Raw genomic sequence first — 230,686 nt, forward strand, 5'->3', positions numbered from 1 at the left:
CTACCTCAGCAACGACTACCGCTCGCCCACGCCCTCCGGAAAAAACTACAAACAGGAATGGGCACAGGGCTTTATCGGTAACTTCTCATCCGGTTTCACCGAGGGCACAGTCGGTTTCGGCATCGACGCCCACGCTTTCGCCGGCCTGAAACTCGACGGCGGCAAGGGCCACTCCGGCACCGGTCTGCTACCGGTCGACAGCGATGGTCGCAGCGAAAACAACTATTCCAGCGCCGGCGGTGCGTTCAAGCTGAAGGTCTCGCGAACCACCGTCGCCTTCGGCGAAATGACCGTGGAAACCCCAGTCTTCGACACCTCCGACAAACGTCTGCAACCGGAATACGCCACAGGCTTTTTGCTCAACAGCGCCGAGTTCGACAACGTCAATCTGGTCGCCGGGCACTTCACCGCGTTCAAGAATCAGGATAGCTCTTCCGGCCAAGGCGACTTCTACGGTTACGGCGCCAACACCGAAGCAGGCGGCATCAGTTTCGTCGGCGCCGACCTGTTCGGCAGCAGCCCGGTCGGCGGCGCACTCTACGCCTCAGAACTGAGCGACACCTGGCATCAGTATTACGGCAACCTGCATTTTAAACAGTCCGGCGTGCTGCTCGACGCCAACCTCTACCACACCCGCGACACCGGCCGCGCAGTGGCCGGCGAGATCGACAACACCGCCTTCAGCCTCTCCGGCAAATACAGCTTCGGCGCGCACGCGGTGATGCTCGGTTGGCAGCGGATCAATGGCGACACGCCGTTCGATTTCGTCGGTGGCGACTCGATCTACCTCGCCAACTCGATCAAATACGCCGACTTCAACGGCGCCAACGAACGCTCCTGGCAAGCCCGCTACGACCTCGACCTCGGCGCCTTCGGCATCCCCGGCCTGAACTTCATGACCCGCTACGTCAGCGGCAGCCACATCGACGGAACGCACGCGCCGAGGGGCGGCGCCTACAACCCGTTCGACGCCGACAGCGGCGACTATCAACCGCAACAAGGCAGCGGCGGCAAACACTGGGAACGCGATATCGACCTGAAGTATGTAGTGCAGTCCGGCACCGCGAAGGATCTGTCGGTGCAACTATCCCACGTCACCCACCGCGCCAACGAAGCACAGGCTGGCGATGATATTGACCGGATTTACGTGGTCGTTCAGTACCCGCTGGGTTTTTGAGGTAACACGATCAACCCGCCCACAGGTTCCTGCGTCGGCCACAAACCATGAGTTTGCTCCTTGAGATCAAAATCAAATGATTTCAGCGTACCGCAGCGCCTACAGTAGCTAGCCAAGTGCCATCACCTCGTTTATTCTGCGCCCCCGCATAAAAAGCCAAGCCAGGAAGGCATTGATTGACCTTCCTGTTTGTAGTCAATCAACGCAAGCAGATTCAGGGATGTACATGTTTCAGCTATTCAAACTCGGAGCGGCCGTCGTGCTCGCCGCGACGCTCAGCGGCTGCATTACCGAAAGCGCTTCCTGGGTCAGCGAACCCTTGCAACCCAAGGCAAGCGAGCCAGTCAGTTATCTCGTTGGCTCAATCGGGCCGCAATCACTCAAGCAATCAGCCGCTGACAACCAGCGAATCTTTTTCCGCAAACGCGGTTCCGAATATGGTGCGGCCGGCGTCTGGAAAATGGCCGGCGCTTACTCCACGCCGCAGGATGTTCAGGACGGTGTCGGCGCAGCGAGCGTATTCGTGCTTCCCCTGAAGCCGGGCGATTACGAGTTCTATGATTTCCAGTTCTTTTCCGCACGTTATCAACCTGGGCTAGGCACTGTTTTCACCTCGAGAGAGGCGCGGGAAAAATTCAACCTGCCGATGCGCCTGGAACCCGGCAAGGCCTATTACATCGGCGAGTTCCGTTCGTTCTGCCTGACCGCCGGTTTCTGCGCGTTCCGCTGGAGTGATCAGAACGCCCGCGATGCGCTGATTGCGCTACGTCTGGCGCCAGGATTGCCAACGCTGCAACCGCTGAAACTCGACCTGAACAGTGCTCAGCCCTACATCTTCACCGGCCCCATTCCGGGTATTGCCGTGGACGCCAAACCATGAAAAAAATCATCGCCCTCACTGCCGCCGCTCTGTTGACCGGTTGCGCGGCGACCAACACCTTGCCCGAGCGCACGCTTACGGACGCTCAGGATTATCTGCAGCCGATTCACGTTATGGTCGACGACCCGGAAAACGGCTCCAGCCTGCGCAACCACCTGCGTCAGACCGGTGTGTTCCGCACCATCGAAACCGGCAGCGGTAAAGCTGACGAGTACAACGTGCAGGTCAAACTCAATGTGGAACGTCACCTGCCGCCGTTTCCGGTGATTCTGCTGAGCACCGCGACGTTGTTCTTGCTGCCGCTGTCGAACGAATTCGACACGCAAACCGAATTCACCGTGTACCAGGGTGACAAGCGACTGAAGCAATACACCTATCGCAACATCACTCAAAAATACGTCTGGCTACTGGATCAGGGCGGCGAGATGCGCGAACAGAACCTCGGCCGCATTGCCCGCGCCTTCGCGCAGGATGTGCAGCAGGACCGGCTGATCCCGGCAGTCGCGCAATGAACCGCGCGATGATAAAAGTCGCCGGCCTGCTCTGTGCCTCACTGATGCTGGGCGGCTGCGCCAACACCTTGCAACCGCTCGATTACCATGCCGATCAGGCCTACGTGCCGGTCACGCTCGGCATGGGGCCGGCGTATACGCGCATCGACGAGCAGCATCAGCGCGAAACCGTCAGCGTCCTGAAAAAGACCGGCGCGTTCTCGATGCTCGACGGCGGTTACACCCGCAACGGCTACAGCCTGTTGATCACCGAACCCAGCGACGGCAAGGTCAATTGGCTGGCGCTGGTCAACGTTTTCACCCTGTTCACCTTCCCGATGCCCTACCACTACCAGGACAACCTGCGCGGCTCGGTCTTCAAGGATGGCCAACTGCTCAAAACCTACAACTACTCCCGCGAAGGCTGGAGCGTGATGACGTGGTATGTGCCGATTCCCGGGGTCGAGAACAAACGGCAGATGCTCGATCAGTTGTTGGTTGAAATGGACCGGGACAAGTTGATTCCGTATCAGCCATAAGGTTGGGTTTTGGGCTGGTGCGGTGGACTGCGGCGCAATGAATTGCAATGTGGGAGCGAGCCTGCTCGCGAAGAGGCCATCAGGTTCGGCGCAATTCTTTGATTTAAACGAAGCTGTTTAAAAGACACCTGCGGATACGGTCTCAAGGCTACAAATCCTTGCGCCATTGCCTACAGCCAAGCCAGAATCCGCCGGCTTGTGCGCCTTGGGGGCGGGTTCTATTGTGGTGCGGTCGCTGACGAATCAGCGATCGGGTTTAGCGATCCGACTCATTACAGACGCACCAATGCCCAGTCTCAATTGCATTTTTCGATCTGCACTTGATGTCATGGTGGCTGTGCGTGGGAGACCTTCGGGTCTACCCGGGGGTTTCTGTGACCCGGATCGCTAACCTGCGTACAGCCGCCACCTTTACTTGTTTAGCGATGAGCCGTGGCGGCTAAATCAACCACGGAGTCTCACCATGATCAAACCAACACCCAACCCACCCGAAACCGATCCCACCTCCCCCTACGAATCCCTCGACTCCAAAAAACTCCACGAAGCCGCCGATCGCGCCCTCGACCACTACCTCTGCCCACCCGGCTCCACCCCGCCACCCTTCAGCCCCCGCGCCATGTACGCCGTCACCGCCGACACCAAAAACGAAGACTTGCTGGCCAATGCCTGCGAAACCCTCGCCTCCGCCAAAACCATCGCCCAGGAATTCGCCGGACTGGTCAAGCCATCGCAGCGCCGGACGCTGATGGGGATTGCGCAACTGATCATGCTCGGGGAACTGGCGGTGAATCGGGTGCTGGATAATCTGGAATTGCCGGGGTAATGCGGGCCGGCTGAGTTATGCGATGCCCGTGCCGGCCTCTTCGCGAGCAGGCTCGCTCCCACATTGATCCTGGTCGGACGCAAACTTTGCGACCACTGAAGGAACCTGTGGTAGCGAGCCTGCAAGCGATCACAAAGGGGAAGGATTATTTAACCCGATGGATGTGCTCGGGCAGCAGATTCGGTTGCGGGTCTGAAAATGCAGCCTGCGGCAGTTCGAGTGATATACGCATGAGCTGCCGAAGGCTGTGATTCGTTCTTGTAACGGCTAGGCTCATACTCGTTAGCGCACCATTAGTATGATAGTTTGCGCAAAGTTCCCCATCCGCAAAGGGCCCGATCATGGCTACCGTACGCAAAACCATAACCGTGACTGACCAGCAAGACCATTGGATCAAAGCTCAAATAGAAGCGGGACATTACACCAACGACAGCGAATATATCCGCGATTTGATCCGTCGAGAGCAAGAGCGAAACGCTGAACTGGAAACCGTCCGCGCAGCCCTTCGAGAAGGAGAATCCAGTGGTGCCCCCCGGCCTTTCGATGCTGATGCTTTCAAAAAGAGAATGTTGAGGGCGCATGGCTGAATACCGACTTACCCCCGCCGCCGAAGCGGATCTTGAGGCTATCTGGACTTATACAGCTCAACAATGGGGTTTGGATCAGGCCAATCGCTACATCGACATCCTGACTGCGTCTTTCGAGCAGTTGGCTGATCGTCCCAAAACAGCACCCGCATGCGACGCGATCCGCCCCGGTTACCGACGCTGCAGCGTGGAGAGTCACGTGATTTATTTTCGAATCACTGCCTATGGGATCGCGATAATCAGAATTTTGCATGACCGGATGGAAGCGCAGCGTAATCTCTAACCTTCTCGTATCACCGAAAATCAAAAGATCGCAGCCTTCGGCAGCTCCACAAATCGATGTAGAAGCTGCCGAAGGCTGCGATCTTTGCTTTTGGGAGACTGGCGGAAGACAGCCGGAGTCGAACCTGCCCGGGAACGGATGCCGTCCCCAACCGGGTTTGAAGCCCGGCCGCGCCTCTGGTCGTGCGCCGGCAAGGGGCAGCGTATCGTCGAAAACAAACCAACCGTCCGTCGCAAATCCGCCCTCCACTGTCAGATCTGACAGTAGCCAACTTCCCCCACCGGGTATCTGATATCTCCATCCCGGCCAGCCCTCCGTGGCCGTCTCATCAGGAAGGTGTGCGATGGACAATGCTCAATCCGACAACGACGTCATGACACTGCATCCCGTGAAAATATACCTGGCGACCGAGGGGGTTATCAGCGACCCGCCAGCCATACCCCCCATACACGCGTATGGCTTGCCATTGCTGATATTCAGGGAACTCACACGCGATGGAGTCAATGCCGCTGGTGTGCAGGTGGTGGTCGATCCACCTCTGGACGTTGGTCAATATGTCGACATCCGGCTCTACATCAACGGTGTGCAGAGCGGCGTTCCACAGCAAGTCGTCAACGAGAGAATGACCTTCAACGTGTTCCAGAGGGAGTTTCGCGACGGCATCATCAACAAAATCCAATACATGCTGAAAAGCATCGCCGGCAATGAAAACAAATCCATCGAAGCGTGGGCGCTCTACAACGACACGATGCCCGGCGGCAATGATGTGCCTGGCACCGGCGATCATCCGGGGCTGCTGATCAGCCTGCCGGAAGAGCTCGGGGATCCGGCAGTGATTGACAAAGATCAGGCTGAGAAAGGCGTACTCCTGAAGTTCGATTACCCTTATTGCCGAGCCTACGATGCGGTGGAATACGAGATCAATCGCCAGCGTTTCACTCACAGGGTGACGCCGGAAGAAGCCGGCAAGCCGTTCTCGGTGCTGATTGATTACGACAGGCTGAAAGAAATCGGCAGTATCAACAACTGTCCGTTCTCCTACACCGTGATTGATCAACTGAAAAATCCGACCCACAAAAGCCGCTGGTCGAAGTTCATTTTTGCCAACATTGATCTTGAGCGCACATTTCTGCCCAAGCCACTCTTGCGCGAAATTGCGGACGATGACATGGACGATCCCGCGCTTGTGGACCTCGAAAAACTCGACGGTCGGCCGCTATTGATCGTCATTTCTCCCACTACCTCGCATTTTCAAAAGGGCGACACGGTCAAGGCGTTTTATCGACTGAACGAAGCGGCCGAGAAATCGACTCAACCGGGCGTGATCTCGGACAAGTTCGGGGTATTACAACCCTGCATTCTGGAACTACCCAACGATCAGCTGACTTCCGGCGCACGCTTGCAGGTGCGGTTTGAACTGGAACGGCCAGCGGGCAACGTCATTGGTCATTCCGGAACGGCTGAGGCCGAGATCATTGGCGAAGCGGCGCCGGATCTGGTAGCGCCCATAATCAAACAGGCACCAGGCAACAGCCTGGATCCGCTTGCAGCGAAAGATGCGCTGACCACCCTGGTCTTCGATCCTTCCATTCAGCTCAATGATGTCATCGAAGTGCGTTGGACCGCCGCCCCGGGCGTTCCCGCCGATGGATCCGATACCTCGCCGCCTCACGTGGTCAGAGCATTGGGGACGCAGGAGATTGCGCTGGATAACAAGGTGCTTGCGTACAGTTTCGGCAGGAACGTCACTGTGGATTACAGCAAGACAACCGGGTCTGAAACCCGGGATTCCCTGCCACTGACACTGAGCGTGCAGGACATTGCCGACGGCCATCCCGGATTGCCCACGCCGACGATTGATCGGGTGACGGGAGATGTGCTGGATCCTGCGGATTTGTTGCCGACGGATCATACGCGGACGACGGCTTGGCCGTTGATTGCTGTGGGGCAAAAAATGTGGCTGACCTATACCGAACTTAAATCTGACGGCACCGTGGGATTTGTTGAAGAAGCTTATATAGGAAGATCAGTAACAACGGATGATATGGATGGTATAAAGCATCCAATTCCGCTGGCTGGCTTGAGCAAAATTGCAGATGGATCAAAACTTGTAATCAGTGTTGAAGTGACTTTTGACGGAAGCATCGAACCCACTAATAAAATTGCATTTCCACTATCAACAATAAGCATCAGCTCTGAGGTCAACGACTTCACCACATTCACGAATTACGAAGCAAACGGATGGGAAATAGCAGCCCCAACTGGGTCAATAACTAAGCAGGGAGAGGAATATTTTGCACAATCGAGCTTTGTAGGGGGCACGCACCAGTTAATGCTGATAAAGTCTTACCAAAGCATTCGAAGCGGCAAGACTTGCACGCTAAGTTTCGATCATCGCAACGCCGCACAAGTTAGATTCATGATAATTACGGGATCTCAAAATTCCTCCCCCCAGTACATAAGGATCGGTTATGCAATACTGCCCGCCACAAGCACTTGGAAAAACTTTAATATAAAGTTCTACCTCGGACTACCAGGAACGGACTTCTATTCGACTCTGCAAATATATTACGTAGACAACCCCTTACAATTAGACAATATTCGTTTGCAGACGTTTAGACAGCCATAGCTCGGTGAGATTGGATATCTAGGCAAGTCGAGAAGACATATCTTTCTTTGGACGCCTCTTTCTGAAACCAACTTTGATAATATCTCATTCCGTGGTAACACTTGCTTAAAGAAAATGAGAACAGAGCAAACGAGCTTCTTCGTAGATGATCATAAACTGGCGGAAGACAGCCGGAGTCGAACCTGCCCGGGAACGGATGCCGTCCCCAACCGGGTTTGAAGCCCGGCCGCGCCACCGGGCGCGATTGTCTTCCTGAACTCAGGGTGCGCAGGCGTCAGCCAGCGCGTTGTCTGGGCGGATCTGGCGGGATTCGCCGAGGCGGCGGGTCAGGCCGAGTCGGTCGAAATATTCCAGATACTGAATACAGCGTTTGCGTCCCAAGCCTAGCGCATCGCGGAAGGTTGTCACTTGAATCGACGGATTTTCTTCGGCGAGTTTCAGCAGTAGCGCCGCCATTTGCCGCAGGACGATGTCGCTGATAAACAGGTCGCGCACCACCTGGTGCATCAGGCCCAGCCGTGCGAGTTTGCGCAGCAGCAGGCGGACACTGGCGTCGTCTTCGCCGAGCATTTTCGCGGCGTCGCGTACCCACGGTGGGTCGAAGCCGGCCTGTTCGAACAACGGCTGTAATTGCTGCCAGAGGGTCTCGTCGTCGGCATTCAGGCGCACCTGATGATCGGGCAGGTGCAGCCAGGGGCCGCTGGCGAGGATGGAGCCGGCGTTGAGCAGTTCGTCGAGCAGGCTGATGAACGTCGAGCGTTCCAGCGCCAGAGCGCTGAAGCGGCGCAGGCGATCGCGGTCCGGCCCCATCTGGTCGGGTTCCTGTTCGTGGAATCGCGCCAGTTGTTCGAGCAAAGTGAATTTCAACTGGCCCCAGCGCTGGACGTTGAACAGCAGCGGGCCTTGGCGGGTGTCGATCAGGCGGATGTTTTCCGCCAGCGTCCACTGCGCGCGCGGGCGGTTGAACTGGCGTTCGAGGCGTTGCGGGTCGAGGCCGCCGGGGCTGTGGTTGAGCAGTGCCGGCAGGGCCTGTTCGAGGCTGACGCTAAGGGCAAGGGTTTGCAGTTGCGCAAGGCGTTCCGGGCTGCGGCGTTGGCGCGCCGGGGCGAACGGGTCAAGGACAACGCCGCCGCCAAGGGTGCGCTGGGCGCTGGCGTCGCGCAGGATCAATCGATCGCCTTTCACTGCGTGCACCGGCGCGTTGATCAGCAGTTGCGCGAACATGCGCTCGCCGGGGCTCAGGCGCGGGCCTTGCAGTAGGGCGACGCGGGCGATGACATCCTGGGTGCCGAGGTGCAGATGCACTGGGTGAAAATGTTCAAAGGTGCGCTCGCCGGGCAACAGCTGAAAGTCGATGTCGATGCGCTGGGTCGGGGCGTGCAGCCAGTCCGCCAGCAGCCATTGGCCACGGTGGATCTGCGTCAGTTCCAGACGTTCGCCGCTGAGGTTCAGCGCCACGCGCTGACCAGCGAAGGCCTGTTCAGCGGCCTGGTTTTGCGCGTGCAAGCCCCGGATGCGTACCGATTTGCCGGCAGGCGCCAGAACCAGTTTGTCGCCCACTGCAACCGTGCCCGATAGCGCCGTGCCCGTGACCACAATCCCCGCACCCGCGACGCTGAACGCCCGATCAATCGCCAGGCGAAAGCCGCCGTCGCAACTGCGCGCCTGCACCTCGTTTTGCGCCTGCAATAATGCCGCGCGCAACTCATCGACGCCCTGCCCGTTCACGCTCGACACGGTAAAAATCGGCGCATCGGCGAATGGCCCGGGCGCGAGCACATCGAGCACCTGACGCTGCACCTCTTCCACCCTGCCCGCTCCCGCGCGGTCGCATTTAGTGATCGCCACCAGCGCGCGCGGGATGCCGAGTAGTTCGGCGATCGCCAGATGTTCGCGGGTCTGCGGCATCACGCCGTCGTCGGCCGCGACCACGAGCAACACCAGGTCGATGCCCTGTGCGCCGGCGAGCATGTTGTGAGTGAATTTTTCGTGCCCCGGCACGTCGATGAAGCCGGTCAGCCCGGCGCCCGCTTCTAGCTCGGCGTAGAGATAACCGAGATCGATGGTCATGCCGCGTTCGCGCTCCTGCGGGCGGCGGTCGCCGGTTTGCCCGGTCAGCGCTTGCAACAGCGAAGTCTTGCCGTGGTCGATGTGCCCCGCTGTGCCGACGATCACCGGTCGACCTGCAATTGCGGCAACTGCGCCAGCCACGCTGGCTCATCGTCGAGCTGACGCAGATCGAGCCACAGCGCATCGTCGCCGATTCGCCCGAGCACCGGGATCGGCAAACCGCGCAACGCCGCTTCGAGATTGAGCAGATAACGCCCGCGCCAGCGCTTGGATACTTGCGGGCGACAACACAGCGCTGCACTCGGCAAGCGCGCCACCGGTTGGCTGCCGCTGCCGATCATGCCCAACGCCTCGACTGCACTGACCTGCCAGACCTCGCCCAACACATCGGCGAGCAGCGGTTGCAAACGCACAGCCTGAGCATGAATCTCGGCTTGCGGCCGAGTCAGCAGGCGCAGGCTCGGCAGACGCTCGGCGAGGCGATCCGGATCGCGGTACAGACCGAGCACCGCCTCCAGCGCGGCCAAGGTCAATTTATCGACCCGCAGTGCGCGCTTCAGTGGATTCTTCTTGATCTTCGCGATCAGTTCTTTGCGCCCGACGATCAACCCGGCCTGCGGCCCGCCGAGCAATTTGTCGCCGCTGAAGGTGACGATGTCAGCGCCATCGAGCAATGCCTGACGCACCGTCGGCTCCGCCGGCAGCCCCCAGCGCGTCAGGTCAAGCAGACTGCCGCTGCCCAGGTCCTCCAGCAACGGCAAGCCATGAGCGTGTGCCAACTCGGCCAGTTCCGCAGTCGCCACCCGCGCGGTGAAGCCTTCGATGCTGTAGTTGCTGGCATGCACGCGCATGATCAAACCGCTGCGCGGACCGATTGCCGCTTGGTAATCCCGGGCATGGGTGCGGTTGGTGGTGCCGACTTCGTGCAGACGCACGCCGGCCCGGGCCATGATGTCGGGGATGCGGAAAGCGCCGCCGATTTCGATCAGCTCGCCACGGGAAATGATGCCTTCCTTGCGCGCGCCGAGGCTGTTGAGCGTGAGCAGCACGGCAGCGGCATTGTTGTTGACCACGGTGACGGCTTCGGTGCCGGTCAGTTCGCGGATCAGGCCTTCGATCAGGTCGTCACGATCACCGCGCTTGCCGCTCGCCAGATCGAATTCGAGATTGAGCGGATAACGTGCGGCCATTTGCACCGCTTCGATGGCTTCTTCGGGCAGCAAGGCGCGGCCGAGATTGGTGTGCAGCACCGTGCCGGTCAGGTTGAACACCCGACGCACCTGGCTGCGCTGCTGTTGCGCCAGGCGTTCGCCGACGCGGCCGGCGAGCACTTCGGGGCCGATCTCCACAGCTGCCAATTGTCCGCTCAATACGCCGGGCCGCAGCTCATCAAGCAACTGACGCAGACCCGTCAGCAAAGAATCCCGGCCGTAACGCTCGGCCAACGGCGCGCACGCCGGATGACGCAACAACCCATCAATGGACGGCAACCGCAAGGCAACGCTGGAAGACATCAGCCACTCCTGATTTCACTGAAACAATCCCTTTTGGGAGCAAGCTTGCTCCCAAAAGGGTTTCAGAAGTGTAGACGCACTGCCGGAGCGAGCCTGCTCGCGAATGCGGTGTGTCAGTTGGTGTGGATGTGGCTGACCCGCCGCCTTCGCGAGCAGGCTCGCTCCCACAGGGAAATCGGGGTCTGACCGGGCTTTGTGATTCGGCACATAGACTTGTGGGAGCTGGCTTGCCAGCGATTGCGGTGGGTCAGTCAAAGAAGGCGGTGGATGTGCCGACCGAATCGCTGGCAAGCCAGCTCCCACAGGGATTCGGGTGGAATGAACATTGTTGGTCACCACAAAACCTGTGGGAGCGAGCCTGCTCGCGAATGTGGTGTGTCAGGCAGTGTGGATGTAGCTGACCTGACGCCTTCGCGAGCAGGCTCGCTCCCACAGAGAAATCCGGGGCTGACCGGGCTTTGTGATTCGGCACACAAATCTGTGGGAGCTGGCTTGCCAGCGATTGCGGTGGGTCAGTGAAAGAAGGCGGTGGATGTGCCGACCGAATCGCTGGCAAGCCAGCTCCCACAGGGATTCGGGGCGGAATGAACATTGTTGGTCACCACAAAACCTGTGGGAGCGAGCCTGCTCGCGAATGCGGTGTGTCAGTCAATGTGGATGTGGCTGACCTGACGCCTTCGCGAGCAGGCTCGCTCCCACAGGGAAATCGGGGGCTGACCTGGCTTTGTGATTTGGCACATAGACCTGTGGGAGCTGGCTTGCCAGCGATTGCGGTGGGTCATTCAAAGAAGGTGGTGGATGTGCCGACCGAATCGCTGGCAAGCCAGCTCCCACAGGGATTAGGCCATACCCCCTCCCACAATTTTGCGCTGGTCAGTCGTCTCCCGGCGCCAGCAGCAGATTGGGCGCCAGACGTTGATAGCCGTCCTGGGTCAGGCGCATGTCCAGCAGCAAACTGCCGAGATCTGCCGACAACGCTTCGGCTTCGGCGTCGTTCTCCAGGTAGAGCAATTTCAGGTAGCTGTTGCAGCTCGGGCAGACTTCGGCGCGCAGCGGCGCCTGTTCGGCGCTGTGCCGGTCGTCTTCCTGGCTCAGATATTCAAGGCCCTTGCTCTGCTCGCAATACACACACTTGACCCGCACCACGTGCCATTCGCAGGCACACAGCGAACACACCAGATAACGCAAACCGTTGTGCTTGCCGCGATGGCGAATCACCCCGGCCATGGCCGGTGAACCACAGGCCGGGCATTGGCTGAGGCTGTCACCGGGTTTGAGTTGCAGCTGGGGCACGCTCAGCAGCCAGTGGCTCCAGGCGGTTTGCAGCGCCGCGCCGAGAAACGGCACCAGCGCCGCTGGCACCAGCGAATATTGACCGCTGACCAGCGCCACTGCCCACGCGCGCAACTGGCCGGGACTGGCGCCGCGCAAAGTATCCAGCGCGTCGATCACCGCTGGCTGATCCGCAGGCGCATAGCGCTGCAGCAAGGCATTCAGCCACGGCTGCCAGGCATCCTCACGCACCAAGGTGTCTGCGGCGAACGGCGGCAGACCGTGCTGCTGACAGGCTTCGAAACGCTGCGCATCAAACGGCGCGGTGAGCGGCGGATCGTCGAAGACCTGCTGCTGCGCCCGGCACAACCCGGCCATCAGCCGCAGGTAATCCGCCAACCCATTGCCCTCGGCCAGACGCTCAAAGCGCTCAGCGCGCAGGGCAAACAGGTTACGTGGCGGCAGATGCAGAAACGGCGGCGAACTGGCCGCCGCCTCGATTTCCCCAGGTTCAAGAATGCTTGGCAAAAGTCAGCCCTTTTTCGTCAGCGGTCGCTCGGGCACGTCCCGAGGCTGTTCGTCGCGGGTCACCTCGCGGTACCACAGTTCATGGTGTTTTCTCGCCCACGGCCGGCTGACCCAGCCATGCAACATGGCGTCGACCGAACCCTTGATCCACAAACCGGCGTAGATATGCACGATGATGCTCAGCACCAGCACGAACCCGGCCAGTGCATGCAACAGCATGGCCCAGCGGATGGTGGTGATGCCGAAGTACGCGCTGAACCACGCGCGCCAGATCACCAGCCCGGTGAACAGCAACGCGAGCATGCACAGCAGTAAAGTCCAGAACAGCAACTTCTGCCCGGCGTTGTATTTGCCCACCGGCGGCACGCTTTCTTCGTCGTTGACCATCACCCGGTTGATCCGCCGCAGCCACTGGCGGTCATTGGCGATGAAGAAATTGGTGCGCCAGAAGCTGAACACCAGGCCGAGGAACAGCACGAACATGGCGATGCCCATGTACGGATGCAGGATCCGCGTCCAGGTGCCGCCGCCGAACAGGTTACTGAGCCAGAACAGCGACGGATGAAACAACGCCAGCCCGGACAACCCGGCCATGAAAAACAGGATCGCCACCAGCCAGTGATTGGTGCGCTGGTTGGCGCTGTAACGCAGGATCGTCTTGTTGCTCATGGCCGCTCCTCCCCGCGTGGATCGAAGGTGTGCACCGCCGGGTCGACCACGTGCACCGAGGTGTCGGGTGGCGTCGGGTGTTCATCCTCCTCGACACGATTCGGCCCGATGCGCACATAGTGGAAGAACCCGGCCAGCACCGCCGCGCCCATCGCCAGCAGCCCGAGGGGTTTGCTGATGCCTTTCCACAAACCCACCAGCGGACTGATCGCCGGATGGTCCGGCAAACCGGCGTAGATTTTCGGCGTGTCGGCGTGATGCAGCACGTACATCACGTGGGTGCCGCCGACGCCTGCCGGGTCGTAAAGACCGGCGTTTTCAAAACCACGGCTTTTCAGGTCGACGATGCGTTCGGCGGCGTGCTCTTTCATGTCTTCCTTGGTGCCGAAGACGATCGCGCCGGTCGGGCAGGTTTTCACGCAGGCCGGCTCCAGCCCCACCGCCACCCGGTCGGAACACAGTGTGCATTTGTAGGCCTTGTGATCCTTCTGCGAGATGCGCGGAATGTTGAACGGGCAACCGGTGATGCAATAGCCGCAACCGATGCAGTGGTCCTGATCGAAATCGACGATGCCGTTGGCATGCTGAATGATCGCGCCGGGGCTCGGGCACGCGGCCAGACAACCGGGTTCGGCGCAATGCATGCAGCCGTCCTTGCGGATCAGCCATTCGAGGTTGCCGGCATCGGTTTCGTGCTCGGTGAAGCGCATCAGCGTCCACGAATCCGCCGTCAAATCCTGCGGATTGTCGTAGGTGCCGTGGTTGTGGCCGACCTCATCGCGCAGCTCGTTCCATTCCGAGCAGGCGACCTGGCAGGCCTTGCAACCGATGCATTTGGTCGTGTCGATCAGCTTGGCGACGCCTTGCTGAGTCCTCACCGACGGCGGCACGGTGGTGGTGGCCGAGCGGGCAATGATGTCTTGGCTGGCCATTTACAGTTTCTCCACGTTGACCAGGAATGACTTGGATTCCGGGGTCTGAGTGTTGCCATCGCCGAGGAACGGCACCAGGGTGTTGGTCAGGTAACCGTGGCGCGTCAGGCCGGTGAAACCCCAGTGCAGCGGGATGCCGATCTGATGCACGACCTGGCCGTTGACCTGCAGCGGCCGGATCCGTTTGGTCACCACCGCCACCGCTTCGATAAAGCCGCGCTTGCAGCTGACCCGCACGCGATCACCGGCAGCGATGCCCTTCTCGTTCGCCAGCACCTCGCCGATTTCGACGAACTGCTCGGGCTGGGCAATCGCGTTCAACTTGCAGTGCTTGCTCCAGAAGTGGAAATGCTCGGTAAGCCGGTAACTGGTGCCGGCGTAGGGGAAGTCCTTGGCCTCGCCGAGGGTTTCCCAGACCGAATCGAAGATCCGCGCCGCCGGGTTGCTGGTGGCCTTCTTGTTCTGCGGGTGCAGCGGGTTGATGCCGATCGGCGTTTCGAACGGCTCGTAGTGCTCAGGGAATGGGCCTTCGTTCATCTTGTCGACGGCGAAGAACCGCGCGACGCCCTCGGGGTTCATGATGAACGGATTCATCCCGGCTTCCGGCGGCACGTCGGCCTTGTAGTCAGGGACGTCGGTGCCGGTCCAGGCCTTGCCGTTCCACCACACCAGCCGCTTTTTCGGATCCCACGGTTTGCCCGCCGGGTCCGCCGAAGCGCGGTTGTAGAGAATCCGCCGATTGGCCGGCCAGGCCCACGCCCAGCCCTGATGCTGGTGCATGCCAAATGGATCGGCGTTATCGCGCCGCGCCATCTGATTGCCGGCCTCGGTCCAGCTGCCGGCAAAAATCCAGCAGCCAGACGCGGTGCTGCCGTCATCCTTGAGCAAACCGAAGCCGGCCAGTTGCGTACCGGCCTTGACCGTGACGCCGCTGGCATCGGTGAAATCGCTGACGGCGGTGCCGTTGATCTCCCGCGCCAGTTCTTCCGGCGAAGGCTCGTCGGGGATCTTGTACGGCCACGACAGTTTCAGCAGCGGATCAGGAAACTTGCCGCCCTCGCTCTGATAACGCTGGCGCAGGCGCAGGAACAATTCGCTCATGATGCGAATGTCGGTCTGCGCTTCTCCGGGGCCGTCGGCGCCTTTCCAGTGCCATTGCAGCCAGCGGCTGCTGTTGACCAGCGAGCCGTCTTCCTCGGCAAAACAGGTGGTCGGCAGGCGAATGACTTCGGTCTGGATTTCAGCGGTTTTCACGTCGTTGTACGGCCCGACGTTCTGCCAGAACTCCGAGGTTTCCGTGGCCAGCGGGTCCATCACCACCAGCCACTTGAGCTTGGCCAATGCGCCCATCACGCGGTTCTTGTCCGGTAACGCCGCGATCGGATTGAAGCCTTGGCAGAAGTAGCCGTTGACCTTGCCCTGGCTCATCAGATCGAACATTTTCAGCACGTCGTAGTTGGGGATGTCGAGCTTCGGCAAATGGTCGAACAGCCAGTTGTTCTCGGCGGTGGCATTGGCGCCGTACCAGGATTTCATCAGGCTGACGTGGAATTTGCTGTAGTTCTGCCAATACGAAAGCTGCCCCGGTCTTAGCGGCACCTGCGTGCGTTTGAAGATGAACTGGCCGTAATCCTGCTCGCTGTCGCTGGGCAGCGTGAGGTAGCCGGGCAAGGCGTTGGACAGCAGGCCGAGGTCGGTCAGGCCCTGAATGTTCGAGTGTCCGCGCAGCGCATTGACGCCACCGCCGGGCATGCCAACGTTGCCCAACAGCAGTTGCACCATCGCCGCGCTGCGGATGATCTGCGCGCCGATCGAGTGCTGCGTCCAGCCGAGGGCGTAGAGAATCGTCATGGTCTTGCCCGGTGTCGAGCAGGTGGCAATTTCTTCCCAGATTTTCTGCATCGCGTCGACCGGCATGCCGCAGATCTGGCTGGCCAGGTCGATGTTGTAGCGGCTGTAATGCTGCTTCATCAGTTGATAAACGCAGCGCGGGTCTTGCAGGGTCGGGTCGACGCGGACGAAACCGTCCTCGGCGAATTCGTAACCCCAGCCGGACTTGTCGGTATAGCTGCGTTTTTCCGCGTCATAGCCGCTGAACAGGCCGTCTTCGAAGCCATAACCGGCTTTGACGATGAACGACACGTCGGTGTAATTGCGCACGTATTCGTGCTGGATCTTGTCCTCGGTCAGCAGGTAATTGATCAGCCCGCCCATGAAGGCGATGTCGGTGCCGGTGCGGATCGGCGCGTAATAGTCGGCCACCGAAGCGGTCCGGGTAAAACGCGGATCGACCACGATCAGCCGCGCAGCATTGTGCGCCTTGGCCTCGGTCACCCATTTGAAGCCGCACGGATGCGCTTCTGCTGCGTTGCCGCCCATTACCAGGATCAGATTCGCGTTGGCGATATCGGTCCAGGTGTTGGTCATGGCACCACGGCCGTATGTCGGGGCAAGACTTGCCACCGTCGGGCCGTGTCAGACACGCGCCTGGTTATCGAACCCCAGCAGGCCGAGGCTGCGAATCACCTTCTGAGTGATGTAGCCGGCTTCGTTGGATGCCGCCGATGCCGCGAGGAAACCGGTGGTCAGCCAGCGATTCACCGTTTGCCCGTTGGCATTTTTCTCGATGAAGTTGGCGTCGCGGTCGGCCTTCATCAGGTCGGCGATGCGATCGAGGGCTTCGTCCCAGCCGATGCGCGTCCATTCATTGCTGCCGGGCTTGCGCACTTGCGGGTACTGCAAGCGGCCGGGGCTGTGAATGAAGTCGAGCAGGCCCGCGCCTTTCGGGCACAGCGTGCCGCGATTGACCGGGTGGTCGGCGTCGCCTTCGATGTGAATGATGTTTTGCGCCACGTTCTTGCCGGCATCGCCCTGGCTGTACATGATCAAACCGCAACCGACCGAGCAATACGGGCAGGTGTTGCGGGTTTCACGGGTGTGGGCGAGCTTGAAGTGACGCACCTGCTCGGCGAAGGCCGCCGTCGGGGCCATGCCCAACGCGCCCAGGCTTGAGCCTGCAAGGCCGATACCGGCGACCTTGAAGAACTGACGACGGCTGAGATCCATCGTGCACTCCTGATCAGGTGGAACCCGGTACTTGTGCCGGGCTTTATCTGGACAATCACGGTTGCGACGCCTTGGCGCCGACTTTTTCACTGTAGACAAAGACCTTGCCGATTGTGTGAAAACCGACCGTCGGGTGTCTGGGCGCAGAATTTGCTCTGCACCCCAATCCCTGTGGGAGCTGGCTTGCCAGCGATTGCGGTGGGTCAGCAACACCTATGCCGACTGTGCCGGCGCCATCGCTGGCAAGCCAGCTCCCACAGGGTTATGAGGTTGCCGTCAGGATTTATGTGCCCCGCCCGGGCCACGAGTTATCATGGCGCCCACGAACCACCCGCCGCCCCGAGACCGCGCATGACTTTCGATTTTGATCAGCTGTTCGACCGCCACCACACTGGCAGTACCAAGTGGAGCCGCTACCCGGCCGATGTGTTGCCGATGTGGGTCGCTGATATGGATTTCGCCGCGCCGCCGGTCATCGTCGAAGCCTTGCAACAGCGCCTGCTGCACCCGCTGCTCGGTTACAGCGTGGCCCAGGACAACCTGCGTGAAGCCATCGTCGCCGACCTGTGGAACAAGTATTCATGGCAGGTCAAACCGCAGGAGCTGATTTTCCTGCCGGGCGTGGAATCGGGATTCAACATGGCCCTCAAGGCCTTGGTGCAGGCGCAGCAGAATGTCGTCGTGCAAGTGCCGAACTACCCGCCGCTGCGCCATGCGCCGGGCCACTGGGGCCTGAACAAGGTCGAGCTGGAATTCAACGCCCAGGCCGATGGCACCTACGCCACGCCACTGGACGCACTGCGCGAGTCACTGAAAGGCGGCGGCGCCCTGCTGTTAAGCAACCCGCACAACCCGATCGGCAAGGTCTTCGCCCGCGAAGAATTGCAGGCAGTGGCGGATATCTGCGCAGCGCAGGACGCGTGGATCATCTCCGACGAGATTCACGCCGAACTGTGCTTCGACGGCCGCGTGCACATTCCCACCGCATCGCTGAGCCCCGAGATTTCCAAACGCACGATCACCCTGATGTCGGCGAGCAAGGCCTACAACATTGCCGGCCTCAAGACCTCGTTCATGATCATCCAGGACGCCGCCCTGCGTGAGCGCGTCAACCACGCCCGCTGCGGCATGGTCGACAGCGTCAACCCGCTGGGCATGGAAGCCACCCGCGTCGCCTACAGCGAAGCCGCACCATGGCTCGCCGAACTGAAAACCTACCTGCAGGCCAATCGCGACTGGCTGGTGAACGCCGTACGCACGCGGCTGCCGGGCGTGACCATCAATGTGCCGCAGGGCACGTATCTGGCGTGGCTCGATTGCACCGCGCTGGATCTGCCGGATCCGCAGCGGTTCTTCCTCGAACAGGGCAAGGTCGGGCTGAGTGCCGGGCTCGATTTTGGTGACCAGCATCAGCAGTTCGTGCGCTTGAACTTCGGTTGCCCGAGGGCGTTGCTCGAAGAAGGGATTGCGCGGATGGAGCGGGCGCTGGCCAGCCGCAACACCTGAGAACACCTTGCCCCTTGTGGGAGCTGGCTTGCCAGCGATGACGGCCTCACATGCAACATGGATGTTGTCTGTGGCACCGCAATCGCTGGCAAGCCAGCTCCCACAGTTGTTCGATTCAGTCTGTCCATCCAGCGCAAATCCGATCGAACTCAAGACAAAGCCACCGGGTCAACCCGGAACACTGGACTTGAAATCAGGAGACCCTGCGATGACTGACTATCCGAAACCACCCTTCCCGAAACAAGCCCAACCGGTGCCCGGCTCGCAACGCAAGATGGAACCGTATCCAGACTGCGGCGAGCAAAGTTACGTCGGTTCCGGCCGCCTCGCCGGCAAGATCGCGCTGATCACCGGCGCCGACAGCGGCATTGGTCGCGCGGTAGCGATTGCCTTCGCCCGTGAAGGCGCCGACGTCGCCGTGGCTTACCTGAATGAACACGAAGACGCCAAGGAAACCGCACGCTGGGTCGAGCAGGCCGGGCGTCAGTGCATCCTGCTGCCGGGCGATATCGCCGAGAAAGCACAGTGCCAAGCATTGGTCGACAAGACCGTCGAGCGCTTCGGCCGCATCGACATTCTGGTCAACAACGCCGCGTTCCAGATGACCCACGAAAACTTCGAGGAAATCCCCGATGACGAATGGGTGATGACCTTCGACGTCAACATTACCGCCATGTTCAGGATCTGCCAGGCGGCGATCAAGCACATGCGCCCCGGCTCGTCGATCATCAACACCAGCTCGGTCAACTCGGACATGCCCAAGCCGACTCTGCTGGCCTACGCCACCACCAAAGGCGCAATCGCCAACTTCACCGGTGGCCTGGCGCAGATGCTCGGGCCGAAGGAGATTCGCGTCAACAGCGTCGCCCCTGGCCCGATCTGGACACCGCTGATCGTCTCGACCATGCCCGACGAAGAAGTACAGAACTTCGGCGGCAGCACCCCGCTCGGCCGTCCGGGCCAACCGGTGGAAGTCGCACCGATTTATGTGCTGCTGGCCTCCGACGAAGCCAGCTATATCACCGGCCAGCGCTACGGCGTGACCGGCGGCAAACCGATGCTGTAACCGTGCAGCAGAAAAACTGAACCCGAGCGGCATGGCATCTCTCCATACCTGTAAGCGCCTACGGGCCAACAGGAACAGGAGGTTGTCATGTCCGCCCCCCTCGTCAGACTCTTCACCCAACCCAACTTCGCCTGGACCGACATCCGCCGCGAAGAAGAAAGCCATCCCCGCCACTATCTCGCGCATCTGCTGCTGCTCGCGCTGATTCCGGCCGTGTGCCTGTTCATCGGCACCACTCAAGTCGGTTGGAGCCTAGCCGTGGGTGAAAACGTGCGCCTGAGCATGGCCAGCGCCTTGCAACTGAGCGTGTTGCTGTACGTGACGATCGTCGCGGGTGTCGCGATTATCGGCGGGTTTATCAGATGGATGTCGCGATCATTCGATGCGCGGCCAACGCTCAATCAATGCATCGGTTTTGCCGCCTACACGGTGACGCCGTTTTTCCTCGCCGGCATTGCCGGGCTGTACCCGAGCCGCTGGCTGGCGATTCTGGTTCTCGGCGCCGCGTCGATCTATTCGACGTTTTTGCTGTTCGTCGGCCTGCCGACCTTCATGCATGAGCGCAAGGAGCAAGGCCTGCTGTATTCGGCGTGCGTGTGGGGCGTCGGCCTGCTGGTGCTGGTAACCATGCTGGTGTCGATGATCCTGCTGTGGTTCAACGTGCTCATCCCCGAATACCTGCGCACGACCGTGAGCTGACCCGGTGCGCCTGTCCTTGAGAATTCACCAAAGTGAGCGGTCATGAGTTTCGGCATATGGGTCGCGGTGCTCGGCGCCGTGCTGCTAACGCTGGCCCTGACATCGTCATGGTTGCGCTGGATGCCGGTCACCACTTCAGCGGTGTGCCTGCTGCTGGGCATCGCCATCGGCCCCAGCGGCCTCGACCTGCTGCAATTGCCGCTGGAGGAATCGTCGTTGTGGATGGAGCACCTGACGGAAGTCGCGGTGCTCTTTTCTTTGTTCGTCTGCGGTTTGAAGTTGCGTCTGCCGCTGGGCAACAAGACTTGGCGCATCGCTTTTGGTCTGGCCGGGCCGGTGATGATTCTGAGCATCATCGGCGTGTGTCTACTGTTGCACTGGGGCCTGCAATTGCCGTGGGGACCGTCGTTGCTGATCGGCGCGATACTGGCGCCGACCGACCCGGTGCTCGCCGCACTGGTGCAGGTCAATGATGCGCAGGACGTCGACAGCGTGCGTTTCGGCCTCTCCGGAGAGGCCGGGCTCAACGATGGCGTGGCTTTTCCATTCGTGATTCTCGGTCTGCTGTTGCTGCACGGTGACGGCAGCGCTGGCGAATGGCAGCACTGGGTGCTTCGCAGTCTGTTGTGGGCGGTGCCGGCGGGTTTACTCACCGGTTACTGGATGGGGCGCGGCATTGGCCGCATCGCTCTGTTACTACGCATTCACAACGAGGACAGCACCCTCGGCCCCAACGATTACCTGACTCTCGCGCTGATCGCGTTGTCCTACGTGGTGGCCGACGCCATTGGCGGCTACGGCTTTCTCGCGGTTTTCGCTGCCGGCCTCGGCCTGCGTCAGGAGGAAGTCAAATCCACGGGCATCACCCAGGCACCTGCCGAGCATCTGGTGCAGCCGGTGGTCGGTCATCAGAACGTCGAACCACAGAATGCCGTGCACGGCGACACGGAACAGCTGGAAGACAGCCAGGTCGCGGCGGGGATCATGATGGGTGACATGCTGGCGTTCGGCAGTCTGGTCGAGCGGGCGATGGAAGTGTTTCTGGTGACCCTGCTTGGTGTTGTGCTGATTGCCCACTGGGACTGGCGGGCGTTGTGGATCGGTGCCGTGCTGTTTTGCCTGATTCGCCCGCTGAGCGTGGCACTGATGCCATGGGGCACTCTGCTCAGCGGACCGCAGCGTTTGTTGATCGGCTGGTTTGGCATACGCGGCATCGGCAGCCTGTTCTATCTGTTCTTCGCCTTGAACCACGGTCTGGATTCAGACGTGGCCAAGGTCTGTACCGACATCACTTTGTCAGTAGTGGCCCTGAGCATTCTGCTGCATGGCGTCAGCACACAACCGATGCTGGCGCGCTATGAAAGCCTGAAGCAACGAAAAAGCTGATTCTTCGACCGCTGCGCTTGGCTGGAAATGATCGAAGATTTTTCTGCAAAAAAATGGATCGCCGGGCGCGACCCAACGGTCACAACTTTAACCGCGCCAATCATCAGCGCGGCCCGGCAGGTTCGGTTCCCCTGCGGTGAACAGCCTATTAAACGGAACCCCGACACAAACAAGGTCACGGTCATGAACGAATGCTCGACTCCTGCGCAAATCAAGGCTTGCAGAGCACTGGCTCTGGAACGCAATCGTCAACTGTTCGAAGAGGCCCACGAACTGAACCGAGCGGCCAACGCGCTGCTGGAACAGACGCCGACCGACTTCGAACGCTTTGAGCAATACCGGGCACTGCGCAAGAAAGCCGATGCGAAATTTGAAGATGCGATTGATCATCTGTGTGTGCTGAATGAGGATTTCCCGCCGATTCCGACGGCGGTGCAGAATGCTATAACTGCGCGGCGTGAGCTGGAAACCGCGTGATAAGTTACCAGCCCCCTCACTCCAGCCAGTGAGGGGGAAAACCGATCGAAGCTTAAGACCTCCCCCACCTGCCGACCAATCTGTTCACGGATTGGTCACCTGAATAAACACCGCATACACCCCCAACATCACCCAGAACGTGGCAAAGATCCAAGGCGTGCGCACCGAGAACAGCAGCGACTTGCGATAGCCCTTGTGGCTCGATTCCATTTCGCTGAACAGGGGTGACTCGTCATACGCCGCGCCCATCACCGGCTCGCTGTGCAGCAACTGGCTCTGTTTGAAGTGCCAGTGATCGATGATGTCGTATGCCGCACGAATCCCCGGCCAGGCATTCAGTGAGCTGAGCACGCCGAGCAGCGCGAGAAACGGCGGCACGACAAGGGTGAACATCTTGCCCCACTCGGGATTTAGATTGGCCATGCACGAGGCGAAAGCGATCACCAGAAACGACTGCGCCGCCAGGTAGGCGTCTGTGCGGTTGGCAAGGATGCTGGTTTCGTACTGGATTTCCCGGCGATAGAAATCCAGACGCTCCTTGGGTGAGCCAAACATCTTGGCGTCGTGTTCAGCCAAGGCTTCTTCAACAGCGCTTGGCTGGGTCAATATGCGAGACAAGATACGTGCCCTCCAAAAGTGAACAAGACTTTTGGAAAGGCACGCGTCAGCACTAGTTCAGCCGGATCGACCAGCGCGTCATTTCATGGATTGGGCAATGATCTGCACCAGACTCGCTTGGGTGAACGGTTTCGGCAGACGCGGCAGTTGAGCGGCAAAACCCTCGAGGCGTTCGGCATATCCAGTGGCGAGAATGATCGGCAGATCCGGCTTGAGCATGCGCAAGGCATGGGCCAGTTGCGCGCCGCTCATTTTTGGCATGGCCATGTCGGTGATCACCAGATCAATGACTTCGCCCTGATCGAACAGCGCCAGCGCCTGGGCGCCGGAGGTCGCGCCGATAACGCGGTGGCCAAGATCTTCCAGCAGCAGACTGGTGCTGGTCAGCACCAGCGAATCGTCATCGACCACCAGCACACTGAGCCTCGGCACCGCAATGGGCGCAGCGTTGCTGTACGCCGGGCGACTGGTCGATTGCTCTAGTGCCACCGGAATCCACAGTTCGGCCGCCGTGCCGTGGCCCTTCTCGCTTTTCAGAATAAAGCGCCCGCCCAATTGTTCGATAAAGCCGTGCACCATCGACAAGCCCAGCCCGGTGCCTTTGCCCAGGCCTTTGGTGGTGAAGAACGGATCTCGGGCGCAGGCCAGCGTGGCTTCGTCCATGCCTTCGCCGCTGTCGATCAGGCTCAGGCACACGTAACGCCCCGCCGCGAGGGTCGAATGAGTTTGTTCCAGCACCACTTCGGCTTGCGCCTGAATGATCACCGTGCCGCCGTCGGGCATGGCATCGCGGGCATTGGTGGCGAGATTGAGGATCGCCAGTTCCAGCTGATTGCTATCGGCCAGCACTGGCTGCAGGTCGTCGGAAAAGCGCGTTTCGATGCGAATGCCCGGTCCGAGCGAACTGCGCAGCAGCCCGGTGATGCCCTGCACCAATTGCGGGATATCCACCGATTCGGTCTTCAGTTCCTGACGCCGGGCGAAGGCCAGCATGCGCTGGGTCAGCGAAACACCACGCAAGGCTCCTTGGGTGGCGTTTTCCAGCAGTCGGGCGATTTTCGGCGCGTCGCCGATGCGTTTCTGCACGATCTCGAGGTTGCCGAGAATCACCGTCAGCAGGTTGTTGAAGTCATGGGCGATACCGCCGCTGAGTTGGCCGATCGCCTGCATCTTCTGCGCCTGGAACAATGCCTCGCGGGTCTTTTCCAGGGCCTGCTGCGCTTCGTGGGCCTCGGTCACATCGCGGGTGATCTTGGCAAAGCCGAGCAGCGTGCCGGTGTCGCCGCGAATCGCATCGACGACCACGTGGGCAAGAAACCGCGTGCCGTCCTTGCGCATCCGCCAACTGCGGCTCTCGAACCGGCCTTCGCGGGTGGCAATCTCCAGCGAGCGCTGCGGCTCGCCGAGTTCGCGGTCTTCGGGGGTGTAGAAAATCGAAAAATGCTGGCCGATGATCTCTTCCGGCAGGTAACCCTTGATGCGCTGCGCGCCCTGGTTCCAGTTGCTGACGCAGCCTTCGGGGCTGAGCATGTAGATCGCGTAATCGGTAACGCCCTGCACCAGCAGGCGGAACTGCTGTTCGCTTTGCTTGAGGGTTTCCTCGGCCATTTTGCGGTCGGTGAGGTCGCGAGTGATTTTGGCGAACCCCAGCAGCTTGCCGTTGGGGTCGATGATCGGGTCGATCACCACGTGCGACCAGAAGTGCGTGCCGTCCTTGCGCACGCGCCAGCCCTCGCCTTCGAAGCGACCTTCACGGATCGCCGTGTCGAGCGCCCGTTGCGGCATGCCGTTGGCGCGGTCTTCCGGTGTATAGAAGCGCGAGAAGTGCTCGCCGATGATTTCGGCTTCCTCATAACCTTTGAAGCGTTTGGCGCCGGAGTTCCAACTGGTGATGGTACCGTCGGGGTCGATCATATAGATCGCATAGTCGACAACCGCGTCGATCAGCAGCCGGAAACGGCTGTCTTCGATCGCTGCGGTACTGTTGTTTTCACTCATCACACTCACCAGCCACTGTCATGGGCTGAAGTATGCGTGAATCCACTGATTTGGAAAGTGCCGGCTCGCTTTTGATTGCCCACCACTGCGGCAGCAGTTGCTGGATGCGGCTTTCGGCAAAGCGGTCATCAATGAGCATGACCGTGCCGCGATCCTCACGGGTGCGAATCACTCGCCCGGCGGCTTGTACGACTTTTTGCATGCCCGGGTACAGATAGGTGTAGTCGTAGCCGGCGCCAAAAATGGCGGCCATGCGCCGCTTCATCTGCTCGTTGACCGGGTTGAGCTGCGCCAGCCCCAGCGTGGCGATGAACGCACCGATCAGCCGCGCGCCGGGCAAATCGATGCCCTCGCCAAACGCCCCGCCCAGCACCGCAAACCCGACGCCCCGGCTGTCGGCGCTGAACTGGTCGAGAAACGCCTGCCGCGCGCCCTCGGCCATGCCCCGCGATTGCAGCCACTGGGTGATGTGCGGATGGCGCTCGGCCAATAAGGTCGCGACCTGTTGCAGGTAATCGAAACTGCTGAAGAACGCCAGGTAATTGCCCGGGCGCTCGCTGAACTGGCGCGCGATCAGCTCGACAATAGGCTCCAGCGAGGCCTGGCGATGGTTAAAACGCGTGGAGATCTGGCTGACGATGTGCACCTGCAACTGCTCGGCGCTGAACGGCGATTCGACGTCGATGCACACCGTGTCGGCGGGCGTGCCGAGCAGGTCGGCGTAATAGTTGCGCGGGCTCAGCGTGGCCGAGAACAGCACGCTGCTGCGCGCCGCGCTCAGGCGCGGGCCGATGAACGCGGCCGGCACCACGTTGCGCAGGCAAAGTTGCGAGAGTGGACGCTTGCGGTCGAGGTCGCGTTTGCTGATATCGAACAGGTAATGCTCGTCGTACAGCTCGGCGACCCGGGCAAATTGCAGCAAGTCGAAATAGAAGTTCTGCAGACCGCTGTCGAGGCCTTGCGGATGTTCGTTGAGGTAATCGCCAATGGCCGCGCAACACAGCGAAATGGCGTGCAGGAGCTTGTCCGGCGCCTTGTCGTAGGCCTGATAGGCCGCCAGTTGCGGCGCATGCAGCGCGTTCCATTCACGGTTGACCCGCTGCAGGGCATTCTTCAGCGCTGCCGGCGCGGTTTTGCGCACGCTGGCGAGGGTGAACTGGTCGAGACTGGCGCTGTACATTTGCCGGCCGCGTTCGACCAGGTTGTGCGCCTCGTCGGCGAGCACCGCGACTTTCCACTGATTGAGCAGGGCCAGACCGAACAGCAGCGCGCTGAAGTCGAAGTAATAGTTGTAGTCGGCAACCACCACATCCGCCCAACGGGCCATTTCCTGACTGAGGTAGTACGGGCACACGCTGTGCTGCGCGGCGACTTCACGCATCGCCGCCTGATCGAGCAGGTTGATGCGGCTGGCGGCTTCGCGGGCGGCCGGCAAGCGATCGTAAAAACCCTGGGCCAGCGGACAGGATTCGCCATGACAGGCCTTGTCCGGGTGTTCGCAGGCTTTGTCGCGAGCAACCATTTCCATCACCCGCAGCGGCAAGTCCGGCGTTTGCCTGAACAACACCTGGCTGGCATCCAGCGCCAGCTTGCGCCCGGGAGTCTTGGCGGTGAGAAAGAACACCTTGTCCAGTTGCTGCGGCGCCAAGGCCTTGAGCATCGGAAACAGCGTGCCAAGGGTTTTGCCGATGCCGGTCGGCGCCTGGGCCATGAGGCAGCGGCCGGTGCTGACGGCTTTGAACACTGATTCGGCCAAATGCCGTTGGCCGGGACGAAAATCCGCGTGCGGGAACGGCAGTTGTTGCGCGGCCAGATTGCGCGCTTCGCGATGGGCCATTTCCTGCTCGGCCCATTGCAGGAACGAACCGCACTGCTGCGCAAAAAAACCCTGAAGCGACTCGGCGCTGTGGGATTCAACCAGGCAGGTTTCCTTTTCGCTGACGACGTCGAAATACACCAGCGCCAGATTGATCTGCTGCAATTGCAGTTTCTGGCACATCAACCAGCCGTAGATTTTCGCCTGCGCCCAGTGCAACTGGCGGTGATTGGCCGGCTGCCTGCTCAGATCGCCGCGATAGGTTTTGACTTCTTCCAGGCAGTTTTGCGCCGGGTCGTAGCCATCCGCCCTGCCCTTGACCTTCAGCTCGCCGAATTCGCCTTGCAGTGCGACTTCGCTCTGGTACTGCTCGCTGCGTCGCGAGGCCACGGTGCGATGGCCGACGATGCCTTCCAGCGCGGTCGGTGACGGGGTGAAGCGCAGGTCGAGGTCACCGGTCTTGGCGGTGAACTCGCACAGTGCACGCACGGCAACGCTGTAGCTCAAGCGCTCTGCTCCGCCCATTGCACGTAACACACGGCCACCGGCATTTGATGCTCGTGGCAGAACTCCAGCCAGCGCAGCTGATTGTCCTGCAAGCGGTCGCCGGGGCCTTTGACTTCGATCATGCGGTAGGTCTTGTGCTGCGGCCAGAACTGGATCAGGTCCGGCATGCCGGCGCGGTTGGCCTTGATGTCGAGCAGCAGGCGATTGAACCAGTGTTTCAAGTGTTCGGCGGGCAAACAGCCCAGCGCCTGTTCCAGCAAGTCTTCGTTGAGCGCGCCCCAGAACACGAATGGCGACTGAATGCCCCACTTGTCGACGAAGCGCTGGCGGATGGTCTCGGCGTAGCGGCCGTCGTCGAGTTCGCCCAGGCAGGCCTGAAACAGCTCGGCACGGCGCTCGAGGAAATCTTCGCTGAGCAGATCCACCGGGCCGCGCTGGAACGGGTGGAAAAACGCACCCGGTAACGGCGCGAAGATCGCCGGCCAGCACAACAGGCCAAACAGCGAATTGATCAGGCTGTTCTCGACGTAATGCACCGGGCCGTCATCGGCGTGCAAGTGCGCTTGCACATGAAACTCCACCGACCGCGCCGGATCGATGCGCGGCAAATGCAAGTCGAGGCGCTCGACCTCTCTGGCCTTGGCACGCTTGAGCGGCGGGCCACCGAGTTTACGCCGCAGACGCGGGACGATGCGTTGCAAACCTTGTTGCTCGGCCGCGCTTTGCGGTGCCTGTTCGGCCAGCGTGCCGAGCTCCAGCGCCAGCGCGTATTCGCCGCAGCGTTCGAGCACACGGATCATGCGCAGCCGTGCGCCCGGATACGCGCAGTCGCGGTAAACACTCAGGGCCAGCGCAAAGTCGCCGATGCGCTCGGCATACTGGCCGATCTGGAACAACGCCTTGGCTTGCCGGCGGCGCAGCCACGGGTTGTCGAACTGCACGGCGTTGATCTGTTCGACGATTTCCGCCAGCGGTTCACCCGCCTCGAAACGCAGTTGGCATTGATGCAGGAACAGGCAGGCGTCGACGTCTTCACGACTGCGCAGGCCTCGGGAGTCAGCGCAGAACTCGACTTTTTCATAAGTGAAGATGCCCAGATCGGCCAGCACGAACTCCGACCAATCCTGATACAGATTGCCGAAGAACATCAGCCGCAGGCGATCGCACAGGTCCATCAGGGTCAGGCTGAACAGCCGATCAGCCAGTTGCGGCGCCCAGCCGCGCAGGGTCTGCGCCTCGCTGAACTGTTCGGTCAGCACCGGCAGCCACTCGTCCTTGCGCCCTTTCGGTTGACCGATAAAGGTGCCGAACGCTTGCAGCAGCTCTGCCTTGAGCAGGACATCAAACAGCTCTGCCAGGGTCAGCGCAGCGTGTTCGTCGAGCCAGCCGTGGTCGAGCAACGGCTGCGCCGCCTCAGCGATGTCGCCGATTTCCAGGTAATTGAGTTTGCTCGCGCGAAAGTGAATGCCCTTGCGCATGACCATGCGTACCAGCAATCCCTGCGAGGCTTGCGGCAGCGTATTGAAGTCGCGGATGAAGCCGTGCTCGCTTGCGCTCATCACATCGGCATAGCGAAGCCCGAGCCAATCAAGCACTTGCCGGAAGTTGTTGAGGTAATAGAACGGATCGTCGAGAGGGTTGGAGGTCACGGGAATTCAAAGCCACGGCAAGCGAACACTGGTTATGCGTACAGATACCAGCTCAGCCCCGCCCGGCGCAAACGGAAAAAGATCAATGGCATTTTTTCGTGCCGCCATCGAACTTTTCCGCCGCTGCTGGCACCAACCGCGTTACAGGGCCGACAATGCCCGCAATCACATTCAAGCAAGGAGTCAGAGGTGGGTATGAAAATCAAGATGCTGGGTATTCCTGTAGCGGTCGCCGCCCTGTTGGCGCTGGGCGGCTGTTCGACCCAGACCGTGGTGACGCTGCAGAACGGCACCCAGTACCTGACTGAGGACATGCCGAAGACTGAGACCGAGGACGGTTTCTATGAGTTCGAGGATATTTCCGGCGCCAAGGTCAAGGTTCGCGCCGATGAAGTCGCGACCGTGCGCAAGGAAGACTGACTTTGCTTGAATGATCGTTTTTCGCGAGCAGGCTCGCTCCCACACTGGATCTACGTCGTTCACAAATCCCCTGTGGGAGCGCGCCTGCTCGCGAAGGGGCCGGCACAGGCCCCGCATCAACCTCAGGCGATAACCACCCCGTCGGCGCTCAAACTCCCCAGCGCCACCCCCACCAACGTCACCGAATCCCCGCCAAACGTCAGCACGGTGTCCTGCCCGACCGCCGACGCATGGGCGCGCAAATCATCCCCCGGCAACACCCCCTGCACGCCAAGAAACACCAGTTTGTCATCGGCCGTATAGCCAACCACACGATCCTGGCCAAACGCGCCATTGAACAGAAACGTATCCGCCCCGCCGCCCGATTCCAGCAAGTCATTGCCAGCGCCACCGACAAACACGTCATTGCCCGCACCGCCGAGCAAATGGTCATTGCCCTCCAGCCCGAACAGCCAGTCACCGCCGGCATGCGCCTTGAGCATGTCAGCACCGGCCGTGCCTTTTACGTTCGATTCATAAGCGGTGAGGTTGCTGCCGACTTTCAGCCCCGTGGCCGTGACGCTGTGCAACACGTCGTCCTTGAACACGCCCCAGAGAAACCCCGGCTCTTTGCTGACAATGCTGCCAATGTCGCGGGTGATGCTGATCCCGCCGTTGGCATCGCGGATGTACAGGTTGCCGGCACCGTCGTTGGCGAAATCAAAGTTCTTCACTGTTTGCTGCAAGTCGAGCGTGTTGTTGCCCTGCCCGCCCAGAATGACGTTGTAGCCGCCGTTGTCGCGGAAGCTGTCATTGCCGGCGCGGCCCTCGAGATAGTCATTGCCGCTGCCGCCCTGGATCAGGTCGTTGCCGTCACTGCCGATGATGAAGGTGCTGCCCTTGTGGGTTTCGGCGTTACGGTTGAGGTCCTGTACCCAAGTGTTTGCCCGCGCCGGGTCGGACAGGTTGGCGACGATGATCGTCGAGTCGCGGCTGGTCAGGTCGTAGAACTTCGATTCCAGCACGCGGGTCATGCCGTCGCCGTAGCCAGTGGGCAGGTGCGAAATCCACGTCGGGACATTCAGTATCGAATACGGCAGCACGTTCCAGGCGTTCGAGGCGTAGTGATCGTTGAAACTGACGATGTTGTCGGTGGTGGATGTGTGCGGCGCATCGTGCACACCCACCGAGGCACTGCTGAAGGTCGAACCGTCGAGGGCGCGAAACACCGGGTCGTTTTCGTAGCCGATATTCAGCACCTTGTCGCCGCTGCTCTGGGTCGGCGAGGCGTAGGCGATGTAGTTGGAGTCGGCGAAGAAACCGCCCCACTTGCCAGCGCTCAAGTCAGCCATGCTGTTCACCGCCAGGCCGCCCAGGCTATGACCGCTGACCAGTACGTCCTTGCCGCTGACGCCGTTGGCCCGGGCGAAGGCGACGACATCGTTGAGCAGATTGCCGAAAGCTTCGCCGACGTAGTTTTTTGCGTAATCGGCCGGGCCGAACGCCGCGAGCAAATCGTTGATCACATCGCCAATCGAATCACCAATGAGGATTTCGCGCGGACCGCTGGTGCCGCGAAAGGCGATACCCAGTTCGGTGAGATGCCCCTGGGCGTCGTATTTGCCGAGGATTTCCACCTGCGCGCTGGTGTAGCCGGCCTTCTCGCCGAAGAACGTCCCGCGTGCATCAGTCTTGCCGTCGTAGCCCAATTGCGCAGCGCTGATCGGCGTCCAGCCGGCCTTCTGTACGGCCTCGAGGGCGAGTTTTTCCGAGTCGGGATTCCACGGGATACCGGGGATCACCCCTTGCGAATCGGTGCCGCCAATCAGCGCGGTGACCAGCGTCGCCGGCAGGCCCAGGCCGAAGCCGTTGTGCTGATAACCGGCGGCGAAGCCGTTATCGAGGTTGTGATAGGAATACAGCGTGATCGCCATGGCATCACTGAACAGCGCCTTGGAATCGGCTGTGCCGAAGTTCTTGTAGTCGTATACACCCATTGCCATTGCCTCTCTTTTGTTGGAATTGTCAGAGATAGCTCACAGCCAGAGCGCGAGGCTCTGGAGCATTTCATTTGTCGTTCAATGGTCCCTCAAATGTCATGTGTACGCCGTACCTGTGGGAGCGAGCCTGCTCGCGAAGGCGGCAGCACATTCAACATCACAATCGCCTGACCCACCGCTTTCGCGAGCAGGCTCGCTCCCACAATGAGATCTCCTGCAACTTCGGAATCAGGCGAAGACGAAACTCGAGTCCGTCAGGTCAGTCACGCCGACGCCAATCAGCGTCACGGCAAAATCGCCGACCTTCAGCACGGTATCCGCGCCGGACTGCGCGGCATGCTGTTTGTAGTCATAACCCTGCCCCGCTCCCTCCACGCCCATGAACAGCAGTTTGTCGCTGCCCTGATAACCATTGATCGCATCGAAACCAAACGCGCCGCTGAACAGGAAGGTGTTGTGCCCACCCACCGCCGTCATCACGTCGTTGCCGGCGCCACCCACGAAAGTCACCTGCGACTTGTCGCTGATCAGTTGATCATCGCCACCAAGGCCAAACAGCCAGTCGCCATCGGCCGTGGCATGCAAGGCATTGCCGTAGCCATCACCGCTGAGCGAATGGTTGTACTGGGTCAGTTCGCTGCCGTTGCTCAGGCCCTTGGCGGTGACGCCCCAGGTGATCTCCTTGCTGCCCCACCACGAACCGGCCTCTTTGCTGACCAGCGCGCCGATGTCGCGGGTCAGGCTGATGCCGCCGTAGGCGTCGCGCACATACAGCGTGCCGTCGCCGTCGTTGGCGAAGCTGAAGTTCTGCAACGGTTTCTGCAGTTCGAAGGTGTTATGGCCCTGCCCGCCGAAAATGACGTTGTAGCCGCCGTCATCGCGAAAATGATCATCGCCACCCAGTCCTTCAAGGAAATCGTTACCCGCCCCGCCCTTGAGCCAGTCGCTGCTCTGCGTGCCGATGATGAAGGTGCTGCCGCTGTGCGGCTCGCCGCTGCGCCCCAGGTCCTCGACCCAGGTCTTGCTCCGCGATGCCTCGTCGAGATTGGCGACGATGATTGTCGAGTCGCGCTCGGTCAGGTTGTAGAACGCCGAATCGATCACCCGATTCAAGCCATCGGCGTAGCCCAGTGAACTGTGCGCCGACCAGTTCAGCGGGTTGGCGATGCTGAACGGCACCAGGTTCTGCGCCGTGGAGGCGTAGTTATCGGTGAAGTTGACGAGGTTGTCGGTAGTCGATTCGTGGGGCTTGTCGTGCTTGCCTATCGACGCCGTACTGAACGTGGTGCCATCGAGCACACGGAATACCGGATCGTTTTCGAAACCGATATTGAGCACCTGGCTGCCGGAACTCTGGGTCGGCGAGGCGAAGGCGATGTAATTGGCATCCTTGTAGAAGCCGCCCCAGTTGTCCCCGCTCAATTCAGCAACGCTGTTAACCCCGAGCCCACCGAGGCTGTGGCCGCTGATCAATACGTCCTTGGCAGCAACACCGTTGGCAATCGCGAAAGCGGCGACGGCCTTGAGCAGATTGTCGAACGCGTTTTTGGCGTAATTGCTCGCGTAATCCGATGGCCCGACCGCCGCGAGCAGATTGTTTTTCAGATCGCCGAAAGTGTCGCTGTAACCCAGCCCGCCGGTGCCGCGAAAGGCAATGCCGAGGCCGATCAATTTGCCAGCGGCGTCGTACTTGCCGAGCACTTCGGCCTCGGCGCTGGTGAAGCCATCCTGTTCCCCGAAGAACGTGCCTTGCGCGCCGACCTTGCCCTGATAGCCCAGCGCCGTCGCGGCGACCGGAGCCCACGCGGTGGCCGGCAACGGTTTGCCGGTGGGCGTGTAGGCATACAGCGTCAGTGCGATGGCGTCGCTGTACAACCCTTTGCCGTCGGCATTTTTGTAATCGAACAATCCCATGTGCAGCGCTCCCTTTTCTTGAAAAACCGGCAGCCCATCAAGCGCTGCCGGTTACGCCTCAGAACTGCCAGTCGAGGGTCAGACCGACGCCGTGATCTTTCTCGTTCGAGCCGATCAGGCCGTTGTAGTCAAGGTTGACCCGCACGTCGCGATTGAGCGCCAGCCCTGCGCGCACGCCGACCACGGCAGCGTCACGATCCATCGACACGCTCTGCACGGTGAAGGCGCTATTGCCGTTGGCGAAGGCCAGATGGCTGTCGGCATCGACGCTGCTCAGGTTGTGCTGCCAGCCGAGGCTTGCGCCCAGTTCCAGCTGATGCTTGTCCGACACAGCGAAGCTGCGCTTGGCGCGCACGCCGAGGGTCGACAGCACCACGTCGCGATTGTCTTCACCACCCTTGAGCGCGGCAGCGTCACCCTTTTCGGTGAAGCTGTCGGTGTTGAGGTGCACGTAGGACAGATTGGCGAACGGCTCCAGGTTCATCGGTTGCAGGCCCAGATCGTATGCGGCCTCGGTGAACACTTGCGCGGTGGTCGCGTCACGCTTGGTTTTCTGTTTGCCGCTGACGTCGCCGAACTGCAGATCGCGTTTCACATCGATACGATGCCAGCTGTAGGCGCCGCCGACCGTCAGGCGCAACGCGTCGATTTCATGCCCCAGATACGCACCCAAGTGGTAGCTGTCGACCGACGCCGACGAATGCGTGCCGCCGCCCATGCTCAACGAACTGTCGCTGTAACCGGTGACGAAACCGAGACGGGTATCTTCAGCAATCAGACCGTCGACACCGGCCAGCAGCCCACCGATGGAGCTGTTGGAATCGGCATTGTCGTGTCCGCCGTCACTCTCGCCCCACGAGCCGAGGACCTTGACCCAGACGTTGCTGCGATCATCAGTCGGCGCATCGGCATTGAACAGATCACGCTCACGCAGGCGCTCGCCGACGGCTTCGCGCAGGTAGCGGCTGTCGTTGATCAGCAGCGTGCCGATGGCCGGGTGAATCTCGCCGGACAACTGTTGAAAGGCCTGCTGCGCCGACGCCGCGTTGGGCGACAGCAACAGGGTTTCGAACAGCGCATTGCCCGCCCCCAGACGTTCGGCAGCCGCACCAACGGCGCGCTGGTTCGGCGTAAGACCGACGCTGGCGAATGATGCCTCATTGCGCCCCACCGCCAGTTGAATGCCGCCCGCCGAGTAATCCAGAGTGCCGCCGAGGAAGGCGTAATTCGGCAAGACCTGACCGAAGCGCCCTTCAATGCCACCCGCCGCTTGCAGGATGTTGTAGCGGGTGCCGAGCAGGCTTTGCACTTCGCCGGTGCTGAGCAGGGTCGGGCTGTTTTCCAGCGACAGGCTCACCGTGGCGCCGTCGATGACGGCTTTGCCGCCTGCGATGATCTGATCGCTGCTGGTTGGTGACAGCTCTACGGCGTAGGTCGAACCCGGCGCGAAAGTCACGTCACCGGCGACGTTCAGGGTGCCGATGGAGTTGCCCGGCGCCACTGTACCGCCGCTGTTCACTGCCAGCGCGCCGATGCGGCCATTGCCGCCGAGGATGCCGCCATTGTTGACGGTGACCGCCGATTGCAGCGAACCGTTGATGGCCAGTCGACCCTGATTGACCAGTGTCGGACCGCTGTAAGTGTTGTTGCCGGTCAGCACCAGGGTGCCGATGCCTTGCTTGGTCAGACCGCCGTGGCCGCCGATGTCGTTGCGCCAGGTGTCGAGGCCGCACGTGATATCGCTGCACACCCGCTCGGTCGGTTTGCCCTGATCGATGATCGCACCGATGCCCGGCAAGTCAGCCACGAACTGGCCGGAGCCGTAAGCGCCCTGCACGCGGAATTCCTCGGGAATGTCCTGCTCGGTCACGAACATCGCCGGGCCGTCGATGGCCTTGCGCAGGTTGATCATGCCCCAACCGTACAAGGCGTCGATGCCCGGTGCGCCGAGGTCGGTGGCGGTGGTGCGCAACACGCTGGCGACTTGGTCGCCGCTCATGTACGGAAAACGCTCCATCAGTACGGCAATGGAACCAGCGACATGCGGCGCCGCCATCGAGGTGCCGTTGTAATTGGCGTAGCTGGTGGTCAGGTTGCCGGCGTTGGTGCCTTCGATGATCGAGCTGTAGATCTTGGTGCCCGGCGCCGAGACGCAGTAACTCGCCGTGTAGCCGCAGCGCGAGGAGAACGTGCTGATCACGTACGGATTGGCGCTGGCGGTGTCCGGGTTCTGCTGCAACGCGGCGACGGTGATCCAGTTCGGCGCGATGTCCGGGACGAAATAACCCAGGCCGGCAATGGCGTCGGGATTGTTCAGGTTGTAGTCGTTGCCGGCGGCGAAAATGGTGACGATGCCGCTGCGTGCGGCGGCAATCGCGCCGTCGTAGGCCCCACCGGGTTTGGTGCCGAGCAGGGTGCGGATTTCGTTGAACTGCAACTGCGCATCGTTGACGGTGAAGTGCGGATACGCCGGATCGCGGCCGCCGAGGTCGAAGCGGTCGGTGATGCCGATGCCCCAGCTGTTGTTGATGATCCGCGCACCGCTGGCGATCAGCGCATCCCAACCGGCCTTGTACACCGCACCATCGTTGCCGCGCACGATGCCGTCTTCCGGGCCTGGGTCGCCGTTATCGGCGCTGATGATCTGCGCACCGAATGCAACACCGTGCATCACCCCGCCGTCGCGACTGCCCGCCGCGATGCCGCCGACGTGCGTGCCATGGGCGCCGAGCTTGCCGTTGGAGCCGACCGAGGGCGAACCGTCATAGAGAAACGCATCACCGGCCTTTACCGGGATGTACGGGTCTGTGTATTCGCGAATGCCGCTGGTGACCAGGGTGACTACTTTGTTGCTGCCGGAGAACTCCGGATGTGCGGCGTAGACCGGCTGATCGAAGATGCCCAGCTTCACGCCTTTGCCGGTGTAGCCGGCGGCGTAGGCGTAATCCGCGCCGATCGCGCCCAACCCCCAGTCAGCCTTGAATTCATTGCTGCGCCAGCTCGACGGGTCGCCGCTGCGGCCGTTCTCAACGTAAGGCGCTGCCTGCGCCATCGCACTGGCACAGAGCATGGCGACTGTCAGGGTTTTCAGGGCAAAGCGGCCACCCGATTGCGCGGGGGTATTGTTGTTATCCATCCACGACCTTCCTTAGTGATGTTGCGAAAAATCCGGTTGTTTCAATAGCTGTGGCGAGAGGCACCTTTGTCCGCTGTAGCCAATGACAAACCGCACCTGTGGCGAGGGGATTCATCCCCGTTGGGTTGCGAAGCGACCCCCCAGCAATTTTTCCAACCTACGTAAACACAGGTTTTGCGACTGCTGCGCAGTCGAGCGGGGATAAATCCCCTCGCCACAGGGGCTCAAACACATGCAATCAGAACTGCCAGTTCAGACTCAGCCCTACGCCATGCAGCTTCTCGCGGCTGGCCAGTTGGCCGTTGTAATCGAGGTTGACCCGCACGTCCTTGCTCAACGCCAGACTGGCCTGCACGCCGACCAGTGCGGCATCACGCACCAGCGCCGAGCTCTCCACGGAATACGGCGTGCCGCCGCTGGCAAAACGCAAATGCTGCTCCGATTCGATATCGCTGAGGCTGTGCTGCCAGCCGAGACGGGCGCTGACGTCCAGCGCTTGCTGGCTGGAAAGGTTGAAGGTTTTGCTCGCCCGCACGCCCAGAGTGCTCAGCACCACATCGCGCTGATCGCCCGAGCTTTTCAGCGCAGCGGCATCGCCCTTTTCGGTGAAGCCTTCGGTGTCCAGATGCAGGTAGGTCAGGTTGGCGAACGGTTCCAGCGCCAACGGTTGCAGCTGCAAGCGATACGCTGCTTCGCCGAAGACTTGGGTGGTGGTCGCGTCAACTTTGGCTTTCTGCTTGGCGCTGACCTCGTCGTATTGCAGATCGCGTTTCACATCGCCGCGATGCCAGCTGTAGGCCGCGCCAGTGCTCAAGCGCCAGGCGCCGATGTCGTGCCCGGCGTAAGCGCCAAGGTGGTAGCTGTCGACTTTCGCCGAGGAATGCGTGCCCGAGCCCATGTTCAACGAACTGTCGCTGTAACCGGTGACCAGACCGATGCGGGTCTGCTCGTCCAGCGCGCCGTCGACCCCCGCCAGCAGGCCGCCGATCGAGGTGTTGTAGCCGGCCGTGTCGTGGCCCGAATCGGTGCTGCCCCAGGCGCCGAGGGCTTTGATCCAGCCGTTGCTGCGGGTCGCCGATTCATCGTGCAGCCGCTCGCCGACCGCATCACGCAACTGGCGGCTGTCGTTGATCAGCATTGTCCCCAGCGCTGGATAAATCTCGCCGCTCAGTTGCTGGAAGGCTTGCTGCGCCGAGGCCTGAGTCGGTGCACGAAGCACGCTTTCGTAAACTGAATTGCCGGCGCCCAGACCTTCGACTGCCGCCGCCACCGAACGCTGGTTCGGCGTTTGCCCGACGCTGGCGAAGCTGGTCGCGTTGCGTTGGATATTCAGCTGGATGCCGCTTGCGGCGTAGTCGAGGGCGCCGCCGATGAACAGGTAGTTCGGCACCACCGCAGCGAACTGCCCCTGCACGCCGCCGGCCGCTTGCAGGATGTTGTACTGGCGACCGAGCAGGCTTTGCGCTTCGGCGCTGCTGAGCAAGGTCGGACTGTTTTCCAGCGCCAGGCTGACGCTGGCGCCGCTGACGGTTGCCGTGCCGCCGGCAACGATGCGGTCGCTGCTGGTGGGCGATAGCTCGACGGCGTAAGTCGAGCCCGGGGCAAGTGCCACATCACCAGCGACGTTCAAGGTGCCGATGGAATTGCCCGGTGCGACCCGGCCGCCGCTGTTGGCGGTCAACGCGCCGATGCGTCCAGAGCCGCCGAGGGTGCCGCTGTCGTTGACGGTGACCGCTGAAGTCAGCGAACCGTTGACGGTCAGCAGACCGCCGTTGACGGTGGTCGGGCCGCGATAGGTGTTTACGCCACTGAGCAGCAATTGCCCGGCGCCGGACTTGATCAGGCTGCCCTCATACACACGGTTTGCCGCTGCCGCATCACGCAACATGCCGACGGCGTAATCGGTCTGGTCCTGTTGACTGGCGCCGGCCGGGACACCGTTCTCCCAGCCTTTGTCCTGCAGGGTTTGCTGCCAGGCGCTGTGCTCGGCGAGATCTTCGCGCTGGCGCTGGAGCAGCGCCTTGTCGGAGATGTCATTGCTCCAGACATCGCGCTGCCCTGCCCCCAGATTCGCGTCGAACGCACCGAGCAATTGCCCCGGCCCGCGCATCGCCCGATTGAGATTGGCGACGCCCCAACCGACGCGCTCGTTCGGTGCGTCGGTGATCGAGCCATCGAGCTGGGTGGCGGTGGTCAGCAGCACTTCGAGCGCCTGCTGGTTGTTCATGTACGGATAACGCTCCATCACCAGCGCCAGGGCGCCGGTCGCGTGCGGCGCCGCCATCGAAGTACCGGATTTGATCGCGTAGCCGCCGCCGGGAATGGTGCTGTCGATCTTCGCCCCCGGCGTGGTGATGCACCAGTATTTGGCGATGCCGCACTGGTTGTACTTCTGCTGATTGCTCTGATCGAGCCCGGACACCGCCAGCCAGTGACCTTCCAGATCCGGCTGAAAGTACGGCAGCGCCGAACGTACGCTGGCATTCGGGTAGCCGCTGTTGCCGGCGCTGAAGACATTGATCACGCCGCGCCGGGAAACATCGGCAGCGGCGTCGAGCCAGGTGCCCTTGTTCCAGTGCTGCGCGTAGGCGGCATGCAGATCCGCCAGGGTGCGATAGCTGACATCCGGCGGCTGACTGCCCCAACTGTTGTTGATCGCTCGAACCCCGGCATCGGCGAGGCTGTCGTAGACCGCTTTGAAATAACGCGGATCAGGGCTGGGGCCGAAGAGGAAACTGTCGTTCTTGTTGGTGTTGCCGACGTAGATTTGCGCGTTGTACGCCACCCCGTGCATGCCGCTGCCGTCACGGGCGGCGCCCATGGTGCCGACCACGTGGGTGCCGTGGGAATCGTTGTTGGGGTTGAGCGTGCCGTCGACGTTGAACGCTGAGCCATCGACGTAGCTGCCGCTGGCGGTTACCGGGTGATAACGGTCGGCGGAGAATTCGGGGTGGGCGCCATCGAAACCGGAATCGAGCGCGCCGATTTTCACGCCCTTGCCGGTAATGCCGGCAGCGTAGGCCTGATCGGCCTGCATGCGTTGCAGGCCCCAGTCACGCAGGAACTCGGCACTGCGCCAACTGGCCGGATTGCCGGGCTGGCCGGGTTCCAGGTATTGCGCCTGCGCTGCCGAGGTCACCAGCAATAGCGTGCCGAGCGAAATCGGTTTGATGCGTACGTCCATGGTCATGACTCTCGTTTTTGTTGTTTTGTTCAGGGCTGATAGCGATGTCGCCCGTTCCCCCCTCGCTCAGGGTGAGGGCTGTTGCGCGACCACAAATGCTTCGTCCACCCGCGCCAGATCCTGCTCATTCAGCGTCCCGGCGTAGTAATGCAATTTGGTCCAGGCCATCAGGTAGTCGTAGCGTGCCTGGGCCAAGTCGCGGCGGGTGGTGAACAGTTGCTGCTCGGCGTTCAACGCATCGAGATTGGTGCGTTCGCCGCCCAGAATGCTTTGTCGGGTCGAGACCACCAGCGCCTCGGCCGACTTCAAAGCCTTCTGATAAGCACGCAATTTGCTCACCCCGGACAGGCAGGCGCTGAACTGGCGGCGCAGTTCGATCAAGGTTTCGCGGGTCTTGCCATCCAGTTCATATTCGGCCTGTTCCATGGTGCGGCTGGCCTGGCGCGTCGACGCCGACACGCCGCCGCCGGCGTACAGCGGCACGCTGACTTCCAGGCCGATGGTGTTGGTTTCGTAGCGCTGGTTATAGGTGTTGCCGCTTTCCGACTCGTTGTCGCGCATCGAGGCATAAGCACTGACTTTCGGCAGATGCCCGGCGCGGTTGCGCTCGACTTCATAGCGCGCCACTTCCACGGCCTGACGCTGCGAAGCGAGGTTCGGGTTATTGCTGATCGCCAGTTCATGCCAAGTGTCGAAATTGGCCGGTTGCAGGGTGAAGGTCTGGAATTGCTGACCAAGCGGCGCCAGATCGCCGATGTCCACCGCCGGCACGCCGACCAGCGCGCCCAGCTCGCGCAACGCGGCATCCTGCTCGTTGCGCGCTTCGATTTCCTCGGCAGTCGCCAGCTCATAGCGTGACTCGGCTTCGAGAATATCGGTGCGCGTGCCCTCGCCCTGCTTGAACATGTGTTCGTTCTGCTGGAACTGCTGTTCGTAGGCCTTCTTCTTCGCCTGGGCGATGTCGATCTGGTCCTGGGCGAACAAGGCTTTGGTGTAGTTATCCAGCACGCGCACCAACAGTTCCTGACTCTTGCCGCGAAACGCTTCGTCGGCGAACAACGACTGCGCCACACCTTTGCGATACGCCGCATAAGCCTCGTAATCGAGCAGCGGTTGCTGCACCGTGAGCGCCGAGCCGTAGCTGTTGTAGTTGCGCTCATCAGTACGATTGCGCGCACGATCATCCAGAGACGTCGCCTTGGACGAGTTGCGGCCCTTGTTGTAGGTGTAGCCGATCCGAGGCAGCAGGCCGGCGCGGCCAATCACGCGGTTTTCCAGGCCGGCATCGCGTTCCTTGATCGCACCGAGAAACACCGGATCGTTGCGCAACGCCTGTTCGTAAATCTCGAATGGCCCCATGGCCGCGACTGCCGAGTGACTCGCGAGCAGCGTCATTGCGGCCCCCAGCATGCAAAGCTTTTTCATACAGCCGAACATCCTTATTCCTCGGTCAACGCAGAACCGGCGCGATCGAGCAGCGGTTTGAACAAATAGTTGAGGAGTGAACGCTCACCGGTGCGCACGAACATTTCCGCCGGCATGCCGGGTTTGATCACCAGGCCGTTGAGCTTTTCCATGGCCTGATCGCCGACGCTGCTGCGCAACACGTAATACGGCACGCCGGTTTTCTCATCGACCATCTGGTCGGCGGAGATCAGGCTGACTTCGCCGGGCACGCGCGGGGTTTTGCTCTGGTTGAACGCGGTAAACAGAATGTCCACCGGCAAATGCGTGCCGACCTTGTCGATCAGGTTGACCGGCAAGTGCCCCTCCACTTCCAGGGTGGTGCCTTGCGGAACGATTTCCAGCAGGGTTTCGCCCTGACGCACCACAGCGCCTTCGGTGTGCACACCGAGGTTGACCGCCACGCCATCGGCGGTGGCGAGGATCTCGCTGTGTTGCAGGTCGAAACCGGCGGAGGTCAGCTGTTCGGACAGCGTCACGCTTTTCAGCTGCGCATCGGCCAGTTGCGTACGCACTTCCTTCTGGTATTCCTCGCCGTGCTGCTGCAACTTCAGGCGCGATTCAAGGATGCCCTGCTCCACGCGCCCGCTTTCACCGGTGTTTTCCGCCAACTGCTGCTGCACCTGCGACAGTTGCCGCTGGTAGTCCATCAAGCGGTTGCGCGGGATGTAGCCGTTGTCGGCCAGCGGTTGCAGGTTGCTCAGTTGTTGCTGCAAGGAACTGGCCTGGGCATTGAGGTCGCTACGCGCGCGGCGCATGCCGGCCAGTTGCGCGGTGGCGCCTTCGATATTGGCGCGCAGTGCCGCTTGTTCCCGGGAGAAGGCTTCGCGGCGGCTGCTGAACAGTTGCCGCTGGCCTTCCAGCACCAGCGCCAGGCGCGGGTCCGGGTCGTTGCTCAATTCAGGCGGAAAGGTCACTTGTTTGAGGTTGTCGCGCTCGGCCTGCCAGCGCGCGAGGCTGGCCCAAGCCATGCGGTACTGCGCCTGCAGCGATTGCACATCGGCAGCCACTTGCGTCTGGTCAAGGCGGAACAACGGCTGGCCCTGCTTCACGATCTCGCCTTCGCGCACCAGAATACGGCTGACCACGCCGCTGCTCATCGACTGCACAGCCTTGCGTTTGCCCGACACCACCACGGTGCCCTGCACCGGAATGCCCTGATCCAGCGGCGCCAATGCCGCCCAGGTGAAGAAACTGCCAGCGCCGACGATGGCCAGAATCCAGCCCAGGCGTGCGAAGAATTTCGCATCGCGTTCCGGGCGCTCGGTGAGGTAGGCGTGTTCCATGTTCGCTTCGTTTTCAGTGTTCATGCTGGCGCTGCTCATACTCCCGAATTCCTTGTCGAGGGCTGATACTGCCGGCTCATGCTGAGCCCGCCCGGTGCTTGTGCAGCTTTTTCGCGTTGCTGTTCGTGCTGACCTGACAGTGCCTTTAGCACATCCTGACTCGGGCCGAACGCCTGCAAACGGCCATCGTTGAGCACGAGCAATTTGTCAGCCTGAGCCAGCACCGAAGAACGGTGCGTGACCAGAATCACCGTGGTGCCTTGCGCCTTGAGTTGCGCAATGGCGCTGGCCAATGCCGCTTCGCCGACGGTGTCGAGGTTGGAATTGGGTTCATCGAGCACCACCAGACTCGGCGTGCCATACAGCGCGCGGGCCAGGGCCACGCGTTGCTTCTGGCCACCGGACAAGCCGCTGCCGTCCTCGCCCAGTTGCGTGTCGTAGCCCTGCGGCAGGCGCAGGATCATCTCGTGGACACCGGCCTGTTGCGCGGCGGTGACGACTTTTTGCGGGTCGGCTTCGCTGAATCGTGCAATGTTTTCGGCAATGGAGCCGCTGAACAGCTCGATGTCTTGCGGCAAATAACCAATGTACGGGCCGAGCTGGTCGCGGTTCCAGCGGTGAATATCGGCGCCGTCGAGGCGCACCGTGCCGCCCAGAACCGGCCACACGCCGACCAGCACTCGAGCCAGCGTCGACTTGCCCGAGCCTGAAGCGCCGAGCACACCGAGCACTTCGCCAGCGCCCAGCGTGAAATTGACCATGTGCAAAGTGGCCGCACGCTGCCCCGGCGGGCCGGCGCTGACTTGCTCGAAGCTGATCTGGCCTTTCGGTGCCGGCAGCGCCATCGCCTCGTCGCTGGGCGGAAACGCCTGCAACAGTGCATCAAGGCGCCGGTAAGCCAGCTTCGCCCCGCTCCACTGCTTCCATACGGCGATCAGCTGGTCGATCGGGCTCAGTACGCGACCCATCAGGATCGAACCGGCGATCATCATCCCCGCCGTCATGTCGCCCTTGATCACCAGCAACGCGCCCAGGCCCAGCACCAACGATTGCAGGCACAGGCGCAGGGTCTTGCTCAGCGAACTGATCACCGCGCCGGTGTCGCTGGCCTGGTTCTGCAAGCCGAGGAAGCGCGAATGCACCCCGAACCAGCGCTTGCGCAGCGAGCCGAGCATGCCCATCGCCTGAATGGTTTCGGCGTTGTGCAAGTGGCTGGTAGCCAACTGGTTCGACTGCTGGGAGAAACCGGCGGCTTCGCCCAGCGGTTTTTTGGTCATGTATTCGTTGAGGCACGCGAGCGCGATCAGCAGCAACGCGCCCGCCGTCGCCAGCACGCCGAGCCAGACGTTGAACAGGTAAATGACAAACAGATAGACCGGGAACCACGGCGCATCGAAGAAGGCGAACAGCGCCGGGCCGGTGACGAACTGGCGAATGTGGGTCAGGTCGCCCAGCGACTGCCCGGCGTTACCCTCGCCCTTGAACAGGTTGCGCTCGAACGCGGCCTGATAGACGCGCAGATTGAAGCGCCGCTCCAGCTGGCTGCCGATGCGGATGACGATAAAGCTGCGGATCACTTCCAGCAGGCCGATGAAGGCGAAGAACCCGACCACCATCAACGACAGCATCGCCAGAGTGGTTTCGTTCTGTGACGACAGCACCCGGTCGTAAACTTGCAGCATGTAGATCGACGGCACCAGCATCAGCACGTTGATCAACGCGGTGAAACAACCGACGCTGATCAGAATGCTTTTATAGTCGCCCAATGCCTTGATTAACGGAGCGGCCGGAGACTTCGCCATCTTCATTGATTCTTCCTGAGTTCATAGTCTCGTCGGTGCGGACGAGCATTCCATTGATATTTCGCGTACCTGCCAAAGATCATTTGCAAGTAGTGCTTACAATTTCATAACAAGTTGATCGGCTTCGCGGTTATAACGCTCAGTTATTGCCGTACATCAACTTCGCGCAACTACCCAGCCACCGCTTAGTGCCCGACGCGTTCGAGCAAGATAAGCAATTCCGAACTCAACCTGCTGGTATAAGAGCCATCCCCCCGGCGGCTGAAAAAGGCGATTTTCGAACCCTCCTTGCCAGTGATGGCAATGCCATCGGGTTCTGGAAACCAACCAATCGGGGCTTCGCTCAACCACGCGCCCAGACAGTCGGCGCCCTCGCCCAAGGTCTTATTTGGCGCAAGATCGACAACGCATGTGTTCGACGGCTTGTCTTGCAGCAACCGCGTTTCAGGTGTGTCGTTGTTACCGGTCAATGTGGCCTGCCAGCGCCCGGCGAATGCCGAGGGTTCTTCGAGTCTGAGGCTGCTTGCCATGCTTGTCGCTCCGGTCATCATCAGCGTGACTGCCATCAGCCATGCCATCGTCGTGTCAGTTAAAACGTATCGAGTCATAGGAAATTTCACTTCCACTCGTAGCCTTGCTCGGTGATCAGGCCGATGCAAGCGAAGAAAGCGACGCACGAGGCGCCGCTTTCCTTTCACATCACGCGACGATGTCGCTGGTCGCTGCCTGGCCCACGGTGCTGACGATAAAATCAGCCACGCCATGCCCGGAGAAATCCACCGACAACAGGCTGTTGCCGCCCGACGAGGTCAACACCGCATCGCCGGCAGAACCGGTGAAGCTGTTGACGAAGTGCAGGCCCGCGCCGTTGGTGATGCCGGTCAGGTCGATTTTGTCCAGACCGCTGACGAAATCGAGGATCTGATCGATCGCACCTGGCTTGGAGTCCGAGCTGGCGGCGAACACGAAAGTGTCCGAACCGGCGCCGCCCCACAGCTTGTCGGCACCGCCAGCGCCGTAAAGGATGTCGTTGCCGGCACCGCCCTTCAGCTCGTTGGCCACGCTGTTGCCGATCAACAGATCGCTGCCCGAACCGCCAATAGCGTTCTCGATGACTGCGCCCTTGGCGATCGACACGTTACCGACCATGCCGCCAACGTCGGAGAACGAAGCGCTGTTGAGGTTGATCTTCTGGTTCTGGGTGAAACCGGAGAAATCCAGGGTGTCCTTGCCGCCGGCATCCCACACCGAGAACACCACTTTGTCGCTCGACGACGACGCGCTGAGGAAATCGCGGCCGGTATTGGAGTTGAAGCCGTAGGTGGTGTCGCCGGTGCGGGTGGTGGTGTTGGCGCCGTAGAGTTTCTGGATGGCTGCGATGTCGTCCATCAGCGGGCCGGACGAATAGGCTTCGACGCCGCCCTTGCTGAAGTTCTGGTTGGTGTTGCTCTCGCTCCAGTAACTCATGACGCTGTAGCCACGGGTGTCCTGGCCATAAGTCGCGTCGTTGTAGGTCGGGTTGCCATTGCCGGCGTTGTAGTCGCCAGGGTGAGCAAGGCCAAGGGTATGGCCGATTTCGTGGGTCAGGGTCTGACGACCGTAGTTGTTCAGCTCCGGGTTCTTGTTCTGCGTGTAACCGCTGTTGATCAAGTACCACGAAGTCCCGTCATAACCGGCGCCGGTACCCGGCAGATAGGCAAACGCCGCAGCGCCATCCTGGCCACCGCTGTAGTTACCGAAGGTCATGTGCCCGTCGCCGCCCGAGGCTCTCTCGGTGAAGGTGACATTGGCCACGTCGGCCCAGGACTGCATGGCGAGCTTGGCCTGCGCCTGCTGCTGCGCGCTGAACTGACTGAACCCGCTGATGCCGTGCTTGTTCATCGTGCTGTTCGAGGCCGAGGTCAGGAACGTATAGGTGAGTTCGATCTTGCCGCTGCCGTCCTTGTCCTGATAGGCAGCGCCGTCACGCAGCAATTGCGTAGCCGCCTGGTCGACGGAGTACGAGGGTTTGCCATTGACCGTGAGGTTGCCGCCGCGGTCGTACTGATGGCTGAAGCTATTGATCTGGTTGTACGCCGAGCTGAAGGCAGCCAGTTGGAAAGCCTGTTCGGCGGAATCAACAGCATTGGTTTTAACTTTCGACATAAACACACTTCCTTGTTTAGCAATGGAACAGTTTTTGTCCGACAGGACGATCTTTGGCGAGATCGTCCTATCACTCGCCCAATGAAGGCGTAACGAACCTGACACAATTGGAAATCTGTCGTAAAGGATTTTTTTGCGATCCAATTTGGTGATATCAGGAAACTGCCGTAAACAAAGCGTGCGGGGAGGAAAGATTGTTTTTAGTTGTAGCGAGGGTGGAAATTGTCTGACGATTTTCTATTTAAATATTAAATATCGCTAAGTTTGAATTTGTTGGGCGAGTCACACTTTCCGCTAATGGTGCCAGTGATTTGATATCAACTCTACGACGTCATTCGGACTGTAGGAGCTGACGAGAGCAACGAGGCTGCGATCATTTCGATCTTGATTTTCAAAAGGTCAAAGTCAAGAGATCGCAGACTCGTTGCACTCACCGATTCCTGTAGAGCGATTTATAGAGAAGGACCACCCTGGTCAAAGATCACGTCGACCTCGTAGCTGTCGCCTCCAAGGGCTTCAGTGGTGAATTGCAATTTACCGTTAATGCGCTCCCCTGAATGCTGGAGCGTCACAAAGCCCGGCTTTTCCTTGTCTGCGTAAAAATGTCTGGGTTCAGTAGTCGCCCCAGAGCGGGTGTAAGCCACAAAAAGAACTCGCGCGTCCGTGAGCGGAATCTCTGTGCCGGCATCAGCCTTGTTGCTGAGATTCACTGCGATAGATGAAAGATGAAAGCTGCTATTGCCCTCCGGGTCGACCATCGTGCCATGAAATCTGAGCGTCCCTCCCTGCTCGTCGCGATGGGTTTCTCTGGCGAAGAATTTTAATTCCTTACCATTACGAAGGTTTTTCACCGCCCCCTTCAATACATTCTCAAGACCATTTTCATTGCTCATCATCAAAATCCTCTGTAAGGAAAGGCGGCATTTCGCCCTCCTGCCGAGGCATTAAATCCAATTTCCAGCGAAGCTGGACCTGTCAACAATGACAGGTGCAAACCCTGATTTTTCGTGCTAACTCTCGCTAACGCGACAACGCCGGGCGCTTTAGCGCCCGGTAGACCTCGATCAACTCCCCGTCCGAATCTTGTTCCAAACCCGCGTCCGGATCCGGTCGATATTCAGCGGCATCGCTTCCAGCGCGAACAGCTTGCCCATCATTTCCGCACTCGGGTAAACCTTGGTGTCGTTCTTGATCGCCGGGTCGATCAGTTTGTCGGCTTGTTCGTTGCCATTGGCGTAATGCACGTAATTGGTGATGCCGGCCATGACGTCCGGGCGCAGCAGGTAGTTCATGAACGCGTACCCCGCCTTCTCGTCCGGCGCATCGGCCGGCATGGCGACCATATCGAACCAGATCGCCGCGCCTTCCTTGGGAATCGCATAACCGATCTCAACGCCGTTCTTGGCTTCCTTGGCGCGGTTTTCCGCTTGCAGGATGTCGCCGGAAAACCCGACCGCTACGCAGATGTCGCCGTTGGCCAAATCACTGGTGTACTTGGAGGAATGGAAGTAGCTGACGTAGGGCCGCACTTTCATCAGCAGCGCTTCGGCTTTCTTGTAGTCTTCGGGATTCTTGCTGTGGTGCGGCAGGCCCAGGTAGTTGAGCGCCGCCGGGAGCAGTTCTGGGCCGTTGTCGAGGATCGCCACGCCGCACTTCTGCAGTTTTTCCATGTATTCGGGTTTGAAGATCAGATCCCAGGAATCCACCGGCGCGTTGTCGCCCAGCACCGCTTTGACCTTGGCAATGTTGTAGCCAATACCGGTGCTGCCCCACAGATACGGAAAGCCGTGCTCGTTGTTCGGGTCGTTGGTCTGCAGGGCCTTAAGCAGCGCTGGATTGAGGTTCTTCCAGTTCGGCAACTGACTCTTGTCGAGTTTCTTCAGCGCCCCACCCTGAATTTGCCGCGCCATGAAGTGGTTGGACGGGAACACCACGTCGTAACCGGATTTGCCGGTCATCAACTTGCCGTCGAGGGTTTCGTTGCTGTCGTAGACGTCATAAGTGACGCCGATGCCCGTGTCTTTCTGGAAATTCTTAGTGGTGTCCGGGGCGATGTAGTCGGACCAGTTGTAGACCTTGACCGTCTCGGCTGCATGACTGACGGAAGCGGCCAGCAGCAGCGGCGCCAATGCGAGGGTTTTCTGGATCATGGGGCGATTCCTGTATGGGCTTTTTTTGTTGGCAGGCAATCAAAGGATCAAACAATCAGAAAATCAGCACGTAGCTCTTGCGCACGGTTTCCTGGATATCCCAGATCCCGAGCGTGTTGGCTGGCAACATCAGTGCGTCGCCGCCTTGTATGTGCAGGGTTTCGCCGCCACCGTCGGGGGTGAAGGTGCAGCGCCCGGAAATGAAATGGCAGAACTCCTGCGCGGTGATCTGCCGCCGCCAGCGGCCCGGGGTGCATTCCCAGACGCCGGTTTCGACACCGTCGTCGCGCTCGACACTGGTGGTCGAGGCAATTGCGACGGGTTCGCCGAGGGGCACGGCGACCGGGTTGGATTCTTCGAGCTCAAGCGTGGCGGTGTTCTTGAATTGGGTGATGCTCATGGCGTGACCTGTTTATTGAGGGAAACGACGTTCAGTGCATGAAACCTTCCATGAACCCGGCAACCCGGCTGGCGAGCTTGCGCCGCCAAGGCGCGGTCGCGGGATTGGCCAGGGTCTGGTCTTCGTGCACGAAACTTTTGATGATCGCGTTGTAGCCGAGCCAGCGGCATGGCTCCGGTTCCCAGGCACGCAGCGCATGAATGCCGCCGTCGGGCAGGACCCACGGTTGTTGGGTCAGCTCGCTGTTGCGCTCAAGAATCAGATCGGCCAGCGTCCGGCCGCCGAGATTGCTGGCACCGACGCCCTCGCCGCCGTAACCGCCCGATAGCGCGATGCCGTTGGCGCGGTCGCAAAGCATGTGCGGCTTGAAATGCCGCGACATGCCGAGGTTGCCGCCCCAGGCGTGGGTGATCTGCACATTTTTCAGCTGCGGGAACAGTTCGCCGAACAGATAGCGGCGCAGCTCGACCTCATCGCGGGTGAGGTTGAAGTCATGGCGCAGCTTGCCGGCGAACTGATACCCGCCACGGGCGCCGAAGATCAGACGATTGTCGGCACTGCGCTGGCCATAGGTGACCTGGCGGCTGAATTCACTGAAGGCCTGGCCGCGATTCAGGCCGATTTCGTCCCAGGTCGCGGCGGACAGCGGCTCGGTGGCGACGATCAGGCTTTGCACCGGCAGCTGATAGCGGCCCAGCGGCGGCAACGTCACCGAATAGCCCTCTACGGCCGGGACGATCCAACGGCTGCGCACGCTGGCCTTGGCGGTGCGCAAACTGCCAGTTTGCCAGTGGGTAACCGGGCTGTTTTCGTAGATTTTCACGCCCATCTGCTGCACGGTCCGCGCCAGGCCACGGACCAGTTTCGCCGGGTGAATGGTCGCGACATGGGGAGCGAAGATGCCGCCGTAGGGCTTGGCCACGCGGATCTGCTGGGCCAGTTGCTCGGGGCTCAGCCAGCGGTAATCGTCGTCAGTCAGGCCTTGGGCGTGCAGCTTGTTCAGGTAATCGCGCAGCACGGTTTCCTGCTCTGGGTAGCGCGCAGCACAATAAAGCACTCCGTCCTTGCGGTAATCGCAGTCGATGCCTTCGCGTTCGAGGACGATCTCCACTTCATCTGGGATGCTGTGCAGCAGATCGAAAGAAGCCCGCCGTTGCTGCGGCGATAAGCCTGCGAGCAAGCGATCCTCACCCAGCAAGTTACCCATCAGCCAGCCGCCATTGCGTCCGGACGCACCGAACCCGGCGGTTTGCGCCTCGACGATGGCAATATCCAGGCCGGGCGCCTGTTTTTTCAGGTAGTACGCCGTCCACAATCCGGTGTAACCGGCGCCGATGATCGCCACGTCGACGTCCAGGTCACGCTCCAACGCGGGCCGCGCCAATAGCGGCTCATCGAGCTGATCCATCCACAAACTGATCGTGCGCCACGCCGACATGCCAGACTCCGCCACTGAAAACCTTCGATGGCGTCGATCCTAGTGGCTGCCTTCAGTGGATGTCTTGCGCGCGTGCCCGCAGAGAAATTTGTTTGGCGTAGGCCTTGGGCGACTGGCCGGTGTGTTCGCGAAAGCATTTGTAAAACGCTGACAGCGAATTGAAACCGGCGGCAAACGCCAGCTCGTCGACACGCAACGGCGGCGTAGCGCTACCCAGCGCACGCAGCAAATGCTGCAGGCGCGCCTGATTGACGTAGCGATAAAAGCTTTGCCCGAGTACCTGATTGAGCAGATAGGAAATCTGATTGCGGCTGTACCCGCACTCCTTCGCCACCCTTTGCAGGTCAAGCTCAGGGTCCAGATAAGGCTGCTGCTTCTCGAAATACTGCTGCAGGTCTTCGGCCATGAAGCTCAGTTGGCGCGGTGACAGACCGAGACGACTGACCGCCGGACGGCTCGGTGCCGAACTGCCGTCGGTTTGGGTACGCACCAGCGAGGCGTATTCATTGACGCGCCATATCAGGCCGTCCTTGACCGTGATCGCTTCGCTGGAACGGAACGACACCAAACCATCGCCGCCACGCAAGGTCACCTCGTACTGAATGAACGCGGTATTGCCATCCACCCGGATTCGGTCGCAATGTTCGAGCAGTTCGTCGGATTCTCGCGGCATGCTCACGCGCACGTACTCGCGTAACTCATCCAGACCGAGCACACGGTTCTGAAAGAAATCGTTGTACTGGATATCGGCGTGATAAAGCGCCATGACGCTGTCCAGATCCCGGTGTTTCCAGCTCAGGTGATAGCGCATGACCGTGGCGGCCGTGGCCTGGGTCTGTTCTGGGCCGTCGTCATCGGCGTGCATAAGCGGCTCGGCGAAAAAGAACCGAGCTTGCCCAACTTCCTCTGCCGCTTCAATGAAAAATCCATGGTGGCGTTTTGGCGATAATCGATGAGCCAGTGACTTACATCAAAAAATGCGAATCAATCGCTAAACGGACTGAAAAAACTCACAGTTTTTTCACACACGGATGCTACTTTTAAAGCTCAAGCACTGGTTGAGCCAATGAAGGCTCTTCCCACCTAACATGAGCAAAAGGAAGCGCTCGATGAAGCAGGCGGGCAACACCATGAATAAAGGGTTCAGCAAAGTCACCTTTCCAAACGCTTGCCAGCTGATGCGCTGGCATTTTCATCCCATGGGTTTCGAGGCGACGATGGATGCGCCGGGCAGCTTGATCGCCCGTCTGTTTGATCGTGCCAGCGGCGAAACCATGATCGCCATTGCCGGCATTCCCTGCGCAACGGTGATGAACGCGGCAGACGTCGAGCGCATCATCGAAGCCATCGAGGATGAGCTGGAAGCTTTCACTCCTCCTGAATCTCTCAAGAACTACGCATAACCACCTGATTTAAAACAAAAAGCCCGCAGCGATGCGGGCTTTTTATTGGTCAGGCGCTGGCCTTCTCGGTTCGATGATCGACGAAGAACGGCTTGTCCTTGGCAACTCGATCCGATGCCCTGGGCATGTTTACCGCTTGGGTTTCCTGCGGTTCGACGTACCAGTAGCAATGGCTGACTGCGCGCGTGATACCGACGTAGGCAAGGCGCAGGATTTCGTCCTTTTGCGCAGTGTCGTACGGCTCGCTGTCGCCGCTTTTGCCCAGCCCCGCCATGCGATACACCTGATTCTTGTACGGAGAACTGGTCAGATGCTGGCAATCACCTAACAGAAATACCGCATCAGCCTGCAAGCCTTTGGCGCTGTGATAGGTCAGCTGTTTCAGCCGCCGCGCATCATAGGGCAAGCTCGAATCCACATTAAGTACAGGATGAATATATTGTTCAATCAATAACTTATCGCTGCTTTTTCGATAAAGCATCAAGATTGAATCACCCCGCCGGTAATGCTCGGCGAGGCGCTGACCCAATGCTTCATCATCCCGTTCAAGCACATTGACCGGGTGAAGCGGCTTGGGCTCACCACTGGCCTTGGCCTTCTTGCCTGCGATCGCCGGCGCTGCACGGACGATGTGTTCGGCGGCGTCGATGATGTGCTGATGGCTGCGATAGTTGTCACTGAGCATGACCCGCGTGGTGCTCGGCGACGGAAATTCCTTGTTGAACTCCATGAAGTAACTCGGAGAACTGCCGCGCCAGCCGTAAATCGACTGCCAGTCATCACCGACACACAGCAGCGATGAACGCTGTGCCCCTCGCCCGATGTGCATCGCCGGGCCACGGCTGCGGATTTCATTGAGGCTGGCACGAATCCACGAAACGATCTGCGGCGATACGTCCTGGAATTCGTCGATCATCAGATGCGCCATCGGCCGCAGCAGCTCGTCGCTGAGGAGCTTGAGGTTTTCCGGCGAGTGCTCGCTGAACAACGCGAACATGCGGTTGTAGGTCATGACTGGCGGTTTCTGATCCAGCAAATGATCTTCAAATGCGCGCCAGAACAGGCTCAGGGCTTCAAAGAAAAAACGATCAGGATCGTCCTTGGCGAAGCTCATCCGACTGACCGCGTCCGGCACATCCAGGCCGAGGTTTTCGATGAAGCCCGCAGCGGCGACAAAACAGTCCAGCAATGGCGCTGATGTCAGCTCGCCTTTGACCTTGTAATCAAAGCCGGGACCGGCGCTGGCATCTCCGGCCAACGTCGCAAGAACGCGCTTGGATGACTCGTAACTATCCAGCCATATCAATGGCTTACGGCAGAAAGCTTGAAACAGAGTGCGCTTGACCGCCCACTCTGCACGGACACTCAGCTTGGCGTTGGGTCGGGCTAGCTGGGCGTTTTCCCTGGGATCAAAGCCGAGCACCACCCAGGCATCGAGGCTGGGAATATAGCCGTGAGCGTGGAAACGCGAGCCGTTGATTTCAAACGTTTGCCGATTGGGTTCGATCCCTTTGATGGGCCACGCACCTGCACGAAACCACAGATCTTCAATGACATCGCAGAGCTCTTCATCGCGCTTGGCTGCCAGTTCGGTGACCGCCATGCGTTTCTGCACATCGGGGTGATCGCGCTCCAGTTCCTTCAACTGTAATCCGGCACGGGACAGCGGCTGGATCAATTGGCGGAAACGCTCATCCTCGTTGAACAAGCGGTGGTAGCAGGCATTGAGTTGCTGCCGCTGCGCGTCGTTGATACGCAGGTCAAACGGATTGCTGTCGACCTCCTCTGCGCCGCTTTGCGGGCGGTCGCTGAGGTTCTCGAAGGCCTGCAAACGCTCGAAACCCGGCAGGCTGCGGACCATCGGCAGGATGCGTGAGTGGAAGGTTCTGACCAGCTCGCGGGCCTGCTTGAGGTTCAGCGGCTGCCCCCACAGCGTGAATATTTCGATGAGTTTGTTGATGAAGTCCTTGCGCGATTCACGGGTGAAGGTCACCACAGTCATCGAATCCAGCTCGAAACCCAGATAATGGCTGAGCAACAGTATGCGCAGCACCAGCGTGGTCGACTTGCCGGCGCCCGCACCGGCGACCACCGAGGTGGACGGCGTATCGCTGAAGATCATTTTCCATTGCGCGGCGCTGGGCTGGGCGTGGGCCGGGAGCAAACGAGCGACGTCAGCCTTGATGCGCTTCTTCAGTTCCGCCGTCAGCGGCAGGCGCCAGTCATCGAACAGGTGGTTATCGACGCTGGGCGGCCGATGTTCGGTGTTGCGGCTGTCGCGAATCAGCAGAACCTGGCGGCCTTCCTCCAAACCCTCAAGCTTGCCCTCCTTGAAACCGTAATCGACGCCAGCGGTGTGGCCACTGCGAAATCCGTCGGCTTGCCCGTGCAGCCACGACGCCCGGTGCTGGGCGCGCAGCTTGGTCAACCCGTGACCAAAGAATCGCGCGGCCAGACGTTTGAACCAAGACATCTCGGCCAGTGGGCGAAGTTCAGGGGGAAGATCGGGAATGTGTTGCGCCACGCTGACGGACTCCAGGGTGTGAGGCTGTGGCGGCTATGGTGTCTGGATTTGCTGATGAGTTCTAGCGAAATGCTTATAGGTCATCGGTTTAGGCGACGAATTGAAGGTCGGATGAGACGATTTCGAGACACATTCCTATCAAACAAACTGATCATGATGCGGCAGTTTTTGCGCTTTTTATCGATGATTGCCTGATAGATGATCGTCGTCATCAACCACGGGGCCCGCCCCCTGACGACCTAATTTAAGGAGACGATCATGCTTGAACTCAGACCCTTCAGCTCGCTGGGCGGCGCCCATCATGGCTGGCTGGACGCGCATCACCACTTTTCGTTTGCCGAATACTATGATCCGCAGCGGATGAGCTGGGGTAACTTGCGCGTGTGGAACGATGACATCATCGCCGCAGGCACCGGTTTCCCGCAGCATCCGCACCGCGACATGGAAATCATCACTTACGTGCGTGAAGGTGCCATCACGCACCAGGACAATCTGGGCAACAAGGGCCGCACCGAAGCCGGTGATGTACAAGTGATGAGTGCCGGCACCGGCATCGCCCACAGCGAGTACAACCTCGAAGACAAGGAAACCAAGATCTTCCAGATCTGGATTCTGCCGACCGAAACCGGTGCGCCGCCGTCCTGGGGAGCCAAACCGTTTCCCAAAGGCGAGCGCGAAGGTTTTGTCACATTGGCCAGCGGCAAGGACGGCGACGATGAGAGCCTGCACATTCGGGCAAATGCGCGTCTGGTGGCGGCGAACATCAAGGCCGGTGAAACCGCCGAATACCGGCTCGACGAAGGGCGTCGCGCCTATCTGGTTCCGGCCACTGGCGTGATCGAGGTCAATGGCTTGCGTGCCCAAGCGCGTGACGGTGTGGCGGTGGCCCATGAGCAAGTGCTGACGGTCACGGCGATCGAGGACAGCGAGATCGTACTGGTCGACTTGGCTTGATCGGCAAGGCAATAAAAAAGGGCAACCATTACGGTTGCCCTTTTTCATGTGCGCATCATTTGCTGGAAATGGCGCCATCTACCAAAGTTTGCGCCTCGGCCACCAGTTGCTTGAGGTGGTCGTCGCCGAGGAAGCTTTCGGCGTAGATCTTGTAGATGTCTTCAGTGCCCGAAGGACGCGCGGCGAACCAGCCGTTCTCGGTCATGACTTTCAGACCGCCAATGGCTTGCTCGTTGCCCGGTGCATGGCTGAGGATGCTCTGGATCTTTTCGCCCGCCAGCTCGGTCGATGTGACCTGTTCCGGCGCCAGCTTGCTCAGCAGTGCCTTTTGCTCAGGGTTGGCCTTGGCGTCGACGCGTACCGAGAACGGTTCGCCCAGCTCGTCGGTCAGCGCGCGGTAGGCCTGGCTTGGATCGCGCCCGGTGCGCGCGGTCATTTCAGCGGCGAGCAAGGCAGGAATCAGACCGTCCTTGTCGGTGCTCCATACGCCGCCATCCTTGCGCAGGAACGAGGCGCCAGCACTCTCTTCACCGCCAAAACCCAGCGAGCCATCGAACAGGCCATCGGCGAACCATTTGAAACCGACCGGCACTTCGTACAGGCGACGGCCCAGGCGTTTGGCCACGCGGTCGATCAGACCGCTGCTGACCACGGTTTTGCCCACGGCGGCATCAGCGCGCCATTGCGGACGATTCTGGAACAGGTAGTCGATGGATACCGCCAGATAGTTGTTTGGCGCCAGCAAACCACCGGACGGCGTGACGATGCCGTGACGGTCGTGATCCGGGTCGCAGGCGAATGCCACGTCGAAACGTTCTTTCAGACCGATCAGGCCCTGCATTGCGTGGCTGGACGACGGATCCATACGGATTTGGCCGTCCCAGTCGACGGTCATGAAACGGAACGTTGAATCGACCTGTTTATTCACCACTTCCAGGTCGAGACGGTAGTGTTCGGCAATGGCCGACCAATAGCGCACCCCTGCTCCGCCCAGCGGATCGACACCCAGACGCAGCTTGGCGTCGCGGATGGCATCGAAGTCGATGACGTTGATCAGGTCGGCGACGTAGGTGTTCAGGTAATCGTGACGGTGGGTGGTGCTGGCCTTGAGCGCCTGCTCGTAGCTGATGCGTTTGACCCCGGCCAGTTTGTTCGCCAGCAGCTCGTTGGCCTTGGCTTCGATCCACTTGGTGATGTGGGTATCGGCCGGGCCACCGTTAGTTGGGTTGTATTTGTAGCCACCGCTTTGTGGCGGGTTGTGCGACGGCGTGATGACGATACCGTCCGCCAGGCCAGAGGTACGACCGCGGTTGTAGCAGAGAATGGCGTGGGAAACTGCCGGGGTCGGCGTGTACTCATCGCCTTCGGCGATCATCACGGTGACGCCGTTGGCGGCGAGGACTTCCAGTGCGCTGGCGCCGGCAGGGGTCGACAATGCATGGGTGTCGATGCCGACAAACAGCGGTCCGGTGATGCCTTGGGCTTCGCGATACAGGCAGATCGCCTGGCTGATGGCCAGAACGTGCCATTCGTTGAAACTCAAATCGAACGAACTGCCGCGGTGGCCGGACGTGCCGAACGCCACTCGCTGGGTAGAAATCGATGCATCAGGCTGACCGGTGTAATAGGCCGTAACCAGTCGCGGGATGTCGACCAACAGTTCTGCCGGTGCCGGTTTGCCCGCAAAAGGACTGAGTGTCATGCAAAAACCTCTGAAATCGGAGTGGTTCAGGAAATGCAGCGCAGTTTACTGGCAGTTTGACCACTGTGCGACGGGATGTATCCGAAACTCGCCCGATGTTTTTTAACGTTATTGACCGGGCGACAGGCGCAAGGCATCGCCGAGCAAGCCGATGACACTCGGCAAATCCCGCTCGCCATGGTTCAGCGCGCTCAAACGCAGATGATCCGCATGCAAGCCCTGCAGGCTGAACAGCTCGCCCGGTGCGACGATGATCTGTTGCTTGAGCAGGCGATGAAAGACGCTTGCCATGTCGACCGGGCGTAACGAACGCACCCACACCGTCGCCCCGCCCTGCGGCTCGACAATCTGCAGGGTATCGCCCAGACGTTCGCGCAGTACCTGAATCAACACGGCTCGCCGCTCACCCAGCATTCGCCGCAACACGAATAAATGCTGATCAAGCCGTCCGCCATTCAACAGCCGCGCAATCGCCTTTTGGCGAATGGGCGACAAGCGAAACGCGCGCAGCAGAAAATGGCGCTGCAATTCCTCGCGCCAGTGACGCGACAAGACAAAGCCGAATGGTGCTTCGGCGCCAATGAGTTTCTCGAAAGTGGAAAACACCAGCAGACGATCAGGATCGAGCCAACGGCGCAAACGCTGCGAATCATTGCGCTCGTCAAGCTCGCTGTAGCAGTCGTTTTCCAGTACCCAGACGCCATGATGATTGAGCAACTGCGCCGTGGCCTGCTGAGATTCGCGAGTGAAACCGTTGCCTTGCGGCATGCTCAGCACGGAAGACAGCAGGATCAAACGAACCGGCTCGTTCTTCAGCAGTGATTCGAGTGCCGACAGATCGAGCACGCCTCGGGCAAGCAATGGCCACTCGATCACGCGCACCCCGAACGACTCGAGCAGGCGCAATATCACCCAGTCGCAAGGTGACTCGACAATCACGGTGGCCTGACGCAATTCAAGCACCGAAATCAGAATCTCCAGGACGCCACGCAGATCAGCCCCGATATAGATGTCATCGGCATGCCAGAAATGTTCTGTCGAACTCGTGTATCGCGCTGCCAGGGCAACCCGCAATTCCAGCTCTCCGCAAGGTTGCACGAATGTCTGTAGCTGACGCGGATATTGGCGCAGAAGCTCACGTTCCAGCGTCAACAACGGACTGTCCAGCGGTTGCAGCGAGGCCGGTTCGTCGGCGCTCAACACACACATTCCGGGACGTCTGGCGTTGACGTACACGGTCTCCAGCAGATCATTGCCGTTGCCGGGCGCATCCATGCTGAACAGCGCTTGCGCGTAATACCCTGACTTGGCTATCGAATAGACTCGACCTTCCTTCTCCAGAAGCGAATAGGCGTACTGCACCGTTGAAATGGAGACATTCAGCCGGTCCGCCAGTTGTCGCAAGGAAGGCATGCGTACCGCCCCACCACCTCCGGCAGCATCAATCAGCGTTGTCAGATATCGATAAACTGCCTGATAAACAAAGTCGTTGTCCCGCGCGCCCTTCACACCCTCATTTCCGTAGATATTGATTCACAATCCAGGCTCTGGCTCACCGTAAGCGTTCCGTCGACCGCTCGAACGGCGCAGCCGAACGCGCCTCGTCCGAACCCGAACTCTCCGAGGAGAATTGCGCAGGCGCATCAATCTGCACAGGGCCCATTGCATACAGGCGGTTCAACAGCCTGACTGGCAAGCCGCTGACTTCCGTCAGCCACTTCATCACCTGCTCAGGTGCGTGCAGACCCTGCATGGCGCGGTGCAGGTCCGGCATGGCGACCAGCATGCCGGGATGACAATTGCGCAGGAAGCGTTCGAGACCTTTGCCGCTGTCGATGAACGGCGCAAACAGCAGGCACGCCAACTGCGTTTCGGTCAATCCGAAACCATTGCTGAGGTAATCCTCAGCAAGCATCCGCAGTTGTTCTGGCCCGCCGGCGTTGTCGTAGCTGGCCAGCAAGTGCTCGCAGACGGTTTCGGCAACCTGCTTTCGCCGCATGTCGGCCAGCGTATGCCGGACGTAATCGTCGATGCCCGCCTCATAGGCGCGCCCCTCGATGAACCGTGCGTACAAACCTCGCACATGTGCCGAGATCAGAGGATCAGCAAACACCGCTTCGCCCTGGTACAGCGCCAGATCATCAGGTTCATAACCGAGAAACTCGCCCAGCAGCGGCCAGCGATCCTCGAGCTTGCCGACCATCATGTCGTTGATGTCGATAAAACTGGTGCGCCGGCAGGCTTCGAATTCACCTTCCGGCCGCCACACGGTCCGGTCATCATCGGCACGCAGTTCCCGGTAAAAGTCGTCACCGAGCTCGTCGAGCAGAGGAAAAAGCGTTTCGAATCCGGCATTGACCAGGCCTGGAGCCGGTATTGCCACTCGCTGCATCGCGCGGTTCAGGCCTTCGAGGAAATGCTGCTGACTGCCTTTGGTTTCGGTGCTGATCATGGCGTCGACGCCGTTGTTCCAGCGCGCGATCTGGCTGTAGTACTCGGCCGTCGCCAGGTAGGCGTCATCCCATAATTCAGGTGTTTCAAGCCAGGTGCGACAGTGCCCCACCAGCAGCAGATTGACCCGGCTGGCCTCGCGCCCTTCATTGCTGACAGGCGTGCGATGGTCGAACGGCAGGACCTCGCGGTTATCCACCATCAGCACCTCGACCCGCGGATCGTCATAAAGGAATAGCGCGCTGTAGCTGCGATGCAGGTTTTGCAGGGCGAGCGGGCTGTCGCCATTCCAGCGCAGGGAAGCCACGCGCAGTTGAAAGGTCGCCGGAGCACGGCCGGCAATAGTCAACTGAGCGGCCCGGAGCAAGGCCAGGGTATAGCAGCCGTCACGCAGGCCGGACTGAGGCACCAGCACCTTGAACTGCCCGATGTTTTCCATGCCGCCAGCGGCCACCACCAAGCGCTGTATCAGCAACTGCAATGCCGTGCGCTCGGCTCGGGAAAAGAAACTCAGCAAACGCTGCAATACTTGCTGATAGACATAGTTCATTGCCTGATCATGGATCGTGCTCATCGGTATTTACCCGGTATCAAAAGTTTCATGCCGCGCAGACATGACAGTAGGCGCGCGGCAATTGGATCAATAAGTAATAGACGCTGAAATGCTAACACTTACAAAGTTGTAGTTATTTGAAACACTTCACCTGAACAAAGCCTTCCAGACGCCAAGCGTGACGCTCAACCACCCGTATTCATTGGCCTTTCGCCACTCAACAATGTTCTGAGGAAACTTCCCACAACGTCCCACGCCAAATCATTACAAGAAAAAGAGAAGCAACTTCCGAATCGCCCTACAGCAATTAAACAGAAATTGACGAAGCCAGCAGAGCCAGCCATTTGATATTGCCTCGGACAAATTGAATGCACAGCCATAGCTCATTCCTTGAGATGAAAGTAATCATTCAATTATCAGTGCTTATAGTGTGATTAGAAGACACAGATGAACGGCAAAAACCAGTTCAGTTGCTGAAAAGGCCAATGCTTCGATATCGGGGAGGGTTTACTGACAGCGCAGGGTATAAACAGAAAAGAGTCCGTGGGGGCCACGGACTCTGATGAGCGGATTTACGCGGTTTCCACTTGCAGGGCCACTCGCTCGCGGCATGGGCATTCGTCCATGTAGCGATGCGCTTCGACGAACTCGTTGAACGGGAATACACGAGTCTTGAGCGGCAGGAGCACGCGGTCAGCGGTCAACTGGTTGATATCGCGCAGAGCACGCTGCAGAGCGACGTGGTCCTGGACAATGCCCAGCTCCGGCTTGCCGGTGAAGTTGCCGATGCAGTGCACAAAGAACTGAATGTTCTTCTGAAACGCTGCACACGCCGGGAACGGAGTCTGGTTACCACCTTGCAGCCCGTACAGCACCAGACTGCCGCGTGGCGCCAACACATCGCCGAGTAACGACATCTGCGGGCCGCCAAGACCATCGAACACCACATCGACGCCGCGGTTGTCGGTGATCTTGTTGATGCGCATCAACAGATCTTCCTCTTCGGTGACGATGACCTTCTCCGCACCAAGGGACAGCAGGTACTCACGCTCTTCCGCCGATTTGGTCGCCGCGATCACTCGCACACCCAACGCCTTGCCCAATTGAACAAAAGACGGGCCGGCGCAGTGGCTGGCGTCAGTCACCAGCGCAAATTGACCCGGTTTGACCCGCGCCAGATCGGCATAAGCGAAGTAGGCGATCAGCAGCGGCGTGTAATGCACGCTCGCTTCGATCGGGCTGAGCACATCGGGATAACGGGTCAGCGCGGTGCGCGGCAGAACGATGGACTCACCGTACACCGGATAGTCGTTCGGGCTTTCCGCAGGAAAACTGGCCACTTTGTCGCCGACGGACAGGTCGTCGACATCAGCGCCCACCGCAGTGACCACGCCAGCCATTTCATGACCGAGGCCCGAAGGCAGACGTGCCTGGGACGACGCCAGATTCTGGCGCCACAGGGTGTCGTACCAACTGATGCCGATTGCCTCGACACGCACCTGCACTTCGCCAGGACCTGGCTGAGCAGCCGCATGCTCTTCGCATTTGAGCACCTCGGCCGGACCAAACTTGTGAAAACGGATCGTGCGGGACATCGCAAACCTCGTCAAAGTAACCTCTAATGCCATGAACTCTATCTGGGCTTTCGACCCAAGACCATCAGTGGCTATTAATAGTCGACATGCCTGTCATTGATTCCGCATCAAGGGCGGCATTGGCAAAATCCATGAAAAAAGGCCTGCCACCGTCGCAGTAAAGCTGAATTTTCCGGTGCAGAGTACCAGCCTTTCCCCGTAAGATTCATGCCGGCCATTGTTCTCATATGGTCGCCCTCGTCAAGTTTGATGACTCTGCCAGGACTCCAGATGAATCGTAATGACCTGCGTCGTGTCGACCTGAACCTGCTGATCGTGTTCGAAACATTGATGCACGAACGCAGTGTGACTCGGGCCGCGGAAAAATTGTTCCTCGGCCAACCGGCTATCAGTGCGGCGCTGTCGCGTTTGCGCAGCCTGTTTGACGATCCCTTGTTTGTCCGCACCGGCCGCAGCATGGAGCCATCAGCACGCGCGGTGGAAATCTTCGCCCTGCTCTCGCCCGCCCTTGATTCGATCTCGACCGCCGTCAGTCGTGCCGCCGATTTCGATCCGGCGACCAGCACGTCGGTGTTTCGCATCGGTTTGTCCGACGACGTCGAATTCGCCCTGCTGCCGATGCTGCTCAAGCGCCTGCGCGCCGAAGCACCAGGCATCGTCCTCGTGGTGCGGCGGGTCAACTACATCTTGATGCCGGGCCTGCTGGCCTCCGGCGAGATTTCCATCGGCGTCAGCTACACCACCGACCTGCCGGCCAACGCCAAGCGCAAGGTCCTGCGCCGCAGCGCACCGAAGCTGCTGCGCGCCGACACCGTGCCGGGGCCGCTGAGCCTGGACGACTACTGCGCCCGACCGCACGCACTGGTGTCGTTCGCTGGCGACCTCAGTGGTTTCGTCGATGAAGAACTGGAGAAACTCGGACGCAAACGGCACGTGGTGCTGGCGGTGCCACAGTTCAACGGACTCGGCACGCTGCTGGCGGGCACCGACATCGTCGCGACCGTGCCGGATTACACGGCTGAGGCACTGACGGCGGCTGGAGGGCTTCGTGCTGAAGATCCACCACTGCCGACGCGCACCTTCGAACTGCACATGGCCTGGCGTGGGTCGCAGGATAATGACCCGGGAGAGCGGTGGTTGAGGTCGCGGATTCAGATGTTTTTTGGGGATCCGGATAGTCTTTAGGCATCGTCGGCTAGGGTGCTTTATCGGAAGTACCGTAGAACGCACCCCGTCGGAATCAGATCCCGAATCAATGTCCGGACGGGCAAATTGGCATAATATGCCAATGTTCGTAAATACCGGTTTGGCCAGCACTGGAGATAATTATGGCGACCCGAAACGTAGTGCTCACTCCTCACCAGGAACAGGTTATTCATGACCTTGTCCAGTCAGGCCGGTATCAGAATGCCAGTGAGGTAATGCGCGAAGGCTTGCGGCTGTTGGAGCAGCGCGTCGCCGAAGATACCGCCAAAATCGAGGCACTGCGTCAGGCGACCTCGATCGGCATCATGGATCTTGAGCGTGGGCGGTTTACTCAGGTGAACGAAGGGGATCTGGAACATTACCTTGAAGGCTTGAGCCAGGAGGCTACCCTCCCCGCGCGCGAGAAACACTGAGGATGCCGCGATATCGGATTTCCAACCCCGCGCGCGCTGACATTGTCGACATACTCAGACTCTCCCATACCCAGTTCGGCGACCAAGCCCGCCAGCGCTACCAAGCGCTGATCCTTGCAGCGCTGCAAGCGCTGGCCGACAAGCCTTATCGCATTGGCAGCCATGACCGCGATGAGCTTGCACCAGGCCTCCGCAGCTATCACCTCATCTATTCACGCCAGCAGGCGAAACCCACTCATGGAACGGTCAAGAGCCCGCGCCATATCGTGTTCTATCGCGTGGCAAATGACGACGTGATCGAGGTCGTCAGACTCCTTCATGACGCCATGGAAGCGCATTTGCACTTGCCTGCGATTGATCAGCGACCTGATCCCATGACCTGACTGGCCAAGAACAGGAAGATCAGGCGCCCCCTCTGAATCTCGACCCTGAAAGCCCTTTAGTCTCTTTCCCGACCCGAATCACTTGCCACCCGTCACATCCAGAAAAGTCCCGGTGACAAACGAGGCCTCCGCGCTGGCCAGCCACAAGATGGCCCGCGCCACCTCTTCCGGCTGACCGCCCCGCCCCATGGGAATCGAGTCCTTCACGCGATCCACCCGCCCCGGTTCGCCGCCGCTGGCGTGCATGTCGGTATAGATGTGCCCGGGGCGAATGCAGTTGACCCGAATTCCCTCGCGCGCAACTTCCTTGGCAAAGCCGATGGTGAAAGTTTCCAGCGCGCCTTTCGATGCTGCGTAGTCGACGTATTCATTCGGGCTGCCCAGGCGCGCCGAGGCAGAAGAAACGTTGATCACTGCCCCACCTGTGCCGCCGTGCCGATAAGCCATGCGCTTCACCGCTTGCTGCGCGCACAGGATCGGTCCCAGAGCATTGACCGCGAAGATGCGTTGCATGCGTTCGAAGCTCAGGTTCTCCATGCGTGACTGTTTTGCCAGAACGCCTGCGTTATTGATCAGAACGTCGATCCGTCCAAATGACCGATCGAGGGCCGAGAAAAGTTCAGCAACCTGCTCGGGGTCAGCACTGTCAGCACGCACCGCGAGGCCTTTGCGCCCCAACGCTTCGATATCCGCCACCACCTCAAGAGCGGCGGACTCGTTGGCGACGTAGCTGATGGCGACGTCGTAGCCTTGCGCGGCGGCGAGTCTGGCGGTGGCGGCGCCGACTCCGCGACTGCCGCCGGTGATCAGAATCAGCGGTGCTTGCGAGACTTTATCCATGCGACGTTCTCCTGAGCAGTTGGCCTATGTCAGCCGATGATGATGGCGCCGCTGGCGATGACCACGCATGCCAGCATCCTGCGGACGGTGAGCTTTTCACCGAGGAACAAATAGCCGAGCAATGCCGCGAACAGCACGCTGGTTTCGCGCAGGGCCGACACCGCGCCCAGTGGCGCTTCGTTCATCGCGTAGATAACAATTGCGTAAGCCAGTAAGGAAACCAGCCCGCCTACCACTGCGGCGAGCATGCCGGGCCGTACGGAAAACAGACTGCGGGCGTCGCGCAGGCCGATATACACCAATGGCATCAACACACCCCACAGGGCGCTCATCCACACCGTGTACGCGAGCGGCGCACCGGAAAGCCTGGCGCCAATGCCATCGACGACGCTGTAGGCGGCGATGAAACAACCGGTGCCCAGCGCATACGGCAGGCTCGGCACCGACAGGCTGCGCCCTCGGAACGCCAACGAAATGATCCCCCCGGACACCAGACCAATGCCGAGCAGTTCGCCGGGGGTTATGGTTTCGCCGGCAAACAGCGCGGCGCCGAGGGTGATCAGCGCTGGCGACGACCCACGGGAAATCGGATAGATCTGGCCTAGATCGCCGACCCGATAGCTGCGCACCAGAAACAGGTTGTAGCCGACATGCAGCAGTGCCGAGAGCAGCGCATACCCCCAGCTCTCAGGTGCAGGCGCGGCCATGAAAAAGGTGGCGATGAGGCAGACGATGGCGATGGCCACGCACATTATTGTCATCGACCAGAGCCGATCGGCACCGCCGCGCAGCAGCGCGTTCCAGCTGGCGTGCAGAAGCGCGGCGAACAGAACGAGGAGTACGAGATGGATTGGCATGCGGCATTCTAGGCATCTCGGGCATTGGCATTACAGCGAAGTTTCCTCATTGCAGCATGAGCAAAAGCTCATGCTTCAGCGCTGGGGGTTCTGCACCTTCAATGCTTCACTGAGCAACCAATCACGAAAACTGAGAATGTGTGCCTGGGCTTCGATGCCTTTGGGGCAGACGAAATAGTAGGCCAAAGGCGAAGTGAACGGCACATCGAACAGCCTCACCAGACGGCCATCGGCGATTTCGTTTTCGACATGGCCGCTGCGCACCAGCGCCACACCCTGGCCGAGCAACGCAGCTTCCACCGTCATATTGGTATCACCAAACCTGACGCCTTCGCGCAGCGGTAAAAACTCCAGCCCGACGGACTGAAACCACACCTCCCATTTCGGCGCCAACTCGGCGCCGTCGCGGATAAGTAACGGCATCTGCAGCAACTCCGCGGGACTGCACGGCCTGCCGACGCGCTGCAGCAGTTCGGGACTGGCCACGGGAAACACCTGCTCACCGAACAGGAACTCCGAATACAGACCGGGATAATTGCCTTTGCCCAAGCGAATGGCGACATCGGCTTCGCCGCTGGCGAAATGGATGATCGTGTCCGTGGTATCCAGCGACACCAACAGCTCCGGGTGCAGGCGCGACAGATTCGGCAAGCGTGGCAGCAGCCACTTCAAGGCAAACGAATAAGTGGTGCTGACGGTCAGGCGAACCCTGTCCTTTTGCTCGCGCAGATCCTCCAGCGTGGCCTCGAGGCTCATGAAAAACTCGCGCACGATCGGCGCCAGCGTCGCCCCCGCCGCAGTGAGGCGTAACGACTTGCCGCGCTCGAACAATTGCAACCCCCAAAGATCTTCCAGGTGCCGGAGCTGATGACTGACGGCGCTTTGGGTCACGTGCAGTTCTTGAGCGGCAGCCGTGAACGTCGGGTGCCGGGTGGCCACTTCGAAAGCCCGCAGGGTCGCGGTCGGGGGCAGGTCGCGCATAAAAATGATCCGGGGACGGTAAATGTCAGAGCATGAGGTTACGCTCATGTTAGAGCGAAATGCGTTCGCATGCCTCTCGCCCCAAGTGGATTTGGTGACGATCGGGTTTGGGTTTAGCCGCAGACCCACAAATCGAAAGCCCAGAGCCGATGACAAACCTTATGGTAACGATTAGATTACCGCCGCCCCGCCAATGGAGAGTCGGGCATTCAGTCTTTGCTCTCGTTGGCGGCGGTGTTTGCACCAACGAAAACACCGGGATGTATCTGTCCCGTCTTTCGACTGACCATTTTTTAGGGAAAAAAACATGAGCCTGGTTTTCTGCCGTGGTTGCGCCAAGGAAATAAGTACTCTGGCACTGGCATGCCCCCAATGCGGCGCACCTCAAGCGCCACTGCATTCCATTGCCAGTGGCCCCGTCATGGCGAGCGGCAACCCATACGTGGAAGCACTGAAGAAATATGCCGTGTTCACCGGACGCGCCACGCGCCGTGAATACTGGATGTTCTTTCTGATCAACATGGGCATCGCTATTGTCATGAGCGTTTTCGACGCCATGCTCAAGACCGGTGGCGCCTTGCAGAGCCTGTACAACCTGGCAATGCTGTTGCCGAGCCTCGCTGTTGGCGTAAGGCGCATGCACGACACTGACCGCAGCGGCTGGTGGATTCTGCTGCCCATCGTCAACATTGTGTTTCTGGCGCAAGACAGCCAGCCTGGCCCCAATCGCTTCGGTGCCAACCGCAAAGGCTTCAACTGATCAATAGCCGCAATCGCGGATCGAAACGGCCTTCATGGCCGTTTCTTTAGATATGACTCCCCTCTCACAAAGGCCTTGCTCGGTCATTGCTCGTCACGCAAGACAGATTTGCAAGAAAACACATTGTTAGCCCCCTAACGAAAGGTGCATGCTAGAGGGCTGCCTCGGCTCTTATATCATTCCGAATGATAGTTACCTTTGCTTCATTCGATTCGTGCCATCACACCCGCGCCGAGCATCATCCGCCCATCTTCAATACTTCGGCGGATTGCATCCATGGAACAATCACTCAAACATTTGCGCTTCCCGTTGGCCATGCTGGCCGTACTGGTGATGAGCGCCTGCGGCAAAACTCCGGAGACTGCCGGCGCCCCGCCCGCTGCCAAAGTCAGTGTGGCCAAGGTGCTGGAACAACCGGTCAACGAGTGGGACGAATTTACCGGGCGCCTCGAAGCGCCGGAAACCGTTGAAATCCGCCCACGGGTATCGGGCCAGATTGATCAGGTCGCGTTCACCGAAGGCGCGCTGGTCAAGAAAGGTGACCTGCTGTTCCAGATCGACCCGCGTCCGTTCCAGGCCGAGGTACGCCGCCTCGAAGCGCTGGTTGCTCAAGCCCGCGCCACCGCCACCCGCAGCGAAAACGAAGCCGCTCGCGGTGAACGTCTGCGTACCAGCAACGCCATTTCCGCTGAACTGGCCGACTCGCGCACCAGCGCTGCCCAAGAGGCCCGCGCCGCCGTCGGTGCCCTGCAGGCACAACTGGACCTGGCCAAACTGAACCTGAGCTTCACCCGCGTGACCGCACCGATCAGCGGCCGCGTCAGCCGCGCCGAAATCACTGCCGGCAACCTGGTGACCGCCGACACCACCGCGCTGACCAGCGTCGTCTCCACCGACAAGGTCTACGCCTACTTCGACGCCGACGAACGCGTGTTCCTCAAATACACCCAACTGGCCCGCAACGGCCAGCGCGGCGCCACCACGCCGGTGTACATGGGCCTGTCCAACGAAGACGGCAACCCGCACCTCGGCCAGATGAACTTCGTCGACAACCAGGTCAATCCGAAAACCGGCACCATCCGTGGTCGCGCCGTCTTCGACAACGCTGACGGCACCTACACCCCTGGCCTTTACGCTCGCTTGAAGCTGGTCGGCAGCGGCACCTACAACGCCATGCTGATCAATGACGAAGCCGTGGGCACTGACCTGGGCAAGAAGTTCGTGCTGGTGATGGATGGCGACAACAAGACCGCCTACCGCGCCGTTGAACTCGGTCCGAAGATTGAAGGCCTGCGCATCGTCCGCAACGGTCTGAACAAGGACGACACCATCATCGTCAAGGGCTTGCAACGGGTTCGTCCTGGCTCACCGGTCACCCCTGAGGTGATTCCGATGGCCAGCGAGCAGACCCTCGCCGCCCTCGCTCAACAACGTCAAGCGCTGGAAGCCAGCAACCTGCCCAAAGTTGCCCCTGCCAAGGGTGAATCGGGTTCGGCTGCGAAGCTGGCTGCTACGACCCCACGCGGTTAAGGGACGACAACTCCGATGAATTTTTCCCAATTCTTCATTTCCCGGCCGATCTTCGCAGCGGTGCTGTCGCTGTTGATCCTGATCGCCGGCGCGATCTCGCTGTTCCAGTTGCCGATCAGCGAATACCCGGAAGTCGTGCCGCCGACCGTGGTCGTGCGCGCCAACTTCCCGGGCGCCAACCCCAAAGTCATCGGTGAAACCGTGGCCGCTCCGCTGGAGCAGGCCATCACCGGCGTCGAGAACATGCTGTACATGTCCTCGCAGTCGACCGCCGACGGCAAGATCACCCTGACCATCACCTTCGCCCTGGGCACTGACCTGGACAACGCGCAGGTGCAGGTGCAGAACCGGGTAACCCGGACCGAGCCGAAGCTTCCCGAGGAAGTAACGCGCATCGGTATCACCGTCGACAAGGCTTCGCCGGACCTGACCATGGTTGTGCACTTGACCTCACCGGACAAGCGCTACGACATGCTGTACCTGTCCAACTACGCGATCCTCAACATCAAGGATGAGCTTGCTCGCCTCGGTGGTGTCGGTGACGTGCAGTTGTTCGGTATGGGCGACTACTCGTTGCGCGTCTGGCTTGACCCGAACAAGACCGCTTCACGCAATCTGACCGCCACCGATGTGGTGACCGCGATTCGCGAACAGAACCGTCAGGTCGCCGCCGGTCAACTGGGCGCGCCCCCTGCCCCGACCGCGCAAAGTTTCCAGCTGTCGGTCAACACCCAAGGCCGTCTGGTTTCCGAAGAAGAGTTCGAGAACATCGTCATTCGCGCAGGCGACGACGGTGAGATCACTCGCCTGAAAGACATCGCACGCATTGAACTAGGTTCCAGCCAATACGCCTTGCGCTCGCTGCTGAACAATCAGCCGGCGGTGGCGATCCCGATCTTCCAGCGTCCCGGTTCCAACGCCATCGACATTTCCAACGAAGTGCGCGGCAAGATGGAAGAGCTGAAGAAAGGCTTCCCGCAGGGCATGGATTACAGCATCGTGTATGACCCGACGATCTTCGTTCGTGGCTCGATCGAGGCGGTGGTGCACACCCTGTTCGAAGCGCTGATCCTCGTGGTGCTGGTGGTGATTCTGTTCCTGCAGACCTGGCGCGCCTCGATCATTCCGTTGGTGGCGGTGCCGGTATCGTTGATCGGTACGTTTGCGGTCATGCACCTGTTCGGCTTCTCGCTCAACGCCCTGTCGCTGTTCGGCTTGGTGCTGGCCATCGGTATCGTGGTGGACGACGCCATCGTCGTGGTGGAAAACGTCGAACGGAACATCGAACTCGGACTGACGCCGGTCGAAGCGACCAAGCGCGCCATGCGTGAAGTGACCGGGCCGATCGTGGCCACCGCACTGGTGCTGTGTGCGGTGTTCATTCCAGCGGCGTTCATTTCCGGCCTCACCGGGCAGTTCTACAAACAGTTCGCACTGACTATCGCGATCTCTACAGTGATCTCGGCGTTCAACTCGCTGACCCTGTCGCCAGCGCTGGCTGCTGTGTTGCTGAAAAGCCACGACGCGCCGAAAGACCGTTTCTCGAAAGTGCTCGACAGAATCTTCGGTGGCTGGCTGTTCCGTCCGTTCAACCGCTTCTTCGATCGCGCCAGCCATGGCTACGTCGGCACCGTGCGCCGGGTCATCCGTAGCAGCGGCATCGCCCTGCTCGTATATGCAGGCCTGATGGTACTGACCTTCTTCGGTTTCTCCAGCACGCCGACCGGTTTCGTACCTGGCCAGGACAAACAATACCTGGTGGCCTTCGCGCAATTGCCGGATGCCGCGAGCCTGGATCGCACCGAAGACGTGATCAAGCGCATGTCCGACCTCGCGCTGAAACAGCCGGGCGTGGAAAGCGCCGTAGCGTTCCCGGGCCTGTCGATCAACGGTTTCACCAACAGCCCGAACGCCGGCATCGTCTTCGTGACGCTGAAACCGTTCGACGAGCGTAAAGACCCGAGCATGTCCGCCGGCGCGATTGCCGGCGCCTTGAACGGCCAGTACGCGAACATTCAGGAAGCGTACATGGCGATCTTCCCGCCACCGCCGGTACAAGGTCTGGGCACCATTGGTGGTTTCCGCCTGCAAATCGAAGACCGGGGCAACCTGGGCTACGACGAGCTGTACAAAGAAACCATGAACATCATCAACAAGAGCCACAACGTGCCGGAACTGGCCGGCCTGTTCACCAGCTACACGGTGAACGTGCCGCAGGTCGATGCCGCCATCGACCGTGAGAAAGCCAAGACCCACGGCGTGGCCGTCAGCGATATCTTCGACACCCTGCAGATCTATTTGGGTTCGCTGTATGCCAACGACTTCAACCGCTTCGGGCGCACCTATCAGGTCAACGTTCAGGCTGAACAGCAGTTCCGTCTTGAGTCCGACCAGATCGGTCAGTTGAAAGTACGCAACAACAAAGGCGAAATGATCCCGCTGGCGACCTTCATCAAGGTCAGCGACACCTCGGGGCCGGATCGGGTGATGCACTACAACGGCTTCATCACCGCTGAAATCAACGGTGCCGCAGCCCCGGGCTACAGCTCTGGCCAGGCGGAAAAAGCCATCGAGAAACTGCTCAAGGAAGAACTTCCGAACGGCATGACCTACGAGTGGACCGACCTGACCTACCAGCAGATTCTGTCCGGCAACACCGCGCTGTTCGTGTTCCCGCTCTGCGTACTGCTGGCGTTCCTGGTGCTCGCCGCACAATACGAAAGCTGGAGCCTGCCACTGGCTGTGATCCTGATCGTACCGATGACGCTGCTGTCGGCCATCACCGGTGTGATCATTTCCGGCGGTGACAACAACATCTTCACCCAGATCGGCTTGATCGTACTGGTGGGACTTGCCTGTAAAAACGCGATTCTGATCGTCGAGTTCGCCAAGGACAAACAGGAAGAAGGCCTCGATCCGCTCGCTGCGGTGCTGGAAGCCTGCCGCCTGCGTCTGCGGCCGATTCTGATGACCTCCTTCGCGTTCATCATGGGTGTGGTGCCACTGGTGTTCTCCAGCGGCGCCGGTGCCGAAATGCGTCACGCCATGGGTGTGGCGGTATTCTCCGGGATGCTCGGGGTGACCTTCTTCGGTCTGTTGCTGACGCCAGTGTTCTATGTACTGATCCGTAACTTTGTCGAACGCGGCGAGCAGCGCAAAGCAGCCAAGGCGCACACTCTTCAAAAGCCACTGGAGGCGCAACAATGAGTCTGAAAGTCTTCCTGCCGAGTCTGCTGGTGCTGGCCCTCAGCGCCTGCGCCGTCGGCCCCGACTACAAGACCCCAGCTACGGAGGCGGCCAATATCACGACCGCCACCGACGGCGCCGCCGGGCAAAAGAACTTCGACCGTTCGAAATTCGAAGGCATCTGGTGGCAGCAATTCGACGATCCGACCCTCAACCAGTTGGTGACGCAGTCGCTGCAAGGCAACCGTGAACTGCGCGTGGCGTTCGCCCGCTGGAAAGCCGCTCGGGCGATCCGCGACGACGCCAGCAACGACGCGATGCCGACCATCACCAGCCGCGCCAGCAGTGACTTGGGCAAGGGCCAGATTCCCGGCCAGACCACCGACCGGGTCAATAGCGAGCGCTATGACCTCGGTCTGGACATGGCCTGGGAGCTCGACCTGTTCGGCCGCATCCAGCGCAATCTGGAAGCCAGTGATGCCGACCAGCAGGCGGCCGAAGCCGATCTGTATCAGCTGCAAGTCACCATGATTGCCGAACTCGTCGACGCTTACGGTCAACTGCGCGGTGCCCAACTGCGTGAAAAGATCGCCGTGGCCAACCTGAACAACCAGCAGGAGTCGCGCAAGATCACCATCAGCCTGCGTGACGCCGGTGTCGGTGATCAGCTTGATGTCGAGCGCGCCGATGCGCGTCTGGCCAACGTCGAAGCCACCGTGCCGCAGTTGCAGGCGGAACAGGTTCGGCAGAAAAACCGTATCGCCACCCTGCTCGGCGAACGCCCGGACAAGCTGACCGTCGACCTAAGCCCGAAAGATCTGCCGGCCATCGCCAAGGCGCTGCCGATCGGTGATCCGGGTGAACTGCTGCAACGTCGTCCGGACATCCTCAGCGCCGAGCGGCAATTGGCTTCGGCCACTGCGCGCATCGGCGTGGCCAAGGCCGATCTGTTCCCCCGGGTCAGCCTCAGCGGCTTCCTCGGCTGGACCGCCGGACGTGGCTCGCAGATCGGTTCCTCGGCAGCCAACGCCTGGGCACTCGGCCCGAGCATCACCTGGGCGGCATTTGACCTCGGCAGCGTCCGCGCCCGTTTGCGCGGTGCCGATGCTGACGCCGAAGGCGCGCTGGCCAACTACGAGCAACAGGTGCTGCTGGCGCTGGAAGAGTCGGAAAACGCCTTCAGCGATTACGGCAAGCGTCAGCAACGTTTGATCTCGCTGATCCGTCAGAGCGAATCGAGTCGCAAGGCCGCTGATCTGGCAGAAATCCGTTATCGCGAAGGCACCACCGATTTCCTCGTCCTGCTCGACGCCCAACGTGAGCGCCTGAACGCCGAAGACAGTCAGGCACAGGCCGAAGTCGAGCTGTATCGCGGCATCGTCGCGATATACAAGGCCCTCGGCGGTGGCTGGCAACCGGAGACGGTCGCCAGCAAGTAAAGGTTGTTAAAGAGCTCCTTTGGTTGGCCGCAACCAACCAAATTTTTTGCCCCGCGTATCATTCGGTCGCGGGGTTTTTTTATGCCTTTCTGCAGCACTGGGTTTCTTGTGGGAGCGAGCCTGCTCGCGAAAGCGTCAGGTCAGACATATCAGCGGTGGCTGATAATCCGCCTTCGCGAGCAGGCTCGCTCCCACAGCGGATCAGCGGTGATCCTCCAGGATAGTGACGGTGGCGGTGGTACCGGCGCGCAGGCGATTCTTGCCGGCAAAGTCACCATCAATCCCAATGCGCACCGGCACCCGTTGCGCCAGTTTCACCCAGGTGTAACTCGGGTTGATGTTCGCCAGCAGTCGACTTCCAGGTGCGTTTTCGCGGTCGGCAATGGCGAAGGCGATGCTTTCTACCGTGCCGCCGAAACGCTCACCGCTCATCAATTGAATGCGTACCCGATCACCCTCCCCGATTCGCGGCAACTTGGTTTCCTCGAAATAACCGCTGACATAGAACGAATCGCTGTCGACCAGCGCCAGCAGCGCACCGCCTGCCTGTGCATAGTCACCCTGGCGGGTCAGCAGGTTGGTCACGTAACCGCTCACTGGCGATTCGACGCGGGTGCGCTGCAAGTCCAGTTCGGCTTGGGTCAGCGCGGCAATTGCCAGTTGCACATTGGCTTCGGCCAGCCCGAGGTTGGCCTGATTGCGCAACAGATCGGCCTGGGCAACCGCTACGTCGGTACTGGCCTTCTCCCATTCTTCACCGGAAATCGCGAAGCCCTGTTTCAGCGTGCGGCGCCGGCGCTCCTCGCTTTGACGTTGTTTGAGCAACGCCTCACTGGCGACGATTGCCGCTTGCGATTGCCCCAGCGAGGCCTTGGACACTTCCACCGAACGCCGGGCGTGCTCGACCGCCAGTTGATAGCGCGCCGGATCGATCTCCAGCAACAACTGGCCCTTGTCGACATGCTGGTTGTCCTGCACTGCCAGTTTGACGATTCGCCCCGAAACATCCGCCGACAGCGTCACCACATCCGCCCTCACCCGAGCATCCCGTGTCCACGGCGCGCGGGTGTAATACTCCCAGGCGAACCAGCCGAGGACGATCGCCAGGATCACCACTGCCACGGTCATCATTCGTGCAACTAGTGCTTTCAAGACATCAGGCTCCCATCAACAGAATCAGCGTGGCGCAGACACAGGCATACAGTGCGCCTTCGAACAGTGCTTCATGCCACACCAGGCGCAGCACGCCGAGGCGCCGCAGACACCAGTCCAGCAACATGAAGATCGGAATCGCCAGTAACAGTGCCTGGGCAATCGGCGGCAGATAAACCCCGCCAATTTCGAAATCAATGGGCAAGTTGCGGTTCTCCTTCCAGGCCTTGAGGTTGCAAATAATCGCCGTGCCGCTCAAGGAACGACACCACAATCAGCAGCGCCACACGCATGCGAAACACCGACCAAAGATGTTCATGACTGGCGGCGTGCAGCTCGTCCAGCTCATCTCCGAGTTGGTGCAACGTGGCCAGCAAGGCTGCGAGTTGCACATCATCGCGTCCGGCAACCAGGCGGCCGGTCTTGCGTAGCGCCGACGCAAGGCGTTGGACGAACGCATCGGTGAGCAACCCATTGTTCTGCGCCTGCTGCCTCAGTTGATGCATGGCCACACCCAGCGCTACGCAAGCCAGACTGATTTCGTACAAGCGCTGCATGGCGCGATCGTTCGCCGCTGGCAGCAGGCCGAGCATGCTCGTCAGGCGATCGGTCATCCGACTCTCGAAAGCGAATTGTTGTTCATCGGTCGCAGGCATTTTGCTCAGCTGGTACACCTGCTCCCGCGCTTCGCCGTACAGGCGGCGGATGCGCAAGCCCGGGCGGAACGGGAAGATCAGCGCATAAACGATCAGGGCCAGCATCGCTGCGCTGACGTAGGCGCCGGCGAATTCGAACCATTGAATCGCTGTGTTCTGCCCAGTGCCGGTATTTTGCGGTCCGAGCATGAGAAAACTGGACAGGCCAAGGCCCATGCCGATACCGGCGGTGGCCGGACTGGAAATGCCCACAGCAATGGCATACAGCAGCGGCGCCAGCAGCAAGGCCAGCAGCTCGAAATCACTGATCGCCGGCACCAGCATGAATTGATAGAACGCCGACACCACCAGCGCCAGACCCAAGCCTCGCGCATAGCTTTGCGCAGCCATCAGCGGACGCGGAAAAGTCGCCATCAGCGAGCAGAGAATTCCCACCAGAATCATTCCGCCGCGCGCGCCATCCCACGCCGTTTCGATCCAGATCAACCCGCTGACCAACAGCGCGGTAAAGGCGCGAATGGCGTTCATCGAGGCCAGGGTGAAATCCAGATGCAACGGACTGCTCTGCCCGCGATAGAGGCAACTGGCCGGGCGCCCTTCCTGAATGGCGTCGCTCAGTTCGAGAATCTGCTCCAGTTGCTGCAACAGGCGCGCCTGCTCCCAACGTAGCGCCCAGGCCAGTGAACGCAGGGTCGCGCTCATGTTCTCGGTCTGCTGCTCGGCCTTGTACGCCAACGCTTCGAACTGTTGCTGCAAGGTCACGAAACGTTGCCGATCGGCGCCAGACAGCGCGCGGCCCTGTTGCGCCAGTTGCTCAAGCAACGCCAGTTCCTCGGCCCGCAGCTGCTGCACCTCCAGCGGCAGATCGCCCTCCCAGCGTTCGATGAGCAATTCGCGCTGATGCCGTAGCGCGGTCAGTCGCGACGTCAGCAGCATCAGTTGATTGCCCAGCAGCAACACCAGATTGTCGGCATCGCGCAAACGTGGGGCATCGAAATACAAATGGCGCCGCAACCCCTCCAGTGCGCTGATCTCGCCGAGCAGTTGCATCTGCCGACGCTGGAAATCGGCCTCGCTTTCTTCCGTGCGAAGCACTTCGGCGGCGTGGTTGGCGGCCAGTTTGATCACCTGATCGATTTTGGCGAAATAACCTTTGGCCACTGCTTCAGGCCGGGCGGTGAGCAGGCTCACCACGCACACGCAGGCAACGGCCAGCAGGGTTTCGGTGACGCGGGTGACCGCTAGCAAAAACGTCCCTTCCTGATCCGGAATCGCCAGCAAGGCCACCACCACTGCGGTGTAGCCACTGAGCACGAACGCCTGGGAACTGGTGTAGCGCAGCAAGGTGCCGCCCGCTGTGCACAGCGCCAGCCACAACGCCAATGTCGTGATGAACGGCAGCGGCGCCTGAGGGAAAATCGCCATGATCAGCACCGCCACCGCGGCACCCACGGTGGTGCCGATCACCTGGCCGAAACTGCGCGCCAGGGCCATCCCTGCCAATGGCTGACTGACAATCACCACAGCCATGATCGACCACTTCGGTTGTTCGAGATCGAAAATGAACGCCAGATATAGGGTCAACAGCCCGGCGGCGATGGTCCGCAGGGCAAACAGCAGAACAGCCTGACCGGGATGGATCAAAGCCTTGAAATAAGCGAACAGCGCTGGCATGGGCACTCTCTTTAAAACGACTTCTGCAAGCGTAGACATTGCAGCAAAAGCCTGACGGATTTCACAGTCGACACGTGTTGTAGGACGATTCGCCGGCAACGGTTTGACTCACGCGCCAAGCTGAACGAAGCTTGCCGCTCTGCTCAAGTTCGAAGCTTTCGGAAACCCCGCATGACTCAGTCCCGCCGCAACCTGCTGATCGGCCTAGGCCTCGTACTGATCCTCGGCGTCGTCTGGCTGTCATGGCGCAGCAGCACTCCGACCATCCCCGATGCTATCAAACATGGCTACAGCGAAGCGCTGAACGCCGCGCGCACCGGTGAACCCGGAGCGGCGCGCCAGTTGTACCAGCAATTGGGCCGCCCGGACATCTCGGTCAAACGCCGGGTCTGGCTGCACGGCGAGCTGCCCAACTACCCCAGCCCGCAGGCCTTGAAACTGGCTGACATCGACCTGCATCACGAAGCGCCGCAAGTGCGCGTCGCAGCGATCAAAAGCATCGTCGGTCTGGTGCCCGGCGGGCAACGCAGTCTGCTGCTCGGACCGTTGCTCGATGATGAAGAACAAACTGTCCGTTTTGCCGCGATCAACGCCCTGCTCGGCCTGGCCCCGGACGAGCTCGGTCTGTATTTCGCACCGCTACAGCAGGCCATCGACGGCTGGCAACAGACCTTGGAAAGCCAGCCGGAAAGCGCCGCCAACCATGCGCAACTGGCCCGTCTCTATATCCACAACGCCGAATACAAACAGGCCCAACAGGCGTTGGACAATACCTTGCGTCTGGAACCGGGCAACCTGCCAGCGCTGGTCATGCAGATCGATGTGCTCGACCGCCAGGGCCAGAGCGATGCCGCTCGCCAGTTGCTTGCCCGCCAGCTCAAGGCGCAGCCCGATTCGGCCTATCTGCAACATGCCCTCGGCCTGTGGCTGCTGCACCACGGCCAGCGCGAATACGCCCTGCTCGGCCTGTCCAAAGCGGTCGAGCTGGAGCCGGACAACAAGGATTATCGCTACGACCTCGCCACTACGCTGCACAGCGCGGAAGAACTGGAAGCGGCGCAAAAACAGCTGCAGGAAATCGTCCAGCGCCACCCCGCCGACCGCAAGGCACGGGTGTTGCTGATCAACTACTGGAAGGAAAGCGGCCAACTGCAGAATGTGCAGATCCTGTTGGCGCAACTGGAGCAACTGAATCCGGACGACCCGGCCTTGCAGCAAGGTCTTTAATCCATTCAAGGCGGGATCAATTGGCCGCCCGTCAAAAGAAAAAGCGGAACCGTGAACACGCCGTGAGGTCAAGTTACTCAGGCGGCTCACTCTAGCCAGCCGCCGGATTACCCTAGTCATAAGAGGGCGTTTTTTGACTACATCAAACGAGTTGATCAGTGCAAAGGCCGCCGTCGGCATTGTAGGTCTGGATGACATCCTTGCCGGTGGCTTGTCTCGCGGCCATGTGTTTTTGCTGGAGGGGGAACCCGGGACCGGCAAAACCACGGTGGCGTTGCATTTCCTGCGCGCCGGTGCGCTGGCCGGGGAACGCTGCCTGTACATCACTCTCTCGGAAACCGAGAAAGAACTGCGTCAAGGTGCGCTCTCCCACGGTTGGGAGCTGAACGAAAACATCAAGATCTTCGAGCTGACACCGCCGGAAAGCCTGCTCAATGCCGAACACCAGCAAAGTCTGCTGTATTCCTCGGACCTTGAACTGGGCGAGGCGACCAGGCAGATTTTCGAAGTGGTCGAACGCTTCAAACCGACCCGCGTAGTGCTCGACAGTCTTTCGGAGATCCGTCTGCTGGCGCAGAGCTCGTTGCGCTATCGTCGGCAGATTCTGGCGATCAAGCATTACTTCGTGCGCTACGACGCCACCGTCCTGCTGCTCGACGACCTGACCACCGAGTCCCTCGATAAGACCGTGCACAGTGTCGCCCACGGCGTGATTCGTCTTGAAGAGCTGACACCGAGCTACGGCGCCGAGCGTCGTCGGGTACGAGTGGTCAAATATCGCGGGCAGAAATACCGTGGCGGTTTCCACGACTTCACCATCATGGGCGACGGCGTCCATGTTTTTCCACGCCTGGTAGCGGCGGAACATCGCGGCGACTACCCACGTCTGCAGCTGTCCAGCGGCATACCGCAAATGGACGCCCTGCTCGGCGGCGGCATCGAGACCGGCTCCAGCACGCTGATTCTCGGCCCGGCCGGTACCGGTAAATCGCTGATCTCAATGATCTTCGCCGCCGCAGCGGTGGCCCGAGGCGAAAAAGCCGCGCTGTTCATTTTCGATGAAGAGCTGGGCCTGCTGTTCGAACGCATGCGTCATCTCGGTATCGACCTCAAAGCCTTGCAGGCCACCGGTAATCTGCTGATCGAACAAGTAGACGCCGCCGAATTGTCTCCCGGTGAGTTGTCCCATCGCGTGCGCCGTTGCGTCGATGAGCTGGGTATCAAAACCGTGGTGATCGACAGCATCAACGGCTATCAAGCGGCGATGCCGGAAGAAAACGCGCTGGTGCTGCACATGCACGAGCTGCTGCTGTACCTTAACCGCAAAGGCGCGGCCACCTTCATGACGGTCGCCCAGCACGGTCTGGTGGGCGATATGCAGGCGCCGGTCGATATCACTTACCTGGCCGACACGGTGATTCTGTTGCGCTACTTCGAAGCCCTCGGCAAAGTCCGCCGGGCGATCTCGATTATCAAGAAACGCACCGGCAACCACGAGTCGACCATCCGTGAATACCGGATCTCCTCGCGTGGCATGACCATCGGCCAACCGCTGGAATCCTTCCAGGGCGTGCTGCGTGGCGTGCCGACCTACATGGGAGCGAGCAATCCATTGCTTGAGGATGAAAGCTTGTGACGGTCAACACGCCGTTGGCCGAGCGGGTGCTGGTTCTGGCGCCCATGGGTCGTGACAGCCAGATCGCGTTGATGATTCTCAACGAAGCCGGTTACGGCGGCATGGTGGCGCCGAATCTCGGCGCTCTGTGCACCGAACTGGAGGTCGGTGCCGGGTTGCTGCTGATTGCTGCTGAAGCGTTGCGCGGACCGGAACTCGAAGGGCTTATCGCCTACCTTGACCAGCAGCCCGCGTGGTCGGACATGCCCATCGTACTGCTGACTCATCATGGCGGCGATGAACAAGGGCCGCCGTCGCGCCTTAGCACCCTGCTCGGCAACGTGACTTTTCTCGAGCGCCCCTTCCATCCCGCGACACTGGTCAGTCTGGTCTCCGCCGCCCTGCGTGGGCGGCGACGACAATATGAAGCGCGCGATCGGCTGATCGACCTGAGTGAAAGCGAACGACGCCTGCAATCGACTCTGGAAACCCTCGAGCAACAGGTTGAAGAGCGCACCGCACAGCTTCGCCACAACGAAGAAGCGCTGCGCCAATCGCAGAAAATGGAAGCGGTCGGCCAACTTACTGGCGGCATTGCTCACGATTTCAACAATATGCTCACCGGCATCATCGGTAGCCTGGAACTGCTGCGCCGACGGCTGGCCCGGGGCCGCACCGAAGACCTCGACAGTCTGATCGATCTAGGCGTGACCTCCGCTAACCGCGCCGCCGGCCTGACTCACCGCTTGTTGGCGTTCTCCCGCCGGCAATCGCTCGACCCGAAAGCCGTGCAGATGAACACGCTGGTGCTGTCGATGGGCGAGCTGCTGCAACGCAGCCTGAATGAAAGCATTCATCTGGAAATGCGCCTGGACGACAACCTCTGGGTTGCCGAGGCCGATCCCAATCAACTCGAGAGCGCCCTGCTCAACCTGGTGATCAACGCCCGCGATGCGATGCCCGAGGGTGGCAAACTGGTGGTGGAAACCAGCAATCAGGTGCTGCATCGCGACTTCACTGCCGCTTACAGTAATCTGGAGCCGGGCGATTACGTGATGCTCAGCGTCACTGACAATGGCAGCGGCATGCCGCAGAGCGTGGTCAGCCGTGCGTTCGATCCGTTTTTTACGACCAAGCCGATCGGCCAGGGCACCGGCCTCGGACTGTCGATGATCTATGGCTTCAGCAAGCAGTCGCGCGGGCATGTGTCGATCGACAGTGAAGTCGATCAAGGCACCACGGTAAAACTCTACCTGCCGCGTTTCCGTGGTGAAGAAGTGGAAATTCCCGTCTCGGATTCGCAGCAGGCTCCGTATGCGATGGATGGCGAAACCGTACTCATCGTCGAAGACGATCCGGCCGTGCGTGTGTTGGTCAGTGCCGTGCTCAGTGAGTTGGGTTACGCGTTCGTGGAGGCCGGTGATGCCGACGGCGCCATGCCGATTCTAAATTCGACGCAACGTATTGATTTGCTCATCAGTGACGTTGGTCTGCCGGGGATGAACGGTCGTCAACTGGCGGAGGTTGGTCGGCAATATCGCCCAGGTCTGAAAGTGTTGTTCATCACCGGTTATGCCGAGCACGCGGCGGTGCGCGGTGGCTTCCTCGACTCGGGAATGCAGATGATCACCAAGCCTTTCACCTTTGATCTGCTCACCGCCAAGGTGCGCGAAATGATCAATAGCTGAATCAGGAGCTGCCGAAGGCCCGGCAGCTCCTGCATGAGAATCAGGCCAGCAATTCCTGAATCTTTTCCTGCAGCACATCCAGATCGAACGGTTTTTCCAGGATCGGTGCCTTGCTGGTGATCGGGCTGCCGGTTTCACGGATTTCCTGCGGGTAGCCGCTGATGAAAATCACTTTCAGGTCCGGTCGCAGCTTCACTGCAGGCTCGGCGATCTGCACGCCGGAGATCCCGCCCGGCAGGCGGAAATCGGTAATCAGCATGTCCAGGTGAGGTTTGCTGGCGAGGATCTCGAAAGCCTGCTCGCCATTTTCCGCTTGCAACACGCGATAGCCCTGCCCTGACAGGTAATCCGTCAGGACCATCAAGATAACCGGTTCGTCTTCGACGACGAGTACTACATCTTGCGCATCTACGCTCATGGGAAGCCTTTGTTCGGTCAATAGCTGCTGATACGACCGTGTGGTCACTCAGAGGTTGCGTCGGATATGCCGTTTTCCTGGATCGGCAGACAAACGCGAAACAGGGCGCCTTCGTTGATTTCACTCTCGACGACGATGGAGCCGCCATGGGCGGCGACGATCTGCTCGGAAATGAACAGACCCAGCCCGAGCCCGGCCACCACCGTCTTGGCGGACACCCGTTCGAACTGCTGAAAAATACGCTTCTGGTTCTCGGCGCTGATGCCGATGCCGTGGTCCTGGACTTCGACCCGCGCCTCCTCGCCTTCGCGATAGACGCGCACCTGAATCGGGCTGCGACCACCATAACGCAAAGCGTTGGTCAGCAGATTGGACACCACTTGCTCGATGCGGAACTCGTCCCAGCAACCTTCTACCGGCTCGGACGCCTCAAAGGAAACGCTAGTTTCCGCCGCCTCCATTTGCGGAGCAAAGTTCTGCAGCAGATTGCTGACCAGTTGCACCAGATCGAAACGACTCGGGCGGATCGACAGTTTGCCGGTGCGGATTCGCGAGACATCGAGCATGTCTTCAATCAGGCGAATCAGGCTTTTGATCTGCCGCTCATCGCGGTCGACCATTGCCTGCATCTTGTCGAGGGTGAACGCCGCGGCGTTGTCCCGGGACAGGTGCATCTTGCGCAGCTGGGTTTCAAGAATCAGGCCATTGAGCGGTGTACGCACCTCGTGGGCGACGATGGACATGAAGTCATCGCGCATGCGCACCGCCTGTTCCAGCTCAAGCTGCGTGCTTTGCAGCTGTTGCAGCAGCGCTTCCTGCTCGCGTCGGGCCTGCTCGAGCGCCTCGACCTGCTGTTTCATGGCCTTGCTCTGGCGATACAGATCAACGAAAACGTTGACCTTGCTCTTCACCGCATGAATGTCCAACGGCTTGTGCAGGAAGTCCACCGCACCGCTTTCGTAGCCCTTGAACGCGTAGTTGAGTTCACGGCCAGCGGCGCTGACGAAAATGATCGGAATGTTCTTGGTCTTCTCGGTGCCGCGCATCAACTCGGCCAATTCGAAGCCGTTCATGCCGGGCATCTGCACGTCGAGAATGGCCATGGCGAATTCGTGTTGCAGCAACAGCGACAGTGCCTCGTCCGCCGACAGAGCCTTGTAGACCGTGCGATCCTCGCGCTTGATCAGCGCTTCCAGCGCCAGCAGGTTTTCTGGCAGATCGTCGACGATCAACAGTTTGGCTTGGATATTACTCAGCATGCGATTCGTTCCAGCTCGACTAGCAGACGGCCGATGCCGTGAATGGGTAGGACATGATCCGGCTGCAGAACGTTCAGTGCAGCCTGGGGCATGGTGGCGACTTGTGCATCCTCGGGGTCTTGAACAATGGTCAGGCCGCCGCAGCGCTTGACGCAGGCCAGCCCGTAAGCGCCATCCTGGTTGGCGCCGGTCAGCAGTAAGGCGGCGAGTGTCGGGCCGTAGACGTCAGCGGCGGATTCAAACAGGTAATCGATTGAAGGCCGCGAATGATGTACGCGGTCCTCTAGGCTCAGCGACAGGCTGCGATCCGCTTCGACCGACAAGTGATAACCGGGCGTGGCGAAATACACCGTGCCGGCTTCAATGTCCTGCTTGTCTTCAGCTTCCTTGACCGGCATCGCCACGCGGCGGGAGAACACTTCGGCCAGATGACTGCGGCGCTCTTCCGGCAGATGCAGAACGATGATGATCGGCAGCACATAGCCTTTGCGCAATGGCCCGAGCAGGGTCAGCAACGCCTCGACACCGCCTGCGGAGGCGCCGATCACGACGGCCTCGATGCGAGGCAGGCTCGGGGTGTCGTTCATGATTTGCGGTAGATCCGTTCTTGTTTGACCAACGCCTCGAACTGGTTCGAATAGTTGGAAAAATCCAGGGTTTCCTTGCTGCCCAGCACCAGAAAGCCGCGATGCGACAACGATTCATGGAACAGCCCGAACGCCCGGTCCTGCAACTTCTTGTTGAAATAGATCAGCACGTTGCGGCAGGAAATCAACTGGGTTTCGGAGAACACGCTGTCGGTGGCCAGGCTGTGGTCGGCGAATGTCACGTTCTCGCACAGGCTCTTGTCGAAAATCGCGTAGCCGTAGGCTGCCGTGTAGTAATCGGCAAACGAACGCTGACCGCCGGCCTGCTGATAGTTGGCAGTGTAGGCGCGGACGTTTTCCATGGAGAAAATCCCTTGCTTGGCCTTCTCCAGCGAGCGCGGGTTGATGTCGGTGGCGTAGATGATCGTGCGGTCGAGCAGGCCTTCCTCGCGCAGCAGAATCGCCATCGAATAGACCTCCTCGCCCGTGCTGCAGCCGGCAATCCAGATTTTCAGCGACGGATAGGTACGCAGCAGCGGCACCACTTCGTTGCGGATCGCCAGGAAGTGCGACGGATCGCGGAACATCTCGCTGACCGGGATCGTCAGCAGTTGCAGCAGCTGCATGAACGCGGTCGGGTCGTGCAGGACTTTTTCTTGCAGGGCCGAGATGGTCGCGCACTCGAACTGACTCAGCGCGTGCTGCACCCGGCGCTTGATCGAAGCGCCGGAGTAGTCGCGAAAGTCGTAGCTGTATTTCAGGTAAATCGCCTCGATCAACAAGCGTAATTCGATTTCGCTGTTGCGCTCGGCTGAACTGCTGCGTTCCACTAGATGCGTTCCATTTTCGGTAACCACACACGTATCAGCGAGAACAGACGATCAAGGTCGATGGGCTTGGCCAGGTAATCGTTGGCGCCCGCTTGCAGGCAGCGCTCCTGATCGTCCTTCATGGCCTTGGCCGTCACCGCGATGATCGGCAGCTTGCGCCAGCGCGGATCCTTGCGGATTTCCATGGTGGCTTCGAAGCCATCCATTTCCGGCATCATCACGTCCATCAGCACCAGGTCGATGTCCTCGACTTCATGAAGTTTCTCAATCGCTTCGCGGCCGTTACGGCCGATCACCACGACTGCGCCTTTGTGTTCCAGCGCGCTGGTCAGGGCGAAGATATTGCGCACATCGTCGTCCACCAGCAGCACTTTGCGACCTTCAAAGACCTTGTCGCGGCTGCGCGCGGTCTTGAGCATCTTCTGCCGTTCATGGGACAGCTGCGATTCGACTTTGTGCAGAAAGAGTGTGACCTCATCGAGCAACCGCTCCGGGGAGCGTGCGCCCTTGATGATGATCGAGCGCGAATACTTGCGCAGTTCGGCCTCTTCGTCGCGGGTGAGGTTGCGTCCGGTGTAAACGATGACCGGCGGGAACGAGCAGATGTCCTCGGTGGACATGCGCTTGAGTAGATCGTTGCCGAGCATGTCCGGCAGCTTGAGATCGATGACCATGCAGTCGTAGATGGTCGTGCGCAGCAATTCCAGGGCGTCCTGGGCCAGGCCGACGGCAGTGATTTCGATGTCTTCGTCGCCAATCAGCCGCGCGATGCTTTCGCGTTGCAGATCGTCGTCTTCGACCAGCAGCACGCGTTTGACCTTCTGCGTCAGCTTGGCCTCGAGACGGGCGAACACATCCTTGAGCTCTTCGCGGGTGGTCGGCTTCACTGCGTAGCCGATCGCGCCCATGTGCATGGCGGCTTCGACGCGGTCTTCCACGGAAATCACGTGCACCGGAATGTGCCGGGTTTCGGCGCGTTCTTTCAAGCGTTGCAGCACGGTCAGACCGGAATGATCCGGCAGGCGCATGTCGAGCAGGATCGCATCCGGCACGAATTCGCGCGCCAGGTCGTAACCTTCGTCAGCGCCGTGGGCGACCAGACACATGTAGCCCAACTCATGGGCCAGGTCATAGAGGATACGGGCGAAGTTCGGTTCGTCCTCCACCACCAGAATGCAGCGGGTGGCGAACGGTGCCTTGTCGCGATCGTCGGCAAAGCGCGGGATGACTGCCGGAATCGCCGATGCCAGCGGAGCCGCAACAGCAACTGGCGCAGGCGTCACAGGTGCCGGGTGGAAGGTCAGCGGCGCGGCCGGCGTTTCACCGAATTCGTGATACTGACGCGGCAACACCAGCGTAAACGTACTGCCCTGCCCCGGTACGCTGTCGACGCTGATCGAACCGCCCAGCAACGTCGCCAGATCCCGCGAGATCGACAGGCCCAGACCGGTGCCGCCGTACTTGCGATTGGTGGTGCCATCCGCCTGACGGAACGCCTCGAAGATACTTTCCTGCTGATCCGCGGCGATACCGATCCCGGAATCCTTGACGCTGAAGGCGATGTGATCATTCGGCTGCGCGGTGATGGTCAGGCTCACGGCGCCGTGCTCGGTGAACTTGATCGCGTTGGACAGCAGGTTCTTGATGACCTGCTCCAGACGCTGACGGTCGGTGAACAGTAAGCCCGGTGCGTCCGGCTGAACCTCGACGCTGAAGGCCAGTTTCTTGTCCGCCGCCAACGGTTCGAACATCGAGCGCAAGCCGTCGACCAGACGATCGACGCGGGTGTTTTCGGCAATCACTTCAAGTTTGCCGGCCTCGACCTTGGAAATGTCGAGAATGTCGTTGATCAGGTTGAGCAGATCGTTGCCGGCCGAATAGATCGATTCGGCGAACTTGACCTGTTCGGCCGACAGATTCTGCTGCGGGTTTTCCGCCAGCAGTTTGGCCAGAATCAGCGAACTGTTGAGCGGCGTGCGCAGTTCGTGGGACATGTTGGCGAGGAATTCGGACTTGTACTTGCTCGAGCGTTGCAGCTCTTCGGCACGCTCTTCAAGCTGGATCTGCGCCTGATTCAGCTCGGTGTTTTTCTTGTCCATCGCATCGCGCTGCTCGGCGAGCTGCTCGTTGGTCTGCTCCAGCTCAACCTGCTGGGTTTCCAGATGCGCCTGGGATTCCTTGAGAATCCGCGACTGTTCTTCCAGCTCTTCGTTGGCGGTCTTCAGCTCTTCCTGCTGCACTTGCAGCTCTTCATTGAGCTGCTGGGTTTCGGCGAGCACTTCCTGCAAGCGCTGACGGTAACGCGCCGCTTCGATCGAGGTGCCGATGTTGCCGGCAATCAATTCCAGCAGTTCGATGTCGCGCTCGGACAGCGGACGCAGGAAACCCAGCTCGATCACGCCATTGACCCGATCGTCATCGCTGGTCGGCACCACCAGCACACTGTGCGGCAGACCTGCACCGAGCCCGGAGCTGACTTTGAAATAGTCGCCCGGGACCGCGTCGAGACGGATCAGGCGTGCCTGTTCTGCCACTTGGCCGACGATGCCTTCGCCGCTGTAGATCGTTTGATTGAGCTCTTCCTGCTCGCGGGAGAAACCATAAGTCGCCACGCGCTTGAGGCCGCCATGTTCTTCGCGCACATAAAGCGCGGCGACGGCAGTACCAAGGTATTGCGCACAGAATTGCAGAATGTTGCGCCCCAGCAGGTTCAGCGTCAGTTGCCCCAACACCTGCTCGGCCAATTGTGTCTGGCCGTTGCGCAGCCACGCCTGCTTCTCCAGGCGTTCAGCGCTGGCCAGCTGCGCGGCGAGGTTGGCGCTGTAATTGGTCGACAGGTTGAGCAGATCACGGCGGCCGATGTAGGCCAGCAAACCGCTGATGCCAACGATGAAGATCAGGTAAAGGGTGATGCTCCAGATCGTCGTGCGGCGCACATCCTCATTGCGCGTGGCGCGCAGCACCTGCTCGGTCTCGATGACGTCCTCGAATTGCTTGCGGATTTCATCGGTCAGGCGCTTGCCCCGCCCGGCCTTGACCGCACCGCGATAGTCGCCACTGCTGCGCTGCAGATCGATCATAGACTGCGCGTAATTGGCCCACTCCACCTGCAAGGCTTGCAAACGGCGCAGGCGATCGGTCTGCACCGGATTATCGGCGGTCAGCTCCAGCAACGTATTGAGAGCGACCTCGATACGCGGCTTGGCAACTTCGTACGGGTCGAGAAAGTGCTCGTCACCGCTGAGCAGATAGCCGCGCATGCCGGTTTCCAGATCAACGGTGAGCTTCACCGCTTCATTGGCGTTATTGATCACCCGGTCGGTGTGCTCGACCCATTGGATGACCGACAGCAAATAAGTGATCAGCGAGACGAAGAACACGGCGCTGAGCACGCCAACGCCCAGCGGCAGGCTGACGTTGCGACTCAGAAGTTTGCGGAACCGTTGTTCATCAACCGAGGACGGAGAGGACATGGGGCAGCCTTGTCGAACTGTTGAAAACCCGAGAGTTTGCCCCAAAACCCCGCCATGGATCCATTTTTCTCACACAAATGATGGCATTTTCCTACGCACACCTGCGCATTGGACGACGCCAACGGTTATCCTTGCCTCACCGCACTGACCTGTTCTTTTTTGTATCAGCTCGGGAACTTGTGGCTATGCGCCACTTACTCATGCAAGAGTCCGGCAAATTCGCTTGCCCGGTATCCCCCGATTTCAATTTTTGAGAGTCCTGCCATGTCTGCCACTCCATCCACTATCCTGGTCGTTGAAGACGACTCCATCGTGCGCATGCTTATCGTCGATGTACTGGAAGAGTTGGACTACAAGGTTGTGGAGGCTGATGGCAGCGAGCAAGCCTTGGCTTTTCTTCAGGACCAGAACCAGCAGATTGATCTGATGATGACGGACGTTGGCCTTCCAGGCATGGATGGTCGCGAACTCGCAGGCGAAGCCCGTAAACTGCGCCCTGCTCTGCCCATCCTGTTCGCCAGCGGCTATGCCGAGAATATTGACGTGCCCAGCGACATGCATGTCATCGGCAAGCCCTTCTCCATCGATCAATTGCGCGACAAAGTCAAAGGCATTCTGAACTAAACCTGATAAATGTCCGTCGCGGATGCAACTTGTCACATCCAAAAATAATCAGCAACTAACTAACACTGCCATTGCTTAACCTGCCAGCTCTATCCTGAATAATCTTTGGCCGCGTTAATAAATAACGAAAATACAGCCAAGGAACTTTCGATACTCATTCAGGATAGAGCCCATGCAGTTCATTTCTTCCGACGTGCCTGCCGCCGTCGATCGCTTCGCGCCCGATAAACAGGAACGCGCGCTTATTGTTCAGTCACTTGCCGAAGCCCTTAAGGCAACTGAGTTTGAAGTCTCGGCCGACAGTTACTCGGCAAGCGCGTCGCTGCCGGTCGCCACTGTATTCAATGTGCAAGATCGCTTCATCCCCCGGGTCATCGGCAGCAGTTTTGACGAACGCTGTGAACCAGCACGCAATGCCTTCAAAAATTTAATTGCAACCCCGGAGTTTGCGCAGCTGTTACGCAACCATTCTTTTTCAGCTGATATTAAACTAGCAGTGGATGCCAACGCCGGAGTTCTCATTGTTTATGACTCAGAGTTCGAATCCCATCGTTTCAGCATTGCACTGGACAATGCTGAAGTTTCGGTGTTTTCCGAAGAGCTCGACATGCTCGCCGATTTGGCAAAAACCATCGGCGGCGTCGTTTATTCCGGCCAAGTGATTGGCATAGTGCAATGGTTGAAGTTCAACGGTTATGACTTGCCGACGAACATTGCCAAAACCCGGGCACTGATTGAATGGCTGGCCTTCGAACTGCCTGAGCCGCCTTCCTTGGGCGACTACCACGAATTGCTCCACGCCGATGAGTCGTCACCGTTTCATTTATCGATAGCGGACCGCAAAGTCATAACCCAGACAGTGCATGAGCTGACCCAAGGTGCGACAAGCCTGTTGCAGGTACTGGCGTTCGCCAACTTCAACCTGATTCCGGCACAGGACATACGCGACAACGCGGACAAGTTCCTGCACAACTTCCTGAGGCGAAAAACCGCTCGCGCCCTGGGAGAAATCCTGCATGCACGGCTCGGCTGGCATCTGGAAGCCAATAACCCGGACGTGCGCGAACGCCAGCTCAACGAGTTGGTCATCGCTGCGCTGATCATCGACATGCAATTGCGTTCCGATCAGCCTCTTGTCGCCGGCTATGACTTCTATCAACCGGCGAATGCCGCACTCGGCGCGGCCGAAGTACGCGTCCTGTTCGAACAGCATCTGGTTGATCAGGGCCTGAGCGAAGCGCACAACGCGCCACTGGCAGCGCATCTGTTGATGGCAGGTGCAGCGCCGGAGTTGCTCATCGACCAGATCCCGCCCGGGCTCACGCTGGACAAGCCAGGCTGGGTAACCGCCCGCCAGAGCGCTGCCGTGGTCGAGCACGCCGCACCTGGTAGCTCGCGAGCAATGACGTTTGCACAACTCAAGGCGTTTTCCGAGCTGACCCCGGTTTCCGGTGAGCTCGACAAGTTGTACGAAGCGGCGGCGATCCCGGCGGTGGTGGACTGGGCGGTACTCAACGGAGTGATTCCTTATCGCAGCGACAAAGACTACGACAAGGCCGCGATGATCAAGGCCAGCGCATTTTTCTCGCGTTACATGGAGGCTCTGGCCCAGTCTGAGACTGGCTTGTCCACCGCGCCTCCGGACCGGCGCAAAATCGCTTTGCGTGCGCTGGAGCAAGTGATGCCCGCCGGCGCCTATCTCGAACAACAGGCCTTCGAAATAAAGTACCTGGACAGCTTCGGCGAACGTAGCTGGCTGGAAGGGTTGAAGGCTGCGCATCCGGCGGGGATTCTCACCGAGTTCTGGAATTTCCTCGCCAGCGCCACTGACAACAACCAATACGCGATCAACGGCCTGTTGCGCTTACGCCTGTCGATTCTCGATCTGTATCTTTCCGGCGATCTGGTTGAAGACGGACAACTTTCGGACAAATTCAAGACCCGCGACAACTTCCACCCCCCGGCCGATGCCTTCACCCGCCTGGCCGAACTGCAATCGCCGTCGCAACTGTTTGATCAGGCGTTTGATCGTTACTACCGGAACGTGCGCGAGGGTCTATCGTCCCTGATCAAAATGGCGATCACGCAGATGCCAGAGCCTGATCGTCAGGCCTTGACCAGCGGCCAAATGACCTTCTACACCGTCAGGAAGGAAGTCAATCCACTGAATCCGCAGCAAGAAACGCAAATCCAGCGAGATGAGGCCAATGGGCGTTACGGGATCATTCTTTGCTGCGACAACGGTGATCGGCTGCGTGCTTACGAACTGTTCACGCTGCGCGGCGTCTGCTACGAGCGTCCGGATCTGGCCCTCAAGCTGCAAGACACCGGCCTCATTCATCAACGGCCGACCCTTTCGTACACCGGCAGCAAGTATGATTTTCAGGACAAAAACAAAGCCGGCGAGTGGCCCCTCGATTACGCCGCCTACCGCGAAGGCAGCGAACCACGCCAGGGCATGACTTCCAAAGTAGTGGTGGAGAAGCTCTGGCAGCTGCAACTGGAAGAGACTGATGTGCGCGCGGTTCCGCTGTTCTTTTCTGCGCAACTGGATGAGATCGCCCAATGCGTACTGGACAACCATCCTGTCGCCCGCCGCGAGGAGTTGTATGCCGCACTGGATGTGCGCAATGGTCTGGAAGAATGGCGCGACACCAGGGAGATCGTCGAGAACCTGGCAATCAACGTCATCGTGCCGTTCAAACAGTGCATTGAAGACATTCGTTCCGGACGCACCGACCGTGTCGCCGAAGGCATTGGGGGCTGCATTCTGGATGGCCTGTCGGTCATCGGCCTGCTGGTCGGTCTTGGCGCGTCGGCAGCGAGCATCATCGCCAAGACCGGGTCGACCACCCTCAAACTGCTGAAAGTCGCCAAAGCCGTGGCCCGAGCGGCCGTGTCGCTGATCAACCCGCTCGACGGATTGCCCACCCTCGCCCGCAAAGGTTTTCGTCTGGTCAAACGCGGCGTGGTCTTTGCCGGCGAAACCGCGCTCGATGCCGCGCACACCGCCAGCGTGCAATTGAAAAGGTTGATGCATGGCGTCGAGAGTCGGGACTGGCTCAGGCTCTCCCACACCGGCGATGTGCGTCAGGCGACCTGGCGAGGCGCCGACGCGCTTGGCGAAGCGATCAACATCGCAGTGCTCGAACGCAACCAGCACTGGCACGCGCTGAGCATCCGCACCGGCGGTGCCTGGGGCCCGCGCCTGAAACTGCTCGACCTGGGCAACTTCGCCCCGCTGAAGCGCCTGTTCGGCCGCTTCAAGCCATTCAGTTACACCCGCGGTTATCTGAAAAAAGCCATTCCCCACGCCCGGACCAAGCTGGACAACTCCATCAGCGCGCTGTCGCAACTGTCGTCCAACGACGACATTCGCGCGGTGCTCAAGCATGTGTTCGGTAACGATTCCGATGAAGTGGCACAGCACGTGTCGAAACATCTCAGCGCGATGCGCAAGGATCTCGAGTCGATCAGCTTCAGCAATGTGACGTTCCGCCCGCATCAACCCGGCGTAATCGCCTCGCTTTCGCCACCGGCCTATAAGCGTTGGCAGACAGCGCTGCGCACTGGCGAGAAGATCGATGAGTCCGCAGGCCGGTTTTTGTCGATTTATCCGGACAATCTCGATGAGTTTTACAAGTTGTCGCGCTACGACGACGGCAGCGTCGCCGACGTGCTGATTCACGAAATGTCCCACGGTGGCCCGGACACCCTCGACCTGTACTACGGCAAGGTCTACCCGGAGTTGCATCAGGCGGAATTCGATGCGGTCGGACTGCTGGAGCTGGCTCGGGACGCGCGCAAGGCGCATCCGGACAACCTGATCAACCCACATCACGCTCTGGCGCACCGACCGGGATTCGTCGAGTTCAACCAGGTAAAAGCCAGTCTGCCGAAACTGGTCCAGGACCATCCGGCGCTGGCCAACGCTGAGTCATACATGCTTGCGGTATCGCTGCTCGATCAAGCGCAAACGCGTCCGGCCACATTGAGCTTCAATGTGAAGACCATCGACGATGCCGTGCGCAACACCGCTGCCGGCAAGTTTCTGCAAGGGCCGCTGCTGCTCAATCTCGCCAAACCGGTCAGTTAAGCGCTGAACGGCCCGCCGGTGAACAGGGTGCATTTCAATCACTTCGCTGTGGTTTAATTGCGCCCTTTTTTCTTCCATGGGTCAGAGGATCAGTCTTGAGCCATTCGCGTACCACCAAAGTTCTGGTCATCGGCTACGTCTGGCCAGAACCGCGCTCATCGGCGGCCAGCGGGCATGTCATGCAGATCCTCGAGACATTTCTCGATCAAGGCTGGGACATCACGTTCAGCAGCCCGGCCGGCCCGGGTGAACACAAGGCTGATCTGACAGCGCTGGGCATTCGCGAAGTATCGATCGAGCTCAACAACAGCAGTTTCGACGTGTTCATCAGCGAGTTGGCGCCGGATATTGTGCTGTTCGATCAGTTCATGATGGAAGAACAGTTCGGCTGGCGGGTGGAGAAACACTGCCCGGACGCCCTGCGCATCCTCGAAACCTCCGACCTGCAAAGCCTGCGGCATGCGCGTCATCAGCGCCTGAAAGACCGGCTGAAAAGCAACGACGAGCAGACTGATTTCACCGGGCTGTTTGCACCGGCATTGCCCGAAGAATTCCAGCTGATGGCCGGCACCGATCTGGCCAAACGGGAAATCGCTGCGCTGTATCGGTGCGACTTGAACCTGATGATTTCCGAAGTCGAGATCGACCTGCTGGTGGAGGAATTTGGCCTGCCCCGGCAAATCCTGCATTGGTGTCCGTTGATGATTGATCTTCCGGACACCACCCCGCCAGGTTTCGAGGAGCGCGCGCATTTCCTCAGCATTGGCAACTTCCGTCACGCGCCAAACTGGGATGCCGTGCTCTGGATGAAGACCACGCTCTGGCCGCTGATCCGCGCGCGCCTGCCTCGCGCGCAACTGCATATCTATGGCGCCTATACACCGCCCAAAGCCACCGCACTGCACAACCCGGCCCAAGGCTTTCACATCATGGACTGGGCCGAAGATGCGCTTGAAGTGATGTCGGCAGCACGAGTCTGCCTTGCGCCATTGCGCTTTGGCGCGGGAATCAAGGGCAAACTGCTCGATGCCATGCTCTGTGGCACGCCGAGTGTGACCACGCCGATCGGCGCCGAAGCCATGCACGGCGACGCTCCGTGGCCGGGAGCCGTCGCCCTCGACGCAAACACCTTTGCCGAACAGGCGGTGCAACTGTACGAAGATCCAGCGCGCTGGCAGCAAGCGCATATTCAGGCTTCGGCACTTTTGCAGCAGCGTTATCAGCGCAGCGTACATGGCCCGCGTCTGATCAACCGGATAGATGATTGCCGACAACACTTGGCACAACTTAGAAACGACAACTTCACCGGCGCCATGTTGCGACATCACACACTCAAAAGCACTCAATACATGGCTCAATGGATCGAAGCCAAAAATCAGCTGACCCCAACAGAGCGTTGATCACATCAATTACATGACTTGCATTAAAAGTGAACTTTCGCAATAACACGAACATGCCTATAAACATCCTGCGCGCAACTAATTAACCACTTCGCAGGATATGCAACATGGAAAACTTCGACGATATACCAACCCATCAATGGATGGCTGATTCACCACAAATCGATAATCTTTCGCTATTTGAAATGACCCTGCCCGGCGCGCATAACGCCGGTTGTGACTGGGAAGCCTCTTACGCCCTGATTCCCGGTAAAAACTGGCTTGCCTGCCAGGACGTTTCCTTTTATTCGCAGTTGAATCGCGGCGCTCGCGCACTTGATGTACGCCTTGTTTACAACAGCAAGGCGAAACAACTGGCGAAGTTTCGTTTCCATCACAATGGATTCAACTCTTCCCGAACGCTTGAAGACCTGATCAGGGACCTTAAGGGATTTTATGAAAGAAGCCCGAACGAGTTTATCGTTCTGGACTTCCATGAACTTTCCAACGCTACAGATCCATTCAACCATGACGAGTTCAAAACAGCTTTGCTGGAGCACCTCGGGGAACGGATTATTCCCACCGACAATCTGCACCTGACAATCGGCGAACTCAAAGCCATCAATCCATTGCAACGCATCATGGTGGCCGCGCCGATGACCTGGGAAAGCGAAGACTTTCGTTTCTACAGGCCAATCAATCACAAGTGGATCGGCAAATCACAGGTCAGCACCTCGGATCTTTATGGCTATATAGACAACGTACTTAGCACACCTGTCAGTACGCTCCGCCCATGGTCGCTGTCGGCAACCAGTTACACACTCGGCGGCCCACAGCGAATCCTCGACAGTCTTGACGAGTGGTTCGACCCGGAAAAATCCGATTGGGCGCGCAAGTGCAACATCATCAATTTCGACTTCATCAAAAATTCGAACATCGTGCGTTTCTGCCAAATGGCCAACGTGCAAAAGGCGCGCGACAAGCTCAGCTGAGCGGTCACCACGGACGGCCGGACGGAAGTGGCACAAATGGCAAAAAACGAGGCATGATCGCGCAGCGATAATAAAAAAGTGCCCCGTCATGACCCGAACCGCTCGCGTGACCGACCCTTCCTACGAGTTGATGGACGACCATAACGGTTTGTCCATCATCTACCGCCAGCACGGCTTCCCCTGCCCGCTGGTGCGTTGGCATTTCCACAAGGAATACGAGCTGCACCTGATCGTTGCCAGTTCCGGCAAAGTGTTCATCGGCGATTACATTGGCAACTTCTATCCGGAAACCCTGTTTCTGACCGGTCCCAACCTGCCGCACAACTGGATCAGCCAGATCGCTGAAGATGAAGTGGTGGAGAAGCGCGACATGCTGGTCAACTTCACCGACGAATTGTTCGAGAGCGGGCACCAGGTGTTCGCTGAGCTGAAATCCCTGGCGCCACTGCTTGAGCGTGCGCAGTACGGCATCGAATTTCGTTGCAAGCGCACTATCCGTCAGGCCATGACACTGATGCAGCGGATCGCCGACAGCACCGGCATCACTCGCCTCGGGCATTTTTTCATCCTGATGGAATTGCTCGCGGCCAGTGATGATTTCCAGTTGCTGTCCGGTGCCACCACGCCGCAACTGGCCGACGAACACAACATCGACCGCACCAACCGCGCGGTCGATTACATCTTCAGCCATTACGCCCGGGACATTTCACTGGAGGAAGTGGCCGAGCACCTGGGCATGACGCCAACTTACTTCAGCCGGGTATTCAAACAGGCCACCGGACGCAACTTCATCGAATTCGTCAATCGCCTGCGCATCAGCAAATCCTGTGAGCTGCTGGCCGACGGCGACAAACCGGTGACCGAGGTGTGCTTCGAGTCGGGCTTCAACAATATTTCCAACTTCAATCGACGCTTTCAGCAACTCAAGGGCATGACGCCGTCGCACTATCGACGGCTGGCGGTGCAGCGCCTGACTGAACAGAACCATCTCTGACGACACTCTCCCTGTGGGAGCGAGCCTGCTCGCGAAAGCGGTCTGTCAGTGAAAAATCCTGTGGCTGACACACCATCTTCGCGAGCAGGCTCGCTCCCACAAAAAACCGTGCCCCGGCTGGCGAAATCTGTACGCATTCGCTAACGGTCCCTCGCGCAAAACCCCTTCCCTGCGTTCCCCCGCCCAAACCCCAGTGCAAAAAAGTATCAACAAAAGTGCTAGGGATGATTTGTCAGCTCCGCCGTGGAAGGCTGTAATCAGCGCAGATTCTTCCTGCATTCGGAAGACACAAAAACAATAACTGTCCTTCTGCCCCGTCGGGTGCCAGAAAAGGAGTGCACGATGCAACCCACTGCAAAAGCTCTGCTCGCTCTCACCTGCATGACCCTCAGCAGCGTCAGCCTTGGCGCCCAGACCCTGACCATCGCCACCGTCAACAACAGCGACATGATCCGCATGCAGAAACTCTCGAAAACCTTCGAGAGCGAGCATCCGGACATCAAGCTCAATTGGGTGGTGCTGGAAGAAAACGTCCTGCGTCAGCGCCTGACCACCGACATCGCCACACAGGGTGGCCAGTTCGACGTGTTGACCATCGGCATGTACGAAGCCGCACTCTGGGGCGGCAAGGGTTGGCTGGAGCCGATGAAGGATCTGCCGGCCAGTTATGCCCTCGACGACGTCTTCCCGTCGGTGCGCGAAGGTCTGTCGGTGAAGGGTTCGCTGTATGCGCTGCCGTTTTACGCGGAGAGTTCGATCACCTATTACCGCACCGACCTGTTCAAGGAAGCCGGGCTGACCATGCCGGAGCGTCCGACCTGGGAAGAGATCGCCGGGTTTGCCGAAAAGCTCACCCACAAAGACAAAGAGCAGTACGGCATCTGCCTGCGCGGCAAGGCTGGTTGGGGCGAGAACATGGCGCTGGTCACGACGGTCGCCAATGCTTATGGCGCGCGCTGGTTCGATGAGCAGTGGAAACCGGAGTTCAGCGGCCCGGAATGGAAAAATGCGCTGAATTTCTACGTCAACACCATGAAGAAATCCGGCCCGCCGGGCGCATCCAGCAACGGTTTCAATGAAAACCTCGCCCTGTTCAACAGCGGCAAATGCGCGATCTGGGTCGACGCCAGCGTCGCCGGTTCGTTCGTCACCGACAAGACCCAGAGCAAGGTCGCCGATCACGTCGGTTTTACCTTCGCTCCGCATCAGGTCACGGATAAAGGCTCGGCGTGGTTGTATTCGTGGGCGCTGGCGATTCCGACCAGCTCCAAGGCCAAGGACGCAGCAAAAACCTTCAGCGCCTGGGCCACGTCCAAAGAGTACGGCGAACTGGTTGCCAAGACCGATGGCATCGCCAACGTGCCGCCGGGCACCCGCGCTTCGACCTACAGCGACGCGTACATGAGCGCCGCGCCGTTTGCCAAGGTGACGCTGGAATCGCTGAAGGCCGCTGACCCGAGCAAACCGACGCTGAAACCGGTGCCGTACATCGGCATTCAACTGGTGACCATTCCTGAATTCCAGGCAGTCGGCACCCAGGTCGGCAAGCTGTTCTCGGCAGCACTGATCGGCCAGACCACGGTGGATCAGGCGCTGGCGGCGGCGCAGCAGACTACGGAACGCGAGATGAAGCGCGCGGGTTATCCGAAGTAAGCGCTGAACGACTTGCTCCTGCCTCATGTGGGAGCGAGCCTGCTCGCGAAGGCGTCGTGTCAGCCAACACACATGACACTGACCCAGCGCTATCGCGAGCAGGCTCGCTCCCACATGGGGATCTCCATAGGTCTGTATGACTCGGTTGTGAATGCCATGAATACTTCAACTGCCAAAGCCCACATCGACCTGTCGCCACCGCAGCGCAAACTGCGGGTGCGCAATCCCGGCTGGTTTCTGGTCAGCCCTTCGGTGGCGCTGTTGCTGCTGTGGATGATCGTGCCGCTGGGCATGACCCTGTACTTTTCGATGATCCGCTACAACCTGCTCTACCCCGGCGAGAACGAATTCGTCGGGCTGGAGAACTTCACCTATTTCCTCACCGATTCGGGCTTCATGCCCGGCGCGACCAATACGTTGCTGCTGGTCGGCAGCGTGCTGCTGATCAGTGTGGTCTTCGGTGTGTTGATCAGCGCGTTGCTGGAGGCCAGCGAATTTCTTGGTCGCGGCCTGGTGCGGGTGATGCTGATCTCGCCGTTCTTCATCATGCCCACCGTCGGCGCGTTGATCTGGAAGAACCTGATTTTCCACCCGGTCTCGGGGATCCTCGCCTACATCTGGAAGCTGTTCGGTGCGCAACCGGTGGACTGGCTGGCGCACTACCCGCTGCTGTCGATCATCATCATTGTTTCGTGGCAATGGCTGCCCTTCGCGATCCTGATTCTGATGACCGCCATGCAATCACTGGATCAGGAACAGAAAGAAGCTGCACGCCTGGACGGTGCCGGCCCGATCGCGATTTTCTGGCACCTGACCCTGCCGCATCTGGCGCGGCCGATTGCCGTGGTGGTGATGATCGAAACGATCTTCCTGCTCTCGGTGTTCGCCGAAATCTTCACCACCACCAACGGTGGCCCCGGCTACGCCTCGACCAACCTCGCCTACCTGATCTACAACCAGGCGCTGGTGCAGTTCGATGTCGGCATGGCTTCGGCCGGCGGCTTGATTGCCGTGGTCATCGCCAACATAGCCGCGATCATTCTGGTGCGGATGATCGGCAAAAACCTGACTGACAAAGCGTGAGGCCTGCCATGACCCTCCAACAATCCCGCCGCCTGCAAAGCCTGATGCTCGGCACCCTGGCCTGGGCCATCGCGATCGTGATTTTCTTCCCGATCTTCTGGATGGTGATGACCAGTTTCAAGAGCGAAATCGACGCCTTCGCCACACCGCCGCAGTTCATCTTCACGCCAACGCTGGAGAACTACCTGCACATCAACGAGCGCAGCGATTACTTCAGCTTCGCCTGGAACTCGGTGGTGATCTCGTTCAGCGCCACCGCCCTGTGTCTGTTGATCGCGGTACCGGCGGCGTACTCGATGGCGTTCTATGAAACCCAGCGCACCAAAGGCACGCTGCTGTGGATGCTCTCGACCAAGATGCTGCCGCCGGTGGGCGTGCTGATGCCGATCTACCTGCTGGCCAAGAGTTTCGGCCTGCTCGACACGCGCATCGCGCTGATCGTGATCTACACGCTGATCAACCTGCCGATCGTGGTCTGGATGGTTTACACCTACTTCAAGGACATCCCCAAAGACATCCTCGAAGCCGCCCGCCTCGACGGTGCGACGCTGTGGCAGGAAATGGTCCGCGTGCTGCTGCCGATCGCCAAGGGCGGCCTCGCCTCGACCGTGCTGCTGTCGCTGATCCTGTGCTGGAACGAGGCGTTCTGGTCGCTGAACCTGACCTCTTCGAATGCCGCACCACTGACCGCATTGATCGCCTCGTATTCAAGTCCCGAAGGATTGTTCTGGGCCAAGTTGTCGGCGGTATCGACCCTGGCCTGTGCGCCGATTCTGATCTTTGGCTGGATCAGCCAGAAGCAACTGGTGCGCGGTCTCTCGTTCGGCGCCGTGAAATGAACATCCCGAATCCAACCCTATCCCCTCTGGGAGCGAGCCTGCTCGCGAAAGCGGAGTGTCATTCAACCCTGATGTCGACTGACATGGCCCCTTCGCGAGCAGGCTCGCTCCCACAGAAAAGCCGATCTGGTTTAACCCAATAATAAATTGCGGAGGCCCATCTCATGGCCAACCTGAAAATCAAGAATCTGCAAAAAGGCTTCGAAGGCTTTTCCATCATCAAGGGCATCGACCTGGAAGTGAACGACAAGGAATTCGTGGTCTTCGTCGGCCCGTCGGGCTGTGGCAAATCCACCCTGCTGCGCTTGATCGCCGGCCTTGAAGAGGTCAGCGGCGGCACCATCGAACTCGATGGCCGCGACATCACCGAAGTCAGCCCGGCCAAGCGTGATCTGGCGATGGTGTTCCAGACCTACGCGCTGTACCCGCACATGACCGTGAAAAAGAACATGTCGTTCGCCCTCGATCTGGCCGGCGTGCCGAAAGCCGAGGTCGAGCGCAAGGTTGGCGAAGCGGCGCGGATTCTCGAGCTCGGGCCGATGCTCGAGCGCAAACCGAAACAGCTCTCCGGCGGCCAGCGCCAGCGCGTGGCGATCGGCCGTGCCATCGTGCGCAACCCGAAGATTTTCCTCTTCGATGAGCCGCTGTCCAACCTCGACGCGGCGTTGCGCGTGCAGATGCGTCTGGAACTGCTGCGCCTGCATAAAGACCTGCAAGCGACGATGATTTATGTAACCCACGATCAGGTCGAAGCGATGACCATGGCCGACAAAGTCGTGGTGCTCAATGGCGGCAGGATCGAGCAGGTCGGCTCGCCGCTGGACCTGTATCACAACCCGGCGAACCTGTTTGTCGCAGGCTTTCTCGGCACGCCGAAAATGGGTTTCCTCAAAGGCAAGATTGCCCGCATCGACGGCGCCAGCTGCGAAGTTTCGCTGGACGCCGGCACGCGCATCACCCTGCCGTTCAACGCCGCCAACCTCAGTGTCGGAGGCGCAGTGACGTTGGGCATTCGCCCCGAACACCTGGAGCTGGCGCAACCCGGCGACTGCACGTTGCAGGTGACTGCCGACGTCAGCGAACGCCTCGGCAGCGACACCTTCTGCCACGTCACCACCACCGCTGGCGAAGCCCTGACCATGCGCGTGCGCGGCGATCTGGCCAGCCGTTACGGCGAGCAATTGAGCCTGCGCCTGGACCCGACTCACTGCCATCTGTTCGATGCCGAAGGTGTGGCGCTGACCCGTCCGCTGCGTGCTGCGGCCTGATTTCGAGACTATCCGATGAAACTCAACCAACAGAACCTCAACCGCCTCGCCACCGAAGTGCAACTGCCGGGTTACAACCTGAGCGACACATGCCAGGGCATCGCCCACATCGGCGTCGGCGGTTTCCACCGCGCGCATCAGGCGTATTACACCGATGCTTTGATGAACACTGGCCAAGCGCTGGACTGGGCAATCTGTGGCGTCGGGCTACGCCCGGAAGACCGCCGTGCCCGCGATGATCTGCGCGAGCAGGATTACCTGTTCACCCTGTTTGAACTGGGCGACAGCGATGACACCGAAGTGCGCGTCATCGGCGCGATTCGCGACATGCTGCTGGCCGAAGATGGCGCGCAAGCACTGATCGACAAACTCGCCGAATCGCAGATCCGTATCGTTTCGCTGACCATCACCGAGGGCGGTTACTGCATCGACGACAGCAACGGCGAATTCATGGCGCATCTGCCGCAGATTCAACACGACCTCGCCCAGCCCGAGGCGCCGGGCACCGTGTTCGGTTTCCTCTGCGCAGCGTTGGCCAAACGCCGCGCGGCGGGTGTTCCGGCGTTCACTGTGATGTCCTGCGATAACCTGCCGCACAACGGCGCCGTCGCCCGCAAGGCGCTGCTGGCTTTCGCCGCCCTGCGTGATCCGGATCTGCGCGACTGGATCGACCAGAACGTAAGTTTCCCCAACGCCATGGTCGATCGCATCACACCGATGACCAGCACCGCGCATCGCCTGCAGCTGGCCGACAAACACGGCGTCGACGATGCCTGGCCGGTGGTCTGCGAGCCGTTTGTGCAGTGGGTGCTGGAAGACAAATTCGTCAGCGGCCGCCCGGCATGGGAAAAGGTCGGCGTGCAGTTCACCGACGACGTATCACCGTACGAAGAGATGAAAATCAAACTGCTCAACGGCAGTCACCTGGCGCTGACGTATCTGGGCTTTCTCAAGGGTTATCGCTTCGTTCACGAGACCATGAACGATCCGCTGTTCGTGCGTTACATGCGCGCTTATATGGATCTGGATGTCACGCCGCAGTTGGCGCCGGTACCGGGCATTGATCTGAGCGAATACAAGGACACGCTGGTGGCGCGCTTTTCCAATCAGGCGATTGCCGATCAGCTTGAGCGCGTGTGTTCGGATGGCTCATCGAAGTTTCCCAAGTTCACCGTGCCGACGATCAATCGGCTGATTGCCGATGGCCGCGAGACCAAGCGTGCAGCGCTAGTCGTGGCGGCGTGGGCGCTGTATTTGAAGGGCGTGGATGAGAATGGCGATACGTATTCGATTCCGGACCCGCGAGCGGCTTTCTGCCAAGGTCTGGTAGCGGACGATGGGCTGATCACGGAGCGGTTGCTGGGTGTTGAAGAGATTTTCGGCACAGCGATACCGAAGTCGGCGGAGTTTGTTGCAGCGTTCGAGTGGTGCTGCCAGAGTTTGCGCGAAGTTGGGGTTTCGCGGACTCTGGAAAAAGTTCTCGCGACCTGATCGTTCCCACGCTCTGCGTGGGAATGCAGCCCGGGACGCTCCGCGTCCCATCAAAAGCGGACGCAGAGCGTCTATTGAGGCGTTCCCACGCAGAGCATGGGAACGAGCAGCCGTGGAGTGTTCATGACAACAACAAAGCTCTTCCTGGGTATCGACTGCGGCACCCAAGGCACCAAAGCGATCATCCTCGACGCCGGCAGCGGCCAGGTGCTCGGTCTGGGCGCGGCGCCGCACACGATGATCAGCGGCGCCAACGGCCGCCGCGAACAAGACGTCCAGCAGTGGCTCGATGCATTCGTCAGCGCCACCCGCCAGGCCTTGCAAGCGGCGAATGTCGACGGCCAGGCGATCCTCGGCGTTGGCGTCTCCGGCCAGCAACACGGTTTGGTCCTGCTAGATGAGCAAGGCGCAGTGCTGCGCCCGGCCAAGCTCTGGTGCGACACCGAAACCACGCCGGAAAACGACCGATTGCTCGCGCAACTGGGCGGCGAAAAAGGTTCGCTGGAACGCCTCGGCGTGGTCATCGCGCCGGGCTACACGGTGTCGAAACTGCTCTGGACCAAAGAGCAGCATCCCGATGTGTTCTCACGCATCGCCCGAATCCTGTTGCCCCACGACTACCTCAATTACTGGCTCACCGGCCGCGCCTGCAGCGAATACGGCGATGCCTCCGGCACCGGTTATTTCAACGTGCGCACGCGTCAGTGGGATGTGCAGATCCTGCGCGACATCGACGCCAGCGGCCGTTTGCAAGCCGCGCTGCCGGAGCTGATCGACGCGCACGCCGCCGTCGGCACTCTCCTGCCGTCAATCGCCGAGCAACTCGGCATCAACCCCAACGCGGTGGTCTCGAGCGGCGGCGGCGACAACATGATGGGAGCGATCGGTACCGGCAATATCCAGCCCGGCGCGATCACCATGAGCCTCGGTTCTTCCGGCACGGTCTACGCCTATTCGGAGGAGCCGAACGTCAGCGCCGATGCCTCGGTTGCCACGTTCTGTTCCTCCAGCGGCGGCTGGCTGCCGTTGATCTGCACCATGAACCTGACCAACGCCACCGGTGCGATTCGCGAACTGTTCAAGCTCGACCTGCCGACCTTCAACGAGTTGGTCGCGCAATCGCCCATCGGCGCCGAAGGTGTGAGCATGTTGCCGTTCCTCAACGGTGAGCGCGTCCCCGCCCTGCCCCACGCCACCGGCAGCCTGCATGGCCTGACCATGGACAACCTGACCCAGGCCAATCTGTGCCGCGCGACCGTCGAAGGCACCACCTTCGGTTTGCGCTACGGGCTGGATTTGCTCCGCCAGAATGGTTTACAAAGCCGGCGCATTTGCCTGATCGGCGGCGGCTCGAAGAGCGCGGTGTGGCGGCAGATCGTCGCCGATATCATGAACGCTCCGGTGATCTGCACCGAGCAAAGCGAAGCCGCCGCACTGGGCGCGGCGATTCAAGCGACGTGGTGCGCGTCACGCTCGAACGGCGATGATGTGTCCCTGGCCGATCTGTGCAAGCGCTGCGTGAAACTCGACGCGGGCAGCGAAACCCTGCCGATTGCCGCCAATGTCGCGGCGTTCCAGCAGGCCTACGAACGCTATCAACAGCATGTCGCAACCCTATAACGAGCAAACAACTATGTACCTGGTGTGTGGCGAAGCCCTGTTTGATTTCTTCAGCGAAAACGATGCCAGCGGGCTGGCCTCGAAAGTCAATTTCAAGGCGATTGCCGGCGGCTCGCCGTTCAACGTCGCCGTAGGTTTGCGGCGTTTGGGCGTGGACTCGGCGCTCTTCGGTGGGCTGTCCACCGACTACCTCGGCCGACGGTTGCAGCAAGTGCTGCAGGACGAAGGCGTGCGCCCGGATTATCTGGTGGATTTTGCCGCGCCGACCACCCTGGCGATGGTCGCGGTAGGCGCCAATGGCTCGCCGCATTACAGCTTCCGTGGCGAAGGCTGCGCCGACCGGCAATTGAGCGAGGCGCATCTGCCGACACTTGGCGACGAGGTGCGCGGCCTGCACATCGGCTCGTTTTCGCTGGTGGTACAGCCGATCGGCGACACCTTGCTTAAGCTGGTTCAGCGCGAAAGCGGCAAACGCCTGATCAGCCTCGATCCCAACGTGCGCCTCAATCCCGAGCCGAACATCGAGCTATGGCGCGAGCGCATCGCCACGCTGGTGCGCCTGGCCGATCTGATCAAAGTCAGCGACGAGGATCTGAGCCTGCTCTATCCCGAGCAGAATCCGCAGCATGTGATTGAAGGCTGGCTCGAACATCGCTGCCAGATCGTCTTCCTGACGCGCGGTGGCGACGGCGCAACGGTGTTCAGTCGCGCCCATGGCTCGTGGTCGGTACCGGCCAATCAGGTTCAGATCGCCGATACGGTAGGCGCCGGCGACACCTTCCAGGCTTCGCTGATCACCTGGCTGACGGAGCACTCGCTGGACTCGGTCGAAGGCCTGCAGCAGCTCAGTCGCGAGCAAATCGACGGCATGCTCAGGTTCGCCGTACAAGCCGCCGCGCTGACTTGCAGCAAAACCGGTCCGGATCTGCCCTATCGTCATCAATTGAGCTGAGCGCGTAGACTGTCGGCCTTTTTGCGCACGACGGAAAACAGCTCTTGAATCACAGGCACACCCTCGCCCTTCTGACCCTGGCCACCCTGCTGAGCGGTTGCGGCACCTCGCCGCCCCGCTCGCCGGAAGACATCTGCGCAATCTTCCGCGAGAAAAGCGACTGGTACGACGCCGCGCAAGTCACCCAGAAACGCTGGGGTGTGCCGATCCAGGTGCCGTTCGCGATCATGTATCAGGAATCCGGCTATCGCTACGACGCCAAGACGCCTCGCAAATACCTGCTCTGGGTGATTCCTTGGGGCCGCGTCTCGACCGCTTCCGGTTATGCGCAAGCCAAGGATGAAGTCTGGGCCGACTACCAGAAAAGCACCGGTCGCAACTGGGCCGATCGTGAAGACTTCGACGACGCCATCGACTTCGTCGGCTGGTACATGGACAAGACCACCTCGATCAACGGTGTGTACAAATACGACGCCTATAACCAGTACCTGAACTACCACGAAGGCTGGGGCGGCTTCCGCAACAAGACCTACGCCAGCAAGGCCTGGCTACCGCCGACCGCGCGCAAGGTGCAGAACCGCTCGGATCTGTATGCGCAGCAATATGCCGGCTGCAAGGAAGACCTCAATCGCGGGTTCTGGAGCCGGTTCTGGCATTGGTTGTAGAAGCCCTTCGCGAGCAGGCTCGCTCCCACAGGACCTTAGTGAACGCCGATTTTGTCTACACCCGAGAAACCTGTGGGAGCGGGCTTGCCCGCGATGGCAATCTCTCAAACACCATCAAAGTCTATGAAAGGCCCGATTTCACTGACCCAAACCGCCCTCCTAAGGGTTTTCCCTATGGCATCAAGGCCCCACACCTACGCCATTTGCGCCTTGAATGAGGCCGTCTAATCCTGCAACATCCATCACCTGCTTATTCAACGGACGGAATTCAAGGCATGCTGGACGCCAATGCAACCCACATCACCCTCTCGATCGAAGACGCCAACGCCGACCTGCAAGTCCTCAGCTTCACCGGTCGCGAAGCCCTCAACGAACCGTTCCGTTTCGACCTCGAACTGGTCAGCGCCCGCCCCGACCTGAAGCTCGAAGAGCTGCTGCACAAGCGCGCCTGCCTGACCTTCGGCGCCACCGGCGAAGGCAAGATTCACGGTCAGGTCTATCGCATCGAGCAGGGCGACTCCGGCAAGACCCTGACCCGCTACAGCATCAGCCTGATGCCGCAACTGGCCTATCTGCAGCACAACCATGATCAGCAGATCTTCCAGCAACTGACGGTGCCGAAAATCATCGCTCAGGTGCTGGAAGATCGCGGCATTCTCTCTGACGCCTACAGCTTCCAGCTCGGCGCCGAGTATCCGGAACGCGATTATTGCGTGCAATACGACGAGTCCGATCTGCATTTCATCCAGCGTCTGTGCGAAGAGGAAGGCATTCACTTCCACTTCCAGCACAGCAGCAGCGGCCACAAACTGGTGTTCGGCGACGACCAGACCGTATTCCGCAAACTGAAGCCGGTCAGCTACCAGCAGGACTCCGGCATGGCTGCGGAGAAACCGGTGATCAAGCGCTTCAACCTGCGCCTGGAAACCCGTACCACCCGCGTCAGCCGTCGCGACTACGATTTCGAAAAACCAAAGCTGCTGCCCGAAGGCGCGGTCAAATCCGAATTCGCCCCGGATCTGGAAGACTACGATTACCCCGGCCGCTTCACCACCCGCGAGCGCGGCAAGTTCCTCTCAACCCGCGCGCTGGAACGCCATCGCAGCGACTACAAACTCGCCGAAGGCAAAGGTGATGAACCGACGCTGACCAGCGGCCATTTCCTCACGCTCGCCGAACACCCGCGCGCCGAGTGGAACGACCTGTGGCTGCTGCTGGAAGTCTTCCACGAAGGCAAACAGCCGCAAGTCCTCGGCGAAAACGTCACCAGCGACGTCACCGACAACAAGAGCGATTTCCACCAAGGCTACCGCAACAGCTTCCTCGCCACCCCGTGGGACGCGCACTACCGCCCTGCCCTCGAACACCCGAAACCGAAAGTCCTCGGCAGCCAGACCGCCGTCGTCACCGGCCCGCCCGGCGAAGAAATCCACTGCGACCAATACGGCCGCATCAAAGTGCAATTCCACTGGGACCGCGACGGCCAGTCCGACGATAAAACCACCTGCTGGATGCGCGTCGCCAGCGGCTGGGCCGGCGCAGCTTACGGCGGCATTGCCGTGCCGCGCATCGGCATGGAAGTCCTCGTCACTTTCCTCGAAGGCGACCCCGACCAGCCCCTCGTCACTGGCTGCCTGTATCACAAGGAAAACGTCGTCCCCTACGACCTGCCCGCCAACAAGACCCGCAGCACCTTCAAAACCCTCAGCTCCCCGGGCGGCAAGGGCTACAACGAATTCCGCATCGAAGACAAAAAAGGCGCCGAACAGATCTACATCCACGCCCAGCGCGACTGGGACGAAAACATCGAACACGACCAGAAAATCCGCGTCGGCAACGAACGGCATGACACCGTTGAAGCTAACGTGTTGAGCGAGTTCAAGGTCGAAGAACACCGGATCACCCATCTGGACCGAATCAGCGAAATGCGCGCGGATGATCACCTGACAGTGGGTGTGACGCAGCATGTGAAGGTTGGGACTGGGCAGTTTGTTGAGGCTGGCAACGAAATCCATTATTACGCCGGCCAGAGAGTCGTGGTCGAAGGCGCCATGGAACTGACCGCCAAGGCTGGCGGCAGCTTCGTCAAGGTCGATGCGGGTGGCGTGACCATCAGCGGCGCTGAGGTGAAGGTCAATACCGGCGGCTCCCCCGGGGTGGGCACGCCGGCGGCGCCGTTGTTGCCGGGGCCGATGAAGGTTGTGGATGCGGATAAGGCGGGGAAAGTCCCTGTCCCGCTGCCCAAACGTCTGAATGAGTCTGGAATAACGCCGTTGTGCGGCAAGCAAAGCAACGGCGCCTGCAGCCGTAAGGATTGCACATGCATGTGAAAGCGCTCAGCGCCCTCCTCGAAGCTCCACGCCATGGGTTCGTTGATTTACCGAGAGAAAGCTCTGAATCAACACTGTGTTTCATTATTGACCCGGTTCGACAGCCTGACGCGATGAGCCGCCTTTATCGTGTTGGCGAACCGGTGGTGGATGCACAGGGCCTGTTCCTCAAAACCGCCTTCGCTGAGATCGCCGCTGACGGTCCGCTCTGGATCACCGCGCCATGGGGCAGTCGCCTTGCGGCTGAGGCAGCAAAGCTGTGCGAGGAAAATTTCTCTGGCATTGCCATTACCACAGCTGATTCTGACAAAGCGCTCGCCCATGCGCGCTGGCTCTTGCGCGCTAATGATGGCTCTGGCGGACAAAGCCTGCTGAGCTACCACAAGCCAAGCCTGTGGGCCGCGCTGGCCTATACCGCTGGCGACAACTCCCATCAGCTGTTCGGCCCTTGGCAGCACGTATACAGCCCAGCGCCGGTTCATTTTGGGCGCAATAAAGGTCCATGGCTCAGTTGGCGCGCCGTCTCGGAAGTCGAATGGCTGGGCGATACTTCAGTGTTCAGCCTGCCGCCATCCGCGGCGAACGTTCAAGAGCATTTGGGTTGGGTTTATTGGGCAGATGAACATCACGCAGATTACGGCGAGCCGAGCGATGAGCATCTGCCCAACCTTGTGGCAAACCTCAATGTGCTGGTTGCCCACAATATTTACGAAGGCCGTCACTTGCTGAAGCTGGGGTCAATCACAAATGGACCACTGCTTGAAACACAGCCACAGGCAATGGCCATCCTGCAATCCAGGGAAGAGTCGTTCATCAAAGTACAGCAGCTGCAGCAACTCACCACCAGCGTTGCTTGATGAACCCGTCCGTTAAGAATGAATGGAAGCGAAATGGAACAAAATACCAGCGCAGCACCTAACACCGAATCGGCACCTGCAAAACCGGTAGTTGCCGATGAAACTTGTGCAAAACCGCCTCGGGATATTGGTGAACAGCCCGAAGCGCCGGAAGACACACCAGGCGATCACGACAAAGTGAAAACGCCCTGCTCCACCATTTATGGCAGTGCAATTTACGATACGGAAAATGAATCCTTCTGGTTACTACCAGAGCGGACAAACTCCGCCCTGAAAGAAGCTTCCAGTGACTTGGAACAGAAGGTCAGCTCAAGCAAATCTCCAGAAGAACGGAAAAAAGGGCTCTACGAGTCGGGACTCCTTGAGTATTTCCTAGAGCCTAAACTGGCAAACTTTCTTGAGGGTGACGAGAAAGCACGGATGCTAGAAATCGAAGCTCAACATCCGAATATCAGCAATCTGGATGCAGCACTTCTAGACGCTCAGCAGAACTTAAAAACCACGGCGCCAGAAGATTCTTCCACTCAGCTTACCGCCCTTGAGCAAGATCAGCTTAAAAGAAACCATTTCATGTCCGCCCGGGATGCTGCAACCCGCGTACGTGGCATGCATAGCGAATGGCAAAAGCTCAAGCGCATGGCCATCGCCGCTGCTAAGGAAAAAGGCTACGCGTACGAAAGCGGCAACCTTTATGCGCCCAAAGCCATCGCGGCCCGGGAAGCCGTTCAAAAGTATCTGAAAGCGCGAGAAGCGCTGTTAGAGGACAAGGATCTCACCACGTTAACCTCGGCAGAGCTCGCGCCGATGCTCGCTCAAGATAAAAAGCGAATCGACGAGATCGCGATGTGCGGCACTAACAATCAGTTGATGCTCTGCACCTATGTACGCGACCAGGAAATCAAACGTAAGGAAAGGAAAGCGACCTACAGCGCTTATCTGGAGGCCATCACCGACGTTGCACAATATGGGATCGCATTGCCGGAGTTCGCGCTGATTTCTGAGGGCGGAGCAGTCGAAAGTGGAGTCGACCTGTTCAAGCAATATATGGCGCTCGAGAAAGAGCAAAAAGAGACCAATGAACGTCTCAGCGCCAAGTACAAAGGCTGGATCGAGGCAAGTGGCCGACAAGCCAAAGCGCCCACCAACCTGGTCACTAATGAACGTGCCGACTGGGACCGCTTGCAGGCTTCGAAAGAAAAACTACGACTTCAGGCTGAGAGCAATGTGGAAACGGCAATTGTTCGCCGTCATCTGTTGTGGGAGCCAGAGCAATTTCAGGCAAGACCTGAAGAGCGCTTGATCAAAAACGGCTTTCCGCTGGCCGAGATGAGCATGGCGGACAGCCTGAAAAAACCGCTGACCTATCTCAGCATGTATTCGCTGCCACGACTCAAACAAACCGTTAAGGATGACTGGAAGAAAGTTGGCGCCAAGGTCAAAGATCTGATGAAGCGTCCGGGCAATAGCGATGGAAAAGCAACGACGGACACTGAACTGAGTTTGTTTGGACAGTGGCTGAAAAGTGAAGGCGCGTTAAGAATCAAGGATCAGGAAAGCGATTGGTTCTCAGCCGAAGGGTGGTTCGAAATCGAAAAATTCAACGCCTACCTTGAAAACAAAAAGTACAAGGTCACTGCGCTGGAGAACGCTGGTACCCGTAAAGAATGGGGGGACCGATTGCAGCAAGTGTTGTTCAAGGACAACGTACGCAAGACATTCCGCATTTTCGACATCACACCGCAAGCCCAGTTGGTTCGATGCCTAATGCCCTCCACCACGGAAACTATCCATTCATCGACAAAAGTAGAGGGGCCGGACTGGACTCTGGCCGAAGGATTCCAAGCCTCCGCCAAGGCTACTTTTGCCGTTGATCTTGCCAGAGGCGAGGTCGAGCTTTTTAAAGTCGACTTGCCAGATCGTGCCAGCGCGAAAGATATTGTCATCACGTACCGAAATGCAGAAGACATGCAGCAAAAGATGAATCTTGGACGTTTTTCGCTCTATTTAGGCGCGAAGGCTTGGGGCTATGCAGGAGCATCATTGTTGCTTTCTTCGGAAATTGCATTGGATGTCAGCAACGCTGGGTTCCATTTAGCTCCTCCGGAACCGGTTGTGCGCAACCCCGATAAGCGCAGCTACGCGAGAACTGAAAAAAGTGGACAGATTAAAAAAGCTCCTGAAACGCTACAGATACAGGATGGCGCGAAAGCCGCATTTAATCTATTCGCCGGTCTGCAAACCGGGATAATGGTCACCGGAGCGCTAAATTGGGCACCACCCGGCGAAGTAGCCTTGCTAACCAAAGCACCCGTTTCCGGAAAAGCTGCCGGAATGAAAGCCAGCGAATGGTTCAGCCTTGCGCGTTTGACTGTGGAACTCAACGCCGCTGCGGGTCTCGGAGCGAGGGCTGAGGCGAGTATTTCCCTGCACGAGGGCCGTCTGATTCTGGTGCTCAAGGCAGCGTTGATCGCCGGCCCAGGCGTCGGTGGCTCCTTCAAGTTCGAAGTCGGCTACGATGCCGTCACCGAGCTGCTTAACATGTTCCGTAGAGAACTATATAAAAACAAACAGAACCCTTACTTTGTCATTGAAGACGAAACCTATGCGTACCTTTCAAAATTAAATACGCTGGCCATTGGCGGTTTTGATATTCGGATGATTTATCTTATGGGCGCTGATGCGGTGATGACGCTTTATGAGAGCTTGACTGCGACAGGTAAAGGCGGATCTATTGCTGATACGATTATGTTTTACGATCCAGTGGAGGAGCTTGAGGAGTGGTGCATCAATGCGATTCCAGGCGCGCTCGGACCATTATTGATGACACTCATTAGCCCACCTGATGATTTCTCTGTAAATTATTCGAATAACTCAGATAAACCTGATAAAAAAGAGCGCAAATATGACAGTGATCAAGCGCACCTAGTTCAGCAGCAGGCCATTGAGCGCATTCTCGGCTGGATTGTAAAAAGTGCAACCAAGCAAAATTCAATCGAACAAGCTCAGTATCAATTTGAGCAAATTTGCATGTGCATGAATAAGTTTGGAATGAAGCCAGCTAATGCTGAGGAGAAATATTGCGAAAACCGTTTGGCGCTTGATAATTTCATGACTGAGGCAGTCCTTCGCCTTACTGTTCCCTCAGGGGAGGAAATGCGAACGCGCTATAAAGATCATGTCAAATTGTTAGGTGCAAAACGTGACGGATCTTGCCAGCGCAGCCAATATCAAGGACGAACATACGTACCAGCAGGTGTGGCTAAATTTATTCCGACCATCCATTAATGAATTAAAGAGACAAGCATATGTGGCTGCGCTCACTATTCTCAGTAGTTATATTCCTCACTTCTGCTAGCTCCTCTCTGGCAGAACTCGCCCCACGCCAAGAGCAGGCCAAAAACCATGGCATTGTCCTTTATAATCAATTGAAGACCGAGTCTGCCAAGCCTTTTTTATTGATCGCATCGGAGGCAGGAGATAGTGAAGCTCAATATTTGTTAGCGGAAGTGCTTAGAAAAAAAAATCACTACATGAGCTCCGAAGCTAGGGCTTGGTATGAGGCGTCGGCTAATCAAGGCAACCTATACGCCATGATTCAGCTAGGACGGAGTGAAAAAGATCTATGCGATATCACTCGCGACTGCAAACCACCTCAGAAAGATCCGATCGAGTGGCTGAACGAAGCCAAGAAACAGGCTATAGAGAAAGCAAAAAACGGTAACGCTGAAGCAATGTACATTATGTATGAAATTACCCTAGACGATCAGTGGCTTGAAAAAGCAGCAATTGCGGGTGACGATCAGGCCCAGTACTGGCTGGCGGTATCTTATAAGCAAGGTGATGGATTTTTCTTACCTTGGAAACGAACAGAAGAAGTAAAAAAATGGTTCAAACTGTCCGCTGAAGCAGGAAATCCGCGTTCCATGATGGAGTATGCGGCTCTTCTTTTCGAGAGCGGAGATCTTGAAGGTTTTAGACACTGGAATGAGCAAGCAGCGATAGCAGGTTATGCGGAATCAGTGTATGGATATGGCTCATATCTTGCTCATGAGCCCGACACATATGGATTTCCATATGACCCCGTTAAAGGCTATTCACTAGTTTCATCCTTAAGTATTCTGAACGGCGGGGGTGGAATGCAAGAAAACGTTGAATACAAACTCCCTCTCATTGCAGCCAAGTTGACACCCGCACAAATTTCCGAAGCGCACGAGCAAACAAAGAAATGGGCTGCTACACATCCTCCGCTGTCCTTTTTTCCCGAAAAACTGAGTCGTTAATTCACTTTAATCGGTAATGAGTTAGGACGCGAACTACTTGAGAGCCATAATCAGGATTATCGCTCCTGGTTATGGCTGATCGGCAATCGCTTCAATGCAAATATCTTTGGTTAAATGTGCTTACCGCTTGATCCCCGATCTATTCAGCTTAATTAGTCCAATTACCCCCGTTGATCCTCGAATCAAAGACTCTACAGTACTGTTCCGCTCAGGCATCGCGCTGAAACCGACTGCGGCAGGCTCGCCCGGCTTCGTGCCGGGCGCCTACCCGCAACGCTGGAGTCCTCTCATGAACATTCGTCCCTTCCTGCTCACCGCCACCCTCGCCTGCACCTCATACGCCGCACAGGCCCAAGCCAACGACACCTCCGCCACATCGAATCAAACACCCTACCAATACGGCATGCCACTACACGTGGCGAAGGTGCTTTCGCTAACCGAGCCGCCGACCTCGGAATGCAAAGTCATCACCGCCGACATGAAATACATCGACAACACCGGCAAGCCCGCACAAATCAGTTACAGGAAATTATCTGACGCTTGCAGTCAACAGAACTGACAGACGCTTCTGATTTTCCGCTTGGCCATAGGCGTTGGGTGGCTTCGGCGGTTATGCTCGGGGCCTTCCCTACTGCCGCAAGGATTGGCCATGCAGTTGTCGTTTCGCACGCTGTCGAGCTTCACTTCCATCCTGTGTTTTCTGCTGGCGCTGGTCTGGGGATTTTTTCCGGAAGTGTTGCTGGCGATCTGGAGCATGGGCTATTCGGAAGGCACTGGCGTAGTCGCAAGGCGCAGCGCGGTGCTGTTTGCGGCGTTGGGGGTGATGTTTTGTTTGCTGCGCAATGCTCCGCCGTCAGCGGCACGCAGTGCACTGAGCAATGGTTTTATCGTCGGCTGTTTCGGTTTGGCGGCGTTGGGTTTTGGCGAATGGCTCAATGGCCATGCCGGCCCCGGGATTTTGCTCGCGGTGCTGGTCGAGTTCGCGCTGGGCCTAGGTTTCGTGCAGGCCCGGCGCGTGACGGTCGAACTGGGTGAGACGGTGGGTTAAACAGCTCGAGAACGAGCGCTGGTTTGATGTGTCGTGGTCTGTTGCGCGAGATCGGATCGCAGACCTGCGACCAGGTTGTTGATTTCACGGCAGCTGTTCAGGCGGCTGGCGTCGATTCCACTGACGTAGAGATCGGCCTGGTCGGTTCGATGGTCGCCAAATACTTTGACGGACATCGACAAGTCTGGTGTCAGCGTGCACTGGCAGCGTTTCGGCAGGAAGCTGCTTTCAATGATGTTGCGTAATTCCAAGGCAGATAAAAACATGGCGAACCCTCTCCTTTCTGTGCGATTGCCAATCAAGTATTCACGCTGACCCTCTGCTGCGCCTTCACGGGTGTGCCCCCGCTGTTTCCCTGGTGCGGCAAGTGGTGGTACTGCGAAATGCCCATTGGAGTGTAGGCGCCCAAATCCTGTGCGCCTCACCAAAAGAACGCATAAAACGTGCCTTTGATCGGTTCGTTTTGCTCCCTTTAAAATCAAGCACTTGGAAATGTGGCCAGTATCCTGCTATTTGCAAATTGCATGAATCGACCACCCGTCCACTGCAATCTGCAATCTCCGGGCAAATTTGCTTTCGCAGACTATGACGGCAAGAATGTCTCCCATTGCAATTCAACCCGCACGGAGGCCTTCATGAATTCTTTAAGCGTTTGCGCGATCACCGGCCTGTTGATCGCCAACCTTTCCACTCTAGCCCACGCCGCCAAGCTCGAAGACGTCGCGCCGTATCCCAAGGCCGAAGCCGGGTTTACCCGACAAGTCATCCATCTGCCCAAGCAAGAGCAGGAAGAGAATTTCCAGGTTGAAATTCTCGCCGGCAGAACCCTCGAAGTGGATTGCAATCGCCAGCGTCTGGGCGGTGTGCTCGATGAAAAGAATCTGCAAGGCTGGGGCTATCCGTTCTATCGCCTGGAAAAGGTCATCGGCCCGATGAGCACGATGATGGCCTGCCCGCCTGGCAGCAAGAAAAAGCGCGCGTTCGTTCCGGTCGTCGGTGATGGCTTCATGTTGCGCTACAACAGCAAGCTGCCAGTCGTGGTGTACGCGCCTTCGGACGTCGAAGTGCGCTATCGCATCTGGTCGGCGTCGGACAAAGTCGGCACCGCCCTGCAGGAATAACCGGAGCCCAGCCCTTGATTACTTGCCACGTCAGATATGTGATCGATCCTTACCAGTTACCCGCTTTCGAAGTCTATGCCAAAGCGTGGCTCGACATCGTTGAGCGCTTGGGCGGCACCCATCACGGCTACTTCCTCCCCTCGGAGGGCGCGAGCAACATTGCTTATTGCCTGTTCCGTTTCCCATCGCTGGCCGATTACGAAAGCTATCGACATATTGCAATGACCGACCCGGAAAGCACCGCACTGGTGGCCGACTTGGTCGAAAAGAAATTCATCGTCAGTTACGAGCGCACGTTTCTGCGCCCGCTGCTGCCCTGATCGACATCACGCCGGCACGCCGCAAGCAGCGGCGCGTTCGGCGACATGGCGCAGGCTGTCGAAGTTGATGTTGGCCCCGGAGTCGATGGCGACGAATGTCTGATCGCGAACCCCACTGCGCGCCACGTACTGCTTGATCCCCGCCACGGCCAGCGCCCCCGACGGTTCAGTGATCGAACGGGTATCGTCGTAGATATTCTTGATCGCGGCACAGAGTTCGTCATTGCTGACCGTAATTACTTCATCTACGCAGAAGCGGCATACCTCAAAGCCATACGCGCCGACCTGCGCCACCGCAACGCCATCGGCGAAGGTGCCGACGCTCGGTAGAACCACCCGCTCGTCCGTACTTAAAGCCGCTTGCAGGCACGCCGAATGTTCGGATTCGACGCCGATGATCCGCACTTCCGGGCGCAGGTATTTGACGTAGGCCGCGATACCGGCGATCAAACCTCCGCCCCCGACCGGGATGAAGATGGCGTCCAGCGCGCCTTGATGCTGGCGCAGGATTTCCATTGCCACGGTGCCTTGTCCGGCGATCACGTCAGGATCATCGAACGGTGAAACAAACGTGCATCCGGTCTGTTCGGCCAAGTGCAACGCATGGGCCAGAGCAAAGGGGAAACTATCACCGTGCAGCAATGCGTCGGCACCGCGACTGCGCACGCCGAGCACCTTGAGCTCAGGGGTGGTAGACGGCATGACGATCGTCGCGGCAATGCCCAATTCCCGTGCCGCCAGCGCTACACCCTGCGCGTGATTACCCGCCGATGCCGTGATCACTCCCCGCGCTCGCTGCTCATCGCTCAGTTGCACGAGTTTGTTGTAAGCACCACGGATCTTGAAAGAGAACGTCGGTTGCAGATCTTCGCGCTTGAGCAGGACCCGATTGCCCAATGCTTCCGACAACGCTGGCGCAAGCTGCAACGGCGTACGCACCGCAATGTCGTACACCGGCGCGGCCAGGATTTTCTTTACGTACTGCTCAAGCAGGGCTTGCTGGTCGGGGCTGTGCGGCATGGTCGTCTCCTGACATTTTTCAGAACCCCGGAGACAGAAAGTAAAAACCCGCCTCTAGGGCGGGTTGGGTGCTGCAGTCGTGAGCTAGCCCGCCAAATGAGGAATGGCGGTAATAATGCTTGGCTGGCAGCGCGATACGGTGAAAGTCATGGGCTGGAAATTAGCCTGCCGTTGGATGACAAGTCAATGGCCCGCTGCAGAACATTGAATCTTCCGCAGAACTGAGCAGTCACTGCAAAGGAGAACAACAACTTCTGCTCCAAGCCGATGAAAGTGGAGATCGACCATGAATATCCGCCAAATGCTGTTCGCCGTCCCGCTGCTGGTCGCCGCCCTGTCCAGCCCTGCTGCTTTCGCCGTCGACGAAAGCGACGCCGTGAAAAAGCCCGAATGTCCGAAAGGCCAGGTGTGGGATAGTAAAACCCAGCAATGCGCGCTGCAGACCAGTGGCTGACAGAAGCCCTGCTAAACTGGCCGAGGTTTTATTCTCAGGAAGATTTCCCCGTGCCCATTTCGTCCCGCGCTGCATTGCTGGTCATCGACGTTCAAAACGACTTCATTCCCGGCGGCCAATTGCCGGTGCCTGAAGGTGACCGGATTGTGCCGCTGATCAACCGTCTCGCGCGGCATTTCAGGCAAGTCGTGATTGCGCAGGACTGGCACCCGAGCGGGCATATATCGTTTGCATCCAGCCACCCCGGGCGCCAGCCCTACGACGTCATCGAATTACCGTACGGCGCACAAACGTTGTGGCCCGATCACTGTGTGCAAGCCAGTGTCGGCGCCGAATTTCATCCGGAACTGGATCTACCGCACGCGCAATTGATCATCCGCAAGGGCTGCAATCCCGATATTGACAGCTACTCGGCTTTTCTCGAAGCGGATCGAAGCACCACCACCGGGCTCGCCGGCTATTTGAAAGAGCGCAGCATCGACACCGTTTACATGGTTGGCCTGGCGCTGGATTTCTGTGTGATGTTTTCGGCGCTGGATGCGCGCGCGGCGGGTTTTAATGTCTGTGTGGTGCTGGATGGCTGTCGCGCGATTGATCTGGACGGTTCGCTGGCAGCCGCCATAGCGCGGATGCAGGAGGCCGGCGTCAGCCTGATTCAATCATCAGATGTCCGTTAGGATATTCAGGCCATGGCCGGCAACCACAGCCTGAATCGCGCCCCACCCAACGGCGAACTTTCAACCGTCAAAGTGCCGCCCTGCGCTTCGAGCGCTCGGCGGCTTATCGCCAAACCGAGGCCGAACCCACCCGTCGCGCGATCACGGCTGCGGTCGAGCCGATAGAACGGTTCGAAAATCCGCTCGCGCTCATCGTCGGGAATGCCGATACCATCGTCGTCTACCCATATCTCACACCCGCCGGCAATGACCTGCACGCCAATCTGAATGCGCTTTTCGCAATAGCGCATGGCATTGCGCAACAGGTTTTGAATGGCCCGAGCGGTCAGGCGCGGATCCAGCGCAAAGCGTTCGAGTTGACCGTGCAGCAGAACGTCAATCACGATGTCTGGCGACTCCAGTTCCTCATCGACGCTGCCGAGAATGCTGTCGATGAATTCGTCCAGCGACACCTCGATACGCTCAGGCGACTGCGCCGGATTCTGCAAGCGGCTGTAGGAAAGCAACTCCAGCACCAATTCATCCAGCTCACGAATATGCGCGACCAAACTCTGCAGACGCTCGCGGCTGGCGGCGGGCAAGTCTTCTGACAATGCCAGCGCCAGGCCGAAATCCAGACGCGTCAACGGCGTACGTAGCTCATGGGAAACGGCGTTAAGCAGATCGCGCTGCTGGTTGAGCAGGTTTTCGATATCGCCGGCCATGGTGTCGAACACGTTGGCGAGGCTGCCGATGTTCGAACTAGGGGCGATTCTGGTTCGCTCGCTCAAATGCCCCTTGCCGAAGCGTTCGGCAGTGCCCTTCAAACGTTCAAGATCGCGCCAGTGCGGGCGCAACCAGAGCAGCAGGCAGCCGAGCAACATGGCGCCGATGAGCACATTAATGCTCCAGTACAGCAGATCGACGTCGACCGGATCCGGCGGTACGACCATACGCACGGCCATGTCCGCATTCAGCGGAGTGACTGCCAAAGTTCGCCAGCCCCAGTCACCGATCCGCACCACGTTCTCACCACGGTGCAAACGTTCCTGCTCGATGGGCGTGAACACCGGGTCGTCGATTGGCGTCAGGACGATGTGCAGCGGCTGGAATTCCTTGTCCATCGCCGCCGCAATCGCCGGCCATTGCTCTTGCGGCGCAGCATGAAACTGCTTGGTGATCAGCGATTGCAGACCTCGGGAGAATTCCAGATTGTAGGTGACGAAGCGATCCCGAAAGGCCATGACCACCAGATCCGGCACCAGATAGATCGCCGCACTATAGGAGACGATCGTCACCAAATACAGGCGAAACAGAATGCGAAACATCAGCTCAACATTCCCATTCGGAGCGGCTGAACAGATAGCCCTTGCCCCACACGGTCTTGATCTTGCGCGCCTCGCCGGCGTGATCATCGAATTTGCGCCGCAGCTTGGAAATCGCCACGTCCACCGAGCGGTCAGTGCCATTGAATTCAATACCGCGCAGCCGCTGAAGAATCTGATCGCGACTCAGCACTTCGCCAGCGTGCCGGGCCAGTACCACCAGCAAATTGTATTCGCCGCTGGACAGTTCAACCGCTTGATCACGCCAGGTCACGGTGCGCTCGGACAGGTCAATGCACAGATTGCCCATGACGATCCGATCATTAACCGCCAAAGGCTCGCCGAGGCTGCTGCGCCGCAACAAGGTACGCACCCGAGCCAGCAGCACCCGTGGCTCGCAGGGTTTGGTGACGTAGTCGTCCGCGCCCATTTCCAGGCCCAGTACCTGATCATGACTGTCATCGCGGGCCGTGAGCATGAGGATCGGCAGTGTCGCCGAATCGGCACGCAGCAAACGGCACACCTGCAAGCCGTCGAGGCCCGGCAGCATGAGGTCGAGAATCACCAGGTCCGGCGGACTGATCCGCGCCCGCTCGCGCACATGGTCGCCACGGCCGATGACGCTGACGGAATAACCGTTGCGCTCCAGGTAGCTGGAAATCAGTTCGGCGAGGGCGGTGTCGTCTTCGACCAGGAGGATGTTGGGCATGGGGTGTTCCAGAGAATGCTGTGGCGACAGTCAGGGCTCATTCGCTCGCACATTGAAATGCGATCTCCTGTGGGAGCGAGCCTGCTCGCGAAAGCGATCGAACTGTCGCAATAAATTTCAAGGCCTGCAGGATATACGCCCTCACCCGCTACTGAGCAAAACCCTTACACAATTTCACACAGCAGCTACAAAGCTTCACCGCTAACCTCCCCGTCTGGCCGTAGGATGCGGCCTTCAATATTGGGGGTTGTACATGTCTGGAAAACTGCTGGCCGGGCTCGGCCTGATCGCATTGGCGCTGACGCTGAGCGCTTGTGATTCGTCATCGAACGCCGAAGAGCAGGCGTCGCCGGCCACGGTGCGCATCGAGACCATCAAAACCCAGCCATTGTCGATCAGCAGCGAACTGAGCGGCCGCATCGCCGCGCCACGGATTGCCGAAGTGCGTGCGCGAGTGGCCGGCGTGGTGTTGCAACGCACCTACCGCGAAGGCAGTGACGTGAAAAAAGGCGATGTGCTGTTCCGCATCGACCCGGCACCTTTCAAGGCGGACCTGGACAGCGCCGAAGCCGCGCTGCGCAAAGCTGAGGCAAACGCCTTTCAGGCCAGATTGCAAGAACAACGCTATGCGCAGTTGATCGAGGACCACGCCATCAGCGGTCAGGACTACGATAACGCCCGCGCCGCTGCCCGGCAGACGGCAGCTGATGTCGCGGCCAGCAAAGCGGCGCTTGAACGGGCGAAACTGAACCTCGGCTATGCCACCGTCACCGCGCCGATTTCCGGCCGTATCGGTCGCGCCTTGGTCACCGAAGGTGCTCTGGTCGGACAGAACGAGCCCACGCCGCTGGCGCTGATTCAGCAGCTCAACCCGATCCATGCCGACCTCACCCAGTCGACTCGCGAGCTCAATGAACTGCGCCGGGCATTGCGCTCCGGGCAGTTGCAGGAAGTCGGTCAGGATCAAGCGAAGGCCACGCTGATTCAGGATGACGGTAGCGTGTATCCGTTGCCCGGCAAGCTGCTGTTCAGCGACATCACGGTCGATCCCGGCACCGGGCAGATCATTGTGCGCAGCGAGTTTCCCAATCCGGATCTCGACTTGCTGCCGGGCAGCTTCATCCGCGTACGCCTTGAGCAGGCAACCATCCAGAACGGCATTACCGTGCCGCAACGCGCGGTGCAGCGTGACAGTGCCGGCATTGCCCAGGTGCTGACCGTCGATGAGCAGATGCGCGTGGCGCAGCAACCGGTGCAACTGGGTGCGGTGCAAAACAATCGCTGGATCGTCACCGGCGGCCTGAAGCCCGGCGACCGTGTTGTCATCGAAGGCCTGCAACACGCCCGTCCCGGGGAAAAGGTGCAGATCGACGAAACCCCACTTCCACTTGCCCAGACCGCTGGTCAGTAAGCAGGACGCTCTTATATGCCGCAGTTCTTTATCGACCGCCCGGTGTTCGCCTGGGTAGTCGCGCTGTTCATTCTGTTGGCCGGTGCGCTGGCCATTCCGCAGTTGCCGGTCGCGCAATATCCGGACGTCGCACCGCCGCAGATCGAAATTTATGCCGTCTACCCAGGCGCCTCGGCCCAGACCGTCGATGAAAGCGTGGTCAGCCTGATCGAGGAAGAGCTCAACGGTGCCGATCACCTGCTCTATTTCGAATCGCAAAGCAGCCTGGGCAGCGCGACGATCAAGGCAACCTTTCAGCCGGGCACCAACCCGGAACTGGCGCAGGTCGATGTACAAAACCGCCTCAAGGTGGTCGAGTCGCGCCTGCCGCAAGCGGTCAATCAGCAGGGGTTGCAGGTGGAGAAGGTCTCTTCCGGTTTCCTCTTGCTGATCACTTTGACCTCTAGCGACGGCAAGCTCGATGACGTGGCGCTCAGCGATTATCTGGCGCGCAACGTGATGAACGAGATCAAGCGTCTGGACGGTGTCGGCAAGTCGCAGTTGTACGGCGCCGAACGGGCGATGCGGATCTGGATCGACCCGCAGAAGCTCATCGCGTTCAACCTGACGCCGGCCGATGTCAACGAAGCCATTGTTGCGCAAAACGCCCAGGTTTCAGCAGGTAGCATCGGTGATCTGCCGTCACCTTCGACGCAGGAAATCACCGCGACAATTCTGGTCAAAGGCCAGTTGTCGACGCCGCAGGAATTCGCCGACATCGTGCTCAAGGCCAATCGCGACGGCTCCACGGTGCGCATCGGTGATGTCGCGCGCGTCGAAATCGGCAGTCAGGAATATCAGTTCGGTACACGCCTGAACGGCAAGCCGTCCACCGCCGTCGGCGTGCAGCTTTCTCCAGGCGCCAACGCGCTGAACACCGCGACGCTGGTGCGGGCGAAAATGGACGAACTGGCGCGCTACTTCCCGGCTGGCGTGGAATACAAGATTCCTTACGACACTTCGCCGTTCGTCAAAGTCTCGATCACCAAAGTGATCTACACCCTCGGCGAAGCGATGCTGCTGGTGTTTGCGGTGATGTTCCTGTTCCTGCAAAACGTGCGCTACACGCTGATCCCGACACTGGTGGTGCCGGTGGCGTTGATGGGCACTATCGCGACCATGCTGGCGCTGGGGTTCTCGATCAACGTGCTGACCATGTTCGGCATGGTGCTGGCCATCGGCATTCTGGTGGATGACGCCATCGTCGTGGTGGAAAACGTCGAGCGCATCATGGCCAGCGAGGGCCTGTCGCCCAAGGAAGCCACGCGCAAGGCGATGACGCAGATCACCGGGGCGATCATCGGCATTACTCTGGTGCTGGTCGCGGTGTTTATTCCGATGGCGTTCATGCAGGGTTCGGTCGGGGTGATCTACCAACAGTTCTCGCTGTCCATGGCGACCTCGATTCTATTCTCGGCGTTCCTCGCCCTGACGTTGACGCCGGCCTTGTGCGCGACATTGCTCAAGCCTGTCGGCAAAGGCGAGCATCACGAGAAGTCCGGATTTTTCGGTTGGTTCAATCGCCGATTTGAGCAATTGACCGATCGCTATCAGGGCTGGGTCGGCTATGCGCTCAAGCGTACGGGTCGCTACCTGATGATCTACGTGGTCCTGCTGATTGGACTCGGAATCTGTTTTGCGCGCCTGCCCTCCTCGTTTCTGCCGACCGAGGATCAGGGCTACACCATCACCGATATTCAGTTGCCACCCGGCGCAACGAAGAGCCGTACCGTACAAGTGGCCGAACAGCTCGAAGCGCACAACGCTGGTGAGCCGGGGATCAGTGACAGCGTAGTGATCCTGGGTTTCAGCTTCTCCGGTAGCGGGCAGAATGCGGCGCTGGCGTTTTCGACGCTCAAGGATTGGTCGGAACGTGGCAGTGACGATGCTGCCAGCTCGATCGCCGACCGCGCCAACGCGGCGCTGAGCCAGATCAAGGACGCCATGGCCTTCTCGGTGCTGCCGCCGCCGGTGGATGGCCTTGGCACGTCCAGCGGTTTCGAGTTCCGCTTGCAGGATCGCGGTGGTCTGGGCCATGCGACGTTGATGCAGGCGCGTACGGAACTGCTCGCCGCCGCCGAGAAAAGTCCGGTATTGATGAACGTCCGTGAAAGCGCGCTGGCCGAAGCACCGCAGGTGCAGCTGATCGTCGACCGCAAGCAGGCGAATGCCTTGGGCGTATCGTTCGCCGACATTGGCAACGTGCTGTCCACTGCCGTGGGTTCGAGCTACATCAATGACTTCCCCAATCAGGGCCGCATGCAGCGGGTGGTCGTGCAAGCCGAAGGTGATCAGCGCAGTCAGGTGGATGATTTGCTGAAAATGCATGTGCGCAACAACGCCGGGAACATGGTGCCGCTGTCGGCCTTCGTTCAGGCCAACTGGATTCAAGGCCCGGCGCAGTTGACTCGTTACAACGGCTATCCAGCGATCGCGATATCTGGTGAACCGTCACCTGGGCACAGTACCGGCGAGGCCATGGCGGAAATCGAACGACTGGTTGCGCTGGGGCCGAAAGGTCTGGGTCAAGAGTGGACCGGTTTGTCGTTGCAGGAACGCCTGTCCGGCAATCAGGCGCCGATTCTGCTTGGCCTGTCGCTACTGGTGGTATTCCTGTGTCTGGCGGCGCTGTACGAGAGCTGGTCGATTCCGACCTCTGTATTGCTCGTTGTCCCGCTTGGTGTGCTCGGCGCGGTACTCGCCGTGACACTGCGCGGCATGCCCAACGACGTGTTCTTCAAGGTCGGACTGATCACCATCATTGGTCTGTCGGCGAAAAACGCGATCCTGATCATCGAGTTCGCCAAGAGCTTGTATGACGAAGGTCACGATCTGATCGATGCGACGTTGCAGGCCGCGCGCTTGCGCCTGCGGCCGATCGTGATGACATCGCTGGCATTCATTCTCGGCGTAGTGCCGCTCGCGATTGCAACTGGCGCGAGCTCGGCAAGTCAGCAAGCAATCGGCACAGGTGTGATTGGCGGGATGATCACTGCGACACTGGCGGTAATCTTCGTGCCGGTGTTTTTCGTCGTGGTCATGAAGCTCGTACAACGATTCACCAAACAACGCTGATCAAACTGTGGGAGCGAGCCTGCTCGCGAATGCGTCCGGTCTGCCAACATTAATGTTGAATCTGCTGACGTCTTCGCGAGCAGGCTCGCTCCCACAAGGATTGGCCAACATCATGCGCAGTGGCCACATCTGTCATCGCTGGGCTAAGGTGGTGAAACCTCCCTCGCCTACCGAGCTTTCATGCCCTTCCTCGCCCGCACCCACCCTCGCCTCTCCGCCGCCGCTCTGCTCGGCCTCGCCACCGGCCTGTTGGTCCCGGCCGATTCCATCGTCAGCAAAATCCTAATTGGCTGGAACGTCGGTGTCTGGACATACCTGATCCTGATGTTCTGGCTGACCATACGCGCCAAGGCCCCGGACGTGCGACGCATCGCCGAAGTCGAAGACGAGAACGCCGGGCTGGTGCTGTTTGTGGTGTGCATTGCCGCGTTGGCCAGTCTCGCCACCATCACCCTTGAACTGGCCGGCAGCAAAGACCTGGAAACCTCACGCAAACTCATGCACTACGGGTTCACAGCGCTGACAGTGACCGGCTCATGGCTGCTGATAGGTGTGATCTTCTGTGTGCACTACGCCAGATTGTTTTACACCTGGGACGGCAAAGAGCCGGCGCTGCGTTTTGCTGAAGGACTGACCACCCCCAATTACTGGGATTTTCTGTACTTCTCGTTCACCATCGGCGTGGCTGTGCAGACTTCGGATGTGGGTGTTGCGACACGGGATATTCGAAAGATTGTGCTCGCGCAGTCGCTGATCGGTTTTGTGTTCAATACGGCGATCCTCGGGTTCTCGATCAACATTGCAGCAGGATTGTTCGGCTGAAAAACACGGCTTGTTCTTGCAGTTCAAAGCTCACAAAAACGTACGCCTGTAAACTGTCAACACTGACAGTTTACAGGCGTACTGTATTCACGCTTCCATACAACATCCAGAAGTAGGACGGGTCAGTCTTTGGATGTCCCCAACCATATTGTATGGAGATAAAACTCATGAGCTATGCAGCCCGAGCCTACACGACGATCTTTCCGGTTTTAGCGCCGACCTATCTGTCAGCCACGATCAACGGCGATGCCAACCCACTCTACAGGTTTGTCAAAATCCCTCAATTCATGGAGTTTCGATCTACCTCTGTACCTTCCTTCGGGCCGAAGCCCTACCCGGAAGGCCTGCGTTACGTCCTGACAGCTGGACACACTAAGGATGGTGTGACGCGTACGCTTGAGTTTGTGTTCCCTTTTAAACCCCAATCGTTGACCTATGACCTCTCCAAAGATAGCGATGATGTCAGAAGTACCTACTATTCCAATCCTGCGACGGGTGATCTGCACGTCTCTGTGAGCGGGAGCCTGACATTGAAATATGACGACATTGAAAAAACCCTGAGTGGCACTTGGTCCGGCACATATGACCATGGTGGAGAGAGCGGCAACGAAGAGTTTCCGATCACTGGGGAGTTTGTCGCTAACGCAGACCTGAGCAAGAGAAAAAACGCTTACTGACTACGACAAAAAGGAAGCTGCGAGGCTTCCTTTTTTTAATGCTCATGCAATCAGAAACTGAAGCTCAGCCCGACACTCCCTCCTAGCTCCTGGTCAGCTTTGCTGCCCCGGCTGGTCCCTATCTCGCCATACAGTTGCCACTTGTTATTGGCCGGCACCCAATTGAGGCCCCCTGTAAGCTCGAGGCTGGTGCTGGACAAATCGTTGTTGAATCCAGTGTCATTCACGCTGACACGATTATTGTTGACGAATTCATGACTCAACGCCGCGTACAGCCTGGGTTGCAATTTTCCGCCATTGTTCAGCACCACCTCGCGGCCAACTGTCATTCCGACCTTGCCGAGCAATGAGCGGGTCTCGTTGCTGTCTACCTGCAGTCCGTTGTCCAACTTGTAGTCCTTGCCTTTTACCGTCGCAACACCAACCTGAGCAGAGGGCTCGATGAAGTAACCTCGGTTAAAGACTATATGCTTACCCACTTCGACGGTTCCACTGATGCCGAGATTATCGAAGTCACCCTTTGTTCGAGTGTCATCGCTCAAGGTGACTTTGACGTCATTACTGAAACGGTTGATTTTGCCAACGGAATCAACGTAATACCCGGTCGTTTCGTCATACCAGGACAGATACATCCCGCCATAGGTGCTATTGATCGTGCCGGCGCTGCCGCGGGCCAGGTCAAGGCGAGTGGTGCTGTAGCCACCAAAAACCCCGATCAACCATTGGCCATCACCTATCGGTAGTGGCGTGTCCACCCCCAATGAGACGCCAGTCTGATTTTGTTTATAACCATCACCGTAGGCATTCTTGACGTTGTACTGATTGGCATGAGTGCGTATCCACAGGCCGCTGGTCGCGTTCTGATTATCTGAGTCCAGTGCCGCAATCGATCGCGATCGCGGCTGAGTGCCGGCCATGCGACGGTCGCCGAGGCGAGTATTGAGAGTGGTCATTTCCGAATAGATAACCGTAGGAGCGGTACCGGCAATAGCCAATGCTGTTTGTGAACCTGTGCTCGGCGTTGTCCCATCAGTCCGCAGGAAAATACCTTCGCCCTCTCGCACCAGTTTGTACGCCAAAGCACCACGATCAACCTGACCGTTTCTCAGATCGAACTCAGCATCCCCGCCAGCGATGTTAGCCACTTGAAGCGGTGCACCGGTGACAGGTTCGCTGGCGCTTGCACCAACTACCAGCTCGTGACGGCCACTGGCTGATTCCGTGACATTGAGAAAGTCCGTTTCACCGGTGGACACGTCAGCATCCAAAAAAAACCGGCCGTTGCCTGACAGGTTGGCAACATCCAGGCGGACGAACTCGGCGGGCGTGCCGAATCTGACGTTCCCGCCCTGCATTTCGAGATTCGATAACGAATTGCTGCCAACCAGGTTCCATTCAGCGCCACGCCCGATGGACATAGCGCTGACGCCAGTAACCGAACCGTGCAGGATCGAGTCGTTATCCAGCATCACGACGCCAGCCCCAGAGCCCTGAATGTTACCGGTGAGTATGCTTCGGGTATCGAGCGAAACAGAATCGACGTTGAGCAAATTGCCGTCAAGGCTGGCATTGTTTTGCAAGAAAACTGCGGCGGTCCCGCCGTCAGCAACGTCTACATTGCCGGTTAACTGGCTGTCGTCGATCTGAAAGCGCGCTGCTGCGCCATCAATGACCTCGAGGATATTACCGTTGCCGCCGATCAGATTCGAACGGTTAGCTATCTCGATCAATACCGGTTGATCGTCCGGCGTCGCAAAATCGACTTTGATCGCTGCGCCGGTGCGGCCCTGCACGGTTGACCCATCAATCTTCAGTACACTCTGTGCGGTGACATCGCTCGGGTTCAGGACAGTATCCTCGCCAAAGATGATCCCATCCAGTTCTCCGATGACCTCGCTGGCTGCACTGATGTTGGCGTTGCCGCCGTAAAGTTCGAGGCCAACACCATCGGCGTCGGTCCCTTCAACCCGGCTGTCCACCAGATTCAAGGTACTGAGGGATGTTACCGCTGCGCCCGAGAAACCTCCTGTCAGCGTACTGCCAGTGACGGTCGCGGTTGAGCCAACGGGTACGTTCAGGTCGCGCGTAAGCGACATTGCTCTGCCATCGCTGGACAGCGTACTGCCGGATACCACTGCCGAGCTGTCGGTCAAGCTCAGCGCAGTGTCGAAATTGCTAGCCGTCACCGTTGCCGCGTCCAGAGACACTCGGGCGTCTGCTGAGGCTTCAATCTGTGAAGTGCTGGCGGAAATCGCGTTTAACGTCCCACCGCCGACAACGATGTTCAGCGTATCACCGCCATTGACGTTAAGCGTGGCAGTGGCAGGGATGAACCAGGCTTCTGGCGTAGCACCGACGGATACGGTTTCGACTTCACCAGGATTGAGATTTCGGGAAAAGGCCGTCTCGGATATTGCGATCAGTAATGCTGCACAAGAGAGCGTGCCAGTGAGTTTCAAAACTGTCGGTCCCAAGCTATTTTCAAACGTCATATACACTTCTCGTTGAGGTTTATCGGGACGGAAGAAGGACGGTTCAGACGTACATATTCCATCAGACGACCGTTGTAGACGGCGCCGGAGAATACCTGCTAGTCCGGACTTTCTCTGTAGGACTAATCCTCTTAATAGGTGGGCTTAATCGCCCACTCGCGACATTTCGAGATGTTTCTTACTCCGCAAATAAAATTGCATTGCCTGAAGAGGCTGGCTCTCCGGCAATGCAATGATCGCGAATGCCGTTTATGGAGCAGGCGCAGGATCCCAGCCCGGTTCCGATTCGCAGTACAAGAAGTCAGCATTGAGCAAGTAGACGACCATTTCCTGAACTTCTGACGTCGTTACAACTGGCGTCGAATACCAGATTTTTACATAACCCGCGTAAAAGTCAGTCGGATCAGGCGTGGTAGCAGGTGGACGAGGAAGATTACGAATAAAAGGTGCGTATGGCACTTCCCAAAGCATCCCCTCCGTTAGCTCAAGCAAAGTGATCGCACGAGTACGGGAAAAAACCGTATCCGACGGTGCGTCTATGGTGTATTTATCGTCATGCCAGCCTTGCCAATTGAATGTGATGTCCATTCCATCGGTGAAATGATCATTAGGTTTGATCTTGAACGTCGCAACGTGATCATCCCCCGTCAAGCTCTCGCAAATAATGTATGGATCTTCGGTGCCATCGGTCGGTGGACGTTGGAATTCCGGCTTATCGAGAACAATGACTACAGTATTGACAGTTACCGTCTCCTTTGCCGAGTCTTGAGTATTATTCCGAGCGGGGTTTTCATATGTCCACCAAGCCTCTTTAAGCCCGATACCACCCGGACCGACAACGGTATATGGCAAATCTATCTGAATGACTGTATTGATATTCGACGTAGTCATTGGAATGGAATTAACGATAATTTCGCCTTGGTCCCCGAGATACTTCAGAGTAACCAGATCGCCCGATTCGGGATCGGGAAACGTCGTCCCGGCGGTCACAGGCGAGACATCGATGTGAGCCTTGGCAGTCTGGTCGACATCCTGAGGGCCCAGTAAGTTATCCGTGACAGGTGGCTGTCCGCGGACGATCAGTTTCCGGAATTCGGGATTAACTTCAGGGGGCGGGGTCGTCGGGTCGACGGTATAAGGCGGATGCGTCGAGAAATCTGTTTTTACAGTTGTTGTTCCATCGTCGATGGATAAGCCGCCACGCATCAAGTCAGCTTTGACGACCACGTCCAATTCGAAATTCGTACCCGTCTGGTTATCAAAGTATTGTTTGCTCAGACTCGACCAAGGAATGGTGAACTCCAGCTCCGTGAGTGCGTTGAATGGCAGATCCTGGGCTGGTTGAGCGCCGTACGTCAGGCTCACTACGTCGGTGCCGATTGTATCTACCAACCGGCTGACTTTTACCTTCACACCTGCACGCGCATCTTTTAAATCGATCAGACCATCTTCGTTTGCCGGGACGGTAATGACGCCCAGTTTGGGAAGTGGCAGAAAACGCACGTTTTTGAAATACACGCCCCATGCGCTCTGGTTGCCAGCAGCGTCAGTAATGATGAACCAGATGAAGGCCCGGCCGCTCGTTACCTTGCGTAGCTCTGCGGTCGGGATGGACAGCTTGCCATCGGGGGGCATCGGTCCGTTGAAAAAAGGGGGCACCTGCGGAGGGTTGGTACGTGTACCTGCCACGTACAGGGTCAACGTGTCATCCGGCTGAACGTTGGCGTAGCCTGTATCAATTTGTACCTGCAATCCCCCTTCGTTACCTGGCTGACCCGCCCATGTGTCATCCAGATCCCCGGGGGCATTTGGAAACGTGGCTGGCGGAATTGTTCTGGCGCCTGGAACCTGTCCTGGATTTGTACCTGTTTGTGCAGGTTTCGCTTGCCAGGCACCAGTACGGTCGATAAAAAACTTCATGACAGGACCGGTCAGCGGGTTGAGCCCCCGCTCATACAGCACGCTACGCACCCAGATCGGCGTCGGCCCCACCGGGGTTGCATCCTCACCCAGAAATTCGGTAGGCACAGTGATCGGGAAATCTACAGGACGGCTGGCCACGTCGCCGAGGTTTACCCTGTTTAACCGCGTGAAGTCTGTCGGCAGCGGATTGGCAGGAGGCTCGGTTCGCGTAACGTCAAGGGCGATCTGATCTCTGCTGTTAGGATTCGACCACACATTGGTCTTGACCATAAGTGTCAGCGCGGCGCCCACAGGTATCGCAGCTATCGGAATAATGTCCTTGTTCGTGCCGCGCCCGTCTGGCAATTCGGGGGTAGGTGCGACCAGAACGCCCAAGGGTGTGCCTGACTCCGCAGTTTGAATACTTGTCATGTGCCTTCTCCATTGCGTAGAAAATGTTTTTTGATCCATGCATCTTCGACAATGGCGAATGTCGCCAACTGCAGTCGTAATATCGCTGCTACTGTTGCGGCCTGATCACTTCATCCAACTTGCATCCGAGCAATACTTGCTTTCTCCCGGAATTTTCCTGTCTACCTTCACCAACCCGGTAAACGAGCGAAAGATAGGTACACCGTCGCGCAATAGTTGGTAATTAACTAGGGCCGAATCGTTTTCCTCCATGGGTTCTATATGTGAAGCAAAGGGCTTGATTACAATCTTGACTGGCTCCTTGGTCACAACATCTGTCACAACCTCAGTAAAGTTAAACACCTGTGTCAAAGGGTTTCCCGACCCGTTTAAAGAATCCCATGCCTGCCAATCCAGGCTGAGGACATCCGTAAGCTCAAACAAGTCATCGAAAGGAATTTCGATACGTACCCCTTCCCAGATAAACAAGGCTTCCGGATCGTCGGGATGGTTCTTGTAACATCCGATATATCCCCAGGCATCCGCGTCGGGAAAAGTAACCTCCTTCAAAAGTTGCGGCGGCTTAACTATCGCAAAAGTCAGGCGTCGTGAAGGTGACGTAGTAGGGTTGATCGAACGTACTGTGTACAAAAGCTCAAACGTAACCACATCCGGAAGTTTCTCGGGAGCTACTGGAATACGAAACTCCGGTGCATCGTCCGCGGCCCCATACTCGCCAAAGGCGACGAAATCAGGGTTACCAACGATGAAAATTTCAACACGGTCTTTATTCACGCCTGAAACAGGAAAGTTCGGCCAGCGGTCAATAATACAAACGATGCCTACCTGTTTTGCGTCCGGCGGCAATGTTCCGGCCGGGTCAAGCGGATCGACGCCTTCCACTCGTGGCAGGCTCAGAAGCACGCCGGGATTCAATGGATTGCTGGAGGTAATCGGCGTTTCGATCGGCATGGAATTTCTCACTGGCTGGTCATCTAGGCCTGAAAGAAATTAAGCGCTGGTATTGGAAAGATGCCTACTGTCAGATCTGACAGGTAAAGCAACCGTTTGTCGGAAATCCACTTTGCCGTGATTGCTTCTGCTGCATTTGAAGGTTGACGGGTCAAGGTCAGATAGTGTCTTCTGAAACCGGTTTCAGCGGTATCCATGCCGTTAAAACGCTACATTTCAAAAATAAGGTCTGCCCCATTGAACGACTTCTCCGCCGCCCAGCGCAGCCGCGTGACCATGCTCGATGTTGCCGAACGCGCCGGCGTGTCCAAGGCCAGCGTCTCGCGCTTCATCGGCGAAGACCGCGCGCTGCTCTCCGACGCGATTGCCTTGCGCATTGAACAAGCCATCGGCGAACTCGGTTACCGCCCCAACCAAATGGCCCGCGGCCTGAAACGCGGACGCACTCGGCTGATCGGCATGCTGGTGGCCGATATCCGCAACCCCTATTCGATTGCCGTGATGCACGGGGTGGAAACCGCCTGCCGGGCGCACGGCTACAGTCTGGTGGTGTGCAACACCGACCGCGATGACGAGCAGGAACGCCAGCATCTGGCGCTGTTGCGCTCGTACAACATCGAAGGGCTGATCGTGAACACGCTGGGCCATCACCGTGACGAATTGCACGAGCTGCGCCGCGAGATGCCTATGGTGTTGGTGGATCGCAAGGTCGACGGGCTCGACAGCGACATGGTCGGGTTGAACAACTCGCAAGCAGTAGAGATGGCGCTCGCGCACCTTGAGCAGCGCGGATATCGGGATTTATTGCTGGTCACCGAACCATTTGACGGCACCAGTTCGCGGATCGAACGGGTCAGCAGTTTTCAAGCGCAGATTGCCCAACGCTCGGCCCTGACCGGAGCGGTGCTGGAAACCGGCGATCATCTACTCGCGCAACTGCAAACCTTTTTAAACACCCACGGTGACGGTCCGAAAGCACTGTTTTGCGCCAATGGCGTGGCGGCGTTGGCGGCGACTCATGCGTTGCGCGCACTCGGTGTGCGCTTGTTCGAGGATGTCGGGCTGATTGCCCTGGATGATCTGGATTGGTATCCGCTGGTGGGCAGCGGGATTACCGCGCTGGCGCAGCCGACGCAAGAGATAGGCGCGCGGGCGTTTGAGTGTCTGCTCAAGCGCTTGCGCGGGGATGATGAGGTGGCGCGGGTGGTGGATTTTGCGCCGGTGCTGGTTGAGCGTGGGTCGACCCGTGAGGTTGGCGGTGTCTGATCTGACGCTTTCGCGAGCAGGCTCGCTCCCACAGGTTGATCGCATTCCATTGTGGGAGCGAGCCTGCTCGCGAAAAGGCCTGCAAAAGCACCACAAATCCATCTGATATTTTTTTGAACAAAAATGAAACCGGTTTCAGAGGTCAATAACAATGAATAAACCAGCCGTTTCCATCAGTCTGTCCAGCTACGGTGCCGAGCTCGTGCGCCAGCGTGGGCAGGATTGTTTTATCGACATCCTCGCGGCAGCCGGGGCGAATCGCATCGAGTGGCGTGAAGAGCTGCTGACCCGTGAAGACCCGGCGCAACTGGCTCAGGCTACCCAGGCGCAGGGCCTGCAAAGCATTTATTCCTCACCCACCGAACTCTGGCTCGCAGGGCAAGCGCAGCCAAATCCCGAACTGATTACCGCGCTGCAACAGGCCCAGGCATTCGGCTCGAAATGGCTGAAAGTGTCCCTCGGTTATTTCACCGACAACTCTGACTTGCAGGCACTGGCCGAGCGACTCAAGCAAAGCCCGGTGCAACTGCTGGTGGAGAACGACCAGACCTTGCACGGCGGGCGCATCGAGCCGTTCCAGCGTTTCTTTGCCGCCGTCGAGCAGCACAACCTGCCGATCAAGATGACTTTCGACATTGGCAATTGGCACTGGCAGGACCAGTCCGCCGCCAGCGCCGCACGCGCGCTCGGCCGTCACGTCGGTTACGTGCATTGCAAAGCCGTGGCGCGCCGCGCCGACGGCAAACTGGTTGCCGTACCGCCGGCCATCAGCGATCTGCATTTGTGGGAACAACTGCTGCGGCACATGGACCAAGGCGTTATGCGCGCCGCTGAATACCCGCTGCAAGGCGATGACCTGGTGCAACTGACCCGCGAACACGTCGCCGCCCTCGCCCGCCTCGGTCAATCGCGCCTGGAGCCAGCCCATGTCTGAGATCGATATTCTTTCTTTCGGTGAAACCATGGCGATGCTGGTCGCCGAGCAGACCGGCGATCTGGCCAAGGTCGAGCAGTTTCACAAACGGATTGCCGGGGCCGACAGCAACGTCGCGATCGGCTTGTCGCGCTTGGGTTTCAACGTCGCATGGCTGAGCCGGGTCGGTAACGATTCACTTGGTCGCTTCGTGGTGGAAACGCTGATCAAGGAAGGTCTGGATTGCAGCCACGTTGAAGTCGATAAAAATCACCCCACCGGGTTCCAGTTCAAATCGCGCAACGACGATGGCAGCGACCCGCAGGTGGAGTATTTCCGCCGTGGTTCGGCAGCCAGTCATTTGTCGCCGCACTCCATCAGCGACAACCTGCTCAGCGCCCGCCATTTGCACGCCACCGGTATTCCGCCGGCGCTGTCAGGTTCCAGCCGGGAAATGTCCTTCGAACTGATGACCCGGATGCGCAACGCCGGGCGCAGCGTGTCGTTCGACCCGAATCTGCGCCCAAGCCTGTGGGCCAGCGAGGCCGAGATGATCCGCGAGATCAACCGCCTCGCCGCTCTCGCCCACTGGGTGTTGCCGGGGTTAAGCGAGGGCCGCTTGCTCACCGGTTTCGACGACCCGGCCGACATTGCTGCGTTCTATCTGGATCAGGGCGCCGAGGCGGTGGCGATCAAGCTCGGGCCTGCGGGCGCTTATTACCGCACGCAGCTGGATCAGGGTTTTGTCGCTGGCGTGCCGGTGAGCAACGTGGTCGATACCGTGGGCGCCGGGGATGGCTTTGCGGTGGGGATGATCAGCGCCCTGCTCGAGCATCAGAGTTTTGCCGAGGCCGTGCAGCGAGCGAACTGGATTGGCAGTCGCGCGGTGCAGAGTCGTGGCGACATGGAGGGGTTGCCGACCCGCCAAGAGTTATCGATTGAATTTGAATCCGCCTTCGCGAGCAGGCTCGCTCCCACATTTGGAATGCAATCCTCTGTGGGAGCGAGCCTGCTCGCGAAGAGGCCCGCCTGATCACCGCAAATCAATAAACCTGCTGCGACAAAAACAACAAGCTCAGGAGTCACACCGATGAAAACCGCTACCCTCGCCACCCGCCGCTGGTGGTACATCATGCCGATCGTGTTCATCACTTACAGCCTGGCCTATCTCGATCGCGCCAACTACGGTTTCGCCGCCGCGTCGGGCATGGCCGAAGACCTGATGATCACACCGGGCCTGTCCTCGCTGCTCGGCGCGCTTTTCTTTCTCGGCTACTTTTTCTTCCAGGTACCCGGCGCGATCTACGCGCAAAAGCACAGCGTGAAGAAGCTGATTTTCGTCAGCCTGATTCTCTGGGGCGGGCTCGCCACGCTGACTGGCGTGGTGTCCAACGCCTATTGGCTGATCGTCATTCGCTTCATGCTCGGCGTGGTCGAAGCGGCGGTGATGCCGGCGATGCTGGTCTATCTCTGCCACTGGTTCACCCGTGCCGAACGCTCGCGGGCCAACACGTTTCTGATCCTCGGCAACCCGGTGACCATGCTGTGGATGTCGGTGGTGTCGGGCTATCTGGTGCAGCATTTCAGCTGGCGCTGGATGTTCATCATCGAAGGTCTGCCGGCGGTGTTGTGGGCGTTTATCTGGTGGCGTCTGGCCGATGATCGTCCGGCCCAGGCCAAGTGGCTCAATGAGCAGGAAAAACACGATCTGGAAAGCGCGCTCGCCGCAGAGCAGGTCGGCATCAAGGCTGTGAAGAACTACGCCGAGGCTTTCCGTTCGCCGAAGGTGATCATCCTGGCGCTGCAGTTTTTCTGCTGGAGCATCGGCGTCTACGGATTCGTTTTGTGGCTGCCGTCGATCCTCAAGGCAGGCGCGCAAATGGACATGATCGAGGCTGGTTGGCTGTCGGCGCTGCCGTATCTGGCGGCCGTGCTGGGCATGCTCGCGGTGTCGTGGGGTTCGGACAAATTGCAGAAGCGCAAACGCTTCGTCTGGCCGCCGCTGCTGATCGCTTCGATTGCGTTTTATGGCTCGTATGCCTTGGGCGCCGAACATTTCTGGTGGTCGTACACGCTGCTGGTGATTGCCGGCGCCTGCATGTACGCGCCGTATGGGCCGTTCTTCGCCATCGTTCCGGAAATTCTGCCGGCCAACGTCGCCGGTGGCGCCATGGCGCTGATCAACAGCATGGGCGCGCTCGGCTCGTTTGGCGGCTCGTATCTGGTCGGCTATCTGAACAGCTCCACCGGTTCGCCCGGTGCCTCGTACCTGTTGATGAGCGGCGCGTTGCTGTTGTCGGTGGTGCTGACGATTTTCCTCAAGCCCGGCGCCAGTGATCGCGTCGTCGCCAAAGCAGTCGGCACCCCGCGTGTGCCGGCGCATTCCTGAAAGGACTTTTGCCATGAAAAAACAGGTCGTGCTGTACAAGAAACTCTCGCCCGCGCTGATGGCGCGCCTGCAAGAGCAGTTTGACGTGACACTGATCGAAAGCCTCGACGCCGACGGCCTCATGCAGCTGCGCGATGCCCTGCCCCGCGCCCACGGTTTGCTCGGCGCCAGCCTGAAACTCGATGCGGCGTTGCTCGATCTGGCGCCGCAGCTGAAGGCGATTGCCAGCGTCTCGGTGGGTGTCGACAACTACGACATCGAGTATCTGAGCCGGCGCAAGATTCTGCTGACCAACACCCCCGATGTGCTCACCGAAACCACCGCCGACACTGGTTTCGCCCTGATCCTCGCCGCTGCCCGGCGCGTGGTCGAACTGGCCAACATGGTGCGTGGCGGGCAATGGAGCCGCAACATCGGCCCGGCGCATTTCGGCACCGATGTGCATGGCAAAACGCTGGGCATCATCGGCATGGGCCGCATTGGCGAAGCCTTGGCCCAGCGCGGACATTTCGGTTTCGGCATGCCGGTGATCTACCACAGCCAGTCGCGCAAACCGGCGGTCGAGGAGCGTTTCGACGCGCAATATCGCAGCCTTGAAGAGTTGCTCCAGCAGGCCGACTTCATTTGCCTGACCTTGCCACTGACGGCGCAGACCGAACGCTTGATCGGCGCCGAGCAGTTTGCGCTGATGCGGCCGGAGAGCATCTTCATCAATATCTCGCGGGGTAAGGTGGTTGATGAGGCGGCGATGATCGAGGCGTTGCGCAACAAGCGCATTCGCGCGGCGGGGCTGGATGTGTTCGAGCGCGAGCCGTTGAATCATGATTCGCCATTGTTGCAGTTGAGCAACGTGGTGGCGACGCCGCACATGGGCTCGGCGACCCATGAAACGCGTGAGGCAATGGCGCGGTGTGCGGTGGAGAATCTGTTGGCGGCGTTGAATGGACAGCGGCCGGGGAATCTGGTGAATGCCTCTGCGTGGCAAAGCTGAGATCTCTGGCGCCAGTAAAGCCGCCTTCGCGAGCAGGCTCGCTCCCACAGAGAATGCATTTCAAAATGGGAGCAAGCCTGCTTCCACAGCAGAATGCATTCCACTGTGGGAGCGAGCCTGCTCGCGAAGAGGCCTTTACAAACTACGCCAATCCATCAGGCACTGCGCGCCTGCAACAGCTGCACCGCACACAACGCAATCCTCGCGCAGGCATCCGCCAGTTTGACCCGATCCACCACCAGCCCGATGCGAATATGCCCCGCCGCGCTCGGCCCGAACGCTTCACCGGCCAGCACCGACACGCCATAACCTTCCAGCAAGCGCTCGGCAAATGCTTGCGCGCCGAGGCCGGTCTGACGAACGTCGACCATCACGAACATGCCGCCATCCGGGCGAATCGGCTGCAAGCCGGGGCAACCGTGCAAACGCTCGCACACCAGATCGCGGCGCAAGCGATACTCCTCGCGCATCTGAGAGACTTCCGGCAGATCACTTTGCAGCGCCACTTGCGCGGCCTTCTGTACGAAATCCGGCAGACCGAAGAGCATGCTCAGTGACAGGTTCACCAGATGTTCAGCCAAGGCTTTCGGGCCGATCATCCAGCCGATGCGCCAGCCGGTCATCGCATGGGATTTCGACAGACTGTTGATCGTTGCGGTGCGCTCGGCCATGCCCGGCAGGCTCGCCGGACTGATGTGTTCGCCTTCGTATAAAAGCTCGCTGTACACCTCATCGCTGATCAGCCACAGATCATGACGAATGCACAGCGCTGCCAGTTCCTGCCAGATCAGCAAGGGCAGACTCGCGCCGCTGGGATTGTTCGGGCTGTTAAGCAACATGGCCCGAGTTCGCGGGGTGATGCGCGCGGCGACATCGGCCGGGTCGACACGAAAACCGTTCTCCGGGCGCACCGGCACCGCAATTACCTTGGCACCGCAAGCGCCAAACACGCCTTCGTAGGTAACGTACATCGGCTCGGCGACGATCACTTCATCGCCCGGATCGAGCAGACACTGCGCCACCGAATACACCGCGCATTGCGCGCCGGGCAGGACAATCACCTGATCAGGATCAACACGCTGACCGCTGCGCTGGCGATGACGCTCGGCAATCAGCCTGCGCAGCTCGAAGCGACCACGCACGTCGGCGTAATGGGTATCGCCGGCCAACAGGCTATCGATCGCGCCATGGACGATCGGCAACGGCGTATCGAAATCCGGATCGCCGACGCTCAACAACAAAACATCAACGCCCTCGGCGCGCAGTTCCAGCGCTCGGTCGTGAATCTGCCAGGCAGCGGCACCCTCCCCGGCGATTCGTTGGGTCAAGGCTGAATAGCGCATGTACGTCTCCTGTTAGCGCGGTTTCCAGCCTTCACCGTATCTCAAATCACGAAACGCGCCACCATGGCATTCAAATCCACTGCCAGCCGCGACAGTTCGTGGGTCGCGGCACTGGTCTGATTGGCGCCGGCGGCCGATTGCGTGGCGAGGTCGCGGATGTTGACCAGGTTGCGATCGACTTCGCGCGAGACTTGCGCCTGCTCTTCCGACGCACTGGCGATGACCAGGTTGCGTTCGTTGATCTGGTGAATCGATTGCGTGATCTGCTCCAGCGCCACGCCGGCCGCGCGGGCCATTTCCAACGTGGACTGGGTGCGCTGATTGCTTTGCTGCATCGAGGAGACAGCTTCACCGGTACCGTTCTGGATGCCGGCAACCATTTTCTCGATTTCCTGGGTCGACTGCGCGGTGCGATGGGCCAAGGCGCGCACTTCGTCAGCCACCACGGCAAAGCCACGGCCAGCCTCGCCGGCACGCGCGGCTTCAATCGCAGCGTTGAGCGCCAGAAGATTGGTCTGCTCGGCGATCGCGCGAATCACGTCCAGCACCTTGCCGATGTCACGACCTTGCGCGGCGAGGCCTTCGATCATCTGCGCGGTGTTCTGCACGTCGTGAGTCATGGTCTGGATCGCGTCGACGGTTTTCACCACCTGATCGCGACCTTCGCGGGCGGCGTGGGTCGACTGGTTTGACGCTTCGGAAGTCGACACGGCGTTGCGCGCCACCTCTTCCACCGCAGCGGTCATCTCGTTGACGGCGGTGGCGGCCTGCTCGATTTCGTTGTTCTGCTGCTGCAGCCCGCGCGACGCTTCTTCGGTGACGGCGCTGAGTTCTTCGGCAGCGGCGCCCAGTTGCGTGGCGGAACCGGCGATCTGCTCGATGGTTTTGCGCAGGTTGGTCTGCATCGCCGCCAAGGCTTCAAGCAAGCGCGCCGGTTCATCCTTGCCGTCGTCTTCGATGGCTTTGCTGAGGTCACCGCTGGCAATGGTTTGCGCGGCGAGCACGGCGCGGTTGAGCGGCGTGACGATGCTGCGGGTCAGCAACCAGGCGAGCAACACGGTGGCCAGCGCCGCAATCACGGCGACGATGATGATCCCGGTGATCGCGCTGTCATAGTTTTCACCGGCCTTGGTGGCCGCCGCTCTGGCCCCGGCGGTATTCATGCCGATCAGCTTGTTGAGCTGCTCGCCCATCTGATCGGTGCCTTCCTTGATGCGCGTGTTGATCAACGCGCGCATCGCTTCCAGATCGCCTTTGCGCGATAGCTCAATCATCTGATTCTGCGCTTGCAGGTAATTATCGAGCGTCGTCGAAAACGTCTGGAAGACCGCGCGCTCTTCAGGGCCTGCCGGCAACGCAGCGTAGCTGGCCTGCGCTTTGCGCACCTTGTCGACCAGCACCGCGATGCGGGTTTCTGCCTCTTGCAGGCTGGCCGGTTCGCGATTGACCAGCACACGGAACGAGAGGATGCGCATGCGCAGGACGTTTTCCGTGACCACACTGAGGTGGGTCACGCTTGGCAATTGGTTGGTGTCCATGTCGATCGACGCCTGACGAATGACCGTCATGCGGCTGACCGCGAACACGCCGAGGACAATCACCAGCAAGGCGATAAAGGCAAAACCGAGGAAAGCACGGGGCGCGATATTCAGGTTACGCAGGGACATGGTCGGACTCTCGAAAGAAAGAAACTACGAGCGTCCATGCCGTGAGCACTGGCCCATAGCGGGCGACAGTCCGGCGGCACTGAATTTTGGTTTTGTGTGCGCCTGACCGTTGTATCGGCCAGGCTTGAGGAAGGTTTCGGGTCTGCGGCAAATATTTTTCAGGCTGAGGCGAGTTGCCAGACCCGAGCAATATCGGTGGCGCGTTCACGCAGCAGGCGCGGTGCTTCGGCGCAGGCTTGCTCCAGTGTCATCGGTCCGCTGGTCACGGCGAACGCGGCGTCGATGCCGTGTTGATAGAGCTCCTGGTAGCCCTCGCCCAAGGTCCCGGCAATCACGATCACCGGCACAGCGTGTTGTTTGGCAACTCGCGCAACACCGAACGGTGTTTTGCCGCGCAGGGTTTGCGCATCGAAGCGGCCTTCTCCGGTAATCACCAGATCCGCACCTTTGACCGCCTCAGCGAGCCCGACCAGTTCCGCTACCACCTCGACGCCCGCCTGAAACTGCGCACCGAGAAAAGCCTTGGCCGCAAACCCCAGACCACCCGCCGCGCCGCTGCCCGGTTCATCGCGCACGTCTTTGCCCAATGCTTGCGCGCAGAGTTTGGCAAAGTGCCCCAGCGCCTGATCGAGTTGCTCAACCTGCGCGGGCGATGCGCCCTTCTGAGGGCCGAAAATGGCCGAGGCGCCGTGGGGGCCGCAGAGCGGATTATTGACGTCGGCGGCGATGTCGAAACGCACATCGGCCAGACGCGGATCAAGCCCAACCACATCGAGTCGCGCCAGTTGCGCCAAGGCCAGGCCGCCCGGTACCAGAGGCTGATTTTGCGCATCCAGCAACTTCACACCCAACGCCTGCATCGCCCCGGCACCGGCGTCATTGGTCGCGCTGCCGCCAATCGCCAGAATCACCCGTTGCGCGCCGGCATCCAGCGCTGCACGAATCAATTCACCCGTGCCAAAGGTGCTGCTGATGCAGGCATCGCGCTGTCCCGGCGGGACCAGTTGCAGACCGCTGGCCTCGGCCATTTCGATGATCGCTGTGTGGTTGTGCGGTAGCCAACCCCAAGCAGCATCGACCGGCGCGCCCAGTGGACCGCGCACGCGGGTGCGGCGTAACTCACCTTCGCAGGCTGCGAGAATCGACTCGACCGTGCCTTCGCCGCCATCGGCCATCGGGCATTTGATCAGCGTTGCCTGCGGCCAGACCTGCGCCAGTCCGAGGGCGATGGCTTCGGCAACGCCTTGGGCACTCAGGCTGTCCTTGAACGAGTCGGGGGCGATGACGATTTTCATGGGAATTCTCCGGTTGCAGTGGCGTTCATGCTGCCAGCGGTCGCGAGCGTTGACGCCGGTCGGCTGCACAAGTGGCGTCGACGTTTATTGTTCATTTCCACAAAAGGCTGGCGTTGGATGTTCCGGCCCCTTCGCGAGCAGGCTCGCTCCCACATTTTGAAATGCATTCCAAATGTGGGAGCGAGCCTGCTCGCGAAGGGGCCATTGAACACACCGATCAATTCGGATCAGTCTGCGGCAACAGCTGCACCCCCAGATACAACGCCAGCATCCCGTCCAGCTTCAACGGATCAACCCCGCTCAACTCGGCAATCCGCTCCATGCGATAACGCAGACTATTGCGATGAATGCCCAACGCCTCGGCACACGCCTGACTCTGCCCGTCGTGCTCGCACCAACTGCGCAGCGTCGCCAGCAACTGGCCGCTGCTGTCCTTGGCGATGACCTTGCGCAGCGGCTTGAGCAGTTCGTCCAGCGCATCGTCGTTGCGATGTCGCCATAGCATGACCGGCAAGCGATAACGATTGAGCGTCAGCAGCCGCGAATTCGGCAGCACGTCACGACCATAAGCGAGCAAATCGCCGACCCGTCGATAACAGCGACGCAACCCGGCCAGACCATCCGCCTGCCCACCGACGGCGATGCGCAGAATCTTCCAGCCGAGGCCATCGAGCTTTTCCAGCAGGCGATCGTGCTCGACGTTCTGGCTCGCCGGGCGACACCACAACAGCGACGACTTCGCCGAACTCACGCACCAACTGTCGGGATACCGCGAGGTCAGCCACGCACTCAGTGCCTCGACGGTTTGCCCCGGCCCGTGCTCAAGACCCAGCTCAAACAGATACGGCACCCGGGTCAATTGCGGCTTGAGCCCAAGCTGCTGCGCCTCATCGATCAGGCGCGGCGAATCCCCCGCCTCGCTCAACAGCAAAGCCAGCAGATCATCGCAACGCTGCCGTCGCCATTGCTGCTCGGCCTGCTGGTTGCGCTGGCCGACGAGCATTTCAGCGGTCATGCGCACCAGCTCGGCGTAGGTGCGCAATTGCTCCGGCTCGCCAGTGATGCCAAGCACGCCGATCAAGCGCTGATCGAGCAACAGCGGCAGGTTGATGCCCGGTTGCACGCCTTTGAGGTGCACCGCGGTCTGCGCATCGATTTCCACCACGCGCCCGTTGGCCAGCACCAGTTGCGCGCCTTCATGCCGGGTGTTGATGCGCTCCGGTTCACCGCTGCCGAGGATCAGGCCCTGGCTGTCCATGACATTGACGTTGTACGGCAAAATGGCCATGGCCCGGTCGACGATGTCCTGGGCAAGGTCGTGATCGAGTTCGAACATAGCGGCGGCAATCCTTCATTTCAGGCACGAACGGTTGTTCAGCCGCACAGGGTCTGGCGGCAAACCCTGTGCTCAGGCACAAAGACAATCCGGCCAAAGGTGGCCGAGACTCTCAGGGCGATCAACGTTACCCTTTGCATCGCAAAAAATCATAATAAAGAGAGAGCCGCTATGTCGCAGAGCGCCGCAGCTACCCAGACCATCGACGACGGTAAAAACGCCGTCTACAAACGCATCACCCTGCGTTTGATTCCCTTCATTTTCATCTGCTATCTGTTCAACTACCTCGACCGGGTCAACGTTGGCTTCGCCAAACTGCAGATGCTCGACGCACTGAAATTCAGCGAAACGGTGTACGGCCTCGGCGCCGGCATCTTCTTCATCGGTTACGTGCTGTGCGGCGTGCCGAGCAACCTGGCACTGACCCGCTTCGGTCCACGGCGCTGGATTGCCCTGATGATGATCACCTGGGGCACGCTGTCGACCTGCCTGTTGTTCGTCACTACCCCGACCGAGTTCTACGCCCTGCGCTTTTTCACCGGTGCCGCTGAAGCCGGCTTCTTCCCTGGCGTCGTGCTGTACCTCTCGCAGTGGTTTCCGACCTTTCGTCGCGGGCGGATCATGGCGCTGTTCATGTCGGCGATCCCCGTGTCCGGCCTGCTCGGCAGCCCTTTTTCCGGCTGGATCCTCAACCACTTCGCCGCCGGCCAGGGTGGCCTGGCCGGTTGGCAGTGGATGTTCCTGCTGCAAGGCATTCCGACGGTGATCCTCGGCGCACTGGCGTATTTCCTGTTGAGCGACAGCTTCGCCAACGCCAAATGGCTGACCGCCCACGAGCGTTCGGTGCTCGAAGCCGACCACGCCGAAGACCTCGCCAACAAACCGAAAACCGCCACCGACTCACTGCTTGCGGTGTTCAAGAATCCTGCGATCTGGGCCTTCGGCCTGATCTATTTCTGCATCCAGAGCGGCGTGTACGCGATCAACTTCTGGCTGCCGTCGATCATCAAGAACCTCGGCTTCAGCGACAACCTGGTGATCGGCTGGCTGAGTGCGATTCCGTATCTGCTCGCGGCAGTGTTCATGCTGGTCGTCGGCCGCTCGGCGGATTTGCGCAAGGAGCGCCGCTGGCACTTGGTGGTGCCGATGCTGATGGGCGCTGTCGGGCTGGTGATCGCGGTGAATTTCGCGGCCAATCCGGCGATTGCGATTCTCGGCCTGACCATAGCGACCATGGGCGCACTGACCGGTCTGCCGATGTTCTGGCCGGTGCCGACCGCCATGCTGAGCGCAGGCGCGGCGGCTGGTGGGCTGGCGCTGATCAACTCGATGGGGCAGATGGCCGGGTTCCTCAGCCCGTACCTGGTGGGTTGGGTCAAGGACAGCACTGGTTCGACGGATGCAGCGTTGTATGTGCTGGCGGCGGTGATCGTTGGCGGGAGTCTGCTGGCGTTGCGGATGACGCGGACGTTGCGGGCTTAATCAGAAGCGCAGATCAAAAGATCGCAGCCTTCGGCAGCTACTGTGGAATGCGTTCCCTGTAGGAACTGCCGAAGGTTGCGATCTTTTTGCGTTTAAGCGATGCAATCATGCATAGCGCCAGTCGACGCAACATCTATGCTGAATCTGCCGGCCTCTTCACGAGCAGGCTCGCTCCCACAGGATTTGTGGCTCCTGAATGTGGGAAATAATGAGCACCCGCTCAATATTCAGCACAAAAACCACGTATCCTGCGCGCCCCGTTCAACCAACAAGCCGCGAGGACAGTTTGTCTAAAGGTATCGCTCTATCGGTTTCAGCCTCCGTGCTGTTTGCCGTCATGTATTACTACACGTCGCTGCTGACCCCTCTGAGCGGTGTGGAGATCTTCGGCTGGCGCATGCTCCTGACCGTGCCGTGCATGACCGTGTTCATGCTGGTTTCCGGGGAATGGCGGCGGGTGCTGGAGCTGTTCCGATTGATCGCAGCCAGGCCGAAGCTGATTGCCGGGCTGCTGGTTTCTTCCGCCCTGCTCGGGGTTCAGCTGTGGCTGTTCATGTGGGCACCGCTCAATGACTACAGCCTGGATGTATCGCTGGGCTATTTCCTCTTGCCACTGGCAATGGTGCTCACCGGCCGGATTGCCTATGGCGAGAGCCTGTCTTACCTGCAGAAAATCGCCGTATTTTTCGCCAGCCTCGGCGTGTTGAACGAGTTGTATCAGGTGGGTGGTTTTTCCTGGGCGACGCTGGTGGTCGTGGTCGGTTATCCGCTGTACTTCGTACTGCGCAAATACCTGAAAACCGACAACCTCGGTGGCCTGTGGGTCGACATGACCCTGATGCTGCCAGTCGCCTACTGGTTTGTGCAGGGCGGTGAACAGGGCCTAGCCGTGTTCGATCAATATCCGGGGCTGATGTGGCTGATTCCACTGCTCGGCCTGATCAGTGCGTCTGCGCTGGTGGTGTATATCATCGCCAGCCGCTTGCTGCCGTTCAGTCTGTTTGGGTTGTTGAGTTATGTCGAACCGGTGTTGTTGCTCGCGGTGGCGTTGTTGCTGGGAGAGAGCATCAAGTCAGGCGAGTGGCTGACTTACATCCCGATCTGGCTGGCGGTTGTGGTGCTGGTGTTCGAGGGCTTCAAACACTTGACGCGCCAACGCCGCTCTTGAATGCAACACAAGACAAATGTGGGAGCGAGCCTGCTCGCGAAGTCGTCAGACCAGTCAACATGACTGTTGAATGAAAGTCTGCATTCGCGAGCAGGCTCGCTCCCGCAGGTTTTGTATGAAGCAAAAAAATCCCGGCCCTGCATTTCTGCAGGCCGGGATTTTTTCATTTCAGATTACTCGGTGGTCAACACACCACGACGCACCTGGTCACGCTCGATCGATTCGAACAGAGCCTTGAAGTTGCCCTCGCCGAAACCGTCGTCGCCCTTGCGCTGGATGAATTCGAAGAACACCGGCCCCATCAGGGTTTCCGAGAAAATCTGCAGCAGCAGACGCTTGTCGCCCTGCTCCGATGCACCATCGAGCAGGATGCCGCGTGATTGCAGCTGATCGACCGGCTCGCCGTGATTCGGCAGGCGACCTTCGAGCATTTCGTAGTAGGTATCCGGCGGCGCGGTCATGAAGCGCATGCCGATTTTCTTCAGTTGATCCCAGGTCTTGATCAGGTCGTCGGTGAGGAACGCGACGTGCTGGATACCCTCACCGTTGAACTGCATCAGGAACTCTTCGATCTGCCCGGCGCCCTTGGACGACTCTTCGTTGAGCGGGATGCGGATCATGCCATCCGGTGCGGTCATGGCTTTCGAGGTCAGGCCGGTGTACTCGCCTTTGATGTCGAAGTAACGGATTTCACGGAAGTTGAACAGCTTCTCGTAGAAGTTCGCCCAATAGGCCATGCGACCGCGATAAACGTTGTGGGTCAGGTGGTCGATGATCTTCAGGCCAGCGCCAACCGGGTTGCGATCAACACCTTCGATGAACACGAAGTCGATGTCGTAGATCGAGCTGCCTTCGCCGAAACGGTCGATCAGGTACAGCGGCGCGCCGCCAATGCCTTTGATTGCCGGCAGGTTCAGTTCCATCGGACCAGTCTCGATGTGAATCGGCTGGGCGCCGAGCTCCAGCGCGCGCGAGTAGGCTTTCTGCGAATCCTTCACGCGAAACGCCATGCCGCAAACGGACGGGCCGTGTTCGGCGGCGAAGTACGAGGCGACGCTGTTGGGTTCGTTATTGAGGATCAGGTTGATTGCGCCCTGACGATACAGGTGCACGTTCTTGGAACGGTGGGTCGCGACTTTGGTGAAGCCCATGATCTCGAAGATCGGCTCCAGTGTGCCAGGAGTCGGCGCTGCGAACTCGATGAATTCAAAGCCCATCAGGCCCATTGGGTTTTCGTATAAATCTGCCATGGTGACGCCTCATCATTTCTTATCAATTAACCAGGGTTATTTGTCAGGAAAGTGATGTGGAGGGCGGCGCACAGGAGATGCCACGCACGCTGCGCGCGAGGAAGTCTCCGTAGATCAGTTGAAACCCGAATATCTTCATTGTCGACCCAAGGCTCTTGCGGGCGAGGCTTCTGCTGCCAGAAGACGATTATTATTGTATGCGTAAATCGATTCTACACAGCGTAACGGGACCTGTCTGCCCTCTGTATAAAATCCGCTTTTTTTCGTACGGCGCAAGAGCCATCTGCGATCTATTCTCCCTCTGGCTCAATTGTTTATCGGGTCGGATTTCTAGACCACAGGATGTGTCCATGCCGCTGACCCGTCGAACCCGCCGCAAACGCAGGACCCGCATCGTCGTGACTGTGCTCAGCGGTCTGCTGCCGATCGTACTGGGCAGTGGGATTCTTTATATGCAGGCAGAACGCACACTGCAGCAAAGTGCCGGGGAGACGGCCGAACAAGCGCTGCGACAGTTCGATCTGATGCTCGATAACACGGCAGAAGCCGCTCGGGTCCTGCTGCCGCTTGCCGGAAAAAATTGCGAAGAGGTGAAACTGGCCCTGCGCGAACAAGTGACCCGCCGCCCCTTCGTGCGCTCGACCAATCTGGTCTGGGACAACAATCTCTACTGCAGCTCACTCTTCGGGGCGTTCCAGGAAGCCGTCAATGCCGGGGACTATCATCAAGGCAAACTGTGGTTGATGAACGGCAATCCGGTGACGCCCGATACGGCATTGTTGATCTACCGCCTCAGCGACGGTCGTGGCGGCGCGCTGACCACGCTTGATGGTTATCACCTGAGCAACATCCTGCGCCTGATCGGCCGCCAGACATTACTGATGTTGCAAGTGGGCCATAACTGGCTGTCCGCCGACGGCAAAGTTCATCAGGGATCACTGCCTGCCCCGCCGGTCGCGCACAGCCTGCTGGAATCCAAGCGTTACGGTTTCAAAGTGTCGGCGGGTTTCCCCCAGGGCGAAGTCCGGCGTTACATGGCGGCTGAATATCCTCCGCTGTTCAGTCTGTTGATTTTCTTCGGAGCAATCTCCGGTGCCATTGGCCACTTCGTTCAGAAGCGATCGACCTCGCCCAGCCACGAAATGATGCGCGCACTTGAGGCCGGGGAATTCATTCCGTACTTCCAGCCCGTGGTTCACGGCGACAGCAAGCGATGGTCGGGTGCCGAAGTGCTGATGCGCTGGAATCACCCGAAAGAGGGCCTCGTACGCCCGGATCTGTTCATTCCATTTGCCGAGCATTCAGGCTTGATCGTGCCGATGACTCGCGCGCTGATGCAACAGACTGCCGCCCTGCTGGGACCGCATTCTGCGGCCTTCGCCAAACCTTTCCATATCGGCATCAACATCAGCGCCAGCCACTGCCAGGATCTGGAGCTGGTCGAAGATTGTCGGGACCTCTTGGCGGCGTTTGCGCCCGGCAGCGTCGAACTGGTACTGGAATTGACGGAGCGCGAACTGATCGAGCCGAACGACATCACGCTTCAGTTGTTTGAGCAATTGCACGCACTTGGAGTGAAAATCGCAATCGACGACTTTGGTACCGGACACTCGAGCCTTGGTTATCTGCGCACCTTCAACGTCGACTTTCTAAAGATCGATCAGAGCTTCGTGGCCATGATCGGCGTAGACGCGCTATCGAGGCATATTCTCGACTCCATCATTGAACTGTCGGCCAAACTGGACTTGGGCATTGTTGCCGAAGGTGTCGAAACTCAGGCCCAGGCTGATTACCTGACCGAGCATAACGTTAACTTTTTGCAGGGCTATTTGTACGGTAGACCGATGCCTGGCGCTGATTTCCTCGAAGCATTAACTCATCATTAAATCGCCGACACTGCCCGCCGAACAACCGCACCAAATTGATACAAAAAGTCATTGTTGTTACATGGCGACAACATCAGGATTTACTCTTGTCGCATTAACTACTACAATTTTTTCAACCTGAGCCAGACTGGCAGGTGAGCCAATTATCACCGAGTCGCTTCCAGGCTCTTGGCTTATAGCTTTGTTTGCGGTTGGTATCAGCCAAACACACTATTGGAGTAAAGATATTGTCCAGACTCGCTGAATTTCGCGCAGCTGAAAAGGCCCTTCAGGAACAGCTCAAACAGCTGGAATCGCTGAAGAACGATGCCGGGCTGAAGAAAGAAATCGAATTCGAAGAAAAGCTCCAGGGACTGATGAAAACCTACGGCAAAGGCCTGAAAGACATCATCGCCATCCTCGACCCGAACCCGGCGAAGTCTGGTCTGCAGGCCGCCCCAGCGCCGAAGACCCGCCGCGCCCGCGTCGTCAAGGTTTACCAGAACCCGCACACTGGCGAGCTGATCGAAACCAAGGGCGGCAATCATCGCGGCCTGAAAGCCTGGAAAGAACAGTACGGTGCGGCCACCGTGGATTCATGGTTGCGCGGTTAATCTGACGTCAACAAAAAGCCCTGCCTGATGCAGGGCTTTTTTATTGACAATATCTAACAAATGAAATGATTTTCATCGAACAAGTTGGAAATTTGTGTAACGCTTCTGAATCATCAGGCTAAACATTTTGCTGCGCGATGTTACCTCGAGCGCTTGATCAAACTATGTGCTTAATCCTTTCCGGTATTCGAACCGCTACGAGTTAGTACGGGCGTTTATAATTTCAGGCTATTGCGCGCCGCCTCTATCTCGTCCGCGCTTCCCTTATAAACGTCAGCCTGACCGGCATATGAAAGTACATAAGCCTTGTCTGTTTCCACGGCGGCCACCAGCGTTTGTGATAATACGTGCCGGCCGTTCTCGGTGATCGTGCAGGTCGTCTCCAACCCGGTCAATGATCCGAGCGCAGCCGGATGGATTCGGTTGCAGACGCTCTGATAACCACTGCGGAAGAAATCCTTCTGGATGGATTTGCGCATCTCCAGCAACACGCCTTGCAAATTGACCTGATGCCCCGCCTCCACTTGCGTCATGGTCAACTCCATCACCATCACCTGATTGCCGTCAGCATCGAGCTTCACCGCCCTTTGCCGCGAGACTGGCGGCGCGGTATCCGGCAACATTTCAACCTTCCAGCCCGCCGGCCAGGTGATGCTCGGTTCGGCCATGGCCGGGAAAACCACGGCCAATGACAAAGCAAAAAAAACAAACACGGATTTGAACAGTCGGATCATTGCCGGACGCACTCGTAGATAGAAGGCAAAGTCTGAGCCCCGCCCTCGCGCAGGGCAAGCCCGCCTTGCATTTGGCGATGCCGGCCGGCATGCGTATCATTGCGCCCATTCACTCGCCCATTGTTATTGGAGGGCCCATGAGCCTCAACGAACTGAACACTTTTCCCGGCGTGACCGCCACGCCAGACAGCGCAACCCGCAACTTCGTGTTCAACCACACCATGCTGCGCGTGAAGGACATCACCAAGTCGCTGGATTTCTACACCCGCGTCCTGGGTTTCTCGCTGGTCGAGAAGCGTGATTTTCCGGAAGCCGAATTCAGCCTGTACTTCCTTGCGCTGGTCGATAAAGCGCAGATCCCGGCCGATGCTGCCGCGCGTACCGAATGGATGAAATCGATTCCAGGCATTCTCGAATTGACCCACAACCACGGCACCGAAAACGATGCCGACTTCGCCTATCACAACGGCAACACCGACCCGCGTGGCTTTGGTCACATCTGCATTTCGGTGCCGGACATCGTCGCAGCGTGTGCACGCTTTGAAGAGCTGGGTTGCGATTTCCAGAAGCGCCTGACCGACGGCCGGATGAAGAGCCTGGCGTTCATCAAGGACCCGGATGGCTACTGGGTCGAGATCATTCAGCCTGCGCCGCTGTAACTGACGATATAAATCCATTGTGGGAGCGATCCTGCTCGCGAAGGCGGTATGTCATTCAACAATGATGTTGGCTGATTAGACGCTTTCGCGAGCAGGCTCGCTCCCACATTTGGATTTGTGCCAGGCACAAAAAAACCCATGATCGCTCATGGGTTTTTTCGTTTTCGACCTGGCAGTTACGCCGGGGCCGAAGTGCGAATCAAGTGATCGAACGCACTCAGCGAAGCCTTGGCGCCCTCGCCCACTGCGATCACGATCTGCTTGTACGGCACAGTCGTCACGTCGCCCGCTGCAAAGATCCCCGAGATCGAAGTCTCGCCACGGTTGTCGACAATGATCTCGCCACGCGGCGACAGCTCGATGGTGCCCTTCAGCCAATCGGTGTTCGGCAGCAGACCGATCTGCACGAAGATGCCTTCCAGCTCAACCGTGCGCAGCTCATCTGTAGTGCGATCCTTGTAACGCAGACCGTTGACCTTCTCACCATTGCCGGTGACTTCAGTGGTTTGCGCACTGGTGATCACCGTGACGTTCGGCAGGCTGTGCAGCTTGCGCTGCAACACAGCATCGGCGCGCAGTTGTACGTCGAATTCCAGCAGCGTTACGTGCGACACGATACCGGCCAGATCGATGGCCGCTTCAACGCCGGAGTTACCGCCGCCGATCACCGCTACGCGCTTGCCCTTGAACAGCGGCCCGTCGCAGTGCGGGCAGTACGCCACGCCTTTGTTGCGGTATTCCTGCTCGCCCGGGACGTTCATTTCGCGCCAGCGTGCGCCGGTCGCGAGGATCACGCTCTTGGCTTTCAGCGTTGCACCGCTGGCGAAGTGGACTTCATGCAGTTCGCCGTTCTTGCCCGGGATCAACTTGTCGGCACGTTGCAGGTTCATGATGTCGACGTCGTACTGCTTGACGTGTTCTTCCAGCGCCGTGGCCAGTTTCGGCCCTTCGGTTTCCTGCACGGAAATGAAGTTCTCGATGGCCATGGTGTCGAGCACCTGACCGCCGAAGCGCTCAGCCGCGACACCAGTGCGGATGCCTTTACGTGCGGCATAAATAGCCGCCGAAGCACCGGCCGGGCCACCGCCGACAACCAGCACGTCAAAGGCTTCCTTGGCGCTGATCTTCTCGGCCTGACGCTCAATCGCGCCGGTGTCGAGTTTGGCGAGGATTTCTTCCAGTCCCATGCGGCCTTGGCCGAAGTTTTCACCGTTGAGGTAGATGCTCGGCACAGCCATGATCTTGCGATCGTTGACTTCGTCCTGGAACAGCGCGCCGTCGATGGCGACGTGGCGGATGTTCGGGTTGAGCACGGCCATCAGGTTCAGCGCCTGGACGACGTCCGGGCAGTTCTGGCAAGACAGCGAGAAGTAAGTCTCGAAGCTGAACTCGCCTTTGAGCGAGCGAATCTGCTCGATGACTTCAACGCTGGCCTTCGACGGGTGGCCGCCGACTTGCAGCAGGGCCAACACCAGCGAGGTGAATTCGTGGCCCATTGGAATGCCGGCGAAGCGCAGGCTGATGTCGGCTCCAGGGCGATTGATCGAGAACGATGGTTTACGGGCATCGTCACCGCTGTCGATCAGGGTAATTAGGCTCGAAAGACTGGCAACGTCTTTCAGCAGGTCCAGCATTTCACGGGATTTCGCACCGTCGTCGAGGGATGCAACGATCTCGATCGGTTGGGTGACCCGTTCCAGGTACGATTTCAACTGGGCTTTAAGATTGGCGTCCAACATACGGGCGATTTCCTTTATTTGAGGCGAAAAAAAGCCCGAGCGAATCTCGCCCGGGCATTTTTATTGGGCGGTGCAGCTAACTTAAGAAGGTGCGGCGTGCCGCCCTGCGTTGCATGTCACAGACTTAGATCTTGCCGACCAGGTCCAGCGACGGAGCCAGAGTGGCCTCGCCTTCTTTCCACTTGGCCGGGCAAACTTCGCCTGGGTGTGCAGCGACGTACTGAGCAGCCTTGATCTTGCGCAGCAGCTCGGAAGCGTCACGGCCAACGCCGCCATCGTTCAGTTCAACGATTTTGATCTGGCCTTCAGGGTTGATCACGAAGGTGCCACGGTCAGCCAGACCAGTTTCTTCGATCAGCACGTCGAAGTTGCGGGAGATGACTTGGGTAGGGTCGCCGATCATGGTGTATTCGATTTTGCCGATGGCTGGCGAAGTGTTGTGCCAGGCAGCGTGAGCAAAGTGGGTGTCGGTCGAAACGCTGTAGATTTCCACGCCCAGCTTCTTGAACTCAGCGTAGTTGTCAGCCAAGTCTTCCAGCTCGGTTGGGCACACGAAGGTGAAGTCGGCTGGGTAGAAGAACACTACGGACCACTTGCCTTTCAAGTCAGCATCCGAGACTTGAACGAAGTCGCCGTTTTTGAACGCGGTAGCTTTGAACGGTTTTACTTGGCTGTTGATGATAGGCATCGATGACTCTCCGTCAGGGGTTATGAAGTTGATGGGTGAATCCTACCCACTCACTCGACGGAAGGCTCATTGGCAAACCTGATACTGTTGATTTGTTTTCGCTATTAGCTGACTGTATTAATAGAAGAAAACGATCTCTACGACTGATCCGGCTTATCCATAATCCGAGCCATTCCCTGGAATGGGCTGACCTCAACATAGCGCATGGCGGATTTCATGTCCTTCCAGCCAACGTAACTCATCAGTGATTTCAGATCCCAGCCGCTTTGATGCGCCCATGTGGCAAAGCCACGCCGCAGTGAATGGCTGGTGTAGTTGGCGGCGGCAATCCCGGCACGTTGCAGGGCCTGTCTCAACAGCGGAATGATGCTGTTGGCGTGCAAGCCCTCCTCGCTCAGATTGCCCCACCGATCAATGCTTCGGAAAACTGCGCCGCGCACCAGCGCGACTTCGGTGATCCAGTCGATATAAGCCTGCACCGGGCACAGCTTCAACAGCGCCGGGGCCTGATAAGTCTGTCCGAGGTTTTCCCGGTCGCCCTTGCTGCGCGGCAAATACAAAGTGATTCCTTTGCCAGCACTCGCCTGCACATGCTCGATCTGCAAGCGGCACAACTCGTCGCTGCGAAAGCCGCGCCAGAAGCCCAACAGAATCAGCGCGCGATCCCGATACGCCTTGAGCAAGGTCGGGCGATCCTGATCCTCGCGGGCGGTTTGCGCCTCCTGTTCCAACCAATCGATCACTCGTTGCAGATCCTGCAACTGCAACGGTTCGGCCTGCTTTTCCTGCGCCGGATGCAAAGCACGAATGCCCTTGAACACCTTGCGCACCACTGGCGCCTTGGTCGGATCGGCAAAGCCCTGACTGTTGTGCCACTGCGCCAGCGCGGACAGACGCAGCTTCAGAGTGTTGATCGACAGCACGCCAGCGTGCTCCACCAGATAGCGCGCAACGCTGTCGGCAGTAGCCGGGAGAAATCCGCCCCACGTCACCTCGAAGTGCTCGATGGCCATGCGATAGCTGCGGCGAGTGTTGTCGCGGGTGGCGGCTTGCAGATATCGATCGATGTCGCTCATGGCAGTTTTCTCGCTGGTGTACGGGTTCAGACATGCAGAGGCGCATTTTGCCCCCTGACATTGGGTAATACCAGTATATCCCGCCTGTTTTATTTCAAAGATTTACCTATATTTTCAGCATGGTACACTGCGTACTTTAGTGGCATGTACCACAGTACGTAAACGTAGGAGTTCACATGGCCCGTGGCGGCATTACCAAAGCACTGGTGCAAATCGCACGCACAGCGATCCTGGCTCGCGGCGAACACCCAAGCATCGATGCAGTACGCATTGAAATGGGCAACACCGGCTCGAAAACCACGATCCATCGCTATCTGAAAGAACTGGACGACGGTGCACAGCCGAATGAGGCGTCAGCAGAACCGATCGATGATGAGCTCACCGCCCTCGTCTCTCGCCTCGCCCAGCGCCTGAAAGAACAAGCACAGGAACCCATCGAGCAAGCCCGCGAACAGTTCGAGGAGCAACGCGAAGCACTGGAAACCGAGCTGAAACAGGTTCGCCAGGCGCTGGAAAAACTCGAGCACGACCACGACATTCAAGGCGCCGCACTGCAACGCGAATCCGAAGCGCTGAGCAACACCCGCTCGATGCTGCAAACCGAACAGACGCGCAACGCCGGCCTCAACCAGGCATTGGCCGACTTTGAATTGCGCTTGCAGGACAAGGACGAGCAGATCCGCTCACTGGAAGAAAAGCACCTGCACGCCCGCGATGCGCTGGAGCATTACCGTAACGCCACCAAGGAACAGCGCGAGCAGGAGCAGGCCCGCCACGAAGGGCAACTTCAGCAGATACAGGCAGAATTGCGTCAAGCCCAGCAGAGCGCATTGGTGCGTCAGGATGAGATCACACAATTGCACCGCGATAACGAACGCCTGCTCACCGAAAACCGTGGCACTCAGCGCGAGCTGAACCTGGTGCAGGATCAGCTCAAGCACAGCAATCAGCGTCAGGATCAGTTGCTCGAGCAGGCCACGCGCATGGACAGCGAGCGCACCCTTCTCCAGGAACGTCTGCGCGTGGCGACACTGGAAAGCCGAGCCCTCAAGCAGAGCGTCGACGAGCAGACGCAGCTCAATCAGTCACTGGAAAAGGAATTGCTCAAGGTTCAGGCAAGCCTTGAAGACAGCCAGCGTCTGGCGGCTACCGTTGCGGCAGCACCAGACTCAGCCAAAGCGAAGGATGCTTAAGCGCTGACCGGCGTACGCATGGTGACGAACTCTTCGGCGGCCGTCGGGTGCACCCCGATGGTGTCGTCGAAGTCGCGCTTGGTCGCGCCGGCCTTCAAGGCGATCGCCAGACCTTGCACGATCTCGCCAGCGTCCGGCCCGACCATGTGGCAGCCAAGTACCTTGTCGGTTTTGGCGTCGACCACCAGCTTCATCAGGGTTTTCTCCTGACAGTCAGTCAGGGTCAGCTTCATCGGCCGGAAGCGACTTTCGAAAATCACCACTTCGTGGCCACATTCGCGCGCTTCCTCTTCGCTCAAACCGACTGTGCCGATGTTCGGCAGGCTGAACACGGCGGTCGGAATCATCTTGTAGTCCACCGGACGGTATTGCTCCGGCTTGAACAGACGCCGCGCCACGGCCATACCTTCGGCCAGAGCGACCGGGGTCAGTTGCACGCGACCAATGACGTCGCCCAGCGCCAGAATCGACGGCTCGGTGGTTTGATACTGGTCGTCGACTTTGATAAAGCCCTTGTCGTCGAGCTGAACATCGGTGTTTTCCAGGCCGAGATTGTCCAGCATCGGACGCCGGCCGGTGGCGTAGAACACGCAGTCGGCTTCGAGCACGCGACCATCCTTGAGCGTCGCCTTCAGGCTGCCGTCGGCCTGTTTGTCGATGCGCGCGATGTCGGCATTGAATTGCAGATCGAGGCCGCGCTTGGTCAATTCTTCTTGCAGGTGCTTGCGCACCGACCCATCGAAACCACGCAGGAACAGATCGCCGCGATACAGCAGCGTGGTGTTGGCACCGAGGCCATGGAAAATCCCGGCGAACTCGACCGCGATATAACCGCCACCCACCACCAGCACACGCTTGGGCAACTCTTTCAGGAAGAACGCTTCGTTCGAACCGATCGCATGCTCATGCCCCGGAATTTCAGGGATCTGCGGCCAGCCGCCGGTGGCGATCAGAATGTTTTTCGCGGTGAAGCGCTCGCCATTAACCTCGACCTCGTGCGGCCCAACGATTTTCGCGTGCGCCTCGTGCAGGGTCACGCCGCTGTTGACCAGCAGATTGCGATAAATGCCGTTAAGGCGATTGATTTCACGGTCCTTGTTGGCGATCAGCGTGGCCCAGTCGAAGTTGGCTTCGCCCAGGTTCCAGCCGAAACCGGACGCCTGCTCGAAGTCCTCGGCAAAGTGCGCGCCGTAGACCAACAGCTTTTTCGGCACGCAGCCGACGTTGACGCACGTGCCGCCCAGGTAACGGCTTTCTGCCACCGCCACTTTCGCCCCGAAGCCTGCGGCAAACCGCGCAGCCCGCACACCGCCGGAACCGGCACCAATCACATAAAGGTCAAAATCGTAGGCCATTTCTATCTCCTCGGCAGGCCATCAGCATACCCGCAGCCATTCATTGGGCAAGCACTGCCATCCATATAAGGGCGGAAAATGAAAAAGCCACCCGAAGGTGGCTTTCTTTTGCAGACGAGGCGAAGACTATTAGTAAGCCTTGCCAGTCTTGTAGAAGTTTTCGAAGCAGAAGTTGGTCGCGTCGATGTAGCCTTCAGCACCACCGCAGTCGAAACGCTTGCCCTTGAACTTGTAGGCCATGACGCAGCCGTTCTGGGCCTGCTTCATCAGGGCGTCGGTGATCTGGATTTCGCCGCCCTTGCCTGGCTCGGTCTGTTCGATCAGGTCGAAGATGTCCGGGGTCAGGATGTAGCGACCGATGATCGCCAGGTTCGACGGCGCGTCTTCCGGCTTTGGCTTCTCGACCATGCTGTGCACGCGGTAGATGTCGTCGCGGATCATTTCGCCAGCGATGACACCGTACTTGTTGGTTTCCTGCGGATCGACTTCCTGGATCGCGACGATCGAGCAGCGGAACTGCTTGTACAGCTTGACCATCTGGGTCAGCACGCCGTCGCCATCGATGTTCACGCACAGGTCGTCCGCCAGGACCACGGCGAACGGTTCGTCACCGATCAGCGGGCGGCCAGTCAGGATCGCGTGGCCCAGACCTTTCATTTCGGTCTGACGGGTGTAGGAGAACGAGCACTCGTCCAACAGCTTGCGGATACCGACCAGGTACTTTTCCTTGTCGGTGCCCTTGATTTGGTTTTCCAGCTCGTAACTGATGTCGAAGTGGTCTTCCAGAGCACGCTTGCCACGGCCGGTGACGATGGAAATCTCAGTCAGGCCCGCGTCCAGTGCTTCTTCAACGCCGTACTGGATCAGTGGCTTGTTTACCACCGGCAGCATTTCTTTAGGCATGGCTTTGGTCGCTGGGAGGAAGCGAGTGCCGTAACCGGCTGCTGGAAACAAGCATTTCTTGATCATATAAGTCCTTGAAAAGGCTGTGTGTACGAGTTTCGGGGCAGTCTAATCAGGCGGCGTGCGCCTTACAATGCCCCGCGCTGGCTAACCGATGCCAACATAGAGAAATATTCGCGCGGATAGTTCCATCCGGGTATTTCAGCGGCGGAGTCAGCGTAGCTCAAGATCCGGGCAAACAGGATCACCATACGCTTATCAGCCCCCATTGCGAGCATTTGCCGCTATCATGGCGCCTTTGAACCAGCGAATGAGACAGACTAGATGGCTGCGGTAAAAATCATCAACGGGTATGTGATCGACAAGAAAGACGGCAAGTGGACGCTGACCACTACCAATGGCGAACACATCGCCGGGCCTTTCGACAGCGAGCAGATGGCGACAGATGTGGCCTCGGTGTTCACTGATACGCCTGCTTCTTCCAAGCGCCGAGGCAAAGATCAGGACTGATCCTTTTAGCACTCGCGCCAAGCCCTGCCAGCTGCAGGGCTTTTTTGTGCTTTGTTGGCAAACAAGTGGCCAATCGCTATAACCTTTTCATCGCGGCGCTGTCAGAGCAACCAGTCCCCCACTTGAAGACCTCGCAACCATGAACCTGAACAAACTGCAGCCGCTTTTCGCGGTATTGGTACTGAGCGGCTGTGCCACTTCGCAGCCCACCTATCTGAACAATGGCGAACAGGGTCTGAGCATCGACTGTTCCGGCGAAGCCAATTCATGGGCCATGTGCTACGAAAAGGCCGATGCCTCCTGCGCTGGCACCGGCTATCGCATCGTCGGCACTGATGGCACACCGGCGCCCAAGGAAGATGACAAAACCCTGGGCGTTGACGTTGGCAATTACAAGACCCGTAACGTCGTGGTCGTCTGCAAGTAAGCCTTACATGTGGATTTCGGCGAATTTGATCCCGAGGCCACGGACGACCTCGATCAGGTCGTCGAGCCGATTGAAGGACTCGACCTCGTCATTGTCATCCACCAAAAAGTAGCTGCGCCCTGCACTCTTCTTGAAAAACACGATCCATTCACCCGGATTCGCCGGGTTCTGGATGACATGAGTGGCAGAGATAAGGCCCTCTGCGTGGCGCTCCCGCACGTGCTCTCGCTTCATTGCGACTCCATAAATGACAATGCCGCCACAGCAGGACTGTGACGGCATCGGGTGGTGATGTTCGCTAGTCTATCAGCCGGAAATACAGGCGTTCGCAGCTTTCTGTACATCGCGAGGGCGAACCGGCACGTTGGACATGCGCTCATGCAGCTTGATGCTGCTGCCGCCGGCGCGATCTTCGATATCAAACACGGCTGCCGGGCCTGACGAAAGTTTGCCGGGAACGATGACTCGTACACCGTCCTTCTGCGGCTGGACTTGCAACGCACCACGACTGTCAGCGAGCTTGTCGGTCAGACACTGCGCATACTCCTGGGGCTTTTTGCCGGAGATCACGCTCATGGTTGGCAGCGTTTCATTGATTTCGGAAACATTTGCACAACCGGCCATCGCCAGAATCAACGGCACACACACCACACCCCACTTCATATAAATCCTCCGTTAAAGACCGTCCGACAGCACAAATGCCGCTTTTCTCCGGGGCCTTGTGCATTTAACCCGCCCGCCATGGCGAAGTTCTGTTCAAAATTTGTCAAAGCAACGCCCGACGGCCAGATAATAACCCGTGCGGGCTGATAAACTGCGCCCATCGACAAGCTATCGTTTTGATTTAGTAGAAAAAGCCCTTCTGGAGGCGCCCATGAAATTCATTCACCAGCGCGAGCACCTCAATGAAGACGACATCGTCGTCATTCAATGCTCGCAGATGTGCAACATCCGTTTGATGAACGACGCCAACTTCCGCAGCTTCAAAAACGGCGGCCGTCACACCTACCACGGCGGCGCGTTCGACACGTTCCCGGCACGCATCACCGCACCGAGCACCGGCTTCTGGAACATCACCATCGACACCGTCAACCGCCGCGCAATCAGCGTGACGCGCAAGCCGACGCTGACCCACTCGATCAAGATCATCCGTCGCTCCAGCACTAAACTGAGCTGAGACGCGCAGCCTATTCTGAAAGGGAAACATGACCGTGGCGCAAAAAACCAAATACGTGATCAAGTACAAACTGGACGGTGAACAGCGTTTCGAATTCGCCGAGCTGGAAACCGGCACTGACGAGGAAGCGAAAGCGGCGCTGAAGAAAATGCACGCTGACGAAGAGCTCAGTGACATCAAGGTCAGCAAAGCGCTGTAACCAACCTATGCAACCGACCACCTTAGACCTGTTCGCCGACAACGAACCCGTACAGCAGCCCCGCGCCGAGCAGATCGGCGAACAATCGTGGGTGCTGCGCGGGTTCGCCTTGCCGCAGGTCGAGCAACTGCTGACCGGGCTCGACGCCATTCTTGCCGCCGCCCCGCTACGCCACATGGTCACCCCCGGCGGTTTCAGCATGTCGGTCGGCACCAGCAGTTGCGGACAGCTGGGCTGGATCACTGATCGCAGCGGTTACCGTTATTCCAGCGTCGATCCACTCAGCGGCTTGCCGTGGCCGTCGATGCCGGCGGTGTTTGCCGAACTGGCACACCAAGCGGCTGAGCGCGCCGGTTTCCCGGGTTTTCAGGCCGACTCCTGCCTGATCAACCAATACGTCCCCGGCGCCAAAATGTCGCTGCATCAGGACAAAGACGAAAAAGGTTATGCCGCGCCCATCGTTTCGCTGTCGCTAGGTTTGCCGGCAATGTTTCTGTTCGGCGGTTTCGAACGCAGCGATAAAACCCGGCGCATTCCGCTGTTGCATGGCGACATGGTGGTCTGGGGCGGCGTGGACCGTCTGCGCTATCACGGCGTGCTGCCAATCAAACCTGGCCGTCACCCGCTCTTGGGCGAGCGGCGCATCAACATCACCTTCCGCGTTGCTGGCGATCAGTAAAAGTTTGACCGCAAGGCGCGGAGTGTTGCGGGTTACGATGCTGGTTAACCTGACTCAAACAGGTCAACGGATTCCCTCTCATGGACACGCTTTCGAAGACAATCAGCATTGAACACGATCCCCGCTGGGCCGCTGTGGTGGCGCGCGATCCGGGTGCGGACAGGCAATTTGTCTACGCGGTAAAAACCACTGGCATCTACTGCAGACCGAGCAGTCTTGCGCGCCTGCCGAAACCGCAGAACGTCGAGTTTTTCGACAGCGCCGAACTGGCCGAAGCTGCCGGGTATCGGCCAAGCAAACGCGCCAGCAAGGATCAGAGTGATGCGCAGCATGCAGCGATCGTGGCTGCAGCCTGTCGGCAGATCGAGACCTGTGAAACGCTGCCGGCGCTCAGCAGCCTCGCGGCCACCGCTGGCCTTAGCCCTTTTCATTTCCACCGGCTATTCAAAGCAGCGACCGGCCTGACGCCGAAGGCTTACGCCACGGCGCACCGCTCACGCAAGCTGCGTGCGCGCCTCGCGGACGGCGGCTCGGTGACCGATGCGCTGTATGACGCCGGATTCAACTCCAACAGCCGTTTTTACGAATCAGCCGATCAACTGCTGGGCATGAAGCCCACCGATTACCGCGCCGCCGGGCAGAACAACGACATTCGCTTTGCCGTTGGCCAATGCTCGCTGGGGGCGATTCTGGTGGCGCAAAGCGAACGTGGGATCTGCGCGATTCTGCTCGGCGACGATCCGCATCAACTGGTCTGCAACCTGCAGGATCAGTTTCGCAACGCCAACCTGATCGGCGCCGACAGCGAATTTGAACAGTTGATCGCCAGCGTCGTCGGCTTTGTCGAAGCGCCCGCGACGGGCCTGAACTTGCCGCTGGATATACGCGGCACAGCGTTTCAGGAGCGCGTCTGGCAGGCGCTGCGTGAGATCCCCGCAGGCCGCACCGCCAGTTATGCCGAAATCGCGCAACGCATCGGCGCGCCGACTTCGATGCGCGCCGTGGCCCAGGCTTGCGGGGCCAACCGCCTGGCGGTGGCGATTCCCTGCCATCGCGTGGTGCGCAGCGATGGCAACCTTTCCGGCTACCGCTGGGGCGTCGAGCGCAAGCGTCAGTTGCTTACGCGCGAACTCAACGATTGACGTCGACCACCACCCTGCCCCGCAGTTTCCCGGCGAGCAGTTTGGGCGCAGCCTCAAGGGCTTCGCTCAAACTGATTTCGTGACTGATCAATTGCAATAACGAGAAATCCAGATCCTTGGCCAGTCGGCCCCAGGCCTCGATACGGCGCGCCTTGGGCTGGGTCACGCTGTTGATTCCAGCCAGCGTCACGCCGCGCAGAATGAACGGCGCTACCGAGGCGGGAAAGTCCATACCTTGCGCCAACCCGCATGCCGCAACCACGCCTTCCGAACGTGTGCTGGCGCAAGCATTCGCCAGCGTGTGACTGCCGACCGAATCGACCACCGCCGCCCAGCGCTCTTTCGCCAACGGCTTGCCCGGTTCGGACAAGGTGGCTCGATCGATGATGTCGGCAGCACCCAATTGCTGCAGGTATTCATGCTCGGACACGCGGCCGGTGGAGGCCACCACGCGGTATCCCAACTTGCTGAGCAAGGCGATGGCAAAGCTGCCGACCCCGCCATTGGCGCCGGTGACCAGCACTTCGCCGTGATCCGGTGTCAGGCCATGGCGCTCCAGTGCAAGAATGCACAGCATTGCCGTGTAGCCTGCGGTGCCGATGGCCATGGCTTGCGCCGGGGTGAAAGCTTCGGGCAATGGAATAAGCCAGTCACCATTGAGCCGGGCCTTTTGCGCCAGTCCGCCCCAGTGGCTCTCACCGACGCCCCAACCGTTGAGCAGCACCCGATCGCCCGGCTTGAAATCGGCATGCGAACTCGACTCTACAGTCCCCGCCAGATCGATCCCCGGCACCATGGGAAACTTGCGTACCACCGGGCTGCTGCCGGTGATCGCCAGGCCGTCTTTGAAATTCAGGGTGCTGTACGCGACGTTCACGCTGACGTTGCCTTCGGGCAGTTGCTGCTCATCGATTTGCTGCAGATTGGCGCGATAACCGCTGTCGTCTTTGTCGATCAGAATGGCATTGAACATGACGGCCCCTCGAAAATAATGGGAAGAAAGCGTGCCCTGAAATAACACATCGCAACACATTGCCACACTCGACTTTCGCTAAGCCACCCACACCGACGCTGAAAAACTGCACGTAATGTTCAGAATTTCAGACTGGCGCCGCAGCCGGTTTTGCTGCTAAAACCGCTTGCCGTCCCTGCCCGTTTCATCGTTCGGAGAATTGCTTTATGAGCCAGTGGCCAGACACCCGTATCCTTGATCTTCTCGGTATCGAACTGCCGATCATCCAAGGCCCGATGGCCGGGGCGACCAACTCTTCGATGGTGACTGCCGTGTGCAATGCCGGCGGCCTCGGTTCGATGCCGGCAGCGATGCTGAGCATCGAGCAACTGCGCGAAGAACTGAAGACGATTCGCCAGCACACCACCAAGCCGTTCAACGTCAATTTTTTCTGCCATCAGCCACCGGCGCCTGATGAGCAGCGAGCCCGGGACTGGAAAAATCTGCTCGAACCTTACTACCGCGAACTCGGTGCCGATTTCGAGGCGCCGACACCGGTGTCCAACCGTGCTCCGTTCGACGAGGCCGCGTGTGCCGTGCTCGAAGAATTCCGCCCCGAAGTGGTGAGTTTTCATTTCGGGTTGCCGGAGAAAAATCTGCTTGATCGGGTCAAGGCAACCGGGGCGAAAATCCTTTCGTCTGCCACCACGGTCGAAGAAGCGATCTGGCTGGAGCAACACGGCTGCGATGCGATCATCGCCATGGGTTATGAGGCGGGCGGGCATCGCGGGATGTTTCTCAGCGATGATCTGAGCACCCAGGTCGGCACCTTTGCATTGGTGCCACAGGTGGTCGACGCGGTGAATGTGCCGGTGATTGCGGCTGGTGCGATCAGCGATGCCCGGGGTGTTGCGGCGGCGTTGATGCTCGGCGCCTCGGCGGTGCAAGTCGGCACGGCGTTTCTGTTTACCCCGGAGGCGAAGGTCAGCGCCTCGCACCACAAGGCCCTGCGCACCGCCAAGGAAAGCGAGACCGCCATCACCAACATTTTTACCGGACGCCCGGCACGGGGCATTGTCAATCGGGCGATGCGTGAACTCGGCCCGATGTCAGCGCAGGCGCCGGCCTTCCCGTTGGCTGGCGGTGCGCTGATGCCGCTGCGGGCCAAGGATGACGCCGACTTTGCCAACCTCTGGGCCGGACAGGCGCTTACGCTCGGCAAGGATATCGGCAGCGCTGAACTGACCCGGCAACTGGCCGAAGGCGCCTTGGCGAAACTCAACCGTCATTGAATTTACGCGGCGAGCGGATTTATTCCCTCGCCACTTGGCGGCGTATCGCTATATATTTCCGTATACAGCGATTGCGCCCGTGTATCGGCGTTATCCAAAGCAAAGCATTTACCGCCGATCACGGAGCCTTTACATGACACTTGCTGCCACACGCCTCGCCCCTGTCTGCCTCGCCTCATTCCTCGCAATGTTCAGTATGGGCGCCGCGCAAGCTGACGAAGTGCAAGTGGCGGTCGCCGCCAACTTCACCGCGCCAATCCAGGCCATCGCTGCCGACTTTGAAAAAGACACCGGCCACAAGCTGGTCGCCGCTTACGGCGCCACCGGCCAGTTCTACACCCAGATCAAGAATGGCGCACCGTTCCAAGTGTTTCTCGCTGCTGACGACGCGACCCCGGCAAAGCTTGAGCAGGAAGGCGAAACCGTCAAAGGTTCGCGCTTCACCTACGCCATCGGCACGCTAGCGCTGTGGTCAGCGAAAGAAGGCTACGTAGATGCGCAGGGCGAAATGTTGAAAACCAACCAATACCAACACCTTGCGATCGCCAATCCAAAAGCTGCGCCATACGGTCTCGCCGCCACCCAGGTGCTGGAAAAACTCCAGTTGAGCGAAGCCACGAAAAGCAAAATCGTCGAAGGCCAGAACATTACTCAGGCCTACCAGTTCGTCTCCACCGGTAACGCCGAACTGGGCTTTGTGGCGCTGTCGCAAATCTACAAGGACGGCAAAATCAGCAGTGGCTCGGCATGGATTGTTCCCGCCACCCTGCATGATCCGATCAAACAGGACGCGGTGATCTTGAACAAGGGCCGGGACAGCGCCGCTGCCAAGGCCCTGGTCGATTACCTCAAAGGGCCGAAAGCCGCTGCGGTGATCAAATCCTTCGGATATGAACTGTAAATGTCGCTGACCAGTGCCGACTTCGCCGCGATCTGGCTGACGCTGAAACTGGCGTCACTGACCACCGTGATCCTGCTGGTGATCGGCACACCGATCGCGTTATGGCTGTCGCGCACCTCATCGTGGTTGCGCGGCCCGATTGGCGCCATCGTCGCCCTGCCGCTGGTGCTGCCGCCGACGGTGATCGGCTTTTATCTGTTGCTGGCGCTGGGGCCGCACGGTTTTCTCGGCCAGTTCACTCAATGGCTGGGGCTGGGCACGCTGACGTTCAGTTTCACCGGGCTGGTCATCGGCTCGGTAACCTACTCCATGCCTTTCGTGGTGCAACCGCTGCAAAACGCATTCTCGGCGATCGGCACCCGCCCGCTGGAAGTCGCCGCGACGTTGCGCGCCAATCCTTGGGACACGTTCTTCAGCGTGATCCTGCCGCTGGCGCGCCCCGGTTTCATCACCGCAGCGATCCTTGGTTTTGCCCACACCGTGGGTGAGTTCGGCGTGGTGCTGATGATCGGCGGCAACATTCCCGACAAGACCCGCGTGGTATCGGTGCAGATTTACGACCACGTCGAAGCACTGGAATATGCCCAGGCGCACTGGCTGTCCGGGGCGATGCTGGTGTTCTCGTTTCTGGTGTTGCTGGCGCTGTATTCCAGCCGCAAAACCCGCGCAGGCTGGAGCTGATCGATGATTGATGTACGCCTGAAACGCACTTATCCGGGGTTCGAACTGGATGTTGATCTGCAAGTGCCGGGCCGGGGCGTCACTGCGCTGTTTGGCGATTCCGGCTCGGGCAAAACCACTTGCTTGCGCTGCATCGCCGGGCTGGAGCGCGCCGAGCAGGGTTTTGTGCAGATCAATGACGAGATCTGGCAGGACAGCGCCAACGGCATCTTCGTCCCGCCGCATAAACGTGCGCTTGGCTATGTGTTTCAGGAAGCCAGCCTGTTCCCGCATCTGTCGGTGCTGGCCAATCTGGAGTTTGGTCTCAAACGCATCGCCAAGTCGCAACGCCGGGTCGATATCAACCAAGCGACCGAACTGCTCGGCATCGGCCATTTGCTTGAGCGTCACCCGCAGCATCTGTCCGGCGGCGAGCGGCAGCGCGTCGGCATCGCCCGCGCCCTGCTGACCAGCCCGAGACTGTTGCTGATGGACGAACCACTGGCGGCTCTCGACAGCCGGCGCAAAAGCGAAATCTTGCCGTACCTGCAACGCCTGCATGACGAACTGGATATTCCGCTGCTGTACGTCAGCCATGCCCAGGATGAAGTCGCGCGCCTGGCCGATCATTTGGTATTGCTCCGTGATGGCAAAGCCCTCGCCAGCGGCCCGATCGGCGAGACCCTCGCACGCCTGGATCTGCCCTTGGCAATGGGTGATGACGCCGGGGTCATCATCGAAGGCCAGGTCAGCGCCTACGACGCCACCTATCAATTGCTCAGCCTGCAACTGCCAGCTACCGAAATGAACATTCGCGTCACCCATGCGCCGATGGCCGTGGGCCAGACTCTGCGCTGCAAAGTGCACGCCCGCGACATCAGCCTGGCGCTGAACAATGATGCAGCCAGCAGCATTCTCAATCGTCTGCCCGTTACCGTCATCAGCGAACAGGCCGCTGACAACAGTGCCCACGTGCTGATTCGCCTTGATGCCGGTGGCACGCCGCTTCTGGCGCGGATCACCCGCTTCTCGCGTGATCAACTGAGCGTGCATCCGGGCCAGCGGCTGTGGGCGCAGATCAAGGCGGTGGCGGTGCTCGCGTAAAACATTCGGCACGACGGCCAGCGCCTGCGGTCAATCAGTTACAGACTGCCGTATGACCGAAGGAAACCGCCATGCCCGATACCGTGCTGACAGATGCCCTGCCCGCCGATCTGCATTACGTCGATGACACTCAGCCTGGTATCACCCGGAAAAAACTGCGCGGCAAGTTCGTCTATTTCGAACCGTCGGGCCAGCGCATCACCGACCCGGAGGAAATCAAACGCATCAATGCCCTCGCGGTGCCGCCGGCTTACACCGATGTGTGGATCTGCGCCGACCCGTGCGGTCATCTGCAAGCCACCGGCCGCGATGCGCGCGGACGCAAGCAATACCGTTATCACGCGCGCTGGCGCGAAGTGCGCGACGCCGACAAATACTCGCGCCTTCGCGAATTCGGCCTGGCACTGCCCAAACTGCGGCGCCAGCTTGAGGCGCTGCTCGACGCCCCGGGCTTCAGCCGCGACAAGGTCATGGCCACGGTCATCACCTTGCTCGACGCCACGCTGATCCGCGTCGGCAATACGCAATATGCGCGGGACAATCGCTCTTACGGTTTGACCACGTTGCGCAGTCGGCATGTCGAGGTCAACGGCAGCGCGATCCTGTTCCAGTTCCGTGGCAAGAGCGGCATCGAGCACCAGATCACCGTCAAGGATCGGCGTCTGGCGCGAATCATCAAGCGCTGCCTGGAGATTCCCGGGCAAAACCTGTTTCAGTACCTTGATGAACACGGCGAACGGCACACTGTCACCTCCTCCGACGTCAACGCCTATCTGCAAAAGCTCACCGGCGCTGAATTCACCGCCAAGGATTACCGCACCTGGGCGGGCAGCGCATTGGCTTTGGCAGTGCTGCGCGAGCTGCAGCATGAGTCGGAAACCGAAGCCAAGCGCCATGTGGTCGAAGCGGTGAAGAACGTCGCCAAACAGCTGGGCAACACGCCAGCGGTGTGTCGCAAATGCTACATCCACCCTGCCGTGCTCGAACATTTCATGCTCGGCGCCCTTGCCGAACTGCCCCGCCCGCGAGTGCGCAAAGGCCTGCGCGCCGAGGAAGTAGCCTTGGCGATGTTTCTCGAGCGGATGTGTGAGGTGAGCGAGGCGTCTTGAGTCGCACAACTCCCCTGTAGGAGTGAGCCTGCTCGCGATAGCGGCCTTTGAGTTGATGAAGATGTCAACTGACCCACCGCTATCGCGAGCAGGCTCACTCCTACAAGATTTGCCGATGAGCTGAACTGGGTATTTTTTGCACGATCACACAGGTCTTCTATAGTTGATCTGAAGGTTCGCGCCACGCGGGCTTTTTGTTGCAACTCAGCCGTTTCAGCGAACGGAGGTGTTTCATGTCCGAAAAAGAGTCCATCACCACCCTCCTCACCCTGCTCGACGCCCGCCAGGCGCGCCTGGCAGCCGCCTGCAAAGAGATCGCCGACTGGGTTGATCACCAAGGCGGGCATCCGACAGCACTGCGCATCCGCGATCGACTGCACGACATCGAAAAGGATACGCCGCTGATTCGCGACACGCTTTCGACGCTCAAGCCAATTGATCGGCCGTTGCCACGGTTCAGATAGTCGAGGTTCAATTAACTTCAACAGCCGGCTCGGCATGGGTGTAACTGTTTTTCTTTATTATCCATTGCGATTGAGCGTAGCCCCTTTCGTTATATGTGCACCACTGGCCAATACAAGTAGAAAGTGCAGGCACCGCTCATCGGATCAATTAAAAAAAATCAAAACACCGTGAACCGATATGTAATCGAAGTAGGTGTCCATGACGAAAACGGACATCACTAGCGAAACGTTAATAGATATCGGAGAGCTATCATGACCACCGGAAATAAAAATACAGGTAACGCCGGCAACGATCGTGACAAGATGCAAGAGTCCGGGAAAAAAGGCGGGCAGTCTGGCGGCAACTTCGCCAACGATCGTGAAAAAGCATCCGAGGCTGGTCGCAAAGGCGGACAATCCAGCCACAGTGGAGGTCGCAAGTCGTAAGTGAGCGGTACAAGGGCAGCCTCGCTGCCCTTGTAATATTCGACGGAGCGCAGAGATGAACACCTCCACACATACTCCTCCAAGCCAGTTACACCAACGCGAAGGCGCTGAAGCTGTTCCAGAAGCGACGCGCAGCTCCCCGGAGAAAATGCCGGACAACGCTGGGTCTTCGTGCATTGAAAGAAAACCTGGCCACCCGCAGCACAGCGATCGTGCCCAACATGAATGTTACGAGCGCAGGCAGTTGAACGTTGACTCTGAAAACTCTCGAGAAACGCAAACGACGCCAACGTACGAACGCTGCTCCTGACTGACGGGCACCAGTCCTTGCGCAAAGAGCCCGTTCGCAGAGCCCCGGCCCGTCGAGGAAATTGCCATGCCTGTTCACGTGATTAACTTTACCGGCCCGATCAATGCTTCAACCTGCGGTCAGCTGATTGATAGAGCCTCGCGTGCGGTAAAGGAAGATGCCCCCAGGTTGATTCTGAACATCGCTACCATGGGTGGCGAATGCAGTTACGGTTTCACGATGTACAACTTTCTGATGGCGCTGCCCGTGCCGGTACACACCCATAACCTGGGAACGGTCGAGTCGATGGGCAATATCGTTTTCCTCGCCGGCCAGCGCCGAACCGCGTGCACTCATAGCAAGTTTCTGTTTCACCCTTTTCATTGGCACTTGCAGGGAGCGGTTGATCATTCGCGCATGTCGGAATATGCCATGAGCCTGGATTACGACTTGCATCTGTACGCGCAGATTGTCGCCGAGCGTACCAGTAACGGGAAAAATGCATTGGAGACAGAGAAATACCTGACAGCGGCTCCGCGCATTATCAATCCTGAAGAAGCTTTGCATGCCGGGCTGATCACAGCGGTTGAAGACACCGAGATTCACGCAGACTTTGTCTCCTCATGCATTCACTCCTGAAGCCCCTCCTGAATAACGCGTCGTTTTAGATGCGTTTCATTCTATTCAGCTCCCCACTCTAAGCAGCGACATTACAAGATCATGTAATGCATTGGCGCCTCAACTTGTACACGCCCCAACGGGCGGTATAACGCAAAACAAGCGGCGCATGCCGGTCATCCCAGCCAAAAGAATTTTCTCTGAATTATTCATTTCGCCAGACATCCCTCTTTTTAACAGCCGGAGGAAATGTATGAGCGCAGTGGACTTGTACGTGATCGAGTACCTGTTACATGGAAAGCCCAGGTCATTCGTCATTCGCACAAAAAACCTGAACAACGCCGAAGCGTGGCAGTGGGCAAGTTGCGACGCAGGAATCGCGCCCATCCCGCGCCCCGGTCGGCCTCCATTGAAACGTTTTTCCAAACCGATGGCGGAGCGCTTTGGCGTGACCGGGGTGCAATGGCGAGAATCAGTACCCCTGGTCTGGGAGGAGGATCACGCAAAATGACTGAACACCTCTTGAGGTTCGGTTTCGGCCGATCATGGGATGACGAGATGGCCAATAACGCCGCGATGTTCCGACAGGCCGACTTGATGGAAGAAGCGGCCTATCAACTCATCGGGGACGATACCGACAACCCTGAAGCCTGGGCTCGTTTCACCGAGGCCAAGGCTCTGGCCGACGCCAAACGAACGGCGGCCTATCAGGACTGGATGCGCATCAAGCGCGCGATGAGCAAGCCGCGCTCGAAATAGCGGACTGGCGCCTCATGGCTTGAGGATCAGCAGTGGTTCGCCTTTCGGGACGACGTAAGTGGCCAGTTCGACGCCTTTCTCGTTGCCGACGTTTTTGGCCACATGCGCAACGCCCGCCGGAATGAACAACGAATCACCGGCCTTGAGTATCACCGGCGCCCGCCCTTCGAGCTGATACTCGAACGTGCCGCTGATGACATAGGCCACTTCCACGCCGGGATGCGCATGCCGAGGTGAGGTGACGCCAGCGTCGAAATCGATACGCGCCTGAATAACTTCGCGATTGTCAGCGCCGAGATCCTGGCGAACCAGATCAGTCCGGCTCAGACCTTTCTGCCAGCTCGTCGCCGGCGCATCCGCCGCATGGGCGAAACCGGCAAGGGAGGCGAAGACAACGGCAGAAGCCAGAAACAGTGGACGGTACATGGTGGTGCCCTCTTGAACGTAGTGTTGGTGTGAGGGCTACTTTGGGCTTGGCATGTAAGGCGGATGTGTCTCGAAGGCGCAGTTTGGTGTTGCCGTGTGTATCGGCTAAGCGTTGATACACGCTTATACAAACGTGTCGCGGTCCCCGTCCGGGCCATGGTGGGAAAGAATCTGTAAACTGGCGCGATCTTCATCCACTCAAACAAGAGATGCCCATGGCCAATCAAGACATCATCTTCACGCCTGATCCGGACACCGATTCGATTTCTTCCGACGTCGCCACCTTTGGCGGGATCATGGTCTCGACGCAAATCCCGACCCGCGCCGATGGCAGCCTGGAACTCGGCGGCATCACCGAGCAAAGCGAGTGCACGCTGCAAGCGCTGAAAGTCGCCTTGGAACGTGCTGGCAGTTCGATGGACCGGGTGCTGCACCTGACCATTTACCTCACCGACATGGCTGATCGCGCGGCGTTCAACGAAGTCTACAAACGCTACTTCGCCAAGCCTTGGCCGGTGCGGGCGGCGGTGGGCGTCGCCTCGCTAGCGGTTGAAGGGATGCGTGTGGAAGTGACGGCGATGGCGGCCAAGGGCTGATTTGCGGAAATACTGCGTAGGGTGCCGCCACGATTCCGGGGTGCGACATACGCAGTGAAATACTCAAGGGCGCGCGCCAAACACAGCAGCCACCAGGATGGGGCCGTTTGGCAAGCGCTGGCTCGCCCGTTGAGCGAATTGGCGTCAACGGTCTATCCACAAAACTTAAAGTGGACCGCTAGCTACAACAAACAGTTTACCTTCTGATACCCGGTATGTTTGCCCGCGGTGCTCGATTTCAAAATTGAATGTTGCCGTAATCGAATCGATACCTTCTTCGTGTTTGCGCGCAAACTCTATTGTTCCTGTTTTCGCATATAAGATTTCATGCGACATAGTCATCAATCCCGCGACAGGGCTTCCGAACCCGCCAATTTCATGCGTACCGTCCGTAAGGGAGCGATCTATCACAAATGAAATGATCTCACCCACCTCGTCCGTAAAATATTGACCAATAACGCTAAACGTCTCTTTTGTGCCGAAATAAAGATGCCGAGTAGCGGAGAATATTGGCTTGCCTATGCCCGGATGATCGGGTGAAACGACCGCTTTGTAATACACTTCGGCCGTCTTCCGAGGACGCGATTTAAACGACGCGAAATCCGCAATGCCAAGCGTCGCAAAAGCGTTATTTCCTTTCATGATATTAATCTCCAATGTCTTGCGTGATATAGGCCAGAGCGACTTTCCCGCTCCCACCTGATGTTCACGCTTTGGACGCGGGCGGACAACTGACAGACTTTACAGTTATGCATTGCCTCGTATTGTGCTAGGTCCTTCGTACCTGATATCGGCACGCTGATGCCGCCCAGGTGTTTCACAGGTACAATGCGCCCCTTGCCCGTGACCGCCTGACTAAAAAAACTATGTCCTTGCCCAAGCATCACCTGGAATTGCTCAGCCCTGCCCGCGATGTCGCCATTGCCCGCGAGGCCATCCTGCATGGCGCTGACGCCGTGTACATCGGCGGCCCGAGCTTCGGCGCACGCCACAACGCCTGCAACGAAGTCAGCGAAATCGCCGAACTGGTCGAGTTCGCCCGCCGTTACCACGCGCGTATTTTCACCACCATCAATACCATCCTGCACGACAACGAACTGGAGCCGGCGCGCAAGCTGATCCATCAGTTGTACGACGCCGGCGTCGATGCGCTGATCGTCCAGGACCTGGGCGTAATGGAGCTGGACATTCCGCCGATCGAGCTGCACGCCTCGACCCAGACCGACATCCGCACCCTCGAGCGAGCGAAGTTCCTCGATCAGGCCGGTTTCTCGCAGCTGGTGTTGGCCCGTGAGCTGAACCTGCAAGAAATCCGCGCCATCGCCGATGAAACCGACGCGGCCATCGAGTTCTTCATCCACGGCGCGCTGTGCGTGGCCTTCTCCGGCCAGTGCAATATTTCCCACGCGCAGACCGGCCGCAGCGCCAACCGGGGCGACTGCTCCCAGGCTTGCCGCTTGCCGTACACCTTGAAAGACGAAAAGGGTGGCGTGATCGCTTACGAAAAGCACCTGCTGTCGATGAAAGACAACAACCAGAGCGCCAACATCCGCGCGCTGGTCGAAGCAGGCGTGCGTTCGTTCAAGATCGAAGGTCGCTACAAGGACATGGGCTATGTGAAGAACATCACTGCCTATTACCGCCAGCGTCTGGACGACGTGCTCGAAGACCGCCCTGACCTGGCCCGCGCCTCCAGCGGCCGCACCGTGCATTTCTTCCTGCCCGACCCGGAAAAGACCTTCCACCGTGGCAGCACCGATTACTTCGTTACCGATCGCAAGATCGACATCGGCGCCTTCGATTCGCCCACCTTCACCGGCCTGCCGGTCGGTACGGTGGAAAAAGTCGGCAAGCGTGACATGCAGGTTGTCACCCATGAGCCGCTGTCTAACGGTGACGGTCTGAACGTACTGGTCAAACGCGAAGTGGTCGGTTTCCGCGCCAACATCGCCGAGGCCAAAGGCGAGTTCGAAGAAGACGGCGAGAAGCGCTACCGCTACCGCGTCGAGCCGAACGAAATGCCCGAAGGCCTGTTCAAGCTGCGCCCAAGCCACCCGCTCAATCGCAACCTTGATCACAACTGGCAGCAGGCGTTGCAGAAGACCTCTTCAGAACGTCGCGTGGCCCTGAGCTGGTTCGCCCGTCTGCGCGAAGAACAGCTGGAAGTGACCGCGACCAGCGAAGAAGGCATCAGCGCCAGCGTCACCCTCAACGGGCCGTTCGGCGTCGCCAACAAGCCGGAGCAGGCGCTGGAGCAACTGCGCGACCTGCTCGGCCAGCTCGGCACCACGCAGTATCACGCCACCGACATCAAGCTGGATGCGCCGCAAGCGTTCTTCATTCCCAACTCGCAGCTCAAGTCGCTGCGTCGCGAAGTGATCGAAGCGCTGACTGCGGCACGTGTCGCCGCGCATCCGCGTGGCAGCCGCAAGGCCGAAACCACGCCGCCGCCGGTGTACCCGGATTCGCACCTGACCTTCCTCGCCAACGTCTACAACCAGAAGGCCCGCGACTTCTACCACCGTCACGGCGTCAAGCTGATCGACGCGGCGTACGAAGCTCACGAAGAGCCAGGCGAAGTGCCGGTGATGATCACCAAGCACTGCCTGCGTTTCTCCTTCAACCTGTGCCCGAAACAGGCCAAAGGCGTGACCGGCGTGCGCACCAAGGTCGCGCCGATGCAGTTGATCCACGGCGATGAAGTGCTGACGTTGAAGTTCGATTGCAAGCCGTGCGAGATGCACATCATCGGCAAGATGAAAGGCCACATCCTCAACCTGCCGCAGCCGGGCAGCGTGGTCGGCCACATCAGCCCCGAAGACCTGATGAAAACCATCCCGCGCGCACCGCACTGAGTGACCGGCGTGCGCGGTGCTTCGGCATCGCGCACGCCTGCTTGGCTCCAAACGCGGTAAATCGCAGGCATAAAAAAACGCCAACTTCTTGCGAAGTTGGCGTTTTTTCGTAGATGGCAGGGGCGGCTGGATTCGAACCAACGCATGGCAGGATCAAAACCTGCTGCCTTACCGCTTGGCGACGCCCCTGTAGCTCTGGTCAGCGGCTCCGTTAGGATCGCTGTGAGAACGGGGCGCAATTTAACAACATTCATATCGTTTGGGAAGCCCGAGATGAAATATTTTTTGTTTTAAAACAGCGACTTATTATTTTCGCGCGAAAACTCACCGTTTCATCGCCATGTATCACACTGTGTACGCGCCCCGCTGCTACACAACCCAATGCAAATACGCTCTCTGGGGACACAGAGCAGATACCTCGCCACGCTTCAATGCACCCAAGGTTTCAAGGGTTCATCCAGCCCCTTGGCCACAGGCTCGCAAAGGAGACGTCAGCATGACACAGGCTCTGCACACCTCTAAAATCACCGCCGCGCTCGGCTTGTCAGTCCTGGCGCTGTCACTGTTCGGCGCCGTCGGCAGCGCTCAGGCGCAAACCACAGAACCCGCCGCCGTGAGCTATTCCGCGCCCTCGCCTTTCGGCCCGCTGAAGCACATCAAGGCTGGCTTGCTCGACGTGGCCTACGCCGAAACCGGCCCCGCTGATGGCCCAGTGGTGATTCTGCTGCACGGCTGGCCCTACGACATTCACAGCTACGACGATGTCGCACCACTGCTCGCGGCCAAGGGTTACCGCGTGCTGATGCCGTATGCACGCGGTTATGGCGACACGCAGTTCCTGTCCAAAAACACCCTGCGCAACGGCCAACCGGCGGCGCTGGCCAGCGACGTGATCGACTTCATGGACGCACTGAAGATCAAGCAAGCAGTGCTGGGCGGCTACGACTGGGGCGCGCGTTCGGCGGACATCGTCGCGGCCTTGTGGCCAGAGCGCGTGAAAGCGCTGGTGGCGGTCAGCGGCTACCTGATAGGCAACCAGGCCGCCGGGCAAAACCCGCTGCCGCCGAAAGCCGAATTGCAGTGGTGGTACCAGTTCTACTTCGCCACCGAACGCGGCCGTGCCGGCTATGAAAAGAACACCCACGACTTCGCCAAACTGATCTGGCAACTGGCGTCGCCGCAGTGGAAGTTCGACGACGCTACCTTCGACCGCAGCGCCAAGGCATTGCAGAACCCCGATCACGTCGAGATCACCGTGTTCAACTACCGCTGGCGTCTGGGCCTGGTGCAGGGTGAAGCGAAATATGCCGCGCTGGAAGAGAAGCTTGCGACTGCACCGTCGATCAGCGTTCCGACGATTACCCTGGAAGGCGATGCCAATGGTGCGCCACATCCCAAGCCTGAGGACTATGCCAAGCGCTTTACCGGCAAATATCAGTTCCGGTTGATTGAGGGTGGGGTCGGACATAATTTGCCTCAAGAGGCTCCGAAGGCATTCGCCCAGGCAGTGGTGGATGCCGACCATCTCTGAAGAAATCCCTCAGGGTATTAAAACGGCTGGATCTATTTGACCAGCCGTTTTTCCTTCGAAGGCCGATAACCGAAGTACGAGCTGTAGCACTTGCTGAAATGGCTCGGTGAGACAAAACCGCAAGCCACCAATACTTCCACCTGCGACAGCTCGGTATGTTGCAGCAGGCGGCGGGCTTCGGTGATGCGCAGCTCCAGATAATAGCGCTGCGGCGTGGTGCCCAGTTGTTCCTTGAACAAGCGCTCGAGCTGGCGCCGTGAGCGGCCGGCGTAGACCGCCAGTTGTTCCAGCTCAAGCGGCTCTTCGAGGTTGGCATCCATCAGCTTGATCACTTCCCGCAACGGCGCGCTGACGCAGATGTTTTCGTCCGGTTTGATCCGCCTGTAGCGCGATTCCTCAAACGCCAGAATGTCCTCGACGCCCTCGACCAGCGCTTTGCCGTGCAAACTTTTGATCCAGTCCAGCGCCATGTGGAAAGCCCCCGACGGGCTCGACGCGGTGAGACGGTCGCGGTCGATCACATAAGGCTCGCTGCTGACGTGCGTAGCCTTGGCAATTTCCGTCAACGCGGGGCGATGTTCCGGGTGAATCGCGCAACGGTAGCCGTCGAGCAAACCGGCGCGGCCGAGAAACCACGAACCGTTCCACAACCCGGCCAGACTGACGCCCCGTTCCGCCGCCAGTTTGAGCAAGTGCACAAACCCATCGCTCGCTCGCAGTTCAGTGCGATAACCACCGCAGACCACCAACAGATCCAATTCCTCGAGCGCTGCTGAGTCCAGACGCGCATCGGGGCGGATCACCAGCCCCAGGTCGCTGATGACCTCGCCCTCACCCAGCCCGAAGGTGCGCGAGGTAAACAGCCCCGGGCGCAACAGATTGGTAGTCACCACGGCGTCCAGCGTCTGCGTAAAGGCCGGTAGCGAAAAGTGTTCGAGCAGCAGAAAACCGGTGCGCGTCAACTGCGCGTCATCGCTTTGCTCATTCAGATAGCGGAGGTTTTTCCCCTTCATGCCTCCGCTGAATTGGCGTCGTTCGGTCAAGTTTCAATCCATCGGTCACATTGTTGTGCGCCGATAGTTGGCCGGAACCGGTAAAGAGTCAATCACGTCATCGGGCCACACATTCAAACAACCCATGGCCGTCGCCCCGGGTATCTCAAACGATCGTATTCAACCCAGCCCCGAGCCGACCTTCGAGGCGCCCGAACAGGACGTAGTGTTGATAGCCACTGGAGAAGGCGCCTGTGGCGATTGCAGTCTTTACGTCGGCGTTGAGTCGCAGATATTGAGCCTCATCGAAATGCTCGGCGCTGACTTCACCTGTACGGCCCAGACGTTCGCTATCGATCGGCTGTTCGAGAATCGTGCGTCGTTGAAAGTCGATGATGCGATTGACCGCATGACTTTCCAGCGGTCCCTTGTTGGGCGATGCGGAGTAGATGTGCAGACCGTTCTTCGCGCAGCGGTTGCACAAGTCCACGCAGTTCTTTTGCGTGGATTTGCGACTCATCAATTCCTGCACCGGCATGTCCAGATACTTGCCGACGCTGTATTCAGACTGATTGAAAATCGTGCAGCACAGCACAGTATTGCCATTGCAATCGAGTACCAGCCAATCATCTTTCAGGGTGCACGCCTGTTTAGGGTATTGCTTGACCAGATTGACCAGGTCTGCATACGGTGGCAACGCCAGGCGCTTGAGGGTTTCCCGGTCCGTGTCGGTGACCGATGCATCTTCTTCGACGATGGCGAAGGTTTTTTCCAGCGGCATCATCACCGAGTAGCCGGTGGAGAAATTGAAACCCAGGCGCTCGCTGAACTCGCGCATCAGCCCCTCTTCTTCGAGGTTATCCAGATAGCGGTGGTAATAGACCTCGATAAGCGTATTCAGGCCGTGACGCTGCTTGAGGTCATGCAGCTTGATCATGTTCTGCTTGACCACTTCGATGTCGCCGCCGACATGCCCTTGGCGGTAGGTATCCTGGTGGAACCCGGACAGGGAGACACGGAAGAACCAGGGATTGGCGAGCATCGCGCTTTCAATGTTCTTGGCCAGGTTCAGGTTGGAGCTGATGCCGCTTTGCAGACCTGCAGCGTTAATGATTTCAACGAACTCACCGATGCGCGGGTGAATCAACGGCTCGGTCCAGTTGTACAAAAAGATCGCCTTGACCCCTTCACGCCGTGCCTTATCGACAATCTGCGTGAACATATCGAGCTGCATAGCTTTCTTGAAATTGGCATTTTCCGAATTACCCATCGGGCATGACGGGCAGCTCAAATTGCAGGCGCCGACGATATCGATGTACATATTCATTACGCGCATAGCTCCTTGGGTCGAACGTGCACCTCTCATCACGAGCACGTTCGGGTCGCCGGGTTGGTTGTTTTTCTGACGACCTGCCTTCACGTAAAGCAATAAGCGCACCAGAGCCCTACGCCATTAACGCCACAATCCAGTCGATAAACACCCGCAACTTCACGCTGACATGCCGGTTCGGCGGATACGCGACGTATAGCGGCATGCTTTCCAGGCGCCAGCCCTCAAACAACGGCACGAGCTCTCCGCGCGCGACATGCGCATCGGCCATATACGTGGGCAACCACAGCACACCCATACCGGCGAGCCCCGCCGCCAGATAGGCATTGCCGTCATCTACCGCAAGCACATGCCGGCCCTTGATCTGCAGGCGCTCGGTGCCATTGTGCAACGTGTACGGAAGAGGTTTACCAGTGCGAGCCCAAAGAAACGCGACCACCCGATGATGGGAGTCTTCCAGCTCGCGTGGATGGTCGGGCGTACCTTCGCGAGCCAGATAAGCCGGCGCGGCAAATACCCCCAAGGGCAGATCGGCTAGCTTGCGCGCCCTCAGCGATTGATCGAGCAGCTCGCCGCCGCGCACCACGCAATCGACGTTCTCATCGATGATGTCGACGATGCGGTCGCTGACGCCCATGTCGATCTGGATGTCCGGGTAGCGCGCGTGAAACTCCGGCAAGGCTGGGACCAGAATGTGCCGCGCGAACGGGCTCGGCACGTCGATGCGCAAGCGCCCGCGTGGCCGTGCGGCGGCACCGGGCAGGCTGGTTTCGGCGTCGTCCATGTCGGCCAGCAACTTGATCACCCGCTCGTAATAAGCCGCACCATCGGCGGTGACGTTGACCTTGCGCGTGGTGCGATTGAGCAGCTTGACCCGCAGCCGCGCCTCCAGTTGCTGCACCAGTTGCGTCACCGTGGTCTTGCTCATGTGCAAGGTTTCGGCAGCTTTGGTGAAACTCCCCGCCTCGACCACCCGGGCAAAGGCCTGCATCGCATCGAACCGGTCCATCCGCGCCTCTCGATTGTTTGGAATTTGCAAACAGTGAACGCCAAGCTTGCGCGTTTATCCGGCAGCTGCAAATACCTAAAGTCACTCCATCAACCACTGATGGAGTCAGCCCCATGTCCAAGCGCGATGTAGTATTCCCACCCGCCCCCCACGCCCTGTATGAGCGTCACCGTTACTCGCCGGCGATTCGCTCCAACGGGTTTCTGTTTGTCTCCGGACAAGTCGGCAGCCGTGAGGATGGCTCGCCCGAGGCCGATCTGCGCGATCAGGTGCGCACCGCCTTCCACAACCTCAACGCGATCCTCGCTGCGGCCGGTTGCAGCTTCGATGATGCGGTGGATGTCACCGTGTTCATGGTCGATCCGCACTCGACGTTCGAAACGATCTGGACTGTGGTGCCGGAGTTCTGGGGCGAAGCGCCGTTTCCGACCATCACCGCTGTCGGCGTGACCTGGCTGGCGGGTTTCGATTTCGAGATCAAGGTGATTGCCAAATTGCCCGAGGCGGCTTGACCGCAACCGTACACAAACAGACACACCGCGCCGGCACGGAGGCTGGCCAATCTCCTCGCGAATGCGTATAACCTCGCCGTTTCGTCTACCCTGACGTGGCGCGCCGCCCGGTAGCGGCTGCCCTTCGAATGTTGACGCTTACGAAACGGAGAATTCTATGTTCAAGCGTACCCTCGCCCTCACCGCCGGTCTGGCGCTGTCTTTTTCTGCCCTGATGACGCAAGCCGCTGATGTGTTGCGCGTCAGCGCGATTCCCGACGAAGCCCCGACCGAGTTGCTGCGCAAGTTCGAACCGTTGGGCGCTTATCTTGAACAGCAGTTGGGCATGAAGGTGCAGTTTGTGCCTGTCGCCGACTACCCGGCGGTGGTTGAAGCGCTGGCCACCGATCGCCTCGACATGGCCTGGCTCGGCGGTTTCACTTTTGTGCAGGCACGCTTGAAGACCGACGCCACCACGCCAGTGATCCCGCTGGTGCAGCGCGAGCAGGACGCGCAGTTCACCAGCAAATTCATCACCGCCGACCCGAACGTGAAAAGCCTCGCCGACCTGAAGGGCAAAACCTTCGCCTTCGGTTCGGTGTCGTCCACCTCGGGCAGCCTGATGCCGCGTTACTTCATGCTGAAAAACGACGGCATCAAGCCTGAGGGCTTCTTCAGCCGCGTCGCCTACTCCGGCGCGCATGACGCCACCGTTGCCTGGGTGCAGGCCGGCAAGGTCGACGCTGGTGTGTTGAACGCCAGCGTCTGGCAGAAACTGGTCGACGCCGGCAAGGTCGACACCAACAAGGTCAAAGTCTTCGCCACCACCCCGACCTACTTCGATTACAACTGGACTGTGCGCGGCACCCTTGATCCGAAGCTGGCCGCGAAGATCAAGCAAGCCTTCCTCAACCTCGACCCGGCCAATCCTGAGCAGAAGAAAATTCTCGATCTGCAGGCCGCCAGTCGTTTCATCGAGACCAAGCCCGAGAACTACAAGGGCATCGAGGAAGCCGCCCGCGCCGCCGAACTGCTGAAATGACCCTACGCCTCACCCAGGGCAGCCTGCGCCATGCCAATGGCGTCGATGCCCTTCGCAACATCGACGTGCAGATTGGTGCCGGCGAACAGGTCGCAATCATCGGCCCGTCCGGCGCGGGCAAGTCGAGCCTGCTCAATCTGCTGGCCACCGCGCTCAAGCCCAGCAGTGGCGACATCGAAGTGCTCGGTGAACGCGCCTGGCACTTATCGGCGCGCCAGCGGCAGCGGCTGCGCGCGCGCATCGGCCTGGTGCATCAAGCGCCGCCGATTCCACCGCGTCAGCGGGTGATTACGGCGGTGCTGGCCGGCAAACTTGGCCAGTGGAGTCTGGGTAAAAGTCTGTTGAATCTGCTGCATCCGCTGGATGTGGCTGGCGCCCGCGCGGCGTTGGCGCGGCTGGACTTGGGCGACAAACTGTTCGCCCATTGCCAGCAATTGTCCGGCGGGCAATTGCAGCGCGTCGGCATTGCGCGAGTGCTGTATCAGGCGCCGGAAATATTGCTTGCCGACGAACCTGTCTCGGCCATGGACCCGGTGCTTGCCGGCCATACGCTGTCGATCCTTTCGCGCCATGCTCGCGAGCACAACGTCACGCTGGTGGCGAGCCTGCACGCGGTGGATCTGGCGCTGGCGCACTTTCCACGGATCATTGGCTTGCGCGACGGGCAGATTCTTTTCGATTGCCCATCCGATCAAGTCAGCCGCGACAAGCTCGATGCGCTGTACGCCAATGAACAACTGCAATCGCCTGCACCAGCGGTCGCGCCTTTGATTGTGCAGATTCCGCGATGCTGAAAGCCGATTCACGGGACCCGGCGGCGTGGCCGCGATTGTTGCTGACGCTGCTGGCGCTGGCCCTGCTGTGGCCGGGCATTCAGCTCAGCGAGCTGGACTTGGGCGTGCTGTTTCAGGCCGATAGCCAGAACGAAATGGGCCGTTTCGTTTCGGCATTCTGGCCACCCGCGCATGATCAAGCGTTCCTGCAACTGCTGCTCAAAGCCACCCTGCAAACCCTGGCGATTGCCACGGCGGGCATGGCCTTGGCGTTGCTGCTGGCGGTGCCGGCAAGTCTGATCGCCAGCCGCGCGTTGTCGCTCTCGGCGGCGTCACGGGGCGGCGTGCCGAGCCTGCCCGGGCGCTTGCTGCGCTGGCCGGTACGCGGATTGCTGATCTTTTTGCGCAGCGTGCCGGAGATCGTCTGGGCGCTGTTGTTCGTGCGCGCGGTCGGCCTCGGGCCGGCGGCGGGCGTGCTGGCCATCGCCATCACCTACAGCGGCATGCTCGGCAAGGTCTACGCAGAAATTTTCGAATCCACCGACCAACGCCCGGCGCATGCGTTGTTGCAGGCCGGCAGCGGTCGACTGGCGGCGTTTGCCTACGGCACGTTGCCGAATGTCGCCGCCGAATTGCTCTCCTACACCGTCTACCGCTGGGAGTGCGCGATCCGTGCCTCGGTGGTGATGGGCTTTGTCGGAGCCGGTGGGCTGGGGCAACAGATCGACCTGTCGATCCGCATGTTTGCCGGCGGTGAAGTCGCCAGCATGTTGCTGACGTTCCTGCTGCTGGTGCTGTGCGCCGATCAACTCAGCCGCTTGCTGCGCTGGAGGCTGACATGAGGCGCCTGATCAACCTGCTGCTGCTCGCCGCCATTGCGGTCGCGGTGGCCGCTTCTTTTGCCTATCTGGAACTGGATCTTGCCGAACTCGGCAGCGCCAACAGCCTCAAGCAGATGGGCAGTTATGTGCAGCGTTTCCTCAGTCCCGACTTGAGCGCCGGCTACCTGAAAGCCATCGCCCACGGTTCGCTGGAAACTCTCGCTATGTCAGCCCTCGGCACCCTGCTTGCGGCGCTGTTCGGCATCGTCCTCGCGCTGCCCGCTGCCGGGCGTTTCGGCTGGCCGCTGCAAAGCGCGGCGCGTCTGCTGCTCAACGGCTTGCGGGCGATTCCGGAGCTGGTCTGGGCGGCGCTGATGGTGCTCGCCGCCGGTCTCGGGCCAAACGCCGGCACCCTCGCCCTCGCTCTGCACACCACCGGCGTACTCGGTCGGCTGTTCGCCGAAGCGCTGGAAAACACCCCGCCGCAACCCGCCGAGGCGATTCGCTTGCAGGGCGGCAATCCGCTTCTCGCGTTCTGCTACGGCACCCTGCCGAACCTCGCCCCGCAACTGCTCGCCTACTGCCTGTATCGCTGGGAAAACAACATCCGCATGGCCAGCGTGCTCGGTTTCGTCGGCGCCGGCGGCCTGGGCCAGATGCTGTATGTCAGCCTCAGCCTGTTCCAGGAAGCCCAGGCCAGTACGGTGATTCTGGCGATGCTGTTGCTGGTGTTTCTGGTCGATTGGTTGAGCGCCTGGAGCCGGCAGCGTTGGGTCAAAGCGTAGGCCGAGTGGATATCTGGCAAAAGCTGATTATGCTTCAGGAAACCTTGCAGCCCTGCGAGGCGGTCAGACTGTGCAAGCTTCACGCTAGAGCAACGGCGGCAGATGCCAACGGGCCAGAGTGCGACAGGCAGTAACGGGGGACTCCGGCCTACAACAATAAGCACGACGGAGAACACCCATGGCCACAATCGACACAGCATCCACCGGCACGCCACCGCGCAGCGGCGGCATCACCAAGGAGGAGCGCAAGGTCATCTTCGCCTCCTCGCTGGGCACGGTTTTCGAGTGGTACGACTTTTACCTCTACGGCTCACTGGCGGCGATCATCGCCAAACACTTCTTCGCCGGCGTCAACGAAACCACCGCGTTCATCTTTGCCCTGCTGGCCTTCGCCGCCGGGTTTGCGGTGCGGCCGTTCGGCGCCATCGTCTTCGGGCGCCTGGGTGACATGATCGGGCGCAAACACACGTTTCTGATCACCATTGTGATCATGGGCGTGTCCACAGCAATCGTCGGTCTCCTGCCCGGCTACGCCACCATCGGCGTCGCCGCCCCGGTGATTCTGATCACCCTGCGTCTGCTGCAAGGCCTGGCACTGGGCGGCGAATACGGCGGCGCGGCGACCTACGTGGCCGAGCACGCGCCACGCAACCGCCGTGGCTTTTTCACTTCGTGGATTCAAACCACCGCCACCCTCGGTCTGTTCATGTCCTTGCTGGTGATTCTCGCCTGTCGCACCGCGCTGGGTAACGAGGCGTTCGAGGATTGGGGCTGGCGGATTCCGTTTCTGCTGTCGATCATTCTGCTGGCCGTGTCGGTGTACATCCGCCTGCAACTGAGCGAGTCGCCGGTATTCCAGAAAATGAAGGACGAAGGCAAGGCCTCGAAAGCGCCGCTGACCGAATCCTTTGCACGCTGGGACAACCTCAAAGTGGTGATCATGTCGCTGCTCGGAGGCACGGCCGGGCAAGCAGTGGTCTGGTACACCGGGCAGTTCTATGCGCTGTTCTTCCTGCTGCAAACATTGAAGATCGACGCGCAGACCGCCAACCTGCTGATCGCCGGATCGCTACTGATCGGCACACCGTTCTTCGTGATTTTCGGCAGCCTGTCTGATCGCATCGGGCGCAAGCCGATCATTATGGCCGGCTGCATCCTGGCGGCGCTGACCTACTTCCCGATCTTTACTGCGCTGACCCAGTACGGCAATCCGGACGTGTTCGTCGCTCAGGAGAAAAACCCGGTCAAGGTCATCGCCAGTCCCGAGCAGTGCTCGTTCCAGTTCGATCCGGTGGGCAAGGCCAGATTCACCAGCTCCTGTGACCTGGCGAAAACCTTGCTGGCGAAACGCGCGATTCCGTACGAGAACGTCGCCGCCGAACCGAACACGGTGGCGCAGGTGCGCATCGGTGATCGCGTCATCGAGAGTTTCGAAGGCAGCGCCCTCGCAGCCGCCGACTTCAAGGCCCGCAACGACGCCTTCACCGCCAACCTCGGCGCAGCGTTGAAAGAGGCCGGTTACCCGGAAAAAGCCGATCCGGCAAAAATCAATTACCCAATGATGCTGCTTCTGCTGACCGTGCTGGTGATCTACGTGACCATGGTCTACGGCCCGATCGCCGCGTGGCTGGTCGAACTGTTCCCGACGCGCATCCGCTACACCTCGATGTCGCTGCCCTACCACATCGGTAACGGTTGGTTCGGCGGCTTCCTGCCGACCGTGGCCTTCGCCATGGTCGCCGCCACCGGCGATATCTACTACGGGCTGTGGTACCCGATCGTGATTGCAGTGGCGACGGCAATACTCGGCACCTTCTTCCTCCCGGAAACCAAGGATCGCGACATTCTCAAGGACTGAAAAAAGCCGCAGCGCCCTCTCCTGCGGGAGAGGGCACTGGCGCTGAAAAATTTCGAACGTCTGCCGCCGCGCTGTCTCCAATATGTACACCCACAGGAGGCCAGCGCCATGAACCCCAACGACGACAAAACTCCCAACGCCCCACCCACCGATGCCAGCGGCAAACCGGTGAATGTGGTCGAGCGCGATCTGCAGGACCGCGACGGCAAAACCGAAGGCGTGGACAAAATCATCACGCCGTCTTCCACTCGAGTTAAAGAGCAGGAAGCTGAAGAGCTGCAGCGCAAAGTCGATGAGATCGAGCGTAAAGTTGCAGACGGTAACTGAGTGCAGCGTGGCTGTGGCCGCGGCTTTGAGCGGCGGCTGTCAGCCCGATGACCAAAAGCTGATTTCCTACAGAATTGAACTACACAGCTGATCGACTTCACGTGCATCACAAGCGAAGCGTCTGACAGATTTGCATAGTCTGTTTGCGGATGATGTCTCCCTCGTCCCGCCAGTGACGACAACGAGCCCACATCCCCTTAGACTGCTTCACATTGATCATGGAGGTCATGATGAGCGCTGAACTTTCACTTATCGTTTCAGACTTCGAAACCGAAGAAGAGGCTGCGGATTACGATCTTTGGTATCGCGCCAAGGTACAAGCCGCACTTGATGATCCACGTCCGCCTATCCCCCACGATGAGGCAATGGTGCTGCTAGGTCAGATGCTGGAAGAGAGACGCAAGAATCGACGCGCTGCCGGTTAGCTGGAGTAAACCGGCTCTTGGAGACCTGGCTGACATCATCGAATACGTAGAACAACGCAACACTGTCGCTTCAGTTGCACTGCACCAAAGGCTCAGCGCCGCAGCGCGAAGGCTTTCCTGGATACCGCATGGTTTCCGCTCCGGCCGAATACCGGGCACTCGCGAAATGGTCATCAACTCGAATTATTTACTGGTCTATCAGGTGACAGACCACATCAAAATTCTGACCGTGTTGCACGCCCGTAAAAAATATCCATAACCATTCATAAAAAAAGGCGGCCAACCGGCCGCCCAAACGTACTGCACGAGAGTCATTTACAACGTCAGCTGCCCACGCTCTTCTTCGGTCAGCTGCTGCTTAGCCTGTTCATCCAATGCCCCGGCACCGAGCACCTGCACCGGGCTGTCCGGGTTGTAACCGGTCGCCGGCGTGCGACTGGCGCCATCGCGCGACGGTGCCAGTTGCTCGTTGCCGAAGCTGAGTACCTGCACGTTGAACACCGAGGCCTGGTTCTGCCGCGCCGCTGCCTGTTGCTGCCGGGCGACGTCTTCCGCCGCTTGGGTGGCGGAGGATGCTGCCGAACTGGCCGAGGTAATTGCGCCGGTGTTCACCGCCGACACCACCGGCACGCCGGTCGCTTTGCCCTGCACCGAAATGTTCGCGGCGTTGACCACCGTCAGCGCGGCGATGTTGACGTTGCCCGACACGCGAATCCCCGCCTCGCCGGCATCGATGGTGCCCAGTGGCGCAATGAGGTCAATGTTGCCCGGCGCCACTTCGGCGATCGGGTTGAGCGTGGCGATACCGGCACCGGTACTCGGCACCGACGGCGACAGCGTGACGTTGCCCCAGGTGTCGTAGACACGTTTTGGCGGGGTGTAGACCACGGTGGTTTTCGAGCCGCGACCGGCGTTGATATCGCCCTCGGCGGACCAGCCGAGAATCGAGCCGCCGAACGTAGTCATGATCCGGCTCTGGCCGAGCAGAATGCTGCCTTGCGAGTACAACTGTATATCGCCCGAACCCTGGGTGATGATCCCCGCCGTCGACGGCGGCGCCGCGCCTTCGATGCCGAACACCTGACCACCGCCCGGTGTGAGCATCTGGATATCGCCGCCAAACAGCGTCTTGACCCCGGCGCCGCCGTACATCGTGATATCGCCGTCGTAACGGATCGGATTGCCGGCGACATCAGTGGTCGGGAACAGCGCCGCAATGGCGTTGCGACCGCGCAAGTAACTGCCGGTGCGCGGGCCACTGGCATCGGTGTATTCCAGGCCGCCGGCACGCAATTCGGCGAAGTACACCTGCCGGGCGAAGATCGCCTGCTCGGTACTCGGCAGTGCGGCGAAGAACGCTTGCGCCTGTTCGTCGCCACCCTTGAAGCCATAACCCAGGCTCAGCCAGCTCTGCAGTTCTTCGACGTAGGTCTTGACCACTTTGCCCGGTTGCGCGCTCAGGGCCACCGCTGAATCCGCTACGTTTTGCGGGTTCAGATAACGCGCAATGAAGCGTGAGTAATCCGGCCCCTGCGCGCCCGCACCCGCTTGCATCACAATGCTCGCACCGGGGCGCTGATCGCCTGCCACGACAGGACCGAGGCTGGTGATGCTGGCGCGATCTTCCATCAGGATATTGCGCCCGGCATTGACGTCCAGAACACCCGGACCGGCAATGTCGAAGCTGCTGTAGAGAATGTCTCGCCCGGCCGAAACCCGCGAAATGTCGCGCGCATCGTTATGCACGAACAGATTGCCGGTAGACGCGATCTGTTCGTTATTTCGACTCATGCCCCCAACGGGCGCAAACGTGGGTTGCCCCAAATTGGTACCGGACGCCACGATGTCACGCCCCGCCACCATCCACACCGGGCCTGCCGATTCATACCAGGTGCGCTTCGTGGTCGCGAACGCCAGCGTTTCGCCCGTGCGAATTCCTACCAGGTCACCGGTCAGTGCATAGAAGCGCGCCGGCCCCTGAACACTGCTCAACCCCGAGTAGCTATCGGGACCAAAGGCAAACAGTGGATAGCGCGAATTGGTTTGCGCCAGCACACCATCGCTGCCGGCGTTGGTCGTGATCGGCCGAGCGGACTGGTTGTTGCCGTAGCCATTGAACGCGGGTGCAAACGGTGTGGCGAGCGCCGCCGGGCTGGCCCCTGACTGGTTGATGGCGTAGCCGCCGGCATAGATCGAATCCCCAGCGATCAGTTCAAGCTGCCCCGCGCTGGAAGGTGCCAACAGCAATGACCAGGCCAGAGCCGGCGCCGGGTTGCCTATGCCGTAGGCCGCTGATGGTCCCGCATAAATCGAGCCCTGGCCGGCCACGGCACGCAATATCGAAGGAAAGACGAAGCGGTCATCGGTCGGTGACCCGTTAAGCCCGGCGACGGGGTCCTGCCCGGTGGTTTCCATCAACTGGGTGCTGGGCGTCAGGTTGCCGCCGGCCGAGAACAAATCGATGGCCGTGTGATCGGTCCACAGCGAGAAACCACTCAAACCGCCACCGGCATGGTAAATGCCATCCGCCGTGGTAAACGGTGTGGAGTTCTGCAACCTCACGCGGCCCGGATCGGCGGCGCCACCCAACACCAGATCGCCGCGGGTGTTGAGGCGCATGCCGGAGTCACCGGGAATCAGCACCAGCCCACCACTGGCATTACTGGCCGTCGAGTTGAACGGGTCGAAGGCGCGCGTTTCCCGTGGGTCATGAAACAGCGCCGAGGCGCCGTACTGCAGATTGATGCCGCCCAGCGCGGCGCCCGTCAGTTGCGCCGCACCGCGCAGGTTGATGAGCGCGCCCTGCAAGTCGTGCGTCGGCGTGCCGGTACCCGCCAGGCCGGCACGTGCCTGCAGAGACGGATTAAGGACACCGCCCAGACGAATATCCAGGTCTCCGCCACCGGTCAGTTGCAAGTTCCCGTCACTGTCCACGCGGCCCGTGCTGCCGACAGCCACGATCAACCCCTGACTGCGAGGGTACGACGCATACCTGTCGTCGCCCATGGCCTTGAGCATGCCAGCATCCCCGCCGGCGCTCAGACTGATGTTGCCGCCGCCCAGCGTACCGAACCCGGTAAAGCCCACCAGATAAGGTCTGGTTTCCTCGCCCAGCGCTGGCAATGGCTGCGCAGCGTAGCTGCCGAAATTGATCCACCAGGCAGTCGGTACATCGTTGTTGCCGGTGCCCTGGCGCCAGAGCCAATTGCCCACCGCCACACTCGGCACCTGCTCCCGCGTACCGTCGCCCGTGGCGACCGAGCGACGGCCAAGCACGTCACCCGACACAGACCCGCCGGCATTGATCGTCAGGTTACCGCCCATCTGCGGATACCAGGCCTGATAGAGGTTGGCACTGCCGCCATCGACCCATTTTTCGTAATCGCTGCCAGCGCTGCCCAATACCGAGCCATCAGCCGACAGCCTTCCGCGGGGCTGGTTATAACGCGCGTCGACGTCTGCCGATTGGGTGCCGGCGGTGTAGACGCCGAAAGGTGAGGCCATGCTCAGGTTACCGGCCGCCATCAAGTCCAGGTCGCCGGTGCCAGTACGCAAAACGCTGAACATCTGCGTGTGGGCCTGGGCGCTCTTGCTCGGATTGTTTTCAATGCACAGTGCCGGGTCGATGGAGCACCAGAACAATTCGTCATCGTTCATCGGTGTGTAATCCGGCATGCCCATCCAGTTGCCAGGCGCCCACACACTGCGCGCCATGGGCGCGCAAGAACCGGGAGCGATATCACAGAGCACAAGGTATTCCTCGGGAACCGGTTCGTACGGTGTAAAGCCATACTCGTTATCCACCGCCCAGACCAGTTTGCCGGCCACCTCGATCATGCTCACACCATAGTGAGTGTCGGCCATCTGCAAGTTGCCAACGCTGGCCTGAGGTTTCACGCTACGGCTGTCGGCCGCGGTCAGATCGGCCCCTGCCACCATGCGCATCGACCACGACGCACTGCCCGCCGGCAGCATGCTGGCGATCGCCCAGTTTCGACCTTGCTGGTTTCCATTGGCAGGACGCAGGTCGAGGAATACCGTGCCATCGGCGAGCTTCACGTTGGTCATGGAGGGGATCAGCGAACCCCGCAACAGCGCCAACGTTCCGTTCAACACAACACCCACCGTTTTATTGTCGGCATCAACCGCACCCGGCAGCGGCACGCCTTTGGGCCAGAGCAGGGCCTGCAGTGCGGTGGCGTTGTTCAAGCGGATACCTGCACCCAAACGACTGCCGGTCGGCAGGGTCACAGCATTGTCGAGCAACGTACCGGCGGCATACATCAGGTTACCCGCCGCGTCATGCACATCGCCGGCCAGCACCGTTCCACCCTGTAACACGTAAGGTGCGGCCAAAGTGCTCTGAACCGGCAACACCGTGCCCGCGGCCAGTGTGGCGGCTTGAATCGGCAGGTCGTAATTCAAGGTGGCACCAACCGGAAAGAGCGTCCCTTCGGCAAGGCTGACACCACTGCCCGGTACGATCAGGTCACCGCCGAAAGGCTGTATCCCCGGCAACAGTTTCCAGCCGGCGTCGTCCACGGTTTCCGGCGGCGGTGCGAAACCGTCGTTGATGCTGCCGTAGATATCGAGGTTGCCACCGGCACGGATCAACAGGCTGCCCGCTTCCCCGCTGCCATACACCGAGGTCCGGCGAGTGTGCGGGTTGAGGCTGGCGTAACGGTAGCCGGACAAGTCGAGATCGCCCTGCACCACCAGATCGCCGTCAGCGGTTTTGCTGACGATTTCCACCCCCGGGCGCAGATGAAACGCATCGGCATAGGTCGAATTGTTGAGGCCGGCCAGTTTGCGTTGTAGCAGATCACTGTTACCCAGCGCCGCATCGATAAAGCCGCTGCTGTCTGAGTGAATGCGATCCAGGTAGGCTTGATCGATCACTTGATACGGGCGACCGCTGGCCGCCGGATCGGTGCCATCGGCAGCATCACTGTAACTTCGCACGGCATTCAGCCCGATGGAGCGGGCACCTTGAATACTCAACGTACCGCTGGCATCCACCGCAATGTCACCGCCGCCCAGGCGCGGTGCATTCAGCTCCAGCGTCCCACGCAACACGTCATCGCGTTGTCCCGCCTGGTTTCCAGGCACTGCATCGGTGCCGTGACGCAGATCAATCCGTGCACCAGCGGCCAGCGTCAGCACGCCGTCACCTGAATTGAGTTCAACCATGGCGCGGTTCGGTGCATCGATGATTTTGCCGTAGCTGTCGACGCGCAGTACGCGGCCATGGGCATCGAGCAGCGCGTTGCCCGTCAGGTTCAAACCGTTTTTGCCGGCAAGGCGAATGCTGCCGACCCGTTCACCACTGGCATCGATCACCCCGTCCACGGTCAGGTTGCCGTTGTCCACCGAGACATTGACTTGGCCCGCTTTGAGTTCGTTACCGATACGCAGATTGCCCTGCTTGAACTGGAAGCTTCGACTGCCCACTACCCCGCCGGCATTCAAGCGCAGGTTAAGGCTGGCAAAGGCCTGGCTCAAATCACCCGCCAGGCGCTGGGCGCGAATGTCCACGCCACCGGCCTTGTACGGCACCCACGTACCGCCCGCGTCGTAATAGCCACTGCTGCTGCCGACAATCTGCCCTTGCAGATCAACCTGTCCAGCGTCAGTGGCCAGGGCCACAACGTTCAATTGCCCGGCCTGATTGTTGACGGCGGACAGATCGATTCGCGAGCCCGCCAACTGACGAATATTGCCGTTATTGCTCTGCAACGACACGTCGCCGCCCCAGCTGTATTTCTGCACATCATTGAACGGCAGAACCCGGCCCGCCATGTCCACCTGCGCGCCGCTGCCAAGCAGCAGATCATCCTCGGCATTGACCAGCAGCTTGCCGCTGGCGAGGACGATGCGACTGTCGAGCACAACACTGCGTGCCGTCAGGCTCAGTTGCGCACCGAGGGCATCCGCGGCAGCCGTTGTGGCGCTACCACTCAGCGTCAGGTTGTTGCCCGCCTTGAGTTCACTGACCGAGGCGGCCTCGCCGGTCAGCAATGGCGTGCGCAGATTGAGATTGCCGCCGCTGTAGCTGAACCCCTTGACCGCGTCATAAGCTCCTTGGGATTCGTACACCGCCAGACTGCCCTTGTGGTTGGCGGTGATGCGCTCGCTGGCGTTGAAGTTGACGTTGGCAAATCCCAGGGCCAGTCGGTTATTGCGATCCAGGCCATTGGGCTGCGGGTTCGGGCCATAACCCAATTCGATCCGCTGCGCCTGAATATCCAGCGTGCCGTGCCCGTTGCCGGCGCCGTCGTTGACCACCGTACCCGGGGCCTGAGTCGCCCCGTTCCAGATCAGATTGCGGGTGCGGATCGTCGCGACATCGGTGGCAGCGCCCGAGCCGTAGATGGCCGGGCTACCCAACATCAGATTCTGCAAACGGCTCTGGCCGGTCTGCGGATCAATGGTGTCGAGGGTCACGCTGCCGAAAAAGTTGAACGCATCGCGGGCCACCAGACTCAGGGTTTCCAGCGCGGGGGCGCCAGATTGCGTGTCGCCCTGCAACAGGCGATCCAGCACGTTCTGGTTAAGCGTCAGGCCCGCGGGTGTGCGGCCGCTGGCTGCGGCCAGTGCTTGCGGACTGCCGGCATTGACCACACCGACCGAAAGCCCGAGTTGGCGAGTGCCAAAGCGCACGCTTTCGCCCAGCTCGAAGTCTTTGTCAGTGGCGGCGATGATGCTGCCGTTGGAGTACAGCAACGCCGCAGCGGTGCAATCGGCCGTCGGACAGTTGCCGATACGAATGCTCCCGCCCCCGCCATCGGTGGGCGCAAGCACCGGCGTCCAGCCGTTGGACACCACCAGCAGGCTGGAGCGCCCCGGTTCGTAGACGAAACCGGCTGCGGCATCATACGGAACGTTACCTCGCCCCAAGGTATTGACGCCCGCTCCCGCATCGATGGTGATGCCGCCATTGGCGCTGTTACTGCTCAGCACAACCTCTGGCGCCGAGAGGATCGCGCCTTCGCGCAGACGAATCGCCGAGGTATTGCCGATCACCTTGATCGAGCCGCCCTCCGAACCGTAATACACAGTTGGGGTGCCACCGATGGTCAAACGTCCGGCATTCAAGCGGTTGAGGGTGTCGGCGTACAGCGATACACCGTCGAACCCTGGCGTTCGCGTATGCCCGGCACCGAGAATTTCAAACTCTGCGCCGGTATAACCGCCCTGAACGACCGCCGTACCAATGACCCCGCCGCTGGCAGGTTTGAACAGCACCTGCCCGTTGAAATCCAGGGCTGAGTCGTGCTCGCCGCCACTGACCATGCGCAGGTGCAGCGTGTTGCCGTCCAGCGGCGTGCGGGCGCGCGGCAGACCGCGGCGGGAAGCATCGTTGAGCACAAATTGGCTGAACCCGGTTTCGTTGTACTGTGAATAGCGCCGCAGCACATCGGCAGACGTCACGATGACCTGGCTGGGCAAACTGTCGCGAATACCGGTGTTGGCAATCGACAGCTGTCCGGCCGTGCTCCACGAGCCATTGCGCAACTTCAACGCACTGTCCATCGGCCCCGCAATCGCTTGACCATTGATTTCGACCCGGAAGGCGCCCGGTAACAAGGCAAAGGTCGATGGCAACAAGGTGTAGGTGCCGGGTGCCAGTCCGGCAACGCCGGTCCCGAGGGTGATCTGCTGGCCGATACGCGGGTCGACCGCGCCGGCCTCGGCCAGCATCGGCGCATAGCGGCTCTGGTCACCGGCGACGATTGCATACACGGGGTTATTGGCCAGCCCCGGCAAACTGAAGGTGCCATCGGTGGCATTGCGTACCAGCGGATTGAAACGCGCATCGGTGGAGCCACCTCGTCCGGAGACAAAACCGGCACCGCGCAAATCGCCGCCGCCAGAAAGGTCGATGACCGCCCCGGCCTGCACATTGGTGTATTGCGCATCAAGGATGACCCCGGAGGTCGCTCCGGCAATGCCATTCAACATCACCGACTTACCGTTGTACCGATAGTCGATACCGTCGGTGGTTCCTCCATAGGGCATGACCAGTCCGGCGGCGCTGACTGAAGTCACGCTGCCCGGCAGAAGGTGAAGTTCACGGGTTTTGACAATGACGTCATCACCCAGGGATATCAGCCCCAAAGGCGCACGAATGACGCCGCCCTGCTCGATCTGTCCCGCACTGAGTGTCAGGCTGCCGAACACCGAGTAAGGCAAAGCGGTCGGCGCCGCCCCGTGATTGCCGATACGCAACGTATGCTCCGGCACCGATCCGGCCATACTCTGATAGCCCACTCGCACCTCAGCCGAGACGCCGCTGGCCGGGTAGATCTGCGCAGCCCGCATGTGCATGTCACCCGCAGTCCACAGACGGCTGCGCTGCTGTTCATCGGTTGGCGCGAGGAAGCGCAGGTCGCCCTGGCTGTCGAGCGTGACCAGACCAAAGCCACGGCGGCTGACCGCCAGCGCCGGTGCGGCCGATTGCACCAGAGTCCCTTCGGTGCCGAATGAAAGCGAGTTGCCCACGTCCAGCAGGTTCGCGCTGGCGGTGAATTGCGCGCCGGACAACTGCGCTGTCGGATTGCTCATCACCCGCGGACGCACTTTGACTTCCGAGCTCAAATAGGTGCCCAGCCCTGACAGGCGCAGGTAAGGTGCGCTGAGGTTGACCCGGGCGCTGTCACTCGCCGACTCTGCCAATGAAAGAGAACCGGCGAACAGGCTCAGGCCCTGTCCCATGTGCAGGTCGACATCGCCGTCGAACGTCATCAGACCGTTGCTCAGCAGACTCACGCTGTCGAAGCCACCGCTCATCAGCTGATCGGCACTCAAGCGTGTACGCCCGTAGCGTAAAAGTGGCGAAGCCTCACCGGCTCGCAGCGGCTGCGGCAGTGCCGGCGCTGGCCCTTGGGCAATGATCATTTCACGTGGCACGCGCACCGCATTGCTCAAGTTCGCGGGACCGTACGCCGGTGTATCCAGAGCGATCTCCAGACGCCCGCCCGCCGCACCTGCACCGCCAGCACTGGCCTGCAGACTGCCCTCGATGAACAGACCATTGTAGGAACTCAGGGTGATCCGTCCGCCATCGGTGGCCACACGAGCGGGGCCTTGCCCACCGCTATCGAGCACGGCTTGCGCACCAGACGCTTCCAGTCGCGCACCTTGGCGGACGATGACGTAAGCATCGGCAGCGGTCGCCGTGATTTTCTTCACATCGATCTCGCCACCGACAATGATCGAGCCACCCTTGCCGACCTGGCCGTAGACGCGGCCCAGCGCATCGACGGCGGTCGCTGCCCGACCGGCGACATCGATCAAGGCATGTTCACCGATCCAGATCGAACGGTTGTGCGGGGTCGGATCGGCCTCTTGCAAGGACGTCGCCACATCAATCGCGCCGAACTGCTGTTGACGGATATCGACAATACCGCCCCAGGCGTTGAGTTCACCATCAAGCGTGATCTGGCCTGCCCCGCGCAAACCGATGCGCTGGCCGGGATCGACACTGATCCGTGAGCCTTCGCCAATCGACAACGGACTGCTGGCGGGATCAATCAAGCCAGCAAGCGTCGCGCCGGCCTGCAATGCGACAGAAGCGCCGGCCCTTTGCGTCAAGACGCCCTTGAGCGGGTCTTCCTGGAATAACGCGGGCGTCCATAGCTCCAGCGCAGCGCGCGGCGACATACCGGACACAATGGTCGAGGCGGATTCGCCAAATCGATAGACCGGCATCTGCACATCGATCGCGCTTTGCGCGGCGACCTCCAGCCCCTTCAGACCGATGATGTTGTAGGCGCTGAACCCCGTGCGGAACAGCTCCGGCGTCAGGCGCAAGGTCTGTTCTTCGGCCACTTCGCCGGAAGCGCCGATCCGCACCTTGCTGGCCTGCACGGTCAAGGTGCCGCCGCCGTTCACGCCATAGCCCTGCACCTCGCCATCGAGCACCATGCGCGACTGGCCTGGTGCACTGTTGGCGCTGGATTCAAGCGTCACGTCGCCACCCTTGCCGCCACGCGTCTTGCCGTTGGCCAATACCGCGCCGCCCGACGAAACATCGACCAGACTGCCACTGGCCAGCAGAATGTCGCCGGTACTGCGGATCGACACCGTCCCGCCATTGAGGTACGCCAGGCCGCCCGCGTCGTCCGGGTTACTCGACAGGTTGCGCCACAGACCGCGTGTCTGCAGCTGCACACCCTGCGCAACCGTCACTCGCGCTTGCTTGCCTGCTGAAACCTGCAGACTGGTGTCATCACGCCGATCGGTGGCGAGCTGGTTCAAAACGTTGCCCAATTGCAGGCTGCCGCCTTGCGCAATCAGATCGGCATTGACCTGCACGTCAGGGCTGAACAGGGTGATGTTGCCACCGTGATCAACCGTCACGCCTTCATTGACTTCAATCGTGTTTTTTGCCGAGATCTTCAGCGCGCCCAGCGCGAAACCATTGAGCAGCCCGGCATCGAGGAACAGTTTGCCTGCGCGTTCTGCCGCGACCGCGTCGGTCAGCCCTGCGTTCGCTACGCTGGCATGCGCGCCCCCCACTTGCACCTGATCGAGCAACGGGTCGAGTTGATAGAGCAGGCCGGCACTGGCAGCGACATAAGCAGCATCGTAACTGCCAACCACCAACTGCCCTCGCCGCGCCCGGGCGGTCTGAGTCTGGGCATAGCCGTCCAGACCTGCCCGCGGTGCCTGGATTTGCCGTTCGCCCTGAAACACCTCACCCAACAGTTGGCCTTCCAGCACGGCGTTGCCCGTGGCGATCACCAACTGGCCGGCATCCCGGCCAACGGTGTACCCCGCTTCCTGGCGACGCGTCGGCGCGATCAGCGGGCTATAGAAATAATCCGTCTGGCCCCAGCGCTCGCTGTGACTTTCGTAACCTTTGTAAAGACCGTTGTAGAGAATATCGCCCGGCGCACGCGACACTTCGTATAACCGCCCGTCCGCACCGCGCAGCCAGCTCTGGCGAATCTCGCCGCCCTGCACATCAAGCGTGCCGCCGGACACATTGATCAGCGAACCTTTTTCGCTGATCACGTCCTTTCCGGAAAACCGCACCTCACCGCCCTGCGCCATCCATTCACCAACGCCGTGGCCCTGAGTGCCGAGGTATCCGCCGACCTCCAACAACCCACCGGCGGTGTACCAGCGGTCGGTGGCGTAACCGTTGGTGCCCGCCGGCACGAATACCAGCTCACGGACATCGACCCAGATGTCGTTACTGTTGAGCGCGCCGTTCTCGCGATTGACCGGCGCATCACGCTGCTCGTTGCCCTGGACGTTGATCTTGATGTTGTTGTTTGCCATCGCCACTTTGACGCCGAGGGCGCCGGACACGTCGATCACCGCCCCCTCGCGCAATAGACTGCGCTGTCCGGCGGCAACTGCCACCTGCCCACCGGTGGCAAGGGTGATCGAACCGCTTTTGAATTCGACGGTGCCGCCGCTGCCGATGTCGATGCGTGACTGATCGCTGCGGATCCGGTTGTTGGCATTGACGCCGGTCAGCGCCGCCTCGCGCTGGCTGTCCAGGGCCGTGAGATCACTGCTGTCGAGCAGAATCGCACTGACGCCATTTTCGCCCAGGGTCACACGGCCTTGGGCGTCGCTGGCCGGATTGAGCAGATGCACGGTGCCGCGCGTCGCCACCGAAGTGCTCGCCAGCAGCACACCGTTTTGCATAACGTCGCGGCCGGTCAGGGTGATGTCGCCGGTGGATGCCTGGATCAGGCCGGTGTTGCTGACTTTGCCCGAGCTGTCAGCCTTGAAACCGGGAATGACCTCACTGCCGAAGGTGGTTGAATAACCATTACCGTCGGTGCCCGAGCCCTTGCGGATATAGAAACGGTCCCCCGCACCCAGCACCGTCTGACCTTTGGCCGTACTGATCGAGCCGTCGTTCTGCACGTCCTGGCCGAGCAGCAAGGTATAGCCGCCGGCGTCGGTGGAGAGCGCAGGTTGATGCGTTTGTATGGCTGCGCCACGCTCCACCAGGACTTTGCCAGCAGCGTCGGTAAAGGTTGGCTGACTGCCGGTGCTGTCGAAATACAGACCTCGATCGCGAAATTGTGCATCGGTCATGTTCGCGGCTGCCGCTACCAGATTTCGCACATTGACCTGGCTGCCACCGCTGAAGACGATGCCGTTGCGGTTGATCAGCATCACCGTGCCGTCCGCTTTGATCTGCCCCTGAATCTGGCTGGCGCGTGCGCTCGGATCGTTGACGCGATTGAGCACCGCCCAGTTGGCCTGCTGGGCAAATTCCACTGTGGTATTGCGGCCGACGTTGAACGTTTCCCAATTGAGAATCGCCTTGTCGGCGGTCTGCTCGATCTTCACCGTGGTCTTGCCGTCGGCCTGGGTTTGTTGCGGGCCTTTGGCGTTCATCCAGCCCTGGCTCAGGCTGTTATCGACCTTCAGGCCGCCCTCGCCCAATCCGTCCGGAACCACTTGCACACTGCCCAATGCGGCGGCACGTCCAGCGGCTTGTGCGGCCTGCTGAGCAGCAATCGCTGCCACGGTGTTATTGAGCGTCTGCAAAGAGCGCTGCAACTGCTGGCTGGCCCGTTGCTGCTGTGCCAGCGGTGGGGTCATCCCCGGCAGACCGCTCCCACCCGGACGCGACGCCGAAGCCTGCTGCGCTGCGCCCTTCGCGGCAAACCAGGTGGAACTGAACGCTGTCGCCGCCTCGGCACTGCCGGCCACCAGACACAAGGCGACGGCTTGCGCCAATGGCTTGAGCAGCCACTGTGCGGGATCGCCCGCGCCACGTTTGATCGGCCGGATACGGTTACTGTGACGGGAGGTGCGAGCAAGCATCACTACAGGTCCTTTTGGGTGGCAGGTCGGATCAGCCCTGCTGTTACGACATAGGCAGTTGGCGAGCCTCACGACCGAACGGATGTCACACAAACTTCATGTTCGAGGAGTAAATCGGCAAAAAAAAACAGCAGCCCGAAGGCTGCTGCCGTTTCATTGCAGTTGAGACAAGGCTTACAAAGGACGACCAATGCCGTTGCAGGCGTTGGCGTTGTTGATGTCCAGGTTATTGCCCGAGGTGTTGGTGATGAAGTTGGCGGTCACAGCGGTTTTCCAGTTGTTGGGAACCGGCGTGAAGCTGTGGGCGACGGTGGCGACGTTGTTGCCCGGGTTGCTGTAGTGGGTGGTCAGGAAGTTGCGCACGGCGGTGGCCACGGCTGCATCTTTGTAGCACTGGCCGAAGATGAAGTTGGTGTAAGCCACAATCGGGTAACCGCTTGCCGGGTTAGGCACGACCGGGGCCCAGCCAGCCGGGTTGGCAGGTGCGCTTGGCACCGGTGCAGTGCTCAGCGCCAGCGTCACGTTAGCGTTGGTTGGCTGGACGCCATTGACGCGGGCAACCACAGCGTTGCTGGTGGCGTTCACGCCGTCCGGCCCCACATAGCCGATCGAACCGTCCACGGCGTTCACCGCAGTGGCCACATCAGCGGTGTTGGCTACGCCGACCCAAGTCGATGGCAGCGCGGAACCGGCCGGCAGACGAGCGTTGGTGAAGGTGGAGTTGACGGCGAATTTGCCTGGGCAAACGGCGTTCAGGTGGCGACTGAGGATTTCAGTGGTGCCACTGGACACGCTGCGGTAAACCACACGGATCGGCGTGCTGTCGGCGTTACCCAGCAGAGCGCCCCAAGTGGTGGCGGTGCCCGACAGCGCATCACACAGTTGAGCGCTGGTCAGGTTAAGCGCGGTCTGACCGGATTTTTTGTACGGAATGGCAACCGAAGTGGCCACCGATGGCAGCTGGATCAACGGGCCGTACGAAGCACCGAAGTTGGTGGTGTAGGTGCTGAGTTCCGAAGCGCTGAGGATCGAGTCGCTAGCGGCGAAGTGCACGGTGCCGGTGGTGCTGAACTGGGCAGCGTTGTTGGTCAGGAAAGCGCTTTTGCCGACGCCGCTACCGGTCACGGCGTAGCTGAAGTTGGCAGGCAGGATGCTGTTGGCAGAACCTTTGTACAGCGCGGCAGGCAGCGAGGCGCCACCACCGGTTACGGCCATGGCCTGGGCGGAAGCCAGAGCGGCGACGGTCAGTGAGGCGGCGATCAGAGTGCGCTTGAACATGAAGAATCTCCTTTTCAACTTGGTTTGGAACACAGGTTTCGGAAGGCTTGCATGACACCGGGAGGGTCCACCGCAGTGGAGCCGCAGGGAGAAATTCGCAGCTTCCGGTGACAGATAAAGGAAAAAACCTCGGGAGCTGCGGGGGGATTTTGGTGCGGATTTCTCGGGTGTTTGCGGTGGGTTGCGGCGCGTCTGGATCGGGGGTTTGGCTGAATCGGGCTGGAGCCGTTGGCGGGTGGTTGCAGATGACAGAATGGAGAACCCGAGGATGGGCGGATTGGGGCTCGGTGGTAGGCAGACCGGTGAAAGTTATTTGGGAAATTTGTTGGCTGGAATGGCCCAATCGCTGGCAAGCCAGCTCCCACAGGGGTGCAGTGTTGTTAATGCAATCTGGGGTACAACACAAAAACCTGTGGGAGCTGGCTTGCCAGCGATGAGGCCCGACCAGACAACATCAGACTGGGCTACTGCACCAACTGATTGATCTCAATAATCGGCAACAACACCGCCATCACAATCACCAGAACCACCCCGCCCATCACCACAATCATCAGCGGCTCGAGCAAGGCGGTCATGCCCATCGCCCGTCGTTCAATGTCCCGGGAAAGCGTCTGTGCCGCGCGCTCGAGCATCGGTGGCAGCGAGCCGGTTTTCTCGCCGCTGGCGATCAGGTGAATCAGCACCGGTGGGAACACATTCTCCACGCGCAGCGCGGCGGCGAGGTTGACCCCCTCGCGCACCTTTGCCGTGGCCTCGCTGACGCTCAGGCTCAAGCGGTCGTTGGACAAGGTCTGCCGCGCCGCTTCCAATGCACGCAATAACGGCACGCCGGCGCCGCCGAGAATTGCCAGCGTGGACGCGAAGCGCGCGGTGTTCAGGCCGAGAATGAAACGCCCGAACAGCGGCAACTTCAGCACCCGGTGATGCCAGCTCAAGCGCGCCGCCGGATTGCGCAAATACAGCCGCCAACTCCAGAACGCCCCGGCCATTAGTGCCGCACACAACCAGCCCCACGCGCGAATGAAATCACTGGCCGTGAGCATCGCCAGGGTCAACCCCGGCAAATCCTGCCGCGCTTGAGAGAACGCGCTGACCACCTGCGGCACCACGTAGCTGAGCAGGAAAATCACAATGCCGATCGACACCAACCCGACCACGCCCGGATAGATGAACGCGGTAAGAATCTTGCCGCGCAGGTTGTTGCGTTCCTCGATGTAATCGGCCAGCCGTTCCATCACCTGCGCCAGATCGCCGGACTCTTCGCCAGCGGCAATCAGCGCGCGGTAAATCTCGGGAAAATCCCGTGGCCGCGACGCCAGCGATTCCGCCAGACGCATGCCGCTGCGCACATCGGCGCGCACGGCGCTGAGGGTCTGGGCGATGTGCTTTTTCTCGGCCTGCTCGACCGTCGCGCTCAGTGCTGCTTCCAATGGCAGACTGGCACCGAGCAGGCTCGCCAGTTGCCGCGTGGCCCAGGCGAGGTCGTTGTCGGAGAGTCTGGCGCTGAACAAACCGCCGCCGTGTCGGGCGACGTTGCTTTCCTCGTGCACCGACAACGCTGTCAGGCCACGTCCGCGCAAGGCACTGAACGCCGCGCTCTGGCTGTCCGCCTCAAGGTGCCCGGACTCGATTTTCCCGGTGGCATCCGCCGCTTCAAAGCGATAGCGATTCATCAGGCGTCCCGTGTCACACGAAGGATTTCTTCCGGCGCGGTGGCACCGCTGCGAATCCAGCGCTCACCGTCCTCACGCAGGCTGAACATCCCCGCTTTCGACGCCGCCGCGCGCAAGGCCTGCTCCCCTGCCCCTTGGTGGATCAGCGTGCGGATGTCGTCGTCGATGCAGAACAATTCGTGGATGCCGGTGCGGCCGCTGTAACCGGTGTGATTGCACGCCGCGCAACCGACCGGGCGCCAGGTGCCGGGCGTGGCCGGATCTTCCTGTTTGCACTGATTGCACAGGCGCCGCACCAGACGTTGCGCGAGGACGCCGAGCATGGATGACGCGAGCAAGAACGGCTCAACGCCCATGTCGATCAGGCGATTGACCGCCGACACCGCGTCGTTGGTGTGCAGCGTAGCCAGCACCAAATGCCCGGTGAGCGAGGCCTGCACGGCGATTTGCGCGGTCTCGAGATCGCGGATCTCGCCGATCATGATGATGTCCGGGTCCTGCCGCAGAATCGCCCGCAGCGCAAGGGCAAAGGTCATGTCGATCTTGGCGTTGACCTGAATCTGGCTGATCCCCGGCAGGTCGTATTCCACCGGATCTTCCACGGTGAGGATGTTGCTGGTGCTCGCATCCAGCCGCGCCAGCGCCGCGTAGAGGCTGGTGGTTTTGCCGCTGCCGGTCGGCCCGGTGACCAGGACGATGCCGTGGGGCTGGCGAATCAGGTGATCGAGTTTGGCCAGCACCTGCGCATCCATGCCCAAGGTTTCCAGATGCAGGCGCCCGGCCTGTTTGTCGAGCAGGCGCATCACCACCCGTTCGCCGTGACCAGTGGGCACCGTCGATACACGAATATCGATCGGCCGCCCCGCTACGCGCAAGGCGATACGACCATCCTGGGGCAGGCGTTTTTCGGCGATATCGAGCTGAGCCATGATCTTGATCCGCGACACCAGCGCACCGTGCAACGCCTTGCGCGGCGAGACCACATCGCGCAGGGTGCCGTCGACGCGGTAGCGCACCACCGAATGGGTTTCGAACGGCTCGATGTGAATGTCGCTGGCCTCATCGCGCGCGGCCTGAGTGAGCAAGGCGTTGATCATGCGAATCACCGGCGCGCCGTCCTGCGTGTCGAGCAGGTCGGTGATTTCCGGCATGTCCTGCATCAGCCGATCGAGATCGACCTCGTTTTCCGCAGCCCCCACCACCGCCGCCGCACTGCCGGTGTCGGCGTAAGCGCTGGCGAGCAAACCGTCGAGCTCGTCATCGCGCACCCGCTCGACCTGCGTCGCACCGAACTGCCGACGCACTTCGCTGATCGACCAGCCCGGCGTTGACGGGCACACCGTCAACACGCCATCGCGCAAAAGAATGCGCTGCGCCTTGGCCCATGCGTACGGCAATACACTCATCGCCCACCCTCCCCACAATCCACCGTGGCAATGGGAACCCCTGTGGCAATGGGATCTTCTGTGGCAATGGGATCCTCAGTGGTAATGAGAACCTCTGTGGCGAGGGGATTTATCCCCGTTGGGCTGCGAAGCAGCCCCAAACCTTGAGCACCGGTTTCTCCAAGCAAATCGCGTGAGCCCGGTTTACGACTGCTGCGCAGCCGAGCGGGGATAAATCCCCTCACCACAGTCATCATCTCAGTCAAAACCGGGTGCTCCCTTCAATCGGTACCGTGGCATGGGATCTTCTGTAGCAATGCGATCCTCTGTGGCAATGCGATCCCCTGTGGCGAGGGGATTTATCACCGTTGGGCTGCGAAGCAGCCCCAAACCTTGAGCACCGGTTTCTCCAGGCAAATCGCGTGTACCGGTTTTACGACTGCTGCGCAGCCGAGCGGGGATGAATCCCCTCGCCACAATCATCATCTCAGTCAAAACCGGGTGCTCCCTTCAATCGGTGCCGTGGCAATGGGATCCTCAGTGCCAATGCGATCCTCTGTAGCAATGCGATCCCCTGTGGCGAGGGGATTTATCCCCGTTGGGCTGCGAAGCAGACCCAAAACCTGAGAACCGGTTTCTACAGGCAAATCGCGTGTACCGGTTTTACGACTGCTGCGCAGCCGAGCGGGGATGAATCCCCTCGCCACAATCATCATTCCAGTCAAAACCGGGTGCTCCCTTCAATCGGTACCGTGGCAATGGGATCCTCAGTGGCAATGAGATCCTCTGAGGCAATGCGATCCCTTGTGGCGAGGGGATTCATCCCCGCTGGGCTGCGAAGCAGACCCAAAACTCGAGAACCAGTTTCTCCAGGCAAATCCCGTGTACCGGTTTTACGACTGCTGCGCAGCCGAGCGGGGATGAATCCCCTCGCCACAATCATCATTCCAGTCAAAACCGGGTGCTCCCCTTCAATCGGTACCGTGGCATGGGATCTTCTGTAGCAATGCGATCCTCTGTGGCAATGCGATCCCCTGTGGCGAGGGGATTTATCCCCGCTGGGCTGCGAAGCAGACCCAAAACCTGAGAACCGGTTTCTACAGGCAAATCCCGTGTACCGGTTTTACGACTGCTGCGCAGCCGAGCGGGGATAAATCCCCTCGCCACCGTCATCATCTCAGTCAAAACCGGGTGCTCCCTTCAATCGGTACCGTGGCAATGAGATCCCCTGTGGCAACAAGATCCCTTGTGGCAATGCGATCCCTTGTGGCGAGGGGATTTATCCCCGCTGGGCTGCGAAGCAGACCCAAAACCTGAGAACCAGTTTCTCCAGGCAAATCGCGTGTGCCCGGTTTACGACTGCTGCGCAGCCGAGCGGGGATAAATCCCCTCACCACAGTCATCATCTCATTCAAAACCGAGTGCTCCCTTTGATCGGCACCGTGGCAATGGGATGCCCTGTGGCAATGCGATCCTCTTTAGCAATGCGATCCCCTGTGGCGAGGGGATTTATCCCCGTTGGGCTGCGCAGCAGACCCAAACCTTGAGAACCAGTTTCTCCAGGCAAATCGCATGTGCCCGGTTTACGACTGCTTCGCAGCCGAGCGGGGATAAATCCCCTCGCCACAGTCATCCTCTCAGTCAAAACCGGGTGCTCCCTTCAATCGGTACGGCTTTGATCGTGGCGCGTGGGCCTGATGTCGGCCCCGGCGCTGGCACGCCTTGCGCAGCGCTCGGCAATTGCGGCGCCTGCATGTCGGGCATCGCCCAGCTGCGTTCCGGTTGCAAGCCGCCCTGGGCGCGGCGCATGAAGTCGTAGCGGTTGAGGGTGATGCTGCGCCCCGCTTCGCTGTCGCGAATGATGTACGGGCGCAGGAACACCATCAGGTTGGTCTTGGTGATCGCCCGGCGTTCGTTGCGAAACAGCGCGCCGATGCCCGGTAGGCTGCCCAGCCACGGCACGGCATCATTGCTCTGGCTGTAACCATCCTGAAGCAATCCGCCGAGGACCATGATCTGCCCATCGTCGAGCAGAATGCTGGTATCAATCGCGCGCTTGTTGGTAACGATGCCGGCGGCGGTCACGCTGTTTGAAGCGCGCTCATCGATGCTGCTGACCTCCTGATAGATATCCAGCTTCACCGTGCCGCCCTCGGAAATCTGCGGGCGCACGTTGAGCTTGAGGCCGACCTCTTCGCGGGTGACGGTCTGGAACGGGTTGTTGCTGGTGCCCCCGCCGCCAGTGACGTAGCTACCACTGACAAACGGGATGGTCTGGCCGACAAAAATGCTCGCCGCTTCGTTGTCCAGGGTCAGCAGGTTCGGCGTCGACAGCACGTTGGTGCCGCCCTTGCTCTTCAACGCCCGGGCCAGCACTTTCAGGTCGAGAATCTTGCCGATGCCGGGGATGTCGACCGTGCCGTTGACGTAGCCAAGGTTCAAACCCTGCGGCAGTACGTCGATGCTGTTCTTGGCCCCCGTGTTGAGACCCGCACCACCCAGATTAGCGCCACCGATCACGCCTTTGCCGCCGAGATCACCGGTCTGCCACTGCACACCGAATTCACTGGCATCGTCCTCGCCGACCTCGACAATCAGGCTCTCGATCACCACTTGCGCACGGCGCTGGTCGAGCAAATCGATGACCTCACGCAGATTGCGATAAAGCGGCTCCGGCGCGGAAATCAGCAGCGTGTTGGTGGTGGCGTCAGCCTGAATCGTCACCCCGCCGGCGCTGAACGCAACGTTCTGTTCGCTGCTCTGCGTACCGCCACTGCTGCTGCCGCCACCACTACCCTGCGCATAGCTGCCGCCGCTTGCGCCGCTGCCAGTCGTCGTAGAAGTGCCAGTGCTCGGCGTGCTGCTCTGGCCGTTCTGCCCGGCATTGCCGCCGGTGCTGCTGCCCATCGCGCTGAGTACCGACCGCGCCGCGTCGCTGCTGCCGCTGTCACTCTCGCCGGTGAGCAAACCGCGCAAGGCTTGCGCCAGTTTCGCCGCTTGGGCGTTGCGCAGATAAACCACGTGCAGATTGCTCGGATTGCTCTGCGCGTTGTCCAGTTTGTAGATCAGGTTGCGCGCCAGCTCGGTGCGCTCGGGGCTGCCGGCACGGATGATGATGGTATTGGAACGTGGGTCGCCAATCACGGCGATTTTCTGCGTCGGATCATTGCCCGGCGCGTCGAGCAAGTCGGCGACCATCGGCGCGATATCAGCGGCGATGCCGTTCTGGATCTGCACCACATCGGTGTCGATCGCGCTCGGCGTGTCGATGCTGTCGATCAACTGCGCGACGCGGGTAAGGTTCTCGGCGTAATCGGTGATGACCACGGTGTTATTGCCGGGGTAGGCATTGATCGGATTGTTCGGCGAGACAATCGGGCGCAGCACCGGGATCAGGTTCACCGCGTTTTCGTATTGCAGGCGAAACGTGCGCGTGAGCATGCCGTTGCCGGCCGGTTTGTCAGCGCTGTAGATCGGCCCGCCGAGCAGTTTCGCGTCGGCCTCGGGAACCACCTGCGCCACGCCGCCGACATCGACCACGCTGAAGCCTTGCATGCGCAACGCCGCGAGCAGCATGTCGTAGGCCTGACGGGCCGGCACCTGACCTTCCGAGACCAACGTCAGATTGCCCTTGACCCGTGGATCGACGAGAAACTGTTGCCCGGTGGCCCGCGACAGCGCCCGCACCACCGCCTGAATGTCCGCCTCGACAAAATTCAGCGTCACCGGTTGCTCGCCCAACGGATTGCGCGGGGTCGCATTGCTCGGCGCAACACCAGCACTGCGCCCACGCTGACTGATGTTGTGTAACTGCTTGGGCACCGGTCGCGCCCGAGCCTGCGCCCGTTCGCGATCGGCCACCGCATCGCCGCTGCGCTGGGTGTTGGCCAGCGGCCGCCCGAGTTCGCTGTCGACCAATAGCGGCGGCTGATTCTGCGGCGCCGTGGTGCTGTTGCACGCGCTCAATGCCATCAGCAACAACGGCAGCGCCAGACGTGCCGGTTTGCAGCGTGACTCCTTCATGAAGCTTCCTTAGCGCCCTGCGCCTGATCCATGCGAACGGTGCCTGACAATGTGCCGGCGGTGACATCGGTCGAGGTTTCGTTTGCGCGTTGCAACTGCGCCTCGACCACCTGCAGAGAAAGTTGTGATGGCTGGCTGAGCAACCAGTCGAGCAGCGCATCGGCGGGCGCGGCGTCGACATTCAACTGCCACGCGCTGCCCTCCGCCGCTTGTAATTGGTAGTGCCCAGCGAGCCCCGCCGCTTGCAGACTTTGCTCCAGCGACTGGTCAACGCTTTGCCCTTGCGGCCGCACGTTGACACTGCGCAACAGCACTTCCAGCGCCTCGGTTTGTGCGCGCAACTTGGGCGTTTCGTTCTGCCAAAAAGTGATCTTGGCCAACGGCGGCTTGACCAGCGTCAGCCAGATCAGCAGACCGACAAGCACCAGCGCCATGCCGCCGACCATGCGTTTCTCACGAAGCGCCAACGGCTGCCAACGCGCCTGCAACTGGCTGCGCAAGCGCTGCCAGCGCGCACGGTAAATCGCCAGCGTCGCCCTACTCATCGTCTGCTCCGCTGTCGTCGTCTTCGTTGGTGTTTGCGCTGGATTCATCGCTCGGCCGCAGCGTCCAGCCTTCGTCATCGGCAGTGACGCTGATGCCGGCCTGGGCCAACGTGCTTTGCCAGTCCTTGTCGTTGCCGCCACGGTTTGCATCGCTGAGCAGCGCCAACTGCAAGACGCCGTCGCGATAGGTCAGACGCTCGACACTGCCAGCCATGAACGGCATGCCGGTGCCGGCCTGCAACACCAGCCGATTGAAGTTCTGCGCCGGGTCATCGACAGCGCCTTTTTGCCGCTGCTCGAGTTGCTGACGCGCCTGTTGCAGCGGGTTGAGAATCACCGGCAATTCCGGGAACGCCTGCTTCACCCGCTGACTCATCTGCGCCTTGAGCTGCTGGCCCTGCCGCGCTTCGCGGGCTGCGTACAGATTCAGGCCAATCACCCAGACCGCCACCGCCAAAGCCACACACCCGAAAGCGCGCCCCCAGCCACGTTGCTCGCCGCCGGTTTGCTGCAGACCTCCGTGCAAACCCCAACCGGGCAAGGGGCCGATCCAGCGTTGTGCTGATCCGGCTTCAAACGATGCCTCATCAACTTCGTCACCGAGCAACGGCTCAACCTGCGCGCTGTTCAAACTCTCGCGACGGAGCAAATGTCCGTCCGCCACACAAGCGACAACCCCCGGCAGCACTGGCAGGCTGTACGGCGCCGGATACAAACCGCGCAGCGTCAACCCCGCCTGCTTGAGTACCGCAGCCAGACGCTGCAAGTGCTGCCGCGCCACCCAGGCAATCTGCACCTGACCGCTCGCATCGCGAGAGCTGTGGCCGATATGCATCTGGCTGCTGTCACCAAGCATCAGCGCCTGCGCCGCACACTGAACAGCTGCCGCCGTTTTGTTCGCGGGCAGCGGCGGTAGATCAATGCTGGCGAGCAGGCTGTCGGCCGGATGCAGAAAACACAGCAGCGGTGGTTGCTTCGGCCGTTGCCCCAGCTGACTCAAAGTGAGCCGTTCCTCACGACTGACCTGCCCCTGACGATCCAGCCAGGCGCAGCTCACTTCGCTGTGCAACTCCAGCTCCGCCAATGGCGGCAACCCGACGCGCAACTGACTCATGCGCCCACCCGCGACCAGATCACCTGCGGCAGGCGATCTTCGCTGCGGTGCAGCAAAGCATCGAGGCTGACCCGACGCTGATCGCGCCGCGCCTCACCGCGCAAACGAAACCAGTCACTGGTGATACCGACCTTGACGCTGCTCATTTCCAACTGCGGCATGCGCAAGCGATTGACAAAATCGCCGCGATTGATAAACCAGCGCCCGGCGTCACGCTCGGCAATCAACGCCGTCGCCCGCTCCAGCGAAAGCCCCGGCACATACGCCGCCAGCACCTGCGCCGTGGCGGTGTTGCCGTTGATCCACGTCGTCGCCGGAATCACCGTCACGTACGGCGCCAGTTGGCCGATCAGCGCATCCGTCACGCCTTCGACGCTGCGCAAATCATCCAGCGTGCGCAGCATCGGCACCTTCGGCGGTTGCGGTTTGTGATCGGCATCGGGCGAAGTCGCCCGGCCACTGTCGAAACCGGCTTTGCCAGTCGCACCAATCTGCGCATTCAGCAGATGCGGATACCCGGCAATCACTCGCTGGCGGATGCGCTGGCCGACAACGCCACTCACACCGATCAGTTCACACAAGCGCTCGAACGCCTGCACTTGCGCCTCATCGATGCGCTCATTGGCGACCAGATTGCGCAGGTTGAACTTGCCCTGCTCGTCCTCCAGCCGTCCGGCAAAACCCGCCGCCAGCAACGGCTGCGCCCAAGGCTGATCGCGCCGGGTCAACGGATCACGCAGGCGCGCATCCCAGAGCAACTGCCGGCTGATCTCCAGACCACCCTGCGCCAGCCAACGCCCCTGCACCCGCTGCTGATCGGCCTCCAGCGCCCGGGTCGCCACGCTCTGGCGCGTCAACATCCCCGCCGCAATCACCGCCACCACGGCGGCAATCAACAACGCGCTGATAATCGCCATGCCCCGTTGCTTCGCCCCGTTGAGCGAACCTGTGTTCACGGCCGGCCTTACAACTGCCAGGAACCGATATCGGCATTCACGCCATCGCCGTCAGGCTGGCCATCGGCGCCGAGGGAAAAGATATCGACCTCACCATTCGCGCCCGGGTTGAGGTACTGATAAGGCCGGCCCCACGGGTCATTCGGCAAACGCTCCAGGTACGAACGCCAGTTGCTGTTCTTCGCATCCGCCGGCCGCTCGACCAACACCTTCAGCCCCTGATTCATGCTCGGATACGCGCCGTGATCGAGGCGATACAACTTCAACGCCTGCATCAACCCACCAATATCCTGCTTCGCCGCCGTCGCCCGCGCCTGATCCGGCCGGTCGAGCACCTTGGGCACCACCATCGCCGCCAGAATCCCCAGAATCACCACCACCACCATGATCTCGATCAAGGTAAAACCCTGCTGCCCACGCGGCATGCGCGGCGACTGACTGAGCGTGTTCAAAGGTGCGATATCCATCTCGACATTCCCTGGCTTGATCCGAATTCGACGCGCAGTGTTGCAAGAAGATATGTCAGGGATGTTGAAAATCCTCGGGTGTTTCCGTCGTCAAGCCGTCAAGGACGGGGGTTAGCGTCGAGGGCTGGGTTTTGCTTTTGGGCCATGTATGCGCGCGCGAACGCGAGAGGAAGGATTCACCCTGATCGAAGTGCTGGTGGCACTGGCGATCATCGCCGTCGCCATGTCCGCCGCCGTGCGTGTGGCGGGGTTGATGACGCAGAGCAGTGGGGTTTTAAGGGATCGGTCGGTGGCGATGATTGCCGCGCAGAGCCGGATGGCTGAGCTGCGCCTGGAGGGGCGATTACCGAATGGGATGAAGGCTGTTGAATGTGATCAAGGGCGACTTATGTTGCGCTGTGAACAGGTGATCGCCAGCGCAGAGAATGGACGGTTGCTCAAGGTTGGAATCCAAGTATTTGATCGCAACCAGGATGCGCCGCCGTTGGCAAAACTAGAAACCCTGCTAACCCGCCCCCAGTAGCTGCCGAAGGCTCGGGCCGCGATCGGACGATCTTTCCACCTCGCCTTTCACAACCAACACAAATCCCCTGTGGGAGCGAGCCTGCTCGCGAAAGCGCCAGCCCAAACAACAAATCAACCCGCTGGCGCCCCGCACATCACATCACACCGCCGCCTCCAAATTATCCATCACCCGATTCACCGCCAGCTCCCCCAGCATGATCAGTTGAGCAACCCCCAACAACGCCCGACGCTGCGGTGCCGGCAACAGACTGGAAATGTCCTGAGCAATCGTCTTCGCCGAAGCAAGCGTTTCACTCGCATCCGCCAGCAGTTCTTCATTCTTGGTATCCGCCGTCACCGCATACATCCCCCGCGCCTTACGCGGCGGAGGCAGGAGATTGTTTGGCGACAGGTAATGATCGAGCGCGCGGTCAGCGGCTTCGTGGAGTTTGTTGGAATCGAGGGATTCGTAGGGAGACGTGGGGTCGGTTTCGGGCGGGTTGGGTGTGGGTTTGATCATGGTGAAGCTCCTTGATTATTGGAGCCGCCACGTTTCGCTGCGAAACGAAGAGAGGTGGCAGCTGTACGCAGGTTCGCAGACCGGGAATCAAGGAACCCGGCATACCCGAAGGTATCCCGCGCACAGCCGCCATAAAGCATCACTGCCAAAAATGACAACGAACTGGAGCGCTGTGCGCCTTGATTGACCCGGGCTGCGAAACCCGATCGCTGATTCGTCAGCGACGCGACCACAATAGAACCCGCCCCCTAGGCGCACAAGCCGGCGGATTCTGGCGTAGCTGTAGGCAAAGGCGCAAGGATATGTAGCCTGGTAGCGTGACTGGAGATGTCTTTTTAAACGTTGGTGTTTATCGGTTGCCCTTCCTTATCGTCCTGCCCTATGACTCGTTTCGGACAGCAGCGCGGAACAGAGCCGTCTATCGATTTCGATGCGCAGCGATTAGCACGGCTTCATCTCGTTACTAGTTGCAAACCTGGCATGTGAGGACGCGATACCGTCGCTACCTGAACCGTCTACCAAGACTTCACATGCTATTGCATGGAGGCAAGCATCCCCACGTGTTCACATACTCCCAGAGGAGACGACGTTCCAGGTATTTGATATATGCCGTCGTGTACGGCTCCCCGAGAGCCACTGGGCAGGCTGATACCCAAAGATGGCCGGGCGTTGCGTCCGGCATATTCCGTTTAAAAGTGTGCCCACCTGAGTGACCGGGCTTCCCGTTGAAAGCGGAGGTATTAAACTCCCAAAGGCGACGGCCGAGGGTGCGCTGCGACGTCTCTCCTATGTAGATGATCGCTTCATGATGCGCTCGATAACTGTCGGGCTTTGTATCGCTACAAGCGATGAAATATACCCCCGGCGAATCCTTTCCCGGCACCTCTCCACGATTCTCCCAAGAACGCCACTCGCAAAACCCCACTTCACCGTGCATGTTGATTCCTTTGTTTGAAAAAAATACCCGACCTGCCATCCAAAACCGCCACCCATCAGCTTGTAGGCCTATTCAGACTGTCAGTCCTAAATAGATCCGTCTTCTTTCCTGTCCACATACCCCTAAAGAAATGGTCACCCTCACATCCCAAAGCAACCCCGCTCGCCGCAAACGCGCCCCTGTTCCGTCTGGCCCTCTGATGTCCCGCGACTGAATTACCGGAAGTGGTCAGGATGACTATGCTGTTGACTCAGCTAGCTGAAAAAAATAGTCGGACGATACCAATGTCGAGGTTGATCCATAGGACGCAAGCCACCGATCTGACAGCAAATCACCCTGGTAAATAAAGCAACGGAGTGCAGATGAAAGTCATCGTTTTTTTAGCCATATATTTTGCAGGTGGGGTTGCCCTGTTTCCTTTTCTCGACCTCATGCGTCCCGTAGGTGTTCTCCTCGACCATTTCTATTCACAAATTTTCCTGGGGTCCGACGCTGATGTAGCACAACGACTGAGCCTGAGCTTTATCTACGCAAGTCTGTTTCATTTGGTGTGGTCGGCTTTATTTTCTGAAGCTGCTAAAAGATGGGCATCCAAGGTTAGCGTCAGAGACGTGTGCTATCTAGCTTTTCAGTGTCTGAGTCTTTTTTCCATCAGCCTGATAAGCCTCGGGTTGGTTGAAGTAACCAGCCAACACGTTCCCCGTACGGACTTTCATCAATATTTCACTTTTTTGGTGATCTGCATGCTTCTGGGTCTGTGGGCGTGGTCGCTCAAGGATTTTTTGGTGGCAGCCTTTCATTGCACCGGAAGAAGAATCACAGGAACCACTAAATAAAAGCAGGCAATAATCCAAGGCAGTTTTACTAAGCTGGATTCATGGCAGTTTCAATTTTCAATGGCTAGGCGCTAGGGCCGAAAGCAACCAACAAGGGAGGCAAGACTTTCCCGAAGGGCTGTCACCGAGAGTCACCGTCCCCCGGAACCTCACATCCAATTCCGAAATTTTTGTCGAGCTAAAATCCGCCGTATGAACTGTCAAATGAAGACTTCGATCCTCGTATTTTTCGCACTTTACTGCATGGGTATCAGCGCAGCGTTTGCCGATGACTCACAGACGCCAAGCGACATTCACGAGCCAGCAGGCATCGTCGTCGGTGAGCGTTTGGCTGCGGCCAAATCCAAGCTCGTCAAACAAGGATGGAAGCCAACACCGATGCACACCACAGACGGTTATGAATACAGTGGCGTGGAGAAGGAGCTGGCTGCACGCAACTACTTCGAACTGGACACCTGCTCGTTTGATAGCTCGCGCTGCATCTTGTACTACTCGAAGAAAGGCGCTTGCCTGCGCGTCGATACCATCGGTGAGCAGTTCAACGACATGACGGTGACGCGATGGACCCGGGAATGTCCTGAAGCGGCTCAATAATCACCCAAAAATAAACCGACCCGCTCCCACAGGTTTCAGCGACGAACACAATATCCGTGACCAACGCAGAACCCTGTGGGAGCCAGCCTGCTGGCGAAAGCGGATTATCAGGCAGCACAAACAGTGCATCTGCCATCGCTGCCTGCCCTACTCCACATCAACCCGGCAATTCCAAATTATCTAGCGCCCGATTCACCGCCAGCTCCCCCAACATGATCAGTTGAGCAACCCCCAACAACGCCCGCCGCTGCGGCGCTGGCAGCAAACTGGAAATGTCCTGAGCAATCGTCTTCGCCGAAGCAAGCGTTTCACTCGCATCAGCCAGCAGTTCTTCATTCTTGGTATCCGCCGTCACCGCATACATCCCACGCGCCTTACGCGGCGGAGGCAGGAGATTGTTTGGCGACAGGTAATGATCGAGCGCGCGGTCAGCGGCTTCGTGGAGTTTGTTGGAATCGAGGGATTCGTAGGGAGACGTGGGATCGGTTTCGGGCGGGTTGGGGGTTGGTTTGATCATGAGTGAATCTCCAAATCATAGAAAAGGAGCCATCATCTTTTCGCTACCAAACGAAGGGGGTGGTGGCCATACGAAGGTTGGTAGACCGGTGACTTGGAAAACCGGCGCGCCCGAAGACGCCCTGCGCATGGCCACCATAAAGCAACAGCCCCTAAAAGGACTGAATCGGGTGACGCAATGCGCCAAGTCTAAGCCGGGCTACCAAACCCGATCGCTGATTCGTCAGCGACCCGACCACAATAGAACCCGCCCCCAAGGCGCACAAGCCGGCGGATTCTGGCGTAGCTGTAGGCAAAGGCGCAAGGATGTGTAGCTTGAGAGAGTGACTAGAGATGTCTTTTTAAACATTTGTGTTTATCAGACGCAATTGCGCCATGTTGGGCGGGACAGATCCGTCCCGTGTCGGAATTTCACCCGTGAAAACGGCAATTTTCGGCGAAAAAGCGGACGTCCGTGAGCCGCAGCTTTCGGCCAGAAATAGACGTTCAACGCTAGAGTTAAGCGGATGGTAAGCCGTCCAACTGGATGAATGATTAGGGCGCATTCCAGTCGATTGTGATGTCACCTGTGTTAACGAAGAGAGCGACCTCCGCAATCGAAAACTGGATGCCTCCCATTGCGGTCACTGCATGCCAGTAGCTGTATTGCCAAATTTCTGGCGATACGTGGACGCAGCTTCCATGAGCACACACAAAATATTTTCCCGTCTAAATACATCCGTTGAGCGCATCGCCCTAAAGATACTGGCTGACCGCTACGAAGGTGAAAAAGTTGAGTAAGGCAAGCATTAGCGTTGGGTACAAAACCCACCGTGCTCGATTCGACAAACTCTTGAAAGTGAGATGCGATTTCATGAGCCCGAATTACTGAACAAACGAACCCATGGGCCCGGTTATACGACCCTGATTGCGTCCAAAAACCTAGACCCCCCCTATTCTGGTTGGAACTTATCTTCTCTTGAGACTGGGGACTGCTTTTTTCTGAGAAATAAATCAGTCTCCTTTTTCAATGACAAAAGCTACCGCCACAGTAGCTTCGCCAGCAACAACTTATTTTTTTGAAGATTTGCTAGGTTTCAAGTCGGGATTGTTTCCTTGCGTGTCTTTATTATCACGACGACGCTTGTCAACTTCACCGGTTGATTTGGCGATTGGTTTTGGGCCTGGTTTAAGCGCCATAAGCTTTCTCCTTAACGTTGATATTGATCGTGGTTTCTGCACTTATCAATTTCTCACAAAGTAAATTTCCCCTTTGCCCTCCTACCAAGGTTGGTTTCTTACTCTATGGCCAGCGCACCAAATTCAATTCCTTGATTCGAACCGCCATGGCACTGTCAGATACTCTGAATTGCTGAGCCAAAGAATTGATTGCCTTGCCGTTGAATCTGGTACAGCGAGCCAAAGCTATTTCTCGGTCGAGTGAATTTTGCGAGGCATAAAGAAGGGAATTTGGATCGTTAGCGTTCAAGTGAAAACAACTGACGTCGTTAAAATGAAACTGCCCCTTGCATCCAAACTGGCTTTCAAACCGGGCAATCACAAGCTTAGGGGGCATAAGGAAACACGCTGCGAAATAATCCGCTTCGCGCTCAATCAGAGGTTTGGTCGATAGTGAGTGATAGCCGCCTAGCGGCCGGTCCCTATAAATAATTTCTTGCTCATGAAGCAGGAAATGGCCTATCTCATGAGCAGCTGTGAAACGGCGTTCATGTAATGGGAATTCGGTAGAGACTGCGATTTTTCCGGAGCGCCGATCAAATATCCCAGCTGCTTGGAATTTCTGACCTTGTGGAGCAAATCTTGTGGAACCAAGGGTCGGGAGTTCCAGATACGTCAGTCCCAACAGTGAAGCCGCAACTGCGGGATCGAGCATGCTTAATAGTGGAGGTTGTGCGCCAGGCCACAGAGCTTCCTTGTGTGTCCAAAGGCCTTCGTGAACCCAATGCGCTGCTTCTTGGATGTATGCTCGATCCATTTCGCCACCACCACATATTGTGCTATGTGAGAAAATAACCACAATATGTAGGACATTCAACAATTTCGCCGTCAGATTTAGATCCAGCTGACGAACGGCGTCGATTAGGTCAAGCTCAGGAGCAAACCACCGCGCAGAAGGTTTCAGGGATTGAGCCTTCCGGAAATAATCAAAGTGGCAATCAAAATGGGCACGGATTTATTTTTTCGCTGATTTTGGTATTGGAAGTGGATTGGTTGAGTGGGTGGGTGGAGCCGGGGCCGGTGAGTTAAAGCGTAGGTTGGCAAGCCTCTGAAACTGGATACGGGCAAGTTTCCACAGGTCCGCTTTCGGCCAATATCAGTCGTTCTGGGCTGCAAAAATGAATCTGTCTCCGTTTTATCTCTTGATTGTTGTAGGCACCTAGCTACATTGATAGCAAATTGATATTCCTCAGGCTTTCAAGGACGACCCATGCGCATCCAGCACGTAGAGATATCGAACTTCCGAAAGCTGCTTTCTGTGCGAATTGACTTCGCTAACGAGACCACACTACTCGTAGGTGCAAACAACAGCGGAAAATCCTCCGCCATGCTGGCACTACGGAGATTTTTGGTTTCGAAGGCTTCTGCTTTTCGGCTCCAGGATCTGACTCTTTGTCATCTCGCCAAGCTGGACGAGATTGGGAAGGAGTGGGAAAACCCGCCAGCAGACTTTGAAGTTCCTGCAGCCAAGGACTGGGCCGACTGGCTCCCCAGTCTGGATATCTGGGTCTCGGCAGATCAAGGAGAGTTCCACTTCATCCGCGATCTCATTCCCAGCTTTGAGTGGCGCGGGGGGCTTGTGGGAATGCGTTTTCTGCTTGAACCAGATGATATGAATACGTTGTACACGGACTATCGCAAGGAGCGCGCGAGGGTTGCAGAGCTTGAGGACGCTCTAGGGAAGGAAGACCCGCCTGGTAGCCCGCTGACACTATGGCCGCAGAGCCTTCATGATTATTTGAACCGTCGACTGGGAGATAAATTCAAGATTCGGTGGTACCGCCTAGATCCAAAACAACTTGAGAAACCTGACAAGTCGACTCGAATGGCGCAAATGCAGCAACTGAGCCCTACTGCCCTGCCCTTGGAAAGTAATCCTCTCAGCGGATTAATTCGAGTACATGAAATTAATGCACAGCGGGGATTCGGCAACCATTCGGACGACAATCAAAGCGATAGCACTAGACCCAGTGGCGCTCGAAAACTCTCGGAACAGCTCAGATCCTATTACTCCCGACACCTTGATCCAGGTGACAGCCCCGACATCTCAGATCTCGAAGCTTTGCGGGCGATAGAAGCAGCCCAGTCGGCATTCGATACGAAACTAGGTAGCAGCTTCGAACCCGCTATTAGAGAGGTCGAGGGATTGGGCTACCCAGGCCGAAATGACCCACGTATCAAAGTCGCAAGTCGCTTAGCAACAACTGACGGCATGAACCATGAAGCGGCCGTCCTGTTTGAGTTGGATTCAATCCAGGGTGCCCCTGGAGCACCTCCTCTTCACTTGCCAGAGACCGCTAACGGGTTGGGATATCAAAACCTGATATCCATGATTTTCCGGCTGATGAGCTTCAGGGACGAATGGCTGAGAAAAACCAGGGCCGCCAGCACGGAAGTAATAGACCGCGTCGAGCCCATCCACCTCGTACTTATCGAAGAGCCTGAAGCCCATCTTCATGTTCAAGTGCAACAAGTGTTCGTGCGGCACGCCTACCAAGTTCTTTGTCGAGACGCTTTGCTTGAACGCTACCCAAATCTGAAAACTCAGCTTTTGGTGAGCACGCACTCCAGCCATGTAACACATGAAGTGGAGTACCAGAACCTTAGGTATTTCAGGCGACTCCCAGCTGGGATGTATGACATCGGTGTACCGGTGTCGACGGTTTCTAATCTCTCTAACGTGTTCGGCGAGGGAACAAAGACGAAGGAGTTCGTAACCAGGTATCTGCGGGCACAGCATGCAGACATCTTCTTCGCCGATGCCGTCATCTTGGTAGAGGGTTCAGCAGAGCGAATGATGCTGCCGCATTTTTTGCGAAATAAGTTTCCATTCCTTGACCGCTGCTACATCACAACCCTCGATATCGGTGGCAGCCACGCGCACCGGCTAAGGCCTTTAATTGACGCTCTGGGCATCCTCACGCTAATTATTACAGACCTCGATGCAGGGCTAAACAAAGCTGCAGTACCGGTGCAAAGAAACGCAGATCAGATTACGAACAATCCGACATTGCGGAGCTGGATGAAGCTGATGCATCTGGGCAGCACAGTGGATGAGCTTCTTGAGCTGCCAGCGAACAAAAAAGAGCACCAAATCGACGACCTGTACTCGGTACGCGTTGCCTATCAAACTCCTATTCTCACCCACCTTCCCGCTACTGGTGAAGCAATACAAGTTCTTCCAAATACCTTTGAAGACAGCTTTGTACTTAGCAACGTCCGTCACTTTGCGGAAAAGACAGGGAGCACTGGGCTGATGAAGGCTTTCTTCAAAGTTTTGAATGAATCGCAAACATCTGAAGCCGTCGGGAAGGGTTTTTTCAACGAACTACGCGAAGGAAAGAAGGCAGAGTTTGTCCTGCTCGTGTTGGGGGATAAGAACTTTTCCAACCTCGAAATCCCTATATACATCAGTGACGGCCTCAACTGGCTTGAGTCCAAATTGCGAAGCAAACAAAAAGAGCTGCTGGTAATTCCGCCCGAGGGCGCGGAGGTGACGCCATGAGCGAAGCAACTGCTGCAGATGCCGACACCATTATGCAGGCTTGCCTGAATCTGGCAGACCCAAAGAGTTTTTTTCTTTACGCAGGTGCTGGCTCAGGAAAAACCCATTCACTCGTCGAGGCTATCCGCGAACTCAAAAGTCGCGAGCGAGAACGCCTGACGTTCGAAGGCCGGCGTATTGCGGTGATCACTTACACAAACGCAGCCTGCGACGAGATTCTTCGGAGGTTAGAGTTTGACCCACTAGTGGAAGTCTCGACTATTCACGCGTTCGCTTGGGGCTTAATCCAAGGATTCGACAACGAGATCAGAGAGTGGCTAAGGATCAAACTTCCCCAAGACATCGAAAAGATCGAGGGTGAGCTAGCACGCTCGAGAGGCGACAACAAAACCTCTCGAGCAAACAGACGGAAGCTACAAAGCAAGATACGCAGACTTGAGAATCTCGACGAGATTACGAAGTTCATCTACAGCCCCACTGGCGACAACAGAGAGCGACAAGCACTCAATCACGATGAAGTCATCAAGTTAACTGCGGCATTCGTTTCTGAACGCCCGTTGCTGGATGTTCTCGTAGACCGTTACCCAGTTGTATTGATCGACGAAAGTCAGGATACCCACGCTCCAGTAATGGAGGCTTTTTTGAAAGTCCAGCAATTGGCGAAGACTCGCTTCTGCTTGGGGCTACTGGGCGACACTATGCAACAGATTTACGGCCATGGAGTAACGCGCCTTGATAAAGCGATACCGGATGATTGGCTGAAACCTGAAAAGGTCGTTAATCGCCGCTGCCCTCGTAGGGTTGTAGAACTTATCAACGTGATTCGAAGCACTGCAGACACTCATCAACAGACCCCCATGCGTGATGCCATTGAAGGTTTAGTGCGCATGTACTTCATTAGCGAAAGCCAACAGGCACCGAATCTTGAGGAAGGAATCGCTCATTCAATGGCTGCACTCACCGGCGACGGAGAATGGGCTACCGGCCCTGAAGGCCGGAAGACCTTGATCCTCGAACATAAGATGGCTGGACGGCGAATGGGGTTCGAGAAACTGTTCACGCCCTTACATGCGGTTGAGCACCTTCAAACAGGCTTGCTGGATGGAACCCTACCTGCACTTCGCGTTTTCAGCGAAGGCATTCTTCCCATCCTTAACGCTAAGAATGATCCCTTCCTCCTGCTTGAAGCCGTACGCTCTCGTTCTCCCTTGCTGAGCAAGGATGTTATGCAATCAACAGGAGATCAATCGGCCCACATGCAGCGCGTAGAGAACGCGACACGAGCTCTGCTCTCTCTTTACGAAAGAAACGATCCAACACTGAGCGAGGTCGCAACGCTTCTGCTGCAAACCCAACTGCTTGATGTCCCTGAAAACCTGGTTGGGGCAATGGTGTTAGGAGCCCCTGGTGAGGCTCCAGATCCCGAAGATACGAACGCGATGACAAACTACGCCTACCAGCAATTTCTGGAGCGTCCATTTTCGGAGCTGGCAGCCTTTGCGAGTTATGCGGATGGCCTTTCAGCCTACGGCACACATCAAGGGGTGAAGGGGCTGGAGTTTCCACGAGTCATGGTTGTCATCAACGATGAGGAGGCAGGCGGCTTCTTATTCAGCTACGACAAATTGCTGGGTGTAAAAGAACCAACAAAGACTGACCGGGACAACGAGCGTGACGGCAAGGACAACGCACTAGCACGTACGCGTAGGCTGCTTTACGTGACATGTAGTCGGGCTGAAAAGAGCCTGGCGATTGTCGTATACACACCCCAGCCTGCACTCGCCAAGCAAAACGTTGTTGCTGCTGGCTGGCTTAAGGAGAGCGAGGTCGAAATCCTGTGAGACCTTCTCTTAGGATTGAATCGCCCGAATCGCGTAGACGCTTCCGGGTCTCACAGTGAGGCTATATGAGCGAGCCACTATGGCTGAGCAGGCCTTCCACCAAGGTCTGCTTTTGGCCGAAAGCGGCCGCTCACGGACGTCCGCTACTAGCGGATAGCGGACAAACACAATTGTTGGTTTTTGGGTACAAGCAAACGCTAAGATCTCGGGAATGGTCCCTTTTCCCCTCTCTACAATTCGGGCCGCGACAACCTAGGCAACTCCACCCCCTCCCCCAACCTCTCAACCCCCAACCTCACCCTCTCCCCACCCCGCTCAATCACCACCCCATCCCCCTCAACCCCCACCAACTTCACCCCAACCCCAACCTTCTCCCCCACCAAAAAACTCCTCGGCGCGCCATCATTCAAACTCAATATCGCCACCGTCCCGCTCCCGCCCGCGATCACCCCGCTCACCTTGATATCCACCGGCGCGGTTTCATTGGAGAACCACTGCAACGCCGGGCTATCACTTCTCGCCGCGAGCACTTGCGGGGCGGCTGCGGGGGTGTGGGATTCCGCCGAGGTCAGCAGCAGCGACGACCACGTCGCGACGCCCACCAGGGCGGCGAGCAGTGCCAGGGCCTGGACGGTTTGCGCCGGGGAGATCCGTGCGGTGAATTTCATGGGTTGTCGCTCCTTGTTGTCCCTGTTGCCAGCCTACGCGGCAATTCTCTCCGTTTTATTTCACATGCCTTACATGTTCGCCGGGCACGATGGGGTGGGACGCCAAGGAGCGCGTGGGTGATGAGCAGGCAGCAGGGTTTTACGTTGATCGAGTTGATGGTGGTGCTGGTGATCATCGGGATTGCCAGCGCGGCGATCAGTTTGAGCATCAAGCCCGATCCGTTGCAGTTGTTGCGCAAGGATGCCGAGCGGGTTGCGCAGTTGTTGCAAGTGGCGCAGGCCGAGGCTCGCGCCGATGGGCGGCCGATTGTGTGGGTGGCGGATGCCAAGGGGTTTCGGTTTGGGCGGCGTGGGGATGATGGCGTGGGTTTTGAGTCGTTCAAGGAGGATGCGCAGTTGCGCCCGCGTGCGTGGCAGAGCCCGAAGGTGGAGGTGCGCGTGGAGCCCCGGCAGACGGTGGTGCTGAATGCCGAGTGGATCAATCCGCCGTTGCGGCTGATTTTGTCTGACGGGGCCAATCGGCTGAGTGTGCTGCGCGATGGCAGTGGGCGGATCAGTATTCAATGAAGACTCAGCAAGGGTTCACTCTGATTGAGGTGATGGTCGCGATTCTGCTGATGGCGGTGGTGAGTCTGATTGCCTGGCGCGGGCTGGACAGTGTGACGCGGGCGGACAGTCATTTGCAGGCGAGCAGTGAGCAGAGCGATGGGTTGTTGCGGGTGTTGAATCAGTTGCAGCGGGATGTGGACATGCGCGCGGGGGTGGAGTTGAGCGAGCCGCGCAAGGTCGGGGCTGAGGATGAGCCGCCGACTGCGCCGCCAGCGGTGACGGTGCGTAGCAGTGACAGCAAGGGGTTTCGGCTGGACATTATTCGTAGCGCGGCGGATCAGCCGGGGGCATTGCAGCGGGTACGGTGGTGGGTCAAGGGGGATACGTTGTATCGGGCGGTGGCTGAGGCGCGCAGTCGCTATCCGTTGCCGGCGCCTGGGAATGGGGTGGCGGTGTTGAATGAGGTGAGTGATGTGCAGGTGCGGGTTTGGGAGGTGGACAAGGGCTGGCGGCAGTTGAGCGGGAATCGGCGGGAGGATCCGTTGGGGTTGGAGATTAGTTTGAGTCGGCAGACGGCGCAGGGGGTTGAGCGGTATCGGCAGGTGATTGGGTTGTTGCAATAATTTGGCAGTCACCAAGCAAATGTGGGAGCGAGCCTGCTCGCGAACGCGGTTGGTCAGTCAATGTTGTTGCCACTGGTAGACCGCTTTCGCGAGCAGGCTCGCTCCCACAGTAGATGGGTGGTGGGTCAGTTGGGGATTGGTTGACTGACAGGCCGTCATCGCTGGCAAGCCAGCTCCCACTGGGATCGAGTGCGACCGGAAGATATTGGTCAGTTGGGCAACCGCTTTCGCGAGCAGGCTCGCTCCCACAATTGGGTTGGCGGCGGTCAGTTGCAGGTTGGTTGGCTGTTAGGTCGTCATCGCTGGCAAGCCAGCTCCCACAGGGATCGAGTGCGACCGGAAGATATTGGTCAGTTGGGCAACCGCTTTCGCGAGCAGGCTCGCTCCCACAATTGAATTGGGGGCAGTCAGCTTTAGCTTGGTTGGCTGTTAGGCCGTCATCGCTGGCAAGCCAGCTCCCACAGAAAGCAAGAGCAAGATCAAGATCAAGAGATCGCAGCCTGCGGCAGCTCCTACATTTTGATCGCGGTGGGCTTTGGTTAGCTGAGCACTACGACGCCGCCGGGCAGTTCGGTGCATTTGACGCCGTAGGCGTCGCGGATCAGCAAGGCGACGCCGGCGAGTTGGTCGAGGTTGAAGCGGGCCTGGACGCGGCGTTGGCCGAGTTCGCGGTTGAGCAGCAGGAGCATGCCGGGGCGGTAGCGGTTGATTTCGTCGATCATCTGGCTGAGGGTCGCGCCGTTGAACACCAGCACTTGTTGGCGCCAGTTCATCACGGCGGCGGTGTCGACGGTTTGCACGTTGCCGATTTGCCGTGCGTCGTAGGTGACTTGCTGGCCCGCTTCGAGGCGCAGGTTGCGGCCTTCGATGGCGACGTCGACCGCGCCGTCGAGGCAGGTCACGCAGACTTGCTGGTCGGTGTTGCGCAGGTTGAAGCGGGCCTGGCTGGCGCGCAACCACCCTGCCCCGGCCTGCATCGCCAGCGGCAGGCGTGCGGTTTGCACTTCGACTTCGCCGCTGACCAGTTCAAAGCCCTGCACGCCGTTTTCGACGCTGCGCTGGTTGATGCGGGTCTGGGTGTTGAGCTCGAGGCTGACGCCTTGCGCCGGTTCGACCCGACGTTGCTGGCCGACTTCGGTGATGTAGTCGGCGCCCAGCCCTTCGAAGCCACCGGGAATCGTGCCGCGCACCAGCAGGAATGCGGCGGACGCGGCAATCGCGCCGCCGAGAAATGCCCGTCGACCGAAGCTGCGTCGGCCCTGCAACGCTTCGGCGGCCGGTTGCAGGTGATGCCACAGCCGCTTGGCTTCTTCGAACGCCCGGGCGTGTTCGCCGCTCCGCGCGCACCATTCGCGCAGGGCGCGGGCGTCGGCGACGGTGGCGCGGCCCGAGGTCAGCAGGATCAGCCAATCTTGGGCTTCGCTGTGCAGAGACTCGGTGGCCGAAGGCTCGGCGGGTTTCAGTCGAAAGATGTTCAAACGCGCAAATTCTCAACGGATTAATCGGGTCACTATTCGCTAGACGGTTTTCCGGCCCCGCGACCGAACCGCTGAAACACTTTTCTTTCCAGTTTCGCTGCGCAGAAGCCCAACGCGGCTTTGATTTCCTTCTCGACCATGCGCGTGGAAATGCCGAAACGCTGGGAGATTTCCAGGTGTGGCGCCTCTTCCAGCCGCGCGGCGATGAAGATTCGCCGACGTCGTGCGGGCAGTTCGTACAAGGCGCTGAGCAGGGCCTGCATCTCCTTTTGCCCACCGACCACCCGCGCCGGGTCGAGGGCTTCGTCGCCCAGTTGCAGCAGTTCCTCGACTTCGGTGCCGGTGAGCAGGCGCGCATCGGCCTGACGGCGGTCGGCGGCGATGTTAAGGGCCATGCGATACAGGTAGGCGTTGGGCTTGAGCAGGTTCGGCGGGGTCTCCATGCGATCGACCCGCAGCCAGGTTTCGTGCAGCACGTCGTTGGCCAGGTCCTCGGAGCCGAGGCGGCGGCGCAGGCGCACGCGAAAATCCTCGTAGGAGCTGAGGAATAGCTGGCCCATCGTGCTTTGTCCGGCGTCTTTCATCCCCCGGAAACTCCTTCCCATCTCGTGCATTCCATGCGTTTCCCTGACGACTCCGGTAACAACAGCAACGTGACCGGCTGGCGCAAGGCGCTGGGCGTCGGCCGATCGATTGTGAGGTTGCGAAAACTTTCCACCAGCGCGTTATCGCGCCGTACATCGCCGGTCGAAGTGACCAACCGGTTGTGCTGCACCACGCCGTCGCGCCCGACCCACACCTGCAACACCGCGCGATAACTGCCCGGCCGGGTCAGCGGCGAGCGGCACAGCTTGCGCTCGATCGCCGCTTGCACCGCCGTCGCATAACTGCGGTTGACCGCGACCGCAGCCGGCGTGGGTTTGTCCGTCGCCACTGGCAGGTCTTCCACCTGCGCCGCTTGCAGGGTGAATGCGTCGGCGCGGGCGTAACGCGCCATCAACCCGGTGCCGCCGAGCAGATGGCGCAAGGCGTCGGCGGCGGTGAATTCGCCATCCACGGCGAGGGAGCGGCGGCCCCGGCTCAACTGGCTGTCGACCAGCACGGCAACGCCCGTGGCGCGGCTGTATTGATCCAACGCCCGAGCGAGTTCCTGCGCCGGGATGTGCAAGGTCAGTCGCATATCCGCCGCTATCGGATCACCATGGGCCGCGCTGGCCAGCAGACCGAGTAGCCACCCCAGACCCGCGCGGCGCACAAGCGTCGCCGAGCACTGAAGACTGATCCGCGAACTGCCTCGCTGCACGACTGGCGCACCCCTGAAAATCGCTATCCTGCGGGGCATTTATGACTCTGGTATGACGGGCAGTGCAAAAAAACCATCACGGGTTTTGCGCCGCGCTTGCACTAGACTCAAACCCAGAGCGGCCCAATCGGGCGGGCCAGGAGGCGGACATGAAAACGCGGTGGATGTGGGTCTTGCTGATGACGGTGGGCGCGGCGCAGGCCGAGGAGCCGCTAGGCTGTGTCGAGGTCACGGTCGGCGGTTACAAGGCGCCGAATTACGATTGCCTGAGCCAGCAGATGGGCAACAACCCCGACGGTGCGGCGGCGGCGCAGAAGAACATGGAAGCGTTGAATGTGCCGGTGCACAAGCGCGCGCCCAATCAGGTCGGGCTGGCGACCCCGGCGGCGACCAGTACGCGGATGGGGAATACATTTGGCACATCAGTGAAACCGCAACGGCCGGCGAATTGAATCGCACTGTGGGTGCTGAGGGGATTTAGCCCCTGTGGTGAGGGGATGGGTGCTTTTCAGTCGCTCGGGGTCTGGCGGAAGCTGACGGCCAGGCGATTCCAGCTATTGATCGTGCTGACCGCAACCGTCAGGTCTACCAGTTCACCTTCATCAAATTGCTCGCGCGCCTGCTGGTAGACGTCATCCGGCACGTGGCTTTCGGCCAACAGCGTCACCGCCTCGGCCCAGGCCAGCGCCGCCCTTTCGCGGGGGTTGAAGAAGTTGCTGTCGCGCCACACCGCGATCGCGTAAAGACGCCGATCACTCTCCCCGGCTCGCCGCGCGTCCACCGAATGCATGTCGGTGCAGAAGGCGCAGCCGTTGAGTTGCGAAGCGCGGATCCGGATCAATTGCAGCAGCGGCGCTTCGATGCTCAGGTTGGCGGTCAGCGCCTCCATGGCAAGCATCGCTTTCATCGCCTTGGGCGACGCGTTGTAGTAATCCAGACGCAGGGACATGGCGCGGCTCTCGGCAGGCGGAATGACGAGTTCACGGTACGGGCTGTGCAGGCTGTGTTACAGCCCCAATTCCATGAATTTCGGCTACACCACTGAACCTCGGCCAAACGCAATACCTGTGGGAGCGAGCCTGCTCGCGAAAGCGGTTTCCCAGACAAATATTCATCCACTGCACCACCGCCATCGCTGGCAAGCCAGCTCCCACAAGGTTTAACGTCGTTCACAAGATTTGTGCACGCCGCAAAAACTGTGGGAGCTGGCTTGCCAGCGATAGCGGAGTGTCAGACAACGAATCTGTTCAATGACACACCGCCTTCGCGAGCAGGCTCACTCCTACAAGGAACATGTGCCAATTTGCGGTTTTTCCTCCACGCAACTACTGCCAAAAGCCCAACGACGCTAATCTGACCGACACCTCACTCAACACCCGGGAGCCTCGTCGGTATGGAACTTCATGTCGTGATCAACGGCCGCAAGGATCTTGCCGGTCAGTTGTATCAGCAGTTGCGCGCGGCGATTGAATCCGGGCGACTGGCGGCGGGTACACAATTGCCGCCGAGCCGCTTGCTGGCCGAGCAATTGGGCATCTCGCGCAAGACCATTTCCGACACCTATGCGCAGCTGACCTACGAAAATTTCCTCACCGGGGTGATCGGCAAAGGCACCTATGTCAACGCCCGCCCGGCGCAGGTGCAGCGCAAGCAGAGCCACACCGAGCTGGCCAGTGCCGAGGTGATCGAGAGCTGGCGCAATCTGCCGGTGTTCCTCCGTCACCCGACGCTGCAAGGTTCGCTGCGCTACGACTTCATCGGCGGCGCCACCAGCAAAGGCCAGTTCCCCCACGACGACTGGCGCCGCTGCGTCGCCCATGCGATGCGACAGATGGCGCAGTCGAAAGGCTTCTACAGCGTCGCCGAAGGCTTGCCGGCGCTGCGCAATGCGATCGCCCGGCACATCGCCTTTTCCCGTGGCATCAACTGTCAGGACGAGGACATCGTCGTGTGCAACGGCGCGCAGCAGGCGCTGGACCTGATTGCCCGCGTACTGACCCGTCCCGGCAGTCTGGTGGCCATGGAAGACCCCGGCTACCCGCCCGCGCGCTTGTTGTTCGGCACGCATGGCGCGGAGGTGGTCGGGGTGCCGGTGGATGCCGAGGGCATTCAGGTCGAGCACATTCCCGATGGCACGCGGCTCATTTACGTCACCCCGTCGCACCAGTTTCCGCTGGGCATGGCGATGAGTCAGGCGCGCCGCGAGGCCCTGCTCGCCCGTGCCCACGAGCTCGGCGCGATCATCATCGAAGACGATTACGACAGTGAATTCCGCTACGAAGGCCGGCCTACGGATTCGCTGTACAACCTCGATCAGCGCGGCATCGTCGCCTACGTCGGCACCTTCTCGAAAACCCTGCTGCCGGAGTTGCGCCTGGGCTACGCGATCCTGCCGCCGTCGATCATCGAGGCGGTGATCCGCGCCAAACAGCTCACCGATCTGCACGCCTCGACTCTGCCGCAATGGGCGCTGGCCAAGTTCATCGCCGAGGGTTGCCTGCTCAAGCACATCCGCCGCTGCCACACGATCTACGCGCAACGTCGCGAACGCATCCTGGAGCGCATGGCCACCGACCTTGCGCCATGGTTGCAAGCCGTGCCGGCCAGTGCCGGGTTTCACATGGCGGTGTTCTGCAAGGTGCCGATCGATCTGCCGTTGGTCATCGAGCTGGCAAAAAAGGTCGAGGTCGGCCTGTATGCGATCAGTGGTTTCTACTACCAGCAGCCGGCGAAAGAAGGCCTGTATTTCGGCTTCGGCGCCATCGAAACCCTGGACATCGACATTGCCCTCGATCGCCTGCGCGACATCCTCGAACAGCTGTCATGAGCCGTTGGTATAAGGCTTTTACCGCCGATTGGTTATTGGTGATTCACGGCGGCAGGCCTATTCTGCACAGGCGTTATCCCTCAGTGAGCAGGATTCGTCCGGCCTGATTCAGGAGTGTGAGCAATGTCCAACGAAGTGATCAACACGGTTGAAGTGAAGGCTGTTGCGGGCCGCTCGGAAGAGCTCGGCAAGCAATTGCAGAAGATCGTCGACACCCTGCGCGAAACCCCGGGCTGCGATTCCTACCTGGTCGACCGCTGCCCCGAAGACAGCCACCGCTGGACGGTCAGCGCGCGCTGGCAGTCGGAAGCGGCGATGCAGGCGCATTTCAACCGGCCCGAGGCGCAGGGGTTTATCGACCTGATCGATAGCCGCCTGGCCAATAGCGTGGATTTCAACAGCTTTCCCATCGTCTGATATGCCCCGTTCGCGAGCAGGCTCGCTCCCACATTGAAATGCGATCAACTGTGGGAGCGAGCCTGCTCGCGAAGACGATTTGCGCCACACAGAAATCCTTCCGAGGCCAATTGGTCACCTGATCTTTGCGAATATTGGCCGTTTGAACCGGCCACATTGCGGCCTACTGTGAGCACACCCCCACCATCACAGGTAACCCGCCATGAAAGCCCTGCACCTCGTCGCTGCCGCCCTCGCCTTCACCCTCTCTGCTTCGGCAATGGCCCAAGATCCGTCCGAGAAAATCACCGTCCTGCAGGAACAACTGCTGAAAAACGCCCCCGGCAAGAAAGCCATGATGATCGAAGTCGACTACCAGCCCGGGCAATCCTCGATCGCCCATAAGCACGAAGGCACGGCGATGGCTTACGTGCTCGACGGCGAAGTGATTTCCCAAGTCAAAGGCGAACAGGCGATCACTTACAAGAAGGGCCAGTTCTGGTACGAGCCGGCCGGTTCCGAGCATCTGGTGTCGAAAAACGCCAGTTCGACCAAGCCTGCCAAGTTGCTGGTGTTCATGGTGCTGGCCCCGGATGAGCAGGTGCTGATCCCGCTGGAAAACTGATGGCTGCCTGATCACATTTGGAATGCGATCAACCGTGGGAGCGAGCCTGCTCGCGAAGGCGCCAGACCACACACCACCAAAACCCTCAGACATCAAATCCCCGGCAAGACAGGCCATCCCGTCTTCCAAATCCACAATCATCCCGCGCTGTCCACTGCCAGGTCTGACAGTGGACAGCGCGACCGAAAGCTCCCCAAATACCAGCACTGCGTTGATTTGCCGGTCCCTATCGACTGATCGCTTTACGCAAAAACAGCGTATTCGAGGAGCAGACCATGACTGAAGTAAAAGACACCGCTGTGCATAACCTGGACCCCACTTTCGGCCCCGACAAAAATGGCCTCACCTGGTTTAAATATCCCGATCAGGAAAACGGCTTCGCCAACGCAGTTACCGTCGCGGCGGACGGCAAGCTGCTGATTGCCGCAAGTCCGGGCAACAAGTTCGCCATTGTGCGGTTGAAGCCTGATGGCACACAGGACACTTCGTTTGCCCGGGATGGCGTGGCCAGCGGGGTTTTCGCTCCGGGCTATAAATCCACGGGTGGCAGCATCAGCATCCTCAAGAATGGAAATCTGTTGCTTCAGGGTGCCTTTTTTCTACACGAATACGCACAGCCGCAACGCTGCCTGGCAATGTTTCGCAATGACGGAACGCCCGAGACCGCATTTGGCGTCAACGGCGTAGTCTTCGTTGATCCGATTCCGTTGCCCGCGCTCACGTCGTCCGAGATCGAACTTGGGCAAAAACGCACTACGGCATCCGATTACAGTGGCCATGCCATTGAACTGGACGACGGAAAACTGATGGTGTTGAGCAACCATCGATATTCCCCCAATGACCAATGCGGTCTTTTGATCAGACTGCAAAGCAACGGCGCCCTGGACACTGCGTTTGGCCAGGGAAAGGGTTACGTCGCGATTCGATACCTGGCCAACAACACGTGGGCTGGCTCACTGATCCGGCTCCAGGACGGCAAATTCGCCATCGCAGGTTACGTTTCACGTGAAGACCGCTACCGCGCAATGATCGCCCTCTTCGACGCCACAGGTAAGCCTGTCAGCAGCTTTGGCGATAACGGTTTTGCCCTGTTCGACCGCCTGGACAAGCGCAGTCAGATCAACCAACTGGTCGAAATGCCTGACGGCAACATCCTTGGCATCGGTAGCGCCCACTCCATTGATTTCGCTAACAGAGGCCTCCTGGTATGCGTCGACAGGCATGGGAAATACGCCATCGACTTCAATGAAGGGAGGCCAGTCCTGACGTCCTATCCAAAAGCCTTCTTGGGCATCCAATGGACTGCTGGCACGCTGAGGGACGGACACATCGTCGTGCTTTCCAGCACCCACGGCGAACAAGACTCGGAAATCGTCATTGCCCAGTTCAAATCGGACGGCTATCCAGATCGCGATTTTGCCGACGACGGTGTGCTGGTCATCAATCTGACCGGCGTGCTCGACATGGCGGGAGGCCTTGCCATTCAGAACAATCAGATTGTCGTAGCCGGAACATCCCTCCCCCGTACGGACGGCGTCGGTAGCTTCGCCTTTCGCTGCGCCGATACGTTCTGAATGACAGACAAGAAAAAGCCCCGCCTCTTTCGAGAGCGGGGCTTCTTCATTCAGCCACTACTTACGCCAGTTCAAGCTCGGCATTCGCAGTCACCGCAGGCACGATTGCTTGCCCGCTTAACGCCAGATCCAGCAGTTCGCGGTTAGCCACCGCGTACATGGCGTAGTCCGTACCGCTCGCAGCACGGATTTCCACCAGCATGGCGCGCCAGCGTTCGATCATGCTTTCGTGCTGGGCCATCCACAGCGCCAGGCGTGCTTCCACGTCCTGGGAGCCGTCGCCCTGTTGCAGCACGGAGATGGTGATCGCCCGTTGCTGCCAGTCGACGTCATCACGGAACGCTTCACGGGCCAGAGCCTGCCAGTTGTTTTCCACCGGCAAGGCGCTGATCTGTTGCAGGTACCAGGTGATGTCCAGCGCAGAGCCGACGGCGAAGTAGGCCTTGGCCACTTCGGCCGGGTCCTGCCCGGTGACGTCTGCGGCTTCGATGATCGGCAGCAGCGTGTACAGGTGCGAAGTACCCGCAACCATACGCGCCAGCAACTCCGGCACACCGGCTTCGACGTACGCCTGATAGCGCGACTGCCAGTTCTCGCGGATT

At 59.4% G+C, this 230,686-nt stretch carries 187 protein-coding genes, 2 tRNA genes and 2 pseudogenes (2 of these 191 only partly in view); 104 read left to right on the forward strand and 87 right to left on the reverse strand.

Features of this window, described 5'->3' with window-relative positions; all coding sequences use genetic code 11:
• The 8 genes from KVG87_RS01495 to KVG87_RS01530 form a co-directional block, all read left to right on the forward strand.
• Positions 1 to 1,177 carry the 3' portion of an OprD family porin gene (locus KVG87_RS01495; RefSeq protein ID WP_217848830.1) on the forward strand. Its footprint begins 119 nt before the window's first position, so the window shows 1,177 of its 1,296 coding nt (coding positions 120-1,296); the start codon falls outside the window, past its left edge; it ends in the stop codon at positions 1,175 to 1,177.
• A gap of 226 nt (positions 1,178 to 1,403) precedes the next feature.
• Positions 1,404 to 2,057 (forward strand): hypothetical protein, encoded by a 654-nt coding sequence (locus KVG87_RS01500; protein ID WP_150635200.1) that lies wholly within the window; start codon positions 1,404 to 1,406, stop codon positions 2,055 to 2,057.
• On the forward strand, positions 2,054 to 2,569 hold the full coding sequence (locus KVG87_RS01505) for a hypothetical protein (protein WP_024013038.1): 516 nt from the start codon (positions 2,054 to 2,056) through the stop codon (positions 2,567 to 2,569). The genes KVG87_RS01500 and KVG87_RS01505 overlap by 4 nt, the downstream gene beginning before the upstream one ends.
• 8 nt (positions 2,570 to 2,577) lie before the next feature.
• Complete coding sequence (locus KVG87_RS01510) at positions 2,578 to 3,087, forward strand: hypothetical protein (protein ID WP_024013039.1); 510 nt, start codon at positions 2,578 to 2,580, stop codon at positions 3,085 to 3,087.
• Between the two features lie 463 nt (positions 3,088 to 3,550).
• Positions 3,551 to 3,910 carry a DUF6124 family protein gene (locus KVG87_RS01515; RefSeq protein ID WP_150635198.1) on the forward strand — a complete coding sequence of 120 codons (360 nt, stop codon included), beginning with the start codon at positions 3,551 to 3,553 and terminating at the stop codon, positions 3,908 to 3,910.
• Between the two features lie 341 nt (positions 3,911 to 4,251).
• The gene (locus KVG87_RS01520; protein ID WP_016770738.1) at positions 4,252 to 4,497 is read left to right on the forward strand and encodes a type II toxin-antitoxin system ParD family antitoxin; all 246 of its coding nucleotides are present in this window, start codon (positions 4,252 to 4,254) and stop codon (positions 4,495 to 4,497) included.
• Positions 4,490 to 4,780, forward strand: coding sequence for a type II toxin-antitoxin system RelE/ParE family toxin (locus KVG87_RS01525; RefSeq protein ID WP_016770737.1), 291 nt, complete (start codon positions 4,490 to 4,492; stop codon positions 4,778 to 4,780). Before KVG87_RS01520 ends, KVG87_RS01525 begins: the two co-directional genes overlap by 8 nt.
• A gap of 343 nt (positions 4,781 to 5,123) precedes the next feature.
• Positions 5,124 to 7,409, forward strand: a complete 2,286-nt coding sequence (locus KVG87_RS01530) for a hypothetical protein (RefSeq protein ID WP_217848832.1) — start codon at positions 5,124 to 5,126, stop codon at positions 7,407 to 7,409.
• 157 nt (positions 7,410 to 7,566) lie between these two features.
• On the opposite strand, the gene KVG87_RS01535 is transcribed toward KVG87_RS01530, so the two are convergent.
• The 7 genes from KVG87_RS01535 to fdnG form a co-directional block, all read right to left on the reverse strand.
• A tRNA-Sec gene (locus KVG87_RS01535) sits at positions 7,567 to 7,662 on the reverse strand.
• A 5-nt stretch (positions 7,663 to 7,667) separates the two neighbouring features.
• On the reverse strand, positions 7,668 to 9,584 hold the full coding sequence (gene selB / locus KVG87_RS01540; RefSeq protein WP_217849370.1) for a selenocysteine-specific translation elongation factor: 1,917 nt from the start codon (positions 9,582 to 9,584) through the stop codon (positions 7,668 to 7,670).
• Positions 9,581 to 10,993 (reverse strand): L-seryl-tRNA(Sec) selenium transferase, encoded by a 1,413-nt coding sequence (gene selA, locus KVG87_RS01545; protein WP_217848834.1) that lies wholly within the window; start codon positions 10,991 to 10,993, stop codon positions 9,581 to 9,583. The genes selB and selA overlap by 4 nt, the downstream gene beginning before the upstream one ends.
• Positions 10,994 to 11,866: 873 nt before the next feature.
• The gene (gene fdhE / locus KVG87_RS01550; RefSeq protein WP_217848837.1) at positions 11,867 to 12,793 is read right to left on the reverse strand and encodes a formate dehydrogenase accessory protein FdhE; all 927 of its coding nucleotides are present in this window, start codon (positions 12,791 to 12,793) and stop codon (positions 11,867 to 11,869) included.
• A 3-nt stretch (positions 12,794 to 12,796) separates the two neighbouring features.
• Positions 12,797 to 13,462 (reverse strand): formate dehydrogenase subunit gamma, encoded by a 666-nt coding sequence (locus tag KVG87_RS01555; protein WP_041480299.1) that lies wholly within the window; start codon positions 13,460 to 13,462, stop codon positions 12,797 to 12,799.
• Positions 13,459 to 14,394, reverse strand: a complete 936-nt coding sequence (gene fdxH / locus KVG87_RS01560) for a formate dehydrogenase subunit beta (protein ID WP_016774818.1) — start codon at positions 14,392 to 14,394, stop codon at positions 13,459 to 13,461. The genes KVG87_RS01555 and fdxH overlap by 4 nt, the downstream gene beginning before the upstream one ends.
• Entirely contained in the window at positions 14,395 to 17,460 is a 3,066-nt protein-coding gene (fdnG, locus tag KVG87_RS01565; RefSeq protein WP_157115948.1) for a formate dehydrogenase-N subunit alpha, read from the reverse strand.
• Positions 17,461 to 17,811: 351 nt separating this feature from the next.
• Here fdnG and KVG87_RS01570 point away from each other — a divergent pair, with 351 nt between their 5' ends.
• The 5 genes from KVG87_RS01570 to KVG87_RS01590 all read left to right on the forward strand — a co-directional run bounded on the left by KVG87_RS01570 (position 17,812) and on the right by KVG87_RS01590 (position 22,594).
• Complete coding sequence (locus KVG87_RS01570) at positions 17,812 to 18,966, forward strand: MalY/PatB family protein (RefSeq protein ID WP_217848839.1); 1,155 nt, start codon at positions 17,812 to 17,814, stop codon at positions 18,964 to 18,966.
• Between the two features lie 208 nt (positions 18,967 to 19,174).
• Positions 19,175 to 20,032 carry a glucose 1-dehydrogenase gene (locus KVG87_RS01575; RefSeq protein ID WP_016774822.1) on the forward strand — a complete coding sequence of 286 codons (858 nt, stop codon included), beginning with the start codon at positions 19,175 to 19,177 and terminating at the stop codon, positions 20,030 to 20,032.
• A gap of 87 nt (positions 20,033 to 20,119) precedes the next feature.
• Complete coding sequence (locus tag KVG87_RS01580; protein WP_217848841.1) at positions 20,120 to 20,731, forward strand: Yip1 family protein; 612 nt, start codon at positions 20,120 to 20,122, stop codon at positions 20,729 to 20,731.
• A gap of 42 nt (positions 20,732 to 20,773) precedes the next feature.
• Positions 20,774 to 22,117: a cation:proton antiporter gene (locus tag KVG87_RS01585; protein ID WP_217848843.1), complete on the forward strand. Its 1,344-nt coding sequence runs from the start codon at positions 20,774 to 20,776 to the stop codon at positions 22,115 to 22,117.
• A gap of 27 nt (positions 22,118 to 22,144) precedes the next feature.
• The gene (locus tag KVG87_RS01590) at positions 22,145 to 22,594 is read left to right on the forward strand and encodes a hypothetical protein (protein ID WP_225930732.1); all 450 of its coding nucleotides are present in this window, start codon (positions 22,145 to 22,147) and stop codon (positions 22,592 to 22,594) included.
• 84 nt (positions 22,595 to 22,678) lie between these two features.
• On the opposite strand, the gene KVG87_RS01595 is transcribed toward KVG87_RS01590, so the two are convergent.
• From KVG87_RS01595 to KVG87_RS01610, 4 genes are all read right to left on the reverse strand, one after another.
• Positions 22,679 to 23,212 carry a hypothetical protein gene (locus KVG87_RS01595; protein ID WP_016774826.1) on the reverse strand — a complete coding sequence of 178 codons (534 nt, stop codon included), beginning with the start codon at positions 23,210 to 23,212 and terminating at the stop codon, positions 22,679 to 22,681.
• Positions 23,213 to 23,290: 78 nt separating this feature from the next.
• Entirely contained in the window at positions 23,291 to 25,210 is a 1,920-nt protein-coding gene (locus tag KVG87_RS01600) for a hybrid sensor histidine kinase/response regulator (protein ID WP_217848845.1), read from the reverse strand.
• Positions 25,203 to 27,533: an ATP-dependent DNA helicase gene (locus KVG87_RS01605; protein ID WP_217848847.1), complete on the reverse strand. Its 2,331-nt coding sequence runs from the start codon at positions 27,531 to 27,533 to the stop codon at positions 25,203 to 25,205. The genes KVG87_RS01600 and KVG87_RS01605 overlap by 8 nt, the downstream gene beginning before the upstream one ends.
• A complete protein-coding gene (locus tag KVG87_RS01610; protein WP_217848849.1) occupies positions 27,530 to 29,182 on the reverse strand; it encodes a VRR-NUC domain-containing protein in 1,653 nt (550 codons plus the stop codon). Before KVG87_RS01610 ends, KVG87_RS01605 begins: the two co-directional genes overlap by 4 nt.
• A gap of 195 nt (positions 29,183 to 29,377) precedes the next feature.
• Here KVG87_RS01610 and KVG87_RS01615 point away from each other — a divergent pair, with 195 nt between their 5' ends.
• Complete coding sequence (locus tag KVG87_RS01615) at positions 29,378 to 29,602, forward strand: YgdI/YgdR family lipoprotein (protein ID WP_016774830.1); 225 nt, start codon at positions 29,378 to 29,380, stop codon at positions 29,600 to 29,602.
• A 122-nt stretch (positions 29,603 to 29,724) separates the two neighbouring features.
• Here KVG87_RS01615 and KVG87_RS01620 read toward each other — a convergent pair whose 3' ends face one another.
• The 14 genes from KVG87_RS01620 to KVG87_RS01685 form a co-directional block, all read right to left on the reverse strand.
• Positions 29,725 to 31,578 carry a polyurethane esterase gene (locus tag KVG87_RS01620; protein WP_217849374.1) on the reverse strand — a complete coding sequence of 618 codons (1,854 nt, stop codon included), beginning with the start codon at positions 31,576 to 31,578 and terminating at the stop codon, positions 29,725 to 29,727.
• Between the two features lie 231 nt (positions 31,579 to 31,809).
• A complete protein-coding gene (locus KVG87_RS01625; protein ID WP_217848851.1) occupies positions 31,810 to 33,495 on the reverse strand; it encodes a polyurethane esterase in 1,686 nt (561 codons plus the stop codon).
• Positions 33,496 to 33,553: 58 nt separating this feature from the next.
• A complete protein-coding gene (locus KVG87_RS01630; protein ID WP_217848853.1) occupies positions 33,554 to 36,631 on the reverse strand; it encodes an autotransporter serine protease in 3,078 nt (1,025 codons plus the stop codon).
• Positions 36,632 to 36,869: 238 nt separating this feature from the next.
• On the reverse strand, positions 36,870 to 39,815 hold the full coding sequence (gene eprS, locus KVG87_RS01635) for an autotransporter serine peptidase EprS (RefSeq protein WP_217849376.1): 2,946 nt from the start codon (positions 39,813 to 39,815) through the stop codon (positions 36,870 to 36,872).
• 66 nt (positions 39,816 to 39,881) lie between these two features.
• Positions 39,882 to 41,252, reverse strand: coding sequence for a TolC family outer membrane protein (locus tag KVG87_RS01640; protein ID WP_024013060.1), 1,371 nt, complete (start codon positions 41,250 to 41,252; stop codon positions 39,882 to 39,884).
• Positions 41,253 to 41,254: 2 nt separating this feature from the next.
• On the reverse strand, positions 41,255 to 42,604 hold the full coding sequence (locus KVG87_RS01645) for an HlyD family type I secretion periplasmic adaptor subunit (RefSeq protein ID WP_217848855.1): 1,350 nt from the start codon (positions 42,602 to 42,604) through the stop codon (positions 41,255 to 41,257).
• Entirely contained in the window at positions 42,601 to 44,373 is a 1,773-nt protein-coding gene (locus tag KVG87_RS01650) for a type I secretion system permease/ATPase (RefSeq protein ID WP_217848857.1), read from the reverse strand. The genes KVG87_RS01645 and KVG87_RS01650 overlap by 4 nt, the downstream gene beginning before the upstream one ends.
• A gap of 179 nt (positions 44,374 to 44,552) precedes the next feature.
• Positions 44,553 to 44,975, reverse strand: coding sequence for an AprI/Inh family metalloprotease inhibitor (locus KVG87_RS01655; RefSeq protein WP_217848859.1), 423 nt, complete (start codon positions 44,973 to 44,975; stop codon positions 44,553 to 44,555).
• A gap of 91 nt (positions 44,976 to 45,066) precedes the next feature.
• Entirely contained in the window at positions 45,067 to 46,512 is a 1,446-nt protein-coding gene (locus tag KVG87_RS01660) for a serralysin family metalloprotease (RefSeq protein ID WP_217848861.1), read from the reverse strand.
• A 452-nt stretch (positions 46,513 to 46,964) separates the two neighbouring features.
• Complete coding sequence (locus KVG87_RS01665) at positions 46,965 to 47,405, reverse strand: hypothetical protein (RefSeq protein WP_217848863.1); 441 nt, start codon at positions 47,403 to 47,405, stop codon at positions 46,965 to 46,967.
• A 171-nt stretch (positions 47,406 to 47,576) separates the two neighbouring features.
• The gene (locus KVG87_RS01670) at positions 47,577 to 48,662 is read right to left on the reverse strand and encodes a polyamine ABC transporter substrate-binding protein (RefSeq protein ID WP_217848865.1); all 1,086 of its coding nucleotides are present in this window, start codon (positions 48,660 to 48,662) and stop codon (positions 47,577 to 47,579) included.
• A gap of 55 nt (positions 48,663 to 48,717) precedes the next feature.
• Positions 48,718 to 49,062, reverse strand: a complete 345-nt coding sequence (locus tag KVG87_RS01675) for a cupin domain-containing protein (protein WP_024013066.1) — start codon at positions 49,060 to 49,062, stop codon at positions 48,718 to 48,720.
• Positions 49,063 to 49,093: 31 nt separating this feature from the next.
• Positions 49,094 to 50,500 carry an NAD(P)/FAD-dependent oxidoreductase gene (locus KVG87_RS01680; RefSeq protein ID WP_217848868.1) on the reverse strand — a complete coding sequence of 469 codons (1,407 nt, stop codon included), beginning with the start codon at positions 50,498 to 50,500 and terminating at the stop codon, positions 49,094 to 49,096.
• A 52-nt stretch (positions 50,501 to 50,552) separates the two neighbouring features.
• Positions 50,553 to 51,365: an AraC family transcriptional regulator gene (locus tag KVG87_RS01685; RefSeq protein ID WP_217848870.1), complete on the reverse strand. Its 813-nt coding sequence runs from the start codon at positions 51,363 to 51,365 to the stop codon at positions 50,553 to 50,555.
• A 265-nt stretch (positions 51,366 to 51,630) separates the two neighbouring features.
• Between KVG87_RS01685 and KVG87_RS01690 the strand changes: the two genes are divergently transcribed.
• Complete coding sequence (locus tag KVG87_RS01690; RefSeq protein WP_041480416.1) at positions 51,631 to 51,903, forward strand: DUF1652 domain-containing protein; 273 nt, start codon at positions 51,631 to 51,633, stop codon at positions 51,901 to 51,903.
• Positions 51,904 to 51,952: 49 nt separating this feature from the next.
• On the opposite strand, the gene KVG87_RS01695 is transcribed toward KVG87_RS01690, so the two are convergent.
• Entirely contained in the window at positions 51,953 to 54,427 is a 2,475-nt protein-coding gene (locus KVG87_RS01695) for a UvrD-helicase domain-containing protein (RefSeq protein WP_217848872.1), read from the reverse strand.
• A 258-nt stretch (positions 54,428 to 54,685) separates the two neighbouring features.
• Between KVG87_RS01695 and KVG87_RS01700 the strand changes: the two genes are divergently transcribed.
• Positions 54,686 to 55,381, forward strand: coding sequence for a pirin family protein (locus KVG87_RS01700; RefSeq protein ID WP_016774845.1), 696 nt, complete (start codon positions 54,686 to 54,688; stop codon positions 55,379 to 55,381).
• A 55-nt stretch (positions 55,382 to 55,436) separates the two neighbouring features.
• Here the strand turns inward: KVG87_RS01700 and pgm are convergent, their stop codons facing one another.
• The 4 genes from pgm to KVG87_RS01720 form a co-directional block, all read right to left on the reverse strand.
• Positions 55,437 to 57,083 carry a phosphoglucomutase (alpha-D-glucose-1,6-bisphosphate-dependent) gene (gene pgm / locus KVG87_RS01705; RefSeq protein WP_217848874.1) on the reverse strand — a complete coding sequence of 549 codons (1,647 nt, stop codon included), beginning with the start codon at positions 57,081 to 57,083 and terminating at the stop codon, positions 55,437 to 55,439.
• Positions 57,084 to 57,191: 108 nt separating this feature from the next.
• Positions 57,192 to 58,592 carry an aminotransferase-like domain-containing protein gene (locus KVG87_RS01710; RefSeq protein ID WP_217848876.1) on the reverse strand — a complete coding sequence of 467 codons (1,401 nt, stop codon included), beginning with the start codon at positions 58,590 to 58,592 and terminating at the stop codon, positions 57,192 to 57,194.
• Between the two features lie 43 nt (positions 58,593 to 58,635).
• Positions 58,636 to 60,108: a hypothetical protein gene (locus KVG87_RS01715; RefSeq protein ID WP_217848878.1), complete on the reverse strand. Its 1,473-nt coding sequence runs from the start codon at positions 60,106 to 60,108 to the stop codon at positions 58,636 to 58,638.
• 551 nt (positions 60,109 to 60,659) lie between these two features.
• Entirely contained in the window at positions 60,660 to 61,682 is a 1,023-nt protein-coding gene (locus KVG87_RS01720) for a zinc-dependent alcohol dehydrogenase family protein (protein ID WP_041480274.1), read from the reverse strand.
• A 270-nt stretch (positions 61,683 to 61,952) separates the two neighbouring features.
• Between KVG87_RS01720 and KVG87_RS01725 the strand changes: the two genes are divergently transcribed.
• The 3 genes from KVG87_RS01725 to KVG87_RS01735 all read left to right on the forward strand — a co-directional run bounded on the left by KVG87_RS01725 (position 61,953) and on the right by KVG87_RS01735 (position 63,684).
• On the forward strand, positions 61,953 to 62,867 hold the full coding sequence (locus KVG87_RS01725; RefSeq protein ID WP_016774850.1) for a LysR family transcriptional regulator: 915 nt from the start codon (positions 61,953 to 61,955) through the stop codon (positions 62,865 to 62,867).
• Positions 62,868 to 63,010: 143 nt separating this feature from the next.
• A complete protein-coding gene (locus tag KVG87_RS01730) occupies positions 63,011 to 63,301 on the forward strand; it encodes a type II toxin-antitoxin system ParD family antitoxin (RefSeq protein ID WP_076562760.1) in 291 nt (96 codons plus the stop codon).
• A 2-nt stretch (positions 63,302 to 63,303) separates the two neighbouring features.
• On the forward strand, positions 63,304 to 63,684 hold the full coding sequence (locus tag KVG87_RS01735; RefSeq protein ID WP_217848880.1) for a type II toxin-antitoxin system RelE/ParE family toxin: 381 nt from the start codon (positions 63,304 to 63,306) through the stop codon (positions 63,682 to 63,684).
• A gap of 78 nt (positions 63,685 to 63,762) precedes the next feature.
• Here KVG87_RS01735 and KVG87_RS01740 read toward each other — a convergent pair whose 3' ends face one another.
• The 3 genes from KVG87_RS01740 to gcvA form a co-directional block, all read right to left on the reverse strand.
• Positions 63,763 to 64,524, reverse strand: a complete 762-nt coding sequence (locus KVG87_RS01740; protein ID WP_217848883.1) for an SDR family oxidoreductase — start codon at positions 64,522 to 64,524, stop codon at positions 63,763 to 63,765.
• Between the two features lie 29 nt (positions 64,525 to 64,553).
• A complete protein-coding gene (locus tag KVG87_RS01745) occupies positions 64,554 to 65,381 on the reverse strand; it encodes a DMT family transporter (RefSeq protein WP_217848885.1) in 828 nt (275 codons plus the stop codon).
• Between the two features lie 75 nt (positions 65,382 to 65,456).
• On the reverse strand, positions 65,457 to 66,362 hold the full coding sequence (gene gcvA, locus KVG87_RS01750; protein WP_217848888.1) for a transcriptional regulator GcvA: 906 nt from the start codon (positions 66,360 to 66,362) through the stop codon (positions 65,457 to 65,459).
• A 307-nt stretch (positions 66,363 to 66,669) separates the two neighbouring features.
• Between gcvA and KVG87_RS01755 the strand changes: the two genes are divergently transcribed.
• The 4 genes from KVG87_RS01755 to KVG87_RS01770 all read left to right on the forward strand — a co-directional run bounded on the left by KVG87_RS01755 (position 66,670) and on the right by KVG87_RS01770 (position 73,277).
• A complete protein-coding gene (locus KVG87_RS01755) occupies positions 66,670 to 67,122 on the forward strand; it encodes a DUF805 domain-containing protein (protein WP_071172551.1) in 453 nt (150 codons plus the stop codon).
• A 276-nt stretch (positions 67,123 to 67,398) separates the two neighbouring features.
• Positions 67,399 to 68,652, forward strand: coding sequence for a multidrug efflux RND transporter periplasmic adaptor subunit MexE (gene mexE / locus KVG87_RS01760; RefSeq protein WP_217848890.1), 1,254 nt, complete (start codon positions 67,399 to 67,401; stop codon positions 68,650 to 68,652).
• A gap of 15 nt (positions 68,653 to 68,667) precedes the next feature.
• Positions 68,668 to 71,859 carry an efflux RND transporter permease subunit gene (locus KVG87_RS01765; protein ID WP_024013078.1) on the forward strand — a complete coding sequence of 1,064 codons (3,192 nt, stop codon included), beginning with the start codon at positions 68,668 to 68,670 and terminating at the stop codon, positions 71,857 to 71,859.
• Positions 71,856 to 73,277: an efflux transporter outer membrane subunit gene (locus KVG87_RS01770; protein ID WP_150635171.1), complete on the forward strand. Its 1,422-nt coding sequence runs from the start codon at positions 71,856 to 71,858 to the stop codon at positions 73,275 to 73,277. The genes KVG87_RS01765 and KVG87_RS01770 overlap by 4 nt, the downstream gene beginning before the upstream one ends.
• A 201-nt stretch (positions 73,278 to 73,478) precedes the next feature.
• On the opposite strand, the gene KVG87_RS01775 is transcribed toward KVG87_RS01770, so the two are convergent.
• The 3 genes from KVG87_RS01775 to KVG87_RS01785 are packed head-to-tail and all read right to left on the reverse strand — an operon-like array spanning position 73,479 to position 76,759.
• On the reverse strand, positions 73,479 to 74,408 hold the full coding sequence (locus KVG87_RS01775; RefSeq protein ID WP_437180889.1) for an HlyD family secretion protein: 930 nt from the start codon (positions 74,406 to 74,408) through the stop codon (positions 73,479 to 73,481).
• A gap of 25 nt (positions 74,409 to 74,433) precedes the next feature.
• On the reverse strand, positions 74,434 to 74,634 hold the full coding sequence (locus KVG87_RS01780; RefSeq protein ID WP_016774855.1) for a DUF1656 domain-containing protein: 201 nt from the start codon (positions 74,632 to 74,634) through the stop codon (positions 74,434 to 74,436).
• Positions 74,624 to 76,759 (reverse strand): FUSC family protein, encoded by a 2,136-nt coding sequence (locus KVG87_RS01785; RefSeq protein WP_217848894.1) that lies wholly within the window; start codon positions 76,757 to 76,759, stop codon positions 74,624 to 74,626. Before KVG87_RS01785 ends, KVG87_RS01780 begins: the two co-directional genes overlap by 11 nt.
• A gap of 171 nt (positions 76,760 to 76,930) precedes the next feature.
• Here KVG87_RS01785 and KVG87_RS01790 point away from each other — a divergent pair, with 171 nt between their 5' ends.
• The 3 genes from KVG87_RS01790 (at position 76,931) to KVG87_RS01800 (ending at position 81,289) form a co-directional block, all read left to right on the forward strand.
• Positions 76,931 to 77,986, forward strand: a complete 1,056-nt coding sequence (locus KVG87_RS01790) for a tetratricopeptide repeat protein (protein ID WP_217848896.1) — start codon at positions 76,931 to 76,933, stop codon at positions 77,984 to 77,986.
• Positions 77,987 to 78,119: 133 nt separating this feature from the next.
• Positions 78,120 to 79,622 carry an ATPase domain-containing protein gene (locus KVG87_RS01795; RefSeq protein ID WP_095180104.1) on the forward strand — a complete coding sequence of 501 codons (1,503 nt, stop codon included), beginning with the start codon at positions 78,120 to 78,122 and terminating at the stop codon, positions 79,620 to 79,622.
• Positions 79,619 to 81,289 carry an ATP-binding protein gene (locus KVG87_RS01800; RefSeq protein ID WP_130909876.1) on the forward strand — a complete coding sequence of 557 codons (1,671 nt, stop codon included), beginning with the start codon at positions 79,619 to 79,621 and terminating at the stop codon, positions 81,287 to 81,289. The genes KVG87_RS01795 and KVG87_RS01800 overlap by 4 nt, the downstream gene beginning before the upstream one ends.
• A gap of 40 nt (positions 81,290 to 81,329) precedes the next feature.
• Here the strand turns inward: KVG87_RS01800 and KVG87_RS01805 are convergent, their stop codons facing one another.
• The 5 genes from KVG87_RS01805 to KVG87_RS01825 are packed head-to-tail and all read right to left on the reverse strand — an operon-like array spanning position 81,330 to position 87,856.
• Positions 81,330 to 81,707 carry a response regulator gene (locus KVG87_RS01805; RefSeq protein ID WP_016774860.1) on the reverse strand — a complete coding sequence of 126 codons (378 nt, stop codon included), beginning with the start codon at positions 81,705 to 81,707 and terminating at the stop codon, positions 81,330 to 81,332.
• 44 nt (positions 81,708 to 81,751) lie between these two features.
• Positions 81,752 to 82,966, reverse strand: a complete 1,215-nt coding sequence (locus KVG87_RS01810) for a hybrid sensor histidine kinase/response regulator (protein ID WP_217848898.1) — start codon at positions 82,964 to 82,966, stop codon at positions 81,752 to 81,754.
• Complete coding sequence (locus tag KVG87_RS01815; RefSeq protein ID WP_217848900.1) at positions 82,960 to 83,553, reverse strand: chemotaxis protein CheB; 594 nt, start codon at positions 83,551 to 83,553, stop codon at positions 82,960 to 82,962. The genes KVG87_RS01810 and KVG87_RS01815 overlap by 7 nt, the downstream gene beginning before the upstream one ends.
• Positions 83,550 to 84,383 (reverse strand): CheR family methyltransferase, encoded by an 834-nt coding sequence (locus tag KVG87_RS01820; protein ID WP_016774863.1) that lies wholly within the window; start codon positions 84,381 to 84,383, stop codon positions 83,550 to 83,552. Before KVG87_RS01820 ends, KVG87_RS01815 begins: the two co-directional genes overlap by 4 nt.
• The gene (locus KVG87_RS01825; protein WP_122706356.1) at positions 84,383 to 87,856 is read right to left on the reverse strand and encodes a response regulator; all 3,474 of its coding nucleotides are present in this window, start codon (positions 87,854 to 87,856) and stop codon (positions 84,383 to 84,385) included. Before KVG87_RS01825 ends, KVG87_RS01820 begins: the two co-directional genes overlap by 1 nt.
• Positions 87,857 to 88,120: 264 nt before the next feature.
• Here KVG87_RS01825 and KVG87_RS01830 point away from each other — a divergent pair, with 264 nt between their 5' ends.
• The 19 genes from KVG87_RS01830 (at position 88,121) to KVG87_RS01920 (ending at position 114,027) form a co-directional block, all read left to right on the forward strand.
• Positions 88,121 to 88,480, forward strand: a complete 360-nt coding sequence (locus KVG87_RS01830; protein WP_217848902.1) for a response regulator — start codon at positions 88,121 to 88,123, stop codon at positions 88,478 to 88,480.
• Between the two features lie 607 nt (positions 88,481 to 89,087).
• Positions 89,088 to 92,576, forward strand: coding sequence for a hypothetical protein (locus KVG87_RS01835; protein WP_225930733.1), 3,489 nt, complete (start codon positions 89,088 to 89,090; stop codon positions 92,574 to 92,576).
• A gap of 95 nt (positions 92,577 to 92,671) precedes the next feature.
• Complete coding sequence (locus KVG87_RS01840) at positions 92,672 to 93,976, forward strand: glycosyltransferase (RefSeq protein WP_217848906.1); 1,305 nt, start codon at positions 92,672 to 92,674, stop codon at positions 93,974 to 93,976.
• A 107-nt stretch (positions 93,977 to 94,083) separates the two neighbouring features.
• Entirely contained in the window at positions 94,084 to 94,947 is an 864-nt protein-coding gene (locus KVG87_RS01845; RefSeq protein ID WP_217848908.1) for a PI-PLC domain-containing protein, read from the forward strand.
• A gap of 88 nt (positions 94,948 to 95,035) precedes the next feature.
• Entirely contained in the window at positions 95,036 to 95,941 is a 906-nt protein-coding gene (locus tag KVG87_RS01850; protein WP_076562729.1) for an AraC family transcriptional regulator, read from the forward strand.
• A gap of 342 nt (positions 95,942 to 96,283) precedes the next feature.
• Positions 96,284 to 97,594, forward strand: a complete 1,311-nt coding sequence (locus KVG87_RS01855) for an ABC transporter substrate-binding protein (protein WP_056789755.1) — start codon at positions 96,284 to 96,286, stop codon at positions 97,592 to 97,594.
• Between the two features lie 156 nt (positions 97,595 to 97,750).
• Entirely contained in the window at positions 97,751 to 98,677 is a 927-nt protein-coding gene (locus tag KVG87_RS01860) for a carbohydrate ABC transporter permease (RefSeq protein WP_041480415.1), read from the forward strand.
• An 8-nt stretch (positions 98,678 to 98,685) separates the two neighbouring features.
• Positions 98,686 to 99,516 carry a carbohydrate ABC transporter permease gene (locus tag KVG87_RS01865; RefSeq protein ID WP_217848910.1) on the forward strand — a complete coding sequence of 277 codons (831 nt, stop codon included), beginning with the start codon at positions 98,686 to 98,688 and terminating at the stop codon, positions 99,514 to 99,516.
• A gap of 164 nt (positions 99,517 to 99,680) precedes the next feature.
• On the forward strand, positions 99,681 to 100,784 hold the full coding sequence (locus KVG87_RS01870; protein ID WP_217848912.1) for an ABC transporter ATP-binding protein: 1,104 nt from the start codon (positions 99,681 to 99,683) through the stop codon (positions 100,782 to 100,784).
• A 15-nt stretch (positions 100,785 to 100,799) separates the two neighbouring features.
• Complete coding sequence (locus tag KVG87_RS01875) at positions 100,800 to 102,275, forward strand: mannitol dehydrogenase family protein (RefSeq protein ID WP_217848915.1); 1,476 nt, start codon at positions 100,800 to 100,802, stop codon at positions 102,273 to 102,275.
• Positions 102,276 to 102,398: 123 nt separating this feature from the next.
• Positions 102,399 to 103,895, forward strand: coding sequence for a xylulokinase (gene xylB / locus KVG87_RS01880; RefSeq protein ID WP_217848917.1), 1,497 nt, complete (start codon positions 102,399 to 102,401; stop codon positions 103,893 to 103,895).
• A gap of 13 nt (positions 103,896 to 103,908) precedes the next feature.
• Positions 103,909 to 104,847 (forward strand): carbohydrate kinase family protein, encoded by a 939-nt coding sequence (locus tag KVG87_RS01885; RefSeq protein ID WP_217848919.1) that lies wholly within the window; start codon positions 103,909 to 103,911, stop codon positions 104,845 to 104,847.
• Between the two features lie 44 nt (positions 104,848 to 104,891).
• Positions 104,892 to 105,512: a transglycosylase SLT domain-containing protein gene (locus KVG87_RS01890; protein ID WP_076562717.1), complete on the forward strand. Its 621-nt coding sequence runs from the start codon at positions 104,892 to 104,894 to the stop codon at positions 105,510 to 105,512.
• A 275-nt stretch (positions 105,513 to 105,787) separates the two neighbouring features.
• Positions 105,788 to 107,842, forward strand: a complete 2,055-nt coding sequence (locus KVG87_RS01895) for a type VI secretion system Vgr family protein (RefSeq protein WP_217848921.1) — start codon at positions 105,788 to 105,790, stop codon at positions 107,840 to 107,842.
• Complete coding sequence (locus tag KVG87_RS01900; protein WP_041480230.1) at positions 107,833 to 108,699, forward strand: DUF4123 domain-containing protein; 867 nt, start codon at positions 107,833 to 107,835, stop codon at positions 108,697 to 108,699. Before KVG87_RS01895 ends, KVG87_RS01900 begins: the two co-directional genes overlap by 10 nt.
• A gap of 33 nt (positions 108,700 to 108,732) precedes the next feature.
• Positions 108,733 to 111,984 carry a hypothetical protein gene (locus KVG87_RS01905; protein ID WP_217848923.1) on the forward strand — a complete coding sequence of 1,084 codons (3,252 nt, stop codon included), beginning with the start codon at positions 108,733 to 108,735 and terminating at the stop codon, positions 111,982 to 111,984.
• A 20-nt stretch (positions 111,985 to 112,004) separates the two neighbouring features.
• Positions 112,005 to 112,979 carry a tetratricopeptide repeat protein gene (locus tag KVG87_RS01910; protein ID WP_041480226.1) on the forward strand — a complete coding sequence of 325 codons (975 nt, stop codon included), beginning with the start codon at positions 112,005 to 112,007 and terminating at the stop codon, positions 112,977 to 112,979.
• A 289-nt stretch (positions 112,980 to 113,268) separates the two neighbouring features.
• The gene (locus tag KVG87_RS01915) at positions 113,269 to 113,538 is read left to right on the forward strand and encodes a DUF2790 domain-containing protein (RefSeq protein WP_217848924.1); all 270 of its coding nucleotides are present in this window, start codon (positions 113,269 to 113,271) and stop codon (positions 113,536 to 113,538) included.
• A 90-nt stretch (positions 113,539 to 113,628) separates the two neighbouring features.
• Entirely contained in the window at positions 113,629 to 114,027 is a 399-nt protein-coding gene (locus KVG87_RS01920; RefSeq protein WP_217848926.1) for a hypothetical protein, read from the forward strand.
• Here KVG87_RS01920 and KVG87_RS01925 read toward each other — a convergent pair.
• A complete protein-coding gene (locus KVG87_RS01925) occupies positions 114,024 to 114,293 on the reverse strand; it encodes a DUF1652 domain-containing protein (RefSeq protein ID WP_041480220.1) in 270 nt (89 codons plus the stop codon). The two genes, KVG87_RS01920 and KVG87_RS01925, sit on opposite strands and share 4 nt — an antisense overlap.
• Positions 114,294 to 114,662: 369 nt before the next feature.
• Here KVG87_RS01925 and eco point away from each other — a divergent pair, with 369 nt between their 5' ends.
• On the forward strand, positions 114,663 to 115,148 hold the full coding sequence (gene eco, locus KVG87_RS01930; RefSeq protein WP_076562705.1) for a serine protease inhibitor ecotin: 486 nt from the start codon (positions 114,663 to 114,665) through the stop codon (positions 115,146 to 115,148).
• Positions 115,149 to 115,162: 14 nt separating this feature from the next.
• Entirely contained in the window at positions 115,163 to 115,468 is a 306-nt protein-coding gene (locus tag KVG87_RS01935) for an NIPSNAP family protein (RefSeq protein ID WP_217848927.1), read from the forward strand.
• A gap of 30 nt (positions 115,469 to 115,498) precedes the next feature.
• Here KVG87_RS01935 and ilvA read toward each other — a convergent pair.
• A pseudogene (gene ilvA / locus KVG87_RS01940) lies at positions 115,499 to 116,488 on the reverse strand (threonine ammonia-lyase, biosynthetic); the annotation flags it as partial.
• Positions 116,489 to 116,774: 286 nt separating this feature from the next.
• Here ilvA and KVG87_RS01945 point away from each other — a divergent pair.
• Together KVG87_RS01945 and pncA are read left to right on the forward strand one after the other, a co-directional pair.
• A complete protein-coding gene (locus tag KVG87_RS01945; RefSeq protein WP_217848931.1) occupies positions 116,775 to 116,942 on the forward strand; it encodes a hypothetical protein in 168 nt (55 codons plus the stop codon).
• A 50-nt stretch (positions 116,943 to 116,992) separates the two neighbouring features.
• Positions 116,993 to 117,619, forward strand: coding sequence for a bifunctional nicotinamidase/pyrazinamidase (pncA, locus tag KVG87_RS01950; protein ID WP_217849378.1), 627 nt, complete (start codon positions 116,993 to 116,995; stop codon positions 117,617 to 117,619).
• A 5-nt stretch (positions 117,620 to 117,624) separates the two neighbouring features.
• Here pncA and KVG87_RS01955 read toward each other — a convergent pair whose 3' ends face one another.
• Entirely contained in the window at positions 117,625 to 118,926 is a 1,302-nt protein-coding gene (locus KVG87_RS01955; protein WP_041480214.1) for an ATP-binding protein, read from the reverse strand.
• Positions 118,927 to 118,930: 4 nt separating this feature from the next.
• Positions 118,931 to 119,632: a response regulator gene (locus tag KVG87_RS01960; protein ID WP_016774890.1), complete on the reverse strand. Its 702-nt coding sequence runs from the start codon at positions 119,630 to 119,632 to the stop codon at positions 118,931 to 118,933.
• Positions 119,633 to 119,885: 253 nt separating this feature from the next.
• On the opposite strand from KVG87_RS01960, the gene KVG87_RS01965 reads away from it, so the two are divergent.
• The 4 genes from KVG87_RS01965 to KVG87_RS01980 all read left to right on the forward strand — a co-directional run bounded on the left by KVG87_RS01965 (position 119,886) and on the right by KVG87_RS01980 (position 125,656).
• Positions 119,886 to 121,043: an efflux RND transporter periplasmic adaptor subunit gene (locus KVG87_RS01965; RefSeq protein WP_217848933.1), complete on the forward strand. Its 1,158-nt coding sequence runs from the start codon at positions 119,886 to 119,888 to the stop codon at positions 121,041 to 121,043.
• Between the two features lie 15 nt (positions 121,044 to 121,058).
• A complete protein-coding gene (locus tag KVG87_RS01970; protein WP_217848935.1) occupies positions 121,059 to 124,157 on the forward strand; it encodes a multidrug efflux RND transporter permease subunit in 3,099 nt (1,032 codons plus the stop codon).
• 180 nt (positions 124,158 to 124,337) lie between these two features.
• Entirely contained in the window at positions 124,338 to 124,979 is a 642-nt protein-coding gene (locus KVG87_RS01975) for a DUF1345 domain-containing protein (protein WP_217848937.1), read from the forward strand.
• Positions 124,980 to 125,146: 167 nt separating this feature from the next.
• Positions 125,147 to 125,656: a hypothetical protein gene (locus KVG87_RS01980; RefSeq protein WP_217848939.1), complete on the forward strand. Its 510-nt coding sequence runs from the start codon at positions 125,147 to 125,149 to the stop codon at positions 125,654 to 125,656.
• Positions 125,657 to 125,706: 50 nt separating this feature from the next.
• On the opposite strand, the gene KVG87_RS01985 is transcribed toward KVG87_RS01980, so the two are convergent.
• The 3 genes from KVG87_RS01985 to KVG87_RS01995 all read right to left on the reverse strand — a co-directional run bounded on the left by KVG87_RS01985 (position 125,707) and on the right by KVG87_RS01995 (position 131,433).
• The gene (locus KVG87_RS01985) at positions 125,707 to 128,148 is read right to left on the reverse strand and encodes an autotransporter outer membrane beta-barrel domain-containing protein (protein WP_217848941.1); all 2,442 of its coding nucleotides are present in this window, start codon (positions 128,146 to 128,148) and stop codon (positions 125,707 to 125,709) included.
• 249 nt (positions 128,149 to 128,397) lie between these two features.
• Entirely contained in the window at positions 128,398 to 130,482 is a 2,085-nt protein-coding gene (locus KVG87_RS01990) for a hypothetical protein (RefSeq protein ID WP_217848943.1), read from the reverse strand.
• A 105-nt stretch (positions 130,483 to 130,587) separates the two neighbouring features.
• On the reverse strand, positions 130,588 to 131,433 hold the full coding sequence (locus KVG87_RS01995) for a hypothetical protein (protein ID WP_217848945.1): 846 nt from the start codon (positions 131,431 to 131,433) through the stop codon (positions 130,588 to 130,590).
• Positions 131,434 to 131,670: 237 nt separating this feature from the next.
• Between KVG87_RS01995 and KVG87_RS02000 the strand changes: the two genes are divergently transcribed.
• From KVG87_RS02000 to KVG87_RS02020, 5 genes are all read left to right on the forward strand, one after another.
• Positions 131,671 to 132,699 (forward strand): LacI family DNA-binding transcriptional regulator, encoded by a 1,029-nt coding sequence (locus KVG87_RS02000; protein WP_302467806.1) that lies wholly within the window; start codon positions 131,671 to 131,673, stop codon positions 132,697 to 132,699.
• A gap of 151 nt (positions 132,700 to 132,850) precedes the next feature.
• The gene (locus tag KVG87_RS02005; protein WP_217848947.1) at positions 132,851 to 133,633 is read left to right on the forward strand and encodes a sugar phosphate isomerase/epimerase family protein; all 783 of its coding nucleotides are present in this window, start codon (positions 132,851 to 132,853) and stop codon (positions 133,631 to 133,633) included.
• The gene (locus KVG87_RS02010; RefSeq protein ID WP_217848949.1) at positions 133,626 to 134,645 is read left to right on the forward strand and encodes a sugar kinase; all 1,020 of its coding nucleotides are present in this window, start codon (positions 133,626 to 133,628) and stop codon (positions 134,643 to 134,645) included. Before KVG87_RS02005 ends, KVG87_RS02010 begins: the two co-directional genes overlap by 8 nt.
• Positions 134,646 to 134,702: 57 nt before the next feature.
• Entirely contained in the window at positions 134,703 to 136,001 is a 1,299-nt protein-coding gene (locus KVG87_RS02015) for an MFS transporter (protein ID WP_217848951.1), read from the forward strand.
• A gap of 13 nt (positions 136,002 to 136,014) precedes the next feature.
• Positions 136,015 to 136,992, forward strand: a complete 978-nt coding sequence (locus tag KVG87_RS02020; protein ID WP_217848953.1) for a 2-hydroxyacid dehydrogenase — start codon at positions 136,015 to 136,017, stop codon at positions 136,990 to 136,992.
• Positions 136,993 to 137,147: 155 nt separating this feature from the next.
• Here the strand turns inward: KVG87_RS02020 and KVG87_RS02025 are convergent, their stop codons facing one another.
• From KVG87_RS02025 to KVG87_RS02040, 4 genes are all read right to left on the reverse strand, one after another.
• Positions 137,148 to 138,335, reverse strand: a complete 1,188-nt coding sequence (locus KVG87_RS02025) for a pyridoxal phosphate-dependent aminotransferase (protein ID WP_217848955.1) — start codon at positions 138,333 to 138,335, stop codon at positions 137,148 to 137,150.
• Positions 138,336 to 138,376: 41 nt separating this feature from the next.
• Positions 138,377 to 140,002, reverse strand: coding sequence for a methyl-accepting chemotaxis protein (locus KVG87_RS02030; RefSeq protein WP_217848957.1), 1,626 nt, complete (start codon positions 140,000 to 140,002; stop codon positions 138,377 to 138,379).
• Between the two features lie 158 nt (positions 140,003 to 140,160).
• Positions 140,161 to 141,297 carry a glycerate kinase gene (locus tag KVG87_RS02035; RefSeq protein WP_217848959.1) on the reverse strand — a complete coding sequence of 379 codons (1,137 nt, stop codon included), beginning with the start codon at positions 141,295 to 141,297 and terminating at the stop codon, positions 140,161 to 140,163.
• Positions 141,298 to 141,514: 217 nt separating this feature from the next.
• Positions 141,515 to 142,633: a sugar diacid recognition domain-containing protein gene (locus KVG87_RS02040; RefSeq protein WP_217848960.1), complete on the reverse strand. Its 1,119-nt coding sequence runs from the start codon at positions 142,631 to 142,633 to the stop codon at positions 141,515 to 141,517.
• Positions 142,634 to 142,804: 171 nt separating this feature from the next.
• On the opposite strand from KVG87_RS02040, the gene KVG87_RS02045 reads away from it, so the two are divergent.
• Together KVG87_RS02045 and rarD are read left to right on the forward strand one after the other, a co-directional pair.
• A complete protein-coding gene (locus tag KVG87_RS02045) occupies positions 142,805 to 144,115 on the forward strand; it encodes an MFS transporter (protein WP_071172590.1) in 1,311 nt (436 codons plus the stop codon).
• 286 nt (positions 144,116 to 144,401) lie between these two features.
• On the forward strand, positions 144,402 to 145,283 hold the full coding sequence (gene rarD / locus KVG87_RS02050) for an EamA family transporter RarD (RefSeq protein ID WP_122506800.1): 882 nt from the start codon (positions 144,402 to 144,404) through the stop codon (positions 145,281 to 145,283).
• 173 nt (positions 145,284 to 145,456) lie between these two features.
• On the opposite strand, the gene hppD is transcribed toward rarD, so the two are convergent.
• Positions 145,457 to 146,533 carry a 4-hydroxyphenylpyruvate dioxygenase gene (hppD, locus tag KVG87_RS02055; RefSeq protein WP_016774910.1) on the reverse strand — a complete coding sequence of 359 codons (1,077 nt, stop codon included), beginning with the start codon at positions 146,531 to 146,533 and terminating at the stop codon, positions 145,457 to 145,459.
• Positions 146,534 to 146,883: 350 nt separating this feature from the next.
• Between hppD and KVG87_RS02060 the strand changes: the two genes are divergently transcribed.
• Positions 146,884 to 148,419, forward strand: a complete 1,536-nt coding sequence (locus KVG87_RS02060) for an EAL domain-containing protein (protein WP_076562666.1) — start codon at positions 146,884 to 146,886, stop codon at positions 148,417 to 148,419.
• Positions 148,420 to 148,646: 227 nt separating this feature from the next.
• Entirely contained in the window at positions 148,647 to 149,012 is a 366-nt protein-coding gene (locus KVG87_RS02065; protein ID WP_041480175.1) for a histone-like nucleoid-structuring protein, MvaT/MvaU family, read from the forward strand.
• A 215-nt stretch (positions 149,013 to 149,227) separates the two neighbouring features.
• On the opposite strand, the gene KVG87_RS02070 is transcribed toward KVG87_RS02065, so the two are convergent.
• On the reverse strand, positions 149,228 to 149,746 hold the full coding sequence (locus KVG87_RS02070; protein WP_217848961.1) for a DUF4946 domain-containing protein: 519 nt from the start codon (positions 149,744 to 149,746) through the stop codon (positions 149,228 to 149,230).
• A 137-nt stretch (positions 149,747 to 149,883) separates the two neighbouring features.
• Between KVG87_RS02070 and gloA the strand changes: the two genes are divergently transcribed.
• Positions 149,884 to 150,405 carry a lactoylglutathione lyase gene (gloA, locus tag KVG87_RS02075; RefSeq protein WP_039762746.1) on the forward strand — a complete coding sequence of 174 codons (522 nt, stop codon included), beginning with the start codon at positions 149,884 to 149,886 and terminating at the stop codon, positions 150,403 to 150,405.
• Positions 150,406 to 150,581: 176 nt separating this feature from the next.
• Here the strand turns inward: gloA and ahpF are convergent, their stop codons facing one another.
• The 3 genes from ahpF to KVG87_RS02090 form a co-directional block, all read right to left on the reverse strand.
• Positions 150,582 to 152,144, reverse strand: coding sequence for an alkyl hydroperoxide reductase subunit F (ahpF, locus tag KVG87_RS02080; protein WP_217848962.1), 1,563 nt, complete (start codon positions 152,142 to 152,144; stop codon positions 150,582 to 150,584).
• Positions 152,145 to 152,268: 124 nt separating this feature from the next.
• Positions 152,269 to 152,832: an alkyl hydroperoxide reductase subunit C gene (gene ahpC / locus KVG87_RS02085; protein WP_217848963.1), complete on the reverse strand. Its 564-nt coding sequence runs from the start codon at positions 152,830 to 152,832 to the stop codon at positions 152,269 to 152,271.
• Between the two features lie 137 nt (positions 152,833 to 152,969).
• Positions 152,970 to 153,908 (reverse strand): site-specific integrase, encoded by a 939-nt coding sequence (locus tag KVG87_RS02090; protein ID WP_217848964.1) that lies wholly within the window; start codon positions 153,906 to 153,908, stop codon positions 152,970 to 152,972.
• Between the two features lie 176 nt (positions 153,909 to 154,084).
• Between KVG87_RS02090 and KVG87_RS02095 the strand changes: the two genes are divergently transcribed.
• Positions 154,085 to 155,101 carry a DNA-binding protein gene (locus tag KVG87_RS02095; protein ID WP_217848965.1) on the forward strand — a complete coding sequence of 339 codons (1,017 nt, stop codon included), beginning with the start codon at positions 154,085 to 154,087 and terminating at the stop codon, positions 155,099 to 155,101.
• On the opposite strand, the gene gorA is transcribed toward KVG87_RS02095, so the two are convergent.
• Both gorA and galU read right to left on the reverse strand, forming a co-directional pair.
• Positions 155,098 to 156,456: a glutathione-disulfide reductase gene (gorA, locus tag KVG87_RS02100; RefSeq protein ID WP_217848966.1), complete on the reverse strand. Its 1,359-nt coding sequence runs from the start codon at positions 156,454 to 156,456 to the stop codon at positions 155,098 to 155,100. The two genes, KVG87_RS02095 and gorA, sit on opposite strands and share 4 nt — an antisense overlap.
• Positions 156,457 to 156,585: 129 nt before the next feature.
• Positions 156,586 to 157,425, reverse strand: a complete 840-nt coding sequence (galU, locus tag KVG87_RS02105) for a UTP--glucose-1-phosphate uridylyltransferase GalU (RefSeq protein WP_024013124.1) — start codon at positions 157,423 to 157,425, stop codon at positions 156,586 to 156,588.
• Between the two features lie 258 nt (positions 157,426 to 157,683).
• Between galU and KVG87_RS02110 the strand changes: the two genes are divergently transcribed.
• Entirely contained in the window at positions 157,684 to 157,869 is a 186-nt protein-coding gene (locus KVG87_RS02110; RefSeq protein WP_016774922.1) for a hypothetical protein, read from the forward strand.
• A gap of 139 nt (positions 157,870 to 158,008) precedes the next feature.
• Positions 158,009 to 158,296, forward strand: a complete 288-nt coding sequence (locus KVG87_RS02115) for a hypothetical protein (protein WP_016774923.1) — start codon at positions 158,009 to 158,011, stop codon at positions 158,294 to 158,296.
• Between the two features lie 3 nt (positions 158,297 to 158,299).
• Here KVG87_RS02115 and KVG87_RS02120 read toward each other — a convergent pair whose 3' ends face one another.
• Together KVG87_RS02120 and KVG87_RS02125 are read right to left on the reverse strand one after the other, a co-directional pair.
• Positions 158,300 to 158,530 (reverse strand): hypothetical protein, encoded by a 231-nt coding sequence (locus tag KVG87_RS02120; protein ID WP_016774924.1) that lies wholly within the window; start codon positions 158,528 to 158,530, stop codon positions 158,300 to 158,302.
• A gap of 72 nt (positions 158,531 to 158,602) precedes the next feature.
• A complete protein-coding gene (locus tag KVG87_RS02125; protein ID WP_016774925.1) occupies positions 158,603 to 158,959 on the reverse strand; it encodes a hypothetical protein in 357 nt (118 codons plus the stop codon).
• A gap of 211 nt (positions 158,960 to 159,170) precedes the next feature.
• Here KVG87_RS02125 and KVG87_RS02130 point away from each other — a divergent pair, with 211 nt between their 5' ends.
• The 4 genes from KVG87_RS02130 to ada all read left to right on the forward strand — a co-directional run bounded on the left by KVG87_RS02130 (position 159,171) and on the right by ada (position 161,493).
• On the forward strand, positions 159,171 to 159,473 hold the full coding sequence (locus tag KVG87_RS02130; RefSeq protein ID WP_007912251.1) for a DUF1883 domain-containing protein: 303 nt from the start codon (positions 159,171 to 159,173) through the stop codon (positions 159,471 to 159,473).
• 28 nt (positions 159,474 to 159,501) lie between these two features.
• Entirely contained in the window at positions 159,502 to 159,672 is a 171-nt protein-coding gene (locus KVG87_RS02135; RefSeq protein WP_016774926.1) for a hypothetical protein, read from the forward strand.
• Positions 159,673 to 159,679: 7 nt separating this feature from the next.
• Positions 159,680 to 160,351 carry a DNA oxidative demethylase AlkB gene (gene alkB / locus KVG87_RS02140; RefSeq protein ID WP_217848967.1) on the forward strand — a complete coding sequence of 224 codons (672 nt, stop codon included), beginning with the start codon at positions 159,680 to 159,682 and terminating at the stop codon, positions 160,349 to 160,351.
• A gap of 80 nt (positions 160,352 to 160,431) precedes the next feature.
• Complete coding sequence (gene ada, locus KVG87_RS02145; RefSeq protein WP_217848968.1) at positions 160,432 to 161,493, forward strand: bifunctional DNA-binding transcriptional regulator/O6-methylguanine-DNA methyltransferase Ada; 1,062 nt, start codon at positions 160,432 to 160,434, stop codon at positions 161,491 to 161,493.
• Here ada and acuI read toward each other — a convergent pair.
• On the reverse strand, positions 161,483 to 162,466 hold the full coding sequence (gene acuI / locus KVG87_RS02150) for an acrylyl-CoA reductase (NADPH) (RefSeq protein ID WP_217848969.1): 984 nt from the start codon (positions 162,464 to 162,466) through the stop codon (positions 161,483 to 161,485). The two genes, ada and acuI, sit on opposite strands and share 11 nt — an antisense overlap.
• A gap of 206 nt (positions 162,467 to 162,672) precedes the next feature.
• Between acuI and KVG87_RS02155 the strand changes: the two genes are divergently transcribed.
• The 10 genes and pseudogenes from KVG87_RS02155 to KVG87_RS02200 all read left to right on the forward strand — a co-directional run bounded on the left by KVG87_RS02155 (position 162,673) and on the right by KVG87_RS02200 (position 170,067).
• Positions 162,673 to 163,737 (forward strand): NAD(P)H-dependent flavin oxidoreductase, encoded by a 1,065-nt coding sequence (locus tag KVG87_RS02155; RefSeq protein WP_217848970.1) that lies wholly within the window; start codon positions 162,673 to 162,675, stop codon positions 163,735 to 163,737.
• Between the two features lie 133 nt (positions 163,738 to 163,870).
• A complete protein-coding gene (gene modA / locus KVG87_RS02160) occupies positions 163,871 to 164,638 on the forward strand; it encodes a molybdate ABC transporter substrate-binding protein (protein ID WP_217848971.1) in 768 nt (255 codons plus the stop codon).
• Positions 164,639 to 165,319 carry a molybdate ABC transporter permease subunit gene (gene modB / locus KVG87_RS02165; RefSeq protein ID WP_217848972.1) on the forward strand — a complete coding sequence of 227 codons (681 nt, stop codon included), beginning with the start codon at positions 164,639 to 164,641 and terminating at the stop codon, positions 165,317 to 165,319.
• Positions 165,320 to 165,322: 3 nt separating this feature from the next.
• Positions 165,323 to 166,402 (forward strand): molybdenum ABC transporter ATP-binding protein, encoded by a 1,080-nt coding sequence (gene modC / locus KVG87_RS02170; protein ID WP_217848973.1) that lies wholly within the window; start codon positions 165,323 to 165,325, stop codon positions 166,400 to 166,402.
• Positions 166,403 to 166,473: 71 nt separating this feature from the next.
• Positions 166,474 to 167,511: a DNA topoisomerase IB gene (locus KVG87_RS02175; protein WP_217848974.1), complete on the forward strand. Its 1,038-nt coding sequence runs from the start codon at positions 166,474 to 166,476 to the stop codon at positions 167,509 to 167,511.
• A gap of 233 nt (positions 167,512 to 167,744) precedes the next feature.
• Complete coding sequence (locus KVG87_RS02180; RefSeq protein ID WP_076562638.1) at positions 167,745 to 167,975, forward strand: hypothetical protein; 231 nt, start codon at positions 167,745 to 167,747, stop codon at positions 167,973 to 167,975.
• Between the two features lie 309 nt (positions 167,976 to 168,284).
• Positions 168,285 to 168,401 (forward strand): annotated as a pseudogene (locus KVG87_RS02185) (con-10 family general stress protein); the annotation flags it as partial.
• Between the two features lie 376 nt (positions 168,402 to 168,777).
• On the forward strand, positions 168,778 to 169,329 hold the full coding sequence (locus tag KVG87_RS02190; protein ID WP_217848975.1) for an ATP-dependent Clp protease proteolytic subunit: 552 nt from the start codon (positions 168,778 to 168,780) through the stop codon (positions 169,327 to 169,329).
• A gap of 232 nt (positions 169,330 to 169,561) precedes the next feature.
• Positions 169,562 to 169,819, forward strand: a complete 258-nt coding sequence (locus KVG87_RS02195) for a DUF6555 family protein (RefSeq protein ID WP_217848976.1) — start codon at positions 169,562 to 169,564, stop codon at positions 169,817 to 169,819.
• Entirely contained in the window at positions 169,816 to 170,067 is a 252-nt protein-coding gene (locus KVG87_RS02200) for a hypothetical protein (RefSeq protein ID WP_076562633.1), read from the forward strand. The genes KVG87_RS02195 and KVG87_RS02200 overlap by 4 nt, the downstream gene beginning before the upstream one ends.
• A 12-nt stretch (positions 170,068 to 170,079) precedes the next feature.
• Here the strand turns inward: KVG87_RS02200 and KVG87_RS02205 are convergent, their stop codons facing one another.
• On the reverse strand, positions 170,080 to 170,493 hold the full coding sequence (locus KVG87_RS02205) for a cupin domain-containing protein (protein WP_076562631.1): 414 nt from the start codon (positions 170,491 to 170,493) through the stop codon (positions 170,080 to 170,082).
• 215 nt (positions 170,494 to 170,708) lie between these two features.
• Here KVG87_RS02205 and KVG87_RS02210 point away from each other — a divergent pair, with 215 nt between their 5' ends.
• Positions 170,709 to 171,089, forward strand: a complete 381-nt coding sequence (locus KVG87_RS02210) for a RidA family protein (protein WP_056789594.1) — start codon at positions 170,709 to 170,711, stop codon at positions 171,087 to 171,089.
• 165 nt (positions 171,090 to 171,254) lie between these two features.
• Here KVG87_RS02210 and KVG87_RS02215 read toward each other — a convergent pair whose 3' ends face one another.
• Positions 171,255 to 171,731, reverse strand: coding sequence for a hypothetical protein (locus KVG87_RS02215; RefSeq protein WP_076562629.1), 477 nt, complete (start codon positions 171,729 to 171,731; stop codon positions 171,255 to 171,257).
• A gap of 224 nt (positions 171,732 to 171,955) precedes the next feature.
• On the opposite strand from KVG87_RS02215, the gene KVG87_RS02220 reads away from it, so the two are divergent.
• Complete coding sequence (locus tag KVG87_RS02220) at positions 171,956 to 173,944, forward strand: peptidase U32 family protein (RefSeq protein ID WP_056789588.1); 1,989 nt, start codon at positions 171,956 to 171,958, stop codon at positions 173,942 to 173,944.
• 114 nt (positions 173,945 to 174,058) lie between these two features.
• Here KVG87_RS02220 and KVG87_RS02225 read toward each other — a convergent pair.
• Positions 174,059 to 174,133 (reverse strand) — tRNA-Gln (locus KVG87_RS02225).
• 307 nt (positions 174,134 to 174,440) lie between these two features.
• On the opposite strand from KVG87_RS02225, the gene KVG87_RS02230 reads away from it, so the two are divergent.
• Positions 174,441 to 175,475, forward strand: a complete 1,035-nt coding sequence (locus KVG87_RS02230; RefSeq protein ID WP_217848977.1) for an alpha/beta fold hydrolase — start codon at positions 174,441 to 174,443, stop codon at positions 175,473 to 175,475.
• A gap of 32 nt (positions 175,476 to 175,507) precedes the next feature.
• On the opposite strand, the gene KVG87_RS02235 is transcribed toward KVG87_RS02230, so the two are convergent.
• The 3 genes from KVG87_RS02235 to KVG87_RS02245 all read right to left on the reverse strand — a co-directional run bounded on the left by KVG87_RS02235 (position 175,508) and on the right by KVG87_RS02245 (position 178,806).
• Positions 175,508 to 176,518, reverse strand: a complete 1,011-nt coding sequence (locus tag KVG87_RS02235) for a GlxA family transcriptional regulator (protein WP_217848978.1) — start codon at positions 176,516 to 176,518, stop codon at positions 175,508 to 175,510.
• A 115-nt stretch (positions 176,519 to 176,633) separates the two neighbouring features.
• Entirely contained in the window at positions 176,634 to 177,794 is a 1,161-nt protein-coding gene (locus KVG87_RS02240; protein ID WP_217848979.1) for a radical SAM protein, read from the reverse strand.
• A 118-nt stretch (positions 177,795 to 177,912) separates the two neighbouring features.
• On the reverse strand, positions 177,913 to 178,806 hold the full coding sequence (locus KVG87_RS02245; protein WP_217848980.1) for a LysR family transcriptional regulator: 894 nt from the start codon (positions 178,804 to 178,806) through the stop codon (positions 177,913 to 177,915).
• A gap of 113 nt (positions 178,807 to 178,919) precedes the next feature.
• Here KVG87_RS02245 and KVG87_RS02250 point away from each other — a divergent pair, with 113 nt between their 5' ends.
• From KVG87_RS02250 to KVG87_RS02290, 9 genes are all read left to right on the forward strand, one after another.
• On the forward strand, positions 178,920 to 179,318 hold the full coding sequence (locus tag KVG87_RS02250) for a RidA family protein (protein WP_217848981.1): 399 nt from the start codon (positions 178,920 to 178,922) through the stop codon (positions 179,316 to 179,318).
• Positions 179,319 to 179,475: 157 nt separating this feature from the next.
• Positions 179,476 to 180,339, forward strand: a complete 864-nt coding sequence (locus KVG87_RS02255; protein ID WP_217848982.1) for a putative selenate ABC transporter substrate-binding protein — start codon at positions 179,476 to 179,478, stop codon at positions 180,337 to 180,339.
• Positions 180,336 to 181,133 carry a phosphonate ABC transporter ATP-binding protein gene (locus KVG87_RS02260; RefSeq protein WP_110600328.1) on the forward strand — a complete coding sequence of 266 codons (798 nt, stop codon included), beginning with the start codon at positions 180,336 to 180,338 and terminating at the stop codon, positions 181,131 to 181,133. The genes KVG87_RS02255 and KVG87_RS02260 overlap by 4 nt, the downstream gene beginning before the upstream one ends.
• Positions 181,127 to 181,954, forward strand: coding sequence for a PhnE/PtxC family ABC transporter permease (locus KVG87_RS02265; protein ID WP_024013147.1), 828 nt, complete (start codon positions 181,127 to 181,129; stop codon positions 181,952 to 181,954). Before KVG87_RS02260 ends, KVG87_RS02265 begins: the two co-directional genes overlap by 7 nt.
• The gene (gene phnE / locus KVG87_RS02270) at positions 181,951 to 182,718 is read left to right on the forward strand and encodes a phosphonate ABC transporter, permease protein PhnE (RefSeq protein ID WP_024013148.1); all 768 of its coding nucleotides are present in this window, start codon (positions 181,951 to 181,953) and stop codon (positions 182,716 to 182,718) included. Before KVG87_RS02265 ends, phnE begins: the two co-directional genes overlap by 4 nt.
• A 178-nt stretch (positions 182,719 to 182,896) precedes the next feature.
• Entirely contained in the window at positions 182,897 to 184,576 is a 1,680-nt protein-coding gene (locus KVG87_RS02275; RefSeq protein ID WP_076562618.1) for an MFS transporter, read from the forward strand.
• A 108-nt stretch (positions 184,577 to 184,684) separates the two neighbouring features.
• The gene (locus tag KVG87_RS02280; protein ID WP_056789562.1) at positions 184,685 to 184,903 is read left to right on the forward strand and encodes a hypothetical protein; all 219 of its coding nucleotides are present in this window, start codon (positions 184,685 to 184,687) and stop codon (positions 184,901 to 184,903) included.
• A 230-nt stretch (positions 184,904 to 185,133) separates the two neighbouring features.
• Positions 185,134 to 185,328: a type II toxin-antitoxin system RelB family antitoxin gene (gene relB / locus KVG87_RS02285; RefSeq protein WP_056789559.1), complete on the forward strand. Its 195-nt coding sequence runs from the start codon at positions 185,134 to 185,136 to the stop codon at positions 185,326 to 185,328.
• Between the two features lie 37 nt (positions 185,329 to 185,365).
• Complete coding sequence (locus KVG87_RS02290; RefSeq protein WP_252878180.1) at positions 185,366 to 185,587, forward strand: type II toxin-antitoxin system RelE/ParE family toxin; 222 nt, start codon at positions 185,366 to 185,368, stop codon at positions 185,585 to 185,587.
• Positions 185,588 to 185,643: 56 nt separating this feature from the next.
• Here KVG87_RS02290 and KVG87_RS02295 read toward each other — a convergent pair whose 3' ends face one another.
• The 9 genes from KVG87_RS02295 to gspG form a co-directional block, all read right to left on the reverse strand.
• Positions 185,644 to 198,129, reverse strand: a complete 12,486-nt coding sequence (locus KVG87_RS02295; RefSeq protein WP_217848984.1) for a filamentous hemagglutinin family protein — start codon at positions 198,127 to 198,129, stop codon at positions 185,644 to 185,646.
• Positions 198,130 to 198,303: 174 nt separating this feature from the next.
• The gene (locus KVG87_RS02300) at positions 198,304 to 199,407 is read right to left on the reverse strand and encodes a substrate-binding domain-containing protein (protein ID WP_095180160.1); all 1,104 of its coding nucleotides are present in this window, start codon (positions 199,405 to 199,407) and stop codon (positions 198,304 to 198,306) included.
• Positions 199,408 to 199,871: 464 nt separating this feature from the next.
• The gene (gene gspF, locus KVG87_RS02305; protein ID WP_217848986.1) at positions 199,872 to 201,080 is read right to left on the reverse strand and encodes a type II secretion system inner membrane protein GspF; all 1,209 of its coding nucleotides are present in this window, start codon (positions 201,078 to 201,080) and stop codon (positions 199,872 to 199,874) included.
• Positions 201,080 to 202,486: a type II secretion system ATPase GspE gene (gspE, locus tag KVG87_RS02310; RefSeq protein ID WP_150635113.1), complete on the reverse strand. Its 1,407-nt coding sequence runs from the start codon at positions 202,484 to 202,486 to the stop codon at positions 201,080 to 201,082. The genes gspF and gspE overlap by 1 nt, the downstream gene beginning before the upstream one ends.
• A gap of 1,620 nt (positions 202,487 to 204,106) precedes the next feature.
• Positions 204,107 to 206,488, reverse strand: coding sequence for a type II secretion system secretin GspD (gspD, locus tag KVG87_RS02315; RefSeq protein ID WP_217848989.1), 2,382 nt, complete (start codon positions 206,486 to 206,488; stop codon positions 204,107 to 204,109).
• On the reverse strand, positions 206,485 to 207,033 hold the full coding sequence (gene gspM / locus KVG87_RS02320; RefSeq protein ID WP_217848991.1) for a type II secretion system protein GspM: 549 nt from the start codon (positions 207,031 to 207,033) through the stop codon (positions 206,485 to 206,487). Before gspM ends, gspD begins: the two co-directional genes overlap by 4 nt.
• Complete coding sequence (gspL, locus tag KVG87_RS02325; RefSeq protein ID WP_217848993.1) at positions 207,026 to 208,147, reverse strand: type II secretion system protein GspL; 1,122 nt, start codon at positions 208,145 to 208,147, stop codon at positions 207,026 to 207,028. Before gspL ends, gspM begins: the two co-directional genes overlap by 8 nt.
• Positions 208,144 to 209,064 carry a type II secretion system minor pseudopilin GspK gene (gene gspK, locus KVG87_RS02330; RefSeq protein WP_217848995.1) on the reverse strand — a complete coding sequence of 307 codons (921 nt, stop codon included), beginning with the start codon at positions 209,062 to 209,064 and terminating at the stop codon, positions 208,144 to 208,146. Before gspK ends, gspL begins: the two co-directional genes overlap by 4 nt.
• 47 nt (positions 209,065 to 209,111) lie before the next feature.
• Positions 209,112 to 209,570: a type II secretion system major pseudopilin GspG gene (gene gspG / locus KVG87_RS02335; protein WP_130927746.1), complete on the reverse strand. Its 459-nt coding sequence runs from the start codon at positions 209,568 to 209,570 to the stop codon at positions 209,112 to 209,114.
• A 148-nt stretch (positions 209,571 to 209,718) separates the two neighbouring features.
• Here gspG and gspI point away from each other — a divergent pair, with 148 nt between their 5' ends.
• Positions 209,719 to 210,093 (forward strand): type II secretion system minor pseudopilin GspI, encoded by a 375-nt coding sequence (gene gspI / locus KVG87_RS02340; RefSeq protein ID WP_217848997.1) that lies wholly within the window; start codon positions 209,719 to 209,721, stop codon positions 210,091 to 210,093.
• A 141-nt stretch (positions 210,094 to 210,234) separates the two neighbouring features.
• On the opposite strand, the gene KVG87_RS02345 is transcribed toward gspI, so the two are convergent.
• Positions 210,235 to 210,594 carry a DUF6124 family protein gene (locus tag KVG87_RS02345; RefSeq protein WP_217849000.1) on the reverse strand — a complete coding sequence of 120 codons (360 nt, stop codon included), beginning with the start codon at positions 210,592 to 210,594 and terminating at the stop codon, positions 210,235 to 210,237.
• Between the two features lie 1,299 nt (positions 210,595 to 211,893).
• On the opposite strand from KVG87_RS02345, the gene KVG87_RS02350 reads away from it, so the two are divergent.
• Positions 211,894 to 212,367 carry a hypothetical protein gene (locus KVG87_RS02350; protein WP_217849002.1) on the forward strand — a complete coding sequence of 158 codons (474 nt, stop codon included), beginning with the start codon at positions 211,894 to 211,896 and terminating at the stop codon, positions 212,365 to 212,367.
• A 204-nt stretch (positions 212,368 to 212,571) separates the two neighbouring features.
• A complete protein-coding gene (locus tag KVG87_RS02355) occupies positions 212,572 to 212,961 on the forward strand; it encodes a hypothetical protein (protein ID WP_217849004.1) in 390 nt (129 codons plus the stop codon).
• A 157-nt stretch (positions 212,962 to 213,118) separates the two neighbouring features.
• Here KVG87_RS02355 and KVG87_RS02360 read toward each other — a convergent pair whose 3' ends face one another.
• From KVG87_RS02360 to KVG87_RS02365, 3 genes are all read right to left on the reverse strand, one after another.
• Positions 213,119 to 213,478, reverse strand: a complete 360-nt coding sequence (locus KVG87_RS02360; protein WP_065616219.1) for a DUF6124 family protein — start codon at positions 213,476 to 213,478, stop codon at positions 213,119 to 213,121.
• Positions 213,479 to 214,527: 1,049 nt separating this feature from the next.
• Positions 214,528 to 214,656, reverse strand: coding sequence for a hypothetical protein (locus KVG87_RS25995; protein WP_256214295.1), 129 nt, complete (start codon positions 214,654 to 214,656; stop codon positions 214,528 to 214,530).
• Positions 214,657 to 214,759: 103 nt separating this feature from the next.
• Positions 214,760 to 215,452 carry an ImmA/IrrE family metallo-endopeptidase gene (locus tag KVG87_RS02365; protein ID WP_217849006.1) on the reverse strand — a complete coding sequence of 231 codons (693 nt, stop codon included), beginning with the start codon at positions 215,450 to 215,452 and terminating at the stop codon, positions 214,760 to 214,762.
• A 453-nt stretch (positions 215,453 to 215,905) separates the two neighbouring features.
• On the opposite strand from KVG87_RS02365, the gene KVG87_RS02370 reads away from it, so the two are divergent.
• The gene (locus KVG87_RS02370; RefSeq protein ID WP_217849008.1) at positions 215,906 to 218,200 is read left to right on the forward strand and encodes an AAA family ATPase; all 2,295 of its coding nucleotides are present in this window, start codon (positions 215,906 to 215,908) and stop codon (positions 218,198 to 218,200) included.
• Positions 218,197 to 220,041 carry a UvrD-helicase domain-containing protein gene (locus KVG87_RS02375; RefSeq protein WP_217849010.1) on the forward strand — a complete coding sequence of 615 codons (1,845 nt, stop codon included), beginning with the start codon at positions 218,197 to 218,199 and terminating at the stop codon, positions 220,039 to 220,041. Before KVG87_RS02370 ends, KVG87_RS02375 begins: the two co-directional genes overlap by 4 nt.
• A gap of 230 nt (positions 220,042 to 220,271) precedes the next feature.
• On the opposite strand, the gene KVG87_RS02380 is transcribed toward KVG87_RS02375, so the two are convergent.
• Positions 220,272 to 220,709 (reverse strand): type II secretion system protein N, encoded by a 438-nt coding sequence (locus KVG87_RS02380; protein ID WP_217849012.1) that lies wholly within the window; start codon positions 220,707 to 220,709, stop codon positions 220,272 to 220,274.
• Positions 220,710 to 220,829: 120 nt separating this feature from the next.
• Here KVG87_RS02380 and KVG87_RS02385 point away from each other — a divergent pair, with 120 nt between their 5' ends.
• Both KVG87_RS02385 and KVG87_RS02390 read left to right on the forward strand, forming a co-directional pair.
• Positions 220,830 to 221,276, forward strand: coding sequence for a GspH/FimT family pseudopilin (locus KVG87_RS02385; RefSeq protein ID WP_217849014.1), 447 nt, complete (start codon positions 220,830 to 220,832; stop codon positions 221,274 to 221,276).
• Entirely contained in the window at positions 221,273 to 221,881 is a 609-nt protein-coding gene (locus KVG87_RS02390) for a type II secretion system protein GspJ (protein ID WP_217849016.1), read from the forward strand. Before KVG87_RS02385 ends, KVG87_RS02390 begins: the two co-directional genes overlap by 4 nt.
• Before the next feature lie 539 nt (positions 221,882 to 222,420).
• Here the strand turns inward: KVG87_RS02390 and KVG87_RS02395 are convergent.
• The 3 genes from KVG87_RS02395 to KVG87_RS02405 are packed head-to-tail and all read right to left on the reverse strand — an operon-like array spanning position 222,421 to position 224,539.
• The gene (locus KVG87_RS02395; RefSeq protein ID WP_225930735.1) at positions 222,421 to 223,359 is read right to left on the reverse strand and encodes a FecR family protein; all 939 of its coding nucleotides are present in this window, start codon (positions 223,357 to 223,359) and stop codon (positions 222,421 to 222,423) included.
• A gap of 32 nt (positions 223,360 to 223,391) precedes the next feature.
• Positions 223,392 to 223,943, reverse strand: coding sequence for an RNA polymerase sigma factor (locus KVG87_RS02400; RefSeq protein ID WP_041480103.1), 552 nt, complete (start codon positions 223,941 to 223,943; stop codon positions 223,392 to 223,394).
• The gene (locus KVG87_RS02405; RefSeq protein WP_437180890.1) at positions 223,940 to 224,539 is read right to left on the reverse strand and encodes a secretin and TonB N-terminal domain-containing protein; all 600 of its coding nucleotides are present in this window, start codon (positions 224,537 to 224,539) and stop codon (positions 223,940 to 223,942) included. The genes KVG87_RS02400 and KVG87_RS02405 overlap by 4 nt, the downstream gene beginning before the upstream one ends.
• A gap of 272 nt (positions 224,540 to 224,811) precedes the next feature.
• Here KVG87_RS02405 and KVG87_RS02410 point away from each other — a divergent pair, with 272 nt between their 5' ends.
• Positions 224,812 to 225,114 (forward strand): hypothetical protein, encoded by a 303-nt coding sequence (locus tag KVG87_RS02410; RefSeq protein WP_041480100.1) that lies wholly within the window; start codon positions 224,812 to 224,814, stop codon positions 225,112 to 225,114.
• Positions 225,115 to 225,170: 56 nt separating this feature from the next.
• Here KVG87_RS02410 and KVG87_RS02415 read toward each other — a convergent pair whose 3' ends face one another.
• Positions 225,171 to 225,611: a carboxymuconolactone decarboxylase family protein gene (locus tag KVG87_RS02415; RefSeq protein WP_076562576.1), complete on the reverse strand. Its 441-nt coding sequence runs from the start codon at positions 225,609 to 225,611 to the stop codon at positions 225,171 to 225,173.
• Positions 225,612 to 226,055: 444 nt separating this feature from the next.
• Between KVG87_RS02415 and pdxR the strand changes: the two genes are divergently transcribed.
• The 4 genes from pdxR (at position 226,056) to KVG87_RS02435 (ending at position 230,084) form a co-directional block, all read left to right on the forward strand.
• Positions 226,056 to 227,489 (forward strand): MocR-like pyridoxine biosynthesis transcription factor PdxR, encoded by a 1,434-nt coding sequence (pdxR, locus tag KVG87_RS02420; protein WP_217849020.1) that lies wholly within the window; start codon positions 226,056 to 226,058, stop codon positions 227,487 to 227,489.
• A 123-nt stretch (positions 227,490 to 227,612) separates the two neighbouring features.
• Positions 227,613 to 227,906 carry a putative quinol monooxygenase gene (locus KVG87_RS02425; protein WP_016774982.1) on the forward strand — a complete coding sequence of 98 codons (294 nt, stop codon included), beginning with the start codon at positions 227,613 to 227,615 and terminating at the stop codon, positions 227,904 to 227,906.
• Positions 227,907 to 228,108: 202 nt separating this feature from the next.
• Complete coding sequence (locus KVG87_RS02430; RefSeq protein ID WP_217849022.1) at positions 228,109 to 228,510, forward strand: cupin domain-containing protein; 402 nt, start codon at positions 228,109 to 228,111, stop codon at positions 228,508 to 228,510.
• 275 nt (positions 228,511 to 228,785) lie between these two features.
• Positions 228,786 to 230,084 (forward strand): NHL repeat-containing protein, encoded by a 1,299-nt coding sequence (locus tag KVG87_RS02435; RefSeq protein ID WP_217849024.1) that lies wholly within the window; start codon positions 228,786 to 228,788, stop codon positions 230,082 to 230,084.
• A 61-nt stretch (positions 230,085 to 230,145) separates the two neighbouring features.
• On the opposite strand, the gene KVG87_RS02440 is transcribed toward KVG87_RS02435, so the two are convergent.
• Positions 230,146 to 230,686: the final stretch of an NAD-glutamate dehydrogenase gene (locus tag KVG87_RS02440; protein ID WP_217849026.1), read on the reverse strand. Its footprint extends 4,355 nt past the window's final position; only the last 541 of its 4,896 coding nucleotides appear in the window; the start codon falls outside the window, past its right edge; it ends in the stop codon at positions 230,146 to 230,148.

The sequence above is a fragment of the Pseudomonas siliginis genome (genome assembly GCF_019145195.1).
Classification (GTDB): Bacteria; Pseudomonadota; Gammaproteobacteria; order Pseudomonadales; family Pseudomonadaceae; genus Aquipseudomonas; species Aquipseudomonas siliginis.

Coding starts and splice junctions, on each gene's coding strand:
- KVG87_RS02110 (WP_016774922.1), top strand. CDS start 157,684: ATGGCTGCGGTAAAAATCATCAACGGGTATGTGATCGACAAGAAAGAC.
- gspK (WP_217848995.1), bottom strand. CDS start 209,064: ATGGCGATTATCAGCGCGTTGTTGATTGCCGCCGTGGTGGCGGTGATT.
- KVG87_RS01925 (WP_041480220.1), bottom strand. CDS start 114,293: ATGTTTTTATCTGCCTTGGAATTACGCAACATCATTGAAAGCAGCTTC.
- KVG87_RS01715 (WP_217848878.1), bottom strand. CDS start 60,108: ATGAGCACGATCCATGATCAGGCAATGAACTATGTCTATCAGCAAGTA.
- KVG87_RS02355 (WP_217849004.1), top strand. CDS start 212,572: ATGAAGACTTCGATCCTCGTATTTTTCGCACTTTACTGCATGGGTATC.
- KVG87_RS01640 (WP_024013060.1), bottom strand. CDS start 41,252: ATGTTCGGCTGTATGAAAAAGCTTTGCATGCTGGGGGCCGCAATGACG.
- modC (WP_217848973.1), top strand. CDS start 165,323: ATGATTGATGTACGCCTGAAACGCACTTATCCGGGGTTCGAACTGGAT.
- KVG87_RS02360 (WP_065616219.1), bottom strand. CDS start 213,478: ATGATCAAACCAACCCCCAACCCGCCCGAAACCGATCCCACGTCTCCC.
- KVG87_RS01735 (WP_217848880.1), top strand. CDS start 63,304: ATGCCGCGATATCGGATTTCCAACCCCGCGCGCGCTGACATTGTCGAC.
- KVG87_RS01970 (WP_217848935.1), top strand. CDS start 121,059: ATGCCGCAGTTCTTTATCGACCGCCCGGTGTTCGCCTGGGTAGTCGCG.
- KVG87_RS02380 (WP_217849012.1), bottom strand. CDS start 220,709: ATGAAATTCACCGCACGGATCTCCCCGGCGCAAACCGTCCAGGCCCTG.
- KVG87_RS02260 (WP_110600328.1), top strand. CDS start 180,336: ATGACCCTACGCCTCACCCAGGGCAGCCTGCGCCATGCCAATGGCGTC.
- KVG87_RS02430 (WP_217849022.1), top strand. CDS start 228,109: ATGAAAGCCCTGCACCTCGTCGCTGCCGCCCTCGCCTTCACCCTCTCT.
- KVG87_RS02005 (WP_217848947.1), top strand. CDS start 132,851: ATGAATAAACCAGCCGTTTCCATCAGTCTGTCCAGCTACGGTGCCGAG.
- KVG87_RS01725 (WP_016774850.1), top strand. CDS start 61,953: ATGAATCGTAATGACCTGCGTCGTGTCGACCTGAACCTGCTGATCGTG.
- gspF (WP_217848986.1), bottom strand. CDS start 201,080: ATGAATCGCTATCGCTTTGAAGCGGCGGATGCCACCGGGAAAATCGAG.
- KVG87_RS01600 (WP_217848845.1), bottom strand. CDS start 25,210: ATGAGTGAAAACAACAGTACCGCAGCGATCGAAGACAGCCGTTTCCGG.
- KVG87_RS02125 (WP_016774925.1), bottom strand. CDS start 158,959: ATGAAGTGGGGTGTGGTGTGTGTGCCGTTGATTCTGGCGATGGCCGGT.
- ahpC (WP_217848963.1), bottom strand. CDS start 152,832: ATGCCTATCATCAACAGCCAAGTAAAACCGTTCAAAGCTACCGCGTTC.
- KVG87_RS01845 (WP_217848908.1), top strand. CDS start 94,084: ATGGAAAACTTCGACGATATACCAACCCATCAATGGATGGCTGATTCA.
- KVG87_RS02280 (WP_056789562.1), top strand. CDS start 184,685: ATGAACCCCAACGACGACAAAACTCCCAACGCCCCACCCACCGATGCC.
- KVG87_RS01700 (WP_016774845.1), top strand. CDS start 54,686: ATGCTTGAACTCAGACCCTTCAGCTCGCTGGGCGGCGCCCATCATGGC.
- modB (WP_217848972.1), top strand. CDS start 164,639: ATGTCGCTGACCAGTGCCGACTTCGCCGCGATCTGGCTGACGCTGAAA.
- KVG87_RS01645 (WP_217848855.1), bottom strand. CDS start 42,604: ATGAGCAGCGCCAGCATGAACACTGAAAACGAAGCGAACATGGAACAC.
- KVG87_RS01965 (WP_217848933.1), top strand. CDS start 119,886: ATGTCTGGAAAACTGCTGGCCGGGCTCGGCCTGATCGCATTGGCGCTG.
- KVG87_RS01740 (WP_217848883.1), bottom strand. CDS start 64,524: ATGGATAAAGTCTCGCAAGCACCGCTGATTCTGATCACCGGCGGCAGT.
- KVG87_RS02415 (WP_076562576.1), bottom strand. CDS start 225,611: ATGTCCCTGCGTCTGGATTACTACAACGCGTCGCCCAAGGCGATGAAA.
- KVG87_RS02345 (WP_217849000.1), bottom strand. CDS start 210,594: ATGATCAAACCCACACCCAACCCGCCCGAAACCGACCCCACGTCTCCC.
- KVG87_RS01855 (WP_056789755.1), top strand. CDS start 96,284: ATGCAACCCACTGCAAAAGCTCTGCTCGCTCTCACCTGCATGACCCTC.
- KVG87_RS01825 (WP_122706356.1), bottom strand. CDS start 87,856: ATGTCCTCTCCGTCCTCGGTTGATGAACAACGGTTCCGCAAACTTCTG.
- KVG87_RS02025 (WP_217848955.1), bottom strand. CDS start 138,335: ATGCGCTATTCAGCCTTGACCCAACGAATCGCCGGGGAGGGTGCCGCT.
- alkB (WP_217848967.1), top strand. CDS start 159,680: ATGCAACCGACCACCTTAGACCTGTTCGCCGACAACGAACCCGTACAG.
- KVG87_RS02370 (WP_217849008.1), top strand. CDS start 215,906: ATGCGCATCCAGCACGTAGAGATATCGAACTTCCGAAAGCTGCTTTCT.
- mexE (WP_217848890.1), top strand. CDS start 67,399: ATGGAACAATCACTCAAACATTTGCGCTTCCCGTTGGCCATGCTGGCC.
- KVG87_RS02425 (WP_016774982.1), top strand. CDS start 227,613: ATGTCCAACGAAGTGATCAACACGGTTGAAGTGAAGGCTGTTGCGGGC.
- KVG87_RS02135 (WP_016774926.1), top strand. CDS start 159,502: ATGACCGTGGCGCAAAAAACCAAATACGTGATCAAGTACAAACTGGAC.
- KVG87_RS02365 (WP_217849006.1), bottom strand. CDS start 215,452: ATGGATCGAGCATACATCCAAGAAGCAGCGCATTGGGTTCACGAAGGC.
- KVG87_RS01680 (WP_217848868.1), bottom strand. CDS start 50,500: ATGTCGGCGTGGCGCACGATCAGTTTGTGGATGGATCAGCTCGATGAG.
- gspE (WP_150635113.1), bottom strand. CDS start 202,486: ATGAGTGTATTGCCGTACGCATGGGCCAAGGCGCAGCGCATTCTTTTG.
- KVG87_RS01895 (WP_217848921.1), top strand. CDS start 105,788: ATGCTGGACGCCAATGCAACCCACATCACCCTCTCGATCGAAGACGCC.
- gspD (WP_217848989.1), bottom strand. CDS start 206,488: ATGAAGGAGTCACGCTGCAAACCGGCACGTCTGGCGCTGCCGTTGTTG.
- xylB (WP_217848917.1), top strand. CDS start 102,399: ATGACAACAACAAAGCTCTTCCTGGGTATCGACTGCGGCACCCAAGGC.
- KVG87_RS02120 (WP_016774924.1), bottom strand. CDS start 158,530: ATGAAGCGAGAGCACGTGCGGGAGCGCCACGCAGAGGGCCTTATCTCT.
- KVG87_RS01665 (WP_217848863.1), bottom strand. CDS start 47,405: ATGAGCAATGAAAATGGTCTTGAGAATGTATTGAAGGGGGCGGTGAAA.
- KVG87_RS01870 (WP_217848912.1), top strand. CDS start 99,681: ATGGCCAACCTGAAAATCAAGAATCTGCAAAAAGGCTTCGAAGGCTTT.
- KVG87_RS02045 (WP_071172590.1), top strand. CDS start 142,805: ATGTCGCAGAGCGCCGCAGCTACCCAGACCATCGACGACGGTAAAAAC.
- KVG87_RS02300 (WP_095180160.1), bottom strand. CDS start 199,407: ATGTTCAAGCGCACTCTGATCGCCGCCTCACTGACCGTCGCCGCTCTG.
- KVG87_RS02095 (WP_217848965.1), top strand. CDS start 154,085: ATGGCCCGTGGCGGCATTACCAAAGCACTGGTGCAAATCGCACGCACA.
- KVG87_RS01580 (WP_217848841.1), top strand. CDS start 20,120: ATGTCCGCCCCCCTCGTCAGACTCTTCACCCAACCCAACTTCGCCTGG.
- gspI (WP_217848997.1), top strand. CDS start 209,719: ATGCGCGCGCGAACGCGAGAGGAAGGATTCACCCTGATCGAAGTGCTG.
- gcvA (WP_217848888.1), bottom strand. CDS start 66,362: ATGCGCGACCTGCCCCCGACCGCGACCCTGCGGGCTTTCGAAGTGGCC.
- KVG87_RS01815 (WP_217848900.1), bottom strand. CDS start 83,553: ATGAACGACACCCCGAGCCTGCCTCGCATCGAGGCCGTCGTGATCGGC.
- KVG87_RS01830 (WP_217848902.1), top strand. CDS start 88,121: ATGTCTGCCACTCCATCCACTATCCTGGTCGTTGAAGACGACTCCATC.
- KVG87_RS01995 (WP_217848945.1), bottom strand. CDS start 131,433: ATGCCGATCGAAACGCCGATTACCTCCAGCAATCCATTGAATCCCGGC.
- KVG87_RS02375 (WP_217849010.1), top strand. CDS start 218,197: ATGAGCGAAGCAACTGCTGCAGATGCCGACACCATTATGCAGGCTTGC.
- KVG87_RS01805 (WP_016774860.1), bottom strand. CDS start 81,707: ATGAGCGTAGATGCGCAAGATGTAGTACTCGTCGTCGAAGACGAACCG.
- KVG87_RS02015 (WP_217848951.1), top strand. CDS start 134,703: ATGAAAACCGCTACCCTCGCCACCCGCCGCTGGTGGTACATCATGCCG.
- KVG87_RS01720 (WP_041480274.1), bottom strand. CDS start 61,682: ATGTCCCGCACGATCCGTTTTCACAAGTTTGGTCCGGCCGAGGTGCTC.
- KVG87_RS02195 (WP_217848976.1), top strand. CDS start 169,562: ATGAGCGCAGTGGACTTGTACGTGATCGAGTACCTGTTACATGGAAAG.
- KVG87_RS02275 (WP_076562618.1), top strand. CDS start 182,897: ATGGCCACAATCGACACAGCATCCACCGGCACGCCACCGCGCAGCGGC.
- KVG87_RS01590 (WP_225930732.1), top strand. CDS start 22,145: ATGATCGAAGATTTTTCTGCAAAAAAATGGATCGCCGGGCGCGACCCA.
- phnE (WP_024013148.1), top strand. CDS start 181,951: ATGAGGCGCCTGATCAACCTGCTGCTGCTCGCCGCCATTGCGGTCGCG.
- eprS (WP_217849376.1), bottom strand. CDS start 39,815: ATGGACGTACGCATCAAACCGATTTCGCTCGGCACGCTATTGCTGGTG.
- KVG87_RS02385 (WP_217849014.1), top strand. CDS start 220,830: ATGAGCAGGCAGCAGGGTTTTACGTTGATCGAGTTGATGGTGGTGCTG.
- KVG87_RS02190 (WP_217848975.1), top strand. CDS start 168,778: ATGCCTGTTCACGTGATTAACTTTACCGGCCCGATCAATGCTTCAACC.
- KVG87_RS01505 (WP_024013038.1), top strand. CDS start 2,054: ATGAAAAAAATCATCGCCCTCACTGCCGCCGCTCTGTTGACCGGTTGC.
- KVG87_RS01670 (WP_217848865.1), bottom strand. CDS start 48,662: ATGATCCAGAAAACCCTCGCATTGGCGCCGCTGCTGCTGGCCGCTTCC.
- KVG87_RS01790 (WP_217848896.1), top strand. CDS start 76,931: ATGACTCAGTCCCGCCGCAACCTGCTGATCGGCCTAGGCCTCGTACTG.
- KVG87_RS01650 (WP_217848857.1), bottom strand. CDS start 44,373: ATGAAGATGGCGAAGTCTCCGGCCGCTCCGTTAATCAAGGCATTGGGC.
- KVG87_RS01730 (WP_076562760.1), top strand. CDS start 63,011: ATGGCGACCCGAAACGTAGTGCTCACTCCTCACCAGGAACAGGTTATT.
- galU (WP_024013124.1), bottom strand. CDS start 157,425: ATGATCAAGAAATGCTTGTTTCCAGCAGCCGGTTACGGCACTCGCTTC.
- KVG87_RS01785 (WP_217848894.1), bottom strand. CDS start 76,759: ATGCCAGCGCTGTTCGCTTATTTCAAGGCTTTGATCCATCCCGGTCAG.
- KVG87_RS01900 (WP_041480230.1), top strand. CDS start 107,833: ATGCATGTGAAAGCGCTCAGCGCCCTCCTCGAAGCTCCACGCCATGGG.
- KVG87_RS02070 (WP_217848961.1), bottom strand. CDS start 149,746: ATGATCCGACTGTTCAAATCCGTGTTTGTTTTTTTTGCTTTGTCATTG.
- KVG87_RS02090 (WP_217848964.1), bottom strand. CDS start 153,908: ATGAGCGACATCGATCGATATCTGCAAGCCGCCACCCGCGACAACACT.
- KVG87_RS02130 (WP_007912251.1), top strand. CDS start 159,171: ATGAAATTCATTCACCAGCGCGAGCACCTCAATGAAGACGACATCGTC.
- KVG87_RS02180 (WP_076562638.1), top strand. CDS start 167,745: ATGTCCGAAAAAGAGTCCATCACCACCCTCCTCACCCTGCTCGACGCC.
- gspL (WP_217848993.1), bottom strand. CDS start 208,147: ATGAGTCAGTTGCGCGTCGGGTTGCCGCCATTGGCGGAGCTGGAGTTG.
- KVG87_RS02295 (WP_217848984.1), bottom strand. CDS start 198,129: ATGCTTGCTCGCACCTCCCGTCACAGTAACCGTATCCGGCCGATCAAA.
- KVG87_RS02240 (WP_217848979.1), bottom strand. CDS start 177,794: ATGAATATGTACATCGATATCGTCGGCGCCTGCAATTTGAGCTGCCCG.
- KVG87_RS02215 (WP_076562629.1), bottom strand. CDS start 171,731: ATGAAAGGAAATAACGCTTTTGCGACGCTTGGCATTGCGGATTTCGCG.
- modA (WP_217848971.1), top strand. CDS start 163,871: ATGACACTTGCTGCCACACGCCTCGCCCCTGTCTGCCTCGCCTCATTC.
- KVG87_RS01875 (WP_217848915.1), top strand. CDS start 100,800: ATGAAACTCAACCAACAGAACCTCAACCGCCTCGCCACCGAAGTGCAA.
- KVG87_RS01860 (WP_041480415.1), top strand. CDS start 97,751: ATGAATACTTCAACTGCCAAAGCCCACATCGACCTGTCGCCACCGCAG.
- KVG87_RS01685 (WP_217848870.1), bottom strand. CDS start 51,365: ATGCACGCCGATGACGACGGCCCAGAACAGACCCAGGCCACGGCCGCC.
- gloA (WP_039762746.1), top strand. CDS start 149,884: ATGAGCCTCAACGAACTGAACACTTTTCCCGGCGTGACCGCCACGCCA.
- KVG87_RS02035 (WP_217848959.1), bottom strand. CDS start 141,297: ATGAAAATCGTCATCGCCCCCGACTCGTTCAAGGACAGCCTGAGTGCC.
- KVG87_RS01620 (WP_217849374.1), bottom strand. CDS start 31,578: ATGGGTGTATACGACTACAAGAACTTCGGCACAGCCGATTCCAAGGCG.
- KVG87_RS02020 (WP_217848953.1), top strand. CDS start 136,015: ATGAAAAAACAGGTCGTGCTGTACAAGAAACTCTCGCCCGCGCTGATG.
- KVG87_RS02205 (WP_076562631.1), bottom strand. CDS start 170,493: ATGTACCGTCCACTGTTTCTGGCTTCTGCCGTTGTCTTCGCCTCCCTT.
- ada (WP_217848968.1), top strand. CDS start 160,432: ATGGACACGCTTTCGAAGACAATCAGCATTGAACACGATCCCCGCTGG.
- gspG (WP_130927746.1), bottom strand. CDS start 209,570: ATGGATATCGCACCTTTGAACACGCTCAGTCAGTCGCCGCGCATGCCG.
- KVG87_RS01570 (WP_217848839.1), top strand. CDS start 17,812: ATGACTTTCGATTTTGATCAGCTGTTCGACCGCCACCACACTGGCAGT.
- KVG87_RS02155 (WP_217848970.1), top strand. CDS start 162,673: ATGAGCCAGTGGCCAGACACCCGTATCCTTGATCTTCTCGGTATCGAA.
- pdxR (WP_217849020.1), top strand. CDS start 226,056: ATGGAACTTCATGTCGTGATCAACGGCCGCAAGGATCTTGCCGGTCAG.
- KVG87_RS01765 (WP_024013078.1), top strand. CDS start 68,668: ATGAATTTTTCCCAATTCTTCATTTCCCGGCCGATCTTCGCAGCGGTG.
- KVG87_RS01510 (WP_024013039.1), top strand. CDS start 2,578: ATGATAAAAGTCGCCGGCCTGCTCTGTGCCTCACTGATGCTGGGCGGC.
- KVG87_RS01975 (WP_217848937.1), top strand. CDS start 124,338: ATGCCCTTCCTCGCCCGCACCCACCCTCGCCTCTCCGCCGCCGCTCTG.
- gspM (WP_217848991.1), bottom strand. CDS start 207,033: ATGAGTAGGGCGACGCTGGCGATTTACCGTGCGCGCTGGCAGCGCTTG.
- KVG87_RS01655 (WP_217848859.1), bottom strand. CDS start 44,975: ATGACTCGATACGTTTTAACTGACACGACGATGGCATGGCTGATGGCA.
- KVG87_RS01955 (WP_041480214.1), bottom strand. CDS start 118,926: ATGTTTCGCATTCTGTTTCGCCTGTATTTGGTGACGATCGTCTCCTAT.
- KVG87_RS01675 (WP_024013066.1), bottom strand. CDS start 49,062: ATGAGCATCACCCAATTCAAGAACACCGCCACGCTTGAGCTCGAAGAA.
- KVG87_RS01865 (WP_217848910.1), top strand. CDS start 98,686: ATGACCCTCCAACAATCCCGCCGCCTGCAAAGCCTGATGCTCGGCACC.
- KVG87_RS25995 (WP_256214295.1), bottom strand. CDS start 214,656: ATGGCGCTTAAACCAGGCCCAAAACCAATCGCCAAATCAACCGGTGAA.
- KVG87_RS01500 (WP_150635200.1), top strand. CDS start 1,404: ATGTTTCAGCTATTCAAACTCGGAGCGGCCGTCGTGCTCGCCGCGACG.
- KVG87_RS01990 (WP_217848943.1), bottom strand. CDS start 130,482: ATGACAAGTATTCAAACTGCGGAGTCAGGCACACCCTTGGGCGTTCTG.
- KVG87_RS01555 (WP_041480299.1), bottom strand. CDS start 13,462: ATGAGCAACAAGACGATCCTGCGTTACAGCGCCAACCAGCGCACCAAT.
- KVG87_RS01690 (WP_041480416.1), top strand. CDS start 51,631: ATGAATAAAGGGTTCAGCAAAGTCACCTTTCCAAACGCTTGCCAGCTG.
- KVG87_RS01625 (WP_217848851.1), bottom strand. CDS start 33,495: ATGGGATTGTTCGATTACAAAAATGCCGACGGCAAAGGGTTGTACAGC.
- gorA (WP_217848966.1), bottom strand. CDS start 156,456: ATGGCCTACGATTTTGACCTTTATGTGATTGGTGCCGGTTCCGGCGGT.
- KVG87_RS02175 (WP_217848974.1), top strand. CDS start 166,474: ATGCCCGATACCGTGCTGACAGATGCCCTGCCCGCCGATCTGCATTAC.
- KVG87_RS01980 (WP_217848939.1), top strand. CDS start 125,147: ATGAGCTATGCAGCCCGAGCCTACACGACGATCTTTCCGGTTTTAGCG.
- selA (WP_217848834.1), bottom strand. CDS start 10,993: ATGTCTTCCAGCGTTGCCTTGCGGTTGCCGTCCATTGATGGGTTGTTG.
- KVG87_RS02405 (WP_437180890.1), bottom strand. CDS start 224,539: ATGCGACTGACCTTGCACATCCCGGCGCAGGAACTCGCTCGGGCGTTG.
- KVG87_RS01910 (WP_041480226.1), top strand. CDS start 112,005: ATGTGGCTGCGCTCACTATTCTCAGTAGTTATATTCCTCACTTCTGCT.
- KVG87_RS01585 (WP_217848843.1), top strand. CDS start 20,774: ATGAGTTTCGGCATATGGGTCGCGGTGCTCGGCGCCGTGCTGCTAACG.
- KVG87_RS01530 (WP_217848832.1), top strand. CDS start 5,124: ATGGACAATGCTCAATCCGACAACGACGTCATGACACTGCATCCCGTG.
- eco (WP_076562705.1), top strand. CDS start 114,663: ATGAATTCTTTAAGCGTTTGCGCGATCACCGGCCTGTTGATCGCCAAC.
- relB (WP_056789559.1), top strand. CDS start 185,134: ATGAGCGCTGAACTTTCACTTATCGTTTCAGACTTCGAAACCGAAGAA.
- KVG87_RS02040 (WP_217848960.1), bottom strand. CDS start 142,633: ATGTTCGAACTCGATCACGACCTTGCCCAGGACATCGTCGACCGGGCC.
- KVG87_RS02245 (WP_217848980.1), bottom strand. CDS start 178,806: ATGGACCGGTTCGATGCGATGCAGGCCTTTGCCCGGGTGGTCGAGGCG.
- KVG87_RS01515 (WP_150635198.1), top strand. CDS start 3,551: ATGATCAAACCAACACCCAACCCACCCGAAACCGATCCCACCTCCCCC.
- KVG87_RS02115 (WP_016774923.1), top strand. CDS start 158,009: ATGAACCTGAACAAACTGCAGCCGCTTTTCGCGGTATTGGTACTGAGC.
- KVG87_RS02210 (WP_056789594.1), top strand. CDS start 170,709: ATGGCCAATCAAGACATCATCTTCACGCCTGATCCGGACACCGATTCG.
- KVG87_RS02435 (WP_217849024.1), top strand. CDS start 228,786: ATGACTGAAGTAAAAGACACCGCTGTGCATAACCTGGACCCCACTTTC.
- ahpF (WP_217848962.1), bottom strand. CDS start 152,144: ATGTTGGACGCCAATCTTAAAGCCCAGTTGAAATCGTACCTGGAACGG.
- KVG87_RS01755 (WP_071172551.1), top strand. CDS start 66,670: ATGAGCCTGGTTTTCTGCCGTGGTTGCGCCAAGGAAATAAGTACTCTG.
- KVG87_RS01985 (WP_217848941.1), bottom strand. CDS start 128,148: ATGACGTTTGAAAATAGCTTGGGACCGACAGTTTTGAAACTCACTGGC.
- KVG87_RS01885 (WP_217848919.1), top strand. CDS start 103,909: ATGTACCTGGTGTGTGGCGAAGCCCTGTTTGATTTCTTCAGCGAAAAC.
- KVG87_RS01615 (WP_016774830.1), top strand. CDS start 29,378: ATGAAAATCAAGATGCTGGGTATTCCTGTAGCGGTCGCCGCCCTGTTG.
- KVG87_RS02255 (WP_217848982.1), top strand. CDS start 179,476: ATGTTCAAGCGTACCCTCGCCCTCACCGCCGGTCTGGCGCTGTCTTTT.
- KVG87_RS02030 (WP_217848957.1), bottom strand. CDS start 140,002: ATGTCCCTGCGTAACCTGAATATCGCGCCCCGTGCTTTCCTCGGTTTT.
- KVG87_RS02400 (WP_041480103.1), bottom strand. CDS start 223,943: ATGAAAGACGCCGGACAAAGCACGATGGGCCAGCTATTCCTCAGCTCC.
- acuI (WP_217848969.1), bottom strand. CDS start 162,466: ATGTTCAATGCCATTCTGATCGACAAAGACGACAGCGGTTATCGCGCC.
- KVG87_RS01915 (WP_217848924.1), top strand. CDS start 113,269: ATGAACATTCGTCCCTTCCTGCTCACCGCCACCCTCGCCTGCACCTCA.
- KVG87_RS01630 (WP_217848853.1), bottom strand. CDS start 36,631: ATGGATAACAACAATACCCCCGCGCAATCGGGTGGCCGCTTTGCCCTG.
- KVG87_RS01835 (WP_225930733.1), top strand. CDS start 89,088: ATGCTCGCCGATTTGGCAAAAACCATCGGCGGCGTCGTTTATTCCGGC.
- KVG87_RS02410 (WP_041480100.1), top strand. CDS start 224,812: ATGAAAACGCGGTGGATGTGGGTCTTGCTGATGACGGTGGGCGCGGCG.
- KVG87_RS01775 (WP_437180889.1), bottom strand. CDS start 74,408: ATGATGACCGTGGCAGTGGTGATCCTGGCGATCGTCCTCGGCTGGTTC.
- KVG87_RS01660 (WP_217848861.1), bottom strand. CDS start 46,512: ATGTCGAAAGTTAAAACCAATGCTGTTGATTCCGCCGAACAGGCTTTC.
- KVG87_RS01575 (WP_016774822.1), top strand. CDS start 19,175: ATGACTGACTATCCGAAACCACCCTTCCCGAAACAAGCCCAACCGGTG.
- KVG87_RS01905 (WP_217848923.1), top strand. CDS start 108,733: ATGGAACAAAATACCAGCGCAGCACCTAACACCGAATCGGCACCTGCA.
- KVG87_RS02010 (WP_217848949.1), top strand. CDS start 133,626: ATGTCTGAGATCGATATTCTTTCTTTCGGTGAAACCATGGCGATGCTG.
- KVG87_RS01770 (WP_150635171.1), top strand. CDS start 71,856: ATGAGTCTGAAAGTCTTCCTGCCGAGTCTGCTGGTGCTGGCCCTCAGC.
- KVG87_RS01945 (WP_217848931.1), top strand. CDS start 116,775: ATGAATATCCGCCAAATGCTGTTCGCCGTCCCGCTGCTGGTCGCCGCC.
- KVG87_RS02220 (WP_056789588.1), top strand. CDS start 171,956: ATGTCCTTGCCCAAGCATCACCTGGAATTGCTCAGCCCTGCCCGCGAT.
- KVG87_RS01920 (WP_217848926.1), top strand. CDS start 113,629: ATGCAGTTGTCGTTTCGCACGCTGTCGAGCTTCACTTCCATCCTGTGT.
- fdxH (WP_016774818.1), bottom strand. CDS start 14,394: ATGGCCAGCCAAGACATCATTGCCCGCTCGGCCACCACCACCGTGCCG.
- KVG87_RS02350 (WP_217849002.1), top strand. CDS start 211,894: ATGAAAGTCATCGTTTTTTTAGCCATATATTTTGCAGGTGGGGTTGCC.
- KVG87_RS02265 (WP_024013147.1), top strand. CDS start 181,127: ATGCTGAAAGCCGATTCACGGGACCCGGCGGCGTGGCCGCGATTGTTG.
- KVG87_RS02250 (WP_217848981.1), top strand. CDS start 178,920: ATGTCCAAGCGCGATGTAGTATTCCCACCCGCCCCCCACGCCCTGTAT.
- KVG87_RS02230 (WP_217848977.1), top strand. CDS start 174,441: ATGACACAGGCTCTGCACACCTCTAAAATCACCGCCGCGCTCGGCTTG.
- KVG87_RS02200 (WP_076562633.1), top strand. CDS start 169,816: ATGACTGAACACCTCTTGAGGTTCGGTTTCGGCCGATCATGGGATGAC.
- KVG87_RS02390 (WP_217849016.1), top strand. CDS start 221,273: ATGAAGACTCAGCAAGGGTTCACTCTGATTGAGGTGATGGTCGCGATT.
- KVG87_RS01525 (WP_016770737.1), top strand. CDS start 4,490: ATGGCTGAATACCGACTTACCCCCGCCGCCGAAGCGGATCTTGAGGCT.
- KVG87_RS01960 (WP_016774890.1), bottom strand. CDS start 119,632: ATGCCCAACATCCTCCTGGTCGAAGACGACACCGCCCTCGCCGAACTG.
- KVG87_RS01520 (WP_016770738.1), top strand. CDS start 4,252: ATGGCTACCGTACGCAAAACCATAACCGTGACTGACCAGCAAGACCAT.
- KVG87_RS01850 (WP_076562729.1), top strand. CDS start 95,036: ATGACCCGAACCGCTCGCGTGACCGACCCTTCCTACGAGTTGATGGAC.
- KVG87_RS01810 (WP_217848898.1), bottom strand. CDS start 82,966: ATGCTGAGTAATATCCAAGCCAAACTGTTGATCGTCGACGATCTGCCA.
- KVG87_RS02060 (WP_076562666.1), top strand. CDS start 146,884: ATGCCGCTGACCCGTCGAACCCGCCGCAAACGCAGGACCCGCATCGTC.
- hppD (WP_016774910.1), bottom strand. CDS start 146,533: ATGGCAGATTTATACGAAAACCCAATGGGCCTGATGGGCTTTGAATTC.
- KVG87_RS01745 (WP_217848885.1), bottom strand. CDS start 65,381: ATGCCAATCCATCTCGTACTCCTCGTTCTGTTCGCCGCGCTTCTGCAC.
- pgm (WP_217848874.1), bottom strand. CDS start 57,083: ATGACACTCAGTCCTTTTGCGGGCAAACCGGCACCGGCAGAACTGTTG.